162 protein-coding genes and 1 tRNA gene are annotated in these 184,232 nt (G+C 63.1%); 71 read left to right on the forward strand and 92 right to left on the reverse strand.

What is annotated here, in order from left to right:
• The first annotated feature begins 121 nt into the window (after nt 1-121).
• The gene (locus AC5PZ0_RS04965; protein WP_027594101.1) at nt 122-991 is read left to right on the forward strand and encodes an isocitrate lyase/PEP mutase family protein; all 870 of its coding nucleotides are present in this window, start codon (nt 122-124) and stop codon (nt 989-991) included.
• Between the two features lie 19 nt (nt 992-1,010).
• Here the strand turns inward: AC5PZ0_RS04965 and AC5PZ0_RS04970 are convergent, their stop codons facing one another.
• Both AC5PZ0_RS04970 and AC5PZ0_RS04975 read right to left on the reverse strand, forming a co-directional pair.
• The gene (locus AC5PZ0_RS04970; RefSeq protein ID WP_172960383.1) at nt 1,011-1,184 is read right to left on the reverse strand and encodes a hypothetical protein; all 174 of its coding nucleotides are present in this window, start codon (nt 1,182-1,184) and stop codon (nt 1,011-1,013) included.
• Between the two features lie 68 nt (nt 1,185-1,252).
• Nucleotides 1,253-2,161, reverse strand: coding sequence for a LysR family transcriptional regulator (locus AC5PZ0_RS04975; protein ID WP_099430320.1), 909 nt, complete (start codon nt 2,159-2,161; stop codon nt 1,253-1,255).
• 104 nt (nt 2,162-2,265) lie between these two features.
• On the opposite strand from AC5PZ0_RS04975, the gene AC5PZ0_RS04980 reads away from it, so the two are divergent.
• Both AC5PZ0_RS04980 and AC5PZ0_RS04985 read left to right on the forward strand, forming a co-directional pair.
• On the forward strand, nt 2,266-3,141 hold the full coding sequence (locus AC5PZ0_RS04980; RefSeq protein ID WP_493854463.1) for an MBL fold metallo-hydrolase: 876 nt from the start codon (nt 2,266-2,268) through the stop codon (nt 3,139-3,141).
• 27 nt (nt 3,142-3,168) lie between these two features.
• Nucleotides 3,169-3,783, forward strand: a complete 615-nt coding sequence (locus AC5PZ0_RS04985) for an NAD(P)-dependent oxidoreductase (RefSeq protein ID WP_027594104.1) — start codon at nt 3,169-3,171, stop codon at nt 3,781-3,783.
• On the opposite strand, the gene AC5PZ0_RS04990 is transcribed toward AC5PZ0_RS04985, so the two are convergent.
• A complete protein-coding gene (locus AC5PZ0_RS04990) occupies nt 3,777-4,649 on the reverse strand; it encodes a LysR substrate-binding domain-containing protein (RefSeq protein ID WP_099430317.1) in 873 nt (290 codons plus the stop codon). The two genes, AC5PZ0_RS04985 and AC5PZ0_RS04990, sit on opposite strands and share 7 nt — an antisense overlap.
• Nucleotides 4,650-4,763: 114 nt before the next feature.
• Here AC5PZ0_RS04990 and AC5PZ0_RS04995 point away from each other — a divergent pair, with 114 nt between their 5' ends.
• Nucleotides 4,764-6,401: a 5-guanidino-2-oxopentanoate decarboxylase gene (locus AC5PZ0_RS04995; protein ID WP_493854464.1), complete on the forward strand. Its 1,638-nt coding sequence runs from the start codon at nt 4,764-4,766 to the stop codon at nt 6,399-6,401.
• A gap of 19 nt (nt 6,402-6,420) precedes the next feature.
• Here the strand turns inward: AC5PZ0_RS04995 and AC5PZ0_RS05000 are convergent, their stop codons facing one another.
• Nucleotides 6,421-7,341, reverse strand: a complete 921-nt coding sequence (locus AC5PZ0_RS05000; RefSeq protein ID WP_027594107.1) for an AraC family transcriptional regulator — start codon at nt 7,339-7,341, stop codon at nt 6,421-6,423.
• Between the two features lie 199 nt (nt 7,342-7,540).
• Between AC5PZ0_RS05000 and AC5PZ0_RS05005 the strand changes: the two genes are divergently transcribed.
• Both AC5PZ0_RS05005 and AC5PZ0_RS05010 read left to right on the forward strand, forming a co-directional pair.
• A complete protein-coding gene (locus AC5PZ0_RS05005; RefSeq protein WP_027594108.1) occupies nt 7,541-7,834 on the forward strand; it encodes a putative quinol monooxygenase in 294 nt (97 codons plus the stop codon).
• A gap of 56 nt (nt 7,835-7,890) precedes the next feature.
• Nucleotides 7,891-8,124: a hypothetical protein gene (locus AC5PZ0_RS05010; RefSeq protein WP_099430315.1), complete on the forward strand. Its 234-nt coding sequence runs from the start codon at nt 7,891-7,893 to the stop codon at nt 8,122-8,124.
• Here AC5PZ0_RS05010 and AC5PZ0_RS05015 read toward each other — a convergent pair whose 3' ends face one another.
• Both AC5PZ0_RS05015 and AC5PZ0_RS05020 read right to left on the reverse strand, forming a co-directional pair.
• Entirely contained in the window at nt 8,125-8,736 is a 612-nt protein-coding gene (locus AC5PZ0_RS05015; protein WP_027594110.1) for a flavin reductase family protein, read from the reverse strand.
• 117 nt (nt 8,737-8,853) lie between these two features.
• Nucleotides 8,854-9,180: a hypothetical protein gene (locus tag AC5PZ0_RS05020; protein WP_099455190.1), complete on the reverse strand. Its 327-nt coding sequence runs from the start codon at nt 9,178-9,180 to the stop codon at nt 8,854-8,856.
• A gap of 339 nt (nt 9,181-9,519) precedes the next feature.
• On the opposite strand from AC5PZ0_RS05020, the gene AC5PZ0_RS05025 reads away from it, so the two are divergent.
• A complete protein-coding gene (locus AC5PZ0_RS05025) occupies nt 9,520-10,272 on the forward strand; it encodes a COG4705 family protein (protein ID WP_493854465.1) in 753 nt (250 codons plus the stop codon).
• Here AC5PZ0_RS05025 and AC5PZ0_RS05030 read toward each other — a convergent pair.
• The 5 genes from AC5PZ0_RS05030 to bglX form a co-directional block, all read right to left on the reverse strand.
• Nucleotides 10,251-11,390 carry a Fic family protein gene (locus AC5PZ0_RS05030; RefSeq protein ID WP_493854466.1) on the reverse strand — a complete coding sequence of 380 codons (1,140 nt, stop codon included), beginning with the start codon at nt 11,388-11,390 and terminating at the stop codon, nt 10,251-10,253. The genes AC5PZ0_RS05025 and AC5PZ0_RS05030 overlap by 22 nt on opposite strands.
• A gap of 471 nt (nt 11,391-11,861) precedes the next feature.
• Nucleotides 11,862-13,181, reverse strand: a complete 1,320-nt coding sequence (locus AC5PZ0_RS05035; RefSeq protein WP_027594113.1) for an MFS transporter — start codon at nt 13,179-13,181, stop codon at nt 11,862-11,864.
• 281 nt (nt 13,182-13,462) lie between these two features.
• Nucleotides 13,463-14,788, reverse strand: a complete 1,326-nt coding sequence (locus AC5PZ0_RS05040; RefSeq protein ID WP_085273592.1) for a sigma-54-dependent transcriptional regulator — start codon at nt 14,786-14,788, stop codon at nt 13,463-13,465.
• Complete coding sequence (locus tag AC5PZ0_RS05045) at nt 14,782-16,539, reverse strand: sensor histidine kinase (protein WP_085273591.1); 1,758 nt, start codon at nt 16,537-16,539, stop codon at nt 14,782-14,784. Before AC5PZ0_RS05045 ends, AC5PZ0_RS05040 begins: the two co-directional genes overlap by 7 nt.
• Before the next feature lie 128 nt (nt 16,540-16,667).
• Complete coding sequence (gene bglX / locus AC5PZ0_RS05050) at nt 16,668-18,959, reverse strand: beta-glucosidase BglX (RefSeq protein WP_099430310.1); 2,292 nt, start codon at nt 18,957-18,959, stop codon at nt 16,668-16,670.
• Between the two features lie 186 nt (nt 18,960-19,145).
• On the opposite strand from bglX, the gene AC5PZ0_RS05055 reads away from it, so the two are divergent.
• From AC5PZ0_RS05055 to AC5PZ0_RS05070, 4 genes are all read left to right on the forward strand, one after another.
• Complete coding sequence (locus AC5PZ0_RS05055) at nt 19,146-19,763, forward strand: TPM domain-containing protein (protein WP_027594117.1); 618 nt, start codon at nt 19,146-19,148, stop codon at nt 19,761-19,763.
• Nucleotides 19,764-19,858: 95 nt separating this feature from the next.
• Entirely contained in the window at nt 19,859-21,073 is a 1,215-nt protein-coding gene (locus AC5PZ0_RS05060) for a class I SAM-dependent methyltransferase (RefSeq protein ID WP_493854467.1), read from the forward strand.
• A 164-nt stretch (nt 21,074-21,237) separates the two neighbouring features.
• Nucleotides 21,238-21,516 (forward strand): hypothetical protein, encoded by a 279-nt coding sequence (locus AC5PZ0_RS05065; protein ID WP_493854468.1) that lies wholly within the window; start codon nt 21,238-21,240, stop codon nt 21,514-21,516.
• A gap of 2 nt (nt 21,517-21,518) precedes the next feature.
• Nucleotides 21,519-22,028, forward strand: a complete 510-nt coding sequence (locus AC5PZ0_RS05070; RefSeq protein WP_275747022.1) for a helix-turn-helix transcriptional regulator — start codon at nt 21,519-21,521, stop codon at nt 22,026-22,028.
• Nucleotides 22,029-22,047: 19 nt separating this feature from the next.
• Here AC5PZ0_RS05070 and AC5PZ0_RS05075 read toward each other — a convergent pair whose 3' ends face one another.
• Nucleotides 22,048-23,058: a DUF4917 family protein gene (locus AC5PZ0_RS05075; protein WP_493854469.1), complete on the reverse strand. Its 1,011-nt coding sequence runs from the start codon at nt 23,056-23,058 to the stop codon at nt 22,048-22,050.
• A 134-nt stretch (nt 23,059-23,192) separates the two neighbouring features.
• On the opposite strand from AC5PZ0_RS05075, the gene AC5PZ0_RS05080 reads away from it, so the two are divergent.
• The 4 genes from AC5PZ0_RS05080 to AC5PZ0_RS05095 all read left to right on the forward strand — a co-directional run bounded on the left by AC5PZ0_RS05080 (nt 23,193) and on the right by AC5PZ0_RS05095 (nt 28,747).
• Nucleotides 23,193-23,732 carry an RNA polymerase sigma factor gene (locus AC5PZ0_RS05080; protein WP_099455186.1) on the forward strand — a complete coding sequence of 180 codons (540 nt, stop codon included), beginning with the start codon at nt 23,193-23,195 and terminating at the stop codon, nt 23,730-23,732.
• Nucleotides 23,725-24,687 (forward strand): FecR family protein, encoded by a 963-nt coding sequence (locus tag AC5PZ0_RS05085; RefSeq protein WP_493854470.1) that lies wholly within the window; start codon nt 23,725-23,727, stop codon nt 24,685-24,687. The genes AC5PZ0_RS05080 and AC5PZ0_RS05085 overlap by 8 nt, the downstream gene beginning before the upstream one ends.
• 72 nt (nt 24,688-24,759) lie before the next feature.
• On the forward strand, nt 24,760-27,141 hold the full coding sequence (locus tag AC5PZ0_RS05090; RefSeq protein WP_493854471.1) for a TonB-dependent siderophore receptor: 2,382 nt from the start codon (nt 24,760-24,762) through the stop codon (nt 27,139-27,141).
• Nucleotides 27,142-27,148: 7 nt separating this feature from the next.
• A complete protein-coding gene (locus AC5PZ0_RS05095; protein ID WP_493854472.1) occupies nt 27,149-28,747 on the forward strand; it encodes an alpha/beta hydrolase-fold protein in 1,599 nt (532 codons plus the stop codon).
• A 154-nt stretch (nt 28,748-28,901) separates the two neighbouring features.
• On the opposite strand, the gene AC5PZ0_RS05100 is transcribed toward AC5PZ0_RS05095, so the two are convergent.
• The 6 genes from AC5PZ0_RS05100 to AC5PZ0_RS05125 all read right to left on the reverse strand — a co-directional run bounded on the left by AC5PZ0_RS05100 (nt 28,902) and on the right by AC5PZ0_RS05125 (nt 34,839).
• The gene (locus AC5PZ0_RS05100) at nt 28,902-30,602 is read right to left on the reverse strand and encodes a SulP family inorganic anion transporter (protein ID WP_493854473.1); all 1,701 of its coding nucleotides are present in this window, start codon (nt 30,600-30,602) and stop codon (nt 28,902-28,904) included.
• A 227-nt stretch (nt 30,603-30,829) separates the two neighbouring features.
• Nucleotides 30,830-30,903 (reverse strand) — tRNA-Gly (locus AC5PZ0_RS05105).
• Between the two features lie 124 nt (nt 30,904-31,027).
• Nucleotides 31,028-31,912, reverse strand: coding sequence for an alpha/beta fold hydrolase (locus AC5PZ0_RS05110; protein WP_274886045.1), 885 nt, complete (start codon nt 31,910-31,912; stop codon nt 31,028-31,030).
• A 496-nt stretch (nt 31,913-32,408) separates the two neighbouring features.
• On the reverse strand, nt 32,409-33,101 hold the full coding sequence (locus AC5PZ0_RS05115) for a pseudouridine synthase (protein WP_493854474.1): 693 nt from the start codon (nt 33,099-33,101) through the stop codon (nt 32,409-32,411).
• A gap of 33 nt (nt 33,102-33,134) precedes the next feature.
• Nucleotides 33,135-33,356 carry a cysteine-rich CWC family protein gene (locus tag AC5PZ0_RS05120; protein ID WP_027594127.1) on the reverse strand — a complete coding sequence of 74 codons (222 nt, stop codon included), beginning with the start codon at nt 33,354-33,356 and terminating at the stop codon, nt 33,135-33,137.
• On the reverse strand, nt 33,349-34,839 hold the full coding sequence (locus tag AC5PZ0_RS05125; RefSeq protein ID WP_493854475.1) for a sensor domain-containing diguanylate cyclase: 1,491 nt from the start codon (nt 34,837-34,839) through the stop codon (nt 33,349-33,351). The genes AC5PZ0_RS05120 and AC5PZ0_RS05125 overlap by 8 nt, the downstream gene beginning before the upstream one ends.
• Nucleotides 34,840-35,051: 212 nt before the next feature.
• Here AC5PZ0_RS05125 and AC5PZ0_RS05130 point away from each other — a divergent pair, with 212 nt between their 5' ends.
• Nucleotides 35,052-35,492, forward strand: coding sequence for a hypothetical protein (locus tag AC5PZ0_RS05130; protein WP_085273582.1), 441 nt, complete (start codon nt 35,052-35,054; stop codon nt 35,490-35,492).
• 137 nt (nt 35,493-35,629) lie between these two features.
• Here AC5PZ0_RS05130 and dspII read toward each other — a convergent pair whose 3' ends face one another.
• Nucleotides 35,630-36,736, reverse strand: a complete 1,107-nt coding sequence (dspII, locus tag AC5PZ0_RS05135) for an enoyl-CoA hydratase/isomerase DspII (protein WP_493854476.1) — start codon at nt 36,734-36,736, stop codon at nt 35,630-35,632.
• Nucleotides 36,737-36,862: 126 nt separating this feature from the next.
• Between dspII and ung the strand changes: the two genes are divergently transcribed.
• On the forward strand, nt 36,863-37,555 hold the full coding sequence (gene ung / locus AC5PZ0_RS05140; protein WP_493854477.1) for a uracil-DNA glycosylase: 693 nt from the start codon (nt 36,863-36,865) through the stop codon (nt 37,553-37,555).
• 36 nt (nt 37,556-37,591) lie between these two features.
• Here ung and AC5PZ0_RS05145 read toward each other — a convergent pair whose 3' ends face one another.
• The 5 genes from AC5PZ0_RS05145 to AC5PZ0_RS05165 form a co-directional block, all read right to left on the reverse strand.
• Nucleotides 37,592-38,623 (reverse strand): AbrB family transcriptional regulator, encoded by a 1,032-nt coding sequence (locus AC5PZ0_RS05145; protein WP_493854478.1) that lies wholly within the window; start codon nt 38,621-38,623, stop codon nt 37,592-37,594.
• Nucleotides 38,616-40,130 carry a tripartite tricarboxylate transporter permease gene (locus AC5PZ0_RS05150; RefSeq protein ID WP_493854479.1) on the reverse strand — a complete coding sequence of 505 codons (1,515 nt, stop codon included), beginning with the start codon at nt 40,128-40,130 and terminating at the stop codon, nt 38,616-38,618. The genes AC5PZ0_RS05145 and AC5PZ0_RS05150 overlap by 8 nt, the downstream gene beginning before the upstream one ends.
• Nucleotides 40,131-40,133: 3 nt before the next feature.
• The gene (locus AC5PZ0_RS05155) at nt 40,134-40,592 is read right to left on the reverse strand and encodes a tripartite tricarboxylate transporter TctB family protein (RefSeq protein ID WP_027594134.1); all 459 of its coding nucleotides are present in this window, start codon (nt 40,590-40,592) and stop codon (nt 40,134-40,136) included.
• Between the two features lie 139 nt (nt 40,593-40,731).
• Complete coding sequence (locus AC5PZ0_RS05160) at nt 40,732-41,712, reverse strand: Bug family tripartite tricarboxylate transporter substrate binding protein (RefSeq protein ID WP_027594135.1); 981 nt, start codon at nt 41,710-41,712, stop codon at nt 40,732-40,734.
• A 32-nt stretch (nt 41,713-41,744) separates the two neighbouring features.
• Nucleotides 41,745-43,034, reverse strand: coding sequence for an OprD family porin (locus AC5PZ0_RS05165; protein WP_493854480.1), 1,290 nt, complete (start codon nt 43,032-43,034; stop codon nt 41,745-41,747).
• A 200-nt stretch (nt 43,035-43,234) separates the two neighbouring features.
• Between AC5PZ0_RS05165 and AC5PZ0_RS05170 the strand changes: the two genes are divergently transcribed.
• A complete protein-coding gene (locus AC5PZ0_RS05170) occupies nt 43,235-43,906 on the forward strand; it encodes a response regulator (protein WP_027594137.1) in 672 nt (223 codons plus the stop codon).
• Nucleotides 43,899-45,278, forward strand: a complete 1,380-nt coding sequence (locus AC5PZ0_RS05175; RefSeq protein ID WP_493854481.1) for a sensor histidine kinase — start codon at nt 43,899-43,901, stop codon at nt 45,276-45,278. The genes AC5PZ0_RS05170 and AC5PZ0_RS05175 overlap by 8 nt, the downstream gene beginning before the upstream one ends.
• A gap of 165 nt (nt 45,279-45,443) precedes the next feature.
• Here AC5PZ0_RS05175 and AC5PZ0_RS05180 read toward each other — a convergent pair whose 3' ends face one another.
• Entirely contained in the window at nt 45,444-46,250 is an 807-nt protein-coding gene (locus tag AC5PZ0_RS05180) for an HDOD domain-containing protein (RefSeq protein WP_027594139.1), read from the reverse strand.
• Nucleotides 46,251-46,305: 55 nt separating this feature from the next.
• Nucleotides 46,306-47,247, reverse strand: a complete 942-nt coding sequence (gene ygfZ / locus AC5PZ0_RS05185; protein WP_099430297.1) for a CAF17-like 4Fe-4S cluster assembly/insertion protein YgfZ — start codon at nt 47,245-47,247, stop codon at nt 46,306-46,308.
• Between the two features lie 133 nt (nt 47,248-47,380).
• Between ygfZ and AC5PZ0_RS05190 the strand changes: the two genes are divergently transcribed.
• Both AC5PZ0_RS05190 and AC5PZ0_RS05195 read left to right on the forward strand, forming a co-directional pair.
• Nucleotides 47,381-47,635, forward strand: coding sequence for an FAD assembly factor SdhE (locus tag AC5PZ0_RS05190; RefSeq protein ID WP_027594141.1), 255 nt, complete (start codon nt 47,381-47,383; stop codon nt 47,633-47,635).
• The gene (locus AC5PZ0_RS05195) at nt 47,619-48,083 is read left to right on the forward strand and encodes a protein YgfX (protein ID WP_493854482.1); all 465 of its coding nucleotides are present in this window, start codon (nt 47,619-47,621) and stop codon (nt 48,081-48,083) included. Before AC5PZ0_RS05190 ends, AC5PZ0_RS05195 begins: the two co-directional genes overlap by 17 nt.
• 296 nt (nt 48,084-48,379) lie before the next feature.
• On the opposite strand, the gene nadB is transcribed toward AC5PZ0_RS05195, so the two are convergent.
• Nucleotides 48,380-49,984 (reverse strand): L-aspartate oxidase, encoded by a 1,605-nt coding sequence (gene nadB / locus AC5PZ0_RS05200; RefSeq protein WP_265968398.1) that lies wholly within the window; start codon nt 49,982-49,984, stop codon nt 48,380-48,382.
• 433 nt (nt 49,985-50,417) lie between these two features.
• Between nadB and rpoE the strand changes: the two genes are divergently transcribed.
• The 10 genes from rpoE to pdxJ all read left to right on the forward strand — a co-directional run bounded on the left by rpoE (nt 50,418) and on the right by pdxJ (nt 60,592).
• Complete coding sequence (gene rpoE / locus AC5PZ0_RS05205) at nt 50,418-50,999, forward strand: RNA polymerase sigma factor RpoE/AlgU (protein WP_003252049.1); 582 nt, start codon at nt 50,418-50,420, stop codon at nt 50,997-50,999.
• A gap of 31 nt (nt 51,000-51,030) precedes the next feature.
• Nucleotides 51,031-51,627 (forward strand): sigma-E factor negative regulatory protein, encoded by a 597-nt coding sequence (locus AC5PZ0_RS05210; protein ID WP_493854483.1) that lies wholly within the window; start codon nt 51,031-51,033, stop codon nt 51,625-51,627.
• An 8-nt stretch (nt 51,628-51,635) separates the two neighbouring features.
• Nucleotides 51,636-52,601: a MucB/RseB C-terminal domain-containing protein gene (locus tag AC5PZ0_RS05215; protein WP_265968397.1), complete on the forward strand. Its 966-nt coding sequence runs from the start codon at nt 51,636-51,638 to the stop codon at nt 52,599-52,601.
• A gap of 209 nt (nt 52,602-52,810) precedes the next feature.
• The gene (locus AC5PZ0_RS05220) at nt 52,811-54,217 is read left to right on the forward strand and encodes a DegQ family serine endoprotease (RefSeq protein WP_408981382.1); all 1,407 of its coding nucleotides are present in this window, start codon (nt 52,811-52,813) and stop codon (nt 54,215-54,217) included.
• A 352-nt stretch (nt 54,218-54,569) separates the two neighbouring features.
• Nucleotides 54,570-56,369 (forward strand): translation elongation factor 4, encoded by a 1,800-nt coding sequence (gene lepA / locus AC5PZ0_RS05225; RefSeq protein WP_016498174.1) that lies wholly within the window; start codon nt 54,570-54,572, stop codon nt 56,367-56,369.
• A gap of 5 nt (nt 56,370-56,374) precedes the next feature.
• Complete coding sequence (gene lepB, locus AC5PZ0_RS05230) at nt 56,375-57,229, forward strand: signal peptidase I (protein ID WP_027594147.1); 855 nt, start codon at nt 56,375-56,377, stop codon at nt 57,227-57,229.
• Nucleotides 57,230-57,390: 161 nt separating this feature from the next.
• On the forward strand, nt 57,391-58,080 hold the full coding sequence (gene rnc, locus AC5PZ0_RS05235) for a ribonuclease III (protein ID WP_027594148.1): 690 nt from the start codon (nt 57,391-57,393) through the stop codon (nt 58,078-58,080).
• On the forward strand, nt 58,073-58,975 hold the full coding sequence (gene era / locus AC5PZ0_RS05240; protein ID WP_027594149.1) for a GTPase Era: 903 nt from the start codon (nt 58,073-58,075) through the stop codon (nt 58,973-58,975). Before rnc ends, era begins: the two co-directional genes overlap by 8 nt.
• A gap of 149 nt (nt 58,976-59,124) precedes the next feature.
• Nucleotides 59,125-59,808 (forward strand): DNA repair protein RecO, encoded by a 684-nt coding sequence (gene recO / locus AC5PZ0_RS05245; protein ID WP_493854484.1) that lies wholly within the window; start codon nt 59,125-59,127, stop codon nt 59,806-59,808.
• Nucleotides 59,809-59,869: 61 nt separating this feature from the next.
• On the forward strand, nt 59,870-60,592 hold the full coding sequence (gene pdxJ / locus AC5PZ0_RS05250; protein ID WP_446731379.1) for a pyridoxine 5'-phosphate synthase: 723 nt from the start codon (nt 59,870-59,872) through the stop codon (nt 60,590-60,592).
• Nucleotides 60,593-60,815: 223 nt separating this feature from the next.
• Here pdxJ and AC5PZ0_RS05255 read toward each other — a convergent pair whose 3' ends face one another.
• On the reverse strand, nt 60,816-62,198 hold the full coding sequence (locus tag AC5PZ0_RS05255; protein ID WP_493854485.1) for a heavy metal sensor histidine kinase: 1,383 nt from the start codon (nt 62,196-62,198) through the stop codon (nt 60,816-60,818).
• Nucleotides 62,195-62,869 (reverse strand): heavy metal response regulator transcription factor, encoded by a 675-nt coding sequence (locus tag AC5PZ0_RS05260; RefSeq protein ID WP_027594153.1) that lies wholly within the window; start codon nt 62,867-62,869, stop codon nt 62,195-62,197. The genes AC5PZ0_RS05255 and AC5PZ0_RS05260 overlap by 4 nt, the downstream gene beginning before the upstream one ends.
• 239 nt (nt 62,870-63,108) lie before the next feature.
• On the opposite strand from AC5PZ0_RS05260, the gene AC5PZ0_RS05265 reads away from it, so the two are divergent.
• From AC5PZ0_RS05265 to AC5PZ0_RS05280, 4 genes are all read left to right on the forward strand, one after another.
• Nucleotides 63,109-63,312, forward strand: coding sequence for a hypothetical protein (locus AC5PZ0_RS05265; protein WP_027594154.1), 204 nt, complete (start codon nt 63,109-63,111; stop codon nt 63,310-63,312).
• Between the two features lie 386 nt (nt 63,313-63,698).
• A complete protein-coding gene (locus AC5PZ0_RS05270) occupies nt 63,699-64,862 on the forward strand; it encodes an alpha-xenorhabdolysin family binary toxin subunit A (RefSeq protein ID WP_493854486.1) in 1,164 nt (387 codons plus the stop codon).
• A 13-nt stretch (nt 64,863-64,875) separates the two neighbouring features.
• On the forward strand, nt 64,876-65,871 hold the full coding sequence (locus AC5PZ0_RS05275; RefSeq protein WP_493854487.1) for an alpha-xenorhabdolysin family binary toxin subunit B: 996 nt from the start codon (nt 64,876-64,878) through the stop codon (nt 65,869-65,871).
• A 69-nt stretch (nt 65,872-65,940) separates the two neighbouring features.
• Nucleotides 65,941-67,086, forward strand: a complete 1,146-nt coding sequence (locus AC5PZ0_RS05280) for an alpha-xenorhabdolysin family binary toxin subunit A (protein WP_493854488.1) — start codon at nt 65,941-65,943, stop codon at nt 67,084-67,086.
• A gap of 3 nt (nt 67,087-67,089) precedes the next feature.
• Here the strand turns inward: AC5PZ0_RS05280 and cmoB are convergent, their stop codons facing one another.
• The 7 genes from cmoB to AC5PZ0_RS05315 all read right to left on the reverse strand — a co-directional run bounded on the left by cmoB (nt 67,090) and on the right by AC5PZ0_RS05315 (nt 78,134).
• Nucleotides 67,090-68,046: a tRNA 5-methoxyuridine(34)/uridine 5-oxyacetic acid(34) synthase CmoB gene (gene cmoB / locus AC5PZ0_RS05285; protein WP_085273575.1), complete on the reverse strand. Its 957-nt coding sequence runs from the start codon at nt 68,044-68,046 to the stop codon at nt 67,090-67,092.
• The gene (gene cmoA, locus AC5PZ0_RS05290) at nt 68,043-68,786 is read right to left on the reverse strand and encodes a carboxy-S-adenosyl-L-methionine synthase CmoA (RefSeq protein ID WP_085273574.1); all 744 of its coding nucleotides are present in this window, start codon (nt 68,784-68,786) and stop codon (nt 68,043-68,045) included. Before cmoA ends, cmoB begins: the two co-directional genes overlap by 4 nt.
• A gap of 132 nt (nt 68,787-68,918) precedes the next feature.
• Nucleotides 68,919-69,308: a protease inhibitor I42 family protein gene (locus tag AC5PZ0_RS05295; protein WP_493854489.1), complete on the reverse strand. Its 390-nt coding sequence runs from the start codon at nt 69,306-69,308 to the stop codon at nt 68,919-68,921.
• A 108-nt stretch (nt 69,309-69,416) separates the two neighbouring features.
• Nucleotides 69,417-71,837: an endopeptidase La gene (gene lon, locus AC5PZ0_RS05300; protein WP_493854490.1), complete on the reverse strand. Its 2,421-nt coding sequence runs from the start codon at nt 71,835-71,837 to the stop codon at nt 69,417-69,419.
• Between the two features lie 147 nt (nt 71,838-71,984).
• Nucleotides 71,985-74,396, reverse strand: coding sequence for a glucose/quinate/shikimate family membrane-bound PQQ-dependent dehydrogenase (locus AC5PZ0_RS05305; protein ID WP_099430282.1), 2,412 nt, complete (start codon nt 74,394-74,396; stop codon nt 71,985-71,987).
• 31 nt (nt 74,397-74,427) lie between these two features.
• The gene (locus AC5PZ0_RS05310) at nt 74,428-75,762 is read right to left on the reverse strand and encodes a carbohydrate porin (RefSeq protein ID WP_454243020.1); all 1,335 of its coding nucleotides are present in this window, start codon (nt 75,760-75,762) and stop codon (nt 74,428-74,430) included.
• A gap of 320 nt (nt 75,763-76,082) precedes the next feature.
• On the reverse strand, nt 76,083-78,134 hold the full coding sequence (locus AC5PZ0_RS05315) for a TonB-dependent receptor (RefSeq protein WP_493854491.1): 2,052 nt from the start codon (nt 78,132-78,134) through the stop codon (nt 76,083-76,085).
• 164 nt (nt 78,135-78,298) lie between these two features.
• Here AC5PZ0_RS05315 and AC5PZ0_RS05320 point away from each other — a divergent pair, with 164 nt between their 5' ends.
• The gene (locus AC5PZ0_RS05320; RefSeq protein ID WP_027594165.1) at nt 78,299-78,520 is read left to right on the forward strand and encodes a VF530 family protein; all 222 of its coding nucleotides are present in this window, start codon (nt 78,299-78,301) and stop codon (nt 78,518-78,520) included.
• A 1-nt stretch (nt 78,521) separates the two neighbouring features.
• Nucleotides 78,522-79,163, forward strand: coding sequence for a Pr6Pr family membrane protein (locus AC5PZ0_RS05325; RefSeq protein ID WP_186677498.1), 642 nt, complete (start codon nt 78,522-78,524; stop codon nt 79,161-79,163).
• Nucleotides 79,164-79,334: 171 nt separating this feature from the next.
• Here the strand turns inward: AC5PZ0_RS05325 and AC5PZ0_RS05330 are convergent, their stop codons facing one another.
• From AC5PZ0_RS05330 to AC5PZ0_RS05340, 3 genes are all read right to left on the reverse strand, one after another.
• A complete protein-coding gene (locus tag AC5PZ0_RS05330; RefSeq protein WP_493854492.1) occupies nt 79,335-80,096 on the reverse strand; it encodes a siderophore-interacting protein in 762 nt (253 codons plus the stop codon).
• Nucleotides 80,089-80,634, reverse strand: coding sequence for a PadR family transcriptional regulator (locus AC5PZ0_RS05335; protein WP_027594168.1), 546 nt, complete (start codon nt 80,632-80,634; stop codon nt 80,089-80,091). Before AC5PZ0_RS05335 ends, AC5PZ0_RS05330 begins: the two co-directional genes overlap by 8 nt.
• An 87-nt stretch (nt 80,635-80,721) precedes the next feature.
• Entirely contained in the window at nt 80,722-83,859 is a 3,138-nt protein-coding gene (locus tag AC5PZ0_RS05340; RefSeq protein ID WP_099430279.1) for a transglycosylase domain-containing protein, read from the reverse strand.
• Nucleotides 83,860-84,277: 418 nt separating this feature from the next.
• On the opposite strand from AC5PZ0_RS05340, the gene AC5PZ0_RS05345 reads away from it, so the two are divergent.
• Entirely contained in the window at nt 84,278-85,696 is a 1,419-nt protein-coding gene (locus AC5PZ0_RS05345) for an amino acid permease (RefSeq protein ID WP_027594170.1), read from the forward strand.
• A 38-nt stretch (nt 85,697-85,734) separates the two neighbouring features.
• On the opposite strand, the gene AC5PZ0_RS05350 is transcribed toward AC5PZ0_RS05345, so the two are convergent.
• Nucleotides 85,735-87,354 (reverse strand): FMN-binding glutamate synthase family protein, encoded by a 1,620-nt coding sequence (locus AC5PZ0_RS05350; RefSeq protein ID WP_027594171.1) that lies wholly within the window; start codon nt 87,352-87,354, stop codon nt 85,735-85,737.
• Between the two features lie 110 nt (nt 87,355-87,464).
• Complete coding sequence (locus tag AC5PZ0_RS05355; protein ID WP_493854493.1) at nt 87,465-91,745, reverse strand: DEAD/DEAH box helicase; 4,281 nt, start codon at nt 91,743-91,745, stop codon at nt 87,465-87,467.
• A gap of 127 nt (nt 91,746-91,872) precedes the next feature.
• Here AC5PZ0_RS05355 and AC5PZ0_RS05360 point away from each other — a divergent pair, with 127 nt between their 5' ends.
• Nucleotides 91,873-92,286: an NUDIX hydrolase gene (locus AC5PZ0_RS05360; RefSeq protein ID WP_085273566.1), complete on the forward strand. Its 414-nt coding sequence runs from the start codon at nt 91,873-91,875 to the stop codon at nt 92,284-92,286.
• Here AC5PZ0_RS05360 and metR read toward each other — a convergent pair.
• Nucleotides 92,270-93,187 (reverse strand): transcriptional regulator MetR, encoded by a 918-nt coding sequence (gene metR / locus AC5PZ0_RS05365; protein WP_027594174.1) that lies wholly within the window; start codon nt 93,185-93,187, stop codon nt 92,270-92,272. The two genes, AC5PZ0_RS05360 and metR, sit on opposite strands and share 17 nt — an antisense overlap.
• 196 nt (nt 93,188-93,383) lie before the next feature.
• Here metR and AC5PZ0_RS05370 point away from each other — a divergent pair, with 196 nt between their 5' ends.
• Nucleotides 93,384-94,379 (forward strand): alpha/beta fold hydrolase, encoded by a 996-nt coding sequence (locus tag AC5PZ0_RS05370; RefSeq protein ID WP_085273565.1) that lies wholly within the window; start codon nt 93,384-93,386, stop codon nt 94,377-94,379.
• Between the two features lie 115 nt (nt 94,380-94,494).
• Here AC5PZ0_RS05370 and aauR read toward each other — a convergent pair whose 3' ends face one another.
• From aauR to AC5PZ0_RS05400, 6 genes are all read right to left on the reverse strand, one after another.
• Nucleotides 94,495-95,823, reverse strand: a complete 1,329-nt coding sequence (gene aauR / locus AC5PZ0_RS05375) for a two-component response regulator AauR (protein ID WP_085273564.1) — start codon at nt 95,821-95,823, stop codon at nt 94,495-94,497.
• The gene (gene aauS, locus AC5PZ0_RS05380; protein ID WP_085273563.1) at nt 95,820-97,724 is read right to left on the reverse strand and encodes a two-component sensor histidine kinase AauS; all 1,905 of its coding nucleotides are present in this window, start codon (nt 97,722-97,724) and stop codon (nt 95,820-95,822) included. The genes aauR and aauS overlap by 4 nt, the downstream gene beginning before the upstream one ends.
• Before the next feature lie 67 nt (nt 97,725-97,791).
• Nucleotides 97,792-98,526: an amino acid ABC transporter ATP-binding protein gene (locus AC5PZ0_RS05385; protein ID WP_027594178.1), complete on the reverse strand. Its 735-nt coding sequence runs from the start codon at nt 98,524-98,526 to the stop codon at nt 97,792-97,794.
• Nucleotides 98,523-99,194, reverse strand: coding sequence for an amino acid ABC transporter permease (locus AC5PZ0_RS05390; protein WP_027594179.1), 672 nt, complete (start codon nt 99,192-99,194; stop codon nt 98,523-98,525). The genes AC5PZ0_RS05385 and AC5PZ0_RS05390 overlap by 4 nt, the downstream gene beginning before the upstream one ends.
• Nucleotides 99,195-99,941, reverse strand: coding sequence for an amino acid ABC transporter permease (locus AC5PZ0_RS05395; protein WP_099430277.1), 747 nt, complete (start codon nt 99,939-99,941; stop codon nt 99,195-99,197). It lies immediately after the preceding gene.
• Between the two features lie 142 nt (nt 99,942-100,083).
• Complete coding sequence (locus AC5PZ0_RS05400) at nt 100,084-101,001, reverse strand: glutamate/aspartate ABC transporter substrate-binding protein (protein ID WP_493854494.1); 918 nt, start codon at nt 100,999-101,001, stop codon at nt 100,084-100,086.
• 319 nt (nt 101,002-101,320) lie between these two features.
• Between AC5PZ0_RS05400 and AC5PZ0_RS05405 the strand changes: the two genes are divergently transcribed.
• Nucleotides 101,321-105,715: an NEL-type E3 ubiquitin ligase domain-containing protein gene (locus AC5PZ0_RS05405; RefSeq protein ID WP_493854495.1), complete on the forward strand. Its 4,395-nt coding sequence runs from the start codon at nt 101,321-101,323 to the stop codon at nt 105,713-105,715.
• Nucleotides 105,716-105,753: 38 nt separating this feature from the next.
• Here the strand turns inward: AC5PZ0_RS05405 and glpD are convergent, their stop codons facing one another.
• From glpD to AC5PZ0_RS05425, 4 genes are all read right to left on the reverse strand, one after another.
• The gene (gene glpD, locus AC5PZ0_RS05410) at nt 105,754-107,292 is read right to left on the reverse strand and encodes a glycerol-3-phosphate dehydrogenase (protein WP_493854496.1); all 1,539 of its coding nucleotides are present in this window, start codon (nt 107,290-107,292) and stop codon (nt 105,754-105,756) included.
• A 450-nt stretch (nt 107,293-107,742) separates the two neighbouring features.
• A complete protein-coding gene (glpR, locus tag AC5PZ0_RS05415) occupies nt 107,743-108,498 on the reverse strand; it encodes a DNA-binding transcriptional repressor GlpR (RefSeq protein WP_027594184.1) in 756 nt (251 codons plus the stop codon).
• Nucleotides 108,499-108,685: 187 nt separating this feature from the next.
• A complete protein-coding gene (gene glpK, locus AC5PZ0_RS05420) occupies nt 108,686-110,185 on the reverse strand; it encodes a glycerol kinase GlpK (protein WP_099455148.1) in 1,500 nt (499 codons plus the stop codon).
• Nucleotides 110,186-110,236: 51 nt separating this feature from the next.
• Entirely contained in the window at nt 110,237-111,088 is an 852-nt protein-coding gene (locus AC5PZ0_RS05425) for an MIP/aquaporin family protein (RefSeq protein ID WP_493854497.1), read from the reverse strand.
• Between the two features lie 303 nt (nt 111,089-111,391).
• Between AC5PZ0_RS05425 and ybaK the strand changes: the two genes are divergently transcribed.
• Complete coding sequence (gene ybaK, locus AC5PZ0_RS05430; protein ID WP_493854498.1) at nt 111,392-111,862, forward strand: Cys-tRNA(Pro) deacylase; 471 nt, start codon at nt 111,392-111,394, stop codon at nt 111,860-111,862.
• Between the two features lie 136 nt (nt 111,863-111,998).
• Here ybaK and AC5PZ0_RS05435 read toward each other — a convergent pair whose 3' ends face one another.
• Nucleotides 111,999-113,108: an ABC transporter ATP-binding protein gene (locus AC5PZ0_RS05435; RefSeq protein WP_493854499.1), complete on the reverse strand. Its 1,110-nt coding sequence runs from the start codon at nt 113,106-113,108 to the stop codon at nt 111,999-112,001.
• Complete coding sequence (argF, locus tag AC5PZ0_RS05440; protein WP_493854500.1) at nt 113,105-114,025, reverse strand: ornithine carbamoyltransferase; 921 nt, start codon at nt 114,023-114,025, stop codon at nt 113,105-113,107. The genes AC5PZ0_RS05435 and argF overlap by 4 nt, the downstream gene beginning before the upstream one ends.
• 364 nt (nt 114,026-114,389) lie before the next feature.
• Between argF and AC5PZ0_RS05445 the strand changes: the two genes are divergently transcribed.
• Together AC5PZ0_RS05445 and grxD are read left to right on the forward strand one after the other, a co-directional pair.
• Nucleotides 114,390-116,498, forward strand: a complete 2,109-nt coding sequence (locus AC5PZ0_RS05445) for a molybdopterin-dependent oxidoreductase (RefSeq protein WP_493854501.1) — start codon at nt 114,390-114,392, stop codon at nt 116,496-116,498.
• A gap of 91 nt (nt 116,499-116,589) precedes the next feature.
• Nucleotides 116,590-116,925: a Grx4 family monothiol glutaredoxin gene (gene grxD / locus AC5PZ0_RS05450; protein WP_012313029.1), complete on the forward strand. Its 336-nt coding sequence runs from the start codon at nt 116,590-116,592 to the stop codon at nt 116,923-116,925.
• Nucleotides 116,926-116,981: 56 nt separating this feature from the next.
• On the opposite strand, the gene bfr is transcribed toward grxD, so the two are convergent.
• Both bfr and AC5PZ0_RS05460 read right to left on the reverse strand, forming a co-directional pair.
• A complete protein-coding gene (bfr, locus tag AC5PZ0_RS05455; RefSeq protein WP_027594191.1) occupies nt 116,982-117,455 on the reverse strand; it encodes a bacterioferritin in 474 nt (157 codons plus the stop codon).
• Nucleotides 117,456-117,656: 201 nt separating this feature from the next.
• Entirely contained in the window at nt 117,657-117,875 is a 219-nt protein-coding gene (locus AC5PZ0_RS05460) for a bacterioferritin-associated ferredoxin (RefSeq protein ID WP_099455144.1), read from the reverse strand.
• 210 nt (nt 117,876-118,085) lie between these two features.
• On the opposite strand from AC5PZ0_RS05460, the gene AC5PZ0_RS05465 reads away from it, so the two are divergent.
• The gene (locus AC5PZ0_RS05465) at nt 118,086-118,688 is read left to right on the forward strand and encodes a peroxiredoxin (protein WP_027594192.1); all 603 of its coding nucleotides are present in this window, start codon (nt 118,086-118,088) and stop codon (nt 118,686-118,688) included.
• A gap of 176 nt (nt 118,689-118,864) precedes the next feature.
• Here AC5PZ0_RS05465 and rnt read toward each other — a convergent pair whose 3' ends face one another.
• On the reverse strand, nt 118,865-119,476 hold the full coding sequence (gene rnt / locus AC5PZ0_RS05470; protein WP_371097688.1) for a ribonuclease T: 612 nt from the start codon (nt 119,474-119,476) through the stop codon (nt 118,865-118,867).
• A 59-nt stretch (nt 119,477-119,535) separates the two neighbouring features.
• Nucleotides 119,536-120,582 carry a dihydroorotase gene (pyrC, locus tag AC5PZ0_RS05475; RefSeq protein WP_027594194.1) on the reverse strand — a complete coding sequence of 349 codons (1,047 nt, stop codon included), beginning with the start codon at nt 120,580-120,582 and terminating at the stop codon, nt 119,536-119,538.
• 130 nt (nt 120,583-120,712) lie between these two features.
• Here pyrC and AC5PZ0_RS05480 point away from each other — a divergent pair, with 130 nt between their 5' ends.
• Together AC5PZ0_RS05480 and AC5PZ0_RS05485 are read left to right on the forward strand one after the other, a co-directional pair.
• Entirely contained in the window at nt 120,713-121,669 is a 957-nt protein-coding gene (locus AC5PZ0_RS05480; protein WP_493854502.1) for a flagellar protein MotY, read from the forward strand.
• A gap of 486 nt (nt 121,670-122,155) precedes the next feature.
• Nucleotides 122,156-123,373: an argininosuccinate synthase gene (locus tag AC5PZ0_RS05485; RefSeq protein ID WP_027594196.1), complete on the forward strand. Its 1,218-nt coding sequence runs from the start codon at nt 122,156-122,158 to the stop codon at nt 123,371-123,373.
• Between the two features lie 69 nt (nt 123,374-123,442).
• On the opposite strand, the gene AC5PZ0_RS05490 is transcribed toward AC5PZ0_RS05485, so the two are convergent.
• Nucleotides 123,443-123,877, reverse strand: a complete 435-nt coding sequence (locus AC5PZ0_RS05490; RefSeq protein ID WP_085273554.1) for a hypothetical protein — start codon at nt 123,875-123,877, stop codon at nt 123,443-123,445.
• 368 nt (nt 123,878-124,245) lie between these two features.
• Here AC5PZ0_RS05490 and AC5PZ0_RS05495 point away from each other — a divergent pair, with 368 nt between their 5' ends.
• Nucleotides 124,246-124,872, forward strand: coding sequence for a response regulator transcription factor (locus AC5PZ0_RS05495; protein WP_033702663.1), 627 nt, complete (start codon nt 124,246-124,248; stop codon nt 124,870-124,872).
• A gap of 43 nt (nt 124,873-124,915) precedes the next feature.
• Here the strand turns inward: AC5PZ0_RS05495 and AC5PZ0_RS05500 are convergent, their stop codons facing one another.
• The 7 genes from AC5PZ0_RS05500 to metG all read right to left on the reverse strand — a co-directional run bounded on the left by AC5PZ0_RS05500 (nt 124,916) and on the right by metG (nt 130,608).
• Entirely contained in the window at nt 124,916-125,092 is a 177-nt protein-coding gene (locus tag AC5PZ0_RS05500; protein ID WP_027594199.1) for a PA3496 family putative envelope integrity protein, read from the reverse strand.
• A 104-nt stretch (nt 125,093-125,196) separates the two neighbouring features.
• The gene (gene nth / locus AC5PZ0_RS05505; RefSeq protein ID WP_027594200.1) at nt 125,197-125,835 is read right to left on the reverse strand and encodes an endonuclease III; all 639 of its coding nucleotides are present in this window, start codon (nt 125,833-125,835) and stop codon (nt 125,197-125,199) included.
• A gap of 4 nt (nt 125,836-125,839) precedes the next feature.
• On the reverse strand, nt 125,840-126,364 hold the full coding sequence (locus AC5PZ0_RS05510) for an Rnf-Nqr domain containing protein (RefSeq protein ID WP_493854503.1): 525 nt from the start codon (nt 126,362-126,364) through the stop codon (nt 125,840-125,842).
• Nucleotides 126,357-126,956 carry an RnfABCDGE type electron transport complex subunit G gene (locus AC5PZ0_RS05515; RefSeq protein ID WP_274886144.1) on the reverse strand — a complete coding sequence of 200 codons (600 nt, stop codon included), beginning with the start codon at nt 126,954-126,956 and terminating at the stop codon, nt 126,357-126,359. Before AC5PZ0_RS05515 ends, AC5PZ0_RS05510 begins: the two co-directional genes overlap by 8 nt.
• Nucleotides 126,953-127,936 carry an RnfABCDGE type electron transport complex subunit D gene (locus tag AC5PZ0_RS05520; protein ID WP_274886145.1) on the reverse strand — a complete coding sequence of 328 codons (984 nt, stop codon included), beginning with the start codon at nt 127,934-127,936 and terminating at the stop codon, nt 126,953-126,955. Before AC5PZ0_RS05520 ends, AC5PZ0_RS05515 begins: the two co-directional genes overlap by 4 nt.
• Complete coding sequence (locus tag AC5PZ0_RS05525; RefSeq protein WP_493854504.1) at nt 127,933-128,481, reverse strand: Rnf-Nqr domain containing protein; 549 nt, start codon at nt 128,479-128,481, stop codon at nt 127,933-127,935. The genes AC5PZ0_RS05520 and AC5PZ0_RS05525 overlap by 4 nt, the downstream gene beginning before the upstream one ends.
• Before the next feature lie 87 nt (nt 128,482-128,568).
• A complete protein-coding gene (gene metG / locus AC5PZ0_RS05530; protein WP_099430264.1) occupies nt 128,569-130,608 on the reverse strand; it encodes a methionine--tRNA ligase in 2,040 nt (679 codons plus the stop codon).
• 158 nt (nt 130,609-130,766) lie between these two features.
• On the opposite strand from metG, the gene apbC reads away from it, so the two are divergent.
• Nucleotides 130,767-131,861, forward strand: a complete 1,095-nt coding sequence (gene apbC, locus AC5PZ0_RS05535) for an iron-sulfur cluster carrier protein ApbC (RefSeq protein WP_099430263.1) — start codon at nt 130,767-130,769, stop codon at nt 131,859-131,861.
• A gap of 141 nt (nt 131,862-132,002) precedes the next feature.
• On the opposite strand, the gene AC5PZ0_RS05540 is transcribed toward apbC, so the two are convergent.
• Nucleotides 132,003-132,212: a cold-shock protein gene (locus AC5PZ0_RS05540; RefSeq protein ID WP_027594207.1), complete on the reverse strand. Its 210-nt coding sequence runs from the start codon at nt 132,210-132,212 to the stop codon at nt 132,003-132,005.
• A 340-nt stretch (nt 132,213-132,552) separates the two neighbouring features.
• Between AC5PZ0_RS05540 and dcd the strand changes: the two genes are divergently transcribed.
• Nucleotides 132,553-133,119 carry a dCTP deaminase gene (gene dcd, locus AC5PZ0_RS05545; RefSeq protein ID WP_012313046.1) on the forward strand — a complete coding sequence of 189 codons (567 nt, stop codon included), beginning with the start codon at nt 132,553-132,555 and terminating at the stop codon, nt 133,117-133,119.
• A 95-nt stretch (nt 133,120-133,214) separates the two neighbouring features.
• Nucleotides 133,215-133,442, forward strand: a complete 228-nt coding sequence (locus AC5PZ0_RS05550; protein WP_027594208.1) for a hypothetical protein — start codon at nt 133,215-133,217, stop codon at nt 133,440-133,442.
• A 12-nt stretch (nt 133,443-133,454) separates the two neighbouring features.
• On the opposite strand, the gene pdeM is transcribed toward AC5PZ0_RS05550, so the two are convergent.
• The 10 genes from pdeM to AC5PZ0_RS05600 form a co-directional block, all read right to left on the reverse strand.
• Nucleotides 133,455-134,108 (reverse strand): ligase-associated DNA damage response endonuclease PdeM, encoded by a 654-nt coding sequence (pdeM, locus tag AC5PZ0_RS05555; RefSeq protein WP_085273550.1) that lies wholly within the window; start codon nt 134,106-134,108, stop codon nt 133,455-133,457.
• Nucleotides 134,105-136,558 (reverse strand): ligase-associated DNA damage response DEXH box helicase, encoded by a 2,454-nt coding sequence (locus AC5PZ0_RS05560; RefSeq protein WP_493854505.1) that lies wholly within the window; start codon nt 136,556-136,558, stop codon nt 134,105-134,107. The genes pdeM and AC5PZ0_RS05560 overlap by 4 nt, the downstream gene beginning before the upstream one ends.
• 67 nt (nt 136,559-136,625) lie before the next feature.
• Nucleotides 136,626-137,741 (reverse strand): succinylglutamate desuccinylase/aspartoacylase family protein, encoded by a 1,116-nt coding sequence (locus AC5PZ0_RS05565; RefSeq protein WP_274886149.1) that lies wholly within the window; start codon nt 137,739-137,741, stop codon nt 136,626-136,628.
• A 98-nt stretch (nt 137,742-137,839) separates the two neighbouring features.
• Nucleotides 137,840-139,498: an ATP-dependent DNA ligase gene (locus AC5PZ0_RS05570; protein ID WP_274886150.1), complete on the reverse strand. Its 1,659-nt coding sequence runs from the start codon at nt 139,496-139,498 to the stop codon at nt 137,840-137,842.
• Entirely contained in the window at nt 139,495-140,511 is a 1,017-nt protein-coding gene (locus tag AC5PZ0_RS05575) for a ligase-associated DNA damage response exonuclease (RefSeq protein WP_493854506.1), read from the reverse strand. The genes AC5PZ0_RS05570 and AC5PZ0_RS05575 overlap by 4 nt, the downstream gene beginning before the upstream one ends.
• Before the next feature lie 306 nt (nt 140,512-140,817).
• Nucleotides 140,818-143,259: a penicillin acylase family protein gene (locus tag AC5PZ0_RS05580; protein WP_493854507.1), complete on the reverse strand. Its 2,442-nt coding sequence runs from the start codon at nt 143,257-143,259 to the stop codon at nt 140,818-140,820.
• 428 nt (nt 143,260-143,687) lie between these two features.
• Nucleotides 143,688-143,891, reverse strand: coding sequence for an SEC-C metal-binding domain-containing protein (locus AC5PZ0_RS05585; RefSeq protein ID WP_033694179.1), 204 nt, complete (start codon nt 143,889-143,891; stop codon nt 143,688-143,690).
• 7 nt (nt 143,892-143,898) lie between these two features.
• The gene (locus AC5PZ0_RS05590) at nt 143,899-144,375 is read right to left on the reverse strand and encodes an LEA/WHy family protein (RefSeq protein ID WP_085273650.1); all 477 of its coding nucleotides are present in this window, start codon (nt 144,373-144,375) and stop codon (nt 143,899-143,901) included.
• A gap of 2 nt (nt 144,376-144,377) precedes the next feature.
• Entirely contained in the window at nt 144,378-144,854 is a 477-nt protein-coding gene (locus AC5PZ0_RS05595) for a YchJ family protein (RefSeq protein WP_265968781.1), read from the reverse strand.
• 2 nt (nt 144,855-144,856) lie between these two features.
• Complete coding sequence (locus AC5PZ0_RS05600; protein ID WP_027594221.1) at nt 144,857-145,351, reverse strand: DUF6231 family protein; 495 nt, start codon at nt 145,349-145,351, stop codon at nt 144,857-144,859.
• 159 nt (nt 145,352-145,510) lie between these two features.
• Here AC5PZ0_RS05600 and AC5PZ0_RS05605 point away from each other — a divergent pair, with 159 nt between their 5' ends.
• The 3 genes from AC5PZ0_RS05605 to AC5PZ0_RS05615 all read left to right on the forward strand — a co-directional run bounded on the left by AC5PZ0_RS05605 (nt 145,511) and on the right by AC5PZ0_RS05615 (nt 147,411).
• Nucleotides 145,511-146,203: a PA1041 family peptidoglycan-binding anchor lipoprotein gene (locus AC5PZ0_RS05605; RefSeq protein WP_027594222.1), complete on the forward strand. Its 693-nt coding sequence runs from the start codon at nt 145,511-145,513 to the stop codon at nt 146,201-146,203.
• Nucleotides 146,204-146,384: 181 nt separating this feature from the next.
• Complete coding sequence (locus AC5PZ0_RS05610) at nt 146,385-146,660, forward strand: DUF1145 domain-containing protein (protein ID WP_027594223.1); 276 nt, start codon at nt 146,385-146,387, stop codon at nt 146,658-146,660.
• Nucleotides 146,653-147,411, forward strand: a complete 759-nt coding sequence (locus AC5PZ0_RS05615; RefSeq protein WP_493854508.1) for a collagen-like protein — start codon at nt 146,653-146,655, stop codon at nt 147,409-147,411. Before AC5PZ0_RS05610 ends, AC5PZ0_RS05615 begins: the two co-directional genes overlap by 8 nt.
• 35 nt (nt 147,412-147,446) lie before the next feature.
• Here the strand turns inward: AC5PZ0_RS05615 and AC5PZ0_RS05620 are convergent, their stop codons facing one another.
• Nucleotides 147,447-147,911 (reverse strand): CopD family protein, encoded by a 465-nt coding sequence (locus AC5PZ0_RS05620; protein WP_099430252.1) that lies wholly within the window; start codon nt 147,909-147,911, stop codon nt 147,447-147,449.
• 97 nt (nt 147,912-148,008) lie between these two features.
• Here AC5PZ0_RS05620 and dinG point away from each other — a divergent pair, with 97 nt between their 5' ends.
• The 5 genes from dinG (at nt 148,009) to pdxH (ending at nt 155,491) form a co-directional block, all read left to right on the forward strand.
• Nucleotides 148,009-150,153: an ATP-dependent DNA helicase DinG gene (gene dinG / locus AC5PZ0_RS05625; protein WP_027594226.1), complete on the forward strand. Its 2,145-nt coding sequence runs from the start codon at nt 148,009-148,011 to the stop codon at nt 150,151-150,153.
• Between the two features lie 81 nt (nt 150,154-150,234).
• On the forward strand, nt 150,235-152,472 hold the full coding sequence (locus AC5PZ0_RS05630; protein WP_493854509.1) for a beta-galactosidase: 2,238 nt from the start codon (nt 150,235-150,237) through the stop codon (nt 152,470-152,472).
• A 120-nt stretch (nt 152,473-152,592) separates the two neighbouring features.
• Nucleotides 152,593-153,738: a serine hydrolase domain-containing protein gene (locus tag AC5PZ0_RS05635; RefSeq protein ID WP_493854510.1), complete on the forward strand. Its 1,146-nt coding sequence runs from the start codon at nt 152,593-152,595 to the stop codon at nt 153,736-153,738.
• A gap of 99 nt (nt 153,739-153,837) precedes the next feature.
• A complete protein-coding gene (locus AC5PZ0_RS05640) occupies nt 153,838-154,824 on the forward strand; it encodes an OmpA family protein (protein WP_265968785.1) in 987 nt (328 codons plus the stop codon).
• A 19-nt stretch (nt 154,825-154,843) separates the two neighbouring features.
• On the forward strand, nt 154,844-155,491 hold the full coding sequence (pdxH, locus tag AC5PZ0_RS05645) for a pyridoxamine 5'-phosphate oxidase (RefSeq protein ID WP_493854511.1): 648 nt from the start codon (nt 154,844-154,846) through the stop codon (nt 155,489-155,491).
• Between the two features lie 31 nt (nt 155,492-155,522).
• On the opposite strand, the gene AC5PZ0_RS05650 is transcribed toward pdxH, so the two are convergent.
• Nucleotides 155,523-155,765: a hypothetical protein gene (locus AC5PZ0_RS05650; RefSeq protein ID WP_027594231.1), complete on the reverse strand. Its 243-nt coding sequence runs from the start codon at nt 155,763-155,765 to the stop codon at nt 155,523-155,525.
• Nucleotides 155,766-155,916: 151 nt separating this feature from the next.
• Between AC5PZ0_RS05650 and AC5PZ0_RS05655 the strand changes: the two genes are divergently transcribed.
• Nucleotides 155,917-156,381, forward strand: a complete 465-nt coding sequence (locus tag AC5PZ0_RS05655; RefSeq protein WP_027594232.1) for an outer membrane lipoprotein — start codon at nt 155,917-155,919, stop codon at nt 156,379-156,381.
• Nucleotides 156,382-156,459: 78 nt separating this feature from the next.
• Here AC5PZ0_RS05655 and nhaA read toward each other — a convergent pair whose 3' ends face one another.
• The 8 genes from nhaA to AC5PZ0_RS05695 form a co-directional block, all read right to left on the reverse strand.
• Entirely contained in the window at nt 156,460-157,635 is a 1,176-nt protein-coding gene (gene nhaA / locus AC5PZ0_RS05660) for a Na+/H+ antiporter NhaA (RefSeq protein WP_099430248.1), read from the reverse strand.
• Between the two features lie 325 nt (nt 157,636-157,960).
• The gene (locus AC5PZ0_RS05665; protein ID WP_099430247.1) at nt 157,961-159,574 is read right to left on the reverse strand and encodes an NAD(P)/FAD-dependent oxidoreductase; all 1,614 of its coding nucleotides are present in this window, start codon (nt 159,572-159,574) and stop codon (nt 157,961-157,963) included.
• Between the two features lie 103 nt (nt 159,575-159,677).
• Nucleotides 159,678-160,352, reverse strand: a complete 675-nt coding sequence (locus AC5PZ0_RS05670) for a COG3650 family protein (RefSeq protein WP_099430246.1) — start codon at nt 160,350-160,352, stop codon at nt 159,678-159,680.
• A 237-nt stretch (nt 160,353-160,589) separates the two neighbouring features.
• Nucleotides 160,590-161,291, reverse strand: coding sequence for an ABC transporter ATP-binding protein (locus AC5PZ0_RS05675; protein ID WP_085273538.1), 702 nt, complete (start codon nt 161,289-161,291; stop codon nt 160,590-160,592).
• Nucleotides 161,292-162,059 carry a high-affinity branched-chain amino acid ABC transporter ATP-binding protein LivG gene (livG, locus tag AC5PZ0_RS05680; RefSeq protein WP_027594237.1) on the reverse strand — a complete coding sequence of 256 codons (768 nt, stop codon included), beginning with the start codon at nt 162,057-162,059 and terminating at the stop codon, nt 161,292-161,294.
• The gene (locus tag AC5PZ0_RS05685; RefSeq protein WP_085273537.1) at nt 162,056-163,312 is read right to left on the reverse strand and encodes a high-affinity branched-chain amino acid ABC transporter permease LivM; all 1,257 of its coding nucleotides are present in this window, start codon (nt 163,310-163,312) and stop codon (nt 162,056-162,058) included. The genes livG and AC5PZ0_RS05685 overlap by 4 nt, the downstream gene beginning before the upstream one ends.
• On the reverse strand, nt 163,309-164,232 hold the full coding sequence (gene livH, locus AC5PZ0_RS05690) for a high-affinity branched-chain amino acid ABC transporter permease LivH (RefSeq protein WP_008097482.1): 924 nt from the start codon (nt 164,230-164,232) through the stop codon (nt 163,309-163,311). Before livH ends, AC5PZ0_RS05685 begins: the two co-directional genes overlap by 4 nt.
• A gap of 187 nt (nt 164,233-164,419) precedes the next feature.
• Nucleotides 164,420-165,535 (reverse strand): branched-chain amino acid ABC transporter substrate-binding protein, encoded by a 1,116-nt coding sequence (locus AC5PZ0_RS05695; protein WP_027594239.1) that lies wholly within the window; start codon nt 165,533-165,535, stop codon nt 164,420-164,422.
• 360 nt (nt 165,536-165,895) lie between these two features.
• On the opposite strand from AC5PZ0_RS05695, the gene AC5PZ0_RS05700 reads away from it, so the two are divergent.
• The gene (locus AC5PZ0_RS05700; protein WP_027594241.1) at nt 165,896-166,207 is read left to right on the forward strand and encodes a DUF2288 domain-containing protein; all 312 of its coding nucleotides are present in this window, start codon (nt 165,896-165,898) and stop codon (nt 166,205-166,207) included.
• Nucleotides 166,208-166,412: 205 nt separating this feature from the next.
• Nucleotides 166,413-167,300, forward strand: coding sequence for an NAD(P)-dependent oxidoreductase (locus AC5PZ0_RS05705; protein WP_027594242.1), 888 nt, complete (start codon nt 166,413-166,415; stop codon nt 167,298-167,300).
• Here AC5PZ0_RS05705 and AC5PZ0_RS05710 read toward each other — a convergent pair.
• Both AC5PZ0_RS05710 and rapA read right to left on the reverse strand, forming a co-directional pair.
• On the reverse strand, nt 167,200-169,464 hold the full coding sequence (locus AC5PZ0_RS05710; protein ID WP_099430244.1) for a putative bifunctional diguanylate cyclase/phosphodiesterase: 2,265 nt from the start codon (nt 169,462-169,464) through the stop codon (nt 167,200-167,202). The genes AC5PZ0_RS05705 and AC5PZ0_RS05710 overlap by 101 nt on opposite strands.
• Nucleotides 169,465-169,745: 281 nt before the next feature.
• Entirely contained in the window at nt 169,746-172,592 is a 2,847-nt protein-coding gene (gene rapA / locus AC5PZ0_RS05715) for an RNA polymerase-associated protein RapA (RefSeq protein ID WP_099430243.1), read from the reverse strand.
• Nucleotides 172,593-172,743: 151 nt separating this feature from the next.
• Between rapA and AC5PZ0_RS05720 the strand changes: the two genes are divergently transcribed.
• The 8 genes from AC5PZ0_RS05720 to AC5PZ0_RS05755 all read left to right on the forward strand — a co-directional run bounded on the left by AC5PZ0_RS05720 (nt 172,744) and on the right by AC5PZ0_RS05755 (nt 178,060).
• Entirely contained in the window at nt 172,744-173,439 is a 696-nt protein-coding gene (locus AC5PZ0_RS05720) for a M949_RS01915 family surface polysaccharide biosynthesis protein (protein WP_027594244.1), read from the forward strand.
• Between the two features lie 61 nt (nt 173,440-173,500).
• Complete coding sequence (locus AC5PZ0_RS05725; protein WP_085273530.1) at nt 173,501-173,830, forward strand: aspartate-semialdehyde dehydrogenase; 330 nt, start codon at nt 173,501-173,503, stop codon at nt 173,828-173,830.
• A gap of 67 nt (nt 173,831-173,897) precedes the next feature.
• Nucleotides 173,898-174,059 carry a hypothetical protein gene (locus AC5PZ0_RS05730; RefSeq protein WP_176515004.1) on the forward strand — a complete coding sequence of 54 codons (162 nt, stop codon included), beginning with the start codon at nt 173,898-173,900 and terminating at the stop codon, nt 174,057-174,059.
• 135 nt (nt 174,060-174,194) lie between these two features.
• Nucleotides 174,195-174,311 carry a cytochrome c oxidase subunit CcoM gene (gene ccoM / locus AC5PZ0_RS05735; protein ID WP_003254862.1) on the forward strand — a complete coding sequence of 39 codons (117 nt, stop codon included), beginning with the start codon at nt 174,195-174,197 and terminating at the stop codon, nt 174,309-174,311.
• 181 nt (nt 174,312-174,492) lie between these two features.
• Nucleotides 174,493-176,481: an FUSC family protein gene (locus tag AC5PZ0_RS05740; protein ID WP_493854512.1), complete on the forward strand. Its 1,989-nt coding sequence runs from the start codon at nt 174,493-174,495 to the stop codon at nt 176,479-176,481.
• Nucleotides 176,468-176,674, forward strand: a complete 207-nt coding sequence (locus AC5PZ0_RS05745; RefSeq protein ID WP_027594247.1) for a DUF1656 domain-containing protein — start codon at nt 176,468-176,470, stop codon at nt 176,672-176,674. The genes AC5PZ0_RS05740 and AC5PZ0_RS05745 overlap by 14 nt, the downstream gene beginning before the upstream one ends.
• Before the next feature lie 35 nt (nt 176,675-176,709).
• The gene (locus AC5PZ0_RS05750) at nt 176,710-177,579 is read left to right on the forward strand and encodes an efflux RND transporter periplasmic adaptor subunit (protein ID WP_493854513.1); all 870 of its coding nucleotides are present in this window, start codon (nt 176,710-176,712) and stop codon (nt 177,577-177,579) included.
• A 160-nt stretch (nt 177,580-177,739) separates the two neighbouring features.
• Nucleotides 177,740-178,060 (forward strand): DUF2025 family protein, encoded by a 321-nt coding sequence (locus tag AC5PZ0_RS05755; RefSeq protein WP_186702577.1) that lies wholly within the window; start codon nt 177,740-177,742, stop codon nt 178,058-178,060.
• 45 nt (nt 178,061-178,105) lie between these two features.
• Here AC5PZ0_RS05755 and AC5PZ0_RS05760 read toward each other — a convergent pair whose 3' ends face one another.
• Both AC5PZ0_RS05760 and AC5PZ0_RS05765 read right to left on the reverse strand, forming a co-directional pair.
• Entirely contained in the window at nt 178,106-180,694 is a 2,589-nt protein-coding gene (locus tag AC5PZ0_RS05760; protein ID WP_493854514.1) for a bifunctional diguanylate cyclase/phosphodiesterase, read from the reverse strand.
• Between the two features lie 56 nt (nt 180,695-180,750).
• Nucleotides 180,751-181,824: a diguanylate cyclase gene (locus tag AC5PZ0_RS05765; RefSeq protein WP_238216612.1), complete on the reverse strand. Its 1,074-nt coding sequence runs from the start codon at nt 181,822-181,824 to the stop codon at nt 180,751-180,753.
• Nucleotides 181,825-181,954: 130 nt separating this feature from the next.
• Here AC5PZ0_RS05765 and AC5PZ0_RS05770 point away from each other — a divergent pair, with 130 nt between their 5' ends.
• Complete coding sequence (locus AC5PZ0_RS05770; protein WP_099430239.1) at nt 181,955-183,049, forward strand: MBL fold metallo-hydrolase; 1,095 nt, start codon at nt 181,955-181,957, stop codon at nt 183,047-183,049.
• Nucleotides 183,050-183,052: 3 nt separating this feature from the next.
• On the opposite strand, the gene AC5PZ0_RS05775 is transcribed toward AC5PZ0_RS05770, so the two are convergent.
• Nucleotides 183,053-183,949 carry a formate/nitrite transporter family protein gene (locus AC5PZ0_RS05775; protein WP_099430238.1) on the reverse strand — a complete coding sequence of 299 codons (897 nt, stop codon included), beginning with the start codon at nt 183,947-183,949 and terminating at the stop codon, nt 183,053-183,055.
• Nucleotides 183,950-184,232 lie beyond the last annotated feature (283 nt).

Below are 184,232 nucleotides of genomic sequence, written 5' to 3' on the forward strand. Positions count from 1 at the left end.
TTTATTCCTCTGCCTGCATGTCGAGCATGACCGCCCAGATGGCGACGGTTGGAACAGGTCAGGTAGACCCGATTCAGGGGTCGGTAGCAACCGTTCAATTTCACGTTATTGCGGAGTGATCATGCCCAGGGCTTCCCACCAAGATTTGCGTTTTGCCTTCCGCGAGCTGCTCGCTTCAGGTTCCTGCTACCACACAGCGTCGGTGTTCGACCCGATGTCGGCGCGCATTGCCGCCGACCTGGGCTTTGAAGTCGGCATTCTTGGCGGTTCGGTGGCTTCGCTGCAGGTACTGGCTGCGCCGGATTTTGCCCTGATCACCTTGAGCGAGTTCGTCGAGCAGGCCACGCGCATTGGCCGTGTGGCGCAACTGCCGGTGCTCGCCGATGCCGACCACGGCTACGGTAACGCGCTGAATGTCATGCGCACGGTCATTGAACTGGAGCGTGCCGGTGTGGCGGCGCTGACCATCGAAGATACCCTGCTGCCGGCCCAGTTCGGGCGCAAGTCCACCGACTTGATTCCGGTTGAGGAAGGCGTCGGCAAGATTCGCGCTGCGCTTGAAGCACGGGTCGATTCGTCGCTGTCTATCATCGCCCGCACCAACGCCGGTGTACTGACCACCGAAGAAATCATCGTGCGTACCCAGAGCTACCAGAAGGCCGGGGCCGACGGTATCTGCATGGTGGGGGTGAAGGATTTCGAGCAGCTCGAGCAAATCGCCGAGCACCTGACCGTGCCCTTGATGCTGGTGACCTACGCCAACCCCAACCTGCGCGATGACGAGCGTTTGGCGCGCCTGGGCGTGCGCATCGTGGTCGATGGCCACGCCGCGTACTTCGCAGCCATAAAGGCCACTTACGACTGCCTGCGCCTGCAGCGCGGCCAGCAGAACAAGTCTGAGAACCTCAGCGCCACCGAACTCTCGCACACCTACACCCAACCCGAGGATTACATCCGCTGGGCCAAGGAGTACATGAGCGTCGAGGAGTGACCGGCAGGGCGCCGTCAGCTCAACGCACGGCGCTCAAGGTGGCGCTTTGTGGCACGCAGTGTTCGTGCTGACAATGGGCGGCCGAGCTGGGTTGGTTGCGCAGCAGCTCAACCCGCCAGCAGGCCGACCCGTACAGCCCGGCGATGGCAAACAGCGCCATGACCAGCGCAAACCTTCTTGTTTTGATGCCCATGGTGCTCACCTCCTGTTACAACGCCAGGTGATACCTCTAAGCGTAGGCCAATCCCCGACGCTGTGGGGTTACACCAGGTCCTGATCCCATTCCGGCTCGGCCTTGAACCGCTGCGCGAGAAAATCCAGCATGCTGCGCAAGGTCGCCGGCATGTGCTTGCGCGAGGTATAGACCGCATTCAGGTTGAGTTCGCGTGGCCGTGCTTCGGGCAGCAGGCGCACCAGTTCGCCCGTGCGCAGGGCGGCGGCAGCCTGGTAGGTCGGCAACATGGCGATGCCCGCACCGGCCAGTGCCGCCTTTTGCAGGGTCATCGCCTCATTCGCACTGATGTTGCCCTCGACCGGGACGGCAACGGCTTGGCCCTGCACCTCGAAATGCCAGAGGTGATGGCCGAAGTAGGCATGGGTCAGGCAGTTGTGCCCGCTCAATTCCTCGATCCGCTGCGGCGTGCCGTGCTCACGCAGGTAGGCCGGTGCCGCGCACACCACCGAACGGCACACGGTCAGACGCCGGGCGATCAGGTTCGGGTCCAGGTCGTTGCTGGTGCGGATGGCCAGGTCGATGCGCTCGTCCACCAGGTTGACCGTGCGATCGAGCATCTGCAGCTCGACCTTCACCCCGGGGTAGCGCCGTACATACGCGGCCACGGCATCTACCAGTTGAGCCTGCCCGAATGACGTACTGACGCTGATGCGCAGCGCGCCGCGAGGGGCGTCGTCCGGTTGGCGCACGGCCACCTGCAGGTCACCGGCGAGTTCCAGCAGTTGGCGGCAGCGTGGCAGTGTTTCCTGGCCGGCGGCAGTCAGGCTCAACTTGCGCGTGGTGCGCTGCATCAGCCGCGCACCAACCCAATCCTCCAGTTCCGCCAGGTAGCGTGAAACCACTGGCCTGGACAGTTGCAGGTGGTCCGCTGCCGCCGATTGGCTGCCCAGGTCGATGACAGTGACAAAAACGCGCATCGCGTTGAGACGGTCCATGATTTGCCCGATTTTAGAAACAAACTATGTTTGAGCATCGCATTTTTTGGCATGGATCGGGCAACTAAGCTGGTGAGCATTCTTCTTCAAGACGGACCGTTGCGATGTCGCTATTCACTCCCTTGCGTGGCCTGATGCTGGCCTGTGTTGCGCTGACCGGCCAGGCGCTGGCTGCCGAACCTTTGCAGTTGGACGTCTACAACCCTGGCCACGAGGCGATTTTCCCGGTCAGTTCGGTGATTGTCAGTGGCGAAAAGGACGCCGTGCTGGTCGATGCCCAGTTCGGCAAGGCCCAGGCCGAACAGGTGGTCGAGCGCCTGCGTGCCGGAGGCAAGCGGCTGACAACCATCTACATCAGCCATGGCGACCCGGACTACTACTTCGGCCTCGACACACTGACTCAGGCTTTCCCACAGGCCAAGGTCGTCGCCTCTGCGGCTACCGTCGCGCATATTCGCCAGACCATGGACGCGAAGCTGGCCTACTGGGGCCCGCAAATGGGCGCGGACAAACCGGCCCGCCTGGTCGTGCCTGCGGTGCTCGAAGGCCATCGCCTGACCCTGGAGGGCCAGGCGCTCGACGTGGTCGGCCTGGACGGCCCGCAGCCCGATCGCAGCTTTGTCTGGATTCCGTCGATCAAGGCGGTAGTCGGTGGGGTGGTGGTATCGGAACACATCCATGTGTGGATGGCCGATACCCAGTCGGCCAAGTCGCATGCCGACTGGCTGGGCACGCTCGAGCGGATCGAGCAGCTGGCACCGCGCACCGTGGTCCCCGGCCATTACCTCGGCCAAAGCAGCCGTTCGCTCGCCGCCGTGCGCTTCACGGCGGGCTACATTCAGGCATTCGATGCCGAAACCGCCAAGGCAAAAGACGCCGCTGCGTTGGTGGCTGCGATGAAAAAACGCTACCCGGACCTGGCCGACGAGAGCTCGCTGGAGCTCGGCGCCAAGGTCGCCAAGGGTGAGATGAAGTGGTAATTCCGTTCAACTGATGGAGTGTTTCCCATGAGCAAGATCGCAATCATTGGCGCCACCGGCCGTGCCGGCAGCCAGTTGCTGGAAGAAGCCCTGCGCCGTGGCCACAGTGTGGTGGCCATTGCCCGCGACCCGTCGCAGCTGCAGGGACGTGAGGGGGTGACCGTGAAGGCACTCGATGCCAAGGACAGCGCAGCGCTGCAAGCGGCTGTCGCCGGTGTGGACGCGGTGTTGAGCGCTGCGCATTTCTCGACGATCGAAGCGCACGCCATCATCGAGCCGGTCAAGCGTGCCGGGGTCAAGCGCCTGCTGGTGGTGGGCGGGGCGGGTAGCCTGCTGTTGCCTTCGGGGCACCGGGTGATCGACAGCCCGGACTTCCCCGAGGCCTACAAGGCCGAAGCGAGCGCGGGTGTGCGTTTTCTAGAGGTACTGCGCCAAGAGCCGAACCTGGACTGGACCTTCCTGTCGCCGTCGGCGGAGTTTGTCGAAGGCGAGCGCAGCGGGCACTACACGCTAGGCAAGGATCATCTGCTGATCGGTGCCGATGGCAAGAGCTGGATCACCTTTGCCGACTACGCGATTGCCATGCTCGATGAGCTGGAGAAACCCGCGCATTCGCGGGCGCGGTTCACCGTCGGTTATTGAGCCACTGCCTGCAGCCAGTCCAGCAACTCGACCAGCCCGGCTGGCTGTTGCCTGGCCTGGCTGACCAGGTAATAGCCTTTTCCGGTCGTCACCTTCAGGGCAAACGGCATGCACAGCCGCTTGCTGCGCAGGTCATCGCCGATCAGCGACCAATCGCCGATGGCCACTCCGGTGCCCTGGGATGCCATGGCCATCGCCATGTCCAGTGTTTCGAAGTGCTGCTTTGGCCCCTGTACATCGAACGTGGCACCGGCCGCCTGCAGCCATAAACGCCAGTCATGCTCGTCACGCGAGGGGTGCAGGAGCATGTGGCGCATCAAGTCGTCGATGTTGGCCAACGGCAACGGGCCTTGCAGCAGCGAAGGGGCGCACACTGGCGTCAGTTGTTCGTCGAACAGCTTGCGCACCTGCAAGCCCTGGTTCGGCGCGCTGCCATACACCACCGCCGCATCAAAGCCTTCGCGGGCAAAATCCACCCCATGCTGCACGGTGGTGGTCAGCTCTACTGGCACATCCGGGCGCAGCGCCTGCCATTCCATCAGGCGCGGCAGCAGCCAGCGCATCACGCAGGTTGGCGCCTTGAGTTGCAATGTGGCGCTATGCCCGCCGACTTCCCGCACGCCTTGTTCGATCAGGGCAAATACCTGTTGCACCCTGGGCAGCCAGTCCTGGCCTTCACGGGTCAGGCTCAGGCCACGGGCCTGGCGCTGGAACAGGGCGTAACCGAGGTGCGCTTCAAGCGCGGCGATCTGCCGGCTCACGGCACCTTGGGTGATGTGCAACTGCTGCCCCGCTCGGGTGAAATTGCAGTGCTGGGCAGTCACCAGAAAGGTGTGCAGGGCGGGCAGGGGAGGAAGGCGTTTCATTGCACTGAGCCATGATTTGAAGACATGGCTAGTATGTGTTTTTTTGCATTGTGGCGATAGCGCTGCCTTGGGTCCAATAAGCGCAGATTTCAACAAGACTCAAGGTAAACACACATGGCAACCTGCGGCGAAGTACTGGTCAAACTCCTTGAAGGCTATGGTGTGGACCATGTCTTCGGCATTCCAGGCGTGCATACCGTTGAGCTCTATCGCGGCTTGGCAACGTCCTCCATTCGTCATATCACCCCGCGCCACGAGCAAGGTGCCGGCTTCATGGCCGACGGCTACGCACGCACGCGCGGCAAACCCGGTGTGTGCTTCATCATCACCGGCCCAGGGATGACCAATATCACCACCGCCATGGGCCAGGCCTATGCCGATTCGATCCCGATGCTGGTGATTTCCAGTGTGCAATCGCGCGATCAGCTGGGCGGAGGCCGCGGCAAGCTGCACGAACTGCCCAACCAATCTGCACTGGTGTCGGGTGTGGCAGCCTTCTCCCAAACCCTGATGAGCGCAGACGACCTGCCCCAGGTACTGGCCCGGGCCTTCGCCGTGTTCGACGGTGCTCGACCGCGCCCGGTGCATATCGAGATTCCGCTGGACGTACTGGTCGAGCCGGCCGATCACCTGTTGCCGGCCCGCCCGGTCCGCAGCAGCCGGGCAGGTGCCGCGCCGCAGGCCGTGGCGCAGATGGCCGAGCGCCTGGCCCAGGCGAAGCGCCCGTTGATCCTGGCCGGCGGCGGTGCATTGAACGCTGGCGCTTCGCTGGCACGCTTGGCAGAGCAGCTTCAGGCACCGGTGGCATTGACCATCAACGCCAAGGGCTTGCTGGCTTCCAATCATCCTTTGCAAATCGGTTCGACTCAATCGCTGCCGGCTACCCGTGCGCTGGTGGCCGAAGCGGATGTGGTATTGGCAATCGGTACCGAGCTGGCCGAAACCGACTATGACGTGACCTTCAAGGGCGGCTTCGAGATCCCAGGCAGCTTGCTGCGGATCGACATCGACCCGGACCAGACGGTGCGCAACTATCTGCCTGAGCTGGCGCTGGTCGCTGACGCCGACCTGGCCGCCGAAGCACTGTGCGTTGCCTTGCAACAGCAGCCGCTGCCGGCGCGTGAAAGTACCTGGGGGCCAGCACGCGTCACGCAGCTGCGCGGATCGCTGGCGGACGGCTGGGACCAGCCGACCCTGAGCCAGACCCGCCTGCTGACCAGTATCCTCCAGACACTGCCCAACGCCATTCTGGTCGGGGATTCGACCCAGCCGGTGTACTCCGGCAACCTCACGCTGGACATGGATGAGCCTCGCCGCTGGTTCAATGCCTCGACCGGCTACGGTACCTTGGGCTATGCACTGCCGGCGGCGATGGGCGCCTGGCTGGGCAGCGCCGCGCAGATCGCCGAGCGCGCGCCGTCGGTTTGCCTGATTGGCGACGGTGGCATGCAGTTCACTCTGCCGGAGCTGGCCAGTGCGGTCGAGGCGCAGGTGCCGCTGATCGTGCTGCTGTGGAACAACCAGGGTTACGAAGAAATCAAGAAGTACATGGTCAACCGCGCCATCGAGCCGGTCGGGGTGGATATCCATACCCCTGACTTCATCGGCGTGGCCCGGGCGTTGGGCGCTGACGCGGAGCATGTGAGTGATGTCGCGCAGTTGCAGGCGGCACTGGGGCGTGCGGTGGAGCGCAAAGGGCCGACGTTGATTCAGGTTGATCAGAATCAGTGGCAGGCGGCCGTTGCAGGTTAACTGAAACGGCCGGTAACCCTTACCCCGCTGTGGCGCGCAACCGCGCCACATCGCGGATCGGTGGTGCGCCATACAGCCGGCTGTACTCGCGGCTGAATTGCGAAGGGCTTTCATACCCTACGCGATAGCCCGCCACCGCTGCCTCAAGCCCGTCATTGAGCATCAGCCGCCGGGCCTCCTGCAGGCGTAATTGCTTCTGGTACTGCAGCGGGCTCATCGACGTCACGGCCTTGAACCGATGGTGCAAGGTCGAGGTGCTGAGGTTGACCTCACGGGCCAGGTCCTCGATGCGCAACGGCTGCTGGAAGTTCTGGTTGAGCCAGGTGATGGCCTGGCATACCCGATGGGTCTGGCTGTTGGCCAAGGCGATTTCATACAGCCGATAACCCTGCGGCCCACGCAGCAGGCGGTAAAGGATTTCGCGGCGGATCAGCGGCGCCAGCATGGCAATGTCCCGCGGCGAATCCAGCAGGCGGATCAGGCGCAGCAGCGCATCCAGCAATGCGGCATCGGTCTTCTCCACATACAATCCACGGCCGGAAGGCAGGCTGGGCACCAACATCGGCCCGCTTTCGGCAATCAGCTGGCTGATCTCGGCCGGGTCCAGGTCCAGCCGCAGGCCCAGGCTTGGGTTTTCTGGGCTGGCATCAAGCTTCACGCCGCTCAGTGGCAAGGTCACCGACACCACCATGTAGTGCAGTGGGTCGTAGACGTACTGTTCGTCACCCAGGAACAGGCTCTTGCTGCCATGGGCAAGGACGCACAAGGCCGGCTGCGCCAAGGTAGGCACCGAGCGGACACTCTCCCGATAGCTGACCAGGTACAGGTCGTCGATGGCCGACGCGCTGCCGGGTGGGTCGCCGGCATGCCGGCGGATCAGCTCGGCCAGCTCCTGGCGTTGCACTTCCAGGGTCGGTTCGATGGACGTGGGGGTGGTCATGGTGGCTTCCTCTACTGACTGACGCAGCATAGGTTTGGGCAATGGCGGGCGCTAGTCGAAAGCTGCCGGGCGATTGCCTGATCCTGCCGCGGTGCAGGATCAGGCAATCGCCCGGCAGTAATAGCCTAACGCGTCGCGCGTGCCAGCCTCTAACCTTGGCAGCCTGGTTTTTCGTCCGCCTGCTCAAGGAGATCGTGCAATGACCCTACGACAACCGGTCACCCACTTGGCTTTCATCCGTGCCAGCAGCGGTCGTTCGGCCGAGCTGGGCGCGCGCCTGCGCGATCTGCTCGAACCCTCGTTGCGCACACCGGGGTGCCTGAGCTTCACGGTCCAGCGCTCGCAGGCCGACGCCGACCTTTGGCTGCTCAGCGGCAGCTGGCGTGATCAGCAGGCGATGAGCGGCTACTTCGCTTCGCCAACCCTGGAGGTATTCGGCGAGCTGGTGCAGGCGCAAGTGGTCAGCAGCCTGGACCTGCATACCTTCGATTGATTGCTGATGGGCACAGGTTAAAATGTCGCCCTTCGATCAACTACCCAGAGCGCAGCATGGCACGTAGAGAGTTCCCGCAGTTCGAAGCCGTTTCGGCGATGGTCCCGGTGGAAGGTGGTGGCTACAACGCCGCCATCGCGGTGAAGGCGCTGGGCATGGGCGGGGCGCCGCGTTTTCACAAGGTACTGGACGGCCAGGTGTTCAAGGGCGCCATGGCGGCCGATGAAGCCGCCTGCGCCGAGCTGGAACGCCTGCAGGGCGTCAGTGAAGAGGGCGAGCTGATCTGGTGATCAGTTGCCCACTTGCGGCCTGGCCATCTTGAACAGATTGCCCAGTTCGAAATAGTCCGCCGGGCCGCCGCCACGCAGGATCGGTTCGGCGGCGGCGGTGTCGTAGATACCGTTTTTCAGCAGGTGCTCGGCAATGTGCACCGCCACCACTTCGCCGAGGATCAGCCAGCTGGGCACCGACTCCTGGTCTGCCCGTTTCAGCTGGACGATCTGGCTCACCTTGCACTCGAACGCCACCGGGGTTTCGCCCACCCGTGGCACTTTGACGACGCGTGACGGCGCTGCTGTCAAACCGCTGAGTTCGAACTCATTGACGTCTGCCGCTACCGCCGCGCAGCTCTGGTTCATCGCCTCGGCCAACGGCCGGGTCGCCAAGTTCCAGACGAACTCGCCGGTCTGCTCGATGTTGTTCAGGCTGTCTTTGCGCCCGACGCTGCAGAAACCGATGATCGGTGGGATGTAGTTGAAGGCGTTGAAGAAGCTGTAGGGCGCCAGGTTCAGGCGGCCTTCGCGGTCGTGGGACGAGATCCAGCCGATTGGGCGGGGGCCGACGATGGCGTTGAAGGGGTCGTGGGGCAGGCCGTGGCCTTTGGCGGGTTCGTAGTAATACATCGGTGCTGGGCTTGCTGGCCCTACCTCTTGGGGGACGAGGCGCTAGTGTGCCAAGCCTTTGCCCGGCTGGAAATGATCAAGCCCGGCCGAAGCCGGGCTGGTTGCACGCATCAGGGGTTAGCTGATGCGGTGGGCGTTGGTGCGGTCGAAGCCGTCTTCGGCAAAACGTTGGCCGCCGGTGCGGTCGAAGCCATCTTCTGCAAAACGTTGAGCGCCAGTGCGGTCGTAGCCGTCTTCGGCGAAGCGCTGTGCACCGGTGCGGTCGTAACCATCTTCAGCGAAGCGTTGGCCGCCTGTGCGGTCGAAACCGTCTTCAGCGTACGCGGCGGATTGGCTCTGTACCGCTGCGAAGGTGTGGGCGCTGGTGCGGTCGAAGCCATCTTCAGCGAAGGCGCCAGTGGCGATTACCGAGAGGGCCAGGGTGAGGATCAGTTTGTTTTTCATGGTCGTTGCTCCAGGGGTGCGAGTGGTTGTTTGTTTCTATGGATTTAATCCTACGCCGATAAAATTGATAAAAAAGCGCAAAAAATAGCGTCTAATTATCGATTGTATCGATGTGTATGCCCGCGTCAGCGATGAGCCCTCCAGTGGGCTGAGGGGAACGTTGCAGGGTATGGATCAGCGTTTCGCCAGCCATTGCAGGATGACGACGTCGAATTAATGCGGCGTTAAGGACGAAAATAAGCCTGCAGGCGGTAATGAACGCTTTTTTCATACGCCATAAACCGATTTTTCAGGCTTTGCTCAGCACCATCGCCGCACTCAAAACCGGAGCGGCAAACAATGAATAAACTCCCGCAAATCACCGTGGCCTTCTGGGTCATGAAGATCTGCGCAACGACCCTGGGCGAGACGGCGGGCGATTTGCTGTCGATGACCCTGAATATCGGCTACGCGCTGAGCTCACTGATGTTGATCAGCGTGTTTCTGCTGACCCTGCTCGGCCAGCTCTACTCACGGCGCTACCACCCGATGCTCTATTGGCTGGTGATTCTTTCCACCAGTACGGCCGGCACCACCATGTCCGACTTCATGGACCGCACGCTTGGCTTGGGCTACGCCGCAGGCTCGTCGATTCTGATCGGCATCTTGCTGCTGACCTTCCTGGTGTGGCGCCTGAGTGGTAACCCCTTGGACGTCACCCGTATCAAAAACCGCGCGGGCGAGTTGTTCTATTGGGTGGCGATTCTGTTCTCGAACACCTTGGGCACCGCCTTGGGCGATTACCTGGCGGATGATTCGGGGCTTGGCTTTGCCGGTGGTGCCTTGCTGGTGGGCAGTGCCATCGCGCTGGTGGTTGTGGCGCGTTACTGGACACGCATCCCGGGCGTGGTGCTGTTCTGGGTCGCGTTCGTCCTGACCCGCCCGTTCGGCGCCACCCTGGGCGACGTCCTGACCAAGCCACACGAGAAGGGTGGGCTGGACTTCGGCACGGTCGGCTCATCGGCAGTGCTGGCCGGTGTGCTGCTGGTACTGGTGCTGATGGCGACCTATTACCAACGGCGCGAGCCGCGTCAGGTGCTGGAGATGTCCTGAGTATTGATGCGATAACGGGTACTGCGGCCCCCGCCCGGCAGGCGGGCCAGGCACGCCTTGTCGAGCAGGTCGGTGAGGTGGCGGGTTGCAGTAGCCTTGGAGACTTTCGCAACGGCCTGGCACTGCGCGGCATTGATACCTTCTTCGAAGCCGCGTGGGCCCCCGTCGAGCAGCCGGTTGAGCACCTTGACCTGTTCGGGTAAAAGGCCGTCCGCCCGATGCACATGCCAGAACCTGGCTTTGGTGAGTATCCGGTCGATGTTCAGCAACGCCTGCTCGAGGCTGCGCAGCAGGGTTTCAAGGAACCAGCTTAGCCACCGGGTAATGTCGAGGCCGTCCTTCTGGCTGCTCTCCAGTATCTGGTAGTAGCCAGCCCAGTCTTCCAGGATGCTGGCAGACATGGCGTAGAAGCGGATTGCCTGCTGCTCGGCCTGGGCCAGCGCCAAGTCGGTGATGGCGCGGGTCAGGCGGCCATTGCCATCGTCGAACGGGTGCAAGGTGACGAACCAGAAATGGGCGACACCTGCGCGTAGAAGGGGGTCTAGGTGAGTGGCATGGCGGGTGCTGGCAAACCAATCCAGAAAAGCTGCAACCTGCTCTTCAAGGCCATCACGGGGCGGTGCCTGAAAGTGCACCGTGGGCTTGTCGAGGCGACCGGAGATCACCTGCAGGGTTGTCTCGTCACGCAGTTGGCCCACCAGAACTGCTTTGCTCAGGCCTTCTTCCGCCGCTGGGAACAACCAGTGATGCCAGGTGAACAGGCGCTGCAAGGTCAGCGGTTGGTCGTACCCGCGTGTCGCATCCAGCATCAATTCAGCCAGCCCTTCGCTCCGCGCAGTAGTCGCGCCTTGCTCATGGATGCCCAGCCGTCGAGCGAGGGACGAGCGCACCGAACCCACGTTCAGCTGTTCACCCTCGATCGCCGACGACGTGACAATGTTCTGCAGCAGTGTGTCGAGGATGTTCTCGCACTCGCTGATCGCATCGATGGAGCCGATCTTGCCCAGCAGGCGTCCTTGCATCTCGACGCAACTGCGTAGCAATGGGGCAAGGGCGTCGCTTTGCCACTGGAAATGGGGCCAGTCGGATTGCTGCCATATCCATAGTGGGCTGTTCATGATCGCTCCAACTTATCAGTGAGCCGAATAGGGCCGTTAATCGGCTCACGCCATAAAAAGGTTCTTCACGTAATGTTGGGGAAGTGTGGCTGCGATTTGCTTGCTGAGAGATAGGGTGAAAGCTGCCAAGTGCTTGTCTTGGGTTTTGAGGTGGTGCGCAAATCGAGCGCCGCCCGCGCGGCGCTTCGCAGCACAAGGCTGCTCCTACATCTGTTTCGGGCCAGTTACGCCTGTACCTGCGCGCGCGACCGCCTTGTTTGTTCCGCACGATATCGAGGTGGCCGCCAAAGGGCCGCTCGCCTTTGTCTCAGGGCTCATTGGCCCGAACCGATGAGGAGCAGCCTTGTGCTGCGAAGCGCCGCGCGGGCGGCGCTCGATCTCAAAGGCGCATAAGATCCAGCGACAAGCACCCCCAAAAAAAGGGCGCCCCGTGCAACGGAGCGCCCCTTTTTCATATCTGCCGGATCAGTATCAGTCGGTGGTGATGCGCGAATGATGCTTGGTGTCTTTCATGGTCGCGTACACCAGCAGCGAGCAGGCGATGCAGCCGGTGACGTACCAGTAGAAGCCGGTTTCCATGCCATTGCTCTTGAACCACAGGGCGACGTATTCGGCGGTGCCGCCGAAGATCGACACGGTCAGGGCGTATGGCAGGCCAACGCCCAGGGCGCGGATCTCAGTCGGGAACAGTTCGGCTTTGACCACCGCGTTGATCGAGGTGTAGCCACTGACGATAATCAGCGCCGCCATGATCAGGAAGAACGCGCCCCACCAGGTTTGCACGGTGTGCAAGGTGCTGAGGATCGGCACAGTGAACAGCGTGCCGAGTACACCGAAGGCGATCAGAATCGGGCGCCGGCCGATCTTGTCGGACAGGCCGCCGATTACCGGCTGCAGGCACATGAACAGGAACAGCGTGGCGGCCGAGATGGTGGTCGAGTCGCTGATGCTCATGCCTACGGTGTTGACCAGGTACTTTTGCATGTAGGTGGTGTAGGTGTAGAAGGCCAGGGTGCCGCCCATGGTCAGGCCGACCACGGTCATCAGCTCTTTGGGATGACGCATCAGGGTGCGCATCAGGCTTTCTTTGGACTTTTCCTTCTTGGTGAAGGAGGCGGTCTCTTCCATGCCGCGACGCAGGTACAGCGCAACCACCGCGCACAGCGCGCCGATCACGAAGGGAACACGCCAGCCCCAGGCATACAGCTGCTCGGTGGTGAGCGTCTGTTGCAGGATGATCAGCACCGCCAAGGCGATGAGCTGGCCAGAAATCAGGGTCACGTACTGGAAGCTGGAGAAGAACCCACGGCGCTCCTTGCTGGCCATCTCGCTGAGGTAGGTGGCCGAGGTGCCGTATTCACCGCCCACCGACAGGCCCTGCAGCAAGCGCGCGAAGACCAGCAGGATCGGCGCGGCGACGCCGATGGTTTCATAGCCGGGCGTCAGGGCGATGAGCAGCGAGCCCCCGCACATCAGCAGGACCGAGGCCATCAGCGCGGCCTTGCGGCCTTTGCGGTCGGCATACAGGCCCATCAGCCAGCCACCGATCGGGCGCATGAGGAAGCCCACGGCGAAGATCGCGGCGGTGTTGAGCAGTTGTGCGGTGGTGTCGCCAGCGGGGAAGAAGGCTTTGGCGAAGTACAGCGAGAATGCGGCGTAGACGTACCAGTCGTACCATTCGACCATGTTGCCGATGGACCCGCTGAAGATCGACTTCAAACGGCTGGCGGTGGTTTTTTCTGCGGCCGGCGCGATGGCCGCCCCGGTTGGCAGGGAGGTGGCGTTATCCATCAGGGATACCTTCTCGTTGTTTTTGTGGAGCGCGCCGGAGCGCTGCTTACCACGGTGATTGCAGAAGGTGTGCCAAATGGGTGCGAGGTGATTCATTTGAGGGCGCTGCACCCCGTTCGCACGCAAGCCCGCCTGCACCAAGCCCACTGCGCATGCGGGCTTGGTGGGAGCGGGCTTGCCCGCGAAAGGCTGCAAGTCAGCCCCTAGAAGGTAAAGCGTTGGCGTCATGGGTGAGCGGATTTCCGCTCATCCAGCGCGGACGGTAAGCAGAAATTCGCCTATTACAGGAAGTCTTCGCGCACCAACCCGTGCCGCTGCATTTTCTCGTTCAGCGTACGCCGCGGCAGCTGCAAAGCCTCCATCACCCCCTTGATCTCCCCTTTGCTCTGACGCAACGCCGCTCGCAAGCACTGCGCTTCAAACGCCTCCATCTGCTCGCCCAGCGACTGCCCGGCCGGTGCCACTTCTATGTTCGGCGAACCCAGCCCCAGCGCATGCCGCTCCGCCGCGTTGGCCAACTCGCGCACGTTGCCCGGCCAGTCGTGGGAAAGCAGCTGCGCCAACTGGCTACCGCTGAGCGGCGGCGCTGTTCTGCCCAGTTTTTCAGCGCCAGCACGGGCAAAGTGTTCGAACAGCAAGGGGATGTCCTCACGTCGCTCTCGCAAGGGGGCCAAGCGCAGCTCGGCAACGTTCAAGCGATAGGCGAGGTCTTCGCGAAAGCGCCCGGCGCGGGCTTCTTCCAGCAGGTCCGGTTTGGTCGCGGCGATGATGCGCAAGTCGACGCTGATGCTCTGGTTGGCGCCCAGGCGTTCGAGCTTCTGTTCCTGGATCACCCGCAGCAGTTTTGCCTGCTGGGCCAGGGGCATACTCTCGATCTCGTCAAGAAACACCGTGCCCCCGTTGGCATACTCAAGCTTGCCGATCCGCTTGCCCTGGGCGCCGGTGAAGGCGCCGCTCTCATGGCCAAACAGCTCGGCTTCGAACAGTGATTCAGGGATTGCCGCGCAGTTGAGGGCCACGAAGGGTTTGCCCGCACGCGGGCCGAAGTCGTGCAGGCAGCGGGCCACGCGCTCCTTGCCACTGCCGGTTTCGCCGCGGATCAGCACATTGACCGGCAGGCCGGCCAGCTCCAGCACCTGCCGGCGCAGCTGTTGCAGGCCCTGGGACATGCCCAGCAGGGTGTTTTCGAGGCGTGACTTGAGGTCGGCCTGCTCGTGCAGCCGGCGGTTCTCCAGCACCAGTTGGCGCTTTTCCAGGGCGCGTCGCAGGCTGCCCAGCAGGTGCTGCGGGGTGAAGGGTTTTTCGAGGAAGTCGTAGGCCCCCTTGCGCATGGCATCCACCGCCATCGGCACGTCGCCATGGCCAGTCAGCAGGATTACCGGCAGGTCGGGGTCCTCTGCCTGCAAGCGCTCGAGCAGTTGCAGGCCATCCATGCCCGGCATGCGCACATCGCTGATGATCACGCCGGCAAAATGCTGTGGCAATTGCGCCAGGCAATCCTCCGCGCGGGCGAACAGTTGCACGCTGAAGCCGGACAGGCTCAGCCATTGCTCGACCGCCGTGCGGATACTGGCTTCATCATCGACGACGATCACTGAATTCAACATACAGGCTCCAGGTCGCGGGGCAGGGTGAGGCTCAGGCGGGCGCCGCCCGGCAGGTTCTCGGCCTGCAGTTGGCCGCCGGCTTCGTGGACGATGCCATAGGAAATGGCCAGGCCAAGGCCCAGCCCTTCGCCCACGGGTTTGGTGGTGAAGAAGGGGTCGAAGACCTTGGCCAGGTGTTCTTCGGCAATACCGCCCCCCGAATCGAGCACGCTCAGGCGCCACTGGTCGTGATCCAGCTCGATGCGGATCTCCAGGCGTTTGTAGCGTTTGTCGGCCATGGCGTCGAGGGCATTGCGCAACAGGTTGATCAGCACTTGCTCCAGGCGGATGGCGTCCCCGCGCACCCAGGCTGGGCGTGCCAGGTACAGCGCGACCTCGACGCCCTCGCTGCGAATACGGGTATCCAGCAGGTGCAGGGCCTGGTCGACCACGCCGGCCAGGTCCAGGCGCTCGCGCAGCCCGACCGGGCTGTTGCGGGCAAAGGTCTTCAGGTGGCTGGTGAGCGCGGCCATGCGTGTGAGCATCTGTTCCAGGGGTTCAAGGGCCTTGCGCGCTTCGTCGTAGCGGCCATGGTCGAGCAGCAGGCGCAGGGTTTCCAACTGCATGCGCTGGGTGGTCAGCGGCTGGTTGATCTCGTGGGCCATGGCCGCCGACATCTGCCCCAGGGCGGCCAGCTTGGCCGATTGCACCAGGCCTTCTTGCGCGGTGCGCAGTTCACGGGTGCGCTCTTCGACCTGGCGCTTGAGTGCTTCGCGGCTGCGCTGGCGCAAGCGTGCCAGGCGCAGGCGCTGGCTGACGAACAGCGCCGCGAAGACCAGGCTCAGCCACACGGCCGCAGCGCCAAGGGCGGCGTTGCGACCGTCGGCGGCGACCTGCGGTTTGCGCAACAGGTGCAAGGTCCAGTCTTCACCTTGCAGCGGCAGGCGTTCCCACAGGTATTCGGCGACGCCCTCCGGCCCTTGCACGCGGGCCAGGTGGCTATTGTCGGCAAAACGGGTCAGAACCTGATGCTGCAGGGGCACCAGGGGTTGTTTGTCGTACTGGCGGGTTTCAGCCAGTTCTGCACGGTCAGCGCCACTCAGCGGCTGCAGCTCGCGGTAGCGCCAGCCGTCCTGGTTGGCGATGAAGGTAATGCCACGGGCATCGCTGACCAGCAGGATATCGTTGCCCTGGCGCCATTCACGTTCCAGCTCGGGGAATTCGAGCTTGACCACCATGGCACCGAGGAAGCGGCCATGCTCATCATTCACCGCGCTGGCCAGGAAGTAGCCTGGCACGCCACTGGTCACACCCACCGCGTAGAAGCGGCCGCTGCCTTGGCTGCGGGTCTGTTTGAAATAGGGGCGAAAGCCGTAGTTGGAGCCCACGTAGCTGCTCGGCAGCCGCCAGTTACTGGCCGCGATGGCCAGCCCGGTGCGGTCGAGCAATTCGAGGGTGGACGAGTTGGCGGCACCGTTGATGCGTTCGAGCTTGCGGTTCAGGGCGTCTTGTACCGGCTCGCTGACCGGGCCGCGCAGGGCTGCGATCAGTTCCGGGTCGAGTGCCAGCACGGCGGGCAGGGCGCGGTAGCGTTCGATCAGGGTATGCAGGGCGTTGGCGTACAGGCCCAGTTGCTGGCTGGCGCGTTGGGCGTCGTCTGCCATGGCCTGGCGCTTGGCCTGGTGCATGGCCCAGCCGGCGCTGAGCGCGGTGCCGAGCAGGATGAACAGGACGATCAGCCCCAGACGCAGGGCGCGAAAGGAAAACGGCATGGGGCGGATCCGAAAGATGAGGAATTCAGTGCCGGCCCTATCGCTGGCAAGCCAGCTCCCACAGGTATTGCAAAGCCCCTGTGGGAGCCGGCTTGCCGGCGATAGGGCCAGTACCGGCGTTCAACCGCTTACAACAACTCGAAACTTTTCTGCTGCACCGCTTCGGAATCCAGCCCTACCTGGACATTGAACTCCCCAGGCTCTGCAACCCGCTGCAGTTGGCCATTGTAGAACTTCAGGTCTTCCTCATTGATGCTGAAGGTCAAGGTTCGCGACTCGCCAGCCTTGAGCATCAGTTTCTGGAAGTTCTTCAGCTCTTTGACCGGGCGGCTCATGGAGGCCGAGACATCCTGCAGATACAGCTGCACCACGGTCTCGCCGTCACGCTTGCCGGTGTTCTTCACCGTGACCTTGGCCTCCAGCGTAGCGCCACGCTTGAGGTCCTTGCTCGACAGGGCCAGGCCCGACAATTCGAAGCTGCTGTAGCTCAAGCCATAACCAAACGGATACAGCGGCCCGTTGGGCTCTTCGAAGTACTGCGAGGTGTAGTTGCCGGGCTTGCCGGGTGTGAACGGCCGGCCAATGCGCGTGTGGTTGTAGTACATCGGAATCTGCCCGACTGAACGCGGGAACGTAATGGCCAGCTTGCCGGACGGGTTGTAGTCGCCGAACAGCACGTCAGCGATGGCATTGCCGCCTTCGGTGCCGCTGAACCAGGTTTCCAGCAGGGCGTCGGCCTGCTCGCGTTCCCACGCGATCGACAGCGGGCGGCCATTCATCAGCACCAGTACCAGCGGCTTGCCGGTGGCTTTCAGGGCCTTGATCAGTTCGCGCTGGCTGGCCGGAATTTCCAGGGTGGTACGGCTCGACGATTCGTGAGACATGCCACGCGACTCGCCGACCACCGCGACCACCACGTCGGACTGCTGCGCGGCCTTGACCGCTTCATCGATCAATACCGCGGCAGGGCGCAGGTCGTTGACGATTTCCGGGGCGTCGAAGTTGAGGAAGTTCAGGTAGTCGAACATCGCCTTGTCGCCGGTGACGTTGGAACCCTTGGCGTAGACCAGCTTGGCCTTGCCTTCCACGGCGCGGCGCAGGCCTTCGCGAACGGTCACCGAATGCACCGGTTTGCCGTCGGCCGCCCAGCTGCCCATCATGTCGATCGGCGCATCGGCCAATGGGCCGACCAGGGCAATGGTGCCGGCCTTCTTCAGTGGCAGGGTCTGGTTGCGGTTTTCCAGCAGGACCAGGCTGCGGCGGGCCACGTCACGCGCGGCATCGCGGTGCAGGCGGTCGTTGCCGTAGTAGTCCTTGAGGTCGGTTTCGGCTTTGCCGATCCGCACGTACGGGTCTTTGAACAGGCCCATGTCGTACTTGGCGCCAAGCACTTCGCGCACCGCCTGGTCCAGTTCGCCCTGGGTCACTTCACCGTCCTTGAGCAGCCCTGGCAGCTCTTCGCCATACAGGGTGTCGTTCATGCTCATGTCGATACCGGCCTTGATCGCCAGTTTGGCCGCTTCACGGCCGTCACGGGCAACCCCGTGGCGGATCAGTTCCTGGATGGCGCCGTGGTCACTGATGGTCACACCTTTGAAGCCCCACTCCTTGCGCAGCAGGTCGTTCATCAACCAGGTGTTGGAGGTGGCCGGCACGCCGTTGATCGAGTTCAACGCCACCATGACCCCGCCAGCACCGGCATCGAGCGCGGCGCGGTAGGGCGGCAGGTAGTCGTTGTACATTTTCGTCAGGCTCATATCGACCGTGTTGTAGTCGCGGCCGCCCTCCACCGCGCCATACAGGGCAAAGTGCTTGACGATGGCCATGATGCTGTCGGGGTTGGCCGGGCTGCTGCCCTGGAACGAGCGGACCATCACCTGGCCGATTCGCGAGGTCAGGTAGGTGTCTTCACCGAAGCCTTCACTGGTGCGGCCCCAGCGCGGGTCGCGGGCGATGTCGACCATCGGCGCAAAGGTCATGTCCAGGGCGTCGGCAGCGGCCTCGATGGCGGCAGTGCGGCCGACCTTGGCAATCGCGTCCATGTCCCAGGTCGCGGCCATGCCCAGGCCGATCGGGAAAATGGTGCGCTCGCCGTGAATGGTGTCGTAGGCGAAGAACATCGGAATCTTCAGGCGGCTGCGCATGGCGGCGTCCTGCATCGGCCGGTTCTCGGGCGCGGTGCGCGAGTTGAAAGTGCCACCGATGCGGCCTGCGGCGATTTCTTCGCGGATTTGCTCGTGGGTCATCTCCGGGCCGATGCTGATCAGGCGCAGCTGGCCGATTTTTTCGGCCTCGGTCATCTGGCTGATCAGGTGATCGATGAACGCCTGCTTGTCCTGCAGGGGCGGAGCGGTAGGGGCGGCGAGGGCCGCCTGACTGACAAGGCCCATGGCCAGGCCCAGCAAAGACAGTTTCATCATCAATTCCGTTGTGGGGCCTCTGCCGTATCCACCGTGATACGCGCGCGGCCGAAGTTTTCAGGCGGCTATTGTTGTACAGTTCGGGGGCGATTCTTCCAGCGGCGGATTATGCCTGAATATGTCGGCGGCCGATGGCACCCTGAATGCCTGGACAACAACAATAAGAACGATCGAGAGACCGCTGGCATGACCCCCCTCAACGAATACGATCAACGTCAGATCGCCGAAGCCATTGCCCGTGCCGAACGGCGTACCGATGCCGAACTGGTAACGGTGCTGGCCCGCCGTGCCGACGATTACGCCTACCTGCCACTGTTCTGGGCCGCGGTGCTGGCGCTGGCCGTACCGGGCTTGCTGCAGATGCTGCTGGGCTGGCCCGGTATCCGTGGCTTGCTGGTGGCCAACGTCGTGCTGTTCATCGGCTTGTGCCTGCTGCTGCGCCACCCGCGCCTGGCCGGCTGGCTGATTCCGCGTGCCTGGCGCCGCTGGCGGGCGTCGAGCCTGGCCCGCCAGCAGTTTCGCGAGCAGAACCTGCAGCGCACCCGCGGTGCCACGGGGGTGCTGATTTTCGTCAGCGAAGCGGAGCGGCATGTGGAAATCCTGGTCGACCAAGGGGTGGAGCAATACCTCGATGCCAGCGCCCGCTCGGCCATCGTAGGGCGCTTTGCCGAACAGGTGCGTCAGGGCCGGACCTTGCAAGGCTTTGTCGATTGCATCGACGCCTGCGGTGAGTTGCTCAGTGAGCACGTGCCGCGCACCCATGCCCGCAACGAACTGCCCAACCGTTTGGTGATTCTGGACTGACAAAAGCGGGCGTATGGATTGGGGGGCCAGCCTCACACCTGTAGAATGCGTGGCATTGCGCAACGCGCTCCCCGCAACTCGAGGCACCGTTTTTCATGTCCGCCAGTCCTTCCGCTTCCACCGCGCCAGAGGCGCGCACCCAGTTCCTTGAGCTGCTGAGCGCTGCCCTGCACGGCAATACCTTGGTCAAACTGGTGCTGGCGCGCCATGTGGGTGCCGATCAGTCCCTGCAGCGGATCATCGCCAAGCCACTGCAGGTCAAGGGCCAGCCCTGCCTGTCACTGGTGTATCGCCACCAGACCCGTGACATCACCCGCAACCTGCCACTGGAGCAGGCCGAAGCGCTGGTTGCCGAGCTGCTGCCTGACAGCTTTCGCAATGCGCACCTGTTCGATGCGGACGGCGAAGTGCAGCTGACCTTCAGCAAGAAAGGCAAGCCCATGCTCCAGCGCCACGGCGCCCAGGCGCCGCGTGATGCGGCTGCGAGCAGTGGCCATGACCGGGAGAAAAAGCGTTACCTGGAGCTGTCGCGGCCCTTTTTGCGTGACCTGGGCGTGACCGATGCGCAAGGTGCGCTGATCCCGTCGATGTCGCGCAAGTGGAAGCAGATCAACAAGTTCATCGAGGTGTTCGAGCACGCCCTGGCCAGCGCGCCGCTGCCGGCCGAACAGGCCCTGCGCGTAGCCGACTTTGGCTCGGGCAAGGGTTACCTGACCTTCGCCATGCACGACTACCTGCGCAACACGCTGGGCCGCGACGCCCAGGTGACCGGCGTGGAGCTGCGCCAGGAAATGGTCGACCTGTGCAACGCCGCGGCCTCGCGCCTGGACCACCCGGGCCTTGAATTCCAGTGCGGCGATGTACGCAGCGTGGTGCCCGAAGCCATCGAGGTGATGATCGCCCTGCACGCGTGCGACATCGCCACCGACTACGCCATTCACACCGGCATCCGCTGCAACGCCGCGATCATCATGTGCTCGCCGTGCTGCCACAAACAGATCCGCCCGCAACTGCACAGCCCAGGCTTGCTACAGCCGATGCTGCAGTATGGGTTGCACCTGGGGCAGCAGGCCGAGATGCTCACTGACAGCCTGCGAGCGCTGTACCTGGAAGCCTGTGGTTATGAAACCAAGGTGTTCGAGTTCATTTCGTTGGAACACACCAACAAGAACAAGATGATTCTTGCGGTGAAGCGCAAACAGCCGGTGGATAACGCGGCGCTGCTGGAGAAGATTGCGCAACTCAAGGGGTTTTATGGGGTGCAGGAGCATTGCCTGGAGACGTTGTTGCGGGGGGATGGGTTGATCTGAATGCTTGCTGAGCGCTGATCCTGAATGTGGGTAGGAAATTTCTCCAGAGCACCTTGCGACGGTGTTTGACGTGAAGAAGTCTGTAGTGTGGCGTGCACCTGCAAGGTACTCCTGGTTGTCGTTTGACAACCTTGTCATTGCGAGCCCACACTGGAGACAAGCTGATGTCACGCCCCAGTCATGCCAAGAAGGAGGTCGAACAGGCCTTGAGGCACGCGGAGTCACAGGGATGGAGAGTCGAGGTGGGCGGTGGGCATTGCTGGGGGAAGCTGTATTGCCCCCTCAACGACGCAGATTGCCGTTGTGGGGAGTTTTGCATTACCAGCGTCTGGAGTACCCCAAAGAGCCCAGGCAACTTTGCACGCCAGCTACGGCGTGTGGTGGATAACTGTTCTGGCGGCAGGATGACGAAAGACGCAGCACATGCTGCCGAGGAGCAGTAGCGATGGAATATGAGTTCACCTTGAAGTATCAACTGAACGAAAACGAAGATACCGATGCGCTGTTGGAGCGTCTGGCCAAGGCCGGTTGTGACGACGCTTTGGTTGGGGTAGGGCAGCCCGGTCGTTTGGCGCTGGCGTTTGTGCGCGAGGCTTCAACGGCCAGAGAAGCCCTACATAGCGCCCTTGACGGTGTTCGTGAAGCAGTGCCTGCCGCGCGCCTGATCGAGGCAACCCCAGACCTCGTCGGGCTTACCGATGTAGCCGAAATGGTAGGCGTATCGCGCCAGAACATGCGTAAATTAATGCTCGCGCACAGCCATAGTTTTCCGGCACCTATTCACGAGGGCAGTACTTCGCTTTGGCACCTGGCTGAGGTTCTGGTCTGGTTACAGGCACGCGGAAGCTATGCTATCGGCCAGCAAACACTTGATCTGGCTCGCGTAGCGATGACGGTCAATGTATCGAGTGCCTATGAGCGGGTTTTTGGCCATTCAACGAACCTGGCCTGTTGAACCTAAGCCCGAGCTCACCTCAACGCCGAGCAGCCGGCACCTCGATCGCCAAGTCAGCCAACCCCAACGGGTGCGTACTCGCATCGAAAAAGTGCAGCGCAGTCGCCAATAAATCCCCGAACCGGTCGATGAAGTGCTGCTTCTGATTGATCACCGACGCCTCCCCCAACGGCCGAATGGCAATCGACAAATGGCGAGGTTGTGCCTGTCGAACCGCCTCGACCAGGTGCTGGTCACTGCTGTCCAGATGCTGCCCGAACAGGCATAGCCCCTGGCTCTCCTGCGCCAATTGCGCCAAGCACCAGCTGAGGTAGTCCGAGTGACGAATGGCGCGCAGCTTTTCGTCGCTGCGGTCTTCATTGATGAACAAGGGCACTTCACCCGGAATGTTCACGGCAAAGCCATCGAGCAACTCGGCGCTCTCTGCGCTGCGTTGGCGGGTGGTGCCATCCGGCAGTTTCAGCAGGTGCAGGCCGCCATGCAGGTGCAGCACGCGGGTGCCTTCACTGCGGGTGCGGCGTACGTCGAAAAAGCCTTGCTCATCGAACAGCTCGGCAAAACCTTGGGGGGCGTGCTGCACGGCCCAAGGCACGATCAGGTCGTAGTTGCTGGTGTAGATGTTGCGATAGCCGCGCAAGGCCTGGTTCAGCATGGCCAGCGTGGCGGCTGGCATCAGCGGCCATGGCAGATGCACCGTGCGCACGGCATGAATCAGCGCTTCCTTGATCGAGTAGTAGCGGTTCAGCGGTGCAGTGGAGTTGATGGCCAGGGCCGCGTTGACCCGCACCGTGCTGTTGAGGGCGCTGAGCACGGGCTCGAACAATTCGGTGGCGAGTGACTTGAACAAGGCTTGGTCGCTGATCGCCAGGCCTTTTTTGCGGCCCGCGCGCTGCGCTTCCTCGAACAGCGAGAAATAGCCAAACGGCTTCCACAGTGCACGGCTGGCGCCGTTGCCCAGCAGCAGGGCGTCGCAAGGGTGGCGTTGGTCGAGTTCTGGCCAGGGGGTGAGGTAAGCGTCAAGTGCGGGCATGCGGGGTCCGTTGGGCGGAGCGGAAAACGGGGCGACTGTAGCATGTCATTCAAGCGCTAGGTGATTGAGGCTGGCGAGGACAAGAAGTCATGTGTGAGAATGATACGGATTCCTATTAGCGACGCTCACCTTCAATGACATCCTTTTCCACACCCTGGAGCGGCCCTGCGCCGGCCTTGCAGGCGGTCGTCGATGATCTGCTGGCCAACTACAGTGACCTGCGTCGCTACCTCAGCGGGCGCCTGCGCAACCCCGACGACGCCGCAGACATCGCTCAGTCCAGCTTTGCCCAGGCCTATGCCCACGCGCTGAATGCGCCGGTACTCAATGCGCGCGCGTTGTTGTTCCAGGCGGCGCGTAACTTGTGCATCGATCAGTACCGGCGGCGCAGCACCGAGTTGGCGGCGCTGGAGGATTGGCTGGTGCGCGTCGACGGCTTGAGCCCCAGCGTCGAGGACATCCTGATCGCGCGCGAGCAGTTGCAGCAACTGATTGCACTGATCGAGCGCATGCCGCGCCTGCGCCGCGAAGTGTTCGTGCGGGTGCGGCTGTATGGCCAGAGCCATCGCGAGGTGTGTGAGGCGCTGGCGCTGTCGGCCAAGTCGGTGGAACTGCACATCGCCCGCGCGGTGTTCGACCTCTCCGAACTGCGCCTGGCCAGCCGCCATGGCTGACCCGGTTGCCGCACGCAAGGTGCAACAGGCCTTGGTCTACCTCGCGGCGATGCATGGCGACGACCCCACGCGTGTGCGCGAAGCCAGCGGCCAGGCGCTGCGCTGGCGGGGTAAGAGCGACGAACATGAGCGCGCCTGGCATGAGGCCGAGCAGCGCTGGCAACTGGTGCATCGCCTGGCGCCGCAATTGCGCGGCGCCCTGCAGCCGCAGCCGCATGATCCGGGCCGTCGGCGCCTGTTGCGCCAGGGCGGCGCGTTGGCGGTACTGCTGGCGGCAGGTGGCTGGCTGGGCTGGATGTGGCAGCGCACCGCTGCATTCCAGCAAGACCTGCAGACCGCGCACGGCGAACAGCCCCGCAGCCTGGCCTTGCCCGATGGCAGCCAACTGCTGGTGGCGGCCGAGAGCAACCTGCGTATCCGCTTCGACCATGGCCAGCGCCAGGTGATGCTGTTGCACGGCAATGTCTTCTTCGACGTCGCCCATGAGCGCTGGCGGCCTTTCCATATCAGCACCCGTGTGGGCAGTGTCCAGGTGCTGGGCACGGCCTTCACGGTCAGCGACCGGGGTGACCGGGTGTTCGTGGCGGTGGCCCGCGGCCGTGTACAGGTGCGTGACCTGCACGGTGGCGAACGTACCCTTGGCGCTGGCGAACGTGTCTGCATCGATGCTCAGGGGCACCTGAGCAACCTGCATGCGCAGGGGCGACTCGGCCCGGACGTCGACCATTGGCAACGCGGTTGGTGGTCTTACACCGACCAGTCGCTGCGCGAAGTGATCGGCGAGCTCAATGCCTATCTGCCGCAGCCCGTGCTGCTGGCGCCGGAAGTCGCCGAACTGAAGCTGACCGGCAGCTTCCCTATCGATCAGCCGCAGAAACTGCTGGAAGCGTTGCCACGCATTCTGCCGGTGCGCCTGAGCGAACGGCAGGGCAGGTTGGAACTGTTGGCGCGCTGAAAAAAGTTTTGAGGGGTAAGCCGCTGGAGCGGCGTCATCAACGGTGAACCCCTCCAAGAGCAAGGACCCTTCATGTCGTTCGCCTCCACCCGTTTATCCGTGCCACTGCGCCACCTGGCCCTGGCCTGCGCACTGGGCAGCCTGTTGTCGCCGGGCATGGCCCTGGCTGACAGCCAGCCACTGGCCCTGGATTTTCCTAGCCAATCGCTGGAAACCACGGTGCACGCGCTTGCCCGCCAGTCCGGTGTGGCCATTGCCGCTGACAGCCGGGTACTCGCGGGCCGCAATGCGCCTGCCCTGCACGGGCGCTTCAGCGTGCTGCAAGCCTTGCAGCAGTTGCTGATCGGCACCGACCTGGTGGCCGAGGAGCACAACGGCGTGGTGACCCTGCGCAGCACCGCCGAGGACGGCGCCTTGACCCTCGGCGCCACCAACGTCAACGCCGCCGGTTTCAACAGTGAACTGCCCGAGGCCTACAGCGGCGGCCAGGTGGCGCGCGGTGCACGGCTTGGCATGCTGGGCAATCGCGACATCATGGACACGCCATTCAACATCACCGCCTACACCGCCAAGACCATCGCCGACCAGCAGAGCGGCACGGTTGGCGCCGTGTTGCGCAATGACCCGTCGATCCGCTTCAGCACCGGCGAAGGCCATGCCTACGAGAACTTCATGATCCGTGGCTATGGCCTGGAATCCTCGGAACTGGCGGTAAATGGCCTGTACGGCCTGGCGCCAGATGGCCATGTGCCGACCGAATTCCTCGAACGGGTCGAAGTGCTCAAAGGCCCAAGCGCATTGCTCAGCGGCATGGCGCCCAATGGCGGGGTGGGCGGCAATGTCAACCTGGTACCCAAGCGTGCCGGCGATGCCCCACTGACCCGGCTGACCACAAGCTACGTTTCCGACGGCTACTTTGCCCAGCACATCGACGTGGCCCGACGCTTTGCGGATGGGCGCTTTGGTGTCCGCTTCAATGGGGTGTATGGCAGTGGCGACATGGGCGTCGACGAACAGTCGAAGGACCGCACGCTGGCCGCCCTGGCGCTGGATTACCGAGGTGACGACTTCAAGCTCGAACTGGATGCCTACGAGACCCATGAAAAACTCGACAACGGCAGCCCGATGATGGCGGGCTTCAGCGAGCTGGGCTACGTGACCAAGGCGCCCAAGCCCGATACCAACGTGCTCGAAGGCATCTATGCCAAACAAGTCAGCAAGGCAGTGGTGCTGCGCGGCGAGTACCAGCTCAACGACGACTGGACGGCATTTGCCAGTGTGGGTGGGGCGCGCACGTACTACGACGGCTTCCTGAACGGCACCCGCATCCGGGTGCAGGCGGCCGATGGCAGCGCCAAGGGGCAGACTTACAACCAGGCCGGCTACACCCACAGCCTGTCCAGCGAGGCCGGCCTGCGCGGCAACTTCATGACGGGGCCGGTCACCCACCAGCTGGTGTTGACGACGTCGCTGCTGCACCAGGACATCGGCCGAGCGCCCACGGTCACCGGCGCCACCTACGACACCAACCTCTATCGCCCGGTCAAAGGGGTGATTGCCGGTGATCACGGCTCGAACGACAAGACCGGCGACAATACCTTGTCCAGCTTCGCCCTGGCCGACACCCTCGGTTTCTTCGACGAGCGTGTGTTGCTGACCCTGGGGGCGCGTGCCCAGCGGGTTCGGCAGAAGATGAGCAAACCAACGGCCTATGACGAACGCAAACTGACCCCGGCCTTTGGCATCGTGGTCAAGCCTTGGGATGCGCCGGTGTCGCTGTACGCCAACTACATCGAAGGCCTGACCCAAGGTGGCACGGTGACCGAGGTGGGGGCCCTGAACAAGGACGAGCAATTTGCGCCGTACGTGGCCAAGCAGATGGAAGCGGGCGTGAAGTGGGACCTGGGCACGTTCAGCCATACCCTGGCGGTGTTCCAGATCGAGAAACCCAGCATGGTCAAGAACACCCGCGGCGACACCTTCTGGTACACCGATGATGGCGAGCAGCGTAACCGTGGCGTGGAATGGAACATGTTCGGTGAAGCCGCCCCTGGCGTACGCCTGCTGGGCGGGGTGACCTACACCCGCGCCGAACTGAGCAAGACGGCCAACGGTACCCTGGATGGCAACACCGCCCGCGGTGTACCGGCCTGGTCGGCCAACCTCGGCGCCGAGTGGGACCTGCCCTGGGTCGATGGCCTGACCCTGACGGCACTGGGCATTCACAGCAGCTCGCAGTACCTAGACGACGAGAACACGCTGAAAATCCCACAATGGACGCGCTACGACCTGGGCGCGCGCTACGCCACCCGCGTGCTGAGCAAGGACGTGACCCTGCGCGCCAGCCTGGAGAACGTCGAGAATCGTGCCTACTGGGCGGGGGTGTTCAACCCGGGGTATGCCACCGTCAGCGAACCGCGCACCTTGAAGCTGTCCGCCAGCGTCGACTTCTGAGGTGCGCATGAACCGCATCTCTCTCATCCGTTGCGCCTTGCTGCTGGCCTTGGCCAGCGCCGCGGCGCAGGCTGCAAGCGAAGCCACGCTGCAGCCCGGTCAGGCTGTCAACGGCCAGGCCATGTCCGTAGGCAGCACGGTCTGGCACGTTGGGCTCAAGGCAGGCGACCTGGTGCGCGGCCGGGTCGACGGCGACGTCAGCCTGCGCCTGCTGGACCCGCAGGGCAGGCCCTTGCGCCTGTTGATCGACGGCCAGGACCAGCCGCGCGCGTTCATCTTTGTCGCCGACAGCCCGGGTGCATATGGCTTGCGTGCAGAGCCACTGGACGGGCGCCCGGGCGCCCCTTTCAGCCTGCGCCTGGAGCAGGTACTGGCGCGTGCCGAGCAGCAGCAAAGCCCACCACGGCTGGCCAGCCCGGCCCTGGCCGAGTTGGCCGGGCAGCTTGCCCAGGGCGGTGATACCGAGGCGTTCTGGAACGCGCGAAAGGCCCAGGGCACGCCGCTGGTCGAGCGGCTACCGGGCCAGCCGCAGCAGCGCCTGGTGACGTTTCTGTGGCGCGGCGCCCAGCACAATGTGCGGATGTTCGGCGCGCCTTCGGGCCGTCACGAAGCGCTGCAACGGCTTGGCACCAGCGATGTCTGGTACGCCAGTTTCGAGGTCCCGGCCAGCACCCGGCTCAGCTACCAAATGGCGCCTGATGTGCCAGCGTCGGATGACCGCCGGGTGATTCTTGCCACCACGCGCCGCGACCCGCTCAACCCTGCCACCTTCGCCGACAGCAGCGGTGATGCCTGGCTGTCGCGTTCACGCCTGGAATTGCCGGATGCGCCACCGCAACCCTGGGTAGCCGAGCGGCCGGGTATCGCCCGTGGCACGCTCGAACGCAAGCGCCTGGCCAGCGACGTGCTGGGCAACACGCGCGATGTCTACCTGTACCGACCGGCTGGCTGGCGCCCGGGTGCTGCAGGCCAGGCCTTGCTGGTGCTGTTCGATGCCCACGCCTATACCCGCCAAGTGCCTACGCCGACCCTTCTCGACAACCTGATCGCCGATGGCCTGATCCCGCCCACGGCAGCCATCATCATCGCCAACCCCAGCGACCTCAGCCGCCAGCAGGAGCTGCCACCCAACCCACGGTTCGCCCGTTTCATGGCCGAACAACTAATGCCCTGGGCGCGACAACACGGCTTGAGTGCACCCGCGGCCCGTACGGTCATCGCCGGCTCCAGCTACGGGGGGCTGGCCGCGTCCTACCTGGGCCTGATGCACCCTGAGTTGTTCGGCAATGTGCTGAGCCTGTCGGGGTCGTACTGGTGGGCCAAGGACGGGGAAGAGCCAGGCTGGCTGACCCGTGAGTACGTCAAGGCAACCCCCAAGCCGCTGCGTTTTTACCTGCAATCGGGGCTGTTCGAAGGCCCGACGATTCTGGATACCAACCGCCACCTGCGCGATGTGTTGCGTGCCAAGGGCTATGCGGTTGAGGCGGTGGAGTACCCCGCGGGGCATGATTACCTGCAATGGCGCGGGTCACTGCCGTGTGGCCTGGTGAGCCTGATCGGCAGGCCGGGTGAGGCCAGTTCCCAGGCGTGCGCTGAATACCGTTGATGCCCTGCATCCCCTGTAGGAGCAGCCTTGTGCTGCGAAGAGGCCAGCGCTAACAGCGAAGGGTATGTGTTGTCACTGGCCTCTTCGCAGCACAAGGCTGCTCCTACAGTAGAGGGTGATTGGCCTGGATTCAGCGTAAGCACGTTGACGCGTTTTACTCCGGTGTTGACACGTGGCGACTCCTGTTCCGCCACACCCGATACGCGCGGATCCCGGCGCGTACCGAGCCGAACAGCAGTTTGTCCTCCATCTCCCGTGCCATCCCTGAGCGCACCAGCATGCGCAGGAAGGTGCCGCGGGCGCGGGCGATGGCGAAGAAGATGCCTTGGGCAGCCAGGGTGTCGCGGACTTCGCGCAGCGCGGCAATGCCGCTGACGTCGATGCTGGTCACCGCTTCGGCATCGAACAGCACAACCTTGGGCTGGGCCTGACTCTGCACGGCTTCCAGCAGGCGCATCTTGAAGTAGTCGGCATTGAAGAACAGGATCGCATCGTCGAAGCGGTACACCACCAACCCCGGCACGGTGCGGGCGTCCTTGAATTTGCGAATGTCGACTTGGCCCTCGGTGCCCGGCAGCCAGCCCAGCACTGCGTCGGTGGGCTGGTAGATGCTGTACAGCAGGCGCAGGATCGCCAGGGTCACGGCAAACACGATACCCGGCAGCACGCCCAGGCCCAGCACGCCGACCGTGGTCAGTAGGCAGAGCCAGAACTCGAAGCGGCTGAGGCGCCGGATGCTCTTCAGCGACTTGATGTCGATCAGCCCCCAGCCCGCCATCAGCAACACGGCCCCCAGCGCCGCCTGGGGGATCCAGGCCATGGGGGCGGTGAAGAACAGCAGGATCAGGGCGATCACCAGCGCAGCGATGATGCCGACCAGCTGGCTCTTGCCGCCGACCATGTCGTTGACTGCGGTACGCGAGTCGGCGCCACTGATGGCAAAGCCTTGGGACATCCCGGCCGCCAGGTTGCTCACCCCGAGCGCCACGAACTCATGGTTGGCGTTGATAGCGTAGCCATGGCGTGCGGCAAAACTGCGCGCTGTGAGCATGGCGCTGCAGAAACTGACGGTGGCAATACCCAGGGCGTCGCGCAGCAGGCTTTTCATTTCTGCCAGGTTGCTTTGTGGCCAAGCCAGTTGCGGCATGCCGGCCGGTACCGGGCCGAGGATGGAGACACCGAAGCGGTCCAGGCCGAACAGGCCTACCACAACCGTGAACAGCGCCACCGCCACCAGCGCCGCCGGTAGCCGTGGGTAGCGCTGCGGTAGCCAGATCAGCAGCGCCAGCGCGGACAGGCCGATGGCCAGGGTCACCCCATGAATCTCGCCCAGGCGCTGGAGGAAGTTGACCAGGCTCAGGATGAACCCATCGCCCTCGATCTTGAACCCGACCACCTTGGACAACTGCCCGGCGATCAGGCTCAGGCCAATGCCATTGAGGTAGCCGATCAGGATCGGCCGTGAGAAGAAGCTGGCGATGAACCCGGCCCTGGCCAGGCCCGCCCCGATCAGCATCACGCCCACCAGCACGGTGACAATTACCGACAGCTCGGCAATACGCTGCGGGTCGCCCAGCGCCAGCGGTGCCACGGCCCCGGCGATCATCGCGCAGGTGGCGGCGTCCGGGCCGACCATCAGCTGACGCGAGCTGCCGATCAGCGCATACACCATCATCGGCAGCACGCAGGCATACAGGCCATATTGTGGCGGCAGGCCGACGATTTGTGCGTAAGCGATGGCGATGGGGATCTGGATAGCCGCCACCGAAAGCCCAGCCTGCAGGTCGGCATGAAACCACTCACGGCGGTAGTGCAACAGGTTGGCGAGGCCAGGTAGCCAGCGGGACAGAAACATGCGCGGTCCTTTCGAAATGTTTCACGAATCCATCAAGCATATGCGCTTCAAGCCGTTTCGCTTGCAAGCGGATTCGCCGGCCGCGCATTCAAGCGCAACGGCTGGGCAGTGGCCATGGGCCAGATCAACAAAAGGGGCATGAAAACGAATAGGCAGAAACGAAAAAAGGAGCCGAGGCTCCTTTTGACAGCGATGACGTTGCTGGAACGCCATGCGGGAATGCGAGGTGGAGCGGGTAGAGGGAATCGAACCCTCAACTAAAGCTTGGGAAGCTTTCGTTTTGCCACTAAACTATACCCGCGTCTGCGTTCGACTTTTTACCAGAACCCTCATCGAATTAGAAGCCCAAGTTATAAAAAGGGTTATAAAAAAGCTTGTCGGCGACCCATAGCCTGCGGGTAAAGGGCTACAGGACGCCGAGGCGCTCAGATGGCCAGTGCATGCTGCCCCTGTACGTGCTGGTAGCGTTGACGTGGCTCACGCTCGGTTGGCTTGAGGAAGCCGAGCAGCGCACTGCGGGTGTCTTCGCAGGCCGCCTTGGTCTCCATGTCGAGGAAGTGCCCAGCATCGCGAATCACGCTGAAGTGGCTCTTGCCCACATGGCGACCAAACTCGCGCGCATCTTCAGCCGTGGTGTACTCATCGCGGTCGCCGTTGATGAACAGCACCGGGATATCGATGTTGCGCGCACCACTCAATGCCCGTTCCAAGTCATGTTGCAGCACTTCGTTGATGTGGAAGTGCATCTGCGCGTACTCGTGGCTGTCCAAGCTGCTCACGTGGCGATAGTTGAAGCGCTTGAACAGCGACGGCAGGTGCTTGCCGATGGTGTCGTTGACCAGGTTGCCGACCTGGTAGCGATCACAGGCGGCCAGGTACTGGCAGCCACGGTCCAGGTAGTCGCGCATCGGTTCGTTGATCACCGGCGAGAACGAGCTGACCACGGCCTTCTTCACTCGCCGCGGCTGGTGCGCCAGCGCCAGCAGCGTGCTCGCACCGCCCCACGAAAACGACATCACGTGATCGGCCTGGAAGTGCTCGATCAGCTCAAGGAGGATGTGCGCCTCGGTCTCCTTGGTGATCAGCCGTTCCTGGCGGTTGTGCGGTTTGGATTTGCCAGCGTACGGCTGGTCGAACAGCACGACGTTGAATTGTGGGTGCAGGTTCCGCACTGTCTGGGCGAACGAGGCCGTGGTGGCCAGCGAACCGTTGATCAAAATGATCGTCTTCTCGGCTGCATCCGCGCGATGGAACTCCGTGTAAACCCGATACTGACCTTGGATATCAAGTACAGCGATTTCTGGCCTCATGTCATCGACTCCTGGCGCAAAAAGGGTATTCGCGTCACCTAGGGTGCACGTTCTTTATGACAGGTAGGCATTTGCCTTGAAGAGTAACCGGGGGCCCTGTGTCGATCCTTGGCACACATGTCGACGGTATTGTTTTTGGCGGGCAATTTGCCGTGCCCCAAGGCATCTAGGCGTTGGGTGGCCGGCAAAAAGGTGTCTTCGACTGCGGGCGTGACTCATGAGTCACATGCAGACTGACGATTTGGATTCAAGCAGTGGGCTGGGGATCCTGCAAGTGCCGTTCGGGGAAAAATGTGACTTGGGCCGCCGGGCGGTCGTGTGACACTGCCAGTGTTGCCTTTTCTGGCCTCTTCGCGGGCAAGCCCGCTCCCACAGGATCTCCACAGTGCTGGAAGCCTGTGCAGTACCTGTGGCTCCCACAGGACTCCACAGCTTTGGAAGCTTGTGCAGTACCTGTGGGAGCGGGCTTGCCCGCGAAGAGGCCAGTGCAAACAACCTAGACCGAGGCGATTTCCTCGGCCGTCAACGCCCTGAATGCCCCCGGTGCCAACGCCGGATCCAGGCGGATCGCGCCCATGCTCTCGCGGTGCAGCCCCACCACCTTGTTGTCGAAATGGCCAAACATGCGTTTGACCTGGTGGTACCGCCCCTCGACGATCGCCAACCGGGCCTGGCGGGGGCCAAGGATGTCGAGTTGGGCGGGCAGGGTGGTAAGGTTTTCGAAGGCGAAATACAGGCCTTCGTGGAACTTGGCAGCATAATGCTCGCCAATCTCGTCCTCGGTCTCTACCAGGTAATGCTTCGGCAGTTTGGTCGTTGGCTGGGTCAGGCGACGCGACCATTGGCCGTCGTTGGTCAGGATCAGCAGGCCGGTGGTGTTGAAGTCCAGGCGCCCGGCAATGTGCAGGTCGTCGCGCAGTTCAGCGGGCAGCAACTCGAGCACCGTGCGGTGTTGTGGGTCCTGGGTGGCGCTGACGCACCCGGTCGGCTTGTTGAGCATCAGGTAGCGCGCCGGTCGCCCGGCCTGCAGCAGTTGCTCATCCACCTCGACGCGGCTGAACTCACGCACGTCCGTCAACGGGTCGACCGCCACTTCGCCATCGACCCGCACGCGGCGCTGCACCAGCAGCAGGCGAACGTGCTGGCGGTTGTAGCAGGGCAGGTTGGCAAGAAAACGATCGAGGCGCATGGCAAAGGGGGCTGAAGTTAAAGGCCGCGCAGTCTAGCGCTTTGTGCCGGGCGGCGCTGCCTGCAGTTGCGCTTCGACCGCTGCGCAGCGCGGGCACAGGCAGGCCTTGTCACGCAACTCGGCAGGCAGGGCCTGGAGCACGGCGGGGTCGATGGTCACGCTGTAGCACCAACAGGCCTGCGTGGCGCTGCGGGGGTCGGCCAGGCTGCACTGGTTGAGGGCGCCGCAGGCGGGGCAGTGCTGGCTGTCATTCATGGTCAGGTCCGGAAACTTCACTGCAGACGCGGTTGCGGCCGGCCTGCTTGGCACGATAGAGCGCACGGTCGGCGCGGGTCAGCAGGGCATGCAAGGTATCGCCCGGTTGCAGGCTGCTCAGGCCGATGCTGGTGGTCAGGCGCAACGGTCGGTCGTCGTAGCTGAAGGTCAGCTGTTCGGTGCGGCGGCGGATTTTTTCCGCCACTTCCACCGCTTGCCGGCCTTCTGCCTCTCGCAGCAGCACGATGAATTCCTCACCGCCCCAGCGGCAGAGTATATCCGACTGGCGCAGGCTGCCCTGCAGCACATTGGCGAACTGGCGCAGCACTTCGTCGCCGGCCAGGTGGCCATGGGTGTCATTGAGCACCTTGAAGTGGTCAAGGTCGATCAGCAGGGCCACCAGCGGGCCGCTGTCGCGCTGGGCCTCATGCAGGGCCTGGGCGGCCAGCAGGTCGAAGCTGCGCCGGTTGGGCAGGCCGGTGAGGCTGTCGAGGGTGGCCAGCGCCTCGGTGCTGGCCTGGTGGCGCTTGACCATCGCATGCACCAGTAACAGCACCACCAGGGTGATCATCGCGCAGATTGCCAGGTTCAGGTACAGCGAGTGGCGGATGCGGTCCAGGGTACCGGTTTCGCGCTTTTCCACCAGCAGGTACCAGTCCAGCTCGGGCAGGTGCCGCACATTGAGAAAGTGGCTGTGGTTGTCGCTGTCGCGGTATTCGTGGCTGCCTTCGCCAGGTACCGGTTGCTGTGCCAGCAGGTCGCTCAGCTCGGGGTTGTCGCTAAGCGGCTGGCCGACGCGCAAGCCGTGGGGGCCACCTTCGGAGCCGGTCAGCAGGACCTTGCCCTTGGCATCGGTGAACAGCACCGAGCGCTGGTAGCGGCGCTGGTACTCGTCGATCAGCTTGACCACCGACGACACACTCAAGCCCACCCCAGCCGCGCCGATGAAGCGGTGTTGGTAGTCCAGCACCTGGTAGTTGATGAACACTGTCAGGCTGTCCTGGTTGGCCATGTCCAGGTCGACGTTGATCTCATAGGGCGCCTTGAGGTCGCGCAGGCGAAAGTACCAGGCATCGCGCCAGCTGCCGGGCTTGATCTGCTTGAGTACGCCCTTGGCCTGGTAGTAGGTGAGGCTGCGGTCGGAGACGAAGAACGAGGTGAAGATGTCCTGCTTGCCCATGATCTCGCCCAGGTAGCGGGTGATTCGCTGGGTGTCCTGCTCCCCGGACAGTACCCAGTCCCGCAAGAAGGTGTCCTGGGCCATCATCGAGGCGATCAGCACAGGGCGGATCAGGTCTTTCTGGATTTCCGAATAGACCGTGTCAGAGGTCAGTGGCAATTCGGTATTCACGATGCCATCGCGAATGGCACTGCGTGAGGCGAAGTAGCTGAGCAGGGAAGTGGCGAGAAAGCCGCTGGCCAGCAGCATCAGCAGGGTGACGATCAGCGAACGCTGCGAAAACAGAGCGGAACGTGCAGGCATGATCTTCCCGTGATGTGTGCCAAGGCGGTCATTCTAGTGAGATGACCGGTAAATGACTGCAAGTTTTTCAGGGTTATCGCACCTGTTTCAAATTATTGCAAAAATGGCACTGCACCTCGGTATGGCGGTCTTATTCAGTGTCGATGAACGCGTTTTGCATCGACGCTCGCCAGCGCCGCTGTTCGGGCACTCCAGCGGTCCAGGAGGCCGCCATGTCCTATCGAATACTGTTGATCGCCCTGTTGGGTCTGATGACGTCTGCCTGCGCCCCTTACTACGGCGGCGGGGGCTACTACCGATCGGATTACTACTCCACCGACCGTTATGTGTCACCGGGGTATTACCGATACGACCGCTACTATGTAACGCCGCAGCCGCGTTACTACTACCAGCCCGCACCTCGTTATTACCGCCCGGCGCCGGTGCCGCAGTACAGGCCCCACCCGCAGCCAGGCATGAACCAGTGGCATGGCAACCCGCGGTATGACTACGGCAATCGCCAGCGCTATGACTATGGGCGTGACCGTGACCGCCATGACTATCGCGATGGCAGCCAGCGGTATCAGAATGATCGTTGGCATTCCAATGGGCGAGGGGACCGTGACCGCAGGCCAGATGGCGGCCGGGGGCAGGGCCGCAACTGGCAGCGGTGATGAATTGGGGCCGCTGTGCGGCCCAATCGCCGGCAAGCCGACTCCCACCCGTACTGTATAGCCTCCAAGGCTAGCGCCGCACCTGTGGGAGCCGGCTTGCCGGCGATTGGGGTGCGCAGCGGCCCGGTTGCAGATAATCAATCCAAATCCGCCAGTGGATGGGGCCCCTCCCAGACCTTGGTAAAATGCGCCTCGACCACCGCCGCTGGCACCTGCGCCACATCCGGCCAGTGCCAGCGCGGCTGATTGTCTTTGTCCAGCAGGCGCGCGCGCACCCCTTCGCTGAATTCCGGATGACGGCAGCAATTCAGGCTCATGCCGAACTCCATCTGGAAAACCTGCGCCAATGACAGGTGCCGGGCCCGGCGGATCTGTTCCCACACCAAGTGCGCGGTCAACGGGCACCCCTCATGCAGGCGTTCACCCGCTTCGGCCAGCACAGGGTCGTTGTGATATTTCAGGCCTTGCAGCGCATGCCACGCGCCGGCGGGGTCGGCGACATCCAGCAGCTCATCGATCACTTGGCGGCGGGGCAGCCATTGCGCCTCGGGTAGCTCCTCGCAGGCACGATGCTGCTCGGCCTTGAGCAGGCTGTTGAGCTGCAACTCGGTCTGCTCCTGCCAGTTCAGCTGCAACAACTCTTCGATCAGCTCCTCCTGCTGGTGCTCGCCGAAGAAACGATCGGCGAGACCCAGGTCGAGGGCATCGCGGGCATTGATCGGGGCGCCGGTCAGCCCGAGGAACAGCCCCAGCTTGCCCGGCAGACGGGCGAGGAACCAGCTGGCGCCGACGTCGGGGTAGAGGCCGATGCTGATCTCTGGCATCGCCAGCCGGCTGCTGGGCGTGACGATGCGCACATTGGCGCCTTGCAGCAGCCCCATGCCGCCACCCAGCACATGCCCGTGCCCCCAGCACAGCAGCGGCTTGGGGTAGGTGTGCAGCAGGTAATCGAGGCGATACTCGGCAGCGAAGAAGGTGGCGGCCAGCGGCGGCACGCTGCCGGGGTGATCGCGGCAAGCCTGGGCCAGCGCCCTGACGTCGCCCCCGGCACAGAACGCCTTGGCGCCATTGCCTCGCAGCAGCACGCAGACCACGCCAGGGTCGCGGGCCCAGGCGTGCAACTGCTCGCCGAGCACTTCGATCATCCTCAGGTTCAGCGCATTGAGCGCCTTGGGTGCATCCAGGGTGGCGATGCCGATGCAGGCGCCATCGGCACCGGTGAGTACCTCGCAATGAATAGACATGGACTACCTCTCGCAGGTCATCGCACAAGTATGGCCTGCCTGCGGGATCATGCCGGTCGTCGGTCGGATCGTTTGACAAGCGGAGGAGGCTTACCTAGTGTCGCGCCATTGTTTACGGATGGCCCCATGACTGACGACGATCGCATCAAACTCGAACCCAGCTGGAAAGCCGCATTGCGCGACGAATTCGACCAGCCCTACATGCATCAGCTGCGCGAATTCCTGCGCCAGGAGCACGCGGCCGGCAAAGAGATCTACCCCCCGGGCCCGCTGATCTTCAATGCCCTTAACTCGACGCCGTTGCAGCAGGTCAAGGTGGTGATCCTCGGCCAGGACCCGTATCACGGCCCAGGCCAGGCCCATGGCCTGTGCTTCTCGGTGCAGCCGGGCATCGCCACGCCGCCGTCGCTGGTCAATATCTACAAAGAGCTGCAGCGCGACCTGAATATTCCGATCGCCAGCCACGGCTACCTGCAGAGCTGGGCCGAGCAGGGTGTGCTGCTGCTCAACACGACCATGACCGTGGAGCGCGCCAATGCGGCTTCACATGCCAAGAAGGGCTGGGAGTTCTTTACCGACCGGGTCATCCAGGTGGTCAGCGAGCAGTGCCCGAACGTGGTGTTTCTGCTGTGGGGCGCGCATGCCCAGGGCAAGCAGAAGCTGATCGATGGCACCAAGCACCTGGTGCTGAAGTCGGTGCATCCGTCGCCCTTGTCGGCGTATCGGGGCTTCCTCGGTTGCGGGCACTTCAGCCGGGCCAATGGCTTCCTCGAACAGCGTGGGTTCGCACCGATCAACTGGGCCTTGCCGCCGCTTTGATGGCATGAAACACCGCGAGGCAGGCGACGCGGTGTTTCAGGCTTTTTCTGCGTTCCAGAGCCGGAACAGCGGCTCTGCCAAAAACAACACGAACAACAACCGCATCACTTGCAGCGCTGTCACCAACGGCACCGACAGCTGCAGGGTCTCCGCCGTCAGGCTCATCTCCGCAATCCCGCCGGGCATCATCCCCAGGGTCAGCGAACGCAGGTCTAGCGCCGTCATCACGCTCAACCCCCACGCTGCGCTGCCGGCAATCAACATGCACAGCGCCGTGGCCAGCAACGTACGGCCCAGAAACGAAGGTGCGCGGCGGAAAAACGCGCGGTTGAAGTGGCAGGCCAGGCCGCTGCCAATCAGCCACTGGCCGATTTGACTCGCGCCATCAGGCAGGCCGATCTGCAGGTTGCCCGCCAGGCTAACCGTCGCCGCCACCAGCAGCGGCCCGAACAGCCAGGGGTTGGGCTGGCGCAACCGCTGCCAGATAAAGCCCGCGGCTATACCCAGCGGGGCGATCAACGCTAGCCAGCCCCAGCTCACACTGCCGGCATGATTGAGCGGTACACCGTCACCCATCAAGAACTTGAACAGCGCCGGCACGCACAGCACCACTGCCAACACACGCAGGCTTTGCGCCGCCGCCACCTGGCTGAGCACCGCGCCATTGCGCGCGCCCAGGTTGACCATCTCTCCCGAACCGCCCGGCATGCTGGCGAAGAAGGCGGTTGCGCGGTCTTCGCCGGTACGTCGCAGCAACCACACGCTGATCACGCTGGACAGGGTAGTGAACAGCGCGCCAAAGAAGATCAGCAGAAAGTGGCTGCCCACCTGTTCGATCACAGCGGGGGTGAAGTGCAGGCCGATGCCCAGGCCGATGACGCATTGCCCGCATTTGCGCCCATTGGGGATTTCCGACAGCTGCCAGGGGGTCAGGCAGCGCACCAGGATGATCGCCAACAACGCGCCGACCATCCAGGGCAAAGGCCAGCCGACCGTGCTGGCGAGATACCCACCAGCAAGGCCGACCAGCCCGGTCGCCCAATACAGGGGCAAGGACCGATCAGGCATCAGCCATGGCCCGGCGCTGCAGGCTGCGCTTGCGCCAGATACGCAGCAGCGGCAGGCACAGCATGCACACCACCAGGACCCACACGCCCATGCTGATTGGGCTGGACCAGAGGATGCCCAGCTCACCGTTGGAGATCGACAGCGCACGGCGCAGGTTCTGCTCCATCAGCCCGCCGAGGATGAAGCCCAGCAGGATCGGCGACAGCGGGAAGTCCAGCTTGCGCAGGATGTAGCCCATGATGCCGATGGCGACCATCAGGAACAGGTCGAAGGTGGTGGCGTGCACGGCATACACGCCGATCCCGGTGATGATCGCGATCACCGGCACCAGCGCCCAGTTCGGCACGGCGAGGATGCGGGTGAAGATGCGGATCATCGGGATATTGAGGATCACCAGCATGATGTTGGCGATGAACAACGAGGCGATCAGGCCCCAGACGATGTCTGGCTGCTGTTCGAACAACAGCGGGCCGGGGGTGATGTTGTACAGGGTCAGTGCGCCGATCATCACCGCGGTGGTGCCCGAACCTGGCACGCCGAGGGTCAGCATGGGGACCAAGGCGCCGCAGCAGGAGGCGCCGATAGCGGTTTCTGGCGCGGCCAGGCCACGGGCATCACCCTTGCCGAACTTGCCGCTTTCGCCAGCGATACGCTTCTCGGTCATGTAGGCCACGGCACTGGCCAGGGTCGCGCCGGCACCTGGCAGCACGCCCATGATGAAGCCGAGCAGGCCGCAGCGGATGTTCACTGCGAACACCGAAGCCGCTTCCTTGACGTTGAACAGCATGCGCCCAGTGGCCTTGACCGCCTGGTGGCCATGGTGGGTCTTTTCCAGCAGCAGGAGGATTTCGCTGATAGAGAACAGCCCCAGCACCAGCACCACGAACTGGATGCCGTCGGCCAGGTGCACGCTGTCACCGGTGAAGCGGTAGACGCCGCTGTTGGCGTCGATGCCGACTGCCGACAGGAACAGGCCGATCAGCGCAGCGATGAAGGTCTTCAACGGTTTGTCGCCGGCCATGCCGCCCAAGGCGACAATGGCGAACACCATCAGCACGAAGTATTCCGCCGGGCCGAAGGCGATCGCCCATTTCGCCAGCAGCGGGGCGAACAGCACCATGCCGCAGGTGGCGATGAAGGCGCCGATGAACGAACTCCAGGCAGACAGCGACAGGGCAACGCCTGCCAGGCCCTGGCGGGCCATCGGGTAGCCGTCGAGGGTGGTCATCACGGTCGAAGCTTCGCCCGGGATGTTCAGCAGGATCGAACTGATGCGCCCGCCGTATTCGCAGCCCAGGTACACCGCAGCCAGCAGAATCAGCGCCGACTCAGGCGGCAGGCCCAGGGCAAAGGCGATGGGGATCAGCAGGGCCACGCCGTTGATCGGGCCCAGGCCCGGCAGCAGGCCGACCACGGTGCCGATCAGGGTGCCACTGAGGGCGGTGACCAGGTTGTACGGGCTCAGGGCGACGCCGAAGCCCTGGCCCAGGTAGCTCAAGGTATCCATGTGTCAGTTCTCCAGTACGCTCAGCAGGCCAAGGGGCAGGGGCACGTCCATCACGCGGTCGAACAGCCAGTAGAGGAACAGGCTCATGCCGACCACGACGATGGCGCTGTGCAGCCAGCGGCCGCCGTACAGCCGGGCCATGGGCAGGCCGACCAGGATGGCGCTGAGGATGAAACCCAGCGGTTCGAAGGTGGCAGCGAAGACGATCAGCAGGCCGACACAGGCGGCGATCTTGATCAAGGTTTCGCGGTCCAGTTCCGGCTCGTCGTCTTTGCGCACGATGGGCGTTGGGCGGATGGCCAGGTAAAGCAGGCCCAGGCCCATCAGGCCGAGCATCAGCAGCGGATAGGCCCGCGGGCCAACCGGTTCGTAGGAAAACGCAGCCTGGTACGGCCAGGCCATCACGGCCAGGGCGGCGCATACCGCCAGCAGGACCAGGGCGAAGAGGCGTTGCAGGATCATCGGGGAATCCTCGTTGGACGCGGACTCTGTGGGAGCGGGCTTGCCCCGCGAACACCGGCAAAGCCGGTGCCATGCACCGAGGTGCCAGCTTCGCGGGACAAGCCCGCTCCCACAGGGATCTGTTCAGGTAGTCGGCGAGTTACTGAATCAGGCCGAATTCCCTGGCCAGTGCCTTGTAGTCAGCCACCTGCTTCTTCACATAGCCGTCCAGCTCTTCGCCGGTCATGGCGAACGGGAACAGCTCGCGCTGGTCACGCAGCTTGGCGAAGTCTTCTGAGGCCAGCATCTTGTCGAACGAGGCCTTCCACCAGGCGTAGTCCTCGTCGCTCACCTTCGGCCCCAGGTAGAAGCCGCGTACCACCGGCCAGACGATGTCGTAGCCCTGCTCCTTGGCGGTAGGGATGTCTTTCATCTCTGGCTCGTCCAGGCGGTTTTCGGAGAACACCGCGAGGATGCGCATGTTGCCGCTCTGGATGTGCGGCATGGAGTCGGAGATGTCGGTGGAGCCGACCTGGATGTGCCCGCCCAGCAATGCAGTGGCAATTTCACCGCCGCCTTCCAGGGCCACGTAACGCAGGTCACGCGGGTTGATGCCGGCGGCCTTGGCGATCAGCGCGGTTTGCATCCAGTCTTGGCTGCCGACCGTGCCACCGGAGCCGATCACGACCTTGCTCGGGTCTTTCTTCAGGGCAGCAACCAGGTCGTCAAGGGTTTTGTAGGGCGAATCGCTCTTCACGGCGATGGCACCGTAGCTGGTGCCGACGGCTGCCAACCACTTGACCGCGTTCTCGTCGAAGCGGCCGAACTTGCCTTGGGCCAGGTTCAGCAGCGAGCCACTGGACCACGCCACCAGAGTGCCGGCATCCCCTGGGCGCTGGGCCACCACGGCGTTGTAGGCCACCGCGCCGACGCCGCCGGGCATGTAGGTGACACGCATGGGCTTGCTGAGGATTTTCTCCTGCACCAGGGCGCTCTGCACCAGTTTGCAGGTCAGGTCGAAGCCACCGCCGGGCGAGGCAGGGGCGATGCATTCAGGGCGTTTCGGTTCGGCAGCGAGGGCGTTGCCGGCCAGCAGCAGGCAGCCGGTAGCGAGGACGAGGCGGCGCAGTGAAAAGGTCATCGTCAATCTCCGTGAGCGTTGTTGTTATTGGGTTACCACAGGGCCACGCTGTAGCTCACCAGCAGCCGCACTTCGTCGGCGTCGCGGGCAAAATTCGAGCGGAAGGTGGCGTTGCGCAAGCGCACGGCGACGTTTTTCAACGGGCCGCTTTGTACCACGTACTTGAACTCGGTGTTGCGTTCCCACTCCTTGCCCTCGCTGCCATCGGCGCGGCTGACGTTGTCGCCGCTGATGTAACGGGTCATGAAGGTCAGGCCGGGGATGCCCAGGGCCGCGAAGTTGTAGTCGTAGCGCATCTGCCAGGAGTGCTCGTCGGCACCGGCGAAGTCGTTGATCTGCACGAAGTTGACCAGGTACGGGTCGGCGCCATCGATGTAGGGGAAGGCGCTGTCGCCGGACAGGTGCTGGTAGGCGGCACTGACCTTGTGCCCGCCCAGGGCGTAGCTGAGCATGCCGTTGACGGTGGTGTTGTCGATGTTGCCGGCCTTGGCGGCGCCGGCATCGTCACTCACGGCCAGGCGCAGGTCAGCGCCCAAGGTGCCCGGCCCCCACGGCTGGGTGGCGACCATGCCGAGGAACTGCTGGCGGTAGATGTCGTCGAGTTGGGCGAAGTGGTAGCTGCCGGTGATGCGATCGGTGAACTGGTAGTCCAGGCCCGCGAGGTCGAGGTTGTCGGCGGTGAAGGTGCCACCGAAGCGGCCGTTCTTGTTGTTGAGGGCCAGGTCTTCCCAGTTGGTGTCGTTGCGGTCCTTGGCCTTTTCCAGACGCCCGCCGGTGAAGGTCAGGTGGCTGATTTCTTTCGAGGTGAGCAGGCCGCCTTCGAAGGTTTGCGGCAGGATGCGCCCGTCGTTGGGCTGCAGGGTCGGCAGCTCGGGGATCAGCGTGCCGATCTTCAATTCGGTCTTGGAGACTTTGACCTTGCCGGTCAGGCCGAGCTTGGAGTATTCGTCGGCGGCCTTGCCGTCGTCATGGGTCGGCAGCAGGCCGGTGTCGGTGCGGTCGGGGCTGGAGTCGAGCTTGATGCCGAGCATGCCCAGCGCATCCAGGCCAAAGCCCACGGTGCCGTCGGTGTAGCCAGACTCGAAGTTGAGCATGAAACCCTGGGCCCATTCGTCGCGCTTGGATTGCTGCGCGCTGGTGCCGTCGCGAAAGTCGCGGTTGAAGTACATGTTGCGGGTTTCGAAGGTCGCCGTGCTGTCTTCGAAGAAGGCGGCCTGGCTCATGGGCGCGACACCGGCGAGCGCAAGGGCGCTGGCGATGGCAGAAGGGCGTGCGGCAAAGGAACGGGTAGGCACGAATGCCTGCGGCTGCGATGACAGCATCGTCGATGACTCCGTTTATTGTTCTTATTCGTTGCACCTTGCTGGTGCTTTTTTCGGCGCGTGGGGCGACCGTGGTGCGATGCTAGGTAACGAACCTTTCGCTAACCTTTCAGCGTGAAAGGTTTGTCAGAAGGGGCTTCACAGGCCGGTCGACAGCGGTACACTCCGCGCCACCGCCCCACCCGAGCAGGGAGAATCCGATGCGTGTGCTGCTGGTCGAAGACCACCTGCAACTGGCCGAAAGCGTGGCCCAGGCCTTGAAAAGTCACGGCCTGACCGTGGATGTACTGCATGACGGCGTGGCTGCCGACCTGGCCCTGGCCAGTGAGGAATACGCTGTTGCCGTGCTCGATGTCGGCTTGCCGCGCATGGATGGCTTCGAAGTGCTGGCGCGTTTGCGTGGCCGCGGCAAAACCCTGCCGGTGCTGATGCTGACCGCGCGCAGTGACGTCAAGGACCGGGTCCACGGGCTGAACCTGGGGGCTGACGATTACCTGGCCAAGCCGTTCGAACTGACTGAGCTGGAAGCCCGGGTCAAGGCCTTGCTGCGCCGCAGCGTGCTAGGTGGCGAACGCCAGCAGCGTTGCGGGCCGTTGGTGTACGACCTGGATACCCGGCGCTTCAGCCTGGGCGAGGACAACCTGACCCTGACCTCGCGTGAACAGAGCGTGCTTGAAGCGCTGATCGCTCGCCCGGGCCGGGTGATGAGCAAGGAGCAACTGGCCGCCCAGGTGTTTGGCCTGGACGAAGAAGCCAGCCCCGACGCCATCGAAATCTACATCCACCGCCTGCGCAAGAAGCTCGACGGCCACCCGGTGGCGATTGTCACCTTCCGTGGCCTGGGGTATCTGCTCGAGCATCGCGATGCGTGACAACGGCAGCTTGCGCGGGCGGCTGCTGGGCAACCTGGCACTGTTGCTGGTGGTGTTGATGCTGGCCAGCGGCCTGAGCGCCTACTGGAACGGCCGTGAAGCCGCCGACACGGCCTACGACCGGACCTTGCTGGCCTCGGCACGGACCATCGCCGCGGGCTTGTCGCAACGCGACGGCTCGTTGAGCGCGGACGTGCCCTATGTGGCCCTGGATACCTTCGCCTACGACAGTGCCGGGCGTATCTACTACCAGGTGCTGGACATCAAGCAGCGCTTGATTTCGGGCTACGAGAACCTGCCAGCGCCGCCGCCTGGCACGCCGCGCACCGACGACTACCCGGCGCTGGCGCGGTTCTACAACGCGACGTACCTCGGCCAGGACGTGCGCGTGGTCAGCCTGCTCAAGCCGGTCAGCGAGCCGAACATGAACGGCATGGCGGAAATTCGCGTGGCCGAGACCGAAGAAGCGCGGGTGCGCATGGCGCGCGGGCTGATGGCCGATACCCTGCTGCGCCTTGGGATGCTGGCACTGGGCGCCTTGGTGATGGTGTGGTTTGCGGTCAGTGCCGCGCTACGCCCGCTGGAGCGCCTGCGCACCGCGGTGGAAGAGCGCCAACCCGATGACCTGCGGGCTTTGCCGGTGGTGCAGGTGCAGCGCGAACTGGACCCACTGGTGCGGGCCTTGAACCACTTTACCGAGCGCTTGCGCGGGCAGTTCGAGCGCCAAGCCCAGTTCATCGCCGACGCCGCCCACGAGTTGCGCACGCCCTTGGCGGCGCTCAAGGCGCGGGTCGAGTTGGGCTTGCGTTCATCCGAGCCGCAGGAGTGGCGGCAGACGTTGGAATCAGCCGCCCAAGGCACGGACCGCTTGACCCACCTGGCCAACCAGCTGTTGTCATTGGCACGGGTCGAGAATGGCGCCCGGGCAATCGCCGAAGGTGGCGCGCAGCGCTTGGACCTCAGCCAGTTGGCCCGCGAACTGGGCATGGCCATGGCGCCCTTGGCGCATAACCGTGGCGTGGCATTGGCCCTGGAGGCCGAGGCGCCCGTGTGGCTCAAGGGTGAGCCGACCTTGCTCAACGAACTGCTGAGCAACCTGGTGGATAACGCCTTGGCGCATACCCCGGCCGGTGGCAACGTGATCCTGCGGGTGCTGGCGCCGGCGGTGCTGGAGGTCGAGGATGACGGCCCGGGTATTCCCGAGGATGAGCGCGAACGGGTGTTCGAGCGCTTCTACCGCCGCAGTGCCCAAGGCAGTGGGCTGGGGTTGGCGATTGTCGGCGAGATCTGCCGCGCGCACCTGGCGCAGATCAGCCTGCACGATGGCGAGAAGGGCGGCTTGCGGGTGCGGGTGAGTTTTATCGCTGACTAGGGTTTCATTTCCATTGGCCCGTCGGCACTGTAGGAGCAGCCTTGTGCTGCGAAAGGGCCAGTGACTGCTGCGAAGATTTGCTGTGTTGTTAACGGCCTCTTCGCAGCACAAGGCTGCTCCTACCTGAATCGCGCAGGAGGGGAGGTGTAGCGGGCTTTCGGCGGCCTAGCGCAACAGGCTCCGCGCCTCGAGCAGCTCTTCGACTTCCAGTTCGGTGCCGAACGGCAGCCCCAGGTGTCGGTACGCCGGCAACGCGGCCAGTGGCCGGCTACGCCCACGTTGGCTGATGCAGCGGGCGATCTGCACGACGTCGATATAGTCGACCTTGTCAGTCTGCCGGTCGAGGTCCTGAACCTGGCTCGGCAAGTTGACCAATTGCTCGGGAAACTCCCACGCCTTGAGAATCTTGTCACCCAGCACGGGCTGGATCTGCTCGATCACGTAGTGCAGGCAGACCGGGTCGGACAGCAGCTCGTTATGTTCTTCGGCGTAAATCAGCACCGGCAGGGCACCGATCTGGTTGACCAGCCCACCGAGGGTCGCCTGGTCGGGTTTGAGGTGGGTGAAGCGGCGGCAGATTTCGTAGCTGATGCCTGCCACTTCCAGGCTGTTGACCCAGATATCGCGCAGCTTTTGCTCAACAGCCGGCGAGCGGGCATGAAAGATCTGTTCGATCACCAGGCCGATGGCCAGGTTGCAGCTGTAGTTGATGCCTAGGCGAGTGATTGCGGTATGCAGGTCGGTGACCTCGACCGCAGCGCGCAACAGTGGGCTGTTGACGACTTTGATCAGGCGCGCCGAGAGGGCCGCGTCGCGACCGATCACCTTGCTCAGGGCCGACACGCTGATCTCGCTATCCTCGGCGGCCTCGCGGATGCTCAAGGCAACCTCGGGCAGGGTCGGCAGGACCAGGTCATCCTTTTCGATGGCATCGAGCAACTGTGCTTGAACCATCTCGGCCAGCTTGTTCATGGACTTCTCTACCGCAGTGGTGGTGCGGCCCCGTCACGCGGACGGGGCAGGCTGGTCAGCGCTGGATTTCCCGGTCGCGGTCCAGTTCGTAGGGCAGGCTCAGCACGTGCAGGCGTGGCCCTTCCAGGCTGCCCAGGTGCAGGTTGTCGTCGGCCACCGCATCGGCGCTGAGCACCGCGAGCAACTCGCAACCGGTACCCGTATTGGCCGCTATCACCACTTCACCGACCGACGAGCCATGGGTGGGCGAGAAAATCTCGGCACCTGGCGCGGGGATGTCCTGTTGATCGAGCGCCAGGCGATACTGACGGCGCTTGAGCTTGCCCAGGTACTGCATGCGGGCAACGATTTCCTGGCCGGTGTAGCAGCCCTTCTTGAAGCTGACGCCATCCACGGCCTGCAGGTTGATCATCTGCGGGATGAACAGCTCGCGGGTAGGGCCCATGACCTGGCCAATACCTGCGCGGATCTGGCCCAACAGCCAGTCGTTGAGGCTGCCTTCAGGCAGGCTGGCGGCGAGTGCCGCGCCTACGTTGGCGGCCTGCTCGGCAGGTACCCACAGCTCGACACGGCCTGCGGACACGGCGATGGCGATCAGGCCCTCGTGGCGCACGGTGGCGCCCGCTTCGACCGGCGGCGTCAAGCCCAAGGCTTGCAGTGCCGCCTCGCCGCCCTGCAGGCCAAAGCGCGCCCAGGCGGCGCTCTCGTCGCTGAGGGTGGCCTTGGAGAACACGGCGTACTTCTTGAGGTCGGCCAATTGGGCATCGAGCAGCTCACTGGCCATGGCCAGCAGGTAGCCATTGCCTTCGGGCACGATACGGAAACTCGACTGCATGCGCCCTTTGACCATGCAGCGGGCACCGAGGCTGGCATGTTCCTGGCTGAGGTAGTTGATGTTGCAGGTCAGCTGGCCCTGCAGGAACTTGCCTGCGTCGGAGCCGCGGACGGCGAGGATGCCCTCGTGGGACAGGGGGCTGAAGAAAGCGGAATCGGCCATGGGTCATCGCGGTGGCTAAAGACTGGCGGCCATCATAGAACGCCAGTAACAAAATAGGTAGGTGACTAGACCAACGCCCTGTGCCGCTTCGCTCGCCTGGCTGTATACTGGCGGGCCATTCGAGGAGGGCCCCATGGTCGAACAAACTGAACTCAACCGGCTTTTCTGGCACAGCCGCCGCGGCATGCTGGAACTGGACGTACTGTTGGTGCCTTTTACCCAGGAAGTCTACGCCACCCTCAACGAAGCCGACCGCGAACTCTATGTACGCCTGTTGAGCTGCGAAGATCAGGACATGTTCGGCTGGTTCATGGAGCGCACCGAGTCTGAAGACCCGGAGCTGCAGCGCATGGTCCGCATCATCCTGGACCGTGTCCAGCCCAAGTGAGTTTTTCGAAAGCCGTTGGCAAGGCTCGCGCCTGCTGCTGACGGCCTATCTGAGTTGCCAGGTGCTGGCGCTGTTCACCGTATGGGTGAGCGCGTTGCCCTGGTGGCTGTCCCTGGCGGCCACTGCCGCGTCTGTCGCCCACGCCTGCTGGGCCATCCCCCGACGCATTTTGCTCACGCATCCGCATGCGGTTACCGGGCTGCGCCGAGACCTGCTTGGTTGGCGGGTATTCAGCCGCGCCCAGGGTTGGCAGCCGGTGCGTTTGTGCCGGGACAGCGTTGCGTTGCCGGGGATGGTGGTCGTGCGGTTTGTGCAGGAGGGGCGTTGGCTGGGGGAGGGGCAATGCGTTCCCAGGGATGCCCTCGGGGCTGATGAACATCGGCGGTTGCGGGTAAGGCTGAAGTTCAGCCGGCGGCGCTGGGCTGAGGTGGGAGCGATTCAGGGCTGATAGGTTTTCACCGTGGCAGGTTCAGTGCCTGTGAGATCGAGCGCCGCCCGCGCGGCGCTTCGCAGCACAAGGCTGCTCCCACATCTGTTTCGGGCCAATTATTCCTGAGGCATTGGCGCGCGGCCCCTTGGCGCCTGACACGATATCGAGTCGAACAAACAAGGCGGTCGCGCGCCTCTCTCACAGGCTTTACTGGCCCGAAACAGATGTGGGAGCAGCCTTGTGCTGCGAAGCGCCGCGCGGGCGGCGCTCGATCTCACAGGCGCTGCAGCTTTCAGACCAGACCGCTGCAGCTTTCAGACCGGGCTGAGGATGGTGTCTTTAGCCTCGTCCAGCATCCCCGGATAATCCAGCGTGTAATGCAACCCGCGGCTTTCCTTGCGCTGCATCGCCGAACGAATCATCAGTTCCGCCACCTGAGCGAGGTTGCGCAGCTCGATCAGGTCGCGGCTGACCTTGTAGTTGCTGTAGAACTCGTCGATTTCGTCGAGCAGCAGGCGGATGCGGTGTTCGGCGCGCTGTAGGCGCTTGCTGGTGCGCACGATGCCGACATAGTCCCACATGAAGCGCCGCAGCTCGTCCCAGTTGTGCGCGATGATCACATCCTCGTCCGAGTCCGTTACCTGGCTGGCATCCCAGCCGGGCAGGGCTTTGGGCATGTCGACCTGTTCCAGGTGCGCCTGGATGTCGGCGGCAGCGGCGCGGCCATAGACAAAGCATTCGAGCAGCGAGTTGCTGGCCATGCGGTTGGCGCCATGCAGGCCGGTAAAGCTGGTCTCACCGATGGCATACAGCCCAGGCACGTCGGTATGCCCGCGGTCGTCCACCACTACACCGCCGCAGGTGTAGTGGGCTGCAGGGACTACCGGGATCGGCTGGCGGGTGATGTCGATGCCGAAGGCCAGGCAGCGTTCGTAAACGGTGGGGAAGTGGCCTTTGATGAAATCGGCCGGCTTGTGGGTGATGTCCAGGTACACGCAGTCCACACCCAGGCGCTTCATCTCGTGGTCGATGGCGCGGGCCACGATGTCGCGCGGGGCCAGTTCTTCGCGGGGGTCGAAGCGCGGCATGAAGCGCTCGCCGTTGGGCAGGCGCAACAGGGCGCCTTCACCGCGCAGGGCCTCGGTGATCAGGAAGCTCTTGGCTTGGGGGTGGTACAGGCAGGTTGGGTGGAACTGGTTGAACTCAAGGTTGGCCACCCGGCAGCCCGCGCGCCAGGCCATGGCGATACCGTCGCCGCAGGCACCGTCCGGGTTACTGGTATACAGGTAGACCTTGGCCGCGCCACCGGTGGCGAGCACGGTGAAGCGCGCCCCGTAGGTGTCCACTTCGCCGCTATTGCGGTTTAGCACGTAGGCACCCAGGCAGCGCTCGCCGGGCAGGCCCAGGCGGCGCTCGGTGATCAGGTCGACCGCCACGCGCTGCTCCAGCAGCTGGATGTTTGGGCGTAGGCGGGCCTGGGCCAGCAAGGTGGTGAAGATCGCGGCGCCTGTGGCATCGGCGGCGTGGATGATGCGCCGGTGGCTGTGGCCACCTTCGCGGGTCAGGTGGAACTCGAAGCCCCCATCGTCGACCCCGTGCTGTTCATCCCGGGTAAAGGGCACGCCTTGCTCGATCAACCACTGGATGGCTTCGCGGCTGTGCTCGACGGTGAAGCGCACGGCATCTTCATGGCACAGGCCGCCGCCGGCATTGAGGGTGTCCTCGACATGCGACTGTACGGTGTCGGTGTCGTCCAGCACGGCGGCAACACCGCCCTGGGCCCAATAGGTCGAGCCATTGGCCAGGTCGCCTTTGCTGAGCACGGCGATACGCAGGTGGCTGGGGAGGTTCAGTGCCAGGCTGAGACCGGCGGCGCCGCTGCCGATCACCAGGACATCATGTTGGAATTGTTGGCTCATGTCGGGACACTAGTAATCTACGGAAGGGGCACGGCACAATAGTCACGCGCCGATGGCATTGTGAAACTATCGTTAAACCAGGCCGGGTTGCCTTTATAGCAGCCCCGGGTGGCCAATTTCCATGCCACTTGCCAGGAAGCAGCGACCTTGTGGGAACTTTCCGACAGCTACGGAAATCCTATGAAGGCTGCCCGCACGCCACAAATGTCGCGGCGACGCACGGCGGCAGCTCTATTCGGGCTGACACCTGCGTATTCGAAACCTGATTATTGACGTTGCCGGCCGTGACCGCGCCGCGTCTTCCGTGCGAGCCGACCAAGGGCTGCAGGAAACTTGCTTGGAGGGGAGAACTTTTGCGCAAAGCCCGAGTCTATGTTTGCAAGCCTGAACGATGGCTGTTGCAACGCTCCTTCGAGTCTACCGAGGAGTGTTCATGCTAACCCAGGAAGAGGATCAGCAGCTTGTCGAGCGCGTGCAGCGCGGTGACAGGCGAGCTTTCGATCTGTTGGTGCTGAAATATCAGCACAAGATTCTCGGGTTGATCGTGCGGTTCGTTCACGACACCCACGAGGCCCAGGATGTAGCACAGGAAGCCTTTATCAAGGCCTACCGTGCGCTTGGCAATTTTCGCGGAGACAGTGCGTTTTATACCTGGCTGTACCGCATCGCCATCAACACGGCGAAGAACTACCTGGTGTCCCGTGGAAGACGGCCACCAGACAGTGATGTGAGCTCCGAGGATGCGGAGTTTTACGACGGCGATCATGGTCTCAAGGATCTCGAGTCCCCAGAGCGCTCGTTGTTGCGGGATGAAATCGAAGGCACGGTCCATCGCACCATCCAGCAACTGCCCGAAGACCTGCGCACGGCATTGACCCTGCGCGAGTTCGACGGATTGAGTTATGAAGACATTGCCAGTGTTATGCAATGTCCGGTGGGTACCGTGCGCTCTCGAATCTTCCGCGCTCGGGAGGCCATAGATAAAGCCCTGCAGCCGTTGTTGCAGGAAACCTGAGACAGCGGCTACAGCCAAGAGAGGAACCGCCATGAGTCGTGAAGCGTTGCAGGAATCGCTGTCCGCGGTAATGGATAACGAAGCGGACGAACTGGAATTACGTCGGGTACTGAGTGCCGTCGACGATTCCGAAACCCGTGCCACCTGGTCGCGTTACCAGGTCGCTCGCGCAGCGATGCACAAGGAACTGCTGCTGCCCAACCTCGATATCGCCTCGGCGGTGTCGGCAGCGTTGGCTGACGAAGCGGTACCGGCCAAGGTCAATAAAGGCCCATGGCGCAGCGTCGCTCGCCTGGCAGTCGCTGCCTCGGTGACGGTTGCCGTGCTGGCGGGTGTGCGCATGTACAACCAGGACGAAATCACCGGTGCAGAGCTTGCCTCCCAGCAACCTGCGCAGCAGGGGCTGAGCGTGCCACAAACTCAAGGCCCGGCGGTATTGGCAGGCTATAGTGAAAGCAGTGAGCAACCGACCGGGCCGATGGCCAACGGTGTGCTGCAGAACCAGGCCGGCTGGGATCAGCGTCTGCCAGGCTACCTGCGCCAGCACGCCCAGGAATCTGCGCTCAAGGGCAGCGAAACCGCGTTGCCGTATGCCCGCGCCGCCAGCCTGGATAACCCCGCTAAGTAAGGAGGATCATGCGCGCGCTACCTCTCCTGTCGCTGCTGATAGGCAGCTGCATGACGGTGCCAGCGTTGGCGGCCAACTCTTCGCCCGAGGCGAATGAGTGGCTGAACAAGCTGGCACAGGCCGAGCAAAAGCAAAGCTACCAAGGCTCTTTCGTCTACGAGCGTAACGGCAGCTTTTCTTCCCACGATATCTGGCACAGGGTTGAGGACGGCAAGGTCAGCGAGCGGCTGCTGCAGCTCGATGGCACTGCCCAGGAAATCGTGCGCGTGGATGGCAAGGTTGCGTGCGTCAGTGGTGCCTTGGTTAACGGCGTTACGACGCCGCCCGATGCGGCGCCGCGTGCGCTGGACCCCCTCAAGTTGATGGGCTGGTACGATCTGGCTGTGGCGGGCAAGTCACGTGTCGCCGGGCGCGATGCGGTGATCGTCACCCTCACACCGCGCGACCAGCACCGTTATGCGTTCGAGTTGCACCTTGACCGCAGCACCGGCTTGCCGCTGCGCTCGTTGATGCTCAACGACAAGGGGCAATTGCTCGAGCGCTTCCAGATGACCCGCCTCGATACCGATGACCTGCCTACCGCGGATGACTTGCGCCCCAGTGCCGCTTGCAAACCGGTGGAGCGGGGCACCAGTACCGGCCAGGAAACCGTCGCCGGCTGGCGCTCGGACTGGCTGCCGCCGGGTTTTGAGCTGGTCAACAGCTCGGTGCGCCGCGACCCGTCCCGCAACAGCACGGTCAGCAGCCTGATGTATGACGATGGCCTGGCGCGCGTTTCGGTATTCCTCGAGCCAGTCAACGACAACTCAGGCACCGACACACGCGTGCAACTCGGCCCAACCGTGGCGGTATCGCGCCGTCTGAACACGCCGAAGGGCAAGGTCCTGGTTACTGTGGTAGGTGAAATACCCCTGGGTACTGCAGAGCGCATTGCGCTGTCGATGCGGCCTCAGGATGCCCAGGCGCGGCAATGATGGCGTGCGCTTTTCAGGTGGTTTCCGGCGTGAGAGACATGCTCCTGAAATGAAATTAAAGCATTGTCATTTGCAATCTTTCCGTAAATTTTCTATAGGTCAGGCTTCTTGGAGCCTGGCCTTTCCTGCTTGTGCAGGGGCCTTACGCTAACCACGCTCGTTGTGACGGGAGCCGTATGTCTATACCACGCTTGAAATCCTACCTATCGATGTTCGCCGCCGTGCTCATGCTCGGCCAGGTGCTCACCGCCCAGGCCGAGGAAGCCCTGCCAGACTTCACCACGTTGGTCGAGCAAGCCTCGCCGGCCGTGGTCAACATCAGTACCAAGCAGAAGCTGCCGGACCGCCGCATCGCCGCAGGGCAGATGCCGGACCTCGAAGGCCTGCCGCCGATGTTCCGCGAATTCTTCGAGCGCAACATGCCGCAACAGCCCCGCTCACCGCGCGGCGATCGTCAGCGTGAAGCCCAGTCGCTGGGTTCGGGTTTCATCATTTCCAGCGATGGCTACGTACTGACCAACAATCATGTGGTGGCCGACGCCGACGAGATTATCGTCCGCCTGTCGGACCGCAGCGAGCTGCAAGCCAAGCTGGTCGGCACCGACCCACGCACCGACGTCGCGCTGCTCAAGGTCGAAGGCAAGAACCTGCCGACCGTCAAGCTGGGCGACTCCGAGAAGCTCAAAGTGGGTGAGTGGGTGCTGGCCATCGGTTCGCCGTTCGGCTTCGACCATTCGGTGACCAAAGGTATCGTCAGTGCCAAGGGCCGTACCCTGCCTAACGACACCTACGTGCCGTTCATCCAGACTGACGTTGCCATCAACCCGGGTAACTCCGGCGGCCCGCTGTTCAACATGCAGGGCGAGGTCGTGGGTATCAACTCGCAGATCTTCACCCGCTCGGGCGGCTTCATGGGCCTGTCGTTCGCCATCCCGATCGATGTGGCGATCGACGTATCCAACCAGCTGAAAAAAGACGGCAAGGTCAGCCGTGGCTGGCTGGGCGTGGTGATTCAGGAGGTCAACAAGGACCTGGCTGAGTCCTTTGGCCTGGACAAACCGGCCGGTGCCCTGGTGGCCCAAGTGCTGGAAGATGGCCCAGCCGCCAAAGGTGGCCTGCAGGTGGGTGACGTGATCCTGAGCATGAACGGCCAGCCGATCGTCATGTCGGCCGACTTGCCGCACCTGGTCGGCAGCCTCAAGGACGGCGACAAGGCCAAGCTCGAGATCATCCGCAACGGCAAGCGCCAGAACCTGGACGTCAGCGTCGGTGCGCTGCCGGACGATGACGCTGACATCGGTACGGGTACCGGTGCAGATGGCAGTGCCGAGCGCAGCAGCAACCGTCTGGGTGTTTCGGTAGCTGATCTCAGCGCCGAGCAGAAGAAAGCCCTCGAACTCAAGGGTGGCGTGGTCATCAAAGAAGTTCAGGATGGCCCGGCCGCATTGATCGGCCTGCGTCCAGGTGACGTCATCAGCCACCTGAACAACCAGGCCATTGGCTCGGCGAAGGAATTCACCGAGATCGCCAAGGGCCTGCCGAAGAATCGCTCGGTCTCCATGCGTGTGCTGCGCCAGGGGCGTGCGAGCTTTATCACCTTCAAGCTGGCTGAATAAGCGGGTTTGTCGGTAGGAAAAAGGCAGCTTCGGCTGCCTTTTTCATGAGTGTCACGCATAAATCCCTGTTGCTTTACTGCGCATTGTCTTGCCGTGATCACAGATCGCGACAACGGCGCAGCCCCTGTGGGAGCGGGCTTGCCCGCGAAGCTGGCAGCGCGCTGTATGGCACCGGCTTGGCCGGTGTTCGCGGGCAAGCCCGCTCCCACAGGTCACCTATTGAGCAGGATGGTCAGGAGGGCGTTATGTACACCCCGATAGAGGAATCTCCCATATCCCTGCTGCTTGAGGTACAATTCCCGGCTATTTTTCGGCGGGCGTCCCGGCTCGCAGCCTTTTCGAGTGTTGACCCGTGAGTGATTTGAGTCATATCCGCAATTTCTCCATCATCGCCCACATCGACCATGGCAAGTCGACGCTGGCCGACCGTTTCATCCAGATGTGCGGTGGCCTGTCTGCGCGCGAAATGGAAGCCCAGGTCCTCGACTCCATGGACCTGGAGCGCGAACGCGGGATCACCATCAAGGCCCACAGCGTCACGCTTCATTACAAGGCGCAAGACGGCAAGACCTACCAGCTGAACTTCATCGACACCCCCGGCCACGTCGACTTCACCTATGAAGTCTCGCGCTCGCTGGCCGCCTGTGAAGGCGCACTGTTGGTGGTGGACGCCGGTCAAGGCGTCGAAGCCCAGTCCGTGGCCAACTGCTACACCGCCATCGAGCAAGGCCTCGAGGTCATGCCGGTGTTGAACAAGATGGACCTGCCCCAGGCTGACCCGGACCGCGTCAAGGACGAGATCGAGAAGATCATCGGCATCGACGCTACCGACGCCGTGGCGTGCAGTGCCAAGAGCGGCATGGGCGTCGACGAGGTGCTCGAGCGCCTGGTGCACACCATCCCCGCGCCGGTAGGCGAAATCGACGCGCCGCTGCAGGCGCTGATCATCGACTCCTGGTTCGACAACTACCTGGGCGTTGTCTCGCTGGTGCGCGTGCGCCAGGGCCGCGTCAAGAAAGGCGACAAGATCCTGGTCAAGTCCACCGGCAAGGTGCACCTGGTCGACAGCGTCGGTGTCTTCACCCCGAAACACACCCAGACCGCCGACCTCAAGGCCGGTGAAGTGGGCTTCATCATCGCCAGCATCAAAGACATTCACGGTGCACCGGTTGGTGACACCCTGACCCTGTCCTCGACCCCGGAAGTCGAAGTGCTGGCGGGCTTCAAGAAGATCCAGCCACAGGTCTACGCCGGCCTGTTCCCGGTCAGCTCGGACGATTTCGAGGACTTCCGCGACGCGCTGCAGAAGCTGACCCTCAACGACTCCTCGCTCCAGTACATGCCGGAAAGCTCCGACGCCCTGGGCTTCGGTTTCCGCTGCGGCTTCCTGGGCATGCTGCACATGGAGATCATCCAGGAGCGCCTGGAGCGTGAGTACGACCTGGACCTGATCACCACTGCGCCTAGCGTGATCTACGAGCTCGAACTGAAAACCGGCGAAACCATCATCGTCGACAACCCGTCGAAGCTACCGGATGTTTCGGCCGTCACCGACTTCCGCGAGCCGATCGTCACCGCGACCATCCTGGTGCCGCAGGAGCACCTGGGTAACGTCATCACCCTGTGCATCGAGAAACGTGGCGTTCAGCGCGACATGCAGTTCCTCGGCAGCCAGGTTCAGGTGCGTTACGACATGCCGATGAACGAGGTGGTACTGGACTTCTTCGACCGCCTCAAGTCGACCAGTCGCGGTTACGCTTCGCTGGACTATCATTTCGATCGCTACCAGTCGGCCAACCTGGTCAAACTGGATGTACTGATCAACGGCGACAAGGTCGATGCCCTGGCGTTGATCGTGCACCGCGACAACGCGGCCTACAAAGGCCGTGCGTTGACCGAGAAGATGAAGGAACTGATCCCTCGGCAGATGTTCGATGTGGCGATCCAGGCAGCCATCGGCGGCCAGATCATCGCGCGGACAACCGTCAAGGCGCTCAGAAAGAACGTACTGGCCAAGTGCTACGGTGGTGACGTCAGCCGTAAGAAGAAACTGCTGGAGAAGCAGAAGGCCGGTAAGAAACGCATGAAGCAAGTGGGCAACGTGGAGATTCCACAAGAGGCCTTCCTTGCTGTGCTCAGGTTGGATAGCTAGGTCCTATGTCGCTAAATTTCCCGCTGTTGCTAGTCATCGCCGTAGCTGTCTGCGGCCTGTTGGGCTTGATCGACCTGCTGTTCCTGGCCCCGCGCCGGCGAGCGGCAATCGCCAACTATCAGGGGCGCGTCAATCCGCCCGAGATGGCGGTGGTCGAGCGCCTGAACAAGGAGCCGCTGCTGGTCGAATACGGCAAGTCGTTCTTCCCGGTGCTGTTCATCGTGCTGGTACTGCGCTCGTTTTTGGTCGAGCCGTTCCAGATCCCTTCGGGGTCGATGAAACCGACCCTGGAAGTGGGCGACTTCATCCTGGTGAACAAGTTCTCCTATGGCATTCGCCTGCCGGTGATCGACAAGAAGGTCATCGAGGTGGGTGACCCGCAACGCGGCGATGTGATGGTGTTCCGCTATCCCAGCGACCCGAACGTCAACTACATCAAGCGTGTCGTTGGCCTGCCGGGCGACCAGATCCGCTACACCAACGACAAGCGGCTGTACGTCAATGGCCAACCCATTGCCGAACAACTGGTGGGCACCGAACCGGGCACCTTGGGCAGCGCCGAGCTGTACAAAGAGAAGCTGGGCGAGGCCGAACACCTGATCCGCAAGGAGATGAGCCGTTACCGCATGCCGCCGGACCAGCAATGGACCGTACCGGCTGGCCATTACTTCATGATGGGCGACAACCGCGACAACTCCAACGATAGCCGTTACTGGGATGACCCGAACATTCCCAAGGAACTGCACGGCATGGTTCCGGACCGGAACATTGTCGGCAAGGCCTTCGCGGTCTGGATGAGCTGGCCAGAGCCCAAGCTCAGCCATATGCCCAACCTGTCGCGGGTCGGCCTGATCCATTGATACCCTTCGGCGCTGTCCAGCAGACAGCGCCGAATGCATTTCTGACATAGGCTGTGTTCTCAGGGATCGAGAGTTTCGCCGCGTACAGCGGCGGACCACAGCCAAACAGTCTTTCAGGATGTTGATTTGAACAACGCGTTGAACAACGAACGGGTGGCCGCATGAGTGCTTCCCTCGCCGCACTGGAGCGAAAGCTCGGTTACACCTTCAAGAACCAGGACCAGATGCTTCTGGCCCTGACCCATCGCAGCTACGCCGGGCGCAATAATGAACGCCTGGAGTTTCTGGGCGACGCCATTCTCAACTTCGTGGCCGGTGAGGCGCTGTTCGAGCGCTTCCCGCAGGCCCGTGAAGGCCAGTTGTCGCGCTTGCGTGCGCGTCTGGTCAAGGGTGAGACCCTGGCCCGCCTGGCGCGAGGCTTTGATCTGGGCGAATACCTGCGCCTGGGTTCGGGTGAGCTGAAAAGCGGCGGTTTCCGCCGCGAATCGATTTTGGCCGATGCCCTGGAGGCGCTGATTGGCGCCATCTACCTGGACGCGGACATGCAGACCGCCCGGGAGCGTATCCTGGCCTGGCTGGCCGATGAATTCGAAAGCCTGACCCTGGTCGACACCAACAAGGACCCCAAGACCCGCCTGCAAGAGTTCTTGCAGTCGCGCAGCTGTGAGCTGCCGCGCTACGAGGTGGTGGATATCCAGGGCGAACCGCACTGCCGTACCTTCTTCGTCGAATGCGAAGTGGTGCTGCTGAACAACAAGAGCCGTGGTCAGGGTGTGAGCCGGCGTATCGCTGAGCAAGTCGCCGCTGCGGCTGCATTGATCGCCCTGGGCGTGGAGAATGGCAATGACTGATAACAACCCGACTCGCTGCGGCTACGTGGCCATTGTCGGCCGCCCCAACGTGGGCAAGTCGACCTTGCTCAACCACATCCTCGGGCAGAAGCTGGCGATCACCTCGCGCAAGCCGCAGACCACCCGCCACAACATGCTCGGCATCAAGACCGAGGGTGATGTGCAGGCGATCTACGTCGACACGCCGGGTATGCACAAGGCCAACGACAAGGCCCTGAACCGTTACATGAACCGTAACGCTTCGGCAGCCCTGAAAGACGTCGACGTGGTGATCTTCGTGGTTGACCGTACCCGCTGGACCGACGAGGACCAGTTGGTGCTCGAGCGCGTCCAGTACGTCAGCGGCCCGGTCATCCTGGCGGTCAACAAGACCGACCGCCTGGAAGAAAAAGCCGACCTGATTCCGCACCTGCAATGGCTGCAGGAGCAACTGCCGAACGCGGAAGTGGTACCGATCTCCGCGCAACAGGGGCATAACCTCGAAGCGCTGGAAGGCCTGATCGCCAAGCACCTGCCGGAGAACGAGCACTTCTTCCCGGAAGACCAGATCACCGACCGCAGCAGCCGTTTCCTGGCCGCTGAACTGGTGCGCGAGAAGATCATGCGCCAGTTGGGTGCGGAGCTGCCGTACCAGATCACCGTAGAGATCGAAGAGTTCAAGCAGCAAGGGCACGTGTTGCACATCCATGCGCTGATCCTGGTCGAACGCGATGGCCAGAAGAAGATCATCATCGGTGACAAGGGCGAGCGTATCAAACGCATTGGCTCCGACGCGCGCAAGGACATGGAAGTGCTGTTCGACGCCAAGGTCATGCTCAACCTCTGGGTCAAGGTCAAAGGCGGTTGGTCCGACGATGAGCGCGCCCTGCGCTCGCTGGGCTACGGCGACCTGTAACCCCTGCTGTATGGGCTTGGGGCTGCCTTGCAGCCCATCGCCGGCAAGCCGGCTCCCACACAACCGCAGCGCTACCGAGCCCTGTAGGAGCCGGCTTGCCGGCGATGGGCCGCATAGCGGCCCGATTGGCCTTGGGACAAGTGATTGCCATGGAACAACCTGTCGGCCAGCCGGCCTATGTGCTGCACAGTCGTGCCTACAAGGAAACCAGCGCACTGGTGGACTTCCTCACGCCGCAAGGCCGTGTGCGGGCCGTGTTGCGCCGTGCGCGGGGCAAAGGTGGAAGCCTGGTGCGGCCGTTCGTGCCGCTGGAAGTGGAGCTGCGCGGGCGCGGCGAGCTGAAGAATGTCGGCCGTCTGGAGACACTTGGTATCGCCGCCTGGTTGCACGGCGATGCGCTGTTCAGCGGGTTGTACCTCAACGAGCTGCTCATGCGTTTGCTGCCCGCCGAAGCCGCTCACCCTGCACTGTTCGAGCACTACACCCTGACATTGCAGGCGCTGGCCGCCGGGCGCCCTCTGGAGCCGTTGTTGCGTTCTTTCGAATGGCGCCTGCTGGACGAGCTCGGTTATGCGTTTTCGTTGCAGCATGACGTGAACGACTTGCCGATCGCCGCCGATGGCCGCTACCGCTTGCGCGTGGATGCCGGGCTTGAGCGGGTCGAGTTGCTGCAGCCCGGGTTGTTCCTGGGGGGCGAGCTGTTGGCCCTGGCGCAAGCCGACTGGGAAGCCCCGGGGGCGCTGCTCGCAGCCAAGCGGTTGATGCGTCAGGCACTGGCCGTTCATCTGGGTGCCAAACCCCTGGTCAGCCGGGAACTGTTTCGCAAGCGTTGATCACGTCGTATGCTGTGGGGCTCAATCTTCAGGAGAGCCTTTCGTGACTCACAGCAACCGCATGCTTCTCGGCGTAAATATCGACCACGTGGCGACGCTGCGCCAGGCCCGGGGCACGCGTTACCCTGATCCGGTCAAGGCTGCCCTGGACGCCGAAGAAGCGGGTGCCGACGGCATCACCGTGCACCTGCGCGAAGACCGCCGGCACATTCAGGAGCGCGATGTGGTGGTGCTCAAGGATGTGCTGCAGACCCGCATGAACTTCGAAATGGGCGTCACCGAAGAGATGATGGCCTTCGCTGAGAAGATCCGCCCGGCGCACATCTGCCTGGTACCCGAGACCCGTCAGGAACTGACCACCGAAGGCGGCCTGGACGTGGCGGGGCAAGAGGCACGGATCAAGGCAGCAGTCGAGCGCCTGGCCCGCACCGGTGCCGAAGTGTCGCTGTTCATTGACGCCGACGAGCGGCAGATCGAAGCGTCGCATCGCGTAGGCGCGCCGGCCATCGAGCTGCACACCGGCCGTTACGCCGATGCACAGACGCCGACTGAAGTCGCTGAAGAGCTCAAGCGCATCGCGGACGGTGTTGCGTTCGGGGTGGGCCAAGGGCTGATCGTCAATGCCGGCCATGGCCTGCATTACCACAACGTCGAGGCAGTCGCGGCGATCAAGGGCATCAATGAGCTGAACATCGGCCACGCGTTGGTGGCCCATGCGCTGTTCGTCGGCTTCAAGGCTGCGGTGGCGGAGATGAAGGCGTTGATCGTGGCGGCTTCGCGCTGATCGCAGGTTGACGGAACTGGCCTCATCGCCGGCAAGCCGGCTCCCACTGGTACAGCGCTAGCCTTGAAGCTTACGCAGTTGATGTGGGAGCAACTGTCTTGTGGTGCTTGTGCCGGCCTCATCGCTAGCAAGCCAGCTCCCACAGGTGCGGCGCTAGTTTTTGAGGCTACGCAGTTCATGTGGGAGCCGGCTTGCCGGCGATAAGGCCGTTACCAGCAGCCGGTCACTCGGCTCTGAACACCAGGGTAAACCGGGTCGGCCCTGCCGGGCTGCTCATCACCTCGACCCGGCCACCATGCAACTGCATGATCGACTTCACGATCGCCAGCCCCAGCCCGGTGCCCCCCTCAAGCCGTGAGCGCCCAGCGCCCACGCGATAGAAACGCTCGAACAACTGCGGCTGATGCTCTGCGGCAATCCCTACGCCCTCATTTTCCACCCAGACCCTGACATCGCTTGCGTGGCGCTCGATACCGAGGTCTATGCGCTTGCCTGCCGGCGCATGCCGAATGGCATTGCTCAACAGGTTCGACAACGCACGCTGGAACATCAGCCGATCACCCAAGGCCGTGCCCCAGCCCTGAAGGTGAAGCTCGATGTCCTTGAGCTCCGCGCTGATGGCAAACAGCTCCACCACCTGTGCAGCCTCATCGGCCAGCGCCAGGGGCTTGAGCGCCACCTGCGCCTGAGGCTGGCTAACCTGGGCGAGAAACAGCATGTCGTTAATGATGCGGTTGAGCCGGGTGAGCTCTTCGATGCTGTCCTCCAGCACTTCCCGGTAGTTGGCGTTGTCGCGCTCGCGGCTGAGGGTGACCTGGGCCTTGCCCATCAGGTTGCTTAGCGGCGTGCGTAACTCATGGGCAAGGTCGTCGGAAAACTGCGACAACTGTTGCACGCCTTGGTCGAGCCGGTCGAGCATCACGTTGATGGCCCTGGCCAGCTCGCCCAGCTCTTGTGGCAGGCCAGTGTCGGGCAGGCGGTGGCTGAGGTCCTGGGCCGAAACCTGGCCGGCCACCCGGCGAAAATGGCGCAAGGGTTTCAGGCTGCGTTGCACCAGCTTCCAGGCGCCGATGCCGATCAGTATCAACAGCAAGGGCAGGGCGATCAGGGTCGAGTGCAGGTAGGCCTGGAGCAGGGCGTTGTCGTCGGCGCGGTCGAGCGTCATCATCACCCGTACTGGTGTCTCGTCGCGCAAGCGCATCTGGCGTGTCGCAGTCAGCATTTGGTTACCGCGGCTGTCGCGCCATTCGTGAAACGTCAGCCGGGCGCCGGTCGCCAGCGCGCCCACGCTCGACTCCAGGGCTGGGCCCAGGCTGAGCAGGTGCGGGTGGCGGCCCTCGAGCGCGAGCACGCTGAGGCTGAGGTTGTCGTGCCCCATGACCAGGTCGAGCAGGGGGTGGGCGCGGCTGCCCAGGTCCTCGCTGCGCAGGTCGACACGCAGATTATGTTCCACCTGCAACATCTTGCGCGCGAGGTCCTTGCGCGCGCGGCTGTCGAGCTCGTGGTCGAGCGCCAACACCGCCAGGCAGGCCAGCAGTAGCACCAGCAGGGCGCCCATCAGGGTCACGCTCAGGCCTAGGCGCAACGACAGGCTGGCAGTCTTCAATGGCGCGCCTCGAGCACATAGCCGACGCCGCGCAGGGTATGGATCAGCTTGTCTTCGAAGGGGTCGTCGATCTTCGCCCGCAGGCGCCGGATGGAAACCTCGACCACATTGGTGTCACAGTCGAAATTCATGTCCCAGACCAGCGAGATGATTTGCGTGCGCGACAGCACTTCACCGCTCTGGCGCATCAGCAGGTGCAGCAGGGAAAACTCCTTGGCGGTCAGGTCGATGCGCTTGGCGCCGCGCCAGGCCCGATGCCGGCCTGGGTCGAGTTCGAGGTCGGCGACGCGCAGGGTGGTGGGTTGCAGCGGCTGCTCATTGCGCCGCAGCAGGCTGCGGATGCGCGCCAGCAGCTCGGGGAATTCGAACGGCTTGAGCAGGTAGTCATCGGCGCCCAAGTCGAGGCCCTTGACCCGGTCTGCCAGGCGACCGTGGGCGGTGAGCATCATGATCCGCGTGGCGGATTCGGCGCGCAGCCGCTGGAGCACGCTCCAGCCGTCCAGCTCGGGCAAATTGACGTCGAGGATCACCAGGTCGTAGGCCTGTTGACGGGCCAGGTGCAGGCCGTCGATGCCGGTGTGGGCGCAGTCGACCACGTAGCCGTTCTCACGCAGCCCCTGCTGCAGGTAATCGGCGGTGCGCAGTTCGTCCTCGATGATCAGTAGACGCATGGTAGGGCTCGGTTGAATGAAAGACGGCGATTCTCGGCCCTGTAGTGGGAACAGGGTCAAGCGCCGGAATGTTACGCCATGCGGGCCCCGGACATCGCTGGATAACAGATTTGTAATCATGTCGCCATGTGCCGGACAGCTGCCGCCCAGCTTGCAGGACTGTAATGTCCGCCTCACCTTGGTGTTAGCTGGCGTGCCCCAGGATGGCCTCATCTGAACCACTCGATGAGGTAACCCTGATGAACCTGACTCGGTATGTGTTGTGGGTGCTACTGGCGCTGGGCAGCACCAGCGCGCTGGCGGAGGGCGGCGCAGAACGCTCGCGGCAGTTCTGGGAGGCGTTCCGCGAAGACCAGCAACGCCTGCATGGCCAGCCGGACCAGGCGCTGGCGGAACGCCAGCGCAAAACCCAGCAAGCCACCGAAAAACTGGTCAAAGACTAATACCAGTCAGTTAAGCGTCATCGGCTGTAATTGGGGCTGCTGTGCAGCCCATCGCAGGCAAGCCAGCTCCTACAGGTGAGCGAGATTCACAATAAATACGCTATTCCTGTAGGAGCTGGCTTGCCTGCGATGGACCGCGCAGCGGTCCCCTAAGCCCTAACTGACTGGCATTAGGCCAGGGACTGACTTCGACCTCCGCCTTTGCGTGCTCCCGCAACGACGGTTCGTTTGGCGCCCCAGGTGGGCGCCTGTTTTGCGTGTGCCAGGCGCAACGCCCGGTGCACCGCTGCAAATGGCGGAAAAACTGCCCGCTGCTGTGCCTCCTGTCGCTGCCTTAGCGTGGTCGGACCAAGCCTTCCCAGGGCTTGACTCGAGGAGACACGACCATGAGTACACAAACGGCTGAGTACGATCAGCTACAGGCGGAGGCGGCAAAGACACCGGCCAAGCTGATCCAGGCCATGGCCGAGCGCGATGGTGAGGATGAAGGCGGGCTGACCCTCAGCCGCGAGCACATCATCACCCTCAATCGGTATGTCAATTTTGTCTTCGGCCTGCCGTCGACACCCGACAACCTGCAGCGCTGGCTGGGCTACACGCAGATCGACGAACCCGAACTGGCCCCCGCCGGCATGACCACGCTGTTCGATGCGTTGCGTGGCCATGCGCGCAGTTGGGGCCCGCTTTCCGACAGCAACAAGAAGCTCGCCAGCGAACTGGCCTCCACGGCCGCGTCGATCAACGCTGCCGGGGAAACCATCGTCGATGAGTGCCGGCAGATTCGCGCATTGGGCTCCGACATCAAGGCGTGGGACAAGGTCGTGCTGGGTACCCCGGTGAAACTGGACCGTGCCGACCAGCGAGCGGTCTCGTCGCTGGTCGATTACCTGCAGATTCTTCAGGAGGATGTGCAGCGCTACGCGGTGCGGGTCGCCACCGTGCGCGGCGAAACCGAGACGTTCCGCGATGCCGCGCGCTTCAAGCTGATCCCGGCGGTGAAACAGAAGGGGCAAGCGGTCGAGCGCACCAAGGGTGATGGTGTGGTGGAGCGCCTGCGCGGGAAGCTCAAGGAGCTGGACGACGAGATCGGTGCCTTGAGCAAAGAGTATGACCAGTACGTCAAGCAGGCGCTCAGCGGCCTGGCCGCAGGGCCGATCGGCGCGGTGATCACCGGCGGCATCTACGGGAGCAAGGCCGAGAAGGTTCGCAAGGAGCGCAAGCGTCGCCAGGCAGAGCGGCGTGCTACCAGCGAGCAACTGCGCGTACGGGTGAATCTGGAAGGCCGCATGGAAGAGATGGCGACCTTCGTCGACGAGCTCGATACCCGCTTGCAGGACGTAGTGACTGCGGCGTCCCACCTGCAGACCGCCTGGGAAATCGTCGGTGCGTACATCGACGCGTCGATCGGCAAGCTCGAACAGATCTCCGACAACCGCGCCTTGGCCAGGTTTGTCATTTATTTCCGGCAGTTCCTGGCGCAGTGGATCCAGATCGAAAAGACCTCCCTGCAACTGACCCGCATTTTCGACGACGCCGCTTCGGCCCACTAACAGGTGAACGACCATGAATGACAATATCAGTGTGCTGCATACCCGCGCCAATCCGCCTGAATTGGGCAGCGTGTTGGGTGCAACGCGAAGCTTCACCGAAGCCTGGCAGCGCGGCGAGTTGAAATTTCAGCCGGTGATCCACGAGTCGCTGGAGCGCCATATGAAGCTGTTCATCAACTGCGCCGAGGTGATGGTGCGCAACGCCCAGCGCGTTGTCGCGGAGATCTCCAATGAACCACTGCGCGACATCCTCGACGCCCTGGAGGATGGCGATGATGAGGAGCTGCTGGCAATTGCTGCAGAAGTCGCCGAGACGGTGAAGTCTCTACTGGGCACCCAGGTGGCCCACCTGGGCAAGGAACAGCAGGCGCTGGCCACCCTGGCAGCGCTGGCGTGGGCCCGCGACGAACAGCGGCTGCTCAAGCAACAGCAGGATCAGGCCAACCTGCACACCCAGGTAAGCGCCGAGCATGATCGCGAGAAGCACAGCCAGTCGGCGATCGAGCAGGCCATTGCCACCCTGGAGGCCAATGGCTTGCAGACCCGCTTCGGCGGTGTCGTACCTTCGGCGCAAGACCTGGCCAAACTGGCCGTGCCTGGCGCTGAAGCCGCAGCGATAGCCGACGCCATGAACACGGCGGTGGAGCAGCTGCAAACCCTGCTTGGCGATGTCGTCGAAGGTATGCGCTACGCCCAGTTGCAGCAGGCGCGGCGGGCTGCCCGCGAGCGGGTGGCGAACCTGGCGCGGCAAGTGCGCGAACTCGATCAGCGTCAGCAGGTGGTGAGCACGCAACTGGCGGCACTGCTAACGATGCCGCGTTTGCACGAGCAACGCTCCGAGTGGGACGCCGGCATCAATGTCGTGCGCCAGGCCCTGGCCAACTTCGCGCCGCGAATAGGCACTGCGGCCCCCAGCAACGTTGCGCAGGTGCAAGCCCTGGACGACACCTTCAAGCAACTGCTGGCCTATCAGCGACAACTGCTCGAGCAGCACCGTCGCGGGCTGTAACGGCCCAGGTCGACCGTGCTCATCGGGCACGGTCGGCTGCGCCATATCCAAGTGGATGAGAGTCGAACAATGAATCCTCGGACATTGAGTTTCCAAGAGCAGCAACAAAAGGCGATTGTCCTGCCTGGCGCCTTGATTGGCGCCATGGACGACCGTGACGGACGGGGCCGGGCGGGCCTGATCCTGACCCGTGAATCACGCCAGACCCTCAGCGACTACAGCCAGCGCATGCTGGCGCTGCCGGGCGATTGCACGCAGACCTTGCGCTGGCTTGGCTATACCAGCATTGCCGAGCCAGAGTTGACGCCTGAGCGTATGCTCGCCATGTTCAAGCGGTTGCGCGCGCACGGGCAAAGCTGGAGCCATCTGGAGCGCAGCACTCAGGCGGTCACCCTTCAGCTCGATGCGCACGCCAGCCAGGTCGAGGCTTGCGGTGCCGAGGTCGTGCAGCTGGTCGCGCGCACACGTGCGCTGGGGGCCAATCGACCTTCGTGGGACAGCCTGCGCGAGGCGCCCGATGTGCCGCTCGATGAGCATGACCGCACGTTGATCAGTTCGATGGCTGACCGGCTGATGGGCTTGCATGCGCTGATCGACGATTTCGACCTGCAGCTCGATCAAGTGCGGATAGGCTTCGAGCGCTTTCGCGACGAGGCGCGTTTCAAGCTACGCCCGGAAGTGGTGGAGAAGTGCCGAGCGGCAGCGCGCTTTTCACAGGCCCCGGATGGCGAAAACTTGGCCTGGGAGCTGGCCAGCCTGGATGAGGACATCAAGGCGGTGCGCAGTGAGTATGAGCGTTACTCCAGGCAATCCTCACTCGGCTGGATCGGCGGCCCTTTCGGCGCGTTGATCGGCAATTCTATCTATGGCTCCAAAGCCAAGTCAGCGCGCGCCGAGCTTCGTCGCCTGGAGCATCGGCGCAGCGCAGTCAGCCACCAGTTGAGCGAGTTTCGTCAGGTGGAAGGGCGCGTACAGAAGGTGAACTCCAACATGGGCCAGCTGGAGCTCGACCTGTGGGATGTGGTGCTTGCGGCGGGTCACCTGCACACGGCCTGGCAAACCATCGAGGCGTACCTGGAAAGCGCGGCAGGCCACCTGGGCAAGATGAACACCCGCCAGCAACTGGCGGTGTTCATTTACTACTTCAGGCAGTTTCTCGCCCAGTGGGCAGGGATACGTGAACATTCCCAGGAGATGGCGAAGGTCTTCAAGTAGGCGCTACTTGCGCGCTACGATCGTTGCCCGCCGTGGCGCGGGCAGGCCTTCGACGGTCAGGCTTTGGTCATTGGGGTCGAGGAAGTCGCTCAGTGACTGGTAGCGCATCCAATCGGTGCTGCGCTGTTCTTCGATGCTGGTGACGCTGACATCGACGCAGCGTACATCGCTGAAGCCGGCACGGCGCAACCAGCGCTCCAGAGCGGGTACCGAGGGCAGGTACCAGACGTTGCGCATTTGTGCGTAGCGGTCTTCTGGGACCAGCACCTGTTGCTCGTCGCCTTCGACCACCAACGTCTCCAGCACCAGCTCGCCGCCTTTGACCAGGCAATCCTTGAGCGCCAGCAGGTGCTCTATGGGGGAGCGGCGGTGGTAGAACACGCCCATGGAGAACACCGTGTCGAAGCCTTCAAGGTTGGCCGGCAAATCTTCCAGGGCGAACGGCAAGTGCCAGGCTGGCAGCTCGGGCAAGTACTGCTGCACGGCCTGGAACTGGCAGAAGAACAGCCAGTTGGGGTCGACCCCGACCACCATATCGGCACCGGCGCCGAGCATGCGCCATTGGTAATAACCGTTGCCGCAGCCGACATCGAGCACGCGCTTGCCCTTGAGGTCCAGGTGCGGGCTGACCCGCGACCACTTCCAGTCCGAGCGCCATTCGGTGTCCACGTGCACGCCGAACAGGTCGAACGGCCCTTTGCGCCAGGGCGACAAGCCCATCAGCGCCTCACGCATTTGCGCGCGGGTGGCGTCGTCGCAGTCGCAATCCAGGCGCAGCCCGTTGACCAGGTCGATTTCGCTGGGTTGCAGGGCGGGAAGCGCATCCAGCGCGCCGCGCCAGCGATCGAGGTCGCCGTGGCCTTTTTCCAGCTTGGCTTCCAGTTGCGCTTGCAGGCCTTGCGACCAGGAAGCCAGGGGGGTGCCCGCCAGGCGGCGGACCAGAGGGGACAGATCGATCATGGCAGGGCAATCAGCGAGGCGAAGTTAAGGCATTGGAACCACGGCACGACCTTGGAGAAACCCGCAGCGCGCAGGCGCGCCTTGTGCGCATCCAGGGTGTCGGGCTTCATCACGTGCTCGATGGCACTGCGCTTCTGGGCAATTTCCAGTTCGCTGTAGCCGTTGGCCCGTTTGAAGTCCAGGTGCAGTTCATTCAGCAGGTTCTGCTCGTCATCGTCGGCGAAACGCAGTTTTTCCGAGAGGATCAGCGCGCCGCCCGGCAGCAGGGCCTGGCGGATACGGCCGAGCAACTCAAGGCGTTGGTCGGGTGCGATGAATTGCAGGGTGAAGTTCATCGCCACTACCGAGGCCGGCTCGAAGGGCAGGGCGAGGATGTCGGCTTCCAGCACGTTGACCGGCAGCAGCTCCTGGAACATCGAGTCCTGCGCGGTGAGGTACTGGCGGCAGCGCTCGACCATCGCAGCGGAGTTGTCCACGGCGATGACGCGGCAACCGTCGCTGCGTACATGACGGCGCAACGACTGGGTGACAGCGCCCAGTGAGGCACCCAGGTCGTACAGCGTGCTGTTCGGCTGGGCGAAGCGTGCGGCCAGCACGCCGAGGTTTTCGACGATGGTCGGGTAGCCTGGCACCGAACGCTTGATCATGTCCGGGAACACGCGCACCACGTCTTCGTTGAAGGCGAAGTCGGGTACCTGCTCCAGAGGTTGGGCGAAGAGGCGGTCGGGTTGTTTGCTCACTGCGGGCTCGATACGGGGTGAAACGGAGACGCATTTTAGCCAAAGGCGGAGCATCTTGCCATGGCAGTGCTTCGGGGCCAGTGCACGTACCAGCAGGCAGTCAAGGTTGCCAGCGACAGGCGTTAAGCGCGGTCAGCGGACGATGACCTTGCACTCGAAGCTCTGCACCGGTGCGACTTCAGCCTCCCAGGGGCGTTGATACACAAGCACCAGTTGGGCTTCTCCGGCACTGCTGGCAAGGTAGCGCCAGGTGGACGAGCCGGCACTGCCGACCACGTCGGTGTCATCGGGGGCACTGTAGACCTCGGGGCCGAGGCTTTGCAGGATGCTTGCGGCAGGGTTCTCAATGCGCCAGCGGTAGCCGGTTGAGGGGTTTCCTGGAAGGGTCAGGGTCAGTGCCTGGCCCACCTTCAGACGCTGGGGGCATTCGCTTTCGGCGTCCAGTTCGACGGTTTGCAGGTGCTGGGCGCAGGCAGCAAGCAGGGTAAGGCTCAGAGGAACGAGCAGACGAGGGGCGGTCATGTTGGCTCCGAAGGCTGGCGATGACCTGAGGATAACCGAAGCACGTGCAAATTTGTGCCACCGGTACAGGCCTGTTCACGGCGAATGCCGCAAACAGGCCAGGACTGATCAGAACAGCACTTTCGCCACGTCGGCAAAGCGCTTGGCAAAATGCACCGTCAGCCCTTCACGCAGGTAGTCTGGCAATTCTTCGAAGTCGCCGCGGTTGGCCTCGGGCAGGATCAGCTCGAAGATCTTCTGCCGCTTGGCGGCAATCACCTTCTCACGCACCCCGCCAATGGGCAGCACCTGGCCGGTCAGGGTCAGCTCACCGGTCATGGCCACGCCCTTTTTCGGCGCCTGGTCCCGCGCCAGTGACAGCAGCGCGCTGGCCATGGTCACCCCCGCGCTTGGGCCATCCTTGGGCGTAGCACCCTCGGGCACGTGCAGGTGGATGAACGCCTCGTTGAAGTAGCCTGGGTCACCGCCAAACTGTTTGAGGTTGGAGCTGACGTAGCTATAAGCGATCTCGGCGGACTCTTTCATCACATCCCCCAGTTTGCCGGTCAGCTTGAAGCCGCGGCTGAGGGTATGAATGCGGGTGGCCTCGATCGGCAGCGTGGCGCCGCCCATGCTGGTCCAGGCCAAACCCGTTATCACGCCTTTGCCGGCCAGTACCTGCTCGCTGCGGAATACCGGCATGCCGAGCGCGGCCTCCAGGTCTTTGCTGCCAATCTTGAGCTTGGCATCCGGGTCCTCCAGCAGCTTGACCACGGCTTTGCGCACCAGTTTGCCCAGTTGCTTCTCCAGCTGCCGCACCCCTGCCTCACGGGCATAGCCCTCGATCACGGTGCGCAGCGCGCTGTCAGTGATGCTCAGGCTGGTCTTGGCTACGCCGGCCTTGTCCAGCTGCTTGGGCCACAGGTGGCGCTTGGCGATGGCCAGCTTTTCTTCGGTGATGTAGCCGGAGAGGCGGATCACTTCCATGCGGTCGAGCAACGGCCCGGGGATCGAGTCGAGGGTGTTGGCGGTGCAGACGAACAGCACCTTGGACAGGTCCAGGCGCAGGTCCAGGTAGTGGTCGAGGAAGTCGACGTTCTGCTCGGGGTCGAGGGTTTCCAGCAGCGCGGAAGCCGGGTCACCCTGGTAGCTCTGGCCCATCTTGTCGATCTCGTCGAGCATGATCACCGGGTTCATCACTTCGACGTCTTTCAGCGCCTGCACCAGCTTGCCCGGTTGGGCGCCGATGTAGGTGCGGCGGTGGCCCTTGATTTCCGCTTCGTCGCGCATGCCGCCGACGCTGAAGCGGTAGAACGGCCTGCCGAGCGATTCGGCAATGGACTTGCCAATGCTGGTCTTGCCCACACCCGGTGGGCCCACCAGCAGCACGATCGAGCCGCTGATCTCGCCTTTCCAGGCGCCCACGGCGAGGAATTCGAGGATGCGTTCCTTGATGTCATCAAGGCCGGCGTGGTGCTGGTCGAGCACCTTGCGCGCGTGCTTGAGGTCGAGCTTGTCTTTGCCGTAAACGCCCCACGGCAGGGCGGTGGCCCAGTCGAGGTAGTTGCGGGTCACGGCGTATTCTGGCGAGCCGGTCTCGAGGATCGACAGCTTGCCCATTTCTTCGTCGATGCGCTTCTGCGCCTGGGCGGGCAGGGTCTTGCCCTCAAGGCGCTGTTCGAACTGTTCGAGGTCGGCGCTGCGGTCGTCCTTGGTCAGGCCCAGCTCCTGCTGGATGACCTTGAGCTGCTCCTTGAGGAAGAACTCGCGCTGGTGCTCGCCGATCTGGCGGTTGACCTCGGCCGAGATCTCGTTCTGCAGGCGCGCCACCTCGACCTCTTTGCGCAGCATCGGCAGGACCTTTTCCATGCGTTTGAGCATGGGCACGCAGTCGAGCACTTCCTGCAACTGGCTGCCGGTGGCCGAGGTAAGGGCTGCGGCAAAATCGGTCAGCGGTGACGGGTCGTTGGGGCTGAAGCGGTTGAGGTAGTTTTTCAGCTCTTCGCTGTACAGCGGGTTGAGCGGCAGCAGCTCTTTGATCGCATTGATCAGCGCCATGCCGTAGGCCTTGACCTCGTCGGTAGGCTCGGTGGGTTGGCGCGGGTATTCCACCTCGACCAGGTAGGGCGGGCGATGGTGCTTGAGCCAGGTCCGGATGCGCACCCGGGTCAGGCCCTGGGCCACGAACTGCAGCTTGCCGTTCTCACGGCTGGCGTGGTGCACCTTGACCAGGGTGCCGTACTCCGGCAGGGCGGAGGTGTCGAAATGGCGGTGGTCTTCGGGCGGGGTGTCCATGAAGAACAGCGCCAGGCAGTGGTCGGGTGACTTGGCGACCAGGTCGAGGGTTTCTGCCCAGGGCTCTTCGTTGACAATCACGGGCAACACTTGTGCCGGGAAGAACGGGCGGTTGTGAATCGGGATCACATAGACCTTGTCCGGCAGTTGCTGGCCGGGCAGGGCGAGGGCGTGGCCGGGTGTGGCCTGGGTATCGGCGTGCTCGACTTCGCTGTGTTCGTCGGGGTGTTCGGGGAAATCCTGCTGGTTGCTCATGGGGCACCTGCGTGAATGACTATGGTGCTTAGATGGGGCGCGGGGGGATGGGTTTCAAGCTTTGCGTTAGAAGGTGCAAGCTGCAAAAAAAAACGGGGCCCTGCAGGCCCCGCTTTCTCTTGTGGCTTGTAGCTTGCCGCTAGAAGCTTAGTCGGCGAGTTTGTAAGCGATGATGTAATCACCCATCTTGGTGCCCAGCGAGCCGTGGCCGCCAGCGGTCACCAGCACGTACTGCTTGCCGTCCTTGCCGCTGTAGGTCATCGGCGTGGCCTGGCCACCGGCCGGCAGGCGGGCTTTCCACAGCTCTTTACCGTTGTTGGTGTCGTAGGCACGCAGGTACTGGTCCAGGGTGCCGCTGAGGAAGCCGACGCCGCCTGCGGTAACGATCGAACCGCCCATGCTCGGCACGCCTACCGGCAGGCCGATTGGCACAGGTGTGCTGTCGCGGGTGGTGCCGTTCTTGTGCTTCCACACGACCTTGTTGGTGAACAGGTCGATGGCCGCCACATAGCCCCAGGCAGGCGCCTGGCACGGTACGCCCAGCGGCGACATGAACGGGTGCATGGTCACCGCGTATGGTGCGCCGGTGTTGGGCTGCACGCCGCTGGTCTCGCTTTCGCGCTTGCTGCCGGCGGCCACTTGCTCGCGCGGCACCATCTTCGACACGAAGGCCATGTAGTTGGGCGAGGTGAACAGCAACTGGCGTACCGGGTCGACCGACACGCTGCCCCAGTTGAACACGCCGACGTTACCTGGGTAGATCAGCGAACCCTGCTCGGACGGCGGGGTGTACTGGCCTTCGTAACGCAGTTCGCGGAACTGGATGCGGCACAGCATCTGGTCGAACGGTGTGGCGCCCCACATGGCCTGTTCGGTCAGCTCAGGGCCGAGCAGGTTGAGGTCGGAGCGGGCCTGGGTCGGCGAGGTGTGGTCGCCTTTCACGGCGCCTTGCGGGGTCGGGATCTCACGGATCGGCACGATTGGCGTGCCGTCGCGGCGGTCCAGCACATACAGGCTGCCCTGCTTGGTCGGCACGATGATCGCCGGCTTCACGCCATCGGCAGTCTTCAGGTGGACCAGGGTTGGCTGGCTGCCGACGTCCATGTCCCACAGGTCGTGGTGGGTGAACTGGTAGTTCCAGCGGGCCTTGCCGGTGGTCAGGTCGAGGGCGACAACACCTGCGCTGTACTTTTCCGCGCCGGGGGTGCGGTCGGCGCCCCATTGGTCTGGGGTCTGGTTGCCCAGCGGCAGGTAGATCATGCCGAGGTCTTCATCGACGCTGGCGATCGACCACATGTTTGCCGAGTTGCGGCTGTAGGTCTTGCCGGGTGCCAGAGGCTTGGTGTCGTCCGGGTTGTTGCTGTCCCAGTTCCACACCAGGTGGCCGTCGTGCACGTCGTAGGCGCGGATGACGCCAGAGGGCTCGTTGGTCGACTCGTTGTCGGTGACATGGCCGCCGATGATCACCAGATCACGGGTGATCGCCGCCGGCGAAGTGGAGTAGTAGCCGCCGGCGGTGAATGGGCCGATGCCGGTGGTCAGGTCGATCACGCCCTGGTTGGCGAAGCCTTCGCAGACCTTGCCGTTGTCGGCGTTGATGGCGATCAGGCGGGCGTCGGCGGTGGGCAGGTACAGGCGGCGCGGGCAGGCCTGGGCGACAGTCTTGCCGGCATCGGTGATTTTCGGTGCTGGGCTGCCATCACGGCTGACGTAGTTGTTCTCGTCATAGTACGAAACACCGCGGCAGGTCATGTGGGCGAAGCCCTTGAAGGTACCGACCGGGCTCTTGACCTGTGGGTCGTAGCGCCAAATTTCGGCGCCGGTGTCCGGGTCCAGGGCCAGCAGCTTGCTGTGCGCGGTGCAGGCGTAGAGCATGCCGTTGACCTTCAACGGGGTGTTCTGGTTGGTCAGCTCCACCGGGTCGTTGTCGGTCGGCAGGTCGCCGGTACGGATGCGCCAGGCTTCTTCCAGGCGGTAGGCGTTCTGCGGGGTGATCTGGCGCAGCGGCGAATAGCGGTCACCATGCTCGGTGCGGCCGTAGGCTTGCCATTCGCCGTCGGGCATGGCCGGCGCGGCGCTGGCCATCTCACTGCTCTCGCGGCCCAGTTCGCCGAACACTTCACCCGGGTGAGTGAATTGGCTGCCCAGGGCGCAGGCACCGGAGGCGACCACAGCGACGCTGAGCAGCGCGGTGTTGGCCTTGGCGGCCGGGCCGATCAGTGGGCGACGTGCCCAAGGCAGCAGCAGGACCACGCCAATGGCGAACCAGATGGCCAGGCGCGGCACCAGTTGCCACCAGTCCAGGCCCACTTCCAGCAATGCCCAGGCGGTGCTGCCGAGCAGCACCAGGCCGTACAGCCCGAGGGCGATGCGGCGCTGGGCCAGCAGCAGGATACCGGACAGGGCAAAGCCGATGCCGGCGATCAGGTAATACAGCGACCCCCCCAGCTGGCTCAGCTTGATGCCGCCAGCCAGCAGGGCCAGGCCCATCAGCAACAGCAGCACGCCCAGAAGGCGCGGTAGCCAGCGGGTTCCATTCTTGGCACCGTCAGTGCTCATCGTAGGTTCTCCGTTATGTCAAAAGGTTGATTCAGAAAGTGCTTTGGATCTTCAGGCCGCCGATCAGCGCATCGTCAACCTGCGACACCCCGCCCGGGTGGCGGATGTACTGCAGGTTGGGGCGCACTGTGAGCCAGTCGGCCAAGTGAATGCCGTAGTACAGCTCGGCGCTGTACTCCGTGTCCTGCACGGGCAGGAAGCCAGGGTTGTCGTAGTCGTCGAGGCCGGCGGCCTGGTTGGCCAGGCGGGCGTTCTTGCGGTAGGCCGGGTTGACGTGCACGCGGGCGAGGGCGAAGCCGATGTCGTCCTTGGCGCGGGCATCGAAGGGCCCTTTGTATACCAGTCCTGCCTGAACATAGTTGTCGATGGCATTGGTCTTCTTGTCGTGCAAGGTGGCGTTGGCGAACAGGCTCAGGCCACGCGACTGGTCGGACGCCAGCGAGGTGACCTGCTGCTGGGCGCCGAGCCACATGCCGTGCTTGCTCGAACGGCTGCGGTAGGCGGCGCCACTGAGCGCAGCCGGCTGGCCGTTGCTGTCGTCGAGCACATCGTGTGCCTTGGCATTACTGTAGTAGTAGCCGGCGCGATATTCCCCTTTCAGGCCATTGACCTGTGGGCTCCACACCAGTTCGACCGGCAGGATGGCGCCCTGGGTGCCGCTGCCACTGAGCTTGAAACCGTTGCCCGATTCCAGGTTGGAAGGGTTTTGCTCGTACACGCCGACTTGGGCATAGAGTGCGTCGGTGAGGTTGTAGCGCACGCGCAGGGCCCATTGGCTGACGGGCCAGTTGTACCAGATGCTGCCAACCCAGTTGCCTACCTGCGAGCCGCAGAAGGCCAGGTTCTGGAAGTCGCAGGGGAAGCTGTTGAAGTCTTCGCCTTCGCCGAAACGGCCGAATTTGACGTCCAGTGCGCCGTCAAAGTACTTCTGTTTGACCCACAGTTGCGTGAGCCGCCAGGTTTCACCGCGGCCCCAGACTTCCTGGGCAGAGGTGAAGCCGCCGACACGCGGGTCGTTGATGCGGTCGTTGCTGATGTTGTCGCCGTGGCGCTCGGTGAGGGTCAGCTGGAATTCGGTGTCGTTCCAGCCAAAGATCTTTTCCAGGTCCAGGTGGCTACCGAAGGTGAACTGGTCGCTGTAGCGCGCGGTACGGTCGTGGTCGAAGCCGCCGTGCAGGTTGCTGCCCATCTCGCCGGTATAGCCGAGGGTGAAGTCGTAACCTTTTGCCAGTAATTCACTGCGGGTGCCGCCCCAATCGCCCAGCATCCACGGGGAATCGCTGGCGAACATTTCGCTGGCGCTGGCAGGGGTTGCACAGGCGGTGAGGGCAAGGCCGATGAAACAGGTTTTGGGCAGCTGGAACATGAGATAGCGCTATCTTTTGATTATTGAACAAACGACAAGGGCATCGAAGGGCGGGCCCTTCAATGGAGATGACAACAAGGTGGAGTCGATGAAGCGATTCAGCTTGCGGCGGGGAGGATATAGGGGAAGTTGTAAGAAAAAAAGACAAATTGTCGCAGTTGATTGTTGTCGATCCGGTAACAGTGCCGTTTGTAGGAGCAGCCTTGTGCTGCGAAGAGGCCGGTGAAATCAGTGAAGATTTGCTGTGTTATCTCCGGCCTCTTCGCAGCACAAGGCTGCTCCTACACGCGAATGGGGGCGCAGGGCGCCCCGATGGCAGCTCAAAACGTCGTACGCAGCCCCACTTCCACACTGCGCCCCGGCGCTGGCGCAATATCCCGCAGAATCGAACTGGCATAGCGCACCGTCTGATCCGTCAGGTTTTCACCCCGCACGAAGGCCAGCCACTCGCTTTGCCCGATGTCGAAGCGATAGCCCACACTCGCGCCCAGCGTGGTGTAGCCATCGGTACTGGTTTCGTTGGCCGGTGTGCGATGTTGCGACGCGGCATGCTGCACATCGACCCGCGCCTGCCAGCGGTCCAGTGCCCAGACCAGGCCGCTGTTCAACCGCAGCGGTGCGATTCGTGGCAATGGCTCGCCACTGTCGAGGTTCTTGGCCCGGGTGTAGTCGCCGGACAGCTCCAGCGCGAAGCTGCCATAGCGGTTCTCGACCAGTTGCCAGCGGTCTTGCGCCTCGATGCCATAGAAGCGCGCCCGCACGCCCTGATACTGGTATTCCGGGAAGCCGTCATGGTCGTGATCATGATCGTGGTCATGCTCGTCCTCGCCATGGTCGTGGTCATGCCCCTCACGCAGGTTGCCTGTGCCGATCAGGCCAATGTAGTTGCGAAAGTGGCTGTAGAAGACCCCGACGCTGCCTTTGTGCGTGCCGTTGTCGAAGCGCAGGGCCAAGTCGCCGGAAATTGCCTTTTCCTTTTTCAGGCTGGCATCGCCCACCTCGTAAGCCCCGGTGGCCACATGCGCACCGTTGGCATACAGCTCATAGAAGGTTGGGGCGCGCTCGGTGTAGCCCAGGTTGGCGGCCAGTGCCCAGACCGGGTCGAGCTGGTACACCGCCCCGGAGGACAGGCTGAAGGCATTGAAACTGCTGGCGCTGTCGGCCGCTGCAAAGGTCTCGTTGCCCTTGGCATCCGGGTCGACGCGGGTGTGCTCCAAACGCGCGCCCAGGCTCAGGTTCAGGCGCTCGGTGGCCTGCCATTGCTCAAGCATGAACAGCGCCAGGCTGTCGGTATCGGTATGCGGGACGAACGCTTCCTCCCCCAGTGCCGAGAACTCGTTACGGCTGACCTGGGCACCGATCACCCCTTCAACCGGCCCAAGTGGCTGATGACGCGCCTCGATGCGTGCCTCGTAGCCCTTGTTCTTGAAGGTGGTGTGCACCTCGCCTTCTTCGATTTCGCTGTGCTCGTAGTCGGTATAGCCGGCATCGACCTTGACCGAGCTGAACGGGCCTTCGAGGTCACGCAGTTCAGAGGCGAATGCGTAGTGGTCTTGCTGCATGTCCAGGCGTACGCCGGGTTCGGCCACCGAGCCGTAGTTGCTGTCGTAGCGGCTGTAGGACAGGCCGGCATAGCCATGGTCCCACTGGTAAGACCCGCCGACGGCGCCCCCATCCTGACGCCCGTCGCTGTTCTCCAGGCGGTGTTTGCTGCCCGGCTCGTCGGCGTCACGCACCTTCGAGCTGCGCGCGTAACCAGGGATGCGCAAATCGTTGAACTGGCGGCTGTTGGCGTCCAGGTGCAGGGCGAAGGCGCCGTTCCCGGCTTCCAGTTTACCGGCGCTGCTGCGGGTGGTATCGGCGCCGCCATAACGCAGCTCGCCCGCCCCGTGGATGCCTTCGATCGGCGCATCGGGGATGCGGTTATCGAAGGTATTGACCACACCGCCAATGGCATTGCCGCCGTAGAGCAGGGCAGCGGGCCCGCGGACGATTTCGACCCGCTCCACGGTCACCGGGTCGAGCGGAACGGCGTGATCGTAGGACAGTGACGAGGCATCCAGTGCACCGACGCCGTTGCGCAGGATGCGGATGCGGTCGCCGTCCAGGCCGCGGATTACCGGGCGGCTGGCGCCAGGGCCGAACCAGGTAGAGGCGACGCCGGGCTGCTTGTTCAGGGTTTCACCGAGGCTGCCGTGTTGCTGTTGCAGCAGGTTGTCACCTTCGAGGACCGTGCTCGGGGCGGCCAGTTGGCGATTGCCCAGCGGGTTGGCGGTGATGACCTGGGGTTCGAGTTCAACGGCCTGGCTGGGTGATGAGGCCAGCCACAGCGCGACGGCGAGGGGGGAGAGGCGGAGCGGGATGTACAGCATGGGGATGGGGCGTTCCTTGGCAGAGGCTTTTGTATTGTTACTGTATAACATTGCTATTTCAGCATAAGGCTTTCGCCTCTGGCCAGCGGTTTTTCAAGCGACCTGAGTCCCCTGGCCACTACACTCGTGTAAGGTGCGCACCTTTCCCACGCTGGAGCACTGGCATGAGCACGGCCCAACACAACGCGCTGCACGGCAAGACCCTGGAGCAGATCCTCACCGAACTGGTGGCTCACTACGAATGGCAGGGCCTTGCCGAGCGCGTCGATGTGCGTTGCTTCAAGAGCAACCCGACCATCAAGTCGAGCCTGACCTTCTTGCGCAAGACGCCCTGGGCGCGGGAGAAGGTCGAACAGCTGTACGTGAAGCTGCAGCGCAAGGCCTGAGGTGCGGCGCCATCCGTGGCTGAGCCTGGCCGCCGTGCTCGGTTGGTTCGGCCTTGCGGTGCAGGTTTATCTGGTGTTGCTGGCGCGCTGGCAGGAACAGGCCAGCCTGATTGGCGGCCTGGTCAACGTGTTTGGTTATTTCACCGTGCTGACCAACACCCTGGTGGCGACGGTGCTGAGTTATGCCGCGTTTGGCCGGGAGGGCAGCGCCAGGCGCTTCTTTCTGTTGCCGTCGGTCAGCTCCGCCGTGGCGGCCAGCATCGTGCTGGTGGCGTTGGCCTACAGCGTGCTACTGCGCCACTTGTGGCAACCCGAGGGCTGGCAATGGCTGGCAGACGAGTTGCTGCATGATGTGATGCCGGCGTTGTTCGTTCTGTACTGGTGGTGCGCGGTGCCCAAGGGCCATTTGCGGCTGTGGCACCTGGCGGGCTGGGCGCTGTACCCGGCGGGGTACTTTGCCTATGCGCTGTGGCGGGGCAGTGAGATTGGCGTGTATGCCTACCCCTTCATCGATGTGGCGAGCCTCGGGTATGGGCGGGTGATGCTCAATGCCCTCGGGGTGTTGGCGGGGTTCTGGGGTATCGGGCTGGTGTTGCTGGGGTTGGACCGCTGGCGCGGCCGGCAGTTGGCGGTCAGCGTGTAGGAGCAGCCTTGTGCTGCGAAGAGGCCAGTGGCATCACTGAAGAACTGGGTGATGCTACTGGCCTCTTCGCAGCACAAGGCTGCTCCTACACAAAGCTGAGCTGCGCCCCAGATGTTGGGCACCCGTCCATTATCTGGGGCGAAGCTCAAGCGCGTTAGGCGAGAGCGGCGCTTACTCGTCGTCCGCAGTACCGTCCGCCCGCCAGTAGGCCGCTGCCTTCAAGGCATCGTCCGGCACGCCTTTTTCCAGCAGCAACGCCTTGGCCTGGCGGGTCAGGGCTTTCTCCAGCGCCACCCAACCGTACAGCCTGCCTTGTGGCAAGGTCAGGTTCTTCAGCAGGGCGAGCAGGTCCTCTTCCTGGCGCCGGACCCAGATCACATCCACCTGTGCCTCGCTTGGCAGCGGCTGGCGTTCCTGTTCGTCTTCGATCTGGATTACCGCCAGCACGTGCCGGCCCGCGGGCAGTTCTTCAAGGCGGCGGCCGATAGCGGGGATTGCCGTCTCGTCACCGATTAGCAGGTAGCTGTCGAAGATATCCGGTACCACCAACGAGGCCCGTGGGCCGGCGATGTTCAGGTGTTGGCCTGGCGCAGCCTGGGCGGCCCAGGTGGAGGCAGGGCCATCACCGTGCAGGACGAAGTCGATGTCCAGTTCGTTGGCCACCAGGTCGATGCGCCGTGGTGTGTATTCGCGCATGGTGGGCCGTGCGCCGCCGTCGCGGCCCAGGTTACGGGCGTCGATGGCTTGCTGTTGCGCCGGCGTTTCGGCAAACAGCAGCTTTACATGATCGTCGGTACCGACGCTGGTAAAGCCCGCCAGTTCCGCGCCGCCCAGGGTGATACGGCGCATGCGTGGGGTCAGGTCGGTGACGCGCAGCACGTCAAGGCGGCGCTGGCGGATTTCGTGGTTGACGCGGTGAATGGTGTCACTCATGGGTGTTCTCCGTAACGGCATCGTCCGGCCCGGAGGCAATGGCCTTGGCCGTGTTGTTAAGCAGGTCGCGGACCCGTTCGATTTCTTCCGGTGTCCAGCGCCCGCTGTGCATGTGCAGCGCATGGCGCAGGTTGCCGACCGCTTCGTGGATCTCAGGTGGGCGGTCGTGCCCGCGCAGGGCGCGTTTGCTGACTTCGATGCGCATACGCACGCCGTCGAGGGCAACCGCCTGCTCGGCCAGGGCGGTGCGGCCGGCATCGGTGATGGCGTACAGGCGTTTGCTGCCCTGGACCTGGCCGCTGATCAGCTCGGCCTCTTCAAGGAAGTTGAGGGTCGGGTAGATGACGCCGGGGCTTGGGCTGTAGCTGCCGTCGAACAGGTTCTCGATCTGGCGGATCAAGTCATAACCGTGGCCAGGTTGCTCAGCCAGCAGGGCCAGCATCAGCAGCTTGAGGTCGCCAGGGGCGAATACGCGAGGGCCGCGTTCGCCGCGGCCGGGGCGGCGCTCGAAAGGATCGTGGGGTGCAGGGTCGCGCATCAACATGGGCTCCGTCTTGTGCGATATATCTTAAGATATTACTCAAGATATATCTAAAGACAAGTCCTTAATGCCAATGATTATCATCTAAATGTTAGATGAGTCGCTCCCGTGCATGGCAACCTGCGGCGCTTTACATTCATTCGGGTTACCCGGCTGCAGGTACGGCATAAGGATCGGCGCCATGCCCTTGAGCACTTGCACGGGCAACGCCGAGGTGAATTTGAACGCTTCGGCCGAGCGCCCCGGCACGAATGCGGTCAATGTGCCGAAGTGGTTATCGCCCAGGAAGAACACGAAGGTGGCGGTGCGGTTCAGCGAACGCGAGCCGATCAAGCGGCCCCCGGCACCGAAGCTTTCGATGCGGTTGTCGCCGGTACCGGTCTTGCCGCCCATCACCAGCGGTGTACCGTCCTGTAGCTTGAAGCTGCCGGAAATACGCCGCGCCGTCCCCGCGTCGACCACTTGCGACATGGCGCCTTTGAGGGCCCGCGCAACCTCCACAGGGAGGATCCGCTGGCCGCGGTCGGGGTCACTCACCAACTTGGTCTCGTAGGGGGTGTTGGCGGCGAAGTGCAGGGTGTCGATGCGCAAGGTCGGCAGGCGCACGCCGTCGTTTTGAATGATGCCGACCAGTTCGGAGAGGGCGGCCGGGCGGTCACCCGAGCTGCCGATGGCGGTGGCCAGCGACGGCACCAGGTGGTCGAACGGATAGCCCACGCGCTTCCAGCGCTGGTGGATGTCGAGGAACGCTTCGATCTCGACCATGGTGCGGATACGGCTGTCGCGTGCGCCCTGATGGCGGCTCTTGAACAGCCAGCCATACACCTCCTGGCGTTCGAAGCGGCTGGCATTGACCATTTCGGTCAGCGTCGAGCTTGGGTGCTTGAGCAGGTAACCGAGCAGCCACAGGTCCAGCGGGTGGACCTTGGCGATGTAGCCCTGGTCGGGCAAGTCGTACTTGCCCGGGCCGTAGGCGTCGTACATTTCCGACAGGCGACCGTCGGTGAGTTTGCCCAGGGCAATCTTGTCGTCCTTGCTGTGCGCGCGTACGAAGGCGTTGAAGGTTTCCTGGCCGGCTTCGGGGAACAGGTAGCGGTGCACCGCCGCCAGGCGCTGCGGGGTCACGCGCATGCTGTCGAGGAAGGTGTCCAGGCGTTGTTGCGAGGTTTTGCGCTGGTACTTCTTCCAGAAGCGCATCAGGTAGTTGGTACCCTCCTTGTCGGCGAAACGGGCCAGGTATTCCTGGCGGCGGGGGTCGGCGTCGTCCTTGAGCAGCGGTACCCGATTGAACGGCTGTTGATAGGTGACGTAGCGCACCAGGTCGCGCATCAGGCGGATGAACGGCAGGTTGATCGATTCGCGCAGGGCGATCTTCAGCGTTGGGTTGCGGCTGTTGTCTTCCTTGCGGAAGTTGTTGAACACGTGCATGCCACCCCCGGTGAAGAAGGCCTCACCGGTGTTGGCCGAATACTTGCGTTCCAGGGCGGCGTCGAGCATGGCATCGAGGTTCTGGTCCTTGCTGTTTTGCATCAGCCATTCCAGTGACCACTGGGTGATGCGGTCCAGTTCGGCCACCTCGACCTTCTTCAGTTCGGCAGCGGGCTTGCCGGCATACTTGTCGTGCAGCTCGGCGATGATTTCCAGGTAGGTGGTGAGCACCCGCAGCTTGGCTGTCGAGCCCAATTCCAGCTTGCTGCCTTCGTTGATGTCGAACGGCTGGTCGGTGCTGTCGGTCTGCACCCGCACCCTGGATCCATCGGCGGTGCGCTCGAACAGCGTGAAGCTGTAGCGCACCTGGTCGGTGGTCTTGGTGGTCAGCAGGCGCTCGCCGATCAGCCCGATCTGCGCTGCGAACTCAGGGTCCGAGAGGTTCTTCAGGTACTGGCTGACCTGCATCTGCAGGTCAGCCTGCAGGGTGCTGGTGGCCGACAGGTCGAGGCGGTCGAGGTCGTACAGCGGGCGGTTGAGCATGGCCGCCAAGCGGTTGCGGGCCAGGCTGATGCCCTTGTTGGTGATGATCGGCACAATGGTCGGTTGTGCCACCCAATCGCGATACACCGCCTTGCTGGCCAGCGCCGCATCGGCCAGCGGCTGGTCGATGACTTTGTTGGCGGCGAGCACGCGGACATGGGAATCGGTGAGCTCGGCCAGTTCGACCCGGCCTTTGGACAGGTAATGCGAGGGGCGACGCTGGGCGATCATCAGCGACAGCACCTGGCGCAGCGCAAGGCCACGCGCCGCGAGGCTTTCGGGGTCGCTGGCGGTCGACAGCAGGGCCTGGTTGACCTGGTCGAAATCGGCGCCGTACCACACCCGCAGGCCTTCAGCCATGCCATGCACTTCACCGTGGCCGGGCACCGCCGAGAGCGGCACGCTGTTGAGGTAGTCGCGCACGATGCGCTGCCGGGCCTCGGTGGTGTCCGGGCCGCCCTGGTAGGCACGCACGCTGGCGGACACCATCTGGCGGATCTTCTCAGCGCCGGACACGGTCAGGCCATCCGGCGAGTGGCGGTACTTCTCCAGCTGCGTCGCCAGGGTACTGCCACCGGCCGACTGGCCGGGCAAGGCAAAGTACTTGGCCACCTGGCTGTAGGCGGCCTTGGCGAAGCGCGGCCAGTCGACGGCCGGGTTGTTGCGCGGGTCGGTGGTGTCGAGCAGGTCGCGGTTTTCGATGAACAACAGGCTGTTGACCATCACCGGCGGGATCGCTGCAAAGTCCGGGTACAGGTGTTGCGGGTAGTTGTACTGGTACAGCGTGTCGCCACGGCAGTCGGTAATCGACAGGCCAGCCTGGATCTTCTCGATATAGGGGGCGAACAGGCCGTGATCGACGTAGTCCATCAACGCAGGCGAGAACTGCACTTGTTCACTGATCAGGTAGTCACGTTTGAGGAGCCGCGGCAGGAATTCGCCCAGCGCGCTGTAGCCCAGGCGTTTGTCGAACGGGCCTTCACCGGGGTAGACGATGGCATCGCTGGGGCCTGGCTGCAGCGAGTAGGTCAGGGTGGTGGCGAGCTTGCTGAACTCCCGCGATTGCAAGTTGGAGGTGCGGAATTCGTCATAGGCGGCAAAGCCCAGGGCGATGAGGGCCACCAGCAGGATCAAAATGATCAGCCGCCACCAGAGCCGACGCTGACGTGGGGACTTTGCAGGTGGCGTCTCGGCCGGAGGGGTTGCGGGTGCTTCCGTTCTGGTTGGTTCCGATTGCCACAGTGCGCCCATAGTCTTCAATCCGGCCAGGTATTTTCGTCTTGCTTGTCTGAAGCTTAGACGTTGACCGGGTTGGGTGAAAAATTTGTAGGAAGGCGAGAAAAGTGGCGTAGGGATATGCGGCTTTGGTGTGGGTTTCGGGGCTAGGTGATGTTGATAAGGTGTCGCCCTGAATCTGCGGCGTGTAACAGCCTCAGAACCCTATCAGCAGTGGAATAGACCCGAGATTTCTCGCCAAATTTCCCCGTTTATACAGTGAAAATCCCTACAGGTAGCTTCCTATACTGCTCGCCCCTTCGACCTGCCGGACGCTCTACTCCGGCACACGGGCCGGCCCACAAGGCCAGCCCGGCCAATCAACGCCCCGCCTATCGGCGCGGCAGTTGCGGCACGAAGGTCAAATCCAATAACAAAATGAGGTTGTATTGCTATGCCAGTCGGCAACCACCCTGCCCATGCCGAGACCGCACAAGGCGGCCCTCTCAAGCGTGAACTGGGCGAACGGCACATCCGTCTTATGGCGCTGGGCGCCTGTATCGGTGTCGGTCTCTTCCTCGGTTCGGCCAAAGCCATCGAAATGGCCGGCCCTGCCATCATGCTTTCCTACATCATCGGTGGCCTGGCCATCCTGGTCATCATGCGCGCCCTCGGTGAGATGGCCGTGCACAACCCCGTTGCCGGCTCGTTCAGCCGCTACGCCCAGGACTACCTTGGCCCATTGGCCGGTTTCCTCACTGGCTGGAACTATTGGTTCCTGTGGCTGGTGACCTGCGTGGCGGAAATCACCGCAGTGGCCATCTACATGGGCATCTGGTTCCCCGACGTACCCCGCTGGATCTGGGCCTTGGCGGCGCTGGGCAGCATGGGCGCGGTCAACCTGGTTGCGGTCAAGGCGTTCGGTGAGTTCGAGTTCTGGTTCGCCCTGATCAAGATCGTCACCATCATCGCCATGGTCCTGGGGGGCATCGGCATCATTGCCTTCGGCCTGGGCAACGACGGCGTGGCGGTGGGTATTTCCAACCTGTGGAGCAATGGCGGCTTCATGCCCAATGGCGTGACCGGTGTGCTGATGTCGCTGCAGATGGTGATGTTTGCCTACCTGGGCGTGGAAATGATCGGCCTGACCGCCGGCGAAGCGCGCAACCCGCAAAAAACCATCCCGCAGGCCATCGGTTCGGTGTTCTGGCGCATCCTGCTGTTCTACGTGGGGGCGCTGTTCGTGATCCTGTCGATCTACCCGTGGAACGAGATCGGCAGCCAGGGCAGCCCGTTCGTGATGACCTTCGAGCGCCTCGGCATCAAGACTGCGGCCGGCATCATCAACTTCGTGGTCATCACGGCGGCGCTGTCGTCGTGCAACGGCGGCATCTTCAGCACTGGGCGCATGCTCTACAGCCTGGCGCAAAATGGCCAGGCCCCGGCGACCTTTGCCCGTACCTCGAAAAACGGTGTGCCGCGCAATGCGTTGCTGCTGTCGATTGGCGCACTGCTGCTGGGCGTGCTGGCCAACTACCTGGTGCCGGAGAAAGTCTTCGTCTGGGTGACCTCGATCGCCACCTTCGGCGCGATCTGGACCTGGGTGATGATCCTGCTGGCGCAGCTCAAATTCCGCGCCGGGCTGTCGACTGCCGAGCGCAAGGCGTTGAAATACCGCATGTGGCTGTGGCCGCTCAGCTCCTACCTGGCACTGGCTTTCCTGGTGCTGGTGGTGGGGCTGATGGCGTATTTCGAGGATACCCGCGTGGCGCTGTACATCGGGCCGGCGTTCCTGGTCTTGCTGACCGCCTTGTACTACACCTTCCGCCTGGCGCCGAAGGAGGCGCAAGGGGTAGCGAGCACCGCATCCTGATGTGAACTGGCTGGGGCCGCAGAGCGGCCCCAGCCATGTCAGGCTGCCACCTCACTGTTCGGCTCGAAGCTGTCCGCCCTGGCCAGCTGCCACATCCGCGAATAAAACTGCCCATTCACCTCGCCGGTCAGCAACTCGCCCGGCTTGAGGAATACGTGCATCTGCGAGAACAGCTTGATCTCCGTGGCCGATACGCGCCGTACCAGGTGCTTGGCCTCCAGTTGCGCGGGGTGGTCCAGGCCGGCCGCTGCCAGCATTTCGGCCAGGGCGCGCAGGGTGTTGTGGTGGAAGTTCAGCACCCGTTGGGCTTTGTCCGGCACCACCAGCGCACGCTGGCGCAACGGGTCTTGCGTGGCCACGCCAGTCGGGCACTTGTTGGTGTGGCAGCTTTGCGACTGGATGCAGCCAATGGCGAACATGAAGCCGCGCGCCGAGTTGGCCCAGTCGGCGCCGATGGCCAGCACGCTGGCGATATCGAACGCGCTGACGATCTTGCCGCTGGCGCCAAGCTTGATCTTGTCGCGCAGGTTCAGGCCCACCAGCGTGTTGTGCACGAACAGCAGGCCTTCGCGCAGGGGTACGCCGATGTGGTCGGTGAACTCTACCGGCGCAGCACCGGTGCCGCCTTCCTTGCCGTCGACGACGATGAAGTCGGGCAGGATGCCGGTTTCCAACATGGCCTTGGCGATGCCCATGAACTCCCACGGGTGGCCCAGGCAGAACTTGAAGCCGACCGGCTTGCCGTCCGACAGCTCACGCAGTTGGGCGATGAACTGCATCATTTCTATCGGGGTGGAGAAGGCGCTGTGGCGTGACGGCGAAATGCAGTCCTCGCCCATGAGCACGCCGCGGGTTTCGGCAATCTCCTGGGTCACTTTGTGCTTGGGCAGGATGCCGCCGTGGCCTGGCTTGGCGCCCTGGCTCATCTTGATCTCGATCATGCGTACCTGCGGGCTGCGTGCCTGGGCGGCGAAGCGCTCGGGGTCGAAGCGCCCGTCAGGCGTGCGGCAGCCAAAATAGCCGCTGCCCAGCTCCCAGACCAGGTCGCCACCGTGTTCCCGGTGGTAAGGGCTGATGCTGCCTTCGCCGGTATCGTGGTGGAAGTTGCCCAGCTTGGCGCCCTGGTTAAGGGCGCGGATGGCGTTGGCGCTGAGTGAGCCGAAGCTCATGGCGGAAATGTTGAAGATCGACGCCGAATACGGCTGCCGGCACTGCGGCCCGCCGACGATGACGCGGAAGCTCGCCGGGTCGGTCAGCGGTGCCGGGCGCATGGAGTGGCCGATGAATTCGAAGCCGGACTCATACACGTCGATCAGGGTACCGAAGGGTTTGTCCGAGGCTTCGTTCTTGGCCCGTGCATAGACCAGCGAGCGTTGCGCGCGGGAGAAGGGCAGGGCGTCGCTGTCGGCTTCGAGCAGGTACTGGCGAATCTCTGGGCGAATGCCCTCGACCAGGTAACGGATGTTGCCGAGGATCGGGTAATTGCGGCGTACGGCGTGGCGTTGCTGCAGCAAGTCGAACACACCGATCAGGCTGAGCACGGCAGTGGTCAGGGTGAACGGCCACAACCACTCATGGTGGGTGAACGGCAGGCTCGCCAGGGTGAACAATACACAGGCGGCGAAGAAGGCGTAGCGGCTGAGAAGTGACAGGCTCATACGGGGTCCTTGCGATGGCGCGGTCAGGCTCAGGGCCTGGGGCAAACCCCGACCATAGCCCGGTTGGGCGATGCTGAAAATGAAAATCGGGGTATCGAAAATCATTCGCTTCAGCGTGCATCGCTCAACAACCTGCGGCGCCAGGTGTCCTGTTCCTCCACCGAGGCCTCGATGAGGAACTGGTAACGCCCGGCGACTCGCACCGCCACCGGCACGCCATCGCGGTACAGCAAGCGGTTACCGCTCACCGCGGGTAGTTTCGCCCCTGGCAGCAATGACCCGACCACATTGAGCGGGTCGCTGGCGCTGACCATCACCAGTGCGCCCTCCGGCTCACGCCGGCGCACTTGCCGCAACAGGCCCACAGCCTCTGGCAAGGCGAACTGCTCACCGGCCAGCCCAGCAATGAAGCGCCCACCCCGGATTTCGCCGCGGGCCTCCAGGCGGTGATAGCAACGCAGCAATTCGCGCCAGGGCGGCAATACATCACTTTCCCGCTCCAGTAGCCGCCAGCAGATCACCCCATAGCGGCGCAACAGGGCGCGGGCGATGTGCTCCAGACGCTGGCTGTCGTCTATTGCAGCAGTGCCCCTGCGCAACAGCGCCCAGCGGCCGGCGTGGGCCATGCTGGTGGAGAGGGGGGCATGGCCGCGCCTGCTGGTGCGCGAGGTGCGTTTTGCCGCTGGCGTGATCAGGCTGCGCAGCCCGATAAAACTGTCGGCACCCACCAGGCCAAAGCCCACCAGTGCCTGCAATGCGGTTTCCAGTTCGCTGGGCAGCAGGTGGGCTTCCTGCGTCAGCTCATCGAAGAACAACGCCCCATGCGCCTGCAACACGTCATGCACGCGTTGCGCCCGCGGGCCGAGCTCGTCTACTGCCGGTACGGGCGCCAGGCTGCGCCAGAGGCCCAGGTGTTCGCGCGGCAGCAGCACCAGCGGTGTACTGGCCAAGGTCGTGCTGGCCACCGTGGTTGCTAGCCGGCTCCAGGCAAACTGCCCGCTGCGGCAGGTGTCGTCGAGCCAGTGCGGGCTGTAGTCGTGGATGCGTGCCGGCAGCAGCTCCGCCTCCCAGGCGCCGGCCGCAGCGGGGTAGCCCTGCAACTGTGTCAGCACTTCGGCCACGGCCTGTGGCCCGCGCAGGCGCTCGTCTGCGGCCAGGTGCTGCCAGTCGAACAGAAAACGCATGAAGTCTTGCAGGCTGACCGGTTCGATCTCCCGGCGCAGGCGTTTGACCGTGTAGCGGTGGATGCGCGCGAGCAAGTGCCGTTCGCACCACTGCAGCTGTTGTTCCGCAGGCCTGAAATAGCCGCGCAACACGTAGCCTTCGGCTTCCAGGCGGGCCAGGGCCTGTTCGATGTCTGGCTGCGGCTTGCCTAGCGGGGTAGCGATCTGCGCCACGGTTTGCGGGCCGTGGCCACTTAAGCGGGCACGCAGCAGTTCGCTTAGCGCATTGTCAGCCTCGATGGCTTGCTCGAAGCCTGGCAGCACGTTTAGCGCAGGTTCGGTGGCTGAACCTGGATACACACGTTGCAGCAGGCTCAGGCGTTCACGCGCCAGCCACAGCTGTTGACCCGGCAGGCGCAAGGCGCGCCCTGCTTTGGCCAGTTGCCGAAGCAGTAAATCCCAATGGGCGTTGGCCTGCACTTCATGGGCAGTGATGGCCCCCAGGCTCATCAACGCTTCGTGCATCTCGTCGGCGTTAGCCGCTTGCGGCCAGGCCTCGCTCTCTACGGCGGCGATGGCATCGGTGTCCAGCGCGCCCAGGTCATCCGCGCTGTGCAGTTCGTTCCAGCGCCGGTTGAGCACGGCCTGGGTGCGTCGCTCTTCCAGGGGCGCATCGTCAAGAAAGGCGTAGGGCCTGGCGTTGAGGATGGCCGAGGCCAGTGGCGACGGGGCCGGCAGGTCACGGGTAAGCAAGCGCACCTCACCGCCTTCGATGCGGCGCAGCAAGGCCAGCCAGCCTTCGCTGTCCATGGCTTCGTGCAGGCAGTCGTCGAGGGTCTGCTCGACCAGCGGATGATCTGGAATCTGCCGTTCGCCGGCGATGTTTTCCAGGCAGGCGATCTGGTCGGGGAACACCGAAGCGATCAGGTCCTCGCTTTTCATCCGCTGGAGCTGCGGGGCCACCTTGCGCCCACCGACGAAGCGCGGCAAGGCCATGGCCACGGCAGCGTTCCAGCGCCAGCGCACGCCGAACAAGGGCGCATCGAGCAGGGCCTGGATCAGGAGCTGTTCGGCGCTGCGGCTGGACAGGTAGCGCCACACCTCGTCCAGCGCAAAACTGTGGCTGGTGGACAGCGACAGGACGATGGCATCTTCGCTGGCCGCCGCCTGCAGCTCGAAATTGAAGGTGCGGCAAAAGCGTTTGCGCAGGGCCAGGCCCCAGGCACGGTTGATGCGGCTGCCATAGGGCGAGTGGATGATCAGCTGGGTACCGCCGGACTCATCGAAGAAGCGCTCCATGATCAGCGTCTGTTGCGAGGGCAGGGCGCCCAGCACTTCGCGGGTGCGCCCCAGGTAATCGAGCAACTGGCTGGCGCTGTCTTCGCCCAGCTCGAAGGTGTGCTGCAGCCAGGCCAGCACGGCGGTACTGTCGGCGCCGGGCAACCCCAGTCGCTCATCAATGCGTGCCTGCAGCCGAGCGACCGCGGCGGACAGTTCGTCACTGCGCCCCGGTGCTTCGCCCAGCCAGAAGGGGATGGTCGGCGGCAGGCCATGGGCGTCTTCTACCCGCACCCGGCCCGATTCGACGCGCAAAATCCGGTAGGAGGCGTTGCCCAACTGGAAAATATCGCCGGCAATGCTTTCCACAGCGAAGTCTTCATTGACGCTGCCAATGTTCAGCGCCTGCGGCTCGAGTAGCACGGCGTAGTCGGCGGTTTCGGGGATAGTCCCGCCACTGGTCAGCGCAGTCAGTTGGCTGCCGCGGCGGCCGCGCAAGGTGCCGCTGACCGCGTCGCGGTGCAGGTAGGCGCTACGGATGCCCTGGCGGCCGTTATAGCCTTCGGCGAGCATGCGCAGCAGCGCCTGGTAATGGTTGACGTCGAGTTCGGCGTAAGGTGTTGCCTGGCGCAGGCAGTCGAACAGCGCTTGTTCCTGCCAAGGCTGATTACTGGTTTCGGCGACAATCTGCTGGGCCAGCACGTCGAGGGGCGCAGTGGGAATGTGCAGTTGGTCGAGCTCCCCGTGGCGCACGCAGTCCAGCAGGGCGATGCATTCGATCAAGTCGTCGCGCGAAGTGGGGAACAGGCGCCCTTTGGGGATGCCCTCGACCTGGTGCCCGGAGCGCCCGACGCGTTGCAAGAAGGCCGCGATCGAGCCGGGTGAAGCGACCTGGCAGACCAGGTCGACATCGCCGATGTCGATGCCCAACTCCAGTGACGCCGTGGCCACCAGCACCTGCAACTGGCCGGTTTTCAGGCGCTTTTCCGCATCCAGGCGCAGTTCCTTGGCCAGGCTGCCGTGGTGCGCGGCCACCGCGTCCTTGCCCAGGCGATCGCTGAGGTGGCGGGTCAGGCGTTCGGCCAGGCGCCGGGTGTTGACGAACACCAGCGTGGTGCGGTGCTCGCGGGCTAGGGCTGCCAGGCGGTCATAAACCAGGTTCCACACGTCCGTGGCCATTACCGCGCCCAAGGGCACGGGCGGCACCTCGAGGGCCAGGTCGCGCTGGCGGGCATGGCCAATGTCGACAATCGCGCAAGGGCGCTGATGGCCGACCAGAAATTGCGCCACGCGCTCCACCGGCCGCTGGGTGGCCGACAGGCCAATGCGACGCAACGGCCGCCCGCTCAGCGCCTGCAGGCGTTCGAGGGTCAGTGCCAAGTGCGCCCCCCGTTTGTTGCCGGCCAGGGCATGGATCTCATCGACGATCACTGTGTGCACGCTGGCCAGGCCCGCGCGGCCCGAGGCCGAGCCCATCAGCACATAGAGTGATTCCGGCGTGGTCACCAGGATATGAGGGGCCAGCTTGCGCATGGCTGCACGTTCTTTTTGCGGTGTATCGCCGGTGCGCACTGCGGTGCTGATGCGGGGCGGCTTGAGGCCCTGGTCTTCCAGCGCCTGGCTGATGCCTTCGAGCGGCGCTTGCAGGTTCAGGCGAATATCGTTGGACAGCGCCTTGAGCGGCGAGACATACACCACTTGGGTGCACGCGGGCAGTTCGCCGCCGTGTTCAAGGCCTTGGCAGAACAGTTCGTCGAGCACGGCCAGAAAGGCGCTCAAGGTCTTGCCGGAGCCGGTCGGTGCGGCCAGCAGCATCGACTGGCCGCCGTGAATCAATGGCCAGGCACGCGCCTGGGCGTCGGTGACCGTGGCGAAATGGCGACGGAACCAGGTGCCGACGGCGGGGTGGAACAGCGCCAGCACCGGGTGCTGTTGGGCGGGTAGGTTCATGTGTTGGTTATGGCGGGTGCGCGGCGGGTTGGCAAGGGGCCGTTCGTCTGTGAGGGCAGGCTGCACCGTCCTTGTCAGGCGATGAACCTCATGGGATCCTCTCAGGCTTTTCCAGCGAGCCCATCCCATGCCCAACACCCTTCGCATCGCCGCCGCCCTGCTGATCGACCCCCAGGGCCGCACCTTGCTGGTGCGCAAGCGCGGCACCGTGGCCTTCATGCAGCCAGGTGGCAAGATTGATGCGGGTGAGTCGCCGGTAGAGGCGCTGGTGCGTGAGCTGCATGAGGAGCTGGGCCTGCGCATCGACCCCGCCCAGGCCGTCCACCTCGGCCAGTTCAGCGCGCCGGCTGCCAACGAGCCAGGCTACCAGGTGCAAGCCGAACTGTTTCGCGTCGACAGCGCCGAAGCCGTGACCCCGGCGGCGGAAATCGAAGAAGTGGTGTGGCTGGCGGCGGACCAGGCGCCTGCGTTTGAGCTGGCGCCGCTAACCCGCGACCTGATTCTGCCGTTGTACCGCCAGGCCGTCAGCGTACCGCGCTGACCCCATCGAGGGTGGCGAACGAAGTGTCCTTGGCGGTCAGCAAGAAATCGCGCATGTACGGCGCATCGAGCATGTCGGTGCGTACCGCCGCATAAAGCGTGGCGAACAGGCCCTTTTCGCCCAGGCGCTTGCCTTTCACGTAGCCCCGCGAGCTGTACTCGTGCAGTGCCCAGTGCGGCATGCCGCACACGCCACGGCCGCTGGCGACCAATTGCATCATCATCACCGTCAGCTCCGAGGTACGCACCGCAGCTGGCTCAATGTCGGCCGGCTCCAGGAAGCGGGTGAAGATATCCAGGCGATCGCGTTCCACCGGGTAGGTGATCAGGGTCTGGTCGAGCAGGTCTTGCGGCACCATGTAAGGCTTGCTGGCCAGCGGGTGCTGGTTGGCCACGGCGAGCATGGCTTCATAGGTGAACAGCGGCACGTAGGTGATACCGGCCAGGTCCAGCGGGTCGGAAGTGACCACCAGGTCCAGGTCGCCACGGGCCAGCGCGGGCAGGGGAGCGAAGGCAAAACCCGAGGCCAGGTCCAGCTCGACTTCCGGCCAGGCATCGCGGAACTGGTCGATGGTCGGCATCAGCCATTGGAAGCAGCTGTGGCATTCGATGGCCATGTGCAAGCGCCCGGCGGTGCCACCGGCCAAGCGCGCGATGTCACGCTCGGCGCCGCGCAGCAGCGGCAGCGTGGCATCTGCCAGTTGCAGCAAGCGCAGGCCGGCACTGGTGAAGCGGATCGGTTTGCTCTTGCGCACGAACAGCGGCAAGCCCAGGCGCTCTTCCAGCTCTTTGAACTGGTGCGACAGCGCCGACTGCGTCAGGTGCAGGCGTTCGGCGGCCTCTACCAGGCTGTCGGCCTCGCGCAGGGCATGAAGGGTTTTCAGGTGGCGGATCTCCAGCACTGCTGACTCCGAGGGTTGAATGCCAAAGGGAAGGAATTGAGTTGAGTTTCTCTCATGTTGCCCAGGCTGTCGACTGGACCGTTGGCCACACCACTCAGCGGGGGTCATCAAACTGTCACTGAACTGTGGCAGCGCGCCCGACAGAAATTCATCAAACTCGCGCTCTACTGGGGATCTGCATTCTGGTGTTTCTTTCATGCGGGCTTTGTTGCTGTTTCTCTTCTTTCTTTTCAGCGTGCCGGCGAGCTTCGCCGACCAACGCTGTGACACGCAGGTAGCGGTACAACGGGCTGAACTGGGTGATTTGAGCCTGGTTTACCAAAGCGTCGGTGCGCCGCGAGACCCTGCATTGCTGCTGGTCATGGGCCTGGGCGGGCAACTGATCCATTGGCCGGACGACGTGGTCGAGGCTCTGTGCCGCCAGGGTTTTCGGGTCATACGCTATGACAACCGCGATGTCGGCCTGTCGCGCTGGAACCAACTGCCACCCTCGGCCAACCTGACGGTCGAGCTGCTGCGCTACAAGCTCGGCCTGCCGGTTTCCGCCCCCTATACGCTCACCGACATGGCGGGGGATGGGCTGCGCTTGATGGATTCATTGGGCATACGCCAGTTTCATGTGCTGGGGGTCAGCATGGGCGGGATGATTGCCCAGCACCTGGCGGCAATGGCGCCGGAGCGGGTCCGTAGCCTGACGCTGGTGATGTCCAGCTCAGGCGCCGCAGGGCTGCCGGCGCCGGACCCTGCCCTGGTGCAGCTGTTGGCCCGGCGCAGTGCGCCCAACCGTGAGGTAGCGATCGAGCAGCAGGCTGACTTGCTGGCGGCACTGGGCAGCCCGCAGGTGCGTGATGATCGGGCCGCCTTGTTGCAGCAGGCAGCGGTGGCCTATGACCGGGCATTCAACCCGGATGGTGCCAAGCGCCAGATCATGGCGATCCTGGCCGAACCGAGCCGCGTGGCGTTGCTCAACCAGCTGCGCGTGCCGACGTTGGTGGTGCATGGCACGGCCGACCCGTTGTTGCCGGTGATGCATGGGGTGCACTTGGCGGCGCATATCCAGGGCAGCCAGCTGCGCTTGATACCGGGGCTGGCGCACCGTTTTCAGGAGCCGTTCAAGGCGCCGTTGCTGGGGGCGGTGCTGCCTTACCTGCAATCGCATCGGCAGGATGTGACGCATATTGCGGGTCTGTGAGATTGGCATTGGCTGCTTCGCGGGCAAGCCTGCTCCCACCGGTTCCCCACCACCCTCGGGGGCGGCGCTAATCCTGTAGGAGCGGGCTTGCCCGCGAAGCAGGCGCCGCCGTTTTTTAGCCCAGCCCGTACTTTTTCACTTTGTCGAACAGCGTGGTCTTGGCCATGCCCAGCTCCTGGCTGGCCTGGCTGAGGTTGCCGCCGGTGCGTTGCAAGGCATCGCTGAGCAGGTTGCGTTCAAAGGCCTCCACAGCCTCGGAAAAGCCCAGGCCCTGGCTGGCGCCGCCACTCGGGCCCTTCTTGAAGGCCGGTAAGCCCAAGGCATGACGCTCGGCAACGTTGCGCAGCTCTCGCACGTTGCCCGGCCAGTCATGGGCCATCAACCGCGACAAGGTCTGGCTGTCCAGCGTCGGTGCTTCACGGTCGAAGCGCAAAGCCGATTGCTGAAGGAAGTGTTCGAACAACTGCAGGATGTCTTCGCGGCGCTCACGCAGGGGGGGGAGCTCCAGCGTCACCACGTTCAGCCGGTAGTACAGGTCACTGCGAAACTGCCCGTTCTGCCCCATGGCATCGAGGTCGGACTTGGTCGCGGCGATTACTCGGCAATCCACCGCGATGCTCTGGTTCGAGCCCAGCCGCTCCAGTGTGCGCTCCTGCAGCACCCGCAGCAGTTTGATCTGCAGGTTGATCGGCATGCTCTCGACTTCGTCGAGGAACAGCGTGCCGCCATTGGCGTGTTCGATTTTGCCGATTCGGCGTTTACCTGCGCCGGTAAAGGCGTTGGCTTCGTGGCCGAAAATTTCGCTCTCGAACAGGTTTTCGGGCAGGCCGCCGCAGTTCAGCGCCACGAAGGGTTGGCCCTGGCGGCGGCTGAAATCGTGCAGGCAGCGGGCGACCAGTTCTTTGCCGGTGCCGGTCTCGCCTTCGATCAGCACGTTGGCCGAGGTGTCGGCGACGTTGGCGATCAGTTCACGCAGGTGCTCCATGGCCGGCGAGCGGCCAATGATGCGGCCCTCCAGGCTGCTCTGTTCGGCCAGCTGGCGGCGCAAGGCAACCACCTCGCGTGACAGGCCGCGCTGCTCGAGCGCGCGGCGCACCACGTCGACCAGGCGCTCGGGCGAGAAGGGCTTCTCCATGAAATCGTAGGCGCCGTTGCGCATGGCGCCGACCGCCATGTCGATATCGCCATGGCCGGTGATCAGCACCACCGGCAGGCTGCGGTCGCGGGCCTTGAGGCGGTTGAGCAGCTCAAGGCCATCGATGCCGGGCAGGCGAATGTCGCTGACGACGATGCCGGCAAAGTCGTCGCCGATGCGTTCCAGGGCCTGTTCGGCGCTGCCGACCCCTTCGCAGGCGATGTCTTCCAGGGCCAATGCCTGCTGGCAGCCGAGCAGCACATGCGGGTCGTCTTCGACAATCAGGACGGTGAGAGGCGCTTGGTTCATGGGTGCTCTGCCGATTCGCTAGGGGGGGATACCAGGGGCAGGACAAGCACGAAGGCCGTGCCGCCACTGACAGGATGCTCGACGTTCAGGCTGCCTTTGGCGGCGGCGGCAAGGCTCGCCGACAAGGTCAGGCCCAGGCCCAGGCCATGTTCGCCCGGTTTGGTAGTGAAGAAGGGTTCGAACAGATGCTTGCGTGCCTCGGCGTCGATGCCATGGCCGTTGTCGCGCACCCGCAGGCGATACTTGTCACCCTGCAGTTCGCCTTCGAGCCACAGCTCTGGCAGGGGCTGGGTGGCCATGGCGTCGATGGCGTTGCCGATCAGGTTGACCAGGATCTGCTCCAGGCGGGTCTGGTCGATGGCCAGTTGATGGTCTTCGAACTGGTTGTGCAATTGCAAGTGGCAGCCACTGATGCGGTTGGCCAGTACCTGCAGGGTGGCGTCCACCGCCTTGGCCAGCGAGGCCTGGCCACCGTCGTCGCCACGGCGGGCGAATGAACGCAGGCTGGCGGTGATTCGGCCCATGCGGTCGATCAGGTCGTTCATGGTACGCAGGTTGGTGCTGGCCGTTTCCAGCGCACCGCGTTCGAGGAAGCGTACGGTGTTGCCGGACAACGTGCGCAGCGCGGCCAAGGGCTGGTTGAGTTCATGGGCGATGCTGGTCGACATCTGCCCGATGGCAGCCAGCTTGCCCGCCTGCACCAGCTCATCCTGGGCATGGCGCAGGGTTTGCTCAGCATGCCGGCGCTCGCGGATCTGCCCCTTCAGCCGCTCATTGCTGGCGCGCAAGTCGGCGGTACGTTCGGTGATGCGGCGTTCGAGTTGGCTGTTGGCTTCCTGCAGCGCCTCGCGGGCGGCCAGGCGGGTGGCGATGACCTTGCGGCGTTCGTTCCAGGCGATGCCCAGAATGGCCAGCAGGGCGAATGCCACCCCGACCAGGATGCCTTGCACCATCGACTCTCGGCGCAGGTCTTGCAGTGGGGTCAGCAGGGTGAAATGCCACGGGGTGTCGACCAGCCGACGGGTCTGGGCCAGGTAGGCCACTTCATGGGCCTTGCCTTGTGCTGTTTCGCTGTTGGCCGGGAAGGTCAGCTTTTCAACACCATCGGCGAGGGTTTCCCGCGCCAGAGGTTGCAGCTCGTTCAGCGGCCACCAGTAATACTGCAGGCTGCGCGCCAGGCGCTCCTTGATTTGCGGGGTCAGCGGGCGCACCGACTTCAAGCGCCGTGCCGGGTCACTGGACAGAATGATGATGCCGTTCTCATCGCTGACGAATGCTTCCAGGCGGGCGCGCTGCCAACGTTCTTCGAGGGTGTCCAGGCGTACCTTGATCACCGCAACGCCTATGATCTTGCCGTGTTCTTCCAGGCCATGGGCCAGGTAGTAGCCGGCCTCGCCGGTGGTGCTGCCGATGCCATAGAAGCGCCCGGGCTCGCCGCGTACGGCAGTCTGGAAGTAGGCCCGGAACGACAGGTCTTCACCCAGAAACGAATCGGCATCGCGCCAGTTGCTGGTGGCCTGCACCCGGCCGTTGGTGTCGAGCACGAAGATTGCCCGGCTGCGGCTGCGCCGGTTCAGGCCTTCGAGGTATTCGTTGACCGCCTGGCGGGAGCCGCCATCGGGCTCGGTGAGCAGGTGCGAGACGCTGTCTTCAAGCTCCAGCAGGCTAGGCAGGTAGGTGTATTTGCTGATCTCGCTCTCGACCGTGCGCGCGTGCAGCTCCAGCTGACGCTCGCCGTTTTCGCTCAGGCTGCGGATGCCATTGCTCTCGCTGACCAGGTAACCGGCCATGCCGAGGCCGACCATCAGCAGGATGACCAGGGGGGGTAACAGCAATTGACGAATCAGGCGGGAATTCACGGCAGGTCTGGCAGGGAGAAGAAGCGAAGGATCGCATTTCATCACAGTGGCCTTGTCACGACCAGCATCCGCTGCCCGATGGGAGCGGGCAGCGGATGCTGAGGCCGGCTTAGTGTTGCAGGATCTTGCTGAGGAAGTGCTGGGTGCGTTGGTCGCGGGCGTTCTGGTCGCCGAAGAACTCTTCTTTGGTGCAGTCTTCGATGATGCTGCCTTTGTCCATGAAGATGACCCGGTTGGCGACCTTGCGGGCAAAGCCCATCTCGTGGGTCACGCACATCATGGTCATGCCCTCGTTGGCCAGCTGAACCATCACATCGAGCACTTCACTGACCATTTCAGGGTCCAGTGCCGAGGTGGGTTCGTCGAACAGCATGACGATTGGGTCCATGGCCAGGGCGCGGGCGATCGCCACCCGTTGCTGCTGGCCGCCGGAAAGCTGGCCGGGGTGTTTCTTGGCATGCGCGCTGAGGCCGACGCGATCGAGCAGGGCCAGGCCTTTCTTGGAGGCTTCTGCCTCGCTGCGGCCGAGCACCTTGCGCTGGGCAATGGTCAGGTTTTCGGTGATGGTCAGGTGCGGGAACAGCTCGAAGTGCTGGAACACCATGCCCACCCGCGAGCGCAGTTTCGGCAGGTTGGTCTTCGGGTCGGCAATCGAGGTGCCATCGACCACGATGTCGCCCTTCTGGAACGGCTCCAGCGCGTTGACGCACTTGATCAGGGTGGACTTGCCCGAGCCCGACGGCCCGCACACCACTACCACTTCACCCTTCTTGACGTCGGTGCTGCAGTCGGTCAGTACCTGGAAGTCGCCGTACCACTTGTTGACGTTCTTGATGGAAATCATACGGTGATCCTTTTTTGCAGGCGCTTGACCAGCCACGAAGCGGAGAAGCTGATGATGAAGTAGACGACCCCGGCGAAGATCAGGAACTCATGCGAGCGCCCGATGATGTCGCCGTTGGAGCGTGCCGAGTTGAGGAAGTCGACCAGGCCCACGGTGTACACCAGCGAGGTGTCCTGGAACAGGATGATACTTTGCTGCAGCAGCAAAGGGGTCATCTTGCGGAAGGCCTGGGGCAGGATGATCAGGCGCATGGTCTGGGCGTAGTTCATGCCCAGCGCTTGCGCGGCGCCCATCTGGCCCTTGGAGATCGACTGCACACCGGCACGGACGATTTCGCAGAAGTAGGCCGCCTCGAACATCATGAACGCGACCACGCAGGAGGTAAACGCACCGACGGGGGTGTCTTCGCCGGTGATCCAACGCAGCACGAACGGCACCGCCAGGTAGAACCAGGTGATCACCAGCAGCAGCGGGATCGAGCGGAAGTAGTTGACGTAAGCGCCCGCCACCCGCGACAGCAGCTTGCTCGATGACAGGCGCATCAGCGCCAGGAGGGTGCCGAGTGCGATACCGCCGACCACGCCCATGACCATCAGTTGCAGGGTCATGATCATGCCTTCCCAGAGGGCGGGCAGGGCGGGAATGATTTCGCTGAAATCCATGTCCATTTACTTGCCCCCCACAGAAATCAGGCCAGGTACTGCGACTTTCTTCTCGACCAGGCGCATGAGCAGCATCAGGCCCATGTTCAGGGTGAAGTAAATCAGCGTGGCCAGGGTGAACGCCTCGAACAGGTTGGCGGAGAACTCTGCGGTCTGCTTGGTTTGTGCCAGCAGCTCCATCAGGCCGATCAGCGAGGCCACCGAGGAGTTCTTGAACACGTTCAGGAACTCTGACGTGAGCGGCGGAATGATGATCCGGTAGGCTTGCGGCAGCAGCACGTTGGTGTAGATCTGCGGCAGGCTGAAGCCCATGGCGCGGGCTGCTGATTCCTGGCCGCGGGGCAGCGCCTGGATGCCGGTGCGCACTTGTTCGCAGACACGGGCCGCAGTGAACAGGCCCAGGCACACCACCACGCTGATCAGCGCCGAAGTGGTCGGGTTGAGGTCCTGCTTGAACCATTCCTGCAGGCCTTCGGGCAGCAGGTCCGGTACCAGGAAGTACCAGATGAACAGCTGCACCAGCAGCGGCACGTTGCGGAACAGTTCCACATAGGCAGTGGCGATGCCCGATACCAGGCGGTTCGGCACAGTACGCATGACGCCAAGGACAGACCCCAGCAGCAGCGCGATGATCCAGGCGGTGATGGCGATGGCGATGGTCCAGCCCAGGCCGGTGATGTACCAGTCCAGATAGGTTTCGCTGCCCACGCCGGTGGACTTGAAGAACACGCCCCAGTCCCAGTTGTAATTCATCGGGATTTCCCCTCAGACGGTTGTTTCACGGGCACCTTCGAGCATCCGGGGGCGCTTGGCGCCCTCGGATGAAAGGTTAGACACTAATGAGTGGCCTGCAGAATTGATTCGTGCGCATGCGCACCAGGCCACTATCTGAGGATCAGGACTTCTTCTCGTCCGCCGCTTTGTCGGTCGGCTCGGCGATCAGTTTTTTCAGCTCGTCGCTCATCTGGAACTGCAGGTTCAGGCCCTTTGGTGGGATCGGCTGCATGAACCACTTGTCGTAGCTCTTGTTGACTTCGCCCGACTTGAAGTAAGCCACGATGGCCTCGTCGACCGCTTTCTTGAACGCAGCGTCATCCTTGCGCACCATGCAACCGTAGATTTCGTACGACTGCGGGGTGCCGGTGATAACCCAGTCGGCCGGTTTGCGAGCCTTGGCCATTTCACCAGCCAGCAGGGCGTCGTCCATCATGAAGGCCACGGCGCGGCCGCTTTCGAGCATGTTGAAGGCTTCACCGTGGTCCTTGGCGGAAATCACGTTCATCTTCATTTGCTTGTCGGCGTTCATCGCCTTGAGGATGCGTTCGGAGGTAGTGCCAGCGGTGGTCACCACGTTCTTACCGGCCAAGTCCGGGAAATCTTTGTATGCAGGCTGACCGTCCTTGACCTTGGTCAGCAGGCGGGTGCCGACTTCGAAGATGCCGACCGAGAAGCCGACTTGCTGCTGGCGCTCGACGTTGTTGGTGGTGGAGCCGCACTCCAGGTCGACGGTGCCGTTTTGCACCAGCGGGATGCGGGTCTGGGAGGTGACGAGGTTGTATTTGACCTTGATGTCGGTGCCCAGTTGTTTTTTCAGGGCCTCGACCACGGCCAGCTGGATGTCGTGGGAGTAGCCCACGGGTTCCGGCTTGCCTGCCAGGTAGGAAAATGGAATGGAGGAGTCGCGGTGGCCCAATGTGATGGTGCCCGAGTCCTTGATCTTCTTCAGGGTGCCGGTCAGCTCCTCGGCCATGGCCGGCGAAGCGATGACTGCAGCCGCGATAGCGGCGCCCAGCAATTGACGAACGATACGCATCAAATTTTCCTCGACATGTTTGTTTTTTTTATGGAGCCGTTGGCGGACTCTTTCGTTCAACGAATACAACATGAAGCGGGTGCATTCGGTTAAAGAGTGTAGAGCATGAGTCGTGCCAAGCTTCCTTCTTGATCATAACGCCCCGAAATTACGGGGTATCGATCTTTTTTGACAGTAAATCGACAGCATGTGTTGTCCGTGATTCCGAATGGGTTGGCTTTTGCTGTTCGGAAACCCGAATGAATGGGGCCTAGATTTAGTTACCGCAGGTGACGGATTGCCGTGTGGTCTGTTAGCGGTTTTTACGGACCGCACTGCCATGACCCTTTCTGCCGATGAAGCGCCTGCTTCGATTGATGCCCTGATTTCCCAACGTTTACCGGCTTGGCTCACCTCGGCCACGGTCGACCAGCAGCGTGCGCTTCACCAGGCCCTGCGTCAGCAGCAGGACAGTGCTGAGCGTGTGCGGCAATTGTTCAGCCACATTCCGGCCTTGGACGACTTTGCCGCCGCACTGCTGGAGGACGCGTTGCGTCGGCGTTTCAAGGTAAGCACTGACGTGCGCAAAGCGACACTGCGCAAGGTGGTTCAAATCATTCTGTCGTCACCCATTCCACCGACACCCTCGCCAAACATTGCGCGCATATCGACGCAACCCTTGTTGACGACGGCATTGCACAACTTCACCCAGGCCGAAACCAAGCCTGGGCGTTTCACCCAGGTTGCGTTGCGAGATGCGGCAGGGGTCACCCTGTCGGTATCGTTCGAGCGTTTCGCCAGGTTGTGTCGCACCCTTGACCTGGGCGGCCGCTATCAGGCCCTGCTGCGCGAGCATCTGTTGCCGGCAGATCGGCCCGGTGATGAACCCGGCCAAGCCCGTCGGGAAGTCGAGGCGTTGCTGGAGGAGGCCCTGCGCTCATCGATGGAGGCCGCCGTACGCCTAGCAGCCATCAAGGGTGAGATCAGCCATGACAACTACCTGCAGACGCTGCCGGTCTTTGCGAAGCGTGCTGTGGTGCCTGCCTACCCTGTGGTGTTGAGTACCCGCCAGGTGTACTTGCTGGGCAAGTGCCTGCACGGGGTGGTGGCCATCGAGATTCAAGACCGGGATCAGGCGTTTTTACGCGGCATCATGCTCTGGATACCGGGGAACCCCCTGAAGCCAGTACAGGTGTTCGAGTCCTGGTGGGCGCTTTACCAGGCCATGGGGCTGCGCCTGCGCGATCCTCACTATGCGGCGTTTATTGCGCGGTTCATCGCCGAGCGCGACCGGGTCGTATTTTTCGGCACCTTGAAGCGTTTGCTGTCGTCGACTGCCCAGGGCTCAGCGCTGCAACTCGATGGTCGTGACTTCGCCATTACCCAACCATTGTTTGCGTTTTTGCGCGCTTCGCGCATCGACAAGATGCTCGATGATGCTCGCGTGCTGGCAGTGCCAACTGCCGATGAGGACAGGAAGGCGCGGGACGAGCGGCTCAAGGGCTACCAGCAAGCGGGGCTGACGTTATTGAACCTGGCAGGACTGTTCGTGCCGGTGTTGGGGGAGCTGATGCTCGCGGTGGCCGCCGTGCAGATTGCCGAAGAGGTCTATGAGGGGTATCAGGATTGGCAACTGGGTGATCGTCAGGGGGCGTTGGAGCACGTCTTCAATGTCGCTGAAAGCGTTGTGCTGGGGGCTGCGGTAGGGGCTGGCACTGCAGCGGCCGGGCAATTGATCAAGCGCATCGCGTTCGTCGATGACCTGTCGCCTATCCACACCGAAGCCGGTCACATCAAGCTCTGCGCCCACGATCTGGCCGCCTACCGGGTAAGGGAGCAGGGGATGACGGTGGGCGAACTGATCCAGGACGAAGGCCAGTGGCAGCTGAAGTTGCATGAAGCCAGTTTTCAGTTGGCGGGCTACAAGGACGGTGAGCATCTGTTTATTCGCCATCCTCACTGCAGCGAGGCCTTTCAGCCAATGCTTGAGCACAACGGCAGTGGTGGCTGGCGGCATGCGCTGGAGCGTGTCCAGGAGTGGCAGGGGGCAGCGCGCCTGATGCGGCGCTTGAGCGCCAGGCTGGCCGATGTCAGCGACGACGAGGTGCGCAGCGTGCTCGAAAGCACCGGCTTCGATGAAGCACAGCTAAGGCGTCTGCACCTGGAGAACGCTCCGCCACCGGCACGGTTGCTCGATGCCTTGGAGCGCCGCCGATTGCATGAACAATTCCCCACTGTGCAGGGTGAGGCGTTCGAGTTTCTGGTCAGCACATCGCAAGATAATGAGGAACTGGCCAGTGTCGTACTACGCAGAGACTTTCCGGGCCTGTCGCAGCGCGGGGCGCACGAGATCATCCAACAGGGGAATAGCCAGCAGGTCGAGCAGATGGTGGCCAGTGATCGGGTCCCTTTGGCCTTGGCTGAGCGCGCACGCTGGTTTCTGCGCGATAGCCGCCTTGACCGCGCCTGCGCTGGGCTGCGCCAGGCGTCTGCAGCCAATGCCGATTCCGCGAAACTGGCCGTTGGCCTCATCGATCACGTGGCGCCTTGGCTTGAGCCGCAGGCCATCGAAGTGCGTGCAGACAGCCGCACCGGGGCGATCCTGGCCCAGACAGGCGGGGAAGCCGCTGATGGTCGGTTCAGTATTATCAGGACGCCAGCGGGGTACAGCGCTTACGCCGCCACGGGCCAGCTACTGGCAGGCGCGGCTCCAACTGACAGCCTTCTTCAGGCACTTTCATTGACCTTGAGCGAGGCGCAAAAGGGCGCAATGGGGGCCCGCACATTGGACGCTCAAGCGCTGAGCGGCCTGCTGGCTGAACATGCGCGCACTCATCGTGACCTGGTCGCTCAACTGATTGGCCTGGCGCCGATAGGCGGTGGTGTGCGGCCGCCGGTGCGATGGGGAGATGGGCGCCTGGGTTACCCGCTCAGTGGCCGTGGCGAAAGCCGCGGCCAGGCCAGCCGGCGCGGGATGCGGCAAATTTTCCCGACGCTCGACGATAGCCAACTGCAACGTTACCTGCTGAACCTTATTACCCGCGGGGTCGACCCATGGCAGCATTACAGCCAGCTCAGTCAGCAGTTGGCTGGCTTGCGCCAGGTCTTGCGGCGGTGGCGCATGGAGCATGCTGGTGTACTGGACTTGCTGCGGCGTAGTCGGGTCGCTAATAGCATCCGCCGGTGTTGGCGTTGCAAGACAGGCTTGCGCCGTGACGGCACCTATGCGCTGGACATTCGCGGCGAACGGGTCGGCAGCCTGCCAGCGCTGGAAGAGGGCGTCAGTTTCGAGCATGTCACGCGGCTGACCCTGCGAGACATGGACCTGTCGGAGATCGATCCCGATTTTCTCGCTCGCTTCCCCAACCTGCGTGAACTCGACCTGCGTGAAAATAGCCTGGGCGTTGTGCCTCCAGGGCTGGAGCGTTTGACTCAGCTGAGGTCGCTGCGTCTGGACAACAACCGGATCATCATGGACGCCGCTGGCAACCGTCGGCTCAATGCCTTGGTCAGCCTGCAACGGCTGGAACTCAATTACAATCCGCTCGGTTTTGTCCCGGATATTCGTGGGCTTATTCACCTTGGGCCGCTGGGGTTGCGCTCGACAGGCATCACGGCATTCCCTTCGCGCCTGCAGCAGTTACCGTTGCGGGGTATTGCCGACCTGCGCAATAACCAGATCCGTCAGGTCAATCAGGACTTGCACGGCCTACGCCAGCGTTTGCAGCGTATGGCGTTGCATGACAATCCCTTGGATGAAGCGGCCGAGCGGTACCTCGATGAGTTGCCGGGGCCCAGTAGCCGCGATCAGGCCATCACGCACAGTCCATCCTTTCGTCATCAGCTGGTGCGTGAGAACGAGCGCGAGCAATGGCTAGTTGGCTCGACCGGCGTACAGCGGAGTGAACGTGAGGTGCAGTGGCGTAACCTGCAACATGAAAATGCGTCGCGGCCCTTCTTCAACTTCCTGCGCGATTTCTCTCGATCCCCCGATTTTGTTCAGCGGCCCACCTTCTATCGGGCAAGGGTCTGGAACATCATCGAGGCCTGCGAGCAGAACAGTGAGCTGCGTGAGCAGTTGTTTGTAATGTCTGGAGGCACAGCGTCCTGCGAGGACCGGTTGCTGTGGTTGTTCAGTCAGATGGAGGTGCGGGTGCTTATCCACCGGTACACCGCTGGGTTGACCATTGCGCAAAGCGAGGTCGAGCTGATGCGCCTGAACCGCTCGCTGTTTCGCCTGGATGAACTTGACCATATCGCCGCGCGGCGTATCCAGGGGATTCGCGCTGCGGGGCGTGACGTGGACGACATCGAAGTCTATCTGACCTACCGTGTGCGGCTGGCCGGCTCGCTGCGCCTGCCGGCCCAACCCGCTGCGCTGCATTTCGAGGCCTATGCCGACCTGACACCAGCCGACCTGAATAACGCCAGGATTGAAGTGCTAAGGGCGGAAACCCCGGAGCGGCTGACCCAAGCGCTGGCCGAACGAGAGTTTTGGGAGCGTTACGTGCGAGACCGTTACGAGCGCCGCTTCACGGCATTGGTGGACGCTTTCCGGGCGCCAGAAGAGGCCTACCGGGAGCGTGCAGAAGCGGGAGAGGTCAGTGAGGAGCAGTATTTGACGTACTGCGAAGGTATCGTGCAAGCCATACACGACGGCGAACGAGACCTGATTGTAACCTTGGCTCGCGAGGCTTTCGACCGTTGGTTCGGTATCGATGGGGTGTTGCCGTGAGCCGGTGCCGCTGAGGCGGCACCGGCTTCAGGTTGGCCTCAGGCGGCCTTGAACGATGTCTGGCTTACTGGCGCATTCTTCAGGTAGTCGTGCAGCGCCTGCTGTTCCGCAGGCGATGTGAACAGGCCCAGTTTGGTACGGCGCCACAGAATGTCGGCCGCATCTACAGCCCACTCTTCGCTGCGCAGGTAATCGACTTCGCGGCTGAAGAGACCGCCGCCAATGGCCTGGCCCAAACCTTCCGGGCCCTGAATACCATCAAGCAGGCGCCATACGCGGCTGCCGTAAGTCACTGCCCAGCGTTTGGCGATGTCCACCGGCAGCCACCCGTACTGCGCCAGAATGGCGTCAGTCAGTGCCTGCGCAGTCGTCATATCTTCCCCGCCTGGCAGCGGCGCTGTAGCGGTCCAGCTGGCGCGCATCTGGGTGAAGAACGGCTTGAGCTCGGCCATGGCCGATTCGGCCAGCTTGCGGTACGTGGTGAGCTTGCCGCCGAACACCGACAGCAACGGCGCCTGGCCTTCACCTGCCGACAGCGCCAGGGTGTAGTCGCGGGTCACGGCCGACGGGTTGTCCGACTCGTCGTTGCACAGCGGGCGTACGCCGGAGTAGGTGTGCAGGATGTCGGCACGGCTGAGCTGATGGTTGAAGTGCGCGTTGACCACCTTGAGCAGGTAGTCGGTCTCGGCCTCGGTGATTTTCACCTGGGCCGGGTCGCCGCTGTACTCACGGTCGGTGGTGCCGATCAGGGTGAAGCGGTCCAGGTAAGGGATGCAGAACACGATGCGCTGGTCTTCGTTCTGCAGGATGTAAGCGTGCTCGCCTTCGTACAGGCGCGGGACGATCAGGTGGCTGCCCTGAATCAGGCGGATGCCGTAAGGCGCATCCAGCTTGAGGTCATCCTTGATGAAGCTGGCCACCCACGGGCCAGCAGCGTTGACCAGGGCGCGGGCACGAATGCTCTGCAGGCTGCCGTCGGCATGCTGCAGCTCGACCTGCCACACACCATCGACACGCTCGGCACGCAGGCAACGAGTGCGGGTGACGATGTGCGCACCTTTTTCGCGGGCTGCCATGGCATTGAGCACGACCAGGCGGGCGTCGTCCACAGCGCAGTCAGCGTATTCGAAACCCCGGGTGATGGCCGGTTTGAGCGGGTAGCCCGGGCCGAAGCGCAGGCTGCGCGAAGCGCCCAGGCGCTTGCGCTTGCCCAAGTGGTCGTAGAGGAACAGGCCGGCACGGATCATCCAGGCCGGGCGCAGGTGCGGGCGGTGGGGCAGCACGAAACGCATTGGCTTGACGATGTGCGGCGCCTTGGCCAGCAGGACTTCGCGCTCGGCCAGGGCTTCGCGCACGAGGCGGAACTCGTAGTGCTCCAGGTAGCGCAGGCCACCATGGATGAGCTTGCTGCTCGCCGACGACGTGTGCTGCGCCAGGTCGTCCTTTTCGCAAAGGAACACCTTCAGGCCGCGCCCGGCGGCGTCGGCAGCAATGCCCACACCATTGATGCCACCGCCGATCACGGCGAGGTCATAGCAGTCGGTGAGGGGGGGCTGGGACGAAACGGGCTGGGACACGGGCAAGGCCTCCTGGGGCTGTTCACATCGAATATGAACATTGATGTTCGTTTCCGAAAATACTAGCGCAACAGAAGGCGGGTATCCAGTCAGTCTTTATAGAAAATACTGATCGGATGACAATAAAGTGAACATTTACGAAAATTCGGGTTAGGGCTTGATTCATTAGGCGTTGTCGAGATCGAGCGCCGCCCGCGCGGCGCATCGCGAGCAACGCTCGCTCCTACGTTTGTTTCGGGCCAGTCACGCCTGTGCCAGCGCACGCGACCGCCTGGTTGGTCCGACGCGACATTGAGGCGGGCGCCAAGGGGCCGCGCGCCAATGCCACAGGAATAATTGGCCGGAAACAAACGTAGGAGCGAGCGTTGCTCGCGATGCGCCGCGCGGGCGGCGCTCGATCTCGAGAGCGATAAAAATCTCAATCCATACGCTTCAGCCCCACAATCTGCTTCACACCACGTCGAGGCGAATCTTGTACTGGTTAAGCAAGTGGGCGAGGGCGGGCGTCGGCGTCTGGTCGGTCACCAAACAGTCCACCAGGCTGATCGAGCCCAGGCGAACCATGGCATTACGCCCGAACTTGCTGGAGTCGGCGGCCAGGATAACCTGGCGTGCATTGGCGATCAGGGCCTGGGAAACCCGTACCTCCTGGTAATCGAAGTCCAGCAGGCTGCCATCTTCGTCGATGCCGCTGATGCCAACCAAGGCGAAGTCAACCTTGAACTGGTTGATGAAATCGACGCTGGCCTGGCCTACCACACCGCCATCGCGGCGCACCGTGCCACCTGCCACCAGTACTTCGAAATCGTCCTTGGCCGCCAGGATCGAGGCCACGTGGAGGTTGTTGGTAATCACCTTCAGGTGGTTATGGTTGAGCAGTGCGCGGGCGATCGATTCGGTCGTTGTGCCGATGTTGATGAACAGCGAGGCATGGTCGGGAATCTGCGAGGCCACGGCTTCGGCGATGCGCTGCTTCTCGTCGCGCATCTGGTCGGCGCGCATGGCGTAGGCGGTGTTCTCGATGCTCGAGTCATACGCGGCACCCCCGTGGTAGCGGCGCAGCAGGTTGAGCTCGGCGAGCTGGTTGATGTCGCGGCGGATGGTTTGCGGGGTGACGACGAACAGCTGCGCCATTTCTTCGATGCTGACGTAGCCGCGGTCGCGGACCAGCTCGAGGATTTGTTGTTGGCGGGGGGGCAGATTCATGGGCGGTCCTTATGGGCTGCCGGACAAATTCTGCAATGATGCCGTAGGAAGCGGATGACGGCCAGTAGACGAATGTGCAGGGCGCGTGTAGGAGCAGCCTTGTGCTGCGAAGAGGCCGGTGTTAGCAGCGAATATTCACTGTCTGATCACTGGCTTCTTCGCAGCACAAGGCTGCTCCATGAAGACGTCAGGCTTCGTGATCTTCCCAGTCACGGGTACGGTCGACGGCCTTCAGCCACCCGGCGTAAAGCTTCTCTTTCTGCGTCTCGTCCAATTGCGGGCTGAACTCGCGCTCGATGATCGCCTTGTCGCGCAACTCATCCAGGCTGCTCCAGAAGCCGCAGGCCAGGCCTGCCAGGTAGGCGGCGCCGAGGGCTGTGGTCTCGCGCATTTTCGGGCGCTCCACGCAGGTGCCGAGGATGTCGGCCTGGAACTGCATGAGGAAGTTGTTGGCCACCGCACCGCCATCCACGCGCAATTCGGACAGGCGATAACCGCAATCCTGTTGCATGGCGTCCAGTACGTCACGGGTCTGGTAGGCGATCGATTCCAGCGCTGCACGAATGATGTGGTCGACCTTCACACCCCGCGTCAGGCCGAACAGGGCGCCACGGGCATAAGGGTCCCAATAGGGGGCGCCCAGGCCCGTGAAGGCGGGCACCAGGTACACGCCATTGCTGTCCTTGACCTTGCTGGCGAAGTACTCGGTATCGAGTGCGTCGTTGACGATCTTCAGCTCGTCACGCAGCCACTGCACGGTAGAGCCACCGTTAAACACCGCGCCCTCTAGTGCATAGGCCACTTCACCACGCGGGCCGCAGGCGATGGTGGTGAGCAGGCCATGGGACGAGTTGACGGCCTTGTCGCCGGTGTTCATCAGCAGGAAGCAGCCGGTGCCGTAGGTGTTCTTGGCCTGGCCGGGCTCGACGCACATCTGGCCGAACAGCGCAGACTGCTGGTCGCCAGCGATACCGGCGATGGCAATGCCGCTCTTGGTGTGGCCGTAGACTTCGGAGGAGGGGCGAACCTCGGGCAGCATCTGGCGTGGGATGCCGAGGATTTCCAGCAGTTTTTCGTCCCATTCCAGTGTGTGAATATTGAACATCAGCGTGCGCGACGCGTTGGTGTAGTCGGTGACATGGACCTTGCCGCCGGAGAATTTCCAGATCAGCCAAGTGTCGACGGTACCGAACAGCAGCTCGCCACGTTCGGCGCGCTCACGGGCGCCTTCGACATTGTCGAGGATCCACTTGAGCTTGGTGCCGGAGAAGTACGGGTCGGTGACCAGTCCGGTGGACTCGCGGATGTAGTCTTCATGGCCATCCCGCTTGAGCTGCGCGCAGATTTCAGTGCTGCGGCGGCACTGCCAGACGATGGCGTTGTACACCGGGCGGCCGGTTTCCTTGTCCCACACCACCGTGGTTTCACGCTGGTTGGTAATGCCGAGCGCAGCGACCTGGGCGTGGCTGATGCCCGCCTGGGCGAGCGCCTCGACCAAGGTGGCGCTCTGGGTGGCGAAAATCTCCATCGGGTCGTGTTCGACCCAGCCCGCCTGCGGATAATGCTGGGCGAATTCGCGCTGGGAGGTGCCGACCACATTGGCGTCGCGGTCGAAAATGATGGCCCGCGAACTGGTGGTGCCCTGGTCCAGGGCGATGATGTAGTTCTTATCCAGGGTGTCTGTCATGGTCGTAGGCCTTGCAAAAATGGGAAGTCAGGGCTTGGGCGTGAGGCCACATCAGTTGACTTGAGTATCGCCCTGGCGATTGTCGTTTGTCTCAGCGCTTGCGGTTGGCGCTACTGGCAGGTTGCGGGCGATCAGGCCGCGATACGCTGCGGCGCCCAGGCATGCGCCAAGGATCGGTGCGAACACCGGTACCAGGAAATAAGGAATGTCCCGTCCGCCAGTGAAGGCGATTTCGCCCCAACCGGCCAGGAAGGTCATCATTTTTGGCCCGAAATCGCGGGCCGGGTTCATCGCAAAGCCGGTCAGCGGCCCCATGGCGCTGCCGATCACGGCAATCAGCAGGCCGATGAGCAGCGGCGCCACGGCGCCACGGGGCAGGCCATTGTTGTCGTCGGTCAGGGCCATGATCACGGCCATGAGGATGGCGGTGATGACCACTTCCACCAGGAATGCCTGGCCAGTGGACAGCGAGGGGTGCGGATAGGTGGAGAACACCGACGCCAGCTCCAGGCTTTCGCTGCTGCCTCGTAGCATGGCGTGGGCTTGTTCGAAATCGAAGAACAGGTTGCTGTACAAGGTGTAGACCAACGCTGCGCCGCAGAAGGCGCCGCATACCTGGGCCAGCATGTAGAACGGCAGTTTGCGCTTGTCGAAGCCGGCGAACAGGGTGAGGGCGATACTCACGGCCGGGTTCAGGTGCGCGCCGGAAACACCCGCGGTGAAGTAGATCGCCATGCTCACGCCGACGCCCCAGATAATGCTGATTTCCCACAGGCCGAAGCTGGCACCCGCGACTTTGAGCGCGGCGACGCAACCGGTGCCGAAAAAGATGAGCAGGGCGGTGCCAAGAAATTCTGCCAGGCATTGGCTGGACAAGGTGGGTTCGCGTAGAGCAGTCGTCATGTATGACCTCGTTTTTTTTGTTGTGAGGCGCGTGGCGCTCGACAGCAAAGCCCGGAGTCGATCCCCATTGACCCCAGGCAGATACAGGAAATGCACCTTAAATGTGCACCATTTCTTCAGAAACGAAAAAATATAGACAAGAAACGCTTATGTCAAAGGTCGAAAGTGAACGGTCAGTCACGTTTTGGACGTAGTGTGGGGTCGCGAAACCGCACGCTAGACAGGTGCGTAGCCTCCGAACTGGCTGGGATGTGGGATATGTCCTAAAGTAGCCGCCGACTTGTCCCAGACCGGAGCCTGCGCATGACCCCCGCCCTAGACCTGTTGAAAAAAGCCCGCGCCGAGCATCGTGTGCACAGTTATGAGCACGATCCTAAATCGGCCTCCTATGGTTTGGAGGCAGCGGAAAAGCTCGGGCTCGATCCGCAGCAAGTGTTCAAGACCTTGCTGGCGAGCAGTGAGAAAGGTGAGTTGCTGGTGGCCGTGGTGCCGGTGGTGGGCACCTTGGACCTCAAGGCACTGGCCCATGCGGCGGGGGTGAAGAAGTGCGAGATGGCCGACCCGGCGGCGGCCCAGCGGGCTACGGGGTATCTGGTCGGTGGCATCAGCCCGTTAGGCCAGAAGAAGCGCTTGCGCACCTTTATTGATGACTCGGCGCAGAACTTTGCAACCATCCATGTCAGCGCCGGGCGGCGCGGGCTGGAGGTGGAGTTGGCGGCGGCGGTGCTGGCTGAACATACCCAGGGCACGTTTGCCGGTATTGGCAAGGGTTGAAATCGCAGGGGCCGCTGCGCAGCCCATCGCCGGCAAGCCAGCTCCCACCCGAACTGTGTAAGCCTCCAAGTCTAGCGCCGCACCTGTGGGAGCTGGCTTGCCGGCGATGGGCCGCCAACGCGGCCCCAGTTTTCGGTCAGGTCGCCGAGCTGTAGCGGCGAACGCCATTTTCATGCCGTGGCAACTGCGCCGCGACACTGCCCGGCACCGGGAACAGCACCAGGTGATCGGCCGCCACGGCAATCCCTACATCCTCACCGACCTGATGATCGATATGGCTTGGGAAGATCGCCTCCAGCTGGCTGCCGGTAGGCAGTTGCAGGCGATACAGGGTCGATGCCCCCAGGAAGCTCTTGCCCACGATACTGGCCCGCAGCAGGCTGTCTGGCGCATACACGATATCGTCAGGGCGCAGCAGCACATCCACCGAGCTGCCTGGCGCCATGATGTAGGCGCGGTTGCCGCGCAGTTCGCCGAGTTCGGTATTGACCGCCTCGTGGCTGCTCATCTGGCCACGGATGAAGTAGCCCTGGCCAATGAAGCTGGCCACGAACGGCGTCTGAGGCTCGTGGTAGAGGTTGTAAGGCGTATCCCACTGCTCCAGGCGACCTTCCTTGAACACACCCACCTGGTCGCTGACGGCAAACGCTTCCTCCTGGTCGTGGGTCACCAGAATGGCGCTGGTACCCCGGCTCTTGAGGATGTCGCGCACCTCATGGCTCAAGCGGCGGCGCAGTTCCACGTCGAGGTTGGAGAACGGCTCGTCGAGCAGCAGTAACTGAGGCTCTGGCGCCAGCGCGCGGGCCAGGGCGACCCGTTGCTGCTGCCCACCGGACAGCTCGTGCGGATAGCGACCGCCCAAGCCGCCCAGCTTGACCAGCTCGAGCATCTCTTCGACCACCTCACCCTGGCGCGGGTGCTTGGCGATGCCGAAGGCGATGTTCTGGGCCACGGTCAGGTGCGGGAACAGGGCGTAGTCCTGAAACACCATGCCGATGCGGCGTTTTTCCGGGGCCAGGGTGAAGCCGGCACGGGAAATGACCTCGCCCGCCAGTTGGATCTCGCCTTCATGAATAGGCTCGAAACCGGCGATGGCGCGCAGGGTGGTGGTTTTGCCACAACCGGATGAACCCAGCAGGCAACCAATGTCGCCTGCGTTCAGGTGCAGGTTGAGGTTCTGGACGATGCGCTGGTCGCCGTAGCCGCAGGCGAGGTTGCGCAGGTTGAGCAGTAGGGGTTGACTCATGCGTGGTGGTAAGCCGGTTCTACAAGGAATTCGAGAAGGGCCTTCTGTGCATGCAGGCGGTTTTCAGCCTGGTCCCAGGCGACCGAACGAGGGTCGTCGAGCAGGTCATGGCTGATTTCCTCACCACGGTGGGCGGGCAGGCAGTGCATGAACAGGGCGTCGGGTGCCGCCAGGTCGAGCAGTTCGCGGGTGACCTGGTAAGGCGCGAAATGCGCCAGGCGGCGTGCAGTTTCCTCCTCCTGGCCCATGGAAGTCCAGACATCGGTGGTCACCAGGTGCGCGCCGCGCACGGCTTCCTTCGGGTCGCGGATGATCTGCACGCGATCACCGCCCAGCGCCATGAAGCGTGGGTCCGGGTCGTAGCCTTCGGGGCAGGCGATGCGCAGCTGGAAATCGAACTGCTGGGCGGCTTCGATATAAGAGTTGCACATGTTGAAGCCATCACCGATCCACGCCACGGTCTTGCCCTGGATCGAGCCACGGTGTTCGACGAATGTCTGCATGTCGGCCAGCAGCTGGCACGGGTGCGACTCATCGGACAGGCCGTTGATCACCGGCACGCGCGAGTTGGCGGCGAATTCGGTGAGGGTGCTGTGGGCGTGGGTGCGGATCATCACCACGTCGACCATGCTCGACAGCACGATGGCGCTGTCGCTGATCGGCTCGCCACGGCCCAGCTGGGTATCGCGAGGTGACAGGAAGATGGCCTGGCCGCCGAGCTGGATCATGCCGGCCTCGAACGACACGCGGGTCCGGGTCGAGGACTTTTCGAAGATCATGCCCAGCACGCGGTTTTTCAGCGGCTCGAACAGTACGCTTCGCTTGCGCAGGTCCTTCAGCTCGATGCCGCGGCGGATCACCCCGAGCAATTCGTCGGTGGTGAAGTCCAGCAGGGAGAGAAAGTGCCTAGTGCTCATGTTTGACTACCTTATCTGCAACGGTATGCAGGTCGACCGTATGGTTTTTTTTGACAACGGGAGTGACCTGCGGCGTAAGCCGCACGGGGCGGACGAAATAGGGAAAGGCGCAATACTATAATTAAATGTCGCCTGAAACCAAGAGGGGAAACAGCAGCTCTGTTGCAAAGGGTGTCGTTACCCCTTGAGCGTGCGCTGTTTTTTATTTGCTACAGAGGTTGTACACGGCTTGCCCGCAATTTGGCAAATGCGTGTCGCGAATCGTTTGCCTGATGTCGGGGAATTCACAGCGCAAAGCGCGCTGGCGAGGGCCGTGGGCCGGGCGCATAGTCGTGATCGGACCCATCACAACGCAGAGCCGGCCATGACCAAGACCCTGCATCACCGTGCCTGTCACCTGTGCGAAGCCATTTGCGGGCTGAACATCGAAGTCAGCCATGAAGACGATGGCCGGGCGCTGATCAGCTCGATCAAGGGCGACCCCGATGACCCGTTCAGCCGTGGCCATATCTGCCCCAAGGCGGTGGCCTTGCAAGACATCCAGAACGACCCTGACCGCCTCCGTCAGCCCCACCGTCGGGTTGGCGAACGCTGGCAGGCGATCGGCTGGGACGAGGCCTTCGCCCTGGCGGCCGACAAGCTGTGGGCCATTCAGCAGGCGCATGGTCGCAACGCGGTGGCGGTGTATCAAGGAAACCCCAGCGTGCACAACTACGGGCTGATGACCCACAGCAACTATTTCCTCGGCCTGTTGAAGACCCGCAACCGGTTCTCGGCCACCTCGGTGGATCAGTTGCCCCAGCACCTGACCAGCCACCTGATGTACGGCCACGGTCTGCTGTTGCCGATCCCGGACATCGACCACACCGACTTCATGTTGATACTGGGCGGCAACCCGTTGGCATCCAATGGCAGCATCATGACTGTGCCAGATGTGGAGAAGCGCCTGAAGGCCCTGCGTGCCCGGGGCGGTCAACTGGTGGTAGTGGACCCGCGGCGCAGCGAAACGGCGGCCATGGCTGACCGCCACGTGTTCATCCGCCCCGGCGGCGATGCAGCATTGCTCAGTGGCCTGCTCAATACCCTGTTCGACGAAGGCCTGACCCGCACGTCGCACGTGCCGGTCAAGGGTGTTGATCAGGTGCGCAACGCAATTGCCCCGCTGACCGCTGAAGCCATGAGCCCGCTGTGCGGCATTGCCGCTACCGATATTCGCCAGCTGGCGCGTGATTTTGCGGCTGCCGACAAGGCCGTCTGCTATGGCCGCATGGGCGTATCGACCCAGGCCTTCGGCACCGTGTGCCACTGGCTGGTGCAACTGATCAACCTGGTCACCGGCAACCTGGACCGCGTGGGCGGCGCCCTGTGTACCGAGCCTGCAGTCGACGTGGTGGCGAGTACCTCGGGTGGGCATTTCAATGCCTGGCAAAGCCGGGTTTCAGGGCTGCCGGAGTACGCCGGCGAGCTGCCGGTGGCTGCACTCGCCGAAGAAATGCTCACGCCCGGTGACGGCCAGGTGCGGGCGCTGGTGACCGTGGCGGGCAACCCGGTGCTGTCCACGCCCAATGGTCGACAGCTGGACGAGGCGCTGGAGGGGCTTGAGTTCATGCTCAGCATCGACCTTTACATCAACGAGAGCACCCGCCATGCCGATTTGATCCTCCCTTCCACGTCGGCGCTGGAGAACGACCACTACGACAGCACCTTCAACTTGCTGGCGGTACGCAACGTGACGCGCTTCAACCGCGCGATCCTTGCCAAGCCAGAAGGCGCGTTGCACGACTGGGAGATCTTTGTCGGCCTGGCCAAGGCCTTTGCCGAGCGTGCGGCAATGGAGCTCAAGCCGACCCTGCCCCCGGCGCAGATGATCGACTGGGCTTTGCGCAAGGGGCGCTATGGTGATGAATCGGCCTGGAAGCTCTCGATCGAAACACTGGATCGACACCCCCACGGGCTCGACCTGGGGCCGCTAGGCGCCAATCTGCAAGCGCGCCTGCGCACCGCCAGCCAGGCCATCGAGGCGGCCCCTCAGGTGCTGCTCGACGACTTGGCCAGGCTTGCCCGGCAGGCACCGTTGGCCGCTGGGGCGCTGTTGTTGATTGGCCGCCGCCATGTGCGCAGCAACAACTCATGGATGCACAACTTCCACCGGCTGGTCAAAGGCAAGCCGCGCCATCAGCTGTTGATGCACCCTGAGGACCTGCTGCAACGGCAACTGCAGGATGGCCAGCGCGTGCGCATACGTTCGCGTACCGGCACCCTTGAGGTTGAAGTGCAGGCGTGTACCGACATGATGCCGGGCGTGGTCAGCCTGCCACACGGCTATGGCCATGGTCGCCAGGGCGTGCACCTGCAGGTCGCCCAGGCGCAACCCGGGGTCAGCGCCAATGACCTCACCGATGAGCGCTTGCGCGATCAGGTGTCGGGCAATGCCGCCCTCAATGGCGTGCCTGTGCACGTCGAGGCCGCCTGAGCAACGGCAAGGCCGAGCATACCGCTCGGCTTTCCGATACAATGCGTCACCGTGCCGACCATCGAGTCGGAAAGTTCAGACGAGGTGTTCCATGGATATCATCGAAACGATCAAAGAGCAGATTGCCAACAACACCATTCTGCTTTACATGAAAGGCTCGCCGAATGCCCCGCAGTGCGGGTTCTCGGCCAAGGCATCGCAAGCTGTGATGGGTTGTGGCGAGAAGTTCGCCTACGTCGACATCCTGCAGAACCCGGAAATCCGCGCCAACCTGCCCAAGTACGCCAACTGGCCAACCTTCCCGCAACTGTGGGTAGCAGGCGAGCTGGTCGGCGGTAGCGACATCATGCTGGAAATGTTTGAAAACGGTGAGCTGCAAACCCTGATCAAGGATGCTGCTGCCAAGGCGAAGGCTTCTGAAGCCTGACCCTCGAACGCCCATAAAAAAACCCGCTCATGGCGGGTTTTTTTATGGGCGGGATTTTACTCTTCGCCCATCTGCGACTGCAGGTAGTTCTCGATGCTGATCTTGTCGATCAGGCTCAGCTGGGTTTCCAGCCAATCGATGTGCTCTTCCTCGGACTCGAGGATGTCTTCGAGCATTTCACGCGAGCCGAAGTCACCAACGGTTTCGCAGTGAGCGATGGCGGCTTTCAGGTCGATCAGGCCTTTCTGTTCGATCTTCAGGTCGCACTCGAGCATTTCTTTGGTGTGCTCGCCGATCAGCAGCTTGCCCAGGTCCTGGACGTTCGGGATGCCTTCGAGGAAGAGAATACGCTTGATCAATTTGTCAGCGTGCTTCATCTCGTCGATGGATTCCTTGTACTCGTGCTTGCCGAGTTTGTTCAGGCCCCAATCTTCATACATGCGTGCGTGCAGGAAGTACTGGTTGATCGCGACCAGCTCGTTTCCGAGGATCTTGTTGAGATGCTGGATGACGCTTACGTCGCCTTTCATGACGGGTTCCTGCCCTGTAGAAGTGTGCCAATACAGAGAAGTTTGAGCCTGATACTTAGGGCTGTCAAACCTAAGTTATTGAATAATAAGTGAAAATGAATAGGAATAAGAATGTTTGTGAAGCGCGTTGGAGTGCTAAGTTATTGAATTGCGGGCATAAAAAAACCGGACGCTAGGTCCGGTTCTTCAAAATAGGGGGTTTCAAGCGGCAGTAAATTCTACCGGATAGGGCAGGGCAGCCTGGCTGACCTGAAGATCGGTCAAGGTCTCGCGGACCACTTGCTTGGCAAGGCAGGCACATTTACCGCATTGGCTGGCGACGTTGGTCGCGGCTCGAACTTCCTTGTAGCTGCAGCATCCGTCATAGATCGCATCGCGGATCTGTCCGTCGGTCACGCCGACACAAAGACACACATACATAAAGTCGGACCATCGCTGGTTGAGATGGTCTGGAGCTTAATGGTAATGAGAATGCTTGTCAAAAGACTTTCTGAGAGGGGCGTGCTTGAGCGACCGGCGGTTGGATTCGGTCTGTCATGAGAAGCCGTGTATGATGGTCGGCCTTTGTTGGATGTCGGGCAAGCCCGTCTGGCCCGGCAAACGGTTTTTCACCCTCATCAGGAGATAACAATGAGCGTACTCGTTGGTAAACAAGCCCCCGACTTCACCGTTCCCGCTGTACTGGGCACTGGCGAAATCGTCGACAGCTTCAACCTGGCCTCGGCCATCAAGGGCAAGTACGGCCTGGTGTTCTTCTACCCGCTGGACTTCACCTTCGTCTGCCCGTCCGAGCTGATCGCCCTGGACAACCGCATCCCAGACTTCCAGGCTCGCAACGTTGAAGTGATCGGCGTTTCGATCGACTCGCACTTCACCCACAACGCCTGGCGTAACACCCCGGTCAACAACGGCGGCATCGGCCAGGTGAAGTACACCCTGGCTGCCGACATGACCCACGAAATCTGCAAAGCCTACGACGTTGAGTCCGAAGGTGGCGTGGCCTTCCGTGGTGCCTTCCTGATCGACACCAACGGTGTTGTCCGTTCGCAGATCATCAACGACCTGCCACTGGGCCGTAACATGGACGAGCTGCTGCGTCTGGTTGACGCCCTGCAATTCCACGAAGAGCACGGCGAAGTCTGCCCTGCCAACTGGAAGAAAGGCGACAAAGGCATGAACGCTTCGCCAGAAGGCGTTGCTGCATACCTGAGCGAGAACGCTGGCAAGCTGTAATTGCCAAGCGCATAAAAAACCGGCCCTGGTGGCCGGTTTTTTTGTGCCTGGAGTTTGAGTCTTCCAGTGTCTGTTCTGCTCTCATCGCTGGCAAGCCAGCTCCCGCAGGTACCCCACAATATTCAAGCCTGTGGTAATCCTGTGGCAGCCGGCTTGCCGGCGATGAGGCATTCAACTCAGTCGTTGAAATCGCGCCAGCCGCCCATTTCCTTCCAGCGGTTGACGATGCCGCAGAACAGCTCGGCCGTCTTCTCGGTGTCGTAACGCGCCGAATGCGCCTCACGCCCGTCAAAGTCGATGTCAGCACTCTGGCAGGCCCGCGCCAGCACGGTCTGGCCATACGCCAGGCCCGCCAGGGTGGCGGTGTCGAAGCTGGAGAACGGGTGGAAGGGGTTGCGCTTGAGGTCGTTGCGGTTGACCGCGGCATTGAGGAAGCCCAGGTCGAAGCTGCTGTTGTGGCCGACCAGGATTGCGCGCTTGCAGCCGTTGGCCTTGAGCGCCTTGCGCACGCCGCGGAAGATATCGGTCAGCGCGCTTTCTTCACTCACTGCCATGCGCAGCGGGTGGTCCAGCTTGATGCCGGTGAACTCCAGTGCGGCAGCCTCGATATTAGCCCCCTCAAATGGCTCTACCCGGTGGAAGTAGGTGTGTTCGGGGAACAGGAAGCCTTTCTCGTCCATGCCGATGGTGACGGCGGCAATTTCCAGCAAGGCATCGGTGGCGCTGTTGAAACCGCCGGTCTCGACATCCACCACCACTGGCAGGTAGCCACGGAAGCGCTCAGCCATCGGGTGGCGCGAGCCGCTGCCGGCCTGGCTGTCCTGATCGTCTTCGTAGAGGTCTTCGCTCACGCGTTTTCCTCCAGCAGGCGCCAGCGCAGCTTCTCGCCGGCACGCAGCGGTACCACGGTCTGCTCGCCAAACGGCAGGCTTTCAGGGGCAGTCCACTCTTCGCGGACCAGGGTGATGGTGTCGGTGTTCGCCGGCAGGCCATAGAAGGCCGGGCCGTGCAAGCTGGCGAAGCCTTCGAGTTTGTCCAGCGCGTTACGCTGCTCGAACGCTTCGGCGTACATCTCGATGGCCGCGTACGCGGTGTAGCAGCCGGCGCAACCGCAGGCCGCTTCCTTGGCGTGACGGGCGTGAGGGGCCGAGTCGGTGCCGAGGAAGAACTTCGGGCTGCCACTGGTGGCAGCATCCAGCAGCGCCACCTGGTGGGTGTTGCGCTTGAGGATCGGCAGGCAATAGAAGTGCGGGCGGATGCCGCCAACCAGCATGTGGTTGCGGTTGTACAGCAGGTGCTGGGCAGTAATGGTGGCACCGACGTTGGCCGAGGCCTCGGTGACGAACTGCGCGGCATCGCTGGTGGTGATGTGTTCGAACACCACTTTGAGCGTTGGGAAGCGTTCGACCACACGGCGCATGTGCTCGTCGATGAAGCGCTTCTCGCGATCGAACACGTCGATCTCGCTGCGGGTCACTTCACCGTGCACCAGCAGCGGCATGCCAACGTCGGCCAGCGCTTCGATAGCGGGGAAGATGTTGTCGATGCTGGTCACGCCTGAATCGGAGTTTGTCGTGGCGCCGGCCGGGTACAGTTTGGCGGCGTACACGATACCGCTGGCCTTGGCCGCGCGGATGTCCTCGGGGCTGGTGCGGTCGGTGAGGTAAAGCACCATCAGCGGTTCGAAGCGGCTGCCGGCCGGGCGCGCGGCAAGGATGCGCTCACGGTAGGCGCCAGCTTCGACGGCATTGCGCACCGGCGGTACGAGGTTGGGCATGATGATGGCACGGGCGAAGGTACGCGCCACATCGCCAACGGTATGGGGCAGGACGGCACCATCGCGCAGATGGATGTGCCAGTCGTCGGGACGCAGGAGGGTCAGGCGATCGGACATTGGGGATTCCAGGCGGGTCGAACTCAAGGCCCAATGCTACCGGAAAACCCTGGGCCGAGCACGGCTATCAAGTTTTTCGGGTGGCGTCCGATACCCTGCAGGTAAGCCGTCAGAATTTGTGGAGCCGCCCGTGCGCCAGCGTTACCTAGCCCTGTTGACCCTGTTCGCCAGCCTGCCGGCCGGTGCACTGACTTTCCAGACGCGCATGGAGAACATTGCCTGGCAAGTCGAGGGCGACCAGTTCGAGTGCCGCCTGATCCAGCCGATCGACGGTTTTGGCAGTGGCGAATTCGTGCGCCGGGCCGGTGAGCTGCCGGTGTTCCAGCTGCGTTCGCACACTAACGCGCTGGGGGCTGGGTCTGCGACGTTGCTGGCCGCAGCGGCGCCTTGGCAGCCGGGGCGTGGTGATATCAACCTGGGTGTGGTGCGGATGGCGCGTAGCGGCTTGCTGTTCAGCTCGTCCCAGGGGCAGGCCGGCCGACTGATCAATGGTTTGCTCGATGGCCGCAGCACGGTGGTGCGCAACTACACCGGCGAGGCGGGGCGGGCAATGGAGGTGCGGGTACTGCCGGTGAGTTTCGCCAAGGCCTACAGCGACTACCAGGCCTGTGCCAGCAAGTTGCTGCCGATGAATTACGACCAGGTGAGGCAGACGCAGGTGGGCTTCCCGGGGGGCGGCATCGATCTGGACGATTCGGCTCGAGCCCGGCTGGACGTTGTGCTGGATTACATGAAGGCCGACCCTACGGTTAACCACATCGAGCTCGACGGGCACTCTGACAACAGCGGAAACCGCCTGACCAACCGTGACCTGTCGCGCCGCAGGGCAGTGGCAGTGGCGGACTACTTCAAGGCCCATGGCGTGCCCGAAGCGCAAATCACCGTGCGCTTCCATGGCGAGCGCTACCCATTGGCGAAGAACAACAATGCCGCTAACCGGGCCCGCAATCGGCGGGTGAGTATAGAGCTGGGCCGGGTTGCGGAGGTTGAGAAACCGGTGGAGAAACCGGTTGAGCAAACAGTGCCGGCCGCTGCTCCGGCGCCAGCTAGCCCTGCTGCCGTGGCGCCAGGGGCGAAGCTACCCTGAGGTCGTGGGGCATGGTAAGTGATTGCATCAGGGTCATTAGGGGTTCGCCACAACATTTTCAGCGCCTGTGAGATCGAGCGCCGCCCGCGCGGCGCATCGCGAGCAACGCTCGCTCCTACGTTTGTTTCGGGCCAGTAAAGCCTGTGAGAGAGGCGCGCGACCGCCTTGTTTGTTCGACTCGATATCGTGTCAGGCGCCAAGGGGCCGCGCGCCAATGCCACAGGAAAAATTGGCCCGAAACAAACGTAGGAGCGAGCGTTGCTCGCGAAGCGCCGCGCGGGCGGCGCTCGATCTGATAGGCGCTACACCTCTCAAGCCATGCCCCCCCATGCCCAGACCGCAATCCCCTCCAAGCATCCATTCAGGCAACGTCGCGCCCTCGACAATTACTGTCGCTTTGTCGTCAGAAGCTGTCGCCCCACTGTAAATTTTTCCATAACGCCGTTAGAATCGACCCCTTTCCGTACAACCCCGTGGAGTGATGGCATGGCGGACGTAAATAAGGTCGTACTGGCGTATTCCGGCGGCCTTGATACTTCGGTGATTCTCAAGTGGCTGCAGGATACCTACAACTGCGAAGTGGTGACCTTCACCGCTGACCTGGGTCAGGGCGAGGAGGTCGAGCCGGCCCGTGCCAAGGCACAGGCAATGGGTGTGAAAGAGATCTACATCGACGACCTGCGCGAAGAATTCGTGCGTGACTTCGTGTTCCCGATGTTCCGCGCCAACACCGTCTACGAAGGCGAGTACCTGCTGGGTACCTCCATCGCCCGTCCGCTGATCGCCAAGCGCTTGATCGAAATCGCCAACGAAACCGGCGCCGACGCCATTTCCCACGGCGCGACCGGCAAAGGCAACGACCAGGTACGTTTCGAGCTGGGTGCCTACGCGCTCAAGCCGGGCGTCAAGGTCATCGCCCCATGGCGTGAGTGGGACCTGCTGTCCCGCGAGAAGCTGATGGACTACGCCGAGAAGCACGGCATCCCGATCGAGCGTCATGGCAAGAAGAAGTCGCCGTACTCGATGGACGCCAACCTGCTGCACATTTCCTACGAAGGCGGTGTCCTGGAAGATACCTGGACCGAGCACGAGGAAGACATGTGGCGCTGGAGCGTCTCCCCGGAGAACGCCCCGGACCAGGCTACCTACATCGAACTGACCTACCGCAACGGTGACATCGTTGCCATCGATGGTGTCGAGAAGTCTCCGGCTACCGTCCTGGCTGATCTGAACCGCATCGGTGGTGCCAACGGCATCGGCCGTCTGGACATCGTCGAGAACCGTTACGTCGGCATGAAGTCGCGTGGCTGCTACGAGACCCCTGGCGGCACCATCATGCTGCGCGCCCACCGTGCGATCGAGTCGATCACCCTGGACCGCGAAGTCGCTCACCTGAAAGATGAGCTGATGCCGAAGTATGCCAGCCTGATCTACACCGGTTACTGGTGGAGCCCGGAGCGCGTGATGCTGCAGCAGATGATCGACGCTTCGCAGGTCAACGTGAATGGCGTGGTACGCCTGAAGCTGTACAAGGGCAATGTCACCGTTGTCGGCCGCAAGTCGGACGACTCGCTGTTCGATGCCAACATCGCGACCTTCGAAGAAGACGGCGGCGCTTACAACCAGGCCGACGCTGCGGGCTTCATCAAGCTCAATGCACTGCGCATGCGCATTGCCGCCAACAAGGGCCGTTCGCTGCTCTAAGTACTGGCAAGCGTTGCACGAACCCCGGCTCAGGCCGGGGTTTTTTTTGGTGCGTTATGCCAATGGCCTTTAAGCCTTGTGATTGACGACGTCCTCCTGGAGCGCACTGATAGACAGGCGTGCGCATTGACGCTTGTCCAGATTAAGGAAGTGCCACGTGCGTGTTGATTCAGGCGCGTGTGCGAGTGCCACGAGGATATGCTGTTCCAGCCTTTGTTGTGCATCGGGGCCAGTAAAGATAACGGTCACAGGTTCAGGCGATTCAGCCTCTGGGTTGTCGGTTGTTACTTTTTTTAGGGCAGGGTTGTAGAACGACTTGTAATTGAAGTTCAACGTTAGAAAGAACAAGGCTGTAAGGAAAAACGGAAAGCAGACCAGAAACCAGGTATAGAGACTTTGGCTGGATTCGCTGAGAAACGGCAGTGTTGCAAGGGCGGATGCTTCGATGATCCCCGCGAAGATAGCAATGATCGTCAGCGGGGCGACAGGTTGTACGTCGGGCATGATGGCTGTCTCCTGCGGTTTCGCTCATCATTACCGTACTGTTATGCTCAACTAAAGGCTGTAGTGTTTCCCAACTGCGCATTGTCGGCACAACGGCGGGTGCCTGATTTTTTTCGCGCATTTAAAGTGGCCTATTCTTCGAGCGGAAGTTTGTTTTCAACTGGTTCACTCGATCGGGTCAGTGCTACGTTTCTTGCGAGACATGAACACTCACGATTAGCGTGCTGCAAGGTTTTGTGTAGGAAATTTCTGTAAGTGTTGTAGGGCTCGTCTATTCATGAGTTTCATTGACAAATCGTCGCGCCATTAAGCGTTCTGTCAGTTATCGTGGCGTGCCACAGCAAAAATAATGAATGAATGGATATCACATGAATAAAGTCCTTATCGTGGATGACCATCCGGTCATACGCCTGGCCGTGCGCATGCTGATGGAGCGGCATGGGTATGACGTCGTTGCGGAAACCGATAACGGCGTGGCCGCCTTGCAACTGACGCGTGAGCACCTACCGGATATCGTGGTGCTGGATATCGGGATTCCCAAGCTCGATGGCCTTGAGGTCATCGCCCGCATGGCGGCATTCAGCCCAGGCAGCAAGGTGCTGGTGCTGACCTCCCAGGTACCTGGGAACTTCTCGATGCGTTGCATGCAGGCGGGGGCGGCGGGGTATGTGTGCAAACAGCAGGAGCTGACCGAGTTGCTTAGCGCCATCAAGGCGGTGCTGTCAGGCTACAGCTATTTCCCTAATCAGGCCTTGCATGCCTCGCGAGGCAGGGGCAGCGGTGGCAGCGAGACGGACATGGTCAACCGTCTCTCGGCCCGGGAGATGACCGTTTTGCAGCAGCTGTCGCGCGGGCGCTCGAACAAGGAAATTGCCGACAGCATGTTCCTCAGCAACAAGACTGTCAGCACCTACAAGTCCCGTTTGCTGCTCAAGCTCAACGCCCGGTCGCTGGTAGACCTGATCGAGCTGGCACAGCGCCACGGGTTGAACTGACCGCTGCGCTACAAAGCCTCCCGGTGGGAGGCTTTGCAAGGGTCTATAAGTCGTAGTCGAAATCGGCCAGTTGCTTCTGCAGGCGTCGCTCTTCCAGCAGGTTGTCGATGGTGCGACGTTTACTGAGGTTGGTCTTTGCAGTCTCTACCTGGGGCTCCGCTTCATCATCTGCGGCAACAAAATCATCTTCGATTGACAGGTCGTCTTTATCAGCACTCATGAGTCGCTCCAAGCCAAGGGGCCATTGGCCGTCCTTATAACCAGAAAGCTGACGCTGGTAAAAAAGATTTTTTCAATCGCGCAGGGTGGTTTTTAACTATCGGCTCAATCGTCAGACGTCTTGTGCTTGTATTCGCACAGGTCTTCGATTCGGCAGCTCCCACAGCGGGGCTTTCGCGCCTGGCATACATAGCGCCCATGAAGGATGAGCCAGTGGTGGGCATCGAGCAGGTAGGGCTTGGGTACGAACTTGATCAGCTTCTTCTCGACTTCCAGCACGGTTTTACCGGGTGCGATGCCGGTGCGGTTACTGACCCGGAAAATATGCGTGTCCACCGCCATGGTCGGCTGCCGGAACGCCGTGTTGAGGACCACGTTGGCCGTTTTGCGCCCCACACCGGGCAGCGCTTCCAGCGCTTCGCGGGTTTCAGGCACCTGGCTGCCATGGCGCTCGATCAAAAGCCGGCAGGCTTCGATCACGTTCTTGGCTTTGCTGTTGTAGAGCCCGATGGTCTTGATGTATTCGCTCAGCCCTTCGACGCCCAGGGCGTAGATGGCCTCCGGGGTATTGGCGACCGGGAACAGCCGGGCGGTGGCCTTGTTGACGCCTACGTCGGTGGATTGCGCTGAAAGGGTCACGGCGACAAGCAACTCAAACGGGGTGGTGTAGGCCAGTTCAGTTTTCGGGTCAGGGTTGTCTTCGTGCAGCCTGCGAAAGATCTCCAGGCGTTTTGCGGCATTCATGGACTCAGGGCTTTCCTTGACGACGTGGGTGGGCAGGGCCCGGACGCAGGTAATTGTACAGGGCCAACAGCACTCCGAGCAGTAGCAGTGCGCCCGGGGCGAAGTTGGCAAGGTGCACGCCCAGCATTTCGCCCAGCCCTTGGCGACAGGCGCCGAGTACAAGGTAAGCAGCCAGCAGGCCACCCAGGTGCAGCAGCAATGAGCACCAACGGCCTGCTTCCGGCAGCAGCCGGTCCATTGCCAGGCACGTCAGGCACAACAGTGCGGGGTACGGGCCCAGGAGCAGCGCCATGGGCAGCAGCCAGGCACGCAGGGCCAATTGCAGGCAACTGGCCAGGCCAGCGAGTATGAGCAGGCTTGCCAGTACGTAGGCCGCCCCATGCAGGCGGTTGCGCAATGGCATCAGCAAGGCTTGATGCAGGCCAACCATCAACACCGCGCACCCGCCCATGACAGCCGCCATGGGCAGCGTTTGCGTCGTCCCTAACAGCGGGGCGAGGGCGGCGACCAGCACGTAGTCCCTATTCATGGGGTGGGCCCTCGAGGAGCGCGCGACGATGCTTATCGAAATAGCGCAGGGCATCTTGCAGCGCCTCGATCACTGCCCGCGAGGTGACTGTTGCGCCTGCCAATTGGTCGAAGTCGCCCTGGTCACGCTTCAGTGCCCAGTGATCACCCAGGCTGCGATTGGCAAACTGCGTCAGCCAGTGCACCTGCGGGTCGGCAAGGCGCCCGCCGAGCCCGGGGCTTTCCTGCTGCTCGACCACCTGGCTGCCCAGCAGGCGCCCGTCGGGCGTGATGGCGATAGTCAAGACGATCGGCCCAGCATAGCCCTGGGCCTGGGTGATCAGGACGACCGCCGCAGGCGTGCCCGCCAGCGTTGCCCGGTAGGCCGACACGATGCGGCTGTGCGCAAGTTGTGCTTCGGGCGTTGGCAGGGGGGTATCCAATGGGTGATTGTCGTAACTGGCCTCGGGCAGCACTGCCAGCCGCTGGCGGCTCTGCAGCTGTTTTTCAGCTTGGCCAATGGTGGGCGTGGTCCACGAGCGCCAGATCAGCGTCGTCGACAAGGCCAACGCCGCTGTCGCCAGCAACACTGCCGCCTGCGCGAGGCGCTTCATCGGGCAGCCTCTTGGCGGCGCAAGGCCAGCCGTTCAAGGCTGGGGACCATGAGGTTCATCAGCAGGATGGCGAACGCGGTGCCATCTGGGTAGCTGCCCCAGGTGCGGATCAGGTAGATCAGCAGGCCTGTGCCAAAACCGAACAGCAGCTTGGCCCACTCGCTTTTGGGGCTGGAGACAGGCTCGGTGGCAATGAAAAAAGCCGCCAGCATGGTCGACCCAGAGAACAGGTGCAGCAGGGGAGAACCGTTGGAATCAGAGCCTGAGCCGTTCCAGCCCAGCAGGCTGAACAACATCAGGCCAGCCAGCAAACCCACTGGCGCATGCCAGCTGAACACTTTGCGCTGAAGCAGAAACAACCCGCCCAGCAGAAACGCCAAGTTGACCCATTCGCCGCCGCGCCCACCGATGCTGCCGAACCCGGGGTGGCTGGCGAACAGTTCATCGATGGTCAGGCTGCGGTTGTGGCGCAGGCCGTCGAGTATTGTCGGTTGTGCCCAGGCATCGATGTGCTCGCCGCCGCCCACTACCTGCTGCAGGCTCTCGAGCACCCCCGGCGCGTGCCCTGGCCAATGGTTCATCTGCAACGGGAAACTCAGCAGTACGAAGGCGTAGCCCACCATGGCTGGGTTGAACAGGTTGCGGCCGACACCGCCGAAGGCCTGTTTGCCAACCCCGATCGCCACCCCAGCGGCGACCATGGGCAGCCACCAAGGGGCCAGCGCAGGAAGGGCGGCCGCCAGCAGCACCGCAGTGACCAGCGCACTGCCATCGCTCAGCGTCACTCTTACAGGTTGGCCGCGCAGGGCCAATAGCAGCGCTTCGCAGAGCAATGCTGCACTGGCACACAGCAGCAGGTTGCACAGCAGCCCCCAGCCCTGCACCCACAGCAGTGCTAGCAAACCGGGGGCACAGGCCAGTAGCACCAGGCCCATGCTGGTACGCAGGCGTGGGTCAGGCTTTGCCTTGGTCGGGGTCATTGCGCAAAAAGTCCGTTCAAACCGGAAAATGCCAAGGCCATGATGCCCACACCGAGCAATTCGATTGGCAGGCCACGCAGGGCAACAGGTATGTCGGCATGGGCGCTGCGCTGGCGCAGGTCCGCGAACAGGGCCAGCGCAAGCCACAAGCCCACGCCGGCCAGCAGGCCTTTGCTCAGCGTCGCAAGCCAGGCCGTGCCAGCGCCTGCCTCCTCCAGGGCCAACCCCAGCACGGCGACGTTGCTCAGCAGCACTGCAGGCAGGTCTGCCACGGGCCAGTCGGCGCGTAGCCTGGCCAGCGCCCATGGCACGCCGTAGGCCAGCAATGCCAACCAGGGCAGCAACAGGAACAGGCTCAGGTCGTGGAGCTGCCAAGGGTCGAGCACCAGCCACTTGAACAGGTGAGCGCCGATCATGGCGAGTGCCACGGACAAGGCGCAGGCCAAGCCGAGCACATGCACGCGCAGCCACGATATTGGCTGTTGCTGCAGGCACAGGTGATTGATCAGGGTGGCGCTGATCAGGACCAGAACGTAGTCACTCATGACATGACGATAGCCGGGATTCGTATCGATTGTCCGGCATTCAGCGGGTGATAGAACAGCCCCGGCACAGAGGCCGGGGCTGGGGGCTTACTTGATGCGTTGGCCTGGCTTGGCGCCGCTGTCCGGGCTGAGCAGGTAGATTTCTTCACCGCCAGGGCCGGCAGCCATGACCATGCCTTCCGACACGCCAAAGCGCATTTTCCGAGGCTTGAGGTTGGCGACCATCATGGTCAGGCGGCCTTCCAGCTTGGACGGGTCGGGGTAGGCCGACTTGATGCCGGAGAACACGTTGCGGCGCTCGTCACCGATGTCCAGCGTCAGCTGCAGCAGCTTGTCGGCACCGGGTACGGCCTCGGCCTTGACGATCAGGGCCACGCGCAGGTCGACAGCGGCAAAGGTATCGAATTCGATTTCCGCCGACAGCGGGTCCTTGGCCAGTTCGCCATTGCCGGCCGGCGCCTTGGCTTCGGCGGCCAGCAGGTCTTCTTTGCTGGCAGCGACCATGGCTTCGACCTTGGCGGGTTCGATACGGCTCATCAGTGCCTTGAAGGCATTCAGGCTGTGGTTTTCCAAGCGCGACTGGTGGTCGTTCCAGGTCAGCGGTGCGACATTGAGGAAGGCCTCGGCGTCGGCAGCCAGCACCGGCAGTACCGGCTTGAGGAAGATCACCAACTGACGGAACAGGTTGATGCCTTGGGCGCAGATGGCCTGGACTTCGTCCTGCTTGCCTTCCTGCTTGGCCAGCGACCAGGGCGCCTTGTCGGCGATCCAGGCGTTGGCGCGGTCGGCCAGGGCCATGATTTCGCGCATCGCACGGGCGAAGTCACGGCTCTCATAGGCCTCGGCAATCGACGGCGCGGCTGCCAGGAAGGCTTCGGTCAGCTCGGGTGCGGCATCACCGGCCACCATCACGCCGTCGTTGCCTTTGTGAATGAAGCCTGCGCAACGGCTGGCGATGTTGACCACCTTGCCGACCAGGTCGGAGTTGACCTTCTGCACGAAGTCTTCCAGGTTCAGGTCCAGGTCATCGACGCCACGGCCCAGCTTGGCCGCGTAGTAGTAACGCAGGTATTCCGGCTGCAGGTGATCCAGGTAGGTACGGGCCTTGATGAAGGTGCCGCGCGACTTGGACATCTTGGCGCCATTGACGGTCAGGTAGCCGTGCACGTTGACCGCAGTTGGCTTACGGAAGCCCGCGCCTTCGAGCATCGCTGGCCAGAACAGGGCGTGGAAGTTGACGATGTCCTTGCCGATGAAGTGGTACAGCTCGGCGCTGGAGTCTTCCTTCCAGAAAGCATCGAAATCCAGCTCTGGACGGCGCGCGCAGAGGTTCTTGAAGCTGGCCATGTAGCCGATTGGCGCGTCCAGCCAGACGTAGAAATATTTGCCCGGCTCGCCCGGGATCTCGAAGCCGAAATATGGCGCATCGCGGGAGATGTCCCACTCTTGCAGGCCCGAGTCCAGCCATTCGGCGAGCTTGTTGGCGACGGCCTCCTGCAAGGTGCCGCTACGGGTCCACTGCTGCAGCATGGCCTGGAAATCAGGCAGCTTGAAGAAGAAGTGCTGGGAATCACGCAGTACCGGGGTGGCACCGGAGATGGCCGACTTGGGGTTCTTCAGCTCGGTCGGGGCGTAGGTTGCGCCGCACTTCTCGCAGTTGTCGCCGTATTGGTCTTCGGCCGCGCACTTGGGGCAGGTGCCCTTGATGAAGCGGTCGGCCAGGAACATGCCCTTTTCGGGGTCGAAGTACTGGGTTACCGAACGGGTGGCAATGTGGCCAGCGTCACGCAGGCGCGTGTAGATCAGGCTGGACAGCTCGCGGTTTTCTTCGCTGTGGGTCGAGTGGAAGTTGTCGAAATCCACCAGGAAGTCGGCAAAGTCGCCGCTGTGCTCGGCCTGGACATTGGCGATCAACTGCTCGGGGGTGATGCCTTCCTTCTCGGCGCGCAGCATGATGGCCGAACCGTGGGCGTCATCGGCGCAGACATAGATGCACTGGTTACCGCGTAGTTTCTGGAAGCGGACCCACATGTCTGTCTGGATGTACTCGAGCATATGGCCAAGGTGGATCGATCCATTGGCATAGGGCAGGGCGCTGGTGACGAGAATCTGACGTGGCTCGGACATGGTGGCTCGGCTACTTATCTGGCTACGGGGTAAAAATGAGGGTGATCGGCCACTATAAAGGGCTGGCGAAGATATTTCACCCCACAGACGCACCTGCTGACGATTGACGGGTTAGGATAGGCGCCTGTTTTACATTCAGTTTGCCAATGGGAGTCTCCATGAGTGCCGTCACCCGTGCCGCCGTCGAAGGCGTGCTTCGCCAGTACACCGACCCCTACCTGAACCAGGATCCGGTCAGCGCCGGCTGCGTGCGCGCCGTGGATATCCAGGGCGGGCAGGTCAGTGTGCAGTTGCAACTGGGGTATGCCGCTGGGTTGTTCAAGAACGGTTGGGCCCAGGTGCTGCAGACCGCCATCGGCAACCTTGACGGCGTCAGCAGCGCCCAGGTGTCGATCGACTGCGTGGTCGCCGCGCACAAGGCCCAGGCCCAGGTGCCGGCCATGGCCAACGTCAAGAACATCATCGCCGTGGCCTCGGGCAAGGGTGGCGTCGGCAAGTCGACCACTGCCGCTAACCTGGCTTTGGCCCTGGCCCGTGAAGGCGCCCGGGTCGGTATTCTCGATGCGGATATCTATGGCCCCAGCCAGGGCGTGATGTTCGGCATCGCAGAAGGCACCCGCCCTCAGATTCGCGAGCAGAAGTGGTTTGTGCCGATCAAAGCGCACGGTGTAGAAGTCATGTCCATGGCGTTTCTCACGGACGACAACACGCCGATGGTGTGGCGTGGCCCGATGGTGTCGGGTGCGCTGTTGCAGCTGGTGACCCAGACCGCCTGGGATGACCTTGATTACCTGGTCATCGACATGCCGCCAGGCACCGGTGACATTCAGCTGACCCTGGCGCAGAAAGTGCCGGTGGCGGGCTCGGTGATCGTCACCACCCCGCAGGACCTCGCCCTGCTGGACGCCAAGAAGGGCGTGGAGATGTTCCGCAAGGTCAATATCCCGGTGCTGGGCGTGGTCGAGAACATGGCCGTGCACATCTGCTCCAACTGCGGCCATGCCGAGCACCTGTTCGGCGAAGGCGGCGGTGAGAAGCTGGCAGCCCAGTACGGTGTCGACCTGCTGGCCTCGCTGCCGCTGTCGATGTTGATCCGCGAACAGGCCGACAGTGGCAAGCCGACGGCGATTGCCGAGCCGGAAAGCCAGATCGCCATGGTGTACCAGGAGCTGGCCCGCCAGGTCGGTGCGCGGATCGTGCTGCAGGAAGCCGCAGCGCCGGCGATGCCGAGCATCACCATCAGCGAGGATTGACCTGAGAAACCCCCTCCTACAGGTACACCACAGGCCTGTAGGAGCGGGTTTACCCGCGAAGAAGCCAGCACCGGTTTCAGCCAGGCATAAAAAACCCGCCAGAAGGCGGGTTTTTTTGAAAGCTAGAAAGCTGAGATCGACTTAGGCGATCTGAACTTCTTCAGCCTGCATGCCTTTCTGGCCGCGGGTAGCGACGAAAGTAACAGCCTGGCCTTCTTTCAGGGTCTTGAAGCCGTCAGCTTGGATGGCTTTGAAGTGCACGAACAGGTCGTCACCCGACTGAGGGGTGATGAAGCCGTAGCCTTTCTCGTCGTTGAACCACTTAACAACACCGTTTTGGCGATTGGACATGTTTCTGTCTCCTTGGACAAAGTTGATTACGGTCAGGAAAAACCCTGCCCGGGACTGAGTGCAAAGAGAGCAGAAAATTCAGATATGGGCCGATCAGGATCGTGCGTCAAACTAGAGATTCTCGGTGTCACGTGCAGCACAGTGGCGTCACCTTAACCCACTTTCCGCAACCTGCCAATGGCCAGAAGCCGCTTTACTGAAATTCAGATCGGTGGCAGCTGTAGCCCCCGCCTGGCGGGGATTGTAGCAAGAATGCAGGATGGAACTTTGAAGAGGGCGCTGGGACCGGTAAGATGCGCCTCACGATTTTCACCTCGCAACTCTTCAGGACACCCCCGCCATGAGCATCAAATCGGACAAGTGGATTCGCCGCATGGCGCAGGAACACGGCATGATCGAACCGTTCGTCGAGCGCCAGGTGCGCGGCGAGCACGACAGCCGAGTCATCTCTTTCGGCGTCTCCAGCTACGGCTACGACGTACGCTGCGCCGACGAATTCAAGGTGTTCACCAACATCAATTCGGCCACCGTCGACCCGAAAAACTTCGACGCCGGCAGCTTCGTCGACGTCAAGAGCGACGTCTGCATCATCCCGCCAAACTCCTTCGCCTTGGCCCGCACGGTGGAGTACTTCCGCATCCCACGCAACGTGCTGACCATCTGCCTGGGCAAAAGCACCTATGCGCGCTGCGGCATCATCGTCAACGTCACCCCGCTTGAACCCGAGTGGGAAGGCCATGTGACCCTGGAGTTCTCCAACACCACCACCTTGCCGGCAAAAATCTATGCCAACGAGGGCGTGGCGCAGATGCTCTTCCTCGAGTCCGACGAAGAGTGCGAAGTGTCGTACAAGGACCGCGGCGGCAAGTACCAGGGCCAGCGCGGCGTCACCCTGCCACGCACCTGAGCCGACGAGCGCGGGGAATTCCCCGCGCATTTGGTACTCCAACGGGTAACCTGCCGATGTGCATGATGCGTGTCGGCTCTCGTCAGGAGCTGCCTATGAAACTCCATCCCGCAATCAGTGCCAAGCTGGCTGGCCTGCAGCCTAACCAGGTCGGTATGTTGCCATGGTCACTGCTGGCGCACCCGCTGCCGATGCAGGCGGGCGGCGTGCCCCACCAGCCTGATCCCGATACTCCTCAACCACCGGAACCGGGCGAAACGCAGCCCATGGAGCCCGGTGAGCCAACCCTGCCCGACGAACCACCTCCCGCGCCCGTCGCCTGAGTGGGCGCTGCTTTAGAGCGCCCATACCCGCCCGGCGCCGGCCAGAAACACGCGGTTTTCGGCGTCGGGGTGCACGCGCCAGCCACCGGTGAATTCACCGAAGGCCGGTAGCAAGCTGATCGCGTCACCCATCAGGAAGCAGGGCAGGCGCAGACGTTGTCTGGCCCGCCCTTGCAACACGAACACCGGGTGGACGTGGCCCGCCAGCACTGGGTGCTGGGGGTGAACGACGGGTTCGTGCTGCAAGGCGAAAGGTGCCAGCAGCCAGGGTTCTTCGACCACCTCGATACCCAGCGCAGGCGGTGGGTCGCCCGCGTGGCGATCATGGTTGCCACGCACCAGCACGATGCGCAGTCCGGCGTGCCGTTCCCGCCATGTTTGCAGCTTGGCCAGCGTTGCCGGTGCGCGCGCGGTTTTGGCATGCAGGAAATCGCCCAGAATGATCAGCATCTGGCACTCATGGCTGGTCAGCAGTTGGTCCAAGCGCGCCAAGGTGGCCTCGGTGGTGCCCCGCGGCACGGGCTGATGCAGCGCGCGATAGCTGGCGGCTTTGCCAATATGCACATCCGCTACCAGCAGGGCCCGGCGGGCAGGCCAGTACAGCGCTTTGTCCGGCAGTAACCACAGGGTTTCGCCGCAGTGCTCGATGGCCAGGTGATCATTCATGCGTTGTTACCCGCCACTTTTTCCAGGTCTGCCACCATCCGCGCAATGCGGTCTGCGAGTTTTTCTGTGCTCAAGGTTTCGCGCATGCCTTCCACCAGCAAGGTAAAGGCCAGCGGCCCTGGGCGGCGTAATTCACGCAGGTCCAGCTGCAGTTGGCCCAGCTTCGCCAACTGCCGGTGCAGCCGCTCTATTTCCAATTCTTCGCGCAATACTTCGTCCCGTGCCTGGCCCAGCAGCAGGTTGTCGGCATCGTGCTTGCGAAACACCTCGTAGAACAGCCCACTCGAAGCCTGGATCTGCCGGGTGCTCTTTTGCGCCGCCGGGTAGCCGCCAAACACCAGGCCGGCGATCTGGGCGATCTCGCGAAAGCGCCTTAGCGCCATCTCGCCTGCGTTCAGGCTGGCCAGTACATCCTCCAGCAGGTGCTCGGTCGAGAGCGCGCTGGGCAAATGCCTGGCCCAGTCCACGGCGCTTGGGCTGAGCAACTCAAAGCCATAGTCACTGACCGCAATTGAGACTGAAAGCGGTTGCACCTGGCTGACCCGCCAGGCAATCAGGTTGGCCAAGCCGAGGTTGGCCATGCGCCCGGCGAACGGGTACAGAAAAAGGTGCGAGCCTTGGCGTGATTTTAACGTTTCGGCCAGCAGCGTGCGGGTAGTCGGCAGTGCAGACCAGCTTGCCTGCAAGGCCAGCAATGGGCGCACGGCGCGCATTTCCGGGCCTTCGTAACGCTGGTGGGCGGCGGCATCGAGTTGTTCGACCAGGGCATCGGCCAGTTCGCTGGACAGCGGCATGCGCCCGCCATTCCAGCGGGCCACAGCGGCCTTGCGCGAGGTGCTGCGGCGGACGTAAGCGGTCATGTTCTCGACGCGCACCAGTTCCAGCACGCGCCCTGCGAAGACCAGGCTATCACCGGGCCGCAGGCGGGCGATGAACGCTTCCTCGACACTGCCCAGCGACTTGCCACCGCCGCCTTTGCTCCAGTACTTGAGCTGCAGGCTGGCCTCGCTGACGATGGTGCCGATGCCCATGCGGTGGCGCCGTGCCAGGCGCTCGCTGGCAACCCGCCAGACCCCGTCGGCGTGGGGTTCGACACGTTGGTAGTCAGGGTAGGCGCTGAGCGAGTTGCCGCCGTGGCAGACGAAGTCCAGCGCCCACTGCCACTGGCTGTCGCGCAACGCGCGGAAGGCCCAGGTGCTGCGTACCTCGGCCAGCAACTGCTCGGGGCGAAAGCCACTGCCCAAGGCCATGCTGACCAGGTGTTGCACCAGCACATCCATGCACAGCTGTGGTGAGCGCCGGGCCTCGATCTGCCCCGCAAGCAGGGCATGCCGGGCCGCAGCGGCCTCCACCAGTTCCAGGCTGTGGGTGGGCACCAAGGTAACCCGCGAGGGGCGCCCCGGTGCGTGCCCGGAGCGACCGGCGCGCTGCATCAGGCGGGCGATGCCTTTGGCCGAGCCGATCTGCAGCACCCGCTCCACGGGCAGGAAATCCACGCCCAGGTCCAGGCTGGAGGTGCAGATGACGGCTTTAAGCGTACCTTGCTTCAAGTTTCGCTCAACCCAGTCGCGGGTGTCGCGGGACAGCGAAGCGTGGTGCAGGGCGATCAGGCCGGCCCAGTCGGGGCGTGCCTCGAGCAGCGCCTGGTACCACAGTTCGGCCTGGGCGCGGGTGTTGGTGAAGACCAGGCTGCTGGCGCTGCTGTCGAGCTCCCGGCTGACCTGATCGAGCATCTTCAAGCCCATGTGCCCTGCCCAGGGGAAACGCTCGATCGCATCGGGCAGCAGGGTATCGACCTGCAGTTGCTTGTCTTGCCGGCCTTGCACCAGCAACCCATCGCCTGGCAACAGCACGTCGCGTGCGTGCTGCAGGTTGCCGAGGGTGGCCGAGAGGCCCCAGGTCAGCAGCGGCGGGTGCCAGTGGCGCAGGCGTGCCAGGGCCAGTTGCAATTGCACGCCACGCTTGTTGCCCAGCAGCTCATGCCATTCATCCACCACCACCAGGCGCAGGTTGGCGAAGTCGTCATGGGCCTGTGCCCGGGTCAGCAGCAGGGTCAGGCTCTCGGGGGTAGTAATTAACACGCTGGGCAGGCGCCGGGCTTGTCGCGCGCGTTCGGCGCTGCCAGTGTCGCCGCTGCGCACGCCCACGCTCCAGTTCAGGCCCAGCTCATCGAGCGGCGCTTGCAAGGCACGCGCGGTGTCGGCGGCCAAGGCGCGCATGGGCGTCACCCACAGCACCTGCAAGGGGGCCGGCTGGCGGGCTGAGCTGGCAACGGCGAACGCGCGCAGGGCCGCCAGCCAGACGGCGTAGGTTTTGCCGGCGCCGGTACTGGCGTGCAACAGCCCGGACTCGCCGCGTTCGACGGCCGCCCAGACACGGCGCTGAAAGGCGAAGGGTTTCCAGCCGCGCAGGGCGAACCAGGCGTTGGCGAGGTCGGTGGAGGCGGCCATGGGGCGGGTGATCCTTCGAAGGCTGTGCTTCTACTGACCGCCCGCCAGGGGCATTGGTTTTACCGGATCAATTCCCCAGCAGGTAGCCGCTGCGGCACACCTGCTCGCCCGCCACATGGGCGATGACCATGCCTGCCGTCGCCATGCGGCGCACGCTACGGGCGTACAGCAGGCCGGGTTGGCTGTTGCGCACCGCAGTCACTCGGTCGTTGAGCGGGTCGATGACTTCGGCGATCAACTGGTCGGCTTGCAGGTGCTGGCCTGGGCGCGCGTGGTACACCAGCAAACCGCCAAGCGGCGTCGACACGGGCTCTACGGCCGCCAGGGGCGTGGCCGCGCGGGGCAGTGGAGGAAGGGGGGCGCAGGTGCCTTCTATGACGCCGTTGTGGGTCAGGAAGTCGAGGATTGCCTGGCAGTCCTTGCCGGCCAGGTCATGGCTCACGTCCGCCTGGCCGCGCAATTCGACAGTGACCGAGCAACAGCCCAGCGGAATCGGGAAGCGCTTGCCAAAGCGTTGCTGCAACTGCCACCAGACCAGGCTGAAGCATTCATCGAACGATTGCCCGCCTGAATCGGTGGCCAGCAGGCTCGCCTGGGCGCCCAGGTAGCGGGCCAGTGGCTCGATCTGTGGCCAGGCATCGGGCGTCGTGTACAGGTGCTCGACGGCTTCGAAGTCGCAGTGCAGGTCGAGTATCAGGTCGGCGTCGCAGGCCAGGCGTTGCAAGATCAGGCGTTGGGCCTGGAGTGGGGTGCGTGCGGGGTGGGCGTCTAGCCCGCGGCGCAGGTATTCACGGATCAAGGCGACGTTGTGTGCGGCGTCCTGGGTCAGGTGTTCTTCGACCTGATCGCCGATGGAGTCGGACAGATCGACGAAGTTGCGATTGAAATTCTCGCCACTCTGCAGTTCGAAGCGCCCCAACGGGGCGTCCAGCAGCACCTGCTCGAGACCGACCGGGTTGGCCACCGGCACCAGGATGATTTCCCGCTGCAAACGGCCCTGTTGTTCCAGCTCGGCCAGCCTGCGCTTGAGGTGCCAGGCCACCAGCATGCCGGGCAGTTCGTCGGCATGCAGCGAGGCCTGGATGTACACCTTGCCGCCACCGCGTGGGCCAAAGTGAAAGCTGTGCAGTTGGCGTGAAATGCCCGGTACGGGAGAAAGCAGGTCGTGGGTCGAATGGTGCATGGTAGTCCTGGCTACGTGGCGAATACGGTCTGCGACACGGGTCGGCACACAGATAGAAGCATAATTTTTGCGTCTGCGCCTGTGCGAATTAGGCACTGTCAGATCAGCAGTGCCTGCAGTGTCGCGAGGTCGTCGGCTTCTTCGACCGGTTTGTCCAGGCGCCAGCGCAGCATGCGTGGAAAGCGCACGGCGATGCCGCTTTTATGGCGTTTGGACATGGCAATGCCTTCGAAACCCAGTTCGAACACCAAGGTTGGGGTCACGCTGCGCACCGGGCCGAACGTTTCCACTGTGGTTTTGCGGATGATCGCGTCAACCTTGCGCATCTCTTCGTCGCTCAGCCCTGAATACGCCTTGGCAAAGGGCACCAATGCTCGCCCGGCCGTGCCGGGCGGCGCGTCCCAGACGGCGAAGGTGTAGTCGCTGTAGAGGCTGGCGCGGCGGCCGTGGCCACGCTGGGCGTAGATCAACACGGCATCGACGCTGAACGGGTCGATTTTCCACTTCCACCAGGTGCCCATGTCTTTGGTGCGACCGACGCCATACAAGGCCTCGCGCTGCTTGAGCATCAGGCCTTCCACGCCCAGGCTGCGCGACTGCTCGCGCTGTTCGGCCAGCTCGGCCCAGGTTTGCCCTTCGAGCAAGGGCGACAGCAGCACAGGCGCTAGCGGGTAATCTGCCACCAGGCGTTGTAACTGCTGACGACGTACGTGCTGCGCCTGGTTGCGCCAATCCTCGCCCTGCCATTCCAGCAGGTCATAGGCCTGCAGCACCACGGGCGCGTCGGCCAGCAGCTTCTTGCCCAGGGTCTTGCGGCCCAGGCGTTGCTGCAACAGTGCGAAGGGTTGCACGGCCAGGGCATCGTCCGTTGCCCCTGGTTTCCACACCAAGATCTCGCCATCGAGCACAACACCATCCGGCAGTGTTTGCGCCAGGCTGTGCAGTTCGGGGAAGCGATCGGTGACGAGCTCTTCGCCACGCGACCAGACCCACAGCTGGCCGTCGCGCTTGACCACCTGTGCGCGGATGCCATCCCACTTCCATTCGATCTGCCAGTCGCTCGGCGGGCCGAGTTGCGCGTCAAACTGCTCGACGGGCGCCTGCAGCGGGTGGGCCAGAAAAAAAGGATAGGGCTGACCGCCACGCTGGCGGTGTTCATCCGCCGACTCGGCAGCGATCAACTGCTGGTAGCCGGCGGCGGTAGGGCGGTGGCTGATGTCGGTGTAGCCGACCAGGCGCTGGGCCACGCGCTTGGCGTCCAGGCCGGCCAGTTGCGCCAGGGCGCGGGTGACCAATAGCTTGGACACGCCGACGCGAAAGCTGCCGGTGATCAGCTTCAGGCACAGCATCAGGCTTGGCCGGTCGAGCTGCGCCCAGAGCGGCGGCAGGCGCTGGCGGATCACGTCGGGCGGCAGGCCGCGAAGGGGCAGCAGGTGTGTCTCGACCCAGTGGGCCAACCCCTCGTCGCTGCCATGGCTGTTCTCGGGCAGCAGCAACGAGATCGTTTCGGCCAGGTCGCCCACGGCTTGATAGCTCTCTTCGAACAGCCATTCAGGCAGTTCTGCCAGCTCAGTCGCCAGTTCGCGCAGCACACGGGTTGGCACCAGTTGCCGCGGCCGGCCGCCGGCGAGGAAGTACACGGCCCAGGCCGCATCCTCGGCAGGCGCCTGGGCAAAGTAGTCGCGCAAGGCGTCGAGCTTGGCGTTGCTGGAGGTGGTCGCGTCCAGGCGCAGGTACAGTGCGGCGAAGGCTTTCATGCCTCGGGCTCCGAGGGCGCTGGCTCGTCTTCGTCGCCGTATTCGGTGGCGAAGGCGCGAGCATCCAGGCCCTGTTCGTTCAAGTAGCGCACCAGCACGTTAACCGAGCCATGGGTGACCATCACGCGCTCAGCGCCGGTCTGGCCAATGGCCCACAGCAGGCCCGGCCAGTCGGCGTGGTCCGACAGCACGAAGCCGCGGTCGACGCCACGCCGCCGGCGTGTGCCGCGCAACAGCATCCAGCCGCTGGCGAAGGCATCGCTGTAATCGCCGAAGCGCCGCATCCAGCTACTGCCCCCGGCAGAGGGCGGGGCCAGGACCAAGGCTTGGCGCATTAATGGGTCGTTGCGCGGGATGTCGCCGGCATAGCGGGTTTCCGGCAGGTGCACGCCCGCTTCGCGGTACACCCGGTTCAATGGCTCGACCGCGCCGTGTACCAGAATCGGCCCGATGCTCGCGTCCAGCCCGTGGAGAATGCGCTGCGCTTTGCCGAAGGCGTAGCAGAACAGCACGCTGGCCTTGCCCTGTGCGCAATTGGCGCGCCACCAGGCGTTGATACCGGCGAACACTTCAGGCTGGCGGGGCCAGCGGTAGATAGGCAGGCCGAAGGTCGACTCGGTGATGAAGGTGTGGCAACGCACTGGCTCGAAGGGGGCGCAGGTGCCGTCGGGTTCGACTTTGTAGTCGCCCGAAGCGACCCAAACCTGGCCCTGGTATTCCAGGCGTACTTGCGCCGAGCCCAGTACATGGCCGGCGGGATGCAAGCTCAGGGTGACACCGTGGTGGAGGATGCGCTCGCCGTAGGCCAAGGTTTGCAGGTTGATGTCCTGGCCCAGTCGGCTGCGCAGGATGCCTGCGCCGGGTGCGGCGGTCAGGTAATGGTTATTGCCAGTGCGGGCGTGGTCGCCGTGGCCGTGGGTGATGATGGCACGGTCCACCGGCCGCCAGGGGTCGATGTAGAAATCACCGGGCGGGCAGTACAGGCCTTCGGGGCGGGCGATAACGAGGTCCATGGCACGGGCGCCGGTGGTGGGTTACCAGTTAGGAGCGCGGTGGGCGATGGGAAGTTCGAGTGAGTTCGTCGTGGGGCTTGTGGCGCCTGTGAATTCGAGCGCCGCCCGCGCGGCGCTTCGCAGCACAAGGCTGCTCCTACATTTTTACGTTTACGCCAAGAAGGTCGCGTGCCCTCGTCTCAGGAATAATTGGCCCGAAACAGATGTAGGAGCAGCCTTGTGCTGCGAAGCGCCGCGCGGGCGGCGCTCGATCTCACAGGCGCTACAAGGGAGGCGTCATGCACTCACGGCATCACACCATCCCCTTTACCGACCCGGTACCAAGGTCAGCCGCTGGCTCCCATAGGCCCGCCCAAAGTTCTGCGGTTGCAGCGGCAGGCTCATGAAGCGCCCCTTGAACCAGGCATCCAACCCGTCGCTGTAGTGCGGGCTTGCCGCGTTGCCGGACTGGCCGCTGCTGGTCAGCACCTGCAACGGTTCGGCCTGGCCGAAATCGACGACCATGCGTGCCGATGCTGGCAGGCGGGTGTCGAAGTCACTGCCCCAGGCGTAGGGGGTGAGGGCCAGGGTACTGAAGTCGCCGCCGGCAGCCAGCGGTGAACGGCTGAGGGCATCACCCAGGCCATGGTAGGCCGGTGCCGGCCAGCGGTACTGGTGCAGCTTGCCCCACTGCCAAGCGCGGCGGTCGGCGCCGAGTTGCGCAGTGCCGGCATCCACCGCAGCGGCCAGGCTGCGGGCGAGAATCACCGGCTTGTCTTCTTTGTGCGGGGTGCTGCGGTCATCCCAGAACGGGCTGTCTTCGCGGCCCAGCAGGTGGTCGGCCTGTGCCGAGTAGGAGAGCCGCGCGTTGCTGACGAACGACTGCCAGGCAGGGCTGGATTCTGGCCCGAGGTCGTCGAGGAAGGTTTCGCGGGCGAAGGCCTGAAGGAACAGCTCGTACAGCGCGGCATCTGCCGACACAGGGCTCAGCCGGCCATCGAATGCCTTGAGCCGGGCCAAGGCGTCGCGGGCCTTGTCACGCTGTGCAGGTGGCAGAGCATCGATGGCTTGCTTGAGCGGTTGAGCCATGCCCGGTGCGTCGAACATCTGCTTGAGCTTGTCGGCCAGCAGGGTGACTTGATCGTTTTGCAGGGCCATCAGGCTGCGGCTGTCGTGACGGCCGTTGCCTGCCAACTGGGCCAGGCGCTCGGCGCGCTCGGGGTAGTACCAGGTGTTGGACAACTGCATGCCGTAGCCGCGCGGCAGGCTGCGCTGGTTGGCGTGGCCGATCCAGCCAGCCGGCGGGTCCTGATCGTAAGGGTGCAGCATCGGGTCAGCGTAACCGTCCCAGTCGTAACGGCCGTCCCAGCCGGGCGAAGGTAGCAGGCCCTGGCCTTCGCGGCGGTTAGGGTAGCGCCCGCTGACTTGCCAGCCGATGTGCTCTGGCTCGGCGAAGACGAAGTTGAGCGCCGCGGCGGCGACTTCGCGGGTGCTGTCGAATGCCCGTTCGACGGTCTTGGCGCGGGTCAGGTCGAACAGCGCGTCGAGGCTGCGGTCGCCCTTGAATTGAGGCAGGTTCAGGGCCAGGCCCAGGCTGGCGCTTGCCGGCTGGGCAAGCAGGGTGCCGTGGCGCGTGTCGTACATGACCTCGCGCAGCGGGCGTTGGCCACGCACGAAGAAGGTTTCGCTGCGTGCCCGTGCAGGCAGCCATTTGCCGTCGGCCAGGTAGCTCAGTTGGTTGCCTTGGCGGCGCAGTTGCTCCAGGTACAGGTCCTGGTTGTCGGCCATCACGGCGCTGCTGCTCCAGGCGATCTTACCGTTGTAGCCGGCCAGCACGATCGGCAGGCCCGGCAGCGACAGGCCGGCGACCTGGTACTTGCCCGTGTGGATCTGCACCGGGCTTAGCGCCCAGGCGGCCTGGCTGTCGCTGGCCAGCAGGCTCTTGCCGCTGCGGCTGCGTTGGCCTGCCAAGGCCAGGTTGGCCGAGCCTGGGCTGCCGAGCAGGTCGAGGTCGGCGAGCTTTTGGCTGGCTGCCGCCAGGGCGGGCAAGCCGGGTAGCTGGCTGGCGAGGTTGAGGCCCTTGAGCTTGTCCACTTCGCTGTCGGCCAACGGTTCGTCCGGTGCGCCGGGCAACAGCCAGGCCAGCTTGTCGCTGCCGACCTTCTGCGCCAGGGTCAGGGCACTGAGTTCTTCTTGCAGGTTCACCGATTGGCTGAAGGCGTACAGGCTGAAGATCAGCGCCGAGTCTTCTGGCTTCCAGTACTCAGGGCGATGGCCGCTGCTGGCCAGGCTGGCGGGCAGCTTGTCGCGGTAGCGGAACAGGTAGGCGTTGACGCCGCGGGCGTAGACCTCGAAGAAGCGCTTGAGCCGTGGCGAGGCGTCGGCGTATTGCTGGGCGGCGCTTTGCTTGAGGTTGGCGGCGCGCATCAGGCGGTCGATGTCGAGGGCATCGCTGCCGGCAAGTTCGGCGAGGCGGCCTTGGGCGAGCAGGCGCATGGCGACCATCTGCTCGATGCGATCCCCGGCGTGTACGTAACCGAGGCTGAACAGCGCGTCATGGAAGTTGCCGCTCTCGATCAACGGCGCGCCCATGGCATTGCGCCGTACCGAGACGTTTTGTGCCAGGCCTTTGAGCGGCTGTACGCCGGTGGTCGGTGGCACGCTGTCCTGGTAGCCGCCCATCTGGCAACCGGCGAGTCCGAGCATGCCGAGCAGCGTGGCAGCGGTCGTGAACCGCGGGCGGAAGGGAGGAAAGGCGGGGGCGGCCATGACAAGGCTCCTGCAAGGCGTGGCGGGGGTTTGGAAGGCGCTAAGGTAGTGAGCACGCAGGCGCGGTGCAAGGTGCTGAGGCGGTTTATTTACGAATGGTATGTGGGAGGGGCGCGCAGGTGTAGGGCTTAAGTGATGTGGTGTTCTCGAGATCGAGCGCCGCCCGCGCGGCGCATCGCGAGCAACGCTCGCTCCTACGTTTATTTCGGGCCAATTTTTCCTGTGGCATTGGCGCGCGGCCCCTTGGCGCCTGACACGATATCGAGTCGAACAAACAAGGCGGTCGCGCGCCTCTCTCACAGGCTTTACTGGCCGGAAACAAACGTAGGAGCGAGCGTTGCTCGCGATGCGCCGCGCGGGCGGCGCTCGATCTTGAGAACACCACATCACTCAACCCCTACACCCAGGCCCTCAGTACAACGTGCCGATCAAGCGCCGTGGCACTTCTTGAACTTCTTCTCGCTGCCGCAAGGGCAAGGATCGTTGCGGCCAACGTCCTTCAGGGCGTTACGAACAGGTTCCTGATGGCCGTGGTTGCAGTGCGGGCCGTGCACATGGCCATGGTCGTGATCGTGGTGGTGATCATGATCGTGGTTGCAGTCAGGGCCATGAACATGAGGTTGCTGGGTCATTGCAAAGTTACTCCGGTATGAAATCACCGGGGATTATCTCACCACTGCGCGACAAGTGCAGGTCCCGGTGGAACAGCAACCCGGTGGCCAGCTCGCCCTGCAAGGTGTAATGCAGCGGTTGCTCACTTTTAAGCAGCTTGGCCAGCGGCTTGAGGTGCTGCCACAGGTTGGTCCGCGCGGTGATCTTGAAGGTGCGCCGGGCATGGCCGCCGACGCTGCGCCACACACTGGTCTCATCCTGCACCAGCAGCAGGTCGTTGAGCCGTATCGAATACGCCAGGCTGCGGATGAACAAGCGGCTGTCATTCGGGTTGTCGACGCGCAGGTGCAGCACGAACTCCTGCTCAAGCAGCCTGGCCTTGACCGTTTCGACCCTGACCAGGTGCACCTCAGGTTCGCGCCAGTCGTCGCCGCCCCAGCTGGCGCAGCCCGCCAGCAGTGCCAGCAGGGCGCCGAGCAGCAGTACGCGGGCCTGGGCGATCATGCTCAGCTGGCCACGTAACTGGCGCAGCATTTCTTGAACTTCTGACCGCTGGCGCAGGGGCAAGGGTCGTTGCGCCCGGCCTTCAGCCCGACCGTGGGGTCGATGAAGTACCAGCGCCCCTCATGCTGGACGAACGCCGAGCGCTCGCGGTGCTGGTGATCGCCGTCCACATCGTGCCAGCGCGCGGTGAAGGTGACAAAACCGTGCTCGGGTTGGCCGCCCAGCACCTCGGCGCTTTCCACCTCCAGCCCCAACCAGGTGCTCTGGGCGCTCCAGCTGGCCATGGCGGCGCGGTCCAGCGCCGCTTGTTGAGCCGGCAGGGTGGTGCTCACCAGGTAGTCGATCAGGCCCAGCACGTAAGCGCTGTAGCGCGAGCGCATCAGCGTCTGGGCATCCGGCGCCGGGGTTCCGGCATGGTAGTGCCCGCAGCAGGCGTCGAGCAGGTTGCCACTGCCGCAAGGGCAGACCGAGACACTCATCATCACCACCAGTACTTTCCAAAATTTTCAGGGTTGGCCCAGAATCGCGCATTGAGCCAGTCCGGGACTTGCTTGTAGTCATGTAGATCATAGGTGAAGAGGCTCAACACCTGCCCTTCACGACGGAATTTTTCGCTGGCAGACAAGGCCAGGGCGAAAAAGTCGGTGTCTTGCCAACCGCAGGCCGAGAGGTCGGCCAGCACCGCAACCCGGCTGGCATTAAGGTTACGAATGCCGCCCAGCAATTCCAGGCCGGTACGCTTGGGCAGGTGCTCCAGGCAGTCCACCAGCACCGCCAAGTCGAAGCGTTGACCGGCAAGGTCTGCCGGCAATGGGCCGGGTGCAGTCGTTGCGATGGCCACCTGCGGGTGTGCCTCGGCAAAGGCGTCCAGTGCGGGGAAGCGCGTGCCTACCAGCAACAGGCGTTGAGGGGTAAAACGCTCGAGCAGGGCCGCCAAGGCCTGCTGGGGCGTGCGCTGGGAAAAACCGTCGGTCATTGCCAATCCTCGTTCAAGTCATCCAAGACTAACGGGCCGCAGCGCCTGGGCAAAGCGGCATGTGACCGCGTCGTGGCTTATTGCTGGCAGGGATGGATTGCGCGGTCTTTACTCCCAGAGATCGGCCTTATGCCGATTCCCCTAGGAGAAGCAACGAAAATGAGCATAGTACGCACAGCGATACCCCTGGTACTGCTCACCAGTGTGTTGACTGGTTGTGCAGGTTTGCAAAAAACCGACTGGCCGAAGTGTGCTGCCGTCGGGGGCGTAGGCGGCGCCGCCTTGGGTGCCATCGAGAGTTCCAGCTGGGCTGGCTGGGGCGCGTTGCTGGGCGGTGGCCTGGCGGCGGGCTATTGCTGGGCCCATGGCGATGGCGACGAGGATGGTGACGGCGTGCCGGACAGCCGTGACAAGTGCCCCGGCACCCCACGCGGTGTGCAGGTCGATGCCAATGGCTGCCCGCCAGAACCGGTCGCGGTGGTCGAGGAAGTCGTGGTGCAGAAGGAAGAGGTCATCGTCATCCGCGATGTGCACTTCGAGTTCGACTCTGCGCGTCTGACCGCCAAGGATAAAGAGCGGCTGAACACCATTGCCACCCGCCTCAAACAGGAAGCACCGAGTGCCCGCCTGAGTGTCAGCGGCCATACCGACAGCGTGGGCTCTGACACCTATAACCAGAAACTGTCCGAGCGCCGTGCCCATTCGGTGACCGATTACCTGGTCGAGAGCGGTGTGCCGCGCAGCAGCTTCGTCTCGATAGTGGGTGCCGGTGAAACCCAGCCAGTGGCTGACAACGCCACGGCCGATGGGCGCGCCATGAACCGTCGCACCGAGATCAAGATCCAGCGGTGACGGCCAGCACCAGCGTCCGCGCCTGGAGCAGTGGCGCGGGCGCAGGCTGCTGGGCAGTTCGATCCGACAAGCGTCACTGCAGGGCCTCTGGCGCACGCCTTGGCATTACAGGTACTGTTGGTCGCACGGCTCGCTCGAACGGGCCGCTTCGACATAACAATAAATGTAGAGGGGCGGGGCTATGAAGTTCATCCTGGGCCTGGGCAAGGTCCTGACCGTTATCTTCTGGGGCGTGGCGTTGTTCAATCTGTTGATGCCGCAACCCTTGCCATTCAATCTTCTGATCAACGCGGCAGGCATTGTCTTGCTGAGCCTGCATGTGCTCGAGGTGTTGTTCTTCAACGCCAGCCTGCGTGGGCGCAGCCACCGTTGGTTCGACCGCTTGCAGATCCTGCTGACGGGGATCTTCCATGTCATGTCCATTCCTCGTGCGCAGGAGGCGCCGCGCAATGCGTAATCTGATGTTGCTGGCGGTGTTGGCCGCGCCCTTGGCCCAGGCCGAAAGCCTTGAAGTGGCTTCCAATTCCATGCTGCGCTTGCCCGACAAGTCGGCCAGCGTGCACCTTGAGTCCCTGCGCGTGGCCGACTCGGCGACGTTGCTATTGCCTGCCACGCTCACCGAGTTGAAGGTCGATCACCTGCAACTGGGGCGTGAGGCGCGTATCGCTATTGCCCCCGCTGACCACCCGCTGCGCATTGAAGCACGCAGTGCCCGGCTGGGTGAGGGCAGCCAGATCAGTGCCCCGGGTGCGCCAGGCACCTACCAGCGTGCGGCCCGTTCCGGGCGAAGCCTGGACTTGAAGCTGGATGAATTAGAGGCCGAGCAACTGTCGATCGATGCCCGAGGCGGTGCCGGCGCGCCGGGTTATGCAGGCCTCGATGGTGCCAACGGCCAAGCCGGGGGCTGCACCTGGGGCCAAGCCAGCCGCGGCGCCAATGGCGATGATGGCGGCAACGGGCATGACGGTGCGGCGGGTGGGCGAATTCGCCTGAGTGTGCCGCAAGGCTTTGCTCAATCGCGCATTGTGGTGCGCCTGGATGGCGGTGCCCCGGGCCAGGCCGGCACAGCGGGCAAGGCAGGCAAAGGCGGGGTGAGTAAGGGGTGTTTGGTCTATCGCACCGATGCCGGTGCCAGCGGGCGGCCGGGGCAACCGGGCCAGCCAGGCCTGGCCGGTGCCTCGGGTGAATTGATCCTGCAGCGCCTTTGACCCGCGCGGGCGGCGCGGCCCAGGGGGCGCGTCGCCTACAGCACCCACCGCGAGCTGGCCACTGCCACCACCGCGATGCCCAGCAGCAGGTTGATGCCGACCATCCGTCGAATCCTGCCCAGTACCGCGGCCCCCGCCGCCCAGTCCTCGGCCTGCACGGCTGTTTTCAGCTCTGGCAGCAGCAAGGCCTGGATGCGCATGAACAGGGCGAACATGGCAATGCCGCCACCGATCATCACATGCACGTACTTGGGCGCGGTCTCGAAGCCTGTGAAGCGCATGTGCAACATGCCGATACCACTGATCGCCAAAATCGCGACAGCCAACCAGACCCATCTGAAGAAGCGTCGGAAAACTTCCACCCACAACCGCAGGCGCGCAGGCCCGTCGAGGGCTGCAACCGTTGCCGGGCGCAGCACCAGCCAGGCGAAGAACATGCCGCCGACCCAGACCAGCGCGGCCAGGACATGCAGTGTGTAGGGGAGGGCAAAGGCAAGCATCCGGATCTCCATGCGGCATAAAGGGCAATAGCGGGGTATGATAGCCGCCCATGCGAAACACTGAAAATATATCCAGCCCTCCGGGCGCCTGCAGACCATGATCAGCAACGAACTCAAAGCCACCATCCAGGGCGCCTACTCGCGTTTTCTCGAAGCCAAGAGCCTCAAGCCGCGCTACGGCCAGCGCCTGATGATCGCCGAAGTGGCCAAGGTGCTCGGCGACATCGCCTGCGACGATGAAGGCCGCCGTGCCGGCGAGCCTGCCGTTGTCGCCGTCGAGGCGGGTACCGGTACCGGCAAGACGGTCGCCTATGCGCTGGCCGCGATCCCGGCCGCCAAGGCTGCCGGCAAGCGCCTGGTCATCGCCACCGCGACCGTCGCCCTGCAAGAGCAGATCGTCTTCAAGGACCTGCCCGACCTGATGCGCAGCAGCGGGCTGAATTTCAGCTTCGCCCTGGCCAAGGGGCGCGGCCGCTACCTGTGCCTGTCCAAGCTCGATGTGCTGCTGCAAGAAGGCCACGCACAATCGGCCACCGCGCAGTTGTTCGAGGAAGAAGGCTTCCACATCGAAGTCGACGAGCGCAGCCAGAAACTGTTCAACAGCATGATCGAGAAACTGGCGGGCAACCGCTGGGACGGCGACCGCGACAGCTGGTCCGAAGCCCTGGAAGACCAGGACTGGGCACGCCTGACGACCGATCACAGCCAATGCACTGGCCGCCACTGCCCGAACTTCCAGCAGTGCGTGTTCTATAAAGCGCGCGAGGGCATGGGCAAGGTCGACGTGATCGTCACCAACCATGACATGGTCCTGGCTGACCTGGCCCTGGGGGGCGGCGCGGTGTTGCCCGACCCACGCGACACCATGTACGTGTTCGACGAAGGCCACCACCTGCCAGACAAAGCCATTGGCCACTTCGCGCATTACTCGCGCCTGCGCTCCACGGCCGACTGGCTGGAGCAGACCGCCAAGAACCTCACCAAGCTGCTGGCTCAGCACCCGTTGCCGGGTGACCTGGGCAAACTGATCGAACAGGTGCCGGAGCTGGCACGTGAGATCCGCACCCAGCAGCAGTTCATGTTCACCCTGTGCGAACAGGTCGCGGACTTCCGCCCCAGTGAAGACACCGAGGGCCGTGAACGCCCGCGCTATCGCTTCGAAGGGGGCGTGGTGCCGGAGCAGATCCGCGAGGTGGGCATCGAACTGAAAAAGGGCTTCGCCCGTCTCAACGACCTGTTCACTCGCCTGGCCGACCTGCTGAAGGAAGGCATGGACGGTGAAGTCAATATCGGTATCGCCAGCCACCAGGCCGAAGAATGGTACCCGCTGTTCGGCAGCCTGGTGACCCGCGCACAGGGCAACTGGGAGCTGTGGACGGCCTTCACCGCCGAAGACCCCGAAGACAGCCCGCCCATGGCGCGTTGGCTGACCCTGGCCGAAAGTGGAGCGTTGTTCGACATCGAAGTCAACGCCAGCCCCATTCTCGCCGCCGAAATGCTCCGTCGCAGCCTGTGGAGTGTCGCCCACGGCGCGCTGGTGACCTCGGCCACGCTCACTGCCCTGGGCAAGTTCGACCGCTACCGCATGCGTTCGGGCCTGCCGCGTGATGCCGTTACCTGCGTGGTCCCCAGCCCGTTCGTGCATGGCGATGCCGGCCTGCTGCGGGTGCCCGACCTGGGCGCCGACCCACGTGATGCGGCGGCGCACACCGCCGCCATCATCCGCGAATTACCCAACATGCTCGACGATGCCCGCGGTGCGCTGGTGCTGTTCTCGTCGCGCAAGCAGATGCAGGATGTGTTCGACGGCCTGGACCGGGACTGGCGCAAGCTGGTGCTGATCCAGGGCAACCTGTCCAAGCAGGAGACCTTGAACAAGCACAAGGCGCGGGTCGATGACGGCCAGCACAGCGTGTTGTTCGGCCTGGCCAGCTTTGCCGAAGGTGTCGATTTGCCCGGTGCCTATTGCGAGCATGTGGTGATCGCCAAGATCCCCTTCGCCGTGCCCGACGACCCGGTCGAGGCGGCCCTGGCCGAGTGGATCGAAGCCCGCGGCGGCAACCCGTTCATGGAAATTGCCGTGCCGGATGCCTCGTTGCGGCTGATCCAGGCCTGTGGCCGGTTGCTGCGGACCGAGCAGGATCGCGGCGTCATCACCTTGCTCGATCGGCGCTTGGTCACCCAGCGCTACGGCAAGGCTATTCTCAATGCGCTGCCGCCCTTCCGGCGGGAGATTTCCTGACGGCCGGAGCACACTGCTCCGGCTTGTTGTCCATCACTCAGTCTTGGGCTCACGAGGGCCCTGAAGGAGAGCCCCAGCCCTATGGTCCGCCGTACCCTGCCTGTCGTATTCGCCCTGTTGTTCAGCTCGCCCTTGCTGGCCGGGCAGCAGACGCTGTTCAGCTTCGTGCGCCCGGCCTCGGTGGTCAACGTGGTGACCGAAGATGCCGGCATGCCGCAGTACAACGCAGAGCAAACGGCCGGGGGGGAGGTGCTGCGGCGTGTGGTGTTCAACCCGGTCGAGCGGCCGACCCTGCGCCTGAGCCCGCAAAGCGGTGCCTGGGACTGGTCGGCCGGGCAGTTCCTGACCTTGCGCCTGCAAAGCGCCATGGATTGGGCGCTGACTGTGGATGTCACCGTGCTGGGCACTGATGGCCGCACGCTGACCAGCCGCATCGACCTGCCAGCCGGGCCGGCCCAGACAGTGATGGTGCCGCTCACGGCCACCTCGCCGTTGAGCCAGGGTATGCGCGCTGGCCCGCCAATGCCGTGGACGTATGCCGGCCAGCGCCTGCTGCTGACCAGTAGCGCGGGCGCTGTAGACCTTAAGCAAGTGGCCTCTGTCAGCCTGACGATCCCCAACCCCAAGGTGGCGCAGAGCCTGCTGATCGAGAAGGTGGGTATTCAGGATGACGACCAGGCCTACAAAGCTGCCTACCACGAGCTGATCGATGCTTATGGCCAGTCCACGCGTGGCCAATGGCCTGAAAAAATCGGCAGCGACGAGCAGCTCAAGGCTGCCGATGTGCGCGAACAGCAGCAACTCAAGGGCTGGCTGGCAGAGCTTGGCAAGCAGCCCCTGGACACCTATGGCGGGCTGCTGGACGGGGCGGCGTTCGAGGCCAAGGGCTTTTTCCGAACCGAGAAGCGTGATGGGCGCTGGTACCTGGTAACGCCGGATGGCCACCCGTTCTACTCGCTGGGTGTCAACGCCGTAGCCGCGGATGGCGGGCGCACCTACGTCGAAGGCCGTGACGGCATGTTCAAGGCGCTGCCCGGCGATAATGATCCGCTGACGGCGTTCTATGGCAAGGGTAACAACGACGACGGCAATGCCTCGTCGCAAGGGCGCAACTTCAAGCAGGGGCGATGGTTCGACTTCTATGCCGCCAATATCCAGCGCACCTATGGCAAACCTTGCCCGCCCAGCGTTGAGGGGCAGCCTGCAGTAGAGTGCCCGCCATTGGTGCTGGATGCCTCGCGCTGGCAGACGCACGCGCTCGATCGCCTGCAAGCCTGGGGTTTCAATACCCTGGGTAACTGGAGCGATTCGGCGTTGGGCCAGGCCAAGCGCATGCCCTACACCTTGCCGCTGTCGATTGTCGGTGACTACGCCAGCATCAGTACGGGCATGGACTGGTGGGGCAGCATGCCCGACCCCTTCGACCCTCGGTTCGCCATGGCCACCGAGCGCGCGGTCGCCATTGCCGCCCGGGACCACCGTGATGACCCGTGGCTGATCGGCTACTTCGCTGACAACGAGCTGGCCTGGGCCGCCCCGGGCAATGACCCCAAGGCCCGCTACGGGCTGGCCTACGGCACACTGCGCCTGACCACCGACGTGCCCGCCAAGCGTGCCTTCCTCAAGCAACTGCGGGACAAATACCGCAACCAGGAGGGCCTGTCCAAGGCTTGGGGGATTGAACTGTCGGCCTGGGAGCTGATGGAAGACCCCGGTTTCGAGGCCCCCTTGCCCAACCCGGAGCACCCGGAAATCGAGCGGGATTACCAGTACTTCCAGCAGGTGTTCGCCGAGACCTATTTCAAGACCATCGCCGATTCGTTGAAGTGGCACGCGCCCAATCACCTGCTGCTCGGCGGCCGCTATGCGGTGAGCACGCCAGAAGCGGTGAAGGCCTGCGCGGAGTTCTGCGACGTGCTGAGTTTCAACTTCTATACCCTCAAGCCTGAGGACGGTTACGACTTCGCCCGCCTTGCCGAGCTGGACAAGCCGGTGCTGGTGTCCGAGTTCCAGTTCGGCTCCCGCGACCGTGGGCCGTTCTGGCCGGGGCCGTTGGAGGTGGCGCGTGAAGAAGACCGTGGGCCGGCCTATGGCAACTTCCTCAAGGCCGCGTTGGCGCAGCCGATGATCGTCGGTGCGCATTGGTTCCAGTACCTGGACCAACCGGCCAGTGGGCGGCTGCTCGATGGTGAGAACGGGCACCTGGGGCTGGTGGCCATCACCGATGTGCCCTACTCAGGGTTCGTCGAGGCGGTGCGTAAAAACAACCAGCAGGCCATTGGTCAGTTGCGCGCGCAGTTGGTCAAGCCGCAGCCGTGAGCCATCGGGCCCGTCAAACGGCCCCTTTACCTGCGACCACCCAGCCTAAGCCAGTTTGCAAAACCGCCAACTACTGAAACAATGCACGCCATTTTCAGAAGGTCGTACGGAGAACAGTGGGTGCAGATCCAGGGTCACTATGAGCTGAAGTTCGAGGCGGTGCGTGAAGCCTTCGCCGAGTTGTTCGATGATCCCCAGGAGCGTGGCGCGGCGCTGTGCATCCAGGTGGGCGGCGAGACCGTGATCGACCTGTGGGCGGGCAGCAGCGACAAGGACGGGCAGCAGGCCTGGCACAGCGACACCATCGCCAACCTGTTCTCCTGCACCAAGACATTCACCGCCGTCACCGCCTTGCAACTGGTAGGCGAGGGCAAATTGGCGCTGGATGTTCCTGTCGCGCGTTACTGGCCCGAATTCGCTCAGGCCGGCAAGCAGTCCATCACCCTGCGCCAGTTGCTCAGCCATCGCGCTGGCCTGCCGGCCATCCGTGAGTTGCTGCCTGCCGAGGCGTTGTATGACTGGCAGGCGATGGTCGATGCCTTGGCCGCCGAAACCCCGTGGTGGGCGCCTGGCACCGAACACGGCTACGCCGCCATCACTTATGGCTGGCTGATCGGGGAGCTGATCCGCCGTGCAGACGGCCGTGGCCCCGGCGATTCGATCGTGGCCCGTACGGCCCGGCCATTGGGGCTGGACTTCCATGTCGGCCTGGCGGATGAAGCGTTTTACCGCGTGGCGCATATCGCACGCGGCAAAGGTAACCCCGGCGATGCCGCGGCCCAGCGCTTGCTGCAGGTGACCATGCGTGAGCCCGAGGCGCTGTCGACCCGTGCGTTCACCAACCCGCCAGCGATTCTCACCAGTACCAACAAGCCCGAGTGGCGGCGCATGCAGCAACCGGCGGCCAATGGCCACGGTAATGCCCGCAGCCTGGCAGGCTTCTATGCCGGGCTGCTCGATGGCAGCCTGCTCGAGTCCGAGCTGCTCGACGAACTCACCCGCGAGCACAGTATCGGCCAGGATCGCACCTTGCTGACCCAGACCCGTTTCGGCCTGGGCTGCATGCTTGACCAGCCCGAGGTGGCCAATGCCACCTTTGGCCTCGGTGCCCGTGCGTTCGGGCATCCCGGCGCGGGCGGCTCGGTAGGTTTCGCCGACCCGGAGCACGATGTGGCATTCGGTTTTGTGGTCAATACCCTTGGCCCGTATGTGCTCATGGACCCAAGAGCCCAGAAGTTGGTCCGCGTCCTTGCCAGTTGCCTTTGATCGGGTAATGCGGGTATTGGCTGACCCCTTTGACTATCCTCAATGTCTACGCGTTAAGTGCGTTGGCAAAATTTCCTTCTATTTCATGGTGTATCGCTGATGTCTTCACATAAAACCTTAGCACTCGCCCTGTGCCTGACCGCCGTCACCGGCTGCGCCAGCCACTCCCCGGACGCCGCGAAGGACAGTGGTTTCAACTGGTGGCCTTTTGGGTCGGACCAGGTTGCCGAGCAGGAAGTGAAGCAAGCCGTCACCGAAAAGGTCGCCAAGGCCGATGCCAAGTCCGAAAGCGCAAGCCGCTGGTGGTGGCCGTTTGGCGGCGACGACACGGCCAAAGGGCCTGTTGTACCGAAGATCGACCAGAAAGCCACCCAAGCCTGGTTGGACGAATACGAGCCCAAGCTGCGTGAAGCCATCAAGGACAGCAAGCTGGAACTGGAGCGCCGTGACAACGTGCTGGCGGTGACCATTCCGGTGGACAGCTCCTACAACCCTGATCGCCCGAACATGCTGCTGCCGATGACCCTGGGCCCGATCACCCGTGTGGCCAAGACCGTCGAGGGCGATTCCAAGACCGCCGTGTTGGTGCTGGGCCATGCCGACAGCAGCGGTGTTGCAGCGGCTAACCAGAAACTCAGCCTGGAGCGCGCCGCCTCGGTGTCGGCGATTTTCCGCCTCAGCGGCCTGCAACGTGATCGCCTGAGCCTGAAGGGGATGGGGTCGGTCATGCCGCGCGCCGCCAACGACAGCGCCGAAGGCCGTGCACTGAACCGCCGTGTGGAATTGCTGCTGACGCCACAGAACACCATGCTCGCGCTGCTGGCCAAGTACCAACAGGCCGCGCCGGCACCGACCCCAGCGTCGATGGTCGCAGTGCAAGATGCCAAGGCACCTGCCGCCAAGGCCGTCAGCACCAAACCGGCTGCCAAGGCCGCTGCCAAACCGGCCGCGAAAAAGCCTGTCGCCAAGGCCAAGGCACCCGCCAAGACGGCTGCAAAAAGCAAAGCCGCGCCGGCCAAGCCCGCTGCCAAGAAGGCGACCACCGACAAGAAAGTAGCCGCCAACAGCCCTGCGAAGACCAACTGATCGTCAAGGAAACGCAGCCATGACTCAAACCCTGGCCGATATGCGCCGCGACTACACCCGTGATGGCCTGGCAGAAGCCCAGGCCCCGGGGGAGCCGTTCGCTTTGTTCCACCAGTGGTTCGCCGATGCGGTGAAGACTGAACAACCCCCGGTCGAGGCCAACGCCTTGACCCTCGCCACGGTCGATGGCGAGGGCCGGCCCCATTGCCGCGTCTTGCTGCTCAAGGGGCTCGATGACCGTGGTTTTACCTTCTTCACCAACTACGAAAGTGCCAAGGGCCAGCAACTGCAGGCCAACCCTTTCGCCGCCATGACGTTCTTCTGGCCGGCGCTGGAGCGCCAGGTACGTATCGAAGGGCGTGTGGAAAAGGTCACGGCCAAGGAGTCGGACGACTACTACCAGGTGCGACCGCTGGGCAGCCGCCTGGGGGCTTGGGCCTCGCCGCAAAGCCAGGTAATAACCGGCCGCGAAGCGTTGGAAGCGCTGGTAAAGGCGACCGAGGCGCGGTTCTGTGACAATCAGCCGCATTGCCCCGAGCACTGGGGAGGGTACCGTCTGTTGCCTGAGCGTATCGAGTTCTGGCAGGGGCGGGCGAGCCGCCTGCATGACCGGTTGAATTACCGCCTGGTCGATGGGCAATGGCTGCGAGAGCGGCTGGCGCCTTGAAAACCCTGGGGCCGCTTGCGGCCCCAGGTGTTTATTCCGCTACGCCGGGATAAGCCTCGGCCTCACGTGCCAACCAACTCGCCAGCGCCTTGCGCTTGACCTTCTCTCTGCGTGCCTGCTCCAGCCGCTGCAACATGTAGTCACGCTTCTGCGCATCCTTCCCGGCCAGCGATAGCGCCAGGTCGCGGTCCATCCAGCGGCGCATGCGCACATACAGCCACCCATGGAAGTACAGCCCTGCGACAGTTGTCACCACGACGATGAAGTAATCCATGGCTATCCTTGGTCTCACTTGAAAGGCCCCACGATACAGTCCATGCAGGCTGTACCCAGGCTGAATGAAAACAATTTTATTGCGTCTGCGTCGTGACAGCCGTCAACGCGCAGCGTCTAATGGACACCGATGACTTTTGGAGATTTTACCTATGCGTAAATCCGCTTTGCTGGTGGCGACCTTTACCACCATGTCGCTGTTGCTGGGGGGCTGTGCCTCGAGCCTGACCGGCGATAGCTACTCCCGTGATGAGGCCCGTCGCGTGCAGACAGTGCGTATGGGTACCATCGAATCCCTCCGTCCGGTCAAGATCGAAGGCACCAAGACCCCAATCGGCGGTGGCGCTGGCGCCATTGTCGGTGGCGTTGCCGGCAGTGCAGTCGGTGGTGGCCGCGGCAGCATCGTTGCGGCCGTAATTGGTGCAGTGGCCGGTGGCCTGGCAGGTTCTGCCGCCGAGGAAGGCATCACTCGCACCCAGGGTGTTGAAATCACCGTGCGTGAAGATGACGGCAGCATGCGTGCCTATGTGCAGGCCGTTCAGGAAAACGAGATTTTCCGGGTTGGCGACCGTGTTCGCATCATGACCGTCGACGGTACCAGCCGCGTCTCGCACTGAGCCTTGACCCGGTTATAGCGCAACAATAAAAAACCCCGACATGGCCATGCCAGTCGGGGTTTTTTAATGCCACTTTTTTTAGCTTGCGAGGGGTTTGCGGCTAGCCATCGCAGTGACGGCATAGCCGATGACCGCGGCGAAGAACGAGCCCGTAAGGATGCCCATGCGGTCCATGCCCGCATAATCGCTACTGCCTGGCACGAATGCCAGCGAGCCCACGAACAAGCTCATGGTGAAGCCGATGCCACAGAGGATCGCCACCCCCAGCAATTGCCCCCAGTTTGCGCCTGCCGGCAACGCGGCCATGCCAAGTTTGATCGCAACCCAGGTCAGGCCGAAGACCCCTACCGTCTTACCCAACAGCAAGCCGACAGTGATACCCAGCGGTACTGGATGAGTGAAGCTGTCCAGGTTCATGCCTGCCAGCGAAACACCGGCGTTGGCGAAGGCGAACAGCGGCAGAATGGCGTAGGCAACCCAAGGGTGCAGGGCATGCTCCAGGGACAGCAGCGGCGACGTTTCGGCGTTGCGGGTGCGCAGTGGGATGCACAGCGCCAGGGCGACACCCGCCAGCGTGGCGTGAACACCGCTCTTGAGCACGCACACCCAAAGCACCAGGCCGATGATCAGGTAGGGCCCGAGTTTGACCACGCCAAGCCGGTTCATGGCCAGCAGCGCTACCAGGCAGGCGCCGGCCAGCAACAGCGAGACGCTCGACAAGGTGCCCGAATAGAACAGGGCAATGACAATGATCGCGCCCAGGTCATCGATGATCGCCAGGGTCATCAGGAACAGCTTCAGCGAGACCGGTACCCGCTTGCCCAGCAGTGCCAGCACGCCCAGGGCGAAGGCAATGTCGGTGGCGGTGGGGATGGCCCAGCCGGCGACCGCAGCCGGGTCGTCGCGGTTGATGAACCAGTAGATCAGTGCTGGTATCACCATGCCACCCACCGCAGCGGTAGCGGGCAGGACTATCTGCGAGGGCTTGGAGAGGTGGCCGTCGACCACCTCGCGCTTGACCTCCAGGCCGATGAGCAGGAAGAACAGCGCCATCAGGCCGTCGTTGATCCACAGCAGCAAGGGCTTGGCGATTTCCAGCGCGCCAACTTTGACCGCCACCGGGACGTCGAGCAGGCCGTTGTACAGGTAGGACAAAGGTGAGTTGTTGATGACCAGCGCAAGAACGGCCGCGGCGATCAGCAGCAGACCGCTGGCAGCTTCGAGCTGAAAGAATCGGGTGAAGAGGCTACGCACGGGCTATGGGCTCTCCCTGAGAGATTAAGGATGGAACGGGCGTACACCCTAGCCTGTGGCGATATGCTTTAAAACAAAAACTATATTCGTTTTTGTTATATGTTATTGCTGCCTGGGCTGTGGCAAGCCTAGACGGTGTTGCGGAATGCGTGGGTAGGGGAAATCCGATTATCTCTGCAGGCTTTTCTGGCACTGCAGAGCCCCGCAGACTGGATTCCGTGTAGGAGCAGCCTTGCGCTGCGAAGAGGCCGGTGAAAGCAGCGAAGCTCTATGTGCTGCCACCGGCCTCTTCGCAGCGCAAGGCTGCTCCTACCAGAGGCGGGCCTTATGCGTTCAGCCCGAGCATATCCCGCGCCACCGCCTCGGCAATGCGAATGCCATCGACGCCAGCGGACAGAATACCGCCCGCATAACCCGCACCTTCGCCTGCTGGGAACAGCCCCTTCAGGTTCAGGCTCTGGAAGTCTTCACCCCGGGTAATGCGCAGCGGCGAAGACGTGCGCGTCTCGATGCCGGTCAGTACAGCATCGTGCAGGTTGTAGCCCTTGATCTGCCGATCGAATGCCGGCAGTGCTTCGCGGATCGCCTCGATGGCGAAGTCCGGCAAGCTCGGCGCCAGGTCGCCCAGGGTCACGCCCGGTTTATAAGACGGTTCGACACTGCCCAGGGCCGTGGACGGCCTGCCGGCCACGAAGTCGCCAACCAACTGCGCCGGTGCCTGGTAGTTGCTGCCACCCATCACGTAGGCGTGGGCTTCCAGGCGCTCCTGCAGCTCGATACCGGCCAACGGGCCACCCGGGTAGTCGCGTTCCGGGTCGATGCCGACGACGATGCCGGAGTTGGCATTGCGTTCGTTACGCGAGTACTGGCTCATGCCGTTGGTAACGACGCGGCCAGGCTCGCTGGTGGCCGCGACCACGGTGCCGCCTGGGCACATGCAGAAGCTGTACACCGAACGGCCGTTCTTGGCGTGATACACCAGTTTGTAGTCGGCGGCGCCAAGCTTCGGGTGGCCGGCGTACTTGCCCAGGCGCGCCTTGTCGATCAGCGTTTGCGGGTGCTCGATACGGAAGCCGACCGAGAAGGGCTTGGCCTCCATGAACACGCCCTTGGCGTGCAGCATGCGGAACGTGTCGCGGGCACTGTGGCCCAGGGCCAGGACCACATGGCGCGAATGCAGCTGCTCGCCGCTTTCCAATACCACGCCGGTCAGTTGCCCATCATCGGTCAGCAGGTCGGTGACTTTCTCCTGGAAGCGCACTTCGCCGCCCAGGGCGATGATGTCCTGACGCATCTGCTCGACCATACCGGTCAGGCGGAAGGTACCGATGTGCGGCTTGTTGATGTAGAGAATCTCATCGGGCGCACCGGCCTTGACGAACTCTTCCAGCACCTTGCGGCCGTGGTGCAGCGGGTCCTTGATCTGGCTGTACAGCTTGCCGTCGGAGAACGTCCCGGCACCGCCTTCGCCGAACTGCACGTTGGACTCCGGGTTGAGCACGCTTTTGCGCCACAGGCCCCAGGTGTCCTTGGTGCGCTGGCGCACTTCTTTGCCGCGCTCGAGGATGATCGGCTTGAAGCCCATCTGCGCCAGCAACAGGCCGGCAAAGATGCCGCAGGGGCCGAAGCCGACCACGATCGGGCGTTGCTCGACCTCGGCAGGGGCGTGGCCGACGTACTTGTAGGTAACGTCAGGCGCGACGCCGATGTTGCGATCGTCTTCGAATGTGCGAAGCAGCTCGGCTTCGTTGCTGGCTTCGAGGTCGATGGTGTAGATGAACAGCAGTTCGCTGTTTTTCTTGCGTGCGTCGTAGCTGCGCTTGAACAGGTTGAAGCTGAGCAATTGCTCATCGCGGATGCCCAGGCGCTGGACGATGGCTTCGCGCAGGGCTTCGTCAGGGTGGTCCAGGGGCAGCTTCAGTTCGGTGATTCGTAGCATGGCAGGGTCCAGTATCCCGGCCATGGGCGGCCGGCGGCTTTACACAAACCGCCAAGTATAAGCTGTTCGCCGCCCTGACTGGCAGGATAAAAGCGCCCGGCGATCAGTTGTCGCGTGCACCACCGTAGTAACCGCAGCCTTGCAGCGTCTTGCCATCGATGCGCAGCTCGGCGCGCAAGTGACGAACTGCCCCGGTCGCGCTGTCCACGCAGCGTTGCGGGGCGACCCAAAGCTCCACGTGCTGGCCGTTGGCTTCGCTGGTCAAGGTCAGGCCGCCACCGGGTACTTCTTCTTCCAGGAACGGCAGGGGCAGCGGCGCCTGGCCTACGCGGCTGACGACCATGCCTTTGCCGCTGGCTTTGATGTCCCAGTCGGGTTCGTGGCCGTTGGCACGCAAGGTCAGTTGTTTGAAGTTGGGGTCTTCACAGGCCCGGGTCGAGGGCTCCAGGCGGTACAGGCGGCGGACGTCGAGCTGGCCGTCGGTGTTGGCCTGCTTGCTGCCGGTCAGGCGGCCGCGCACGTCGGCGAACAGCTTGTCGCCAGCATCCTTGGCGAGGTTGGCGGCTTCCTGCAGGATGCCAGTGCTGGCGGCGTCGTTGATCACGAAACGGCGGCTTTCATTACAGGGTTTGAACAGCAACTGGCCCCCGGCGGCGCTCAGTTCGCCCTGCATGCGCGTGGTGCCGATGTTCGGGTCGGTCGGCGTGGCAGCCATGAGCTGGCAGCCGGCGAACAGGGGCAGCATGGCGGCGAGCAGCAGGGAGGGGGTGAGGCGCATGGGGCGGGCTCCGGCGATCGTTGCAAAAGAGCTGGCCACGTTACTCAGGGTGCGCGGCGATCACAAGCTTTGTTGATAGCCTGTGCCGGCCTCTTCGCGGGTAAACCCGCTCCCACGGACCCGCAGAGACTTCCAAAGCTGTGCAGTACCTGTGGGAGCGGGTTTACCCGCGAAGAGGCCGGCACAGGCCATATAAATGCAGCAGGTAGAACAAAGGGCCCGAAGGCCCTTTGCTCATCAACCACCCAGATACGCGTCACGCACCTTCGGGTCACTCAGCAGCGCTTCACCCGTGCCCTGCATCACCACCCGTCCGTTTTCCAGTACATAGGCACGGTCGGCGATCTTCAGCGCCTGGTTGGCGTTCTGCTCCACCAGGAACACGGTCACGCCGTCACGGCGCAGCTGTTCGATGATGTCGAAGATCTGCTGGATGATGATCGGGGCCAGGCCCAGCGAGGGCTCGTCGAGCAACAGCAACTTGGGTTTGCTCATCAGCGCCCGGCCAATGGCGAGCATCTGCTGCTCGCCACCGGACATGGTGCCGCCGCGCTGGATATAGCGCTCCTTCAGGCGCGGGAACAGCTGCAGGACCTTGTCCAACTGCTCCTGGTAATCGCCCTTGTCGGTGAAGAAACCGCCCATGGCGAGGTTCTCTTCGACCGTCAGGCGGGCGAACACGCGGCGCCCTTCGGGGACTACGGCGATGCTCTTGCGCATGATGTGCGAGGAGGTCTGGCCGACCAGTTCTTCACCCAGGTACTTGATGCTGCCACTGTGCGCCTGCGGCGAGCCGCACAAGGTCATCAGCAGGGTCGACTTGCCTGCGCCGTTGGCGCCGATCAAGGTGACGATCTCGCCCTGGTTGATTTCCACGTTGACGCTGTGCAGTGCCTGGATCTTGCCGTAGAAGGTGGAAACGTTCTCGAACTTCAGCATTTACGCTTCCCCCAGGTAAGCCTTGATCACATCAGGATTGTCGCGAATCTGCTCCGGCGTGCCGTCGGCCAGGGGGGTACCCTGGTTGATCACCACGATATGGTCGGAGATGCTCATCACCAGCTTCATGTCGTGCTCGATCAGCAGCACGGTGACGTTGTGTGATTCGCGCAGGTAGGCGATCAGGGCCTTGAGGTCTTCGGTCTCTTTCGGGTTCAGGCCTGCTGCCGGTTCGTCGAGCATGATGATCCGTGGCTGGGTCATCATGCAGCGGGCGATTTCCAGGCGGCGTTGCTGGCCGTAGGCGAGGGTGCCGGCGGTACGGTTGGCGAATTCGGTCAGGTTGACCTTCTCCAGCCAGTACTGCGCGCGTTCCATGGCTTCCTTCTCGCTGCGGCGGAAGCTCGGGGTCTTGAACAAGCCTGCGAAGAAGTTGGTGTTCAAGTGCCGGTGCTGGGCGATCAGCAGGTTCTCCAGCGCGGTCATTTCCTTGAACAGGCGCACGTTCTGGAAGGTCCGTACCACGCCCTTGCGGGCGATCTGGTGGCCGGCCAGGCCCTGGATCGGCTGGCCATCGAGCAGGATGGTGCCGCCGCTGGGCTTGTAGAAGCCAGTCAGGCAGTTGAACACGGTGGTCTTGCCAGCGCCGTTCGGGCCGATCAGCGCCACCACCTGTTTTTCCTTGACGGTCAGGGCCACGCCGTTGACCGCCAACAAGCCGCCGAAGCGCATGCTCAGGCCGCTGACTTGCAGAATTTCGCGGCTCATCGACGCAGCTCCATGTGTGGACGTTGCATAGGCAGCAGGCCTTGCGGACGCCAGATCATCATCAACACCATCAGCGCACCGAACATCAGCATCCGGTATTCGCTGAACTCACGCATCAGCTCAGGCAGCAGGATCATCACGATGGCCGCGAGGATCACGCCCAGTTGTGAGCCCATGCCGCCGAGCACGACGATGGCGAGGATGATCGCCGATTCGATGAAGGTGAACGACTCGGGGGTCACCAGGCCCTGGCGTGCAGCGAAGAAGCTGCCGGCGAAACCGGCGAAGCAGGCACCCAGGGTGAATGCCGAGAGCTTGATCACGGTAGGGTTCAGGCCCAGTGCGCGGCAGGCGATTTCGTCTTCACGCAAGGCTTCCCAGGCACGACCGATCGGCATGCGCAGCAGGCGGTTGATGACGAACAGCGCCAGCAAGGCCAGCAGCAGCGCTACCAGGTAGAGGAAGATCACCTTGTTGATCGAGTTGTATTCCAGCCCGAAGAACTCGTGGAAGGTCTGCATGCCCTCGGCGGCACGGCGTTCGAAGGTCAGGCCGAAGAACTCTGGTTTGGGGATGTTGCTGATGCCGTTAGGGCCGCCGGTCCAGTCGGTGAGGTTACGCAGGAACAGGCGGATGATCTCGCCGAAGCCCAGGGTCACGATCGCCAGGTAGTCGCCGCGCAAGCGCAGCACCGGGAAGCCGAGCAGGAAGCCAAAGGTGGCGGCCATCAGGCCGGCGATCGGCAGGCAGACCCAGAAGCTCCAGCCCAGGTAATGCGACAGCATGGCATAGCTGTAGGCACCTACGGCGTAGAAGCCCACATAACCCAGGTCGAGCAGGCCCGCGAGGCCGACCACGATGTTCAGGCCCAGGCCCAGCAACACGTAGATCAGAATCAGCGTGGCGATGTCGACCGCACCGCGCGAGCCGAAGAACGGCCAGACCAGCGCAGCCACGATCAGCCCCATGATGATCCAGCGCTGGGTCTTGGGCAGGGTCAGGTAGTTGCTCACCGCAGGCGGGACCAGCTTGCGATCCGAGCGGCGGCCCATCACCGAACTCCACTGCTTGTCGAACAGCACGCGCAGGAACATCAGCACCGAGCAGACGGCGATGATGCTGATGGTGAACGACCCTTGGCTATGCACGGCCAGGCTGATGCCGTCGATGCTCAGTTTCAGGCCGAGCACCGGGAAGGCCACGGCCCAGACCAGCAAGGCGCTGAAGAACGCCTGTTTAAGATTTTTGTTCATACTTTTTCAACCTCCGGGCGGCCCAGGATGCCGGTCGGCCGGAACAGCAGGACAAGTACCAAGAGACCGAATGCCACCACATCCTTGTACTGGTCGCCGAAAATGTCGGCGCCGAAGGCTTCGGCCACACCCAGCACCAGCCCACCGAGCATGGCGCCCGGAATGCTGCCGATGCCACCCAGCACAGCGGCGGTGAAGGCTTTGAGGCCCACCAGGAAGCCGGCGTTGGGGTTGATCACCCCGTACTGCATGCTCAGCAGCACGGCCGCCACCGCCGCCAGTGCGGCACCGATGACGAAGGTGAGGGCGATGATGTTGTTGGTGTTGATGCCCAGCAGGTTGGCCATCTTGATGTCCTCGGCGCAGGCACGGCAGGCGCGGCCCAGGCGGGAACGGGAGATGAACAGGGTGAGCAGGGTCATGGCCACCAGGGTGACGACGAACACCAGGATCTGCATGTAGCTGATCAGTACTTCTTCAGCACCGCCTGGCCCGAAGGAGAAGCTCCCAGGGATCAGGTTGGGGATGGATTTGTCCTTGGAGTCCTGCGAAAGCAAGACGGTGTTCTGCAGGAAAATCGACATGCCGATGGCGGAAATCAGCGGGATCAGACGGTTGCTGTTGCGCAGAGGGCGGTAGGCAACCCGTTCGATGCTGTAACCATAGGCACTGGTGACGAAGATCGTCGCGACGAAGGCGACGGTCATCAGGATCGGCAGCGAATGGATACCCATCATGGCCAGGCCCGCCAGGGCGATGAAGGCCACGTAGGAACCGATCATGTATACCTCGCCGTGGGCGAAGTTGATCATGCCAATGATGCCGTACACCATCGTGTAACCGATGGCGATCAAGGCATAGGTGCTGCCGATGGTCAATCCATTAACCAGTTGTTGGAAGAAATGGTAGATCTCAGGCATTACAGCGCTCCTAAAAACCTGATTTGCATTTCACTGGCAGGGGTACGGCCAGGAAACCGCGGGTGACGGTTTTAAGATTTTCAGGTGGACCGGCCCCCGGATCGCGGGGATCAGGCCCATGAACCTCGTAAAACAAAGCCCACTGCTCGCACAGTGGGCTTCTACGGTCAGCTATTTAGTCACGCAGTTACTGAGGGGAAACTTCAGTCTTCGGCTTGCCGAAGTGCCATTCGTAGACCACGAATTTGAAGTCTTTCAGGTCGCCCTTGGCGTCGTACGACAGGTCGCCGGTAGGGGTCTTGAAGGTGCCGTTGTGGATGGCTTCGGCAACCTTGGCGGTGTCTTCCGACTTGGCAGCCTTGATGCCTTCAGCGATCAGCTCGACAGCCGAGTAGGCCGGGAACACGAACGGGCCACTTGGGTCTTTGCCGTCAGCCTTGATGGCGTCGACGATGGCCTTGTTCGCAGGGTCTGCGTCGAACGACTTCGGCAGGGTAACCAGCAGGCCTTCGGAAGCGCCCTGGGCGATCTGCGAAATGGAGTCGTTGCCGACACCTTCCGGCCCCATGAACTTGGCTTTCAGGCCTTTTTCCTGAGCTTGACGCAGGATCAGGCCCAGCTCTGGGTGGTAGCCGCCGTAGTAGACGAAGTCGACGTTGTTCTGCTTGAGCTTCTGGATGATCGAGGAGAAGTCCTTGTCACCGGCGTTCAGGCCTTCGAAGACGGCTACCTTGGTGCCTTTGCCTTCCAGGGTCTGCTTGACCGCGGTGGCGATGCCTTCACCGTACTGCTGCTTGTCGTGCAGGACCGCAACGACCTTGGGCTTGACGTGGTCGGCGATGTAGTTGCCGGCTGCCGGGCCCTGGGCGCTGTCCAGGCCGATGGTGCGGAAGATCAGCTTGTAACCACGGGCGGTGATTTCTGGGCTGGTGGCGGCGGGGGTGATCATGATCACGCCTTCGTCTTCGTAGATGTCGGACGCAGGCTGGGTGGAGCTGGAGCACAGGTGGCCGATGACGAACTTGACGCCGTCGTTGACCACTTTGTTGGCGACTGCCACGGCCTGTTTAGGGTCGCAGGCGTCGTCGTATTCCTTGGCTTCGAGCATCTTGCCATCGACGCCGCCCTTGGCGTTGATGTCTTTGATGGCTTGCTTGGCGCCGATGAACTGCATGTCGCCGTACTGGGTGACAGGGCCGGTCTTAGGCCCTGCGATCCCGATCTTGATGGTATCGGCGGCAAACGAATGGCTGGCTACCCCGGCCAGAACCATTGCGGCGAACAGCTTGGAAATCTTGATCATAGTGCTCCACTCATTCTGTTGTAATTCTTATAGTCCTGGCGGCCAGGGCTACAGACCGGGCGGGATTTGCGGTATGGCCACGCCATACTGCATGCCCACCTTCCCCCGGAACATGTCCCGGAACTGTACCGGTACAGTGTAGAGCGCTGTCCGAGCGCTTGAAAAGCGGTCAAAAAGAGCCTGTTTCCTGGGTTGTCGCTTGATCGACACAAAGATACAGAAAGGCGCCATCAATTTGCCTGTATCTGCGGCCCCACCCCCTAAGTTCGGGGCCGATCGACCAAATTACGTATTTGAAACCGGGTTTTTCTGCAAAAATACCGGCCTTTTTTATTGGCCGATTTTTGCGGGTACAAACCCATGACTGATCAAACAAGCACCCTCTATGCCAAATTGCTTGGCGAGACGGCAATCATCGAGTGGAAAGCACTGGAGCGCTTCTGGGCGAAGGGTGACCTGATTTGGGTCGACCCCAGCCTGGACCTGATCGCCGTTGCCGAAGCAATGGCCGAGAATCGCAGCGAGATCTTCGCCAAGTGGCGCAGTGATGGCACTGTGGGGCCGGTCACTGCTGAGCAGGCATTGGACCTGCAAAACCGCGACCCAGAGATCTGGGCGGTGGTGGTTTCACCGTTTATCGTGATTCAAGCGAAGCGTTCGGAATCGGCGTGATCGTTTTTGGTGCGTGAAAATGCGCAGCCCGCCTTAATTTGGTGCTTGAAGGCGATCAGCCGGGTAGAGGTAAGTAACAATTCGGCGTGGCGGTAACAGTTTACGGGATGCGTAATGTGGCCGCTGCGCGCCCCCTCGCGGGTATACCCGCGCCTTAGGCCCTGAATGCGGCCTCAAAAAATAACAAATGTGCCAGGAGTCGTTCATGAGTTCACAACTACCTTCGCTAGGATTCGCCGGCATTGGCCTGATGGGCCTGCCGATGTGTCGGCGCTTGCTGGCTGCCGGCTACCCCTTGACGGTGTGGAACCGCAGCCCGGACAAATGCGCCGAACTGGTGGCGGCTGGCGCGCGCCTGGCAGCAAGCCCGGCCGCGTTGTGCCGCGACAGCGATATGGTGCTGCTGTGCCTGGCTGACACGCCGGTGGTGCGCGAGGTGGTGTTTGGTGAACAGGGCATTGCCCAGGGCGGGCGCAGTGGCCAACTGCTGATCGACTTTTCAAGCCTCGAACCGACCGCCACCCGTGAGATGGCTGCCGAGCTCGCTGCGTTGTGTGGCATGGCCTGGCTGGATGCGCCGGTGTCCGGTGGCACGCCGGGGGCCGAGGCCGGCACCCTGGCAATCATGGTCGGTGGCGAAGCGGCTGACTTGCAACGCGCGCAGCCGGTGCTGCTGACCCTGGGCCAACGTGTAACGCACATGGGCGCCGTGGGTGCAGGCCAGGTGACCAAGGCTTGCAACCAGATGATCGTGGCCTGCAATGCGTTGGTGATCGCCGAAGTGGTGGCGTTGGCCGAGCAATCGGGGGTTGATGCGACACTGATCGCCGAGGCGTTGGCGGGAGGTTTTGCCGATTCGAAACCCTTGCAGATCCTCGCTCCGCAAATGGCCGAAAGCCGCTTCGAGCCGATCAAGTGGCATGTGCGTACGCTGCTCAAAGACCTCGACAGCGCGGTCAAATTCGCCCGCGAGCAGGGCTCGGCGACACCGCTCAGTGGCCTCGCCGCGCAATTGATGCGCTTGCACGGTAGCCAGGGCTACTTGCAAAAAGATCCGGCGACCCTGGTATCGCTGTATCGCAGCAAGGGCTGAGCACGCCTTTGTGGCGCTCCAGCCGCTCCAGGATGGGCCGCAATTCGCCCAACGCCACCGGGCGGCCGAGCAGGTAGCCTTGCAGGTAGTCGCAGCCGTGGGTTTCGAGGAATTCAAGTTGCTCGACGGTTTCCACCCCCTCACTGACTACCTGCAAGTGCAGGGTGTGGGCCATGACGATGATGGCCTGGACGATCTCGCGGTCTTTCTGGCTGCCGGGTACCTCCTGCAGGAAGGTCCGGTCGATTTTCAGCACGTCCAGCGGCAGGCGCTTGAGGTAGGCCAGTGACGAATAACCGGTGCCAAAGTCATCGATCGACAAGGCCACGCCGAGGGCGCGCACGCGCTTGAGCAGGTTGACCGTGCGATGAATATCGCCCATCAAGGCATTCTCGGTGACTTCAAGCTCCAGGTGGCGGGGCGCCAGCGCCGAGTGATACAGCGCTTTCTCCACTTCGCTGGGTAGCTCATCGTGGCTGAGGGTTACCGCCGAGCAGTTGACGGTGACCTTGAGGTCGGCAAAGCCGTGACGGTGCAGTTGCGCCAGGTCGGCGCAGGCGTGGCGCAGCACCCACAGGTCGAGGTCGATGATCAAACCATTCGCTTCGGCGATACCGATGAACCGGTCGGGCCCGAGCAAGCCGTGTTGCGGGTGCTGCCAGCGGACCAAGGCTTCGAGCTTGGCCACCTGGCCATTGCGCAGGTCGAAGATGGGCTGGTAGTGCACGCACAGCCCGCGTTCCTCCAGCAGCGCGATGCGCAGTTCTTCTTCCAGCTGCAGGGCGAGGGTGGCGCGGGTTTTCAGGCTGTCGTTGAAGAAGTTGAGGCTGTTGCGGCCGTTGCCCTTGGACTGGTACAGGGCAAGGTCGGCGTGCTTGAGCAGCTCTTCAGCGGTGTGGCCATCGTCGGGGAAAATGCTGATACCGATACTGGTGGTCATGACCATGCGCCGGCCACCCAGGTCGATGGGCTCCTTCATCCGTTGCATGATGCGCTGCGCCAGGTGGCGTGCCTCGTCACGGTTGTTGAGGCTGGTGACCACGCAAAACTCGTCGCCCCCGAAACGCGCCACCAGGTCGTGGCTGCGGGTGGCTGCCTTGATGTGGTTGGCAATCACCTTGAGCAATTCGTCGCCGGCGGCATGGCCAAGGCTGTCGTTGATCCGCTTGAAATGGTCGATGTCGAGGAACATCACCGCCAGGCGGTTTTGACTGGCGGTCTGTTCGGCGAGGCGTTCGGCGAAGACCTGATTGAAACCGCGGCGGTTGATCAGGTTGGTCAGGGCGTCGTAATGCGCGGCCTGTTGCAGCGAGGCCCGTGCCTGGTCGAGCTGGCTGAGCAGGATGCTGACCCGGCGCAGGTCATGCTCCTTGCTTTGCAGCTTCTTGTCGGCCAGTGCCGCACTGATGCTGGCGCCGCTGATCAGCAAGGTAATGAAGGCAATGGTCAGCCCCAGTTGCAGGCTGTTGTCTGCCGAGGGCAGGCGCAGGGCGGTATCGGCGGGAATGACCAGGGTCATGGCCGACATCGCGGTGAAGTGGGTGGCTACGATGCCACCGGCCATCACCAGGCTGGCACCGTACTTCAGGGCTTGGTGCAACGTGCCGCTGCCATTGCGGAAATACCGCGCCAACAGCAACGCCGCGAGGCTGGTGAGCATAGCGATGACCACGCAGGCGAGTAACAGCCCGGTCTGGTAGTACTGCCGGGCGCCGGTCTCGAGGGCGGCCATGCCGACAAAGTGCATCAGGATAATACCGGCACCAATCAGCACGGCACTTTGCAGGTAGTGCTGCACTCGCATTTGGCTGCGGTTGAGGCTGTTCATGCCCAGCCAGGCAACGATCAATGCAATGAGCAACGAGAGGACGGTCAGCGAGACGTCGTAGTGGACTTCCACCGGCGCCTGGAAGGCCAGCATGCTGATGAAGTGCATGGCCCAGACACCGCCAGCCAGGCAACAGGCGCCAAGCACGCGCCACTGGCGTTGTGCGGTGGGGTGTTCGTTGTGGGATTGGCGCTCGGCCATGTCCAGGGTCGCGAAGCAAGCCGCGCAGGCCACGGTAAAGGCGAGCAGAACAAGGAAAGGCTCGTGGCGACAATCGATGACGATGCGTCCGGTTGCCGGCAGATCGGCGAACAGTTGCAGTCCCAACCAGTCCATTGCGTGCCTCTTGGCCGAGTTTTCACGCGTCTCCGGTAGAACGCCTTGGGAGACTGTCCAGAGGCAGTATAGGAAGAGGTGGTTAGGCCTTCCTGACTAATGGCACTTTGATTTCTACGATTTGGTTATGCGTTCAATAGCAGCCAGGAATATGGCTGCTGGTGCCGCGCCACCTGTAGGAGCAGCCTTGTGCTGCGAAAAGGCCGGTAAAGCCACAGCATTGGCTGTGCTTGAACTGGCCTCTTCGCAGCGCAAGGCTGCTCCTACAGGGGCGGGGTGTATCAGCCGGCTACCAGCACGCGAATGGCTTCGAGGCGCAGGGCAGCTTTCTCAAGCATCGCCAGGCCTTCTTCACGCTGCTTGCGCAGGGCGTCAATTTCGCTGTCGCGCACGCTTGGGTTGACGGCTTGCAGGGCAACCATGCGCGCCAGCTCTTCGTCGGCCTCGGCCTGCAAGCGACGCTGCGCTTCGGCCACACGCTCGACGTGGGTCGGCATGATCTTGGCTTCACCACCACTGATGCGCTGGGCCAATATATCCCGCTGCGCCTGGACGAACTTGTTGGCGCTGGCGCGCGGCACGCTTTCGAGCTGGTCGTTGAGCGTTTCGAATGCCACGCGCGACGCCAGGTCGTTGCCGTTGGTGTCGAGCAGGCAGCGCAGGGCTGCCGGCGGGAGGTAACGGCCCAACTGCAGGGCGCGCGGTGCCACTACCTCGCTGACGAACAGCAGTTCGAGCAGCACGGTACCTGGCTTCAGCGCCTTGTTCTTGATCAGCGCAACGGCGGTGTTGCCCATCGAGCCGGACAGCACCAGGTCCATGCCACCCTGAACCATCGGGTGCTCCCAGGTCAGGAACTGCATGTCCTCGCGGGACAACGCCTGGGCGCGGTCGTAGGTGATGGTCACGCCTTCGTCGTCACCCAGCGGGAAGCTGGCGTCGAGCATTTTCTCGCTCGGCTTGAGGATCAGGGCGTTTTCCGAATGGTCTTCGCTGTCGATGCCGAACGCGTCGAACAGGGTTTCCATGTAGATCGGCAGGGCGAACTGGTCATCCTGTTCGAGAATTGCCTCGACCAGTGCCTGGCCTTCACCGGCCCCGCCAGAATTGAGCTCCAGCAGGCGGTCACGGCCGCTGTGCAGCTCGGCTTCCAGGCGCTCGCGTTCGCCGCGGGCATCGGCCACCAGTGCATCCCAGGCTTTGCTGTCACCGCTTTCAAGCAGCGGCAGCAGGCGAGGGCCGAACTGATGCTGCAGGGCATTGCCGGTCGGGCAGGTGTTGAGGAAGGCGTTGAGCGCTTCGTGGTACCACTGGAACAGGCGCTCTTGCGGGCTGTCCTGCAGGTAGGGCACGTGCAACTGGATGGTGTGCTTCTGGCCGATCCGGTCGAGACGGCCGATACGCTGCTCGAGCAGGTCCGGGTGGGCCGGCAGGTCGAACATCACCAGGTGATGAGAGAACTGGAAGTTGCGGCCTTCGCTGCCGATCTCGGAGCAGATCAGCACCTGGGCGCCGAACTCTTCGTCTGCGAAGTAAGCGGCGGCGCGGTCACGCTCGAGAATGCTCATGCCTTCGTGGAAGACCGAGGCAGGAATGCCGGAGCGCACGCGCAGGGCGTCTTCCAGGTCCATGGCGGTTTCGGCATGGGCGCAGATCACCAGTACTTTGGTGCGCTTGAGCATCTTCAGGGTATCGATCAGCCAGTCGACCCGAGGGTCGAAACGCCACCAGCGCTCGTCGTCAGTGATGTCGCCCTGCGCCTGGAAGGCGACTTCCGGGTACAGCTCGGCTTTTTCGCCAGGCGGCAGGTCGCGGTACTGCTCCGGCATCGCTACCGGGTAGGCATGCAACTCGCGCTCGGGGAAGCCCTGAACGGCTGCGCGGGTATTACGGAACAGCACGCGGCCAGTGCCGTGGCGGTCGAGCAGCTCGCGGATCAGGCGCGCGCTGGCTTGGGTGTCGCCATCGCTGACGGCTGCCAGCAAGGCTTCGCCTTCGGCCCCGAGGAAACCATGGATGGTGGCGTGGGCCTCCGGCGACAGGCGACCCTCGTCAAGCAGCTCCTGTACCGCCTCGGCGACCGGGCGATAGTTTTCGCTCTCGGCACGGAACGCCACAAGGTCGTGGAAACGGTTGGGGTCGAGCAGGCGCAGCCGGGCGAAGTGGCTGTCCTGGCCGAGCTGTTCGGGGGTGGCGGTGAGCAGCAGCACGCCAGGGATCACCTGGGCCAGTTGCTCGACCAGGCCGTACTCGGCGCTGACCTGGTCTTCATGCCAGACCAGGTGGTGGGCTTCGTCGACCACCATCAGGTCCCAGCCTGCGGCAAACAGCGCGTCCTGGGCTTTTTCGTCGTCCACCAGCCATTCCAGGGCCACCAGCGCGAGCTGGGCGTCTTCGAACGGGTTGCTGGCATCGCTCTCGATGAAGCGCTCGGCGTCGAACAACGCCACTTGCAGGTTGAAGCGCCGGCGCATTTCCACCAGCCATTGGTGCTGGAGGTTTTCCGGGACCAGTATCAGTACGCGGCTGGCACGCCCTGAGAGCAGCTGGCGATGGATGATCAGGCCTGCCTCGATGGTTTTGCCCAGGCCGACTTCGTCCGCCAGCAAAACCCGGGGTGCGCTGCGGTCAGCGACTTCACGGGCGATGTGCAACTGGTGGGCGATCGGTTGTGCGCGGCAGCCACCCAGGCCCCAGAGCGACGACTGCATCTGCTTGCTGGTGTGTTGCAAGGTGTTGTAACGCAGGCTGAACCACGACAGCGGGTCGATCTGGCCGGCGAACAGGCGGTCGCTGGCCAGGCGGAACTGAATGAAGTTCGACAGTTGGGTTTCCGGCAGGGTACGCGGCTGGTTTTGCGCGTCCAGGCCGTGGTACACCAACAGGCCATCGACATCGTCGACCTCGCGCACGGTCAGCTTCCAACCGTCGAAGTGGGTGATCTGGTCACCTGGCGAGAAGCGCACGCGGGTCAGCGGCGCATTGCGCAGGGAATACTGGCGGGTGTCGCCAGTGGCCGGGTAGAGCACGGTCAACAGGCGGCCATCCTGCGCCAGGATGGTACCTAGGCCGAGCTCTGCTTCGCTGTCGCTGATCCAGCGTTGCCCCGGTTGATACTGCTGCGCCATACTGCCTGAACTCCCGCGATGAAAAGCCGGCTATGTTAACGGATCGGCCGGTCAGACCAAAGTGTTGAAGTGCACCGAAGGGTGCCGAAGACCAACAGTCTAGCCGTTTCATCGACCAACACCGTCTTGTAGACGAGGGCCGCGCACCAACATGTCCGCCAAGCACCGCTGGTTGAACGTATCCCTGGCCGTGAGCAGCCTTGTGCTGCTGGCCGGCTGCGAGCAAAAAAGCTTCGAGACCTTGCCGGCGATTACGCCCGGGCAGCTTGAGGCACTGGGCGTGCAGACGCCGATCAAGAGCGTGCACTTTCGTGACCGCGACGGCGAAGGCCTGCTGGTGCTGAGCCGCACCGACGGCCAGGCCACCGACGCGGAAAACCAGCAGGAAGTGGACAAGGTAGTGCTCAAGGCCACGCTGTATGGGCGCACGGCCGAAAGCGATGCGTTCAAGGCACGCTGGCAGATCGAGCAGGAAACCACCTGCCCGGGGCTGGACCTGGATGTCGACTTCTATTCCGATGTCAGCGATGTCAGTGACCTGAACAAGGACGGTATCGCCGAACTGACGGTTGCCAGCCATGCCTTCTGCGGCGGCGGCATCGACCCTCACGATATCGCCATCGAAATGCGCGAAGGCCAGGCTATCTACACCATTACCGGCCAATCGCTGATCACCCCGGCGGGCGAGGAGCCGATCGGCGGCGAGCGCGAAGACAGCGCCTCGCTCAAAAGCGCGCCGCAGGTACTGCGCGAGCACATGGACGCAGTCTGGCAGCAGGTCTACAAGCGGCCCTGGAGCGAGGCGAGCCCGCCGAGCGATGACGACCCCGATGACGAAGTCGAATAAGCGTTGTCTCTATTCAAGGTAGGACAACGCCCGCCGATACAGGGGTAATAGGAGACTTTCCATGTTGCCGCCGATTATTCCGCTCAGTGCAGCCCCGGTAACCTCGCAACAGGACCCGGTCAAACCCACTCCCGACATCAAGCCGGTGGTCCCCGCGCAGCCGACCTCCGGTGAAAGCGCCATCAACCTCAAGCAGCAGCGCGACCCGCAGGAGCAGGCCTTGATCCTGCGTGATGAACAGCGTCGTCAACAGCAACGTCGGCAAAAAAGCGACAGCGAGCTTTACAGCGCGTTACCGGGCGATGAAGTCAACGCCGACAACACCGTGCCGGTCGCCCCCTTGATGGGCGAGAGCCCACGCCAGGGGCTGCTGGTCGACATCGAAGTCTGACGCGGGGCTGGTCAGCGTCACTGGCTGGCTTCATCATGCAAGTCTCTGTTGATCGTCGAGCCCACCCATGAGTCAAGACAACCTCATCGATTTCGATGCCGAACGTGCCAAGCGCGTCCACGACCTCAAGGAAAAGCGCCTGAACGAAGTGCGCCAGGCCTTCGAGCAAGCCATGCCCCTGAGCACGGCAAAGAAAAAGAAGCCTAAGGGCAAGCCCAAGAAGCGCTGAAACTTGACGCAGGTCAACCCTGCGCCCGCCTCGCGTGCCCGGTCCCGGGCACCATTGACCCCGGTCAATTTTCCCCGCCCCCACATTCGTTACCTTGCATCCATCGGACAACGGCAAACGAAGAGGGAGGCCGACATGTTCTTCGACAACGTGGTTATCGCAGGTGTGGTAACGGTCGGGTTGATGGTCGCATTCTTTGCCGGTCTGGGCATTTTCATCTGGAAGGACTCGAACAAGCGCAAGCCGCGCTGACCTTCCGGGTTCACGAGCACGCAAGGCATTTAGGGCGACTTCGGTCGCCCATTTTTTTTGCCTGCTAAAAGTTGGGCAGCGCATCTCAATAAAGATGATTAGCTAGCTAATTAATCGTTTCCGCATTATCCTTCGCTTCATTGTCTATCGTTTACCTGATCATCCCCGCAAGGTCCGCCTCGTGCCCATCACTCTCCAGGCCCTGTTCGCACCCAGCAGCCTCGCCCTCAAGTTCGCCATCAAGACCGTGCTCGGTGGCGGCCTGGCGCTTTGGCTGGCGATGCGCTGGGGGTTGGAGCAGCCGTCATGGGCATTGATGACGGCGTTCATCGTGGCTCAGCCGTTGTCCGGCATGGTGGTGCAGAAGGGGCTTGCGCGCCTGGCCGGCACCCTGGTCGGCACGTTCATGTCGGTAGTCTTTATCGGCTTGTTCGCCCAGACGCCAGGCCTGTTCCTGATCACCCTCGCGCTGTGGCTGGCACTGTGCACGGCCGCGTCGACCCAACTGCGCAGTGCCTGGGCCTACGCCTTTGTGCTGGCCGGTTACACCGCCGCGATCATCGCCCTGCCGGCGATCGACCACCCGTTGCAGGTGTTCGACCAGGCCGTGGCGCGCTGCACCGAGATCTGCCTGGGGATTTTCTGCGCTACCGCCACCAGCGCCCTGATCTGGCCGCTGCGCGTGGAGCAGCAACTGAGCGGGCAAGCCCGGCAGGCTTGGCAAAATGGCCTGCAGGCGGCCAGTGCCATGCTGGGGGGAGAGGATGAAGCGCGCAAAGGGCTGCTGGAAAGCCTTGGGCGCATCGTCGCCATCGACAGCCAGCGCGAACATGCCTGGTTCGAAGGCAATCGCGGGCGTCAGCGGGCGCGCGCCATTCGCGGCCTGAGCCAGAAGCTGATGGTGCTGCTGCGTATCTCCCGTTCGGTGCGCCGGCAGTGGCGCCAGCTCGATCAAGGAGAAGCTCGGCACCTGGCGCCCTGGCTGGAGGCGGTGCGCGCGCAGTTGGGTGCACCCGACCAACCCGGCCTGTTGCTGTTGCGCCAACGCATCTGGGATGCCGCCCATGATGAGCGGATAAGCGCTGCTGAACATTACTGCCTGGCGCGCATGACGCTGTTGCTGGACTACGCGATGGCTGCGACCCAGGCGCTGGACGACGTCGAAGCGGGCAGGGCGCCCAAGGATGTGTCCCAGGGCCTGGCCGCACACCGCGACTGGTCGCTGGCACTGTTGTTCGGTTCACGCAGCGCGCTGGCGTTTCTGGTGATGAGTGGCTTCTGGCTGGCGACCGCCTGGCCCTCTGCGCCGGGCGGCCTGGTGCTGACCTGTGTGGTCTGCAGCCTGTTTGCCAGCCGCGAGAACGGCGCTCAGATCGGCCTTAGTTTCTTGCGCGGCATCTTTTTGGCGATCCCCGCGGCGTTTCTGGTCGGGCAGATTCTTTTGCCGCAGTGGAGCAGCTTCGCCATGCTCTGCCTGGGCATGGGTGTGCCGCTGTTTCTGGGGGCGCTGGGCATGGCCCACCCGCGTACCGGCGCGACCGCGACTTCGTATTGCCTGCACTTCATCGTGTTGGTATCACCGCTCAATGCCATGCAGTTTGGCGTGGCCAGCATGCTCAACAGCGCGCTGGCGATGCTGGTGGGCGTGTCTGCTGCGGTGATGGCCTTTCGTTTGTTGGTGTTCCGTCACCCGGCCTGGCTGGGCCGGCGCTTGCGGGCGGCGACCCAAAGCGACCTGGTGCGCCTGACCCGGCGCGACCTGCGTGGCGCCGACAGCTGGTTTGGCGGGCGTATGGCCGATCGCCTCTTGCAACTGGCGCGGCATGCCGGCGAATTGCCCGAAAGCGAGCGCAAGCGTTGGGATGACGGCTTGCACGGCCTGGACATCGGCGACGAACTGGTGCACCTGCGCATGTGCCTGGCGGTCGCCCAGGCGCCGTTGGGCCGCGCTGAACGCGAGTACCTGCAGCAGGTGGAGGCGGTACTGGCCAAGGGGCCGGCGCCGGGCCGTGGGCAACGCCTGGACAGCGCCAGTGAGCAATTCATCGCCGCCTTGCGTCGGCTGCCGGCAAGCGACCCGTTGCGCCTGGCTGAAGGTGCAGTGCTGCAGTTGCAGAAGAGCTGGGGCAAATGGTGCCGCTGGCAGGAGGACGTGCATGGGGTTGCGTGAATGGGCGCTGGGCGGCGTGCTGCTGAGCCCGTTTCTGATTTATGTGCTGCTGGCGTTGGTGCTCACCGGGGTGTTGCGCTTGTTGGTACAGGCCACGCCGTTGGGTCGCTGGATCTGGCATGAAGCGCTGTTCGACGCGGCGTTGTTCGTGTGTGTGTTGTTCCTGGTGGTGCGAGTACTAGGGGCTGCATAAAGGCTCTTGTAACGATTTTTGTAAGGAGTGACTCAATGCGTGCCGCCGTACGTACCCTGGTAACCCTGTGTGTGGTGGCCCTTGCCCTGTTGGCAGGCTACCAGCTGTGGCAGTACTACATGCTGACACCCTGGACCCGCGATGCCCGGGTGCGTGCCGACGTGGTGGTGATCGCACCTGACGTTTCCGGTTGGGTGCGTGAGCTCAAGGTGCATGACAACCAGCAGGTCAAGGCGGGCGATTTGCTCATGAGCATCGACCGTGAACGCTTCCAGGCAGCCTTCGACCAGGCCAGCGCCGTGACCGAGACCCGCGCCCAGCAACTGCGCTTGCGCGAGCGCGAAGCGGCGCGACGTACTGCCCTGGGGCCGGAGGCAATCAGTGCCGAGCTGCGTGAAAATGCCCAGATCAACGCCGCCATCGCCCGCGGTGAACTGCATGGGGCCGAGGCGCAACTGCAAGTGGCCAAGATCAACCTGGCGCGCAGCGAAGTGCGGGCGCCGCGCAGTGGCCATATCACCAACCTGCGCCTGGCCCAGGGCAACTACGTGAACACCGGGGAGTCGGTGATGGCCCTGGTGGACGATTCGACCTTCTATATCCAGGCCTATTTCGAAGAAACCAAACTGCCGCGCATCCGCGTCGGTGACACGGTCAAGGTCTGGTTGATGGGGGCGGGCGAGGCAATGCAGGGGCATGTGGAGAGCATCAGCCGGGGTATCACCGACCGCAACAGTAACCCGGACAGCCAACTGTTGCCGGAGGTGGAGCCGACCTTCAACTGGGTGCGCCTGGCGCAGCGGATACCTGTGCGGATCCGCCTGGACGAGATCCCGCAGGGCATGAACCTGAGTGCCGGCATGACTGCCAGCGTGCAGGTGCATGAGGACCGGGTTACGCAATGAAGGGAATGCCGAACCCTCTTACGGGGCTGCCGGCGGCTGGCGGAAAACCTTGACGAATGCGCGGTGACTTGCGTTAGGCTGGCCGCTGCGAGTTGCCCGGCAGAGGCGACCGATTGCAGCCCGGCGTGCGTCACTTTCGACTTGATTGCGAGGTTACGGCATGGCCATCACTTCCCAGGACATCTGCAACGCGGCGGAGCAGCTCAACGGTTTCGTTGGCTTTCATGGCAAGCGCGGCGTTCATATCGTGCGTTTTTCCGAGGACTCGTTCGGCATGGACGTGGCCGACGACAGTATCACCCCCTGCAGCGAATTCGTCTGGCGGCCCGAGCAAGGCCCGCGCATGGCGTTGTGCCGACAACGCCTGGCACTGTTGCTGGACCAGCATGTGGATGACCGCTTGAACATTGGCGAGCCCTTGCGTACTTACCTGCGGCGCAGTGATTTGCCCGAGATCGTGGCCGAGCGCAACAAGCGCTGACGCCCTGCTGTTCAGGGGGGCAGCCTTGTTCTACGAAGGCTGCCTTTACAGCAGGCGCCTGGCCGAGCCTGTGGGCGCCTGTTGCAGCAAGGCTTCGAGCGCTTCTTTAGGTAAAGGCCGGCTCAGGAAATAACCCTGCACCTCATGGCAGCCGTCCTTCTCCAGTGTTTTGAGCTGCTGTTCACTTTCTACGCCCTCGGCCGTCACCGTCAGCCCCATGGCTTCACCCAGGTTGATGATGGCTTGCACCACGGCGCGATCATTGCCACTGGTGTTGTTCAGCCCGGCAATGAAGCGTTTGTCGATCTTGATGCTGTCGAACGGGTACGTGCGCAGATAGCCCAGCGATGAGTAACCGGTGCCAAAGTCATCCATGTTCAGGCGAACGCCCAGCTCCTTTAGCGAATGCATGGTGCTTAGCGCGCCTTCGATGTCGTTGAGCATCACGTTTTCGGTGATTTCCAGTTCAAGGCGCTGGGCGGGGAACGCGGTTTCCAACAGGATCTCGCGAACATCGGCCACCACGTCGCTGCGCAAGAACTGCGCAGGTGACAGGTTTACCGATATCAGTAGGCCCTCCGGCCAGTCGTGGGCCGTGCGGCAGGCTTCGCGCAGCACCCAGCGGCCCAGCGCGACAATGATGTCGCTCTGCTCGGCCAGCGGGATGAAGGTGTCTGGCCCGAGCAACCCCTCCTGCGGGTGCTGCCAGCGCAGCAGGGCTTCGACCGCGACGATGCGCAGGTCGCCCAGGCGATAGCGTGGCTGGTAATGCAACGCGAATTCCTGCTTTTGCAGGGCCCGGCGCAGATCATTCTCCAGTTGTCGGCGGTACTGGATCTGTTTGTTCATTTCGGCGGCGAAGTAGCGCCAGGTGTTCTTGCCCTCTGCTTTGGCCTGGTACAGCGCGATGTCGGCGCAGCGGATCAGTTCGCCGGCATCGAAGCCCAGGGTGCGGCTCTGGGCGACGCCGATGCTGGCGCCGATATGCAGGGGCTGGTTGTCGAAGACGATAGGTTGCTGCAGCAGGTTAATCAGGCGGGCGCAGAAACGGTCGACTTCAGTGCGGTTATCCATGCCATTGAGTACCAGGATGAACTCGTCGCCACCCAGGCGCGCGACCAGGTCGACATCGCGGGTGGTGTCGCGCAGGCGTGTCGCCACCTCTTGCAGCACAGCGTCACCGGCGGCATGGCCGAGGGAATCGTTGATCGGCTTGAAGTTGTCCAGGTCCAGCAGCAGCAACGTGAGTGGGGGCGAGTCGCTGCCGCGCAATAACAACTGCTCAAGGTGCCGGGCGAGTTTGTTGCGGTTGGCAAGCCCGGTCAGCGGGTCATGCAGTGACAGGTGCTGGATGCGTGCATGGGCGTCGACCTCGTCAGTGATGTCGCTGGCGGTGCCGCGAAAACCCGTCGGCTTGCCGTCGTACCAGATCGCCCGTGCCGAGATGCGGCAATAGCGGTTTTGCCCGTTGTGGTCACGGTAGGTACAGCGCAGGTTTGCCAACTGCTGTGGGTCGGCGGCGGCCAACGCGTCCAGCCAGGGTGAGAGTGGCGTGGTGTCGCAGGCCAGCAGTTGGTTCACCGGCTGGCCCAGCCAGTCGTCCACCGGGTAGCCGGTGACGCTGACGAAACGCTGTGAAAGATAGGTCAGGCGTTGTTGTCGGTCGGTTTCCCAGATCCAGTCGGATGCGGCTTCGGCGACGGCCCGAAAACGCTGCTCGCTGGCCTCCAGGGCCTGGTTGCTCTGCTGCAGGCGCGCCAGGCTAAGGTCGATGGCGCGGGAGCTGCGCAAGGCGTGGCGGAACAGGTAAAGCATCACCAAGCCGAGTATCAGCAGCGCGCACAGCAGCGGCGGCAGCATCGCCCACAGTAATTGCTGGCCCGGCAGCGGGCTGGTCCAGGCCAGGTGGAAGCCGGTATCGCCCAGCGCGATACGCTGCTGGCCATGCTCGCCGGTAGCGTCTTTCTCGAGGTGCATGCCCGCCAGGCCGGCGCCGGTTCCCAACCGTGTGAGTTTGTCGTCGGTCAACTGGTCGACGAACAGCATGACGGGTGCCTGGCGCACTTCGCTGTCCGACACGTCCTTGTCTGGGCGAACGGCGGCAGCGCTAAGCACGGCGGGCCAACCGTTGAACAGCACGAACCGGGTGATTTGTTCGCGGGCGCTGGCAGCCCCCCGCGCTTCATTGATGATGGGTTGCAGCGGCGCTTCTATATAAGTGCTGGCGCTCGCTTCACTGGGCTTGCCTTTGAACAGGGCGTAGGTGGTGCGCTGGTCGTCCACCACGAACACACCTTCGTAGCCACTGGCGCTGTATAGCGATTCCCCGACGTTCTTCTCTTCATAGGCCCACTGCCAGTCCGCCTTGCCGGCCAAGTGTTCAAAGGCGGCATCCCACACGGCATAGCTGGACAGGAACTGGCGTGAGGCAAGCAGCCGTTGCTCGAGGGCTTGCGAGGCATGGAAGGCGCTGCGCTGTTGCTCTTGGTGATCGAGGGTGGCGGCGATGTTGAGCAATGCGCCCAAGGTGACCAGGCAGGCCAGGCCAAAGACCACGCAAAAGCCTGCAATCAAGCGGCGAACTTGAAATCGGGGTGTGGGTAGGGTGGGTGGAAGGTTGGCGGTCCTGGCCATGTGCGGGTGACTCCTTCAAGAACAGCAGCCTCCCGCAAGGCAATCAGGAAGGAGGTTCAGTCAGGATAGGCCAGCCTGAGGCCGGTGGCCTCGCGTTGCGCGAAATTGACCTGGTCGCGGCCAGCGTGCTTGGCGGTGTAGAGCGCCTTGTCGGCCTGTTCGAGCCAGTGTTCGGGGGATTCAAGGTCGGCGTCGAAGGCAGACAGGCCGATGCTGAGGCTGATCCGCAAGTGTGGTAATTGCGGGTTGCGGTAGCTCGCCACCCGCTCGCGCAAGCGCTCCATGGCCAGGCAGGCCTGGGCCTCGTTGGTGTCCGGCAGGATCACGCAGAACTCGTCGCCACCGTAGCGCCCGGCCTGGTCGACCTCACGCAGGTTGCGTTTGAGCTCTTCGCTCATCTGGCGCAGGACGCAATCGCCGACTACGTGGCCAAACGTGTCGTTGATGGTCTTGAAGTGGTCGATGTCGATCAGGGCGATGACCGCCTGTTGCTGCTGTTGCTGGCAGGTCTGGAACTTGAGCAGCAGCAGGTCTTTCCAGGCACCGTGGTTGAGCAACCCGGTCAGGCTGTCGGTAAGGCTTAGCGCACTGAGGCGGCGCTTGTGCTCTGCCAGTTTGATTGCCAGGCGGTAGCAGACCCAGCCCAGGGCCAGCGGGTAGAGCGTCAGCATGGGCAAGCACGCGTAAACCTGCAAGGGCGTGGCAGTGAGTTGCAAGCCAGGGCCGAGCACGAGCGTGGCCAGGAGCATGCCGGCAAGCTGGGCCAGCACGCCGCGAACGACCAGGCGCTTGCCGCCTGCGGCCACGTTGTTCATGGTCATCATCGACAGCACGGTCACGCTGGGCAGTGGGTTGAAGTGCATGGCGGCGGTCCAGAAGCCGCCCATCAGCGAGTCCAGCAGCAGGTTGCGCTGTTCTGCCTGATAAGGCGCTGCCGAGCGCATCGCCCACAGGTAGGCCAAATGCGGCCAGACAATCCCGTTGAAGAGCACCAGCAGCCAGACCCAGGTAGGCGGCGATAGCGGCGCCATGGCAGCCATTACACTGAACAGGCCGATGCCCATGCCGATGATGCGCGGCAGGTAGATGCGCTTGACGAAAGAAAGGCCCTTGCCGCTGCGGTTGTCCATCATGGTCATCGTTCTTCTGCTAAGGCGCCGTTTATCGCATAACGCGTGTGAATATTGTTGAACAGTGTTTCATCTATGAAAAATGACCTTACAAGCCAATTCACGGTTGATCTGATCACTGTGGGGTAATATGAAGGCTTTCCTGTTGCTTGGAGTGCTCATGCTCATGGTTCCCATGGCTAACGCTGCCGGCGAATCGGCGCCTCAACGGGACGGTCGTTTCCATAATCAGGCCCGCCTGCCTCAAGACGGCGTGATGAAAAAGCTGCGCATCGGCCTCAAGTACCTGTTTTTGCGCAAGCCGCCCGACACTCGGCCCTCCACCCCCCTCCATGTGCAGCCCATGACCCGGCAGCAGGTGCTTGATGCACCTGATCACAGCCTGTGGCGCCTTGGCCATTCCACGATATTGCTGAAGTTGCGTGGGCGCTTCTTTATTACCGACCCGGTATTCGCCGAGCGCGCCTCACCGGTGCAGTGGGCAGGGCCGCAACGTTTCCATGCGCCACCGCTTGGCCTGGACGAACTGCCGCCATTGGCCGCGGTGATCCTGTCCCATGATCACTTCGATCATCTGGATGAGCAGGCGATTCGACGGCTTGCCCCGCGTACGGGGGTGTTTCTGGCACCGCTTGGGGTGGGTGACCTGCTGATCGAATGGGGGGTTGCAGCAGACAAGGTGCGCCAACTGGATTGGTGGCAGGACACTGAAGTTGAAGGGGTACGCTTTGTCGCGACCCCAGCACAGCACTTTTCAGGGCGTGGCCTGTTCGACAGTAACCGGACCTTGTGGGCGTCCTGGGTGGTGATCGATGAACAGCTGCGGTTGTTTTTCAGCGGCGATACAGGCTACTTCGAGGGCTTCAAGCAGATCGGTGAGCGTTTCGGGCCTTTCGACCTGACCCTGATCGAGACCGGGGCCTATAACGTCGCCTGGCCGAGCGTGCACATGCAGCCGGAGCAGAGCCTGCAGGCACACCTCGACCTGCAGGGGCGCTGGATGCTGCCGATTCATAACGGCACCTTCGACTTGTCCACCCATGCCTGGCAAGAGCCATTCGAGCGCATCCTGGCCCTCACTGAGCAAGCGCAGGTGCGGCTATGCACCCCGCAGATGGGCGAGCGGGTCAGCCTGGACTCGCCGCATGCCGGGCAGAACTGGTGGCAGCCCAAACCTGCGCATCAGCGAGAGCGGTCGACAGAGCGCGCCGTGGCGGTGCGCTGAGGGTCATTTTTCAGTGTCTCGCTGGCGAGGTGAGGGCGGCTTCTGGTCGTCCAGTAAACGCGAAGGCGGCTTACCGCTGTCACTGCGCACCTGCGCATGACTGATCAGCGCGAAGATGAAGCTGCCACCAATGATGTTGCCGGCGAGGGTCGGCAGGGCGAATGCCAGCAAGAAGCTGCGCCAGGTCTCTTCACCGGCCCAGACCAGGTAGGACACTTCCACCGAACCGACGACAATATGGGTGAAGTCACCCAGCGCCATAAAGTAAGTGATCATCAGGATGATCCAGATCTTGGCGTGCTCCATCGACGGGATCATCCAGACCATGGTGGCGATCATCCAGCCCGACACGATGCCTTTGGCGAACATCTGGCCGATGTCGTTCTTCATTACCTTGCGCCCGACCTCTAGGAAGGCCACGTCGGTCTTGCCGTCGAAGATCGGCAGTTCCAGCATGACCCAGGCCACCAGCAGGGTGCCGGCCAGGTTGCCGAGCAATACCACGCTCCATAGGCGCAGCAGGCGACCCAGGTTGGCCAGGGTAGGCGAGGTCATCACCGGCAGCACGGCGGTGAGTGTGTTCTCTGTAAACAGTTGCTGGCGAGCGAGGATCACCGCCAGGAAACCTGCACTGTAGCCAATGCTTGCAATCACCTGGGCGCTGTCGCCCTCGGGGAGGCGGGCATAGAACAACCCCATGGCCATGAGCGAGAGCCCCATCGACAACCCGGCGGCCAGCGCTGACCACCACAGGGCTGCGATCGTGCGCTCAAGCTCTTGGTCGCCCTGGTAGCGAATGATCTCATGCAGCACCGCTGCCCTTGGCGGCTGGTTATGGCTGACCTCCTGCTCTTCGTCCGCCGACAGGCCTGGCGTTTTCTCGCTTTGCGTCTCGCTCATGGTTGCCACGCTCCGTGGGGTGTTTATCTACAGATCGGTTGCGTGTTCATTAGTTGCGAAGGGCGGGCAAACACTACTGGAAAGTTTTTTTAGATCAGGGTGTTGACTCTGATTTCAAAGCGCGTATTATTCGCCTCCTCGCAGCGATGAACGCTTCGGGGCAAGCGGCAAGTTGTTGAAGTTGAAAGCTTTCGAAAGAAAGCGAAGTTAAAAAACTTCAAAATAAACGCTTGACAGCAAATGAGGAAAGCGTAGAATGCGCGCCTCGGTTGAGACGAAAAGT

This window comes from Pseudomonas sp. 5.2 (assembly GCF_059025405.1).

Coding starts and splice junctions, on each gene's coding strand:
- AC5PZ0_RS05020 (WP_099455190.1), bottom strand. CDS start 9,180: ATGAAAAACAAACTGATCCTCACCCTGGCCCTCTCGGTAATCGCCACT.
- AC5PZ0_RS05540 (WP_027594207.1), bottom strand. CDS start 132,212: ATGTCCAATCGCCAAAACGGTGTTGTTAAGTGGTTCAACGACGAGAAA.
- AC5PZ0_RS05125 (WP_493854475.1), bottom strand. CDS start 34,839: ATGCCTGCACGTTCCGCTCTGTTTTCGCAGCGTTCGCTGATCGTCACC.
- AC5PZ0_RS05025 (WP_493854465.1), top strand. CDS start 9,520: ATGAATAAACTCCCGCAAATCACCGTGGCCTTCTGGGTCATGAAGATC.
- AC5PZ0_RS05175 (WP_493854481.1), top strand. CDS start 43,899: ATGCGTGACAACGGCAGCTTGCGCGGGCGGCTGCTGGGCAACCTGGCA.
- AC5PZ0_RS05445 (WP_493854501.1), top strand. CDS start 114,390: ATGACCAAGACCCTGCATCACCGTGCCTGTCACCTGTGCGAAGCCATT.
- AC5PZ0_RS05080 (WP_099455186.1), top strand. CDS start 23,193: ATGACATCCTTTTCCACACCCTGGAGCGGCCCTGCGCCGGCCTTGCAG.
- AC5PZ0_RS05465 (WP_027594192.1), top strand. CDS start 118,086: ATGAGCGTACTCGTTGGTAAACAAGCCCCCGACTTCACCGTTCCCGCT.
- AC5PZ0_RS05760 (WP_493854514.1), bottom strand. CDS start 180,694: ATGGCCAGGACCGCCAACCTTCCACCCACCCTACCCACACCCCGATTT.
- AC5PZ0_RS05585 (WP_033694179.1), bottom strand. CDS start 143,891: ATGACCCAGCAACCTCATGTTCATGGCCCTGACTGCAACCACGATCAT.
- AC5PZ0_RS04965 (WP_027594101.1), top strand. CDS start 122: ATGCCCAGGGCTTCCCACCAAGATTTGCGTTTTGCCTTCCGCGAGCTG.
- recO (WP_493854484.1), top strand. CDS start 59,125: ATGGAACAACCTGTCGGCCAGCCGGCCTATGTGCTGCACAGTCGTGCC.
- dinG (WP_027594226.1), top strand. CDS start 148,009: ATGATCAGCAACGAACTCAAAGCCACCATCCAGGGCGCCTACTCGCGT.
- glpK (WP_099455148.1), bottom strand. CDS start 110,185: ATGACAGACACCCTGGATAAGAACTACATCATCGCCCTGGACCAGGGC.
- nth (WP_027594200.1), bottom strand. CDS start 125,835: ATGAATGCCGCAAAACGCCTGGAGATCTTTCGCAGGCTGCACGAAGAC.
- AC5PZ0_RS05485 (WP_027594196.1), top strand. CDS start 122,156: ATGGCGGACGTAAATAAGGTCGTACTGGCGTATTCCGGCGGCCTTGAT.
- AC5PZ0_RS05005 (WP_027594108.1), top strand. CDS start 7,541: ATGACCCTACGACAACCGGTCACCCACTTGGCTTTCATCCGTGCCAGC.
- AC5PZ0_RS05755 (WP_186702577.1), top strand. CDS start 177,740: ATGGCCATCACTTCCCAGGACATCTGCAACGCGGCGGAGCAGCTCAAC.
- AC5PZ0_RS05610 (WP_027594223.1), top strand. CDS start 146,385: ATGAAGTTCATCCTGGGCCTGGGCAAGGTCCTGACCGTTATCTTCTGG.
- AC5PZ0_RS05520 (WP_274886145.1), bottom strand. CDS start 127,936: ATGACCCCGACCAAGGCAAAGCCTGACCCACGCCTGCGTACCAGCATG.
- AC5PZ0_RS05090 (WP_493854471.1), top strand. CDS start 24,760: ATGTCGTTCGCCTCCACCCGTTTATCCGTGCCACTGCGCCACCTGGCC.
- AC5PZ0_RS05400 (WP_493854494.1), bottom strand. CDS start 101,001: ATGCGTATCGTTCGTCAATTGCTGGGCGCCGCTATCGCGGCTGCAGTC.
- bglX (WP_099430310.1), bottom strand. CDS start 18,959: ATGATGAAACTGTCTTTGCTGGGCCTGGCCATGGGCCTTGTCAGTCAG.
- AC5PZ0_RS05650 (WP_027594231.1), bottom strand. CDS start 155,765: ATGGATTACTTCATCGTCGTGGTGACAACTGTCGCAGGGCTGTACTTC.
- AC5PZ0_RS05575 (WP_493854506.1), bottom strand. CDS start 140,511: ATGGACCTCGTTATCGCCCGCCCCGAAGGCCTGTACTGCCCGCCCGGT.
- AC5PZ0_RS05115 (WP_493854474.1), bottom strand. CDS start 33,101: ATGCGCCTCGATCGTTTTCTTGCCAACCTGCCCTGCTACAACCGCCAG.
- AC5PZ0_RS05725 (WP_085273530.1), top strand. CDS start 173,501: ATGTTGCCGCCGATTATTCCGCTCAGTGCAGCCCCGGTAACCTCGCAA.
- AC5PZ0_RS05000 (WP_027594107.1), bottom strand. CDS start 7,341: ATGACCACCCCCACGTCCATCGAACCGACCCTGGAAGTGCAACGCCAG.
- AC5PZ0_RS05295 (WP_493854489.1), bottom strand. CDS start 69,308: ATGACCGCCCCTCGTCTGCTCGTTCCTCTGAGCCTTACCCTGCTTGCT.
- rnc (WP_027594148.1), top strand. CDS start 57,391: ATGAGTGCTTCCCTCGCCGCACTGGAGCGAAAGCTCGGTTACACCTTC.
- AC5PZ0_RS05075 (WP_493854469.1), bottom strand. CDS start 23,058: ATGCCCGCACTTGACGCTTACCTCACCCCCTGGCCAGAACTCGACCAA.
- livG (WP_027594237.1), bottom strand. CDS start 162,059: ATGAGCCGCGAAATTCTGCAAGTCAGCGGCCTGAGCATGCGCTTCGGC.
- AC5PZ0_RS05330 (WP_493854492.1), bottom strand. CDS start 80,096: ATGAGTGACACCATTCACCGCGTCAACCACGAAATCCGCCAGCGCCGC.
- AC5PZ0_RS05270 (WP_493854486.1), top strand. CDS start 63,699: ATGAGTACACAAACGGCTGAGTACGATCAGCTACAGGCGGAGGCGGCA.
- AC5PZ0_RS05580 (WP_493854507.1), bottom strand. CDS start 143,259: ATGGCCGCCCCCGCCTTTCCTCCCTTCCGCCCGCGGTTCACGACCGCT.
- AC5PZ0_RS05565 (WP_274886149.1), bottom strand. CDS start 137,741: ATGCACCATTCGACCCACGACCTGCTTTCTCCCGTACCGGGCATTTCA.
- AC5PZ0_RS05215 (WP_265968397.1), top strand. CDS start 51,636: ATGCGCGCGCTACCTCTCCTGTCGCTGCTGATAGGCAGCTGCATGACG.
- AC5PZ0_RS05550 (WP_027594208.1), top strand. CDS start 133,215: ATGAAACTCCATCCCGCAATCAGTGCCAAGCTGGCTGGCCTGCAGCCT.
- AC5PZ0_RS05305 (WP_099430282.1), bottom strand. CDS start 74,396: ATGAGCACTGACGGTGCCAAGAATGGAACCCGCTGGCTACCGCGCCTT.
- rapA (WP_099430243.1), bottom strand. CDS start 172,592: ATGGCGCAGCAGTATCAACCGGGGCAACGCTGGATCAGCGACAGCGAA.
- AC5PZ0_RS05120 (WP_027594127.1), bottom strand. CDS start 33,356: ATGAATGACAGCCAGCACTGCCCCGCCTGCGGCGCCCTCAACCAGTGC.
- bfr (WP_027594191.1), bottom strand. CDS start 117,455: ATGAAAGGCGACGTAAGCGTCATCCAGCATCTCAACAAGATCCTCGGA.
- AC5PZ0_RS05720 (WP_027594244.1), top strand. CDS start 172,744: ATGTCCGCCAAGCACCGCTGGTTGAACGTATCCCTGGCCGTGAGCAGC.
- cmoB (WP_085273575.1), bottom strand. CDS start 68,046: ATGATCGATCTGTCCCCTCTGGTCCGCCGCCTGGCGGGCACCCCCCTG.
- AC5PZ0_RS05560 (WP_493854505.1), bottom strand. CDS start 136,558: ATGGCCGCCTCCACCGACCTCGCCAACGCCTGGTTCGCCCTGCGCGGC.
- rpoE (WP_003252049.1), top strand. CDS start 50,418: ATGCTAACCCAGGAAGAGGATCAGCAGCTTGTCGAGCGCGTGCAGCGC.
- AC5PZ0_RS05260 (WP_027594153.1), bottom strand. CDS start 62,869: ATGCGTCTACTGATCATCGAGGACGAACTGCGCACCGCCGATTACCTG.
- AC5PZ0_RS05035 (WP_027594113.1), bottom strand. CDS start 13,181: ATGGATAACGCCACCTCCCTGCCAACCGGGGCGGCCATCGCGCCGGCC.
- AC5PZ0_RS05615 (WP_493854508.1), top strand. CDS start 146,653: ATGCGTAATCTGATGTTGCTGGCGGTGTTGGCCGCGCCCTTGGCCCAG.
- AC5PZ0_RS05605 (WP_027594222.1), top strand. CDS start 145,511: ATGAGCATAGTACGCACAGCGATACCCCTGGTACTGCTCACCAGTGTG.
- AC5PZ0_RS05180 (WP_027594139.1), bottom strand. CDS start 46,250: ATGAACAAGCTGGCCGAGATGGTTCAAGCACAGTTGCTCGATGCCATC.
- ccoM (WP_003254862.1), top strand. CDS start 174,195: ATGTTCTTCGACAACGTGGTTATCGCAGGTGTGGTAACGGTCGGGTTG.
- AC5PZ0_RS05335 (WP_027594168.1), bottom strand. CDS start 80,634: ATGCGCGACCCTGCACCCCACGATCCTTTCGAGCGCCGCCCCGGCCGC.
- ybaK (WP_493854498.1), top strand. CDS start 111,392: ATGACCCCCGCCCTAGACCTGTTGAAAAAAGCCCGCGCCGAGCATCGT.
- AC5PZ0_RS04980 (WP_493854463.1), top strand. CDS start 2,266: ATGTCGCTATTCACTCCCTTGCGTGGCCTGATGCTGGCCTGTGTTGCG.
- AC5PZ0_RS05170 (WP_027594137.1), top strand. CDS start 43,235: ATGCGTGTGCTGCTGGTCGAAGACCACCTGCAACTGGCCGAAAGCGTG.
- AC5PZ0_RS04970 (WP_172960383.1), bottom strand. CDS start 1,184: ATGGGCATCAAAACAAGAAGGTTTGCGCTGGTCATGGCGCTGTTTGCC.
- AC5PZ0_RS05665 (WP_099430247.1), bottom strand. CDS start 159,574: ATGCTACGAATCACCGAACTGAAGCTGCCCCTGGACCACCCTGACGAA.
- AC5PZ0_RS05395 (WP_099430277.1), bottom strand. CDS start 99,941: ATGAATTACAACTGGGACTGGGGCGTGTTCTTCAAGTCCACCGGCGTG.
- AC5PZ0_RS05060 (WP_493854467.1), top strand. CDS start 19,859: ATGTCCGCCAGTCCTTCCGCTTCCACCGCGCCAGAGGCGCGCACCCAG.
- AC5PZ0_RS05515 (WP_274886144.1), bottom strand. CDS start 126,956: ATGAAGCGCCTCGCGCAGGCGGCAGTGTTGCTGGCGACAGCGGCGTTG.
- AC5PZ0_RS05745 (WP_027594247.1), top strand. CDS start 176,468: ATGGGGTTGCGTGAATGGGCGCTGGGCGGCGTGCTGCTGAGCCCGTTT.
- AC5PZ0_RS05360 (WP_085273566.1), top strand. CDS start 91,873: ATGCCCAACACCCTTCGCATCGCCGCCGCCCTGCTGATCGACCCCCAG.
- AC5PZ0_RS05340 (WP_099430279.1), bottom strand. CDS start 83,859: ATGGGCGCACTGTGGCAATCGGAACCAACCAGAACGGAAGCACCCGCA.
- AC5PZ0_RS05320 (WP_027594165.1), top strand. CDS start 78,299: ATGAGCACGGCCCAACACAACGCGCTGCACGGCAAGACCCTGGAGCAG.
- AC5PZ0_RS05655 (WP_027594232.1), top strand. CDS start 155,917: ATGCGTAAATCCGCTTTGCTGGTGGCGACCTTTACCACCATGTCGCTG.
- AC5PZ0_RS05055 (WP_027594117.1), top strand. CDS start 19,146: ATGACCCCCCTCAACGAATACGATCAACGTCAGATCGCCGAAGCCATT.
- dspII (WP_493854476.1), bottom strand. CDS start 36,736: ATGTCTATTCATTGCGAGGTACTCACCGGTGCCGATGGCGCCTGCATC.
- pdeM (WP_085273550.1), bottom strand. CDS start 134,108: ATGAATGATCACCTGGCCATCGAGCACTGCGGCGAAACCCTGTGGTTA.
- AC5PZ0_RS05490 (WP_085273554.1), bottom strand. CDS start 123,877: ATGCCCGACGTACAACCTGTCGCCCCGCTGACGATCATTGCTATCTTC.
- AC5PZ0_RS05160 (WP_027594135.1), bottom strand. CDS start 41,712: ATGACCTTTTCACTGCGCCGCCTCGTCCTCGCTACCGGCTGCCTGCTG.
- dcd (WP_012313046.1), top strand. CDS start 132,553: ATGAGCATCAAATCGGACAAGTGGATTCGCCGCATGGCGCAGGAACAC.
- metG (WP_099430264.1), bottom strand. CDS start 130,608: ATGTCCGAGCCACGTCAGATTCTCGTCACCAGCGCCCTGCCCTATGCC.
- livH (WP_008097482.1), bottom strand. CDS start 164,232: ATGCCTGAGATCTACCATTTCTTCCAACAACTGGTTAATGGATTGACC.
- ygfZ (WP_099430297.1), bottom strand. CDS start 47,247: ATGGCCGATTCCGCTTTCTTCAGCCCCCTGTCCCACGAGGGCATCCTC.
- aauS (WP_085273563.1), bottom strand. CDS start 97,724: ATGAAATGCGATCCTTCGCTTCTTCTCCCTGCCAGACCTGCCGTGAAT.
- AC5PZ0_RS05065 (WP_493854468.1), top strand. CDS start 21,238: ATGTCACGCCCCAGTCATGCCAAGAAGGAGGTCGAACAGGCCTTGAGG.
- AC5PZ0_RS05220 (WP_408981382.1), top strand. CDS start 52,811: ATGTTCGCCGCCGTGCTCATGCTCGGCCAGGTGCTCACCGCCCAGGCC.
- AC5PZ0_RS04985 (WP_027594104.1), top strand. CDS start 3,169: ATGAGCAAGATCGCAATCATTGGCGCCACCGGCCGTGCCGGCAGCCAG.
- AC5PZ0_RS05640 (WP_265968785.1), top strand. CDS start 153,838: ATGTCTTCACATAAAACCTTAGCACTCGCCCTGTGCCTGACCGCCGTC.
- AC5PZ0_RS05100 (WP_493854473.1), bottom strand. CDS start 30,602: ATGTTTCTGTCCCGCTGGCTACCTGGCCTCGCCAACCTGTTGCACTAC.
- AC5PZ0_RS05500 (WP_027594199.1), bottom strand. CDS start 125,092: ATGAGTGCTGATAAAGACGACCTGTCAATCGAAGATGATTTTGTTGCC.
- AC5PZ0_RS05570 (WP_274886150.1), bottom strand. CDS start 139,498: ATGAAAGCCTTCGCCGCACTGTACCTGCGCCTGGACGCGACCACCTCC.
- AC5PZ0_RS04975 (WP_099430320.1), bottom strand. CDS start 2,161: ATGGACCGTCTCAACGCGATGCGCGTTTTTGTCACTGTCATCGACCTG.
- AC5PZ0_RS05620 (WP_099430252.1), bottom strand. CDS start 147,911: ATGCTTGCCTTTGCCCTCCCCTACACACTGCATGTCCTGGCCGCGCTG.
- nadB (WP_265968398.1), bottom strand. CDS start 49,984: ATGAGCCAACAATTCCAACATGATGTCCTGGTGATCGGCAGCGGCGCC.
- AC5PZ0_RS05425 (WP_493854497.1), bottom strand. CDS start 111,088: ATGACGACTGCTCTACGCGAACCCACCTTGTCCAGCCAATGCCTGGCA.
- AC5PZ0_RS05595 (WP_265968781.1), bottom strand. CDS start 144,854: ATGAGTGTCTCGGTCTGCCCTTGCGGCAGTGGCAACCTGCTCGACGCC.
- AC5PZ0_RS05265 (WP_027594154.1), top strand. CDS start 63,109: ATGAACCTGACTCGGTATGTGTTGTGGGTGCTACTGGCGCTGGGCAGC.
- AC5PZ0_RS05600 (WP_027594221.1), bottom strand. CDS start 145,351: ATGACCGACGGTTTTTCCCAGCGCACGCCCCAGCAGGCCTTGGCGGCC.
- AC5PZ0_RS05280 (WP_493854488.1), top strand. CDS start 65,941: ATGAATCCTCGGACATTGAGTTTCCAAGAGCAGCAACAAAAGGCGATT.
- aauR (WP_085273564.1), bottom strand. CDS start 95,823: ATGAACCAAGCGCCTCTCACCGTCCTGATTGTCGAAGACGACCCGCAT.
- AC5PZ0_RS05030 (WP_493854466.1), bottom strand. CDS start 11,390: ATGAACAGCCCACTATGGATATGGCAGCAATCCGACTGGCCCCATTTC.
- AC5PZ0_RS05495 (WP_033702663.1), top strand. CDS start 124,246: ATGAATAAAGTCCTTATCGTGGATGACCATCCGGTCATACGCCTGGCC.
- AC5PZ0_RS05130 (WP_085273582.1), top strand. CDS start 35,052: ATGTCCTATCGAATACTGTTGATCGCCCTGTTGGGTCTGATGACGTCT.
- apbC (WP_099430263.1), top strand. CDS start 130,767: ATGAGTGCCGTCACCCGTGCCGCCGTCGAAGGCGTGCTTCGCCAGTAC.
- pdxJ (WP_446731379.1), top strand. CDS start 59,870: ATGCTTCTCGGCGTAAATATCGACCACGTGGCGACGCTGCGCCAGGCC.
- AC5PZ0_RS05700 (WP_027594241.1), top strand. CDS start 165,896: ATGACTGATCAAACAAGCACCCTCTATGCCAAATTGCTTGGCGAGACG.
- AC5PZ0_RS05775 (WP_099430238.1), bottom strand. CDS start 183,949: ATGAGCGAGACGCAAAGCGAGAAAACGCCAGGCCTGTCGGCGGACGAA.
- AC5PZ0_RS05695 (WP_027594239.1), bottom strand. CDS start 165,535: ATGATCAAGATTTCCAAGCTGTTCGCCGCAATGGTTCTGGCCGGGGTA.
- AC5PZ0_RS05675 (WP_085273538.1), bottom strand. CDS start 161,291: ATGCTGAAGTTCGAGAACGTTTCCACCTTCTACGGCAAGATCCAGGCA.
- lon (WP_493854490.1), bottom strand. CDS start 71,837: ATGAGCAACCAGCAGGATTTCCCCGAACACCCCGACGAACACAGCGAA.
- pyrC (WP_027594194.1), bottom strand. CDS start 120,582: ATGTCCGATCGCCTGACCCTCCTGCGTCCCGACGACTGGCACATCCAT.
- AC5PZ0_RS05390 (WP_027594179.1), bottom strand. CDS start 99,194: ATGGACATGGATTTCAGCGAAATCATTCCCGCCCTGCCCGCCCTCTGG.
- AC5PZ0_RS05145 (WP_493854478.1), bottom strand. CDS start 38,623: ATGCCTGATCGGTCCTTGCCCCTGTATTGGGCGACCGGGCTGGTCGGC.
- AC5PZ0_RS05710 (WP_099430244.1), bottom strand. CDS start 169,464: ATGGACTGGTTGGGACTGCAACTGTTCGCCGATCTGCCGGCAACCGGA.
- AC5PZ0_RS05705 (WP_027594242.1), top strand. CDS start 166,413: ATGAGTTCACAACTACCTTCGCTAGGATTCGCCGGCATTGGCCTGATG.
- AC5PZ0_RS05190 (WP_027594141.1), top strand. CDS start 47,381: ATGGTCGAACAAACTGAACTCAACCGGCTTTTCTGGCACAGCCGCCGC.
- AC5PZ0_RS05040 (WP_085273592.1), bottom strand. CDS start 14,788: ATGTTGAATTCAGTGATCGTCGTCGATGATGAAGCCAGTATCCGCACG.
- AC5PZ0_RS05355 (WP_493854493.1), bottom strand. CDS start 91,745: ATGAACCTACCCGCCCAACAGCACCCGGTGCTGGCGCTGTTCCACCCC.
- AC5PZ0_RS05435 (WP_493854499.1), bottom strand. CDS start 113,108: ATGAGTCAACCCCTACTGCTCAACCTGCGCAACCTCGCCTGCGGCTAC.
- AC5PZ0_RS04995 (WP_493854464.1), top strand. CDS start 4,764: ATGGCAACCTGCGGCGAAGTACTGGTCAAACTCCTTGAAGGCTATGGT.
- AC5PZ0_RS05460 (WP_099455144.1), bottom strand. CDS start 117,875: ATGTATGTGTGTCTTTGTGTCGGCGTGACCGACGGACAGATCCGCGAT.
- AC5PZ0_RS05590 (WP_085273650.1), bottom strand. CDS start 144,375: ATGATCGCCCAGGCCCGCGTACTGCTGCTCGGCGCCCTGCTGGCACTG.
- AC5PZ0_RS05345 (WP_027594170.1), top strand. CDS start 84,278: ATGCCAGTCGGCAACCACCCTGCCCATGCCGAGACCGCACAAGGCGGC.
- AC5PZ0_RS05730 (WP_176515004.1), top strand. CDS start 173,898: ATGAGTCAAGACAACCTCATCGATTTCGATGCCGAACGTGCCAAGCGC.
- AC5PZ0_RS05630 (WP_493854509.1), top strand. CDS start 150,235: ATGGTCCGCCGTACCCTGCCTGTCGTATTCGCCCTGTTGTTCAGCTCG.
- AC5PZ0_RS05750 (WP_493854513.1), top strand. CDS start 176,710: ATGCGTGCCGCCGTACGTACCCTGGTAACCCTGTGTGTGGTGGCCCTT.
- AC5PZ0_RS05770 (WP_099430239.1), top strand. CDS start 181,955: ATGAAGGCTTTCCTGTTGCTTGGAGTGCTCATGCTCATGGTTCCCATG.
- AC5PZ0_RS05155 (WP_027594134.1), bottom strand. CDS start 40,592: ATGATCCTGCAACGCCTCTTCGCCCTGGTCCTGCTGGCGGTATGCGCC.
- AC5PZ0_RS05510 (WP_493854503.1), bottom strand. CDS start 126,364: ATGAATAGGGACTACGTGCTGGTCGCCGCCCTCGCCCCGCTGTTAGGG.
- era (WP_027594149.1), top strand. CDS start 58,073: ATGACTGATAACAACCCGACTCGCTGCGGCTACGTGGCCATTGTCGGC.
- AC5PZ0_RS05310 (WP_454243020.1), bottom strand. CDS start 75,762: ATGTTCCAGCTGCCCAAAACCTGTTTCATCGGCCTTGCCCTCACCGCC.
- AC5PZ0_RS05150 (WP_493854479.1), bottom strand. CDS start 40,130: ATGGATACCTTGAGCTACCTGGGCCAGGGCTTCGGCGTCGCCCTGAGC.
- AC5PZ0_RS05315 (WP_493854491.1), bottom strand. CDS start 78,134: ATGCTGTACATCCCGCTCCGCCTCTCCCCCCTCGCCGTCGCGCTGTGG.
- grxD (WP_012313029.1), top strand. CDS start 116,590: ATGGATATCATCGAAACGATCAAAGAGCAGATTGCCAACAACACCATT.
- AC5PZ0_RS05385 (WP_027594178.1), bottom strand. CDS start 98,526: ATGATTTCCATCAAGAACGTCAACAAGTGGTACGGCGACTTCCAGGTA.
- AC5PZ0_RS04990 (WP_099430317.1), bottom strand. CDS start 4,649: ATGAAACGCCTTCCTCCCCTGCCCGCCCTGCACACCTTTCTGGTGACT.
- AC5PZ0_RS05525 (WP_493854504.1), bottom strand. CDS start 128,481: ATGAGTGACTACGTTCTGGTCCTGATCAGCGCCACCCTGATCAATCAC.
- AC5PZ0_RS05350 (WP_027594171.1), bottom strand. CDS start 87,354: ATGAGCCTGTCACTTCTCAGCCGCTACGCCTTCTTCGCCGCCTGTGTA.
- AC5PZ0_RS05165 (WP_493854480.1), bottom strand. CDS start 43,034: ATGCTGTCATCGCAGCCGCAGGCATTCGTGCCTACCCGTTCCTTTGCC.
- AC5PZ0_RS05010 (WP_099430315.1), top strand. CDS start 7,891: ATGGCACGTAGAGAGTTCCCGCAGTTCGAAGCCGTTTCGGCGATGGTC.
- AC5PZ0_RS05670 (WP_099430246.1), bottom strand. CDS start 160,352: ATGCGCCTCACCCCCTCCCTGCTGCTCGCCGCCATGCTGCCCCTGTTC.
- AC5PZ0_RS05765 (WP_238216612.1), bottom strand. CDS start 181,824: ATGGACAACCGCAGCGGCAAGGGCCTTTCTTTCGTCAAGCGCATCTAC.
- pdxH (WP_493854511.1), top strand. CDS start 154,844: ATGACTCAAACCCTGGCCGATATGCGCCGCGACTACACCCGTGATGGC.
- AC5PZ0_RS05370 (WP_085273565.1), top strand. CDS start 93,384: ATGCGGGCTTTGTTGCTGTTTCTCTTCTTTCTTTTCAGCGTGCCGGCG.
- AC5PZ0_RS05275 (WP_493854487.1), top strand. CDS start 64,876: ATGAATGACAATATCAGTGTGCTGCATACCCGCGCCAATCCGCCTGAA.
- AC5PZ0_RS05045 (WP_085273591.1), bottom strand. CDS start 16,539: ATGCCGTTTTCCTTTCGCGCCCTGCGTCTGGGGCTGATCGTCCTGTTC.
- glpR (WP_027594184.1), bottom strand. CDS start 108,498: ATGAATCTGCCCCCCCGCCAACAACAAATCCTCGAGCTGGTCCGCGAC.
- AC5PZ0_RS05210 (WP_493854483.1), top strand. CDS start 51,031: ATGAGTCGTGAAGCGTTGCAGGAATCGCTGTCCGCGGTAATGGATAAC.
- ung (WP_493854477.1), top strand. CDS start 36,863: ATGACTGACGACGATCGCATCAAACTCGAACCCAGCTGGAAAGCCGCA.
- rnt (WP_371097688.1), bottom strand. CDS start 119,476: ATGGCTGAGCGCTTCCGTGGCTACCTGCCAGTGGTGGTGGATGTCGAG.
- AC5PZ0_RS05015 (WP_027594110.1), bottom strand. CDS start 8,736: ATGTATTACTACGAACCCGCCAAAGGCCACGGCCTGCCCCACGACCCC.
- AC5PZ0_RS05405 (WP_493854495.1), top strand. CDS start 101,321: ATGACCCTTTCTGCCGATGAAGCGCCTGCTTCGATTGATGCCCTGATT.
- AC5PZ0_RS05685 (WP_085273537.1), bottom strand. CDS start 163,312: ATGAACAAAAATCTTAAACAGGCGTTCTTCAGCGCCTTGCTGGTCTGG.
- AC5PZ0_RS05085 (WP_493854470.1), top strand. CDS start 23,725: ATGGCTGACCCGGTTGCCGCACGCAAGGTGCAACAGGCCTTGGTCTAC.
- AC5PZ0_RS05070 (WP_275747022.1), top strand. CDS start 21,519: ATGGAATATGAGTTCACCTTGAAGTATCAACTGAACGAAAACGAAGAT.
- argF (WP_493854500.1), bottom strand. CDS start 114,025: ATGAGCACTAGGCACTTTCTCTCCCTGCTGGACTTCACCACCGACGAA.
- AC5PZ0_RS05095 (WP_493854472.1), top strand. CDS start 27,149: ATGAACCGCATCTCTCTCATCCGTTGCGCCTTGCTGCTGGCCTTGGCC.
- AC5PZ0_RS05110 (WP_274886045.1), bottom strand. CDS start 31,912: ATGAGGCCAGAAATCGCTGTACTTGATATCCAAGGTCAGTATCGGGTT.
- lepB (WP_027594147.1), top strand. CDS start 56,375: ATGTCGCTAAATTTCCCGCTGTTGCTAGTCATCGCCGTAGCTGTCTGC.